General features: G+C 44.0%; 160 protein-coding genes, 5 tRNA genes and 1 pseudogene (1 of these 166 cut by a window edge). 55 read left to right on the top strand and 111 right to left on the bottom strand.

Annotated features, from left to right (window positions below):
- The 5 genes from ABRS97_RS11670 to ABRS97_RS11690 form a co-directional block, all read left to right on the top strand.
- Window positions 1–191 carry the 3' end of a sugar phosphate nucleotidyltransferase gene (locus ABRS97_RS11670; RefSeq protein WP_367813992.1) on the top strand. 2,218 nt of this gene lie to the left of the window's left edge, so 191 of the gene's 2,409 nt are visible here — the last part of the coding sequence; the start codon falls outside the window, past its left edge; its stop codon occupies window positions 189–191.
- Window positions 192–276: 85 nt separating this feature from the next.
- On the top strand, window positions 277–495 hold the full coding sequence (locus ABRS97_RS11675; protein WP_367813994.1) for a KTSC domain-containing protein: 219 nt from the start codon (window positions 277–279) through the stop codon (window positions 493–495).
- A gap of 69 nt (window positions 496–564) precedes the next feature.
- Window positions 565–1,152 (top strand): DUF4912 domain-containing protein, encoded by a 588-nt coding sequence (locus tag ABRS97_RS11680; protein WP_367813997.1) that lies wholly within the window; start codon window positions 565–567, stop codon window positions 1,150–1,152.
- The gene (locus tag ABRS97_RS11685) at window positions 1,149–4,487 is read left to right on the top strand and encodes a 1,4-alpha-glucan branching protein domain-containing protein (RefSeq protein WP_367813998.1); all 3,339 of its coding nucleotides are present in this window, start codon (window positions 1,149–1,151) and stop codon (window positions 4,485–4,487) included. Before ABRS97_RS11680 ends, ABRS97_RS11685 begins: the two co-directional genes overlap by 4 nt.
- Window positions 4,488–4,705: 218 nt before the next feature.
- Window positions 4,706–6,667 carry a glycoside hydrolase family 15 protein gene (locus ABRS97_RS11690; protein WP_367814286.1) on the top strand — a complete coding sequence of 654 codons (1,962 nt, stop codon included), beginning with the start codon at window positions 4,706–4,708 and terminating at the stop codon, window positions 6,665–6,667.
- Between the two features lie 47 nt (window positions 6,668–6,714).
- Here the strand turns inward: ABRS97_RS11690 and ABRS97_RS11695 are convergent, their stop codons facing one another.
- The 4 genes from ABRS97_RS11695 to ABRS97_RS11710 form a co-directional block, all read right to left on the bottom strand.
- The gene (locus ABRS97_RS11695) at window positions 6,715–8,349 is read right to left on the bottom strand and encodes a hypothetical protein (protein ID WP_367813999.1); all 1,635 of its coding nucleotides are present in this window, start codon (window positions 8,347–8,349) and stop codon (window positions 6,715–6,717) included.
- 3 nt (window positions 8,350–8,352) lie between these two features.
- On the bottom strand, window positions 8,353–9,129 hold the full coding sequence (locus ABRS97_RS11700; protein ID WP_367814001.1) for an ABC transporter ATP-binding protein: 777 nt from the start codon (window positions 9,127–9,129) through the stop codon (window positions 8,353–8,355).
- Window positions 9,130–9,226: 97 nt separating this feature from the next.
- Window positions 9,227–9,619, bottom strand: a complete 393-nt coding sequence (locus ABRS97_RS11705) for a glycine cleavage system protein H (RefSeq protein WP_367814003.1) — start codon at window positions 9,617–9,619, stop codon at window positions 9,227–9,229.
- Window positions 9,620–9,702: 83 nt separating this feature from the next.
- A complete protein-coding gene (locus ABRS97_RS11710; RefSeq protein WP_367814005.1) occupies window positions 9,703–10,251 on the bottom strand; it encodes a peroxiredoxin in 549 nt (182 codons plus the stop codon).
- A 122-nt stretch (window positions 10,252–10,373) separates the two neighbouring features.
- On the opposite strand from ABRS97_RS11710, the gene ABRS97_RS11715 reads away from it, so the two are divergent.
- Together ABRS97_RS11715 and ABRS97_RS11720 are read left to right on the top strand one after the other, a co-directional pair.
- A complete protein-coding gene (locus ABRS97_RS11715) occupies window positions 10,374–10,964 on the top strand; it encodes a Crp/Fnr family transcriptional regulator (protein ID WP_367814007.1) in 591 nt (196 codons plus the stop codon).
- Between the two features lie 71 nt (window positions 10,965–11,035).
- Entirely contained in the window at window positions 11,036–11,770 is a 735-nt protein-coding gene (locus tag ABRS97_RS11720; protein ID WP_367814008.1) for an SDR family oxidoreductase, read from the top strand.
- A gap of 97 nt (window positions 11,771–11,867) precedes the next feature.
- Here ABRS97_RS11720 and leuB read toward each other — a convergent pair whose 3' ends face one another.
- From leuB to ilvB, 8 genes are all read right to left on the bottom strand, one after another.
- Window positions 11,868–12,947, bottom strand: a complete 1,080-nt coding sequence (gene leuB / locus ABRS97_RS11725) for a 3-isopropylmalate dehydrogenase (protein WP_367814010.1) — start codon at window positions 12,945–12,947, stop codon at window positions 11,868–11,870.
- A 172-nt stretch (window positions 12,948–13,119) separates the two neighbouring features.
- Window positions 13,120–13,917 (bottom strand): VanW family protein, encoded by a 798-nt coding sequence (locus ABRS97_RS11730; protein ID WP_367814287.1) that lies wholly within the window; start codon window positions 13,915–13,917, stop codon window positions 13,120–13,122.
- A gap of 64 nt (window positions 13,918–13,981) precedes the next feature.
- Window positions 13,982–14,752 carry a class I SAM-dependent methyltransferase gene (locus tag ABRS97_RS11735; protein ID WP_367814012.1) on the bottom strand — a complete coding sequence of 257 codons (771 nt, stop codon included), beginning with the start codon at window positions 14,750–14,752 and terminating at the stop codon, window positions 13,982–13,984.
- 898 nt (window positions 14,753–15,650) lie between these two features.
- Window positions 15,651–16,847: an aminotransferase-like domain-containing protein gene (locus tag ABRS97_RS11740; protein WP_367814014.1), complete on the bottom strand. Its 1,197-nt coding sequence runs from the start codon at window positions 16,845–16,847 to the stop codon at window positions 15,651–15,653.
- Between the two features lie 93 nt (window positions 16,848–16,940).
- A complete protein-coding gene (locus tag ABRS97_RS11745; RefSeq protein ID WP_367814016.1) occupies window positions 16,941–18,488 on the bottom strand; it encodes a 2-isopropylmalate synthase in 1,548 nt (515 codons plus the stop codon).
- Window positions 18,489–18,813: 325 nt separating this feature from the next.
- The gene (gene ilvC, locus ABRS97_RS11750; protein ID WP_367814018.1) at window positions 18,814–19,806 is read right to left on the bottom strand and encodes a ketol-acid reductoisomerase; all 993 of its coding nucleotides are present in this window, start codon (window positions 19,804–19,806) and stop codon (window positions 18,814–18,816) included.
- A gap of 157 nt (window positions 19,807–19,963) precedes the next feature.
- A complete protein-coding gene (ilvN, locus tag ABRS97_RS11755; protein WP_367814289.1) occupies window positions 19,964–20,452 on the bottom strand; it encodes an acetolactate synthase small subunit in 489 nt (162 codons plus the stop codon).
- Window positions 20,452–22,197, bottom strand: a complete 1,746-nt coding sequence (gene ilvB, locus ABRS97_RS11760; RefSeq protein ID WP_367814020.1) for a biosynthetic-type acetolactate synthase large subunit — start codon at window positions 22,195–22,197, stop codon at window positions 20,452–20,454. The genes ilvN and ilvB overlap by 1 nt, the downstream gene beginning before the upstream one ends.
- A 521-nt stretch (window positions 22,198–22,718) precedes the next feature.
- On the opposite strand from ilvB, the gene ABRS97_RS11765 reads away from it, so the two are divergent.
- Genes ABRS97_RS11765 through ABRS97_RS11775 form a run of 3 tightly spaced genes read left to right on the top strand, consistent with a single transcriptional unit; the run spans window position 22,719 to window position 26,637 of the window.
- Window positions 22,719–24,251, top strand: coding sequence for a spore germination protein (locus ABRS97_RS11765; RefSeq protein ID WP_367814022.1), 1,533 nt, complete (start codon window positions 22,719–22,721; stop codon window positions 24,249–24,251).
- A 26-nt stretch (window positions 24,252–24,277) separates the two neighbouring features.
- On the top strand, window positions 24,278–25,507 hold the full coding sequence (locus ABRS97_RS11770) for a Ger(x)C family spore germination protein (protein WP_367814024.1): 1,230 nt from the start codon (window positions 24,278–24,280) through the stop codon (window positions 25,505–25,507).
- A gap of 32 nt (window positions 25,508–25,539) precedes the next feature.
- Window positions 25,540–26,637: a GerAB/ArcD/ProY family transporter gene (locus ABRS97_RS11775; RefSeq protein WP_367814026.1), complete on the top strand. Its 1,098-nt coding sequence runs from the start codon at window positions 25,540–25,542 to the stop codon at window positions 26,635–26,637.
- A 54-nt stretch (window positions 26,638–26,691) separates the two neighbouring features.
- On the opposite strand, the gene rplT is transcribed toward ABRS97_RS11775, so the two are convergent.
- From rplT to ABRS97_RS11800, 5 genes are all read right to left on the bottom strand, one after another.
- Entirely contained in the window at window positions 26,692–27,051 is a 360-nt protein-coding gene (gene rplT, locus ABRS97_RS11780; RefSeq protein WP_367814028.1) for a 50S ribosomal protein L20, read from the bottom strand.
- 45 nt (window positions 27,052–27,096) lie between these two features.
- A complete protein-coding gene (rpmI, locus tag ABRS97_RS11785; protein WP_367814030.1) occupies window positions 27,097–27,294 on the bottom strand; it encodes a 50S ribosomal protein L35 in 198 nt (65 codons plus the stop codon).
- Window positions 27,295–27,325: 31 nt separating this feature from the next.
- The gene (gene infC / locus ABRS97_RS11790) at window positions 27,326–27,826 is read right to left on the bottom strand and encodes a translation initiation factor IF-3 (RefSeq protein ID WP_367814032.1); all 501 of its coding nucleotides are present in this window, start codon (window positions 27,824–27,826) and stop codon (window positions 27,326–27,328) included.
- Between the two features lie 283 nt (window positions 27,827–28,109).
- Window positions 28,110–29,342 carry a glycosyltransferase family 2 protein gene (locus ABRS97_RS11795; protein WP_367814034.1) on the bottom strand — a complete coding sequence of 411 codons (1,233 nt, stop codon included), beginning with the start codon at window positions 29,340–29,342 and terminating at the stop codon, window positions 28,110–28,112.
- A gap of 338 nt (window positions 29,343–29,680) precedes the next feature.
- Window positions 29,681–30,859, bottom strand: a complete 1,179-nt coding sequence (locus tag ABRS97_RS11800; RefSeq protein ID WP_367814036.1) for a glycosyltransferase family 4 protein — start codon at window positions 30,857–30,859, stop codon at window positions 29,681–29,683.
- 258 nt (window positions 30,860–31,117) lie between these two features.
- On the opposite strand from ABRS97_RS11800, the gene ABRS97_RS11805 reads away from it, so the two are divergent.
- The 5 genes from ABRS97_RS11805 (at window position 31,118) to ABRS97_RS11825 (ending at window position 33,930) form a co-directional block, all read left to right on the top strand.
- Entirely contained in the window at window positions 31,118–31,645 is a 528-nt protein-coding gene (locus ABRS97_RS11805; protein WP_367814038.1) for a phosphatase PAP2 family protein, read from the top strand.
- Window positions 31,646–31,650: 5 nt separating this feature from the next.
- Complete coding sequence (locus tag ABRS97_RS11810; RefSeq protein WP_367814040.1) at window positions 31,651–32,778, top strand: MGDG synthase family glycosyltransferase; 1,128 nt, start codon at window positions 31,651–31,653, stop codon at window positions 32,776–32,778.
- Window positions 32,779–32,866: 88 nt separating this feature from the next.
- Window positions 32,867–33,313 (top strand): MarR family winged helix-turn-helix transcriptional regulator, encoded by a 447-nt coding sequence (locus ABRS97_RS11815; protein ID WP_367814042.1) that lies wholly within the window; start codon window positions 32,867–32,869, stop codon window positions 33,311–33,313.
- 69 nt (window positions 33,314–33,382) lie between these two features.
- The gene (locus tag ABRS97_RS11820; RefSeq protein ID WP_367814044.1) at window positions 33,383–33,526 is read left to right on the top strand and encodes an SDR family oxidoreductase; all 144 of its coding nucleotides are present in this window, start codon (window positions 33,383–33,385) and stop codon (window positions 33,524–33,526) included.
- Window positions 33,523–33,930: a Rossmann-fold NAD(P)-binding domain-containing protein gene (locus tag ABRS97_RS11825; protein ID WP_367814046.1), complete on the top strand. Its 408-nt coding sequence runs from the start codon at window positions 33,523–33,525 to the stop codon at window positions 33,928–33,930. Before ABRS97_RS11820 ends, ABRS97_RS11825 begins: the two co-directional genes overlap by 4 nt.
- Before the next feature lie 47 nt (window positions 33,931–33,977).
- Here the strand turns inward: ABRS97_RS11825 and trmB are convergent, their stop codons facing one another.
- From trmB to ABRS97_RS11840, 3 genes are all read right to left on the bottom strand, one after another.
- Window positions 33,978–34,691, bottom strand: coding sequence for a tRNA (guanosine(46)-N7)-methyltransferase TrmB (trmB, locus tag ABRS97_RS11830; RefSeq protein WP_367814047.1), 714 nt, complete (start codon window positions 34,689–34,691; stop codon window positions 33,978–33,980).
- Window positions 34,692–35,369: 678 nt separating this feature from the next.
- The gene (locus ABRS97_RS11835; protein ID WP_367814049.1) at window positions 35,370–35,519 is read right to left on the bottom strand and encodes a hypothetical protein; all 150 of its coding nucleotides are present in this window, start codon (window positions 35,517–35,519) and stop codon (window positions 35,370–35,372) included.
- Between the two features lie 42 nt (window positions 35,520–35,561).
- Entirely contained in the window at window positions 35,562–36,161 is a 600-nt protein-coding gene (locus tag ABRS97_RS11840; protein ID WP_367814051.1) for a WGxxGxxG-CTERM domain-containing protein, read from the bottom strand.
- 150 nt (window positions 36,162–36,311) lie between these two features.
- Here ABRS97_RS11840 and mnmL point away from each other — a divergent pair, with 150 nt between their 5' ends.
- From mnmL to ABRS97_RS11855, 3 genes are all read left to right on the top strand, one after another.
- A complete protein-coding gene (gene mnmL, locus ABRS97_RS11845; protein ID WP_367814053.1) occupies window positions 36,312–37,271 on the top strand; it encodes a tRNA modification radical SAM protein MnmL/YtqA in 960 nt (319 codons plus the stop codon).
- Window positions 37,272–37,313: 42 nt separating this feature from the next.
- The gene (gene mnmM / locus ABRS97_RS11850; protein WP_367814055.1) at window positions 37,314–37,892 is read left to right on the top strand and encodes a tRNA 5-(aminomethyl)-2-thiouridylate-methyltransferase MnmM; all 579 of its coding nucleotides are present in this window, start codon (window positions 37,314–37,316) and stop codon (window positions 37,890–37,892) included.
- A gap of 72 nt (window positions 37,893–37,964) precedes the next feature.
- The gene (locus ABRS97_RS11855; RefSeq protein ID WP_367814056.1) at window positions 37,965–38,930 is read left to right on the top strand and encodes a type I phosphomannose isomerase catalytic subunit; all 966 of its coding nucleotides are present in this window, start codon (window positions 37,965–37,967) and stop codon (window positions 38,928–38,930) included.
- Window positions 38,931–39,267: 337 nt separating this feature from the next.
- On the opposite strand, the gene ABRS97_RS11860 is transcribed toward ABRS97_RS11855, so the two are convergent.
- The 5 genes from ABRS97_RS11860 to ABRS97_RS11880 form a co-directional block, all read right to left on the bottom strand.
- Complete coding sequence (locus ABRS97_RS11860) at window positions 39,268–40,770, bottom strand: IMP dehydrogenase (RefSeq protein WP_367814057.1); 1,503 nt, start codon at window positions 40,768–40,770, stop codon at window positions 39,268–39,270.
- A gap of 688 nt (window positions 40,771–41,458) precedes the next feature.
- Complete coding sequence (locus ABRS97_RS11865; RefSeq protein ID WP_367814058.1) at window positions 41,459–41,656, bottom strand: twin-arginine translocase TatA/TatE family subunit; 198 nt, start codon at window positions 41,654–41,656, stop codon at window positions 41,459–41,461.
- Between the two features lie 35 nt (window positions 41,657–41,691).
- Window positions 41,692–42,420, bottom strand: a complete 729-nt coding sequence (gene tatC, locus ABRS97_RS11870; RefSeq protein WP_367814060.1) for a twin-arginine translocase subunit TatC — start codon at window positions 42,418–42,420, stop codon at window positions 41,692–41,694.
- 40 nt (window positions 42,421–42,460) lie between these two features.
- A complete protein-coding gene (locus ABRS97_RS11875; RefSeq protein ID WP_367814062.1) occupies window positions 42,461–44,182 on the bottom strand; it encodes a GMC family oxidoreductase in 1,722 nt (573 codons plus the stop codon).
- Window positions 44,183–44,214: 32 nt separating this feature from the next.
- Entirely contained in the window at window positions 44,215–44,982 is a 768-nt protein-coding gene (locus ABRS97_RS11880) for a gluconate 2-dehydrogenase subunit 3 family protein (protein WP_367814063.1), read from the bottom strand.
- 154 nt (window positions 44,983–45,136) lie between these two features.
- On the opposite strand from ABRS97_RS11880, the gene ABRS97_RS11885 reads away from it, so the two are divergent.
- Window positions 45,137–45,490, top strand: coding sequence for a c-type cytochrome (locus ABRS97_RS11885; RefSeq protein ID WP_367814065.1), 354 nt, complete (start codon window positions 45,137–45,139; stop codon window positions 45,488–45,490).
- 48 nt (window positions 45,491–45,538) lie between these two features.
- Here ABRS97_RS11885 and ABRS97_RS11890 read toward each other — a convergent pair whose 3' ends face one another.
- Both ABRS97_RS11890 and ABRS97_RS11895 read right to left on the bottom strand, forming a co-directional pair.
- On the bottom strand, window positions 45,539–47,302 hold the full coding sequence (locus ABRS97_RS11890) for a B12-binding domain-containing radical SAM protein (RefSeq protein ID WP_367814066.1): 1,764 nt from the start codon (window positions 47,300–47,302) through the stop codon (window positions 45,539–45,541).
- Window positions 47,303–47,393: 91 nt separating this feature from the next.
- Window positions 47,394–47,618, bottom strand: coding sequence for a hypothetical protein (locus tag ABRS97_RS11895; protein WP_367814068.1), 225 nt, complete (start codon window positions 47,616–47,618; stop codon window positions 47,394–47,396).
- Between the two features lie 190 nt (window positions 47,619–47,808).
- Here ABRS97_RS11895 and ABRS97_RS11900 point away from each other — a divergent pair, with 190 nt between their 5' ends.
- The gene (locus ABRS97_RS11900) at window positions 47,809–48,165 is read left to right on the top strand and encodes a RidA family protein (RefSeq protein WP_367814291.1); all 357 of its coding nucleotides are present in this window, start codon (window positions 47,809–47,811) and stop codon (window positions 48,163–48,165) included.
- A gap of 60 nt (window positions 48,166–48,225) precedes the next feature.
- The gene (locus tag ABRS97_RS11905) at window positions 48,226–49,176 is read left to right on the top strand and encodes an RluA family pseudouridine synthase (RefSeq protein ID WP_367814070.1); all 951 of its coding nucleotides are present in this window, start codon (window positions 48,226–48,228) and stop codon (window positions 49,174–49,176) included.
- Window positions 49,177–49,256: 80 nt separating this feature from the next.
- Here the strand turns inward: ABRS97_RS11905 and ABRS97_RS11910 are convergent, their stop codons facing one another.
- The 3 genes from ABRS97_RS11910 to ABRS97_RS11920 form a co-directional block, all read right to left on the bottom strand.
- On the bottom strand, window positions 49,257–50,096 hold the full coding sequence (locus ABRS97_RS11910) for a 1,4-dihydroxy-6-naphtoate synthase (RefSeq protein WP_367814072.1): 840 nt from the start codon (window positions 50,094–50,096) through the stop codon (window positions 49,257–49,259).
- A gap of 1 nt (window position 50,097) precedes the next feature.
- On the bottom strand, window positions 50,098–50,736 hold the full coding sequence (locus ABRS97_RS11915) for a futalosine hydrolase (protein WP_367814074.1): 639 nt from the start codon (window positions 50,734–50,736) through the stop codon (window positions 50,098–50,100).
- Between the two features lie 114 nt (window positions 50,737–50,850).
- A complete protein-coding gene (locus ABRS97_RS11920) occupies window positions 50,851–51,978 on the bottom strand; it encodes an NADH-dependent flavin oxidoreductase (RefSeq protein ID WP_367814075.1) in 1,128 nt (375 codons plus the stop codon).
- Between the two features lie 64 nt (window positions 51,979–52,042).
- Here ABRS97_RS11920 and ABRS97_RS11925 point away from each other — a divergent pair, with 64 nt between their 5' ends.
- Window positions 52,043–52,990: a LysR family transcriptional regulator gene (locus ABRS97_RS11925; protein WP_367814076.1), complete on the top strand. Its 948-nt coding sequence runs from the start codon at window positions 52,043–52,045 to the stop codon at window positions 52,988–52,990.
- 14 nt (window positions 52,991–53,004) lie between these two features.
- Here the strand turns inward: ABRS97_RS11925 and ABRS97_RS11930 are convergent, their stop codons facing one another.
- Window positions 53,005–53,598, bottom strand: a complete 594-nt coding sequence (locus tag ABRS97_RS11930; protein ID WP_367814078.1) for a TetR/AcrR family transcriptional regulator — start codon at window positions 53,596–53,598, stop codon at window positions 53,005–53,007.
- A 141-nt stretch (window positions 53,599–53,739) separates the two neighbouring features.
- On the opposite strand from ABRS97_RS11930, the gene ABRS97_RS11935 reads away from it, so the two are divergent.
- On the top strand, window positions 53,740–54,606 hold the full coding sequence (locus ABRS97_RS11935; protein ID WP_367814080.1) for an alpha/beta fold hydrolase: 867 nt from the start codon (window positions 53,740–53,742) through the stop codon (window positions 54,604–54,606).
- Window positions 54,607–54,800: 194 nt separating this feature from the next.
- Complete coding sequence (locus ABRS97_RS11940; protein WP_367814081.1) at window positions 54,801–54,911, top strand: YjcZ family sporulation protein; 111 nt, start codon at window positions 54,801–54,803, stop codon at window positions 54,909–54,911.
- Between the two features lie 61 nt (window positions 54,912–54,972).
- Here the strand turns inward: ABRS97_RS11940 and ABRS97_RS11945 are convergent, their stop codons facing one another.
- From ABRS97_RS11945 to ABRS97_RS11975, 7 genes are all read right to left on the bottom strand, one after another.
- Window positions 54,973–56,226 (bottom strand): mannosyltransferase family protein, encoded by a 1,254-nt coding sequence (locus tag ABRS97_RS11945; protein ID WP_367814083.1) that lies wholly within the window; start codon window positions 56,224–56,226, stop codon window positions 54,973–54,975.
- Window positions 56,227–56,649: 423 nt separating this feature from the next.
- A complete protein-coding gene (locus ABRS97_RS11950) occupies window positions 56,650–58,497 on the bottom strand; it encodes an ABC transporter ATP-binding protein (RefSeq protein WP_367814085.1) in 1,848 nt (615 codons plus the stop codon).
- A gap of 39 nt (window positions 58,498–58,536) precedes the next feature.
- On the bottom strand, window positions 58,537–58,995 hold the full coding sequence (locus ABRS97_RS11955; RefSeq protein ID WP_367814087.1) for a lasso peptide biosynthesis B2 protein: 459 nt from the start codon (window positions 58,993–58,995) through the stop codon (window positions 58,537–58,539).
- On the bottom strand, window positions 58,992–59,282 hold the full coding sequence (locus tag ABRS97_RS11960; RefSeq protein WP_367814089.1) for a lasso peptide biosynthesis PqqD family chaperone: 291 nt from the start codon (window positions 59,280–59,282) through the stop codon (window positions 58,992–58,994). The genes ABRS97_RS11955 and ABRS97_RS11960 overlap by 4 nt, the downstream gene beginning before the upstream one ends.
- 7 nt (window positions 59,283–59,289) lie before the next feature.
- Window positions 59,290–60,213: an aldolase gene (locus ABRS97_RS11965; RefSeq protein WP_367814091.1), complete on the bottom strand. Its 924-nt coding sequence runs from the start codon at window positions 60,211–60,213 to the stop codon at window positions 59,290–59,292.
- A 111-nt stretch (window positions 60,214–60,324) separates the two neighbouring features.
- Window positions 60,325–60,453, bottom strand: coding sequence for a paeninodin family lasso peptide (locus ABRS97_RS11970; RefSeq protein WP_367814093.1), 129 nt, complete (start codon window positions 60,451–60,453; stop codon window positions 60,325–60,327).
- Between the two features lie 14 nt (window positions 60,454–60,467).
- Window positions 60,468–62,414 carry an asparagine synthase-related protein gene (locus tag ABRS97_RS11975; protein WP_367814096.1) on the bottom strand — a complete coding sequence of 649 codons (1,947 nt, stop codon included), beginning with the start codon at window positions 62,412–62,414 and terminating at the stop codon, window positions 60,468–60,470.
- Between the two features lie 467 nt (window positions 62,415–62,881).
- On the opposite strand from ABRS97_RS11975, the gene ABRS97_RS11980 reads away from it, so the two are divergent.
- The 8 genes from ABRS97_RS11980 (at window position 62,882) to ABRS97_RS12015 (ending at window position 67,865) form a co-directional block, all read left to right on the top strand.
- Window positions 62,882–63,886, top strand: a complete 1,005-nt coding sequence (locus ABRS97_RS11980; RefSeq protein WP_367814098.1) for a glycosyltransferase family 2 protein — start codon at window positions 62,882–62,884, stop codon at window positions 63,884–63,886.
- Window positions 63,887–63,890: 4 nt separating this feature from the next.
- Window positions 63,891–64,355, top strand: coding sequence for a GtrA family protein (locus tag ABRS97_RS11985; protein WP_367814100.1), 465 nt, complete (start codon window positions 63,891–63,893; stop codon window positions 64,353–64,355).
- Window positions 64,356–64,357: 2 nt separating this feature from the next.
- Window positions 64,358–65,797 (top strand): glycan biosynthesis hexose transferase WsfD, encoded by a 1,440-nt coding sequence (gene wsfD, locus ABRS97_RS11990; RefSeq protein ID WP_367814102.1) that lies wholly within the window; start codon window positions 64,358–64,360, stop codon window positions 65,795–65,797.
- A gap of 14 nt (window positions 65,798–65,811) precedes the next feature.
- Window positions 65,812–66,105, top strand: coding sequence for an alpha/beta-type small acid-soluble spore protein (locus ABRS97_RS11995; protein ID WP_367814104.1), 294 nt, complete (start codon window positions 65,812–65,814; stop codon window positions 66,103–66,105).
- 97 nt (window positions 66,106–66,202) lie between these two features.
- Complete coding sequence (locus ABRS97_RS12000) at window positions 66,203–66,646, top strand: Hsp20/alpha crystallin family protein (protein WP_367814106.1); 444 nt, start codon at window positions 66,203–66,205, stop codon at window positions 66,644–66,646.
- Window positions 66,647–66,762: 116 nt separating this feature from the next.
- The gene (locus tag ABRS97_RS12005; RefSeq protein WP_367814108.1) at window positions 66,763–66,981 is read left to right on the top strand and encodes a hypothetical protein; all 219 of its coding nucleotides are present in this window, start codon (window positions 66,763–66,765) and stop codon (window positions 66,979–66,981) included.
- Between the two features lie 6 nt (window positions 66,982–66,987).
- Window positions 66,988–67,500, top strand: coding sequence for a hypothetical protein (locus ABRS97_RS12010; RefSeq protein WP_367814109.1), 513 nt, complete (start codon window positions 66,988–66,990; stop codon window positions 67,498–67,500).
- 2 nt (window positions 67,501–67,502) lie between these two features.
- Window positions 67,503–67,865 (top strand): hypothetical protein, encoded by a 363-nt coding sequence (locus ABRS97_RS12015; protein ID WP_367814110.1) that lies wholly within the window; start codon window positions 67,503–67,505, stop codon window positions 67,863–67,865.
- Window positions 67,866–67,873: 8 nt separating this feature from the next.
- Here the strand turns inward: ABRS97_RS12015 and ABRS97_RS12020 are convergent, their stop codons facing one another.
- The 7 genes from ABRS97_RS12020 to ABRS97_RS12050 form a co-directional block, all read right to left on the bottom strand.
- The gene (locus ABRS97_RS12020) at window positions 67,874–68,143 is read right to left on the bottom strand and encodes a hypothetical protein (RefSeq protein WP_367814112.1); all 270 of its coding nucleotides are present in this window, start codon (window positions 68,141–68,143) and stop codon (window positions 67,874–67,876) included.
- A gap of 9 nt (window positions 68,144–68,152) precedes the next feature.
- The gene (locus ABRS97_RS12025; protein ID WP_367814114.1) at window positions 68,153–68,395 is read right to left on the bottom strand and encodes a spore germination protein; all 243 of its coding nucleotides are present in this window, start codon (window positions 68,393–68,395) and stop codon (window positions 68,153–68,155) included.
- 176 nt (window positions 68,396–68,571) lie between these two features.
- Window positions 68,572–68,895 carry a hypothetical protein gene (locus ABRS97_RS12030; protein WP_367814116.1) on the bottom strand — a complete coding sequence of 108 codons (324 nt, stop codon included), beginning with the start codon at window positions 68,893–68,895 and terminating at the stop codon, window positions 68,572–68,574.
- Window positions 68,896–69,067: 172 nt separating this feature from the next.
- Window positions 69,068–69,292, bottom strand: a complete 225-nt coding sequence (locus ABRS97_RS12035) for a DUF1128 domain-containing protein (RefSeq protein WP_367814118.1) — start codon at window positions 69,290–69,292, stop codon at window positions 69,068–69,070.
- A gap of 202 nt (window positions 69,293–69,494) precedes the next feature.
- A complete protein-coding gene (locus ABRS97_RS12040) occupies window positions 69,495–70,136 on the bottom strand; it encodes a TetR/AcrR family transcriptional regulator (RefSeq protein ID WP_367814120.1) in 642 nt (213 codons plus the stop codon).
- A gap of 84 nt (window positions 70,137–70,220) precedes the next feature.
- Entirely contained in the window at window positions 70,221–70,859 is a 639-nt protein-coding gene (locus ABRS97_RS12045) for a YigZ family protein (RefSeq protein WP_367814122.1), read from the bottom strand.
- Between the two features lie 149 nt (window positions 70,860–71,008).
- Window positions 71,009–72,364, bottom strand: coding sequence for a glucose-6-phosphate isomerase (locus ABRS97_RS12050; RefSeq protein WP_367814124.1), 1,356 nt, complete (start codon window positions 72,362–72,364; stop codon window positions 71,009–71,011).
- Between the two features lie 138 nt (window positions 72,365–72,502).
- Here ABRS97_RS12050 and ABRS97_RS12055 point away from each other — a divergent pair, with 138 nt between their 5' ends.
- Both ABRS97_RS12055 and ABRS97_RS12060 read left to right on the top strand, forming a co-directional pair.
- Window positions 72,503–73,792, top strand: coding sequence for an NAD(P)-binding domain-containing protein (locus ABRS97_RS12055; protein ID WP_367814126.1), 1,290 nt, complete (start codon window positions 72,503–72,505; stop codon window positions 73,790–73,792).
- Window positions 73,793–73,909: 117 nt separating this feature from the next.
- Window positions 73,910–74,584 (top strand): DNA-binding response regulator, encoded by a 675-nt coding sequence (locus ABRS97_RS12060; RefSeq protein ID WP_367814128.1) that lies wholly within the window; start codon window positions 73,910–73,912, stop codon window positions 74,582–74,584.
- A 429-nt stretch (window positions 74,585–75,013) separates the two neighbouring features.
- On the opposite strand, the gene ppnP is transcribed toward ABRS97_RS12060, so the two are convergent.
- Together ppnP and tkt are read right to left on the bottom strand one after the other, a co-directional pair.
- Complete coding sequence (gene ppnP, locus ABRS97_RS12065; protein ID WP_367814130.1) at window positions 75,014–75,331, bottom strand: pyrimidine/purine nucleoside phosphorylase; 318 nt, start codon at window positions 75,329–75,331, stop codon at window positions 75,014–75,016.
- Between the two features lie 77 nt (window positions 75,332–75,408).
- Entirely contained in the window at window positions 75,409–77,430 is a 2,022-nt protein-coding gene (tkt, locus tag ABRS97_RS12070; protein ID WP_367814132.1) for a transketolase, read from the bottom strand.
- A 248-nt stretch (window positions 77,431–77,678) separates the two neighbouring features.
- On the opposite strand from tkt, the gene ABRS97_RS12075 reads away from it, so the two are divergent.
- Window positions 77,679–78,986: a DUF1800 domain-containing protein gene (locus ABRS97_RS12075; protein ID WP_367814134.1), complete on the top strand. Its 1,308-nt coding sequence runs from the start codon at window positions 77,679–77,681 to the stop codon at window positions 78,984–78,986.
- Between the two features lie 13 nt (window positions 78,987–78,999).
- A complete protein-coding gene (locus ABRS97_RS12080) occupies window positions 79,000–80,247 on the top strand; it encodes a DUF1501 domain-containing protein (RefSeq protein WP_367814137.1) in 1,248 nt (415 codons plus the stop codon).
- A gap of 80 nt (window positions 80,248–80,327) precedes the next feature.
- On the opposite strand, the gene purU is transcribed toward ABRS97_RS12080, so the two are convergent.
- On the bottom strand, window positions 80,328–81,197 hold the full coding sequence (gene purU / locus ABRS97_RS12085) for a formyltetrahydrofolate deformylase (RefSeq protein ID WP_367814138.1): 870 nt from the start codon (window positions 81,195–81,197) through the stop codon (window positions 80,328–80,330).
- Window positions 81,198–81,242: 45 nt separating this feature from the next.
- Window positions 81,243–82,370 (bottom strand): deoxyribonuclease IV, encoded by a 1,128-nt coding sequence (locus ABRS97_RS12090; RefSeq protein WP_367814140.1) that lies wholly within the window; start codon window positions 82,368–82,370, stop codon window positions 81,243–81,245.
- Window positions 82,371–82,493: 123 nt separating this feature from the next.
- Here ABRS97_RS12090 and ABRS97_RS12095 point away from each other — a divergent pair, with 123 nt between their 5' ends.
- Both ABRS97_RS12095 and ABRS97_RS12100 read left to right on the top strand, forming a co-directional pair.
- On the top strand, window positions 82,494–82,922 hold the full coding sequence (locus ABRS97_RS12095; protein WP_367814142.1) for a DUF2621 domain-containing protein: 429 nt from the start codon (window positions 82,494–82,496) through the stop codon (window positions 82,920–82,922).
- 229 nt (window positions 82,923–83,151) lie between these two features.
- Entirely contained in the window at window positions 83,152–85,083 is a 1,932-nt protein-coding gene (locus ABRS97_RS12100; protein WP_367814144.1) for an Ig-like domain-containing protein, read from the top strand.
- Between the two features lie 133 nt (window positions 85,084–85,216).
- On the opposite strand, the gene ABRS97_RS12105 is transcribed toward ABRS97_RS12100, so the two are convergent.
- Complete coding sequence (locus ABRS97_RS12105) at window positions 85,217–86,623, bottom strand: Calx-beta domain-containing protein (RefSeq protein WP_367814146.1); 1,407 nt, start codon at window positions 86,621–86,623, stop codon at window positions 85,217–85,219.
- 276 nt (window positions 86,624–86,899) lie between these two features.
- Here ABRS97_RS12105 and ABRS97_RS12110 point away from each other — a divergent pair, with 276 nt between their 5' ends.
- From ABRS97_RS12110 to ABRS97_RS12125, 4 genes are all read left to right on the top strand, one after another.
- The gene (locus ABRS97_RS12110) at window positions 86,900–87,877 is read left to right on the top strand and encodes an ABC transporter permease (protein ID WP_367814148.1); all 978 of its coding nucleotides are present in this window, start codon (window positions 86,900–86,902) and stop codon (window positions 87,875–87,877) included.
- Window positions 87,871–88,746: a carbohydrate ABC transporter permease gene (locus tag ABRS97_RS12115; protein ID WP_367814150.1), complete on the top strand. Its 876-nt coding sequence runs from the start codon at window positions 87,871–87,873 to the stop codon at window positions 88,744–88,746. Before ABRS97_RS12110 ends, ABRS97_RS12115 begins: the two co-directional genes overlap by 7 nt.
- Window positions 88,747–88,809: 63 nt before the next feature.
- Window positions 88,810–90,405, top strand: a complete 1,596-nt coding sequence (locus ABRS97_RS12120) for an extracellular solute-binding protein (protein ID WP_367814152.1) — start codon at window positions 88,810–88,812, stop codon at window positions 90,403–90,405.
- Window positions 90,406–90,556: 151 nt separating this feature from the next.
- Complete coding sequence (locus ABRS97_RS12125) at window positions 90,557–92,908, top strand: helix-turn-helix domain-containing protein (RefSeq protein ID WP_367814153.1); 2,352 nt, start codon at window positions 90,557–90,559, stop codon at window positions 92,906–92,908.
- 50 nt (window positions 92,909–92,958) lie between these two features.
- Here the strand turns inward: ABRS97_RS12125 and ABRS97_RS12130 are convergent, their stop codons facing one another.
- The 17 genes from ABRS97_RS12130 to ABRS97_RS12210 form a co-directional block, all read right to left on the bottom strand.
- Entirely contained in the window at window positions 92,959–98,043 is a 5,085-nt protein-coding gene (locus ABRS97_RS12130; RefSeq protein WP_367814155.1) for an OmpL47-type beta-barrel domain-containing protein, read from the bottom strand.
- A 720-nt stretch (window positions 98,044–98,763) separates the two neighbouring features.
- Entirely contained in the window at window positions 98,764–98,985 is a 222-nt protein-coding gene (locus ABRS97_RS12135; protein ID WP_367814157.1) for a hypothetical protein, read from the bottom strand.
- 87 nt (window positions 98,986–99,072) lie between these two features.
- Window positions 99,073–99,603: a VanZ family protein gene (locus ABRS97_RS12140; protein ID WP_367814159.1), complete on the bottom strand. Its 531-nt coding sequence runs from the start codon at window positions 99,601–99,603 to the stop codon at window positions 99,073–99,075.
- A 134-nt stretch (window positions 99,604–99,737) separates the two neighbouring features.
- Window positions 99,738–101,105 carry a sugar phosphate nucleotidyltransferase gene (locus ABRS97_RS12145; protein WP_367814161.1) on the bottom strand — a complete coding sequence of 456 codons (1,368 nt, stop codon included), beginning with the start codon at window positions 101,103–101,105 and terminating at the stop codon, window positions 99,738–99,740.
- A gap of 11 nt (window positions 101,106–101,116) precedes the next feature.
- The gene (locus ABRS97_RS12150) at window positions 101,117–102,457 is read right to left on the bottom strand and encodes a UDP-glucose dehydrogenase family protein (RefSeq protein WP_367814162.1); all 1,341 of its coding nucleotides are present in this window, start codon (window positions 102,455–102,457) and stop codon (window positions 101,117–101,119) included.
- The gene (locus ABRS97_RS12155; protein WP_367814163.1) at window positions 102,454–103,602 is read right to left on the bottom strand and encodes a glycosyltransferase family 4 protein; all 1,149 of its coding nucleotides are present in this window, start codon (window positions 103,600–103,602) and stop codon (window positions 102,454–102,456) included. The genes ABRS97_RS12150 and ABRS97_RS12155 overlap by 4 nt, the downstream gene beginning before the upstream one ends.
- Before the next feature lie 101 nt (window positions 103,603–103,703).
- The gene (locus ABRS97_RS12160; protein WP_367814165.1) at window positions 103,704–105,152 is read right to left on the bottom strand and encodes a lipopolysaccharide biosynthesis protein; all 1,449 of its coding nucleotides are present in this window, start codon (window positions 105,150–105,152) and stop codon (window positions 103,704–103,706) included.
- Window positions 105,153–105,173: 21 nt separating this feature from the next.
- Complete coding sequence (locus tag ABRS97_RS12165) at window positions 105,174–106,145, bottom strand: SDR family NAD(P)-dependent oxidoreductase (RefSeq protein ID WP_367814167.1); 972 nt, start codon at window positions 106,143–106,145, stop codon at window positions 105,174–105,176.
- Window positions 106,146–106,160: 15 nt separating this feature from the next.
- A complete protein-coding gene (locus ABRS97_RS12170) occupies window positions 106,161–107,360 on the bottom strand; it encodes a glycosyltransferase family 4 protein (RefSeq protein WP_367814169.1) in 1,200 nt (399 codons plus the stop codon).
- Window positions 107,341–108,627 carry an O-antigen ligase family protein gene (locus ABRS97_RS12175; RefSeq protein WP_367814171.1) on the bottom strand — a complete coding sequence of 429 codons (1,287 nt, stop codon included), beginning with the start codon at window positions 108,625–108,627 and terminating at the stop codon, window positions 107,341–107,343. Before ABRS97_RS12175 ends, ABRS97_RS12170 begins: the two co-directional genes overlap by 20 nt.
- 53 nt (window positions 108,628–108,680) lie before the next feature.
- A complete protein-coding gene (locus ABRS97_RS12180; RefSeq protein WP_367814172.1) occupies window positions 108,681–109,664 on the bottom strand; it encodes a glycosyltransferase family 4 protein in 984 nt (327 codons plus the stop codon).
- Window positions 109,665–109,789: 125 nt separating this feature from the next.
- Window positions 109,790–110,482, bottom strand: a complete 693-nt coding sequence (locus ABRS97_RS12185; protein ID WP_367814173.1) for a sugar transferase — start codon at window positions 110,480–110,482, stop codon at window positions 109,790–109,792.
- A 14-nt stretch (window positions 110,483–110,496) separates the two neighbouring features.
- Window positions 110,497–111,390: a UTP--glucose-1-phosphate uridylyltransferase GalU gene (gene galU, locus ABRS97_RS12190; protein WP_367814175.1), complete on the bottom strand. Its 894-nt coding sequence runs from the start codon at window positions 111,388–111,390 to the stop codon at window positions 110,497–110,499.
- A 244-nt stretch (window positions 111,391–111,634) separates the two neighbouring features.
- Window positions 111,635–112,318 carry a CpsD/CapB family tyrosine-protein kinase gene (locus ABRS97_RS12195; protein ID WP_367814177.1) on the bottom strand — a complete coding sequence of 228 codons (684 nt, stop codon included), beginning with the start codon at window positions 112,316–112,318 and terminating at the stop codon, window positions 111,635–111,637.
- On the bottom strand, window positions 112,299–113,051 hold the full coding sequence (locus ABRS97_RS12200; RefSeq protein ID WP_367814179.1) for a YveK family protein: 753 nt from the start codon (window positions 113,049–113,051) through the stop codon (window positions 112,299–112,301). Before ABRS97_RS12200 ends, ABRS97_RS12195 begins: the two co-directional genes overlap by 20 nt.
- 96 nt (window positions 113,052–113,147) lie before the next feature.
- Window positions 113,148–113,975: a tyrosine-protein phosphatase gene (locus ABRS97_RS12205; RefSeq protein WP_367814181.1), complete on the bottom strand. Its 828-nt coding sequence runs from the start codon at window positions 113,973–113,975 to the stop codon at window positions 113,148–113,150.
- Window positions 113,969–114,406, bottom strand: coding sequence for a hypothetical protein (locus tag ABRS97_RS12210; RefSeq protein WP_367814183.1), 438 nt, complete (start codon window positions 114,404–114,406; stop codon window positions 113,969–113,971). The genes ABRS97_RS12205 and ABRS97_RS12210 overlap by 7 nt, the downstream gene beginning before the upstream one ends.
- Window positions 114,407–114,576: 170 nt before the next feature.
- On the opposite strand from ABRS97_RS12210, the gene ABRS97_RS12215 reads away from it, so the two are divergent.
- On the top strand, window positions 114,577–114,948 hold the full coding sequence (locus ABRS97_RS12215; RefSeq protein WP_367814185.1) for a helix-turn-helix domain-containing protein: 372 nt from the start codon (window positions 114,577–114,579) through the stop codon (window positions 114,946–114,948).
- 254 nt (window positions 114,949–115,202) lie between these two features.
- On the opposite strand, the gene ABRS97_RS12220 is transcribed toward ABRS97_RS12215, so the two are convergent.
- The 14 genes from ABRS97_RS12220 to ABRS97_RS12285 form a co-directional block, all read right to left on the bottom strand.
- Window positions 115,203–115,736, bottom strand: a complete 534-nt coding sequence (locus ABRS97_RS12220) for a site-specific integrase (protein WP_367814187.1) — start codon at window positions 115,734–115,736, stop codon at window positions 115,203–115,205.
- A 21-nt stretch (window positions 115,737–115,757) separates the two neighbouring features.
- Window positions 115,758–116,753, bottom strand: coding sequence for an LCP family protein (locus tag ABRS97_RS12225; protein ID WP_367814188.1), 996 nt, complete (start codon window positions 116,751–116,753; stop codon window positions 115,758–115,760).
- Between the two features lie 104 nt (window positions 116,754–116,857).
- Window positions 116,858–118,042, bottom strand: a complete 1,185-nt coding sequence (locus ABRS97_RS12230; RefSeq protein WP_367814190.1) for a nucleotidyltransferase domain-containing protein — start codon at window positions 118,040–118,042, stop codon at window positions 116,858–116,860.
- A gap of 205 nt (window positions 118,043–118,247) precedes the next feature.
- A complete protein-coding gene (locus ABRS97_RS12235; protein WP_367814192.1) occupies window positions 118,248–119,540 on the bottom strand; it encodes a hypothetical protein in 1,293 nt (430 codons plus the stop codon).
- A gap of 19 nt (window positions 119,541–119,559) precedes the next feature.
- A complete protein-coding gene (locus ABRS97_RS12240) occupies window positions 119,560–121,365 on the bottom strand; it encodes an ABC transporter ATP-binding protein (protein ID WP_367814194.1) in 1,806 nt (601 codons plus the stop codon).
- 148 nt (window positions 121,366–121,513) lie between these two features.
- Window positions 121,514–121,648: a paeninodin family lasso peptide gene (locus ABRS97_RS12245; protein WP_367814195.1), complete on the bottom strand. Its 135-nt coding sequence runs from the start codon at window positions 121,646–121,648 to the stop codon at window positions 121,514–121,516.
- Between the two features lie 31 nt (window positions 121,649–121,679).
- Complete coding sequence (locus tag ABRS97_RS12250; RefSeq protein ID WP_367814197.1) at window positions 121,680–123,611, bottom strand: asparagine synthase-related protein; 1,932 nt, start codon at window positions 123,609–123,611, stop codon at window positions 121,680–121,682.
- Between the two features lie 828 nt (window positions 123,612–124,439).
- Window positions 124,440–124,724 carry a LuxR C-terminal-related transcriptional regulator gene (locus ABRS97_RS12255; RefSeq protein WP_367814199.1) on the bottom strand — a complete coding sequence of 95 codons (285 nt, stop codon included), beginning with the start codon at window positions 124,722–124,724 and terminating at the stop codon, window positions 124,440–124,442.
- Window positions 124,721–125,734 (bottom strand): HD-GYP domain-containing protein, encoded by a 1,014-nt coding sequence (locus ABRS97_RS12260; RefSeq protein ID WP_367814201.1) that lies wholly within the window; start codon window positions 125,732–125,734, stop codon window positions 124,721–124,723. The genes ABRS97_RS12255 and ABRS97_RS12260 overlap by 4 nt, the downstream gene beginning before the upstream one ends.
- Window positions 125,735–126,054: 320 nt before the next feature.
- Entirely contained in the window at window positions 126,055–126,282 is a 228-nt protein-coding gene (locus ABRS97_RS12265) for a transposase (protein ID WP_483312449.1), read from the bottom strand.
- Window positions 126,283–126,363: 81 nt separating this feature from the next.
- The gene (locus ABRS97_RS12270) at window positions 126,364–130,920 is read right to left on the bottom strand and encodes a galactose-binding domain-containing protein (protein WP_367814205.1); all 4,557 of its coding nucleotides are present in this window, start codon (window positions 130,918–130,920) and stop codon (window positions 126,364–126,366) included.
- A gap of 591 nt (window positions 130,921–131,511) precedes the next feature.
- A tRNA-Leu gene (locus tag ABRS97_RS12275) sits at window positions 131,512–131,593 on the bottom strand.
- Between the two features lie 40 nt (window positions 131,594–131,633).
- Window positions 131,634–131,706: transfer RNA gene (locus tag ABRS97_RS12280), tRNA-Lys, on the bottom strand.
- A 22-nt stretch (window positions 131,707–131,728) separates the two neighbouring features.
- Window positions 131,729–131,800 (bottom strand) — tRNA-Glu (locus ABRS97_RS12285).
- Window positions 131,801–131,948: 148 nt separating this feature from the next.
- Here ABRS97_RS12285 and corA point away from each other — a divergent pair.
- Entirely contained in the window at window positions 131,949–132,878 is a 930-nt protein-coding gene (gene corA / locus ABRS97_RS12290) for a magnesium/cobalt transporter CorA (protein WP_367814207.1), read from the top strand.
- 51 nt (window positions 132,879–132,929) lie between these two features.
- Here corA and ABRS97_RS12295 read toward each other — a convergent pair whose 3' ends face one another.
- From ABRS97_RS12295 to ABRS97_RS12310, 4 genes are all read right to left on the bottom strand, one after another.
- Window positions 132,930–134,672, bottom strand: coding sequence for a methyl-accepting chemotaxis protein (locus ABRS97_RS12295; RefSeq protein WP_367814209.1), 1,743 nt, complete (start codon window positions 134,670–134,672; stop codon window positions 132,930–132,932).
- 158 nt (window positions 134,673–134,830) lie between these two features.
- Window positions 134,831–134,919: transfer RNA gene (locus ABRS97_RS12300), tRNA-Ser, on the bottom strand.
- Between the two features lie 8 nt (window positions 134,920–134,927).
- Window positions 134,928–135,003: transfer RNA gene (locus ABRS97_RS12305), tRNA-Asn, on the bottom strand.
- A 19-nt stretch (window positions 135,004–135,022) separates the two neighbouring features.
- Window positions 135,023–135,496 carry a SprT family protein gene (locus ABRS97_RS12310; RefSeq protein ID WP_367814210.1) on the bottom strand — a complete coding sequence of 158 codons (474 nt, stop codon included), beginning with the start codon at window positions 135,494–135,496 and terminating at the stop codon, window positions 135,023–135,025.
- Window positions 135,497–135,610: 114 nt separating this feature from the next.
- Between ABRS97_RS12310 and ABRS97_RS12315 the strand changes: the two genes are divergently transcribed.
- From ABRS97_RS12315 to ABRS97_RS12330, 4 genes are all read left to right on the top strand, one after another.
- Window positions 135,611–135,964, top strand: coding sequence for a hydrolase/acyltransferase (locus ABRS97_RS12315; protein WP_367814212.1), 354 nt, complete (start codon window positions 135,611–135,613; stop codon window positions 135,962–135,964).
- Between the two features lie 135 nt (window positions 135,965–136,099).
- Window positions 136,100–136,264, top strand: a complete 165-nt coding sequence (gene cmpA / locus ABRS97_RS12320) for a cortex morphogenetic protein CmpA (RefSeq protein WP_367814214.1) — start codon at window positions 136,100–136,102, stop codon at window positions 136,262–136,264.
- A gap of 404 nt (window positions 136,265–136,668) precedes the next feature.
- Window positions 136,669–140,172, top strand: coding sequence for an RCC1 domain-containing protein (locus ABRS97_RS12325; RefSeq protein ID WP_367814216.1), 3,504 nt, complete (start codon window positions 136,669–136,671; stop codon window positions 140,170–140,172).
- A 208-nt stretch (window positions 140,173–140,380) separates the two neighbouring features.
- A complete protein-coding gene (locus ABRS97_RS12330) occupies window positions 140,381–140,830 on the top strand; it encodes a hypothetical protein (RefSeq protein ID WP_367814218.1) in 450 nt (149 codons plus the stop codon).
- Window positions 140,831–141,017: 187 nt separating this feature from the next.
- Here the strand turns inward: ABRS97_RS12330 and ABRS97_RS12335 are convergent, their stop codons facing one another.
- The 5 genes from ABRS97_RS12335 to ABRS97_RS12355 all read right to left on the bottom strand — a co-directional run bounded on the left by ABRS97_RS12335 (window position 141,018) and on the right by ABRS97_RS12355 (window position 146,857).
- The gene (locus ABRS97_RS12335; RefSeq protein ID WP_367814293.1) at window positions 141,018–143,147 is read right to left on the bottom strand and encodes a Tex family protein; all 2,130 of its coding nucleotides are present in this window, start codon (window positions 143,145–143,147) and stop codon (window positions 141,018–141,020) included.
- 279 nt (window positions 143,148–143,426) lie between these two features.
- Entirely contained in the window at window positions 143,427–143,777 is a 351-nt protein-coding gene (locus ABRS97_RS12340; RefSeq protein WP_028553893.1) for a type II toxin-antitoxin system PemK/MazF family toxin, read from the bottom strand.
- Between the two features lie 4 nt (window positions 143,778–143,781).
- Complete coding sequence (locus ABRS97_RS12345) at window positions 143,782–144,033, bottom strand: CopG family ribbon-helix-helix protein (RefSeq protein WP_157318061.1); 252 nt, start codon at window positions 144,031–144,033, stop codon at window positions 143,782–143,784.
- Between the two features lie 243 nt (window positions 144,034–144,276).
- Window positions 144,277–145,476: an alanine racemase gene (gene alr, locus ABRS97_RS12350; protein WP_367814223.1), complete on the bottom strand. Its 1,200-nt coding sequence runs from the start codon at window positions 145,474–145,476 to the stop codon at window positions 144,277–144,279.
- 145 nt (window positions 145,477–145,621) lie between these two features.
- Window positions 145,622–146,857 (bottom strand): outer membrane lipoprotein-sorting protein, encoded by a 1,236-nt coding sequence (locus tag ABRS97_RS12355; RefSeq protein WP_367814225.1) that lies wholly within the window; start codon window positions 146,855–146,857, stop codon window positions 145,622–145,624.
- A gap of 176 nt (window positions 146,858–147,033) precedes the next feature.
- Here ABRS97_RS12355 and ABRS97_RS12360 point away from each other — a divergent pair, with 176 nt between their 5' ends.
- Entirely contained in the window at window positions 147,034–148,128 is a 1,095-nt protein-coding gene (locus tag ABRS97_RS12360) for an acyltransferase family protein (RefSeq protein ID WP_367814227.1), read from the top strand.
- Window positions 148,129–148,197: 69 nt separating this feature from the next.
- Here the strand turns inward: ABRS97_RS12360 and ABRS97_RS12365 are convergent, their stop codons facing one another.
- The 9 genes from ABRS97_RS12365 to rfbA form a co-directional block, all read right to left on the bottom strand.
- Entirely contained in the window at window positions 148,198–148,323 is a 126-nt protein-coding gene (locus tag ABRS97_RS12365) for a hypothetical protein (RefSeq protein WP_367814229.1), read from the bottom strand.
- 78 nt (window positions 148,324–148,401) lie between these two features.
- Window positions 148,402–149,808: an undecaprenyl-phosphate glucose phosphotransferase gene (locus ABRS97_RS12370; RefSeq protein ID WP_367814231.1), complete on the bottom strand. Its 1,407-nt coding sequence runs from the start codon at window positions 149,806–149,808 to the stop codon at window positions 148,402–148,404.
- Between the two features lie 7 nt (window positions 149,809–149,815).
- Entirely contained in the window at window positions 149,816–150,682 is an 867-nt protein-coding gene (locus tag ABRS97_RS12375) for a glycosyltransferase family 2 protein (RefSeq protein ID WP_367814232.1), read from the bottom strand.
- A gap of 90 nt (window positions 150,683–150,772) precedes the next feature.
- Window positions 150,773–151,720 carry a glycosyltransferase family 2 protein gene (locus tag ABRS97_RS12380; protein ID WP_367814234.1) on the bottom strand — a complete coding sequence of 316 codons (948 nt, stop codon included), beginning with the start codon at window positions 151,718–151,720 and terminating at the stop codon, window positions 150,773–150,775.
- Window positions 151,721–151,793: 73 nt separating this feature from the next.
- Window positions 151,794–152,396 carry an adenylyl-sulfate kinase gene (gene cysC, locus ABRS97_RS12385; RefSeq protein ID WP_367814295.1) on the bottom strand — a complete coding sequence of 201 codons (603 nt, stop codon included), beginning with the start codon at window positions 152,394–152,396 and terminating at the stop codon, window positions 151,794–151,796.
- Window positions 152,397–152,497: 101 nt separating this feature from the next.
- On the bottom strand, window positions 152,498–153,349 hold the full coding sequence (rfbD, locus tag ABRS97_RS12390) for a dTDP-4-dehydrorhamnose reductase (RefSeq protein WP_367814236.1): 852 nt from the start codon (window positions 153,347–153,349) through the stop codon (window positions 152,498–152,500).
- Window position 153,350: 1 nt separating this feature from the next.
- On the bottom strand, window positions 153,351–154,367 hold the full coding sequence (gene rfbB, locus ABRS97_RS12395) for a dTDP-glucose 4,6-dehydratase (protein WP_367814238.1): 1,017 nt from the start codon (window positions 154,365–154,367) through the stop codon (window positions 153,351–153,353).
- A gap of 17 nt (window positions 154,368–154,384) precedes the next feature.
- Window positions 154,385–154,930, bottom strand: coding sequence for a dTDP-4-dehydrorhamnose 3,5-epimerase (gene rfbC / locus ABRS97_RS12400; protein WP_367814240.1), 546 nt, complete (start codon window positions 154,928–154,930; stop codon window positions 154,385–154,387).
- A 72-nt stretch (window positions 154,931–155,002) separates the two neighbouring features.
- On the bottom strand, window positions 155,003–155,875 hold the full coding sequence (gene rfbA, locus ABRS97_RS12405) for a glucose-1-phosphate thymidylyltransferase RfbA (protein ID WP_367814242.1): 873 nt from the start codon (window positions 155,873–155,875) through the stop codon (window positions 155,003–155,005).
- Window positions 155,876–156,530: 655 nt separating this feature from the next.
- On the opposite strand from rfbA, the pseudogene ABRS97_RS12410 reads away from it, so the two are divergent.
- Window positions 156,531–157,594 (top strand): annotated as a pseudogene (locus ABRS97_RS12410) (IS630 family transposase).
- A gap of 6 nt (window positions 157,595–157,600) precedes the next feature.
- Here the strand turns inward: ABRS97_RS12410 and ABRS97_RS12415 are convergent.
- The 9 genes from ABRS97_RS12415 to ABRS97_RS12455 form a co-directional block, all read right to left on the bottom strand.
- Window positions 157,601–158,902 carry a glycosyltransferase family 4 protein gene (locus ABRS97_RS12415; RefSeq protein ID WP_367814244.1) on the bottom strand — a complete coding sequence of 434 codons (1,302 nt, stop codon included), beginning with the start codon at window positions 158,900–158,902 and terminating at the stop codon, window positions 157,601–157,603.
- Between the two features lie 106 nt (window positions 158,903–159,008).
- Window positions 159,009–159,938, bottom strand: coding sequence for an NAD-dependent epimerase/dehydratase family protein (locus ABRS97_RS12420; protein ID WP_367814245.1), 930 nt, complete (start codon window positions 159,936–159,938; stop codon window positions 159,009–159,011).
- A gap of 137 nt (window positions 159,939–160,075) precedes the next feature.
- Window positions 160,076–161,191, bottom strand: a complete 1,116-nt coding sequence (locus ABRS97_RS12425) for an acyltransferase family protein (RefSeq protein WP_367814296.1) — start codon at window positions 161,189–161,191, stop codon at window positions 160,076–160,078.
- Between the two features lie 64 nt (window positions 161,192–161,255).
- Complete coding sequence (locus tag ABRS97_RS12430) at window positions 161,256–162,758, bottom strand: hypothetical protein (RefSeq protein ID WP_367859110.1); 1,503 nt, start codon at window positions 162,756–162,758, stop codon at window positions 161,256–161,258.
- A gap of 2 nt (window positions 162,759–162,760) precedes the next feature.
- Complete coding sequence (locus ABRS97_RS12435) at window positions 162,761–164,641, bottom strand: DUF4422 domain-containing protein (protein WP_367814249.1); 1,881 nt, start codon at window positions 164,639–164,641, stop codon at window positions 162,761–162,763.
- A 38-nt stretch (window positions 164,642–164,679) separates the two neighbouring features.
- Window positions 164,680–165,663, bottom strand: a complete 984-nt coding sequence (locus tag ABRS97_RS12440) for a glycosyltransferase (protein ID WP_367814251.1) — start codon at window positions 165,661–165,663, stop codon at window positions 164,680–164,682.
- A 17-nt stretch (window positions 165,664–165,680) separates the two neighbouring features.
- On the bottom strand, window positions 165,681–166,784 hold the full coding sequence (glf, locus tag ABRS97_RS12445; protein WP_367814252.1) for a UDP-galactopyranose mutase: 1,104 nt from the start codon (window positions 166,782–166,784) through the stop codon (window positions 165,681–165,683).
- Window positions 166,785–166,808: 24 nt separating this feature from the next.
- Window positions 166,809–167,537, bottom strand: coding sequence for an ABC transporter ATP-binding protein (locus ABRS97_RS12450; RefSeq protein ID WP_367814254.1), 729 nt, complete (start codon window positions 167,535–167,537; stop codon window positions 166,809–166,811).
- Between the two features lie 16 nt (window positions 167,538–167,553).
- A complete protein-coding gene (locus ABRS97_RS12455) occupies window positions 167,554–168,330 on the bottom strand; it encodes an ABC transporter permease (protein WP_367814256.1) in 777 nt (258 codons plus the stop codon).
- A 250-nt stretch (window positions 168,331–168,580) separates the two neighbouring features.
- Here ABRS97_RS12455 and ABRS97_RS12460 point away from each other — a divergent pair, with 250 nt between their 5' ends.
- The 4 genes from ABRS97_RS12460 to ABRS97_RS12475 all read left to right on the top strand — a co-directional run bounded on the left by ABRS97_RS12460 (window position 168,581) and on the right by ABRS97_RS12475 (window position 173,933).
- On the top strand, window positions 168,581–171,340 hold the full coding sequence (locus ABRS97_RS12460; protein ID WP_367814258.1) for an O-antigen ligase family protein: 2,760 nt from the start codon (window positions 168,581–168,583) through the stop codon (window positions 171,338–171,340).
- Window positions 171,341–171,898: 558 nt separating this feature from the next.
- A complete protein-coding gene (locus ABRS97_RS12465; RefSeq protein ID WP_367814260.1) occupies window positions 171,899–172,435 on the top strand; it encodes an accessory gene regulator B family protein in 537 nt (178 codons plus the stop codon).
- Window positions 172,425–173,084 carry a CPBP family intramembrane glutamic endopeptidase gene (locus ABRS97_RS12470; RefSeq protein WP_367814262.1) on the top strand — a complete coding sequence of 220 codons (660 nt, stop codon included), beginning with the start codon at window positions 172,425–172,427 and terminating at the stop codon, window positions 173,082–173,084. Before ABRS97_RS12465 ends, ABRS97_RS12470 begins: the two co-directional genes overlap by 11 nt.
- 51 nt (window positions 173,085–173,135) lie before the next feature.
- Window positions 173,136–173,933 (top strand): hypothetical protein, encoded by a 798-nt coding sequence (locus ABRS97_RS12475; RefSeq protein ID WP_367814264.1) that lies wholly within the window; start codon window positions 173,136–173,138, stop codon window positions 173,931–173,933.
- A gap of 94 nt (window positions 173,934–174,027) precedes the next feature.
- Here ABRS97_RS12475 and ABRS97_RS12480 read toward each other — a convergent pair whose 3' ends face one another.
- From ABRS97_RS12480 to ABRS97_RS12490, 3 genes are all read right to left on the bottom strand, one after another.
- A complete protein-coding gene (locus tag ABRS97_RS12480) occupies window positions 174,028–174,186 on the bottom strand; it encodes a hypothetical protein (RefSeq protein ID WP_367814266.1) in 159 nt (52 codons plus the stop codon).
- A 672-nt stretch (window positions 174,187–174,858) separates the two neighbouring features.
- On the bottom strand, window positions 174,859–175,131 hold the full coding sequence (locus ABRS97_RS12485) for a hypothetical protein (protein ID WP_367814268.1): 273 nt from the start codon (window positions 175,129–175,131) through the stop codon (window positions 174,859–174,861).
- Window positions 175,132–175,240: 109 nt separating this feature from the next.
- Window positions 175,241–175,441 (bottom strand): hypothetical protein, encoded by a 201-nt coding sequence (locus ABRS97_RS12490; protein ID WP_367814270.1) that lies wholly within the window; start codon window positions 175,439–175,441, stop codon window positions 175,241–175,243.
- A gap of 256 nt (window positions 175,442–175,697) precedes the next feature.
- Between ABRS97_RS12490 and ABRS97_RS12495 the strand changes: the two genes are divergently transcribed.
- Window positions 175,698–176,153: a hypothetical protein gene (locus ABRS97_RS12495; RefSeq protein WP_367814272.1), complete on the top strand. Its 456-nt coding sequence runs from the start codon at window positions 175,698–175,700 to the stop codon at window positions 176,151–176,153.
- Window positions 176,154–176,228 lie beyond the last annotated feature (75 nt).

A 176,228-nucleotide genomic window follows, 5' to 3' on the forward strand; every position in this document is an offset into this window, starting at 1 on the left:
TGGAACGAGCGAAAGACACGCAAACCGAGCTGGTGGATGGCATCAAATTTTACCATGAGGAGGGTTGGGTGCTTCTGCTGCCAGATGCGGATAACCCTGCCTTTCAAGTCGTCGCCCACGCCGCCAATCCGCTCGCTGCCCAGTCGCTTGGGGAAGCTTACCGGGAACACATTCTAAATGCGTTGCAGTAGGCATATATTGTTACTGAAAATCCGCTCTGCTCCTGGAAGCTTGTAGACGGATTATTCGAAGTCTCAAGATGAAGGAGAGAGCGGCGTGAATATCATCCCCATCGTTTCCAGACAGATCGCTTATGTGGAGTATGACCATCAATCCTCCAGCATGATCGTGCAATATCATACCGGTTTCAAGGCATCTTACAGCAATGTGAAAGAGGCTGATTATCAAATGATTGTAACCTCAACAAATCGGTACGATTCCTTAATGCGCCTGACGGAAACCAGGTATGCAAAAGAGCGCTCCCCGACCTGGTAAATACGATAATCCAATCTCCACCTGCTCCAACAGGTGGAGATTTTTCGTTTACATGATGCATATGCTACAATGTTGCTCAAAGTACACACGAACTATCTTTCCAGAGAAAAGGTGAGTCCGATACCTACCCAAACCCTCCACCTCGATCAATCGGATCGGGATACGCTCCATTTGCTTGTCCAGTCACCTTCTACACTGTTTGTTTACTGGCACCTGTCTTCGCGAAAATGCGCCATGATTCAAGAGCATTTCGGCTCTGATTGGCAATCTCTCAAGCCTGCGCTGCGGCTGTACGATACAACGGGAATCCCATTTGACGGCAGTGCTGCCGGGGGAGTCTCGGAAATTCCTTTGCCAAAGGGAGAATCGTGCTTTCTAAGCGGTTTTCGCCCGGAAAGGGCTTATATCGCGGATTTGGGCATTCAGAATGAGCACGGGCAATTTCTACCGCTTCTTCGCTCAAACCGTGTGGAAACCCCTCGTTCAGACTACAGCATTGAACGCCTGGCCCACGATGCCAACCAAAATCAGCATCCTGAGCAGATCCCCTTAACCTTTAAACTGCTTCTACCTGAGTCCTATGAACATTTCTCTGCTTATTCGGTGTACATACCGAAGGCGTCAGCAGATACCGAACCTGGAGGCGATTCGGATTGATCACAACCGCTTATGGCTATGTTGCCGTGCTTCTGCATGCCCATCTCCCCTTTGTCAGACAGGAGAATGATCTCGATACACTGGAAGAACGGTGGTTTTTCGAAGCGGTTGTTGACAGTTATCTCCCTTTGATCGATATGATGGAGCGGCTTCTTGAAGATGGCGTTCGTTTTCGCCTTACGCTCTCTCTCTCCCCTCCTTTACTCGCCATGATGGAAGATCAACAGATGCGGCGCAAGCTGCGCAAACATCTCGCTGCACGGAGTGAGCTGGCAGAGCGGGAAGTGTTCCGCTTGTGGGGCGACGCAGATTTCGCGCCTACTGCGATACATTATGCCGAACGCTACCGTCGGCTGAACCAATTGTTCGACCGCCTCGGCGGCGATCTGATTACAAAGCTGCGCAGCCTGCGGGACACCGGCTGCGTCGAGTTGATTACTTGCGCCGCAACACATGCGTTCTTGCCGCTTGTCAAGAACGACACCGCGCTGCGCGCGCAGCTCGAGGCCGCCGTTACGGAGTTTCGGCGGCATTTCGGCGCTGCTCCGGCAGGCATTTGGCTGCCGGAGTGCGGCTACACGCCGGCGGTGGAGCCCCACCTGCAGGCACTCGGGCTTCGGTATTTCGTCGTTGACGCTCACACGCACGCATTGGCGACTCCCGCAGGAGTGGGGACAAAGAGCGTCCTGCCGGAGGGGACTGGTTGGGTGATGGGAGAAGGGCCCAATCGATTTATGGGCCAGATTGTGGCAGAGAGGCCTGATGGCTCGGAGGCACAAGTTGAAACAAAAGGATCTGAAAAATCTGATGGGCAGGTCGAAACAGATGGGCCTGGAAGATCTGCGGAGCAGGTCGAAACAAATGGGCCTGAAAGACCGGAGGAGCAGGTCGAAACAAATGGGCCTGGAAGATCTGCGGAGCAGGTCGAAACAAAAAGGCCTGAAAAACCTAGTGATGCTGCGGGACATGCGTTGCCTGCAGCGGGCCTGCCGCTGCGCACACGAGGCGGCGCCTGTGCCTTCGCCCGGGACCTTGAAGCCAGCGCTCAAGTATGGAGCGCCGTATCGGGGTACCCGGGCGACGCCGACTATCGCGAATATTATCGCGATATCGGCTACGACCTCGGCCGCGCTGGCGGCGCCGAGTGGGAATACATCAAGCCCTATGTGCTGCCGGACGGCGAGCGTATTCATACGGGCTTGAAGTACTACCGCGTCACCGGCGCAGCCGCGAGTGACGCCAAAGCGCCCTACCACCCGGAGCGTGCCGCTCTCAAAGCCCAGCAGCATGCTGAGCATTTCGTCGCGAGCCGGGTGGCGCAGCTTCGCCGCCTCGCAAGCGAGCGCGAGGCGCACATCGCGGCCGCGGGCAATCGCCCGTCGCGGCCGGCAGAGCCGCCGGTCATCGTATGTCCATACGATGCCGAGCTGTTCGGCCACTGGTGGTACGAAGGCCCCCAGTGGCTGGAAGCTGTGCTGCGCGGCCTCGATGCCGCGCGCAGCAAGCAAGCAGACGTAGTCGTGTCTACGACTACGTTAGGCGACTACGCCGCCGCCCATGCGCCGACCAGGGAAGCAGAGCTTCCCGTGTCGAGCTGGGGCCGGGGCGGCTACGCCGAGGTCTGGCTACAGCCGCGCAGCCAGTGGGTGCATCCACAGCTTCACGCAGCAGAGGATCGCATGCTGCTAGCAGCGAGAAAACACCCGGATGCGTCCCTGCTTTCCGAACTTCAGAAGCGCGCGCTGAATCAAGCAGCTCGCGAGCTTATGCTTGCGCAAAGCAGCGACTGGACATTCATTATAGACGCCGGAACGGTTGTAGATTATGCCAAACAGCGTATTAGAACCCATCTCGAACAATTCCATTTGCTTCTGGATCATATAGAAGAACGACCAGACCGCCGACTTGAAAAGCATTTTTCCGACATCTTAGATCTTTTAGAGAAAAAAACACCCTTCCTTCCAGAGCTGCACTATGAGCTTTATGCAAAGTTCCGGCTTCCCGCAGACGATTTCTTGACAGCAAGAGCTCATCCAGCAGTTGTTGGATCGTTACCAACGTCGCTGCCTGCATATTTATCTGCCGCATCACCTGGCAAATCGCTGCGAATTCTTATGCTCGCTTGGGAATATCCGCCACGCATCATCGGCGGTCTCGCTCGTGCCGTGTGTGATTTATCCAAACAGCTTGCGGCAGCTGGACACACGGTACACGTCATTACGTGCTTCTCTCCCGAGTGTCATTCTTATGAACTGGCCGACGGTGTACACGTTCATCGGGTGCCCATTCTCCAGTCCATTCAGTCGATTGCCTTCTTGGACTGGGTTTTTCAAATGAACATGGCTTTCGCCGACATGATGATTCGTTTATCGCAGCAAGATCAATCCTTTGATGTCATTCATGCTCATGATTGGCTTGTAGGCTACGCGGCGAAAGAAAGCAAGCGGACGCTCCGCATCCCGCTTGTTGCGACGATTCATGCCACCGAATTTGGCCGCAATCAAGGCGTGCTGGAAACAGACATTCAGAAACGAATCCATCGACTTGAAGCCAAATTATCGCTTGAAGCCGATCACCTTATTGCCTGCAGTCAATATATGCAAACGGAAGTCATTCGACTATTTGAGCTGTCCGACAACCAAATCACCCATATTCCTAACGGTGTTGGGCCCTATGCCTCACCAAGTCCGTCTTTGCAGACCACGAACCCCGTTCTTCACTCTGCGGTAATTGGCGCTGACACCGGCGATCGCATCATTTGCTTCCTCGGTCGGCTCGTTCTTGAGAAAGGCGTTCATACGCTTATCGCGGCTATGAACCTCGTTCTCGAACGCTTCCCTCAGGCGAAGCTGGTCATTGCCGGAGCAGGACCTGAAGAAAACTCTCTACGCACACAAGCCTGCAGTCTGGGAGACCGCGTCAGCTTCACCGGATTTCTTGATGAAAGTGACAAACAACTGCTGCTTCATACAGCTGAACTTTGCGTATTTCCTAGTCTTTACGAGCCCTTCGGCCTTGTCGCCCTGGAGGCGATGGCAAGCCATACGCCCCTAATCGTTTCCGATACAGGAGGCCTTGCCGAAATTGTCAAGCATGGCATCGACGGTTATAAAGTAACTGCCGGCAGCATCGACGCGCTTGCTTGCCAAATCATTAAACTACTTGAACATCCTGAGCTTGCTGCTCGAATAGCAGACGCTGCGGCAGTAAAAGTTCAACATGCTTTTAACTGGAACGATATCCGTACAGCCACAACAGAAGTCTACTATCAAGTCATTACTAGATTCTCTCAACATTCAGGTATAGCGTACCAACAGAAGGAAATAATGGGATGATATACAAATATGAACCTCATGTAAGCGTGGTCAGTTCGAATTTTCAGAATATTTTCAAAGAATGATTGATTCCTTGGTAATAATTAGGTAACCTAGTGGCAAGCCCTGTGCTGATAAATGTCCTATCCATGCAAAACGAGAGACGCGATATCCACATTGGATACCTTACGGACGGGTTCTTATTCGCGATCCAAACAAAAGAGTGGGGAAGTGATGATTTGCCTAGACATCTGGTCATCGGAAATGGAAAATTTCTTATTAACCTCGATCAGCATTCCTACATGCGCGATCTGTATTATCCTTACGTAGGCCAGCTTAACCATATCGGCGGCTATCAGTGCCGTGTAGGTATATGGGTAGATGGCGCATTTGCATGGCTCAATGCCCCCGAATGGCAATTCAAGCTTGGCTATGTGGAAGATTCACTCGTCACCGAGGTCACGGCAACACATCCCGATCTTGGCATCACCCTGCTCATGAATGACGGCGTACATCAGCGCGAGGACATCTATTTGAAACGCATTCAAATCACGAATCACAAAAACACCGTACGTGAAGTCCGTATGTTTTTCAACCAGGATTTGCTCATTAATGAAACAGAAGTTGGAGATACGGCCGCTTACTATCCAACAACGAATACGGTTTTTCATTATAAGAAAGATAGATATTTCATGTTTAATGGCAGCACGGGAACAGAGGGCATTTTCCAGTATTCTACAGGTGTCAAGAGGTTCTATAATGCCGAAGGTACGTGGCGTGACGCTGAGGATGGTCACTTGATGGGCAATGCCATTGCGCAAGGGTCTGTTGACAGTACGATCTCCTTCCGGCTTTTCGTACCTCCGGAGGCGAATCAGACGATGTATTACTGGATGGGCGCAGGCAAAACGCTTGAGGAAGTAAAAACGCTCGATACGTACGTCAAAGATAGCCATCCCGGTAAGCTGCTTGACCGCATTACGGTTTATTGGCAGCGCTGGGCAAATAAATCCGAACGCGACTACGGGGATTTGCCATTAAACGTTCAACGTCTTTTCAAACAAAGCCTGCTGCTCGTCAGAACCCAAACCGACGTGAACGGCGCCATCATTGCCGCTAATGATTCGGATATTATGCAGAGCAATCGCGATCACTACAGCTACATGTGGCCGAGGGATGGCGCATTAATTGCTTATTCCATGTCAATGGCTGGCTATCAGGGCATGATCATCCCCTTCTTCAACTTCTGCGCCAACGTTCTGTCGGCTGAAGGTTATTTGCACCATAAATACAATCCTGACGGCACCGTCGGGTCCAGCTGGCATCCTTACATTCATTCAGGCCGGGTGCAGCTGCCGATTCAAGAAGACGAAACAGCCCTGGTCTTGTTCGCGCTCTGGCAGGATTTCCAGAAGCATGGAAGCCTGGAGTTTGCACAGTCCCTTTACCGCAACCTGATTCGCAGAGCGGCGAGATTTATGTCCACTTACATCGATCAGGAGCTGAACTTGCCGAAACCCAGCTACGATCTATGGGAAGAACGCTACGGCATTTACACCTTCACGGCTTCAGCTGTGTATGGCGGACTTATTGCCGCTTCCAACTTCAGCAACTTGTTCGGGGATGAGGAAAGAAGCAATCGGTATAAGCACACGGCGGAGAAAATCAAAGCCGGTATCCTTAACCACCTCTGGGATGAGAACGAAGGCCGCTTCGTTCGCGGCTTGTATCTGGAAGACGGCGAATGGGTCAAGGATATGACGCTGGAGAGCTCGGTTTATGGCATTTTCGAATTCGGCGTCCTGGCTGCTGACGATGAACGTGTCGTGAGTACGATGAAAGCCAACAAAGACGGCCTCATGATCAAAACCGAAATCGGAGGCTCCGCCCGCTATCATCACGATTATTACTTCCAGCGCTCCACCGATATCGACAACGTCCCTGGAAATCCTTGGATCATCTGCACGTTATGGATTGCCGAGTGGGAAATCGAATACGCCAAAACGCTTGCCGATCTGGAATCCCCACGCAAAACCTTGGAATGGGTCGTCAAGCATGCGATGGAAAGCGGCGTTCTGCCTGAGCAATTGGATCCATTTACAGGAGATCCTGTATCCGTTGCTCCGCTCACTTGGTCTCATGCCACGTATGTGTTGACTGTCGTAAAGTATTTGAACAAATACAAACAGCTAGTTAAATAATCAAAAAATCCCGTTCTCTCGACTGTGAGGGCGGGATTTTTGTTCTGTTATCGGCGAAATCCGAACTTCCATAGACACACATTCAGTGCGGCGCTTACAGCGATGAATGCATACACGCCATAGGGAAACATCGTGCTTCCATAATGCAAAAATCCAATGCCACCGATTAGTAGAATTAATGGAAATACCTTCCAACCATCCTTCTTCTGGGCCCATTCGAACGATTCTGAGAAAGGCAATCCTTGCTTCATGCTTCGGAAGCAAATCATCCCGTATAAACTGGCAACGATGGCAATAGCCACAAGATCGGGAATAATTCTATATCCAAAAACCGCCGTATGTATGATGCTTTCCACAACAAACATCGGCAAAAATAATTTGACATAGACGGCTTTCAATACGCCTTTATACAGCGCCGTTGTGGTTATTAGAGGTGCCGCTCCATAGATCCAAGACCCTTTATAAGTCCCTGAATACCGCAGCATCATGATCACAGTAGGAATAAGCAGCAGCGAAGAGTAGATGTATAAGTACCCACTGCTGGCAGACACTTCAGCCCAGGATGAATACCTCAACGTAGTGAAAAGGAAAATATAGGGCAATATAATCGAAAATCCAAGGGACGGGTAGACTTTCAGCTTGAATTCACGCTCAGTCTTCATCATCTTTCCAGCAAATCGGAAAAAAGCCCACTCCATCTTGTCCGCGCATAACCAGTTGAGGAAGCGATCGGATCGCAGTCTGCCGCTGGAGGCAGCTCCTCCACTCTGGTAAGCGAGCTTGCGGAGATTGCGTTCAAATGCTGGCATGCATTGTATATAGATGACAATGGCCAGGATCGGAACGATGACGGCAAGCACGGAGAATGCCACATGCACTTTATCCAGATTCCCCTCGAACAGCATTTCCATCAGTGATCCGTACCATACTGGAGGAATAAGGACTTGCCACCATTTCAAGTGAAATACAATGTTCAATTGGACAATTTCGAACGATCTGGAGATCAGCTGATAGCCAATCGTTATGGCAATCGTCAAGCCGATTTGGACATAGTTAATGATATCCTTCAGCTTTTCTCCGTCAAATATTTGCAAAATGAATAAATAGATGAGCGCCGTCAGTACAACGAAGAATAAGTCCAGCAGTACGATTTCCGCTAAAAACAGGAGTGTGAATGAGATGCCATGACGGAAAAGAGCAGCCGCCAACGGCGCCGCCATGAGCGCTCCCGTAAGAAATAACAAATATATGATCACGTGAACTGTCTTCGCTGCATTGATCGTACGCCGGTTGATCGGCTTCGTCAGCAGCACCTGATGGTCGCGCACATCCAACATGACCGATGAAAAATCAGCAATCATCGTCGTCATAATGATAAACGAGAACATCCCGAAGACAAGACTCATCTGAAACAGGTAGTGTTTCCCCATGAGCAGAAGGGGAACCATCATCAGCCCCATTAGTGCATAGAACCATAAGGATTTAATAAATTGGTTGCTGTGCTCGTTGACGTTGTAATCATTCTTTTTTCTGTTGGAGTTTAGCAAAATCGTTGCGCTTCTTCGACCATCCATGGTCAGCTTCATTTGTAAAATACGTCTCATGACCGGATAATCGGTCCCCAGCCTGGTGAACATCCATTGACAGCGGTCCAGTATGCGAAGTGTTCGGAAATCTTCCATGGGCTAATCCTCACGTACAATGGAGACAAAATGCTCAGCAATTGCCTGATGCTCGTGAAACCCTGTCAGCTGATTAAAAATTTGCTCCAATGATCCTTCCTTGCTTTGCTCCTTCAATGCCTCGAAGCTGCCATCTGCAACAATTTCGCCGCCGTTCAGCAAAATAATGCGCGAGCTTATTTTCTCCACAACATCCATGATATGCGAGGAATAAAAGATCGTTTTGCCCATCTTCGCAAGCTGCGTCAGAATCTCCTTAACAACCATGACACTGTTTGCATCCAGACCGCTTAACGGCTCATCGAGAAACAACAAATCAGGGTTATGAAGCAAGCTGGAGATCAGCATCACCTTCTGCTTCATACCCTTGGAATAAGAAGCTATGCGCGAGTGATATACATCTTCCATTCCCAGTTGACGCATCAAACGGCGCGATTTGTGGTCAGCTGCATCAAAATCCATGCCATATAGCTCTCCGACGAATGTCAAATACTCCGATGCCGTTAAGTTATCATACAGTTCCGCGATTTCCGGGACATATCCGATCCTTTTTTTATAGGCGACATCCCCATTAGCGATATCTTTGCCAAATATGCGAATCTCCCCTGAATAGCCGCTTACCAGACCTAGCATGATCTTCACTGTGGTGCTCTTACCAGCGCCATTAGGGCCAATGTAGCCGATAATTTGTCCACGTCCAACCTCCAGATCAATGCCCCGCAATACATATCTGTCCTCGTATTTCATCCGCAGTTCTCTAATAGACAGTACGTTTTCCATAGCTTCCACCTGCTTTCTTTTTGCCGCATCCACTAATGATAGCAGAAATAAGATGGAAAAATCTACCTATTATGGCTGAACGACACGTTCATACTCGCTATTCGTTCACTTCCTCATACGCTCTCTCATACGTCTGAGCATCCCAAAGTTGCTCGAGTTCAGCCTCTTCGGAGAATTTGAGCGAGTATAGCCACCCTTTATCGTAAGGAGATTCATGGAGCATGTGTATAGATCTATCCAAAAGCAAATTCACAGCCACAACTTGACCAGATAACGGAGCGAACGTATCGTGTTCATCGTCCGAAATTGTTTCAATTGTACCCAGAAACTGCCCTTTCTGCACAAACGTCCCCATTTCGGGCAGCTCGATGAACACTACCATCCCTAGCTCCATAATGCCGTAATCGGTTAAGCCGATAATCGCCCGATCCCCTTCTATTCGTATCCAGAAATGATCCCTTGTATATTTCAAATGTGCTGGAACTGACACGTCCATTCGCCTCCAACGGAGAAAAAGCTCCTCAGCCCGCATTCGCATGCCAGCCGGAGGAGCTTCTTCATAATTGATAAATCTTATTTTACAACCAGATTTTTGTCGCCTGGTTTCCAGTTCATTGGGCACAAACCGCCGGATTGAAGCGCTTGAAGCACGCGAAGCGTTTCTTCTACGCTGCGGCCTACGTCATTGTGGTTAACAACTTCGTATTTCAGTTCGCCTTCTGGATCGATGATGAACAGACCGCGAAGCGCGATACCTTCTTCTTCGATCAGAACGCCGTAGTCACGAGCTACGGATTTCGTGATGTCAGCAGCAAGCGGGAATTCCAATTTGCCAAGACCGTTGTCATTGATTGGCGTATTGATCCAAGCTTTGTGCGTATGGATGCTGTCGATCGAAACACCAAGGATCTCAGTGTCCAGTTCTTTGAACTGGCTAGCTGCATGGCTCAATGCTGTAATTTCTGTAGGGCACACGAATGTGAAATCCAATGGGTAGAAGAACAATACTAACCATTTTCCTTTGTAATCGGACAATGAAGCTTTACCAAACGCTTTGCCATCACCTGTAGCTGTCTCCATTGTAAAATCTGGAGCTTGTTTACCAACTAAACGCTCTGCCATGTGTATAATTCCTCCTCAAATCTATCTTTATCATATAAAATGGTAACATCCGACTACTTGAAAGTCAATAATTAGATTTTATATTAATTAATAATTATTATCATAATAAAGTGAGGTTGAAAATGAACGAAACTAGCGCCCTCGAACATTACCTGGATGCACTCCATCCCTTATCGTGGGAACAGAAGCAGCGTTTCTTCAGCTTATTCACAGCATTCGCCATCGAAAAAAATGTACATCTGCTAAGGGCTGGCGACCGGGTCGAGCATCTTTACTTCTGTCTGTCGGGCAGCTTTCGCATGTATTACAGCACCTTCGAAGGCAGGGAACGCGTCAAGACGCTTGGTGCCGCAGGCGATTTTGTCACCTCCTACAGCGCACTTTTGACAGGATGCCCCTCGTCCATTTCCATTCAGGCGCTACAGTCTTCCAAACTGCTCAAGGCCCGGTTCTCGGACTTCAAGGCGCTAACCGCCGTCGATCCGGTTTGGGAGCGTGTCGCCCGGCTTGTATCCGAAGGGTTGTATATCAAGAAGGAGCGCAGGGAGATGCAGCTGTTGACACTTTCCGCAGAGGAGCGCTACCTCATCTTCCTCAATGAGTTTGGCCCGTGGGAGGATCAGTTTCCGCAGCATCATATCGCATCGTATTTGGGCATGACGCCCGTCGCGCTTAGCCGGATTCGCTCCAAGCTAAAAAAGCAATTTCATTAACCTGGGTTAATGAAGCTTCGGTCCTTTCTGTAATATGCTGAAGGCAACTCTTACGGAAGGATACGATTCCTATGAAATTATCTGGTCATTGCGTGCTTATTACAGGCGGTTCAGCCGGTATCGGGTTATCGCTGGCAACAAGGCTCTCCAAACTCGGCAATAAAGTCATTATCGCCAGCAGCAGTCAGGAAAAGCTGAATCAAGCGGTTCAATCCTGCCCGACTCTTATACCTTATGCGTGTAATCTTGACAATCTGGAAGCTCTGCCAGCATTCGCCGAAAAACTGATCGCCGAGCATCCCGATCTGAATCTTCTCATCAATAACGCCGGTATCCAGTTCCGCTATAACTGGCTGACGGAGCCCGATATTCCGGTTAAAATCAATCGGGAAATCCGGGTTAACCTCATCTCAGCCATGCAGATGTGCAGCGCCTTCCTGCCTCATTTGGCAAAGAAGCCGGAAGCCGCTATCGTCAATGTGTCATCCGGGCTCGGCCTCGTTCCCAAGAAGGAAGCTCCCGTATACTGCGCGACGAAAGCGGCCATACATATTTTTACCAAAAGCCTTCGCTATCAGCTTGCGGACACCACTGTCAAAGTGTTTGAAATCATTCCGCCTCTGGTCGACACTGAATTGACTCAAGGCCGCGGCAAAGGCAAAATTTCGCCTGATCAACTGACAGACGAATTTATCAACGCTTTCGAACGCAACCGTTATGAAATCCGCATCGGCAAAGTCAAGCTGCTGAACCTCATCAACCGATTGGCTCCCGCCGTCGCCGATCGCATTATGCGTGACAGATAAATCAATGGATGGCTCTGCGCCCGCGCAAAGTAAGTCCTAATTGCAAAAAAGAGCTCACCGGACGGGCAATCTCTGCGCTTCCGGCAAGCTCTTTTTTTTATTTACGCATAGCGTCTACGATCAGTTGACCCATTGCAACAGTACCAATGGCTTTGCTCTTATCCACAGCGATGTCGCCTGTGCGGTGACCCGCATCCAGCACTTCTTTTACAGCGCGCTCGATGGAATCCGCTGCTTCGTGGTATCCGAAAGTCAGGCGGAACATGAGTGCAACGGAAAGAATCGTTGCGATTGGATTGGAAATGCCTTGTCCAGCAATATCAGGCGCGGAACCGTGTACCGGCTCGTAGAGCCCGAAACTGCCTTCGCCAAGCGAAGCGGAGGACAACATGCCGATGGAACCTGTCAGCATCGCTGCTTCGTCGCTCAGAATGTCGCCAAACATGTTCTCTGTAACGATAACGTCAAAGCTGGATGGACGGCGCAGCAATTGCATTGCACAGTTGTCTACGAGCACGTGTTCCAGTTCAACATCCGGATAATCTACAGCGATCCGGTTCACTGTTTCGCGCCAGAGGCGAGAAGTTTCCAGAACGTTCGCTTTATCGACGGAAGCCAGCTTCTTGCGGCGCGTTTGAGCGATTTCGAAAGCTTGGCGAGCAATACGCTCAATCTCAGCAACGTTATATGCGCAAGTATCGACAGCTTCTTGACCGTTAGCCGTCTCACGGCGGAATTTCTCACCGAAGTAGATGCCGCCAGTCAATTCACGCACAACGATTAGGTCTGTGCCTTCCAGAACTTCGGGCTTCAACGTGGAAGCTTCTTTCAAGCAGTCGAAAATGACAGCCGGACGAATGTTTGAGAACAGTCCAAGCGCTTTACGAATGCCAAGAAGGCCAGTCTCAGGACGAAGCTCCTTGGAGTTGTTGTCCCATTTTGGACCGCCAACTGCTCCTAAAAGAACAGCATCTGCCGATTGGCAAACTTTCAGCGTTTCTTCCGGAAGCGGAGTGCCTTTCTCATCAATGGCAATCCCTCCGAACAAGGCATGCTCTGTTTCAAATTGATATCCGAACAATTCTTCGGTACGTTTCAATACTTTTTCCGCTTCTGCAACGACTTCTGGACCGATTCCGTCACCAGCGATTACAGCGATTTTTTTAACTTCTGCCATGACTATCCTTCACTCCTTAGAGTATTGTGTAAGCAACTCTTGCCTCATAAGCATATATGCTGATCTCATTGTACCATAACTGGCTTCTTATACTTAGATATAAAAGCTATTGCTTTTATAGGAATCGCCTATAAACCTAAGCATTAAAAATGGCATATACATTGCATTTTCTTTATATTTCGGGTGTTGGCGAGGTCCCTTGCGGCAACAGGGGCTCATACATCATTATTGCATGATTATCGGTTATCCATTCCTCATTGACAACTTCCCGCTGTCTGTTAACCACCCTGCGATAAATTTCATTATGGCGCACATACCCGCCCCAATATTCTTGCGTAATCCAGTGCTTATTCTCGTATATTTCGTACGTATACACAGGCGGTTGCTCCGCTCGCCATTCCCCGTCGAGATTCGTCTCTGTGAGATGAACAAAAAGCTGATATCGTTCATTCGTATCGTTGCGGATCTGCAAGTCGAGATAATTATAGAAACAGGTCGCCCCACTGCCAAACGGCTGACTCCTGCCCGAATCGGGAAACACGTCATAGCTATGCCGATATCTCTCTGTTACGGTTAGCGGCGTATGCAGCGTCATCCAGTAAATCAAGTTGGACAGCTGGCATAACCCGCCGCCAATTCCTGTCTGCACCTTCCCATGAAATAACACCATGCCGTCTACATACCCTTTTCTGCGCGTCGTATTACCGATCAAGCGCCAGTAGGAGAACGTCTCACCTGGCTCCAGCACAATGCCGCTAATCTGTTTGGCAGCAAGATGAAGATTGGTAACTTTGTTAAACTGAAGCCACATATCCACATCTTTCAACTGTCTGAGCAGCGGCGTTTGGTGGGTGAATACTCGGTAACCGAACGGCTCCGCCTGCCTGACTTTTGCATAAGACCGGCCGTCCAGATACCAGCGAAGATAGCGTCTCAGACGAAATACCTTTTTCCCGAGATATAGCCTCATTTTGCTTCGATGAATCGGTTTCAGCACGTTGCTCCCCATCCTTTATTCAATTTCCAGGGATCGTTTATTCTTTAATAGCTACAATTCTTAACCGTTTATAGTCGGCGAACCAAACCCCGTCAGCAAATAAGGCTGGTCTTGCGGCATGTGCTATCTTCTCAAAAATCGATCCTCTATCCGATGCAGGGATATTCTTGAAAAATTCATCAGCGGCGAAACCATTCAACCAATGAAAAAGCCCATTCTCACCATCTTCCAACTGCGTAGGACGATCAAAGTGAGCCGCATAGGTCACTCGAAACCCTTGTTTTTCAAGTAATAAACTATATTCCCCTATGCTCGGAAAGTACCAAGGATTGCGCTGGCTTGCATCAATCCCGTAATCTTGGGAGAGCACATCATAAATTCCACGCACAATATGCTCTACGTTACCTTTCCCGCCAAATTCCGCAACAAAACGTCCACCTTTCTCCAATGCGTTCCAAACGCTAGCGACCACACTTTCCGCATCCTTCACCCAATGCAGTACCGCATTAGAGAAGACTGCCTGCACAGGCGCATCCAAAGCAAACGACTCTGCATTGCCAGTAACAAATTCAAGGTTCGGGTATTTTTGGCGCGCTTTTTCAACCATACGTTCCGAATAATCCATCCCAATGACCGAAGCGCCAGATTGAGCAATCTCACTGCTTAGATCACCTGTCCCGCAACCCAAATCAAGTATGCGTTCCCCTTTTTGTGCATCGAGCAGTTCGACCACACCTTTTCCAAACTGTGAAACAAAACCTAATTTATTATCGTATAATTCCGGCTTCCAACTATGCGTCGATCCCATCGCTTATACCCCCTCGAAAAATGTAGTAAACTTATTGTTACATAAAATTGGAAATTGGTGAAATATATAAAACAAATCATATTGATAGGTATTACCTATAGTGTTTAAACTCACAAAATAACGCAAGGGAACCTTGTCTAATCCCATACGCCAGGCATGGGGAGGAAATTGGATATGGGGTTCCAACCGCTGTTAAAGTCGTGTTCCTTGATTGGACAAGGTGGTGCGAACACGCCTTTAAAGGCGGCCGCTATCGCTTTTCCACCCCATATCCATTCCCTCTGTTCTACTTTTGTGCTGCCTTCCACTTTCTCTTTTGATTAACCTGTCTTCCATCCGGTATTCCTAACCCATCAACACCCCTGTTAGATTCCGGGTACATTTCGCCTCCGCTAGTTTCGCAAGAAAACCGAGGAGGTGTTGCCGGATCGCCAATTCCCTATGCACAGCGATATCAACGGAACTACGAAGCCTTATTCCACCATAACGTCCCTTTTCTCCCCCTGAAGAGGAACTAGGGTGCGTTAAATGAGCGCAATGGTGCCTACAACCCAGCATTTCCTGCTCATAAGGTACGGTAGTTCCGCGAAATGCCCCTACAGCCGTAAATACCGCCTCTTAACGCATCCACGTTCCACTCACCCGTGCAAAATAGACAATCTATCGAAGATTGAGGCGGTATGGGGCGATCCAAACCGCTGTGATGCTTCCGAATCTTCGGATCTTCTTCGTCCATCCTATCAAATGCTCGTACCCCACGATGCGTGCGGAATCTCTCCGCTCTGCGAGCTCGTCACATACATACCTGACGCTTTAGTTCTGTAAAGGATTTAAACATTCTGACCAAAAAAACACCCGCGGCGCCTGTTACCAAGCCTGCGGGTATCTTTGACTTCCATTATGCATTTTGTAAATATGATTCCATTGCCTTAGCCAACTTCTGCATGCCAAGAATCGTAGTTTCGCGATCCGTGTGCGTATAGTTGAGACGCATCGTATTGTATTTCGGATTTTCAGCAAAAAATGTGGAGCCAGGCACGAAAGCCACACCTTCTTTTACCGCAATTTTGAGAAGATCCTCTGCCCGGATTTGTTCCGGAAGCTCCACCCAGATGAACATGCCGCCTTTCGGTTCTTCCCATGTTAAACCAGGCCATTTCAAATCAGCTAGCAAGCCTGTCATGAACTTCATCCGATCGCGATAATGTTCGCGAATGAGCGAAATATGCGCATCCAGATCAAAATGCTCGAGCAAATGATAAAGAGTCTGCTGATCGATCGTGCTCGAGTGCAAATCAGCCGATTGTTTAAACCGCGCCATTTGACTGATAATAGCTTTGTCCGCCATTACCCATCCTGTACGGAATGCAGGAGCTACCGTTTTGGAGAACGTACTGGTATAGACTACGCAGCCGCCTTCCTCAGATCCGCCTAAGGAGTAGATCGTAGGGTAGCTCTCCGATTCATCAAACTGGATCTCCCCATACGGATCATCCTCAAGAATCAGCACTTCATGTTTGCGGCATAAATCCAGCAAGCCTTGACGGCGTTCCAGACTCCATGCGCGGCCCGCAGGGTTCGAGAAAGTAGGGATGACGTAAACCATCTTCGGGTTATGCTTCGCAATTTTCACCGCGAGGTCATCCAGGAGCATCCCGTCGTTATCGCTGTCAACGGAATACACTTTAGCGCCTTTGGCTTGAAAGACTTGAATTGCTGCCAAATAGGTCGGGCGTTCGACAAGAACAACGTCATCTTCGTCAATGTAAGACCGTGTGAGAAGATCGATTGCTTGTTGAGAGCCTGTTGTCAGCAGCATTTTGTCCGGCGTTACGTGCATATTCTTGGCAGCCATGCGGCGGCAAAGGGATTCGCGCAGCGGCATGTAGCCTTCGGTTAATCCATATTGCAGCGCTGATTTGCCACCAGCGATAACGCGCTTGAACGCGTCGCTCACAGCATCCAGCGGGAAAAACTCCTCAGCCGGCAAACCGCCTGCGAAGGAAATAATGGAGCTGCCTTGTGTTAACTTCAAGATTTCTCTTACTGCCGAAGAGGAGAAACCTTCCAACGATTTGGAAAATCGATACTTCATAACGGGCGCATCCTCTCAAGGTTGTAGAAAGCACCCCACTTCTCTTCAGATGGAGGTGAGGTGCTCATCTTGCTGAGCTTTAGAAGCTTGTCGTTAAATCAACGTGACGTTGCTTCTATTGCTCGTTGGCGTTTTTCTTTTTTCAATGAGTCTATTCACTGCATCCAAATAGGCTTTGGCGCTTGCTTCAAGAATGTCAGTAGAAATGCCGCGGCCTTGAACAGATACATCGTTTTGTTTTAGTACCACGTGTACTTCTCCGAGCGCATCTTTACCATGTGAAACGGATTTGATCGAGTAATCGTCGAGCTCGACTTCTTCCTTCGTCACTTTGTCAATGGCATTGTAAATCGCATCGACAGAGCCGTTGCCGACTGCGCTTTCAGCGATTTCGCTGCCGTCTTGAAGACGAACATGCACGGTAGCGGTCGGCGTCATTTGGTTGCCGTACGCTACTTGCAGCGTGCCGAGCGCGAACACTTCCGGCGTCTCGATCAGTTTTTCTTCGATCAACGCGCGGATGTCCTCGTCTTCTACATTTTTCTTGCGATCTGCCAGATCCTTGAACTTGGCAAAAGCGGCATTGATCTGCTCGTCACCAAGATCGTAGCCAAGGTCGATCAGCTTTTCACGGAACGCGTGGCGGCCCGAATGTTTGCCCATCACGAGCTTGCTCTCTTTGACACCGATTGTCTCAGGAGAGATAATCTCGTAGGTCGTTTTCTCCTTCAGCATGCCATCCTGATGAATGCCGGACTCATGGGCGAACGCGTTAGCGCCGACGATCGCTTTGTTGCCTGGCACCACCATGCCGGTCAGCTTGCTGACCAAGCGGCTGGTGCGGTAGATCTCGCTCAGCACAAGCGATGTCTTCGCTTGGAAAAACTCTTGGCGCGTTTCAAGCGCAAGCGCCACTTCCTCGAGCGAGGTGTTGCCTGCCCGCTCGCCGATGCCGTTGATAGTGCCTTCGATTTGATCAGCACCATTCAACACAGCCGCCAGCGCGTTCGCAGTCGCCATGCCGAGGTCGTCATGGCAGTGCGCGCTCAGTTGAATCTTCTCAATGCCAGGCACGGTTTCCTTCACCATTTTGAAAATATTGCCGTAGTCGTACGGTGTCATATACCCGACTGTATCCGGAATATTTACAACCGTCGCGCCTGCTTTGATAGCCATTGCCGTTACTTCCGCGATGAAATCCAGCTCCGTACGTCCTGCATCCTCTAAGGAGAATTCAATTTTGCTAAAATATTTCTTCGCATATTTGATAGCCGCCTCAGCCGTCTCCAGCACCTGGTGCTTCTCCATCTTCAGTTTATACTGGCGATGAATTGGCGATGTTGCCAGGAAAAGATGGATGCATGGATCTTGCGCGCCCTGCAGTGCTTCTCTTACGGCTTCGATATCTTGCTCCCGGGATCGGGAAAGACCGATAACCGAAGCGTTCTTGACGGCTCTGGCAACTGCGTTGACAGCTGCCAAATCACCTGGCGATGCCGCAGGAAAGCCGGCCTCCATCCGATCAATGCCCAGCTTCTCCAATTGCAGCGCAATCTCAACCTTTTCCTGCACGTTCAGGTTCACGCCGGGCGATTGTTCTCCGTCTCTCAGAGTTGTATCAAAGATGTAAATTTTACGCACCGTGTCACCTCCTAAGAGTTTCTTGTAAATTTGTTAAAACAGTACTTCCAAGAAGTTAGACCGTTCCGGTCTTCAGCATTTGCCTCCAATCGCTGTTGAAAACTTATCCCCTCATCCAACTTAAATTCAAAAGGTAGGGATAAGTTTTCAAAGGCGAACGCTGACGCTTTTCCGGCAAATACTGAGCCCTCCACTGGGCTTCTCGAAGAAGGTTTTAAAGATTTAACACTAAAACTTTACTCGTCTAAATAGTATTTACAGGGAGCGATTGGGAAATCCATCCCAATCACTCCCTGTGTATGTTAATACCTATAAGTGCTTACAATTACTTTTTGATCCAGTGCATCATTTCACGCAATTGACCGCCAACAACCTCGATTGGGTGCTGAGCTTCGTTGCGGCGAGTTGCATTCATGAAAGCGAAGTTGGATTGGTTTTCCAAGATGAAGTCGCGAGCGAATTTACCTTGTTGGATATCGGAAAGCACTTCTTTCATTGCTTTCTTCGTTTCAGCTGTGATAATACGAGGGCCAGTTACATAGTCACCGTACTCCGCAGTGTTGGAGATGGAGCTGCGCATGGAAGCAAGTCCGCCTTCATACATCATGTCAACGATCAATTTAAGCTCGTGCAAGCACTCGAAGTAAGCCATTTCAGGTGCATAACCAGCTTCAACCAATGTTTCGAAACCTGCTTTAACGAGTTCAGAAGCACCACCGCAAAGAACGGCTTGCTCACCAAACAGGTCAGTTTCTGTTTCTTCACGGAAGGAAGTTTCAATAACCCCTGCGCGTGTACAGCCAATACCTTTTGCATAAGCAAGACCGATTGCTTTTGCGTTGCCAGTAGCGTCTTTCTCGATTGCGATCAAACCAGGAACGCCAAAGCCTTCTACATACGTACGGCGTACCATGTGACCTGGGGATTTAGGAGCAACCAGGAATACATCCGTACCTTCTGGAGCTACGATTTGTCCAAAGTGAATGTTGAAGCCGTGGGAGAACATCAAAGCTGCGCCTTTTTTCATGTTAGGTGCAATGGACTCACGGTATACGCGAGCTTGTGTTTCATCCGGCATCAAGATTTGAATCACGTCAGCGCGTCTTGCCGCTTCTTCAACGGATACAACTTCGAAACCGTCATTTTTTGCTGTGTTCCAAGAACGGCCTTCACGAAGACCGATAATAACGTTCAATCCGCTGTCACGCAAGTTTTGTGCTTGTGCGTGCCCTTGGGAACCATAACCAACAACTGCGATTGTTTTACCTTTTAATACCGCTAAGTCTGCATCTTTTTCATAATAAGTCGTAACTGCCATTTGAATAAATCCTCCTTTGATATGATGAATCCGTATTTGTCTACCCCTTGAATGGGTGTTTCAACGATTTACCCTATTGGAGCACTAAAGGGTACATCGCTGAAAGCCCCACTCAAGGAGGCTTTGCCCGCTAATTCCTTACTATGGTTCAACTTGCTTATCGTACTAAACCGCGAATCATTGCCGTGGCTCCCGTACGGGAAAGCTCACGAATGCCATAAGGGCGAAGCAATTCGACCATAGCATCTATTTTATCTGAATCTCCGACAACTTGCACGATAATTGAATTAGGCCCGATATCAACAACCGCCGCGCGGAACGTTTCGACGATCCCGAGAATCTCTGGACGCATCGTTGGTTCTGCATTTACTTTGATAAGCGCAAGCTCTCTGGCTACCATCGGGTTCGAGCTAAGATCGACAACCTTGATGACATCGATAAGCTTGTACAATTGTTTGGAGATTTGCTCCAAAGTGTCATCGTCACCCGTCGTGACGATGACCATCCGGGAAAGTCCGATTTCTTCGGACTCTCCTACGGTGATGCTTTCAATATTAAAGCCTCTGCGTCCGAACAGGCCGGATACACGTTGCAGAACGCCAGGCTGATTGTTTACGAGTACGGAAACCGTATGCTTAGTTATCATCATTCCGAATCCCCCATTAACATGTCGCTTATTGTGTCGCCCGCTTTAACCATCGGGAAGACGTTCTCGCCTTTTGGAACAACGAAATCAATAACGACCGGTCCTGGCGTATCAAGCGCTTCTTGCCAAGCTTTGCGAGCTTCTTCCTTTGTCGTAGCACGCAAGCCTTTTACGCCGTATGCTTCAGCCAGTTTCACGAAGTCCGGGCTGCCCGCCAGATCGATGTGGCTGTAACGGTTATCGTAGATGATTTCCTGCCACTGACGAACCATGCCCAGCACCTGATTGTTAATAATAACAATCTTCACCGGAATGTTGTGAATCGCGCAGATAGCAAGTTCCTGCGCACACATTTGCACGCCGCCATCACCGTTAATCGATACTACAAGCTTATCCGGATTGCCCATTTGCGCACCGATTGCCGAAGGGAATCCGAAGCCCATCGTGCCGAGTCCGCCGGAAGTAACCAGCGAGCGAGGATTTTTGAACCGGTAGAATTGAGCTGCCCACATTTGGTGCTGCCCAACGTCCGTTGTTATGATCGCTTCACCTTTTGTCGTCTCACTGATCATCTCGACCACAAATTGCGGCTTCAATTGATCGTCTCTTTGGTCATATTTCAGCGGGAACTTCTCTTTGCTCTCCTGAATTTCCGCGATCCAAGCTGCGCTCTTTGCAGGCTTCGCTTTCGTATTCGCGTATTCCAGAACCACTTTAATATCTCCAACACAAGGAATATCGGTCTTCACGTTTTTCCCGATTTCGGCAGGATCAACATCAATGTGCGCGATTTTCTTCACTTTCGGAGCGAAACCGTTCAGGTTCATCGTCACACGGTCATCAAATCGGGAACCGATGGAGATCAGCAGATCCGCATTTTGAATCGCCGAGTTAGCCGTATACGTTCCATGCATGCCCGGCATCCCCATCCAAAGCTCATGTGCGCTTGGGAAGCCGCTTAATCCAAGCAAGGTCGTTGCAACCGGAATCTGTGTTTTATTTACAAACTCAATTAATTCTTCGGAAGCATTCGCGTAGACAACGCCGCCGCCTGCGATAATAACCGGACGTTCCGCTTCTTCTATCGCCTTGATCAGCTTATCTACTTGCAGCTTGTTCGGTTGAACCGTCGGGTTATAACCGCGAATGCTCACATCAGTGACTGGTTTGAACACAGTCTTATGAGCGGATACATCCTTTGGTATGTCAATGAGAACCGGACCCTTACGACCTGAGTTCGCAATATGGAAAGCTTCATGAATAATGCGCGGCAGATCCTCTACATCCCGTACCAGATAGCTGTGTTTCGTTATCGGCATCGTAATGCCAGTAATGTCAGCCTCTTGGAAAGCATCCGTACCAATGAAATTTGTAGCTACGTTTCCTGTAATAACAACCAGTGGAACGGAATCCATATATGCTGTAGCGATTCCAGTGACGAGGTTCGTTGCCCCCGGTCCGGAAGTTGCAATACATACGCCAACTTTGCCAGTGGAACGTGCATATCCGTCAGCAGCATGAATGGCCCCTTGCTCGTGTCTTGTCAGTAAGTGGTTAAAATCAGAAAAGCCATGCATGGCATCATAGATGAACAAAACAGCGCCGCCTGGATAACCAAAGACGCAATCCACACCCTCCAGCAATAAGCTTCTGAGCAGTATCTCCGATCCTGTAATCAGATCCGGCTGTGTCAGCTTTGTAATCAATTCTTCTTTTGACCGTTTTGGTTCAGTTTGAACATTCATTGTGATCCTCCTCTCAAAAAGTCAGTCCCTGTGAATCATCAAGCTTCTTTGAAAATAAGAAAAACCCCAATCATCCCGAACACGCACGTGACGTGTTTAACGGGACGAAAGGGGTTAAAGCTTCCGTGGTACCACCCAAATTTGCTACGCGCCTCACAGCACATAGCCTTAGCAGGTATGATCCCTAAGGAACAATACCCTCAGCACGGTAACGTGTGCTATTCCGATTCTCCCTACTGCATAGCGGCTGTGCCGCGCGTTTCAGGAAAACAGCTCCGAGGTGACCTCGTAAGTAAGGGATTAAGGCGATGGTTTCAGCAAGCCCAACGCTCTCTGCGCATAAGTGCCCTTGTTACTTCTTCCTCTTCATAGCCGATTCGATAGTGTTGAATCACCATATAGAATATGATTTGTAGATAATTATATGCATCCCCCGAGCAATAGTCAATAGTCTGGTTTGAATAAAACAAATTACGGCGAGAGAAGATAATACCAATTCAGGAAGTTAGGGGGGACTGCTGATGAATTCGTCCAAGAAACCTGCGCTCCCGTTATCAGCGGATTTGCTGAGCAATGTGAATATGCTTCAGTCCCGACTCGGCAACAGTCCCGATGTGATTATCCGGTTTCTTGATATGAAGCTGTCTCAGGAACATTGTTCATTAGCTCTTGTTTATATCGACGGCCTAGTTCATTCAGATTCAATCCATGAGCATCTCATCCAACCTCTCCTGGCTGTTCAAGAGACGGATAAGGTCAACGAGCAGTATATAGGCATCCGCGATGTGCTGCAGCAAATCCTCTCCATTGGCAAATTGTCGACAGCAGAACATGACTCATCTGTACTGGCTGCTGTATTGCATGGTGATACCGCAATCCTCATTGACGGGGTTGACGAGGCCCTATTAGCCAATACGTCGGGCTCGGAAACACGTTCCATCGAAGAGCCCCAAACACAAACTGTCATCCGGGGGCCGAAGGAAGGCTTCACCGAAAATATAAGAACCAACACCATGCTGCTGCGAAGAAAAATCAGATCGCCTGATCTTCGCTTTGAAAGTTTAAAGATCGGCCGGTACACCCAGACAGAAGTGAATGTGGCTTATTTGGACGGCGTAGCCAACGAACAAGTACTAGAAGAATTGAAACGCCGCTTACACGCTATCGATACCGACAGCATCCTGGAGAGCGCCTATATCGAGGAGTTTATCGAAGATAAAATATACACGCCATTCCCGACGCTTATGAACACGGAAAGGCCTGATGCCGCAGCGGCAGGGATTCTGGAAGGCCAAATCATCATCATGATTGACGGAACGCCTTTTGTTCTGCTGGCTCCCGTTACCTTTTTTAAATTTCTACAATCAAGCGAGGACTATTATCAGAGGTACGATATTGCGTCCTTTGTACGCTTAATCCGATACGTATCGTTCATAACCTCCATGCTGCTGCCGTCTCTTTACATTGCAGTCACCACATTTCATCATGAAATGCTGCCTACCACTCTGCTCGTTGGCCTGGCAGCCCAGCGTGAAGGCGTTCCCTTCCCTGCACTAGTGGAGGCATTCCTGATGGAAATTACATTCGAGGTGCTAAGGGAAGCGGGCGTACGGATGCCAAGAGTCGTCGGACCCGCTATTTCCATCGTAGGCGCGCTCGTTCTTGGCCAAGCTGCCGTTCAAGCCGGACTCGTGTCTGCAGCCATGGTCATTGTTGTTTCCTTTACGGCTATTTCCAACTTTGTGACTCCGGCTATTAACTTGGCAGTAGCTGCTCGGTTAATACGCTTCTTACTCATGCTTCTTGCGGGATCTCTCGGTTTATTCGGCATATTAACCGGCTGCATGGCTATTTTGATTCATATGGCCTCCATCAAATCGTTCGGCATTCCTTATCTGTCCCCTTTTGCTCCTTTTGTTAAACCAAATATGAAAGATATACTCATTCGTTTGCCTTGGTGGAAATTGAAAACCCGCCCCACGGTTATGACCAAAAACATTAACAGACAACCCGCCGATCGGCCATCGGCATCTACGAAGAAAAACAAATCATGATAACTCTGCAAGGGGGGCTATGCACGATGTTGAACAAACCACGCATGGTCTTCAAAGGGTTCACTGCGCTCATCATCTGCCTGTTCCTTGCGGGATGCTGGGATCGAACCGAACTGAATAAAATCGGCATTACTTCGGCAACCGCAATCGACTGGGACCAAGACCACTGGACGGTCTCCTACCAGTTGGTCATTCCACAATCGATTTCCAGCCAAAATGCCGGAGGCGGTTCCAATCGGCAGGCTCCTGTCATGGTATTCTCGACAACCGGAGACTCCATTCAATCAGCCAACCAGCATGCAAGCTTGGAAATGCCGCGTTCGCTCTTTTTTGCTCACAATCGCGTGGTTATCATTGGCGAAGAAGCTGCTCGCAAGGGTATTGTCCAAATGCTTGATATCTACTTGAGGAGCTCAAGCGCCCGCGAAACCGTCAGTGTTTTTGTAACTAGGGAAACTGGCAGAAAAATATTAGAACAACTTGTACCTATGGAGAAAATACCTGGCAGCTCGCTGCAAAATATGCTCCTTAACGAGGATAAACAGGGCTCTTCCCTGAAACAAGTTATGATCTACCAGTTGGCTATGGGTATGGGCGGAGACTCCGGTTACACAGCCATTCCTGAAGTCTTCATAGCAGGTAAAGAGGGGAAGTCCACCTCCATCGACGCGATGAAAAGCACCGTCTTTGACAGCAAGTTGAAGATGGGGCGTCTAGGTATTTTCAAAAAAGATAAATTGATCGGATGGATGTCCAATCAGGAAGCCTATGGCATTAACTGGATTACGAACCACGTTAACCAGTCCCTATTGATCTTCGGCTGCACACCGGGAGATAAACAACGTCAAGCAGCTGTTCGTGTTTATCAAGCCAAGACCCATCTGACTCCTGTGCGAATCAATGGCGGATGGGTCATGAAAGCCGATGTTCGCGCATCCTCTCAGCTCATCGAGAACGGTTGCGGCATCGACGTAACCAAGCCGGAAGGCATTCACGCCATGGAGAAATTAATTAACCAGGAAATGGATTCTATCATGCAAACAGCGCTGCAAAAGGCCAAAGATATGAAAGCGGATGTGCTGGATTTCGGAGGCCACATTCATAGGAAAGATCCGAAGTACTGGAAACAATTCTCAGGAGACTGGGACAATCAATTTGCACAAATCCCCATGGAAACCTCCATCCAAATTAATATTAAACGACTAGGGATGAGCACCAAGCCATTCGTCAATCTCATCAACGGTAAGGACGAATAATCAAAATCGGGAGAAAGGGTGACAATAGAATCGTGATACAGATCAGCAAATATCAGATTGCCGTAATGACCGTGCTTTTTCAAATCGGAAGCACGCCGTTATTTGCCCTAGGCAGCCAAGCCAAGCAAGATTCCTGGTTGACCATGCTTGCAGCCGCTTCAGTCGGCTTGGTCCTGCTCTTCATGTATCTGTTCATCCAGAGCAGGGCTCCCGATCATGATTTGATCGGTCTGCTTCGAATCTGTTTTGGCAAATTGTTTGGCAGCTTCATGGGAGGCTGCTTTATTATTTATTTTGCTTATGAGTCCATGAGGAATTTGCGTGATTTTGGAGAAATCACGACCGTGACACTACTTTCCCAGACGCCTCAGTTTGTTATTATGTTAATTGTCATCCTATTAGCCCTTTATGCCATCGCCATGGGGATTGAAACTTTCTGCCGCGTCGTGGAAATTTTGACGCCCATCGTGATTTGCAGCTATACCATTCTCGTCATTCTCATATTGAGCTCAAAGCTAATTAGCTTCGACCGGATTAGACCTGTTCTGGAAAACGGGATCGTTCCCGTACTCAAAGCGGCGTTCCCAGACATCGTTTCATTCCCTTTCGGACAAATGGTCATCTTCTTGATGATGTGGCATTTACTCCATGACAAACAAAGGGTAAAGCGGTTTAGCATCGTCGCCTACATTAGCGTAGCCCTTTTCCTTACGATGATGAACATGATGGATGTAATGGTTCTGGGACCTACTTTAATCGGAAACAGCACCTTGCCCTTCTTGCAAACCGTTCAGCTGATTCAAGTCGGAGAGGTCTTAGAGCGCCTCGATGTTCTCGTGACACTACTCCTGTTCCTGGGCCTGTTCGTCAAAATGACGGCTTTCTACTGGGCTGCTTCTTTTGCGCTGTCCAGACTGATGGGATGGGAGAGCAAACTTCCAATTTTCGCTGTGGGGACTGTCATATTCATCACTTCTTTTCTCGAGCCTGATTACACCTATCACGTTTGGCTGGGTCTAAAAGTGAGTGTCAAGCTCTTTCCCATTTTCCAGGTACTGATTCCGCTGATGATGTTCATTGCCATTCTCATTCGCAAGATACCCGTTCAGCCAGCCCCTAAGGAAGTATAATTGAAAAAAGCTTGCCCCATAATGGGACAAGCTTTTTGAGGCGCGAAGCGAAGCTTACGCGTTTACTTTTGTTTTTGCAGCTGCTGCCAAGTCGTTGAACGCTTTCGCGTCGTTAACAGCCAGATCAGCCAAGATTTTACGGTTGATGTCGATACCAGCCAATTTCAGGCCGTGCATCAATTTGCTGTAGCTCAAGCCGTTAAGGCGCGCGCCAGCATTGATACGAGTAATCCACAGTCTGCGGAAATTACGTTTGTTTTGACGACGGTCACGGTATGCGTAAACCAAAGATTTCATTACTTGTTCTTTAGCTGTTTTAAATAAGCGGTGTTTGGAACCGAAGTAACCTTTTGCTAGTTTTAAAATTTTCTTGCGACGATGAGCGCGAACGAATCCGCCCTTGACTCTTGCCATTGTCAACTACCTCCTGGAATGTATAAATAATGTTCGAATTAAAAATTAGATGTTAGCGAGTTGTTGTTTCAGGCGTTTGAAATCGCCTTTTGCCATCACTGGATTTGTTGCAAGAACGCGTTTAGTACGTGCGGACTTATGGGACAACAAATGGTTTTTGCCTGATTTATATCTTTTCACTTTACCTGTGCCGGTAATTTTGAAACGATCTTTCAAGCTGCTGTGAGTTTTCATTTTTGGCATGTTGGTGTTCCTCCTAATTTAGTAAACTCGCCTAGGTTGTAGCTTTCGGCGTTAAGATCATAATCATGCTTCTTCCCTCAAGCTTAGGAGCGCGCTCCTGCGAGGAGATCTCAGCAGTTTCGGTAGCCAGTCGCTCAAGCACTCGGCGGCCGATTTCGGCATGGGCGATTTCACGACCACGGAAACGTACGCTTGCTTTTACTTTATCCCCTTCACCGAGGAACTTCACGGCGTTGCGAAGCTTCGTTTGGAAGTCGTGCTCATCGATTGTCGCGCTTAAGCGAATTTCTTTGATATCCACGATCTTCTGATTTTTGCGGGCTTCTTTTTCTTTCTTCTGTGTTTCATAACGGAACTTACCGTAATCCATGATGCGGCATACGGGCGGTTTCGCCGTCGGAGCGACGTTCACCAAATCCAAGTTGGCATCGAGTGCAATTTGAAGAGCTTCGCGAATCGGCGTAATACCGAGTTGTTCTCCATCCGCCCCAATCAGGCGTACTTCCTTCACGCGAATCTCGTCATTAATCATATGGTCTTTGCTAATAATGTTTCACCTCCACAAAGTATGTAAAGCTCTCTATATATCAAAAAAAGATGCGGGCGCAATGGGCCCACATCTTCATCAAGAACAGGTTCATACAAACCTATTGTACATCCAAGATGATCATTTCGGACCAGCCAACGTTTGTCGGTCAGGTGAGAAGCGGGCGCCTCTGCTTTTACTTGAAATACTATATCACTTCATTCTAGAGAAGTCAACACAACAACTTCGTAATTGACGGCTAGCCTGTTAAGCACGATTAATCACCCAGCTAGCTGGCTTGCTTTTTCATTTCATCCAAGCGAATAACACGTGTATGCTCCGTATGGCTCCATTGCTTGTTGTTTTGCGTAAAGAAGGCATAGAACGTGATCGGCGACCAAGACAGCATGAAGATCGGATAAAGGATCAGATACTTGTAAACCTTCCAAGGCGCCTTCTCGATCAGCATGGAGATCGGCAGGAGCGCAAACAGAGCAATACTTACCCCGTTGAATAGAATCGGGTTCTGATCGGCCAGCATCGGCACGCTGGACCATCCAGGAGTGATCGAACGGATCCAGAACATCACCGTTATAATCGCCCCGAAGAAAAAGTTATATACGTTAACCGAATAGATAGCCGCGTCGATTTTCGTCCAACTGCCTTCTTTAATCCCTTGCCATAAGAGCGGGAAGAAGTAACGTTTTGCTACATCGAAATGTCCCTGCATCCAGCGCAGACGCTGTTTAGCAGAGGTTTTGAACTTGAGCGGCTTCTCGTCATAGACGAAAGCCTCGTAATTGTATGTCGGGCGAATGCCGAGCTTGATGCAGCGCATCGAGAACTCCAAATCTTCAACCAAGCTGGTTGCTCCCCAGCCGATTTGTTTCAGAAGGCCTGCCTCAAAACACATACCCGTACCGCCTAAATAGTTAGCGAGTCCGAGGTTTGTACGTGGCATTTGCCAAAAACGGTTTGCAAAGTAGTACGAAATGGCATAGGAACCGGTGACCCAAGAGTCCGTTGGATTCTTGCTATCCAGATAAGCTTGAATCACTCTAGAGCCGGAGCAAAGATCATTGTTCATGTGAATCAAGTAATCTGGACTTGCCAGGTTATCGGCATCGAACATAACAACAGCGTCATACTGGCGCTCGCGCTTCCAAAGCTCCTTCAGCATCCATTCGATCGCATACCCTTTCCCTCTCAGGTTCGGGTTATGACGCTCCATTGCATATACCCCATGACTGCGGGCAATGTCAGCCGTGCTGTCTGTACAGTTATCGCAGATGACAAAAATATCATAGAGTTCTTTGGGATAGTCCAAAGTCTTCAGGTTTTCAATCAAAGCGCCTACCACCTGCTCTTCGTTGTGGGCAGCAACGAGAACCGCGAACGATTTCTGAGGGGCGAATTTTTTCTTGTTTTTAGGTCGATACCAGCCAAAAAAAGTTAAAAACAATTGATACGCGCCAACTAAAGCCAAGCCAATTTGAAAGGTAATCATAATATTGTCCAGCATGAAGCAAAAGTCCCCCTTTTTGTTTAATGCGCACGAGCTCTCTATTTGTATGCTTCTACGCAATTATGTACAGGTGAATAGCCGTTCTTGATTTTCCTCTCTTTCCCCCAATTTGTCAAAGCCTGCAAAAACCGAAAATAAGCCGCTAATTTCAGGTTTATGGGGAATGTGAAAAGAAGAGGCAGTGTGTGCTCGAAATCAGATCGTTACAGTCCTGTTTTCATCGTTTTTCATTTTATTGTGCACCAAAAGTTCACCATTTAGACGAACTAACGTGGTACCGGGATAATTATAATGCACATGAACTGGAAAAAACAACATTTGCGTAAACATCCCGTTTATCGAATCATTCGCTTGATATCTGTGCGTAAGCTGCTTGCAGTTTTTGCAACAAGGAGCTCTTCATAGCTCGCATACAGCTCCATAAAAATTTGATCCCACGATTGGCGCAAAGCGTATTCTCTGCCTGCATGGGCAAGTGAACGACGAAATTCGGAAGATTCAAACAACCTTTTGACGGCATCGACAAAAGCCGGTACATCTCCCGGCGCACATAGCAAGCCTGTCGCTTCGTGTTCGATCGTGTCGTTCACGCCTCCGGCTGCCGCCCCTATGACGGCTGTTCCTGAGGCCATAGATTCCAAGACCACATTACCGAATGTCTCCGTTGCCGATGGAAAAATGAAAATATCCGCCGCCGCATAGAGATCGGCAAGCTGCTTGCCTCCAACAAATCCTGTAAATGTAATCCAATCGCACTCTCCATAACATTCGCGCAGCGAAGCTGCAGACGGTCCGTCACCAGCAATAAGGAGATGGCTTTGCGTGCGAATTTCTTCCGGCAAAGCCGCGAATGTTTCTATAGCGGTCTCCACACTTTTCTCTGGCGCTAATCTGCCGACATAAAGCAAGACGAACTTGGAAGGGTCTACCCCTCGCGAGGACAGCACTTCATTCCGGTCGACATCCGGATGAAACCGCTTTGCATCCACGCCGCGGCTCCATATCTCCAAATTGCTCAGCCCTTTGGCTTTCAGATGCTGCAGCGTGGACTCTGAAGGGACATAGACTCTTTGGCAGCTCTGATGAAACCATTGCATATACTTCCAGAGAGTCGGTTCTACCCATGGGATCTTGTAGTGGCTTAAGTATTGGTCGAAATGGGTATGATACGATGCCACAAATGGCACATCATGTTTGCGAGCATAGTAAAGACCGAAAAGTCCTAGGTTAAATGGCGTCGCGCAATGGATGAGGGTAGGCTTAAAGGCATGGAGCGATTTGCGAATATACAGAGGATTCGGGATAGCAAGCCGGCATTCGGGATACAATAAAAAGGGAATACTGTAAAAGCGCTCCACACGAAACGGATCCTGGTCTTCCTCCGTCATGCTCGCAGGGGCAAACACCTTGCATTCCACACCTTTGGATTCTAAATATCGCGTCCACCTTCCCAGCGTTTTGGCCACGCCATTCACATCCGGAAGGAACGTATCTGTAAATAAGGCAATCCTCATTCCATCAGCCCCCTTACCTTATAATCCCATATTCCCCCTCATGCTAGCATGAGATTGTTAACGTCAGATCATAGGAAAGTAAAATCGGACTTTCTAAAAATTTGTTATAGCGTTAATGTTCTTTTAATAAATTGTATCTACAATGAATATAGAAAGACCAAACCTATGGTTGCGACGCGCATTTTCCTTAAGGAAACAATTGAACCTGATTACGACGCTAATTTTCCCTTAGGAAAATTTCAAAGGAGGCTGTTACTCATGAGCAGAGTCGTCCACTGGCTTCAGCATCATGAAACAAAAATGTTCTGCTTTGTGAATCAACGGATACAGCATTCATTCCTCGATCACCTTTTTTCTAAACTGACACACGTAGGCGGAGCTACGGTAACGATCGCGATCTCCCTATGCTTCGCATTATTCGGTCAAGGCGCCATGCGCACCGCCGGTATTCAAGCCCTAATCGCACTGACGGTCAGTCATATTCCTGTGGCCATCATTAAAAAGAAGTATCCGCGCTTACGGCCTTATCTCGTGCTTCCGCAAACGATTATTTGTAAAAACCCGCTAACCGATCATTCCTTTCCGTCTGGACATACAACTGCAATTTTCTCCATCATGATTCCTTTCGTCGCAGCAATGCCGATTCTTGGACTTATCCTTATTCCAATTGCTCTTATCGTTGGCGTTTCACGCATTTACTTAGGACTGCATTATCCTTCCGACTGCCTGGCAGGCTGTCTCATCGGTACGACTGCAGCTTTGGCAACAGTAGCCATCTGGGGGTAACCATCATGAACGTCCCATCCATCAAGAAACGAGTTCTTATTTTATCCGAAGGGTTCGGTGCCGGTCATACGCAGGCCGCCCATGCCTTGTCGGTTTCTTTGGAACAACGCTGCCCGGATATTGAAACCAGAGTGCTTGAACTTGGCGCTTTCCTGCATCCGACGTTGGCGCCGTGGATTTTCCATGCCTATAAGAAAACGGTCATTTCACAGCCTAAATTATACGGAAAGCTCTATAGATCCCAGTACAAGAAGTCACTCAATCGTTTAACACAGATGGCCTTGCATCGTATTTTCTATGCGCAGACTGCCGCAATCATTCATCAATGGGCGCCGCAGGCAATCGTCTGTACGCATCCTTTTCCCAATGTGGTCGTCTCCAGACTGAAAAGAGCGGGTCTCGAAACACCCCTCTGCACGGTTATAACGGACTATGATGCTCATGGCACCTGGGTGAGCGGTGAAGTCAATAAGTATTTGGTCTCAACGGAAGATGTCAAAAATAAGCTGCTTGGCCGGGGCATCGCGGCTGCACAAGTCGAAATAACCGGAATCCCGGTGCATCCCAGCTTTCGTCAAGTCCATGATAAATCAAAAATTCGACAAGAATTCCAGTTAAAACCGATGCCGACTGTGCTCATTATGGGAGGAGGTTGGGGTTTGATTGGAGGAGACTCACTTAGCGAGCATCTGGCGGAGTGGCGGGAAAAAATTCAATTCTTGTTCTGCTTGGGCAGTAATGAGAAGGCTCTAACCAAACTTTCTACAGACTCTCGCTATCAACACCCGAATGTAAAGTTGCTTGGATTCACGCATGAAATTGGCAAGCTTATGGAAGTTTCCGATCTGTTGGTTACGAAACCGGGCGGCATGACTTGCTCAGAAGGATTGGCCAAATCAATTCCGATGCTGTTCTACGATCCAATTCCAGGGCAGGAAGAAGAGAATTTGCACTATTTTACCGTGCAGGGCTTCGGGGAACCCATTCGCTCCTCGGTCACCATCGAAAATTGGCTGTCCATGCTGGTGGACCGCTATGCCGATGTAGAAGCCAAACGCGCTACGATCTCCCGCAAAATAAGAGCTCTGCCTTCAACGGATTGTTCGAATGTCATTTTGCAGCTGCTGAGATAACGTTTTTGAACGATGTTTGACAAAAACCACACACTTACTATACATTCAAACAAGTTAAGCACTTAACTACTTAGACGGTGGTGATAAAATGAAAGACCTTCAAGATTACGTCACTGAGTTGCCGCTGCATACGCTGGCTTTCTTTACCTTAGTCGAAACAACGGCAAATTTGGTCGATGTCTCGGAAAAATACTGGCAATCAAAAGGGCTGAATGGCGCCAGAGTACGAATTTTAGTGGAAATTATGAAAGAAGGCGGAACTGTGCTGCCATCGATGCTCGCGAAGAAAATCGGCGTTACCAAACCGAATATTAGTCTTTTACTTACTCCTTTAGAAAATGAAGGCTTCATTCGTCGGGCAAGCCATCCCAGAGACGGCAGAAAAACAGTGATTTCCATAACGGGTGAGGGCCAAAGCCTATTGTTGAAATATTTACCTGAAAATCGGGAAGGAATCGCGGAAAAAATGAGCGTTTTGGAAGAGCAGGAATTGAAACAGCTCCTTCTTTTACTAAATAAACTGCGAAGGGCATAGACGTTTTTTTGTTCGTATAGTTAAGCGCTTAACTATACTAGAATTTAACTGATGGAAGGTTGATGATAGATGCCAATCGTCATTACAGGGGCTACCGGAAAATTAGGGCGGTTAATTATCAAACAATTGCTTCGAAAAATTTCTCCTGATGAAATCATTGCTTGTGTTCGCGATCTCGAAAAAGGGGTTTATTTCCAGTTCGAATACCGATGATACGATCCGTTTCACTCACTCATTTGCACAGAGCAACAGAGCATGGCATTCTGACAACCGGAATTCCGCATACTTTCCTTAGAAATGCTTTATATACCGATTTTGTCGGTGTTCTTGGCCTGGACACAGCCCTAGCAACAGGTGAACTGCGTACTTACCCTGGCGATTGGAAATTCAATACGGTGACGCGTCATGATCTCGCAATTGCCATCGCAGCAGTTCTAGCCGGATCGGGTCATCTCAATAGGCCAGTCACTTTCCGCCAAGATCCTCAAATCCACAATTGGATTTACGGGTTTTTAAGCCAAATTGATACATCCTCGACCTCGGCAGATTTGGAGACATTAATCGAAGGGCCCGCTACTACGCTGAAAGATAGCTTGAGGGCTTTTATCACGATATGAAAACAAAACAAAGACCAATCCACCAACGGTAGACATGGTCTTTGTTTTTAAGCACGTTCTTTAGTCAAGTTGTCGAGATGCGCAGCAAGCGCTTCTTCACCCACAACGACTTCACAACGGTGAATGTTCATGCCTTGTCCGGCAAATTTAGTTTCATATTCAGTCATTACATGATCCGGATGAATGCCGTCCACATGCAAATTCAATGAAATATTACGCATTCTTAGGCCCATATCGGCAAAAGAGTTCAATGAAAACTCAAATAACGATTGCGAATCGGTTTTCAGGTGAATCTCCCCTTGACGATTCAGGATTTGTTTATATTTCTCCACAAAACCATAATGCGTCAATCGTCTGCGCGCATGCTTCTTTTTCGGCCACGGATCACTGAAATTCAAATAAATGCGTTCCAGTTCACCCTCAGCAAACGCTTCCTCAATCTGCTCGATATTAAAGAGCATGAGCTTCAAATTCGGAATAGCCGCGCTATCTTCTTCGATTTCGTGTGCGATTTTGGCTTTTTCGCTCGCTTTACGAATTAATTCATCATACATATCGACGCCAATAAAGTTGACATCCGGATATTTACGGCTCATTTCGCTAATGAAACGCCCTTTACCCATCCCGAGCTCAGCGTGAATTGGATTGTTATTCCCAAATAATTCAGCCCACTTGCCCTTGTAATCCCGTGCATTTAAGACGACCAGTTCCTTCTGCCGCTCAATATCTTCGCGAATCCCTTTTCTTCCGCGTAAACGCATCTATATGTGCCTCCTAAACGTTTATCCAAGCTTTCGAATACAAATCATAGACGATTCCCAGGAAAAAATCAAAAGAAATTACTTAAAAACAAGAAAAGCCTGAGGCTGTGCCTCAGGTTCTTGTCTAAACCCATACGTCCAGGCATGGGGAGGGAATTGGGAATGGGGTTCCGACCGTTTCTTGAAATCGTGTTTCTTTGAATTGATTTAGCGGTAATAACACGATTTCAAATACGGACGCTATCGCTTCTCCACCCCATACCCATCCCCTCTGTTCAACTCTGTGCTGTCTTCCACTTCTCTTTTAACTAATCTGTCTTATCTTCCATTCGGTATTCCTATCCATGAACACCCCTATAAGAGTAAGATTCCGGGTTTATTTCGCTTTCGCAAGCTTCGCAAGAAAACTTGTGACAGCCGCCATGCGGCGGCGTACAGCGCGCGCCCGAAGAGGTACTGCCGGACCGCCTATTCCCCAAGCACAGCCAGCAATTTCGACGGAACTACAAAGCCTTATTCCACGGTAGGGTCCCTTTTCTCCCCCTGAAGTGGAACTAGAGTACGTTAAATGAGCGAAAATGTGCCTACAACCCAGCATTTCCTGCTCATAACGCACGGTAGTTCCGCGAGACATCCCTGCAACTGAAAATACCGCCTCATAACGCACCTACGTTCCGCTCACCCGTGCAAAAAGGCGATCTCTCGCAGATCGAGGCGGTATTTCAATACGCCAAACCGCGGTGCCACTTCCGGATCTTCTACGTCCATCCTCTCAAATGATCGTACCACACGATGCGTGCGGAATCTCGGATTTAACCATTCTGTCAAGAAGAAACGCCTTCCAGATTCGGAAGACGTCTATTCTTCTGCTTATTTGTAGTCTTCTGATCTACTTCTATTATTCCCTCGTAGACCTGCAAGCCCAAGAAGACCAACGAGCCCCAGCCATCCCCAATTCATAGACCTCGTGCCAGTAGCTGTTGTCGCATAGGCTCGATAGGAAGAAGTATCATAATTCCCGTCGTGCTTTTTGATGGTTGGCCCCGTTGTGCTCATCCGATCTAGCATATTATTGCTGTAGCTCTTGATTTGCTCTTTTACCGTCGTTCCTGTTGTTCCGGGCGTAGCGCTTGGATAAGCACTTGCTCCAGGGGCAGGGCTAGGATAGGCGCTCGTTCCATTGTAATAGTTTCCGGTGTAAGTGCCTGGATTCGTCGCACTGTAGCCCGTTCCTACCGTTGCATCGTAATTGCTCCCCGTATACGTCGTTGGTGTCGTAGTCCCTACTCCCAAGGTTCCTGTTCCGCTTATGCCATTGTTCGACGATACGGTGCTTGTTGTTCCTGTGTAGCCATTCATTGCTGAGGTTCCGCTTGACGTGCTGGCCGTATTTGCATGTGCACCAACTGCGCCAAGGCTGAGCGCCGTAGTCAAAGCAACTGCTAACGTTACAGTACGAAGCTTTCTCATTGAAGAAATCCCCTCTCACACTTGTAGTGGTGATGCAACGTTATAATGCTCCACCAAGCCGACTTCTATCGGGGAACTTGTTGGAAAGGCAGGGGTCGCTTTCATGCCTGATTTTCGCTACAATAGTTTAGGAAAGGAGCTCGACTCAAAATGCCTACTTTAATTCAGGAATCCCCACTGTTATGGGGGGATAAACGTTTCCATACATGGAATTACGAAATGCGCGAAGTATTCGGCGAAAAAGTGTTTAAAGTTATGCTGGACGCTGGATTTACCTGCCCGAATCGGGACGGCAGCATCGCAACCGGAGGCTGCACCTTCTGCAGCGCGCGGGGATCTGGAGATTTCGCCGGAAGCCGCCGCGACGATCTTGTAACACAGTTTAACAAGATCCGCGACCTCCAGCACCAGAAATGGCCTGAAGCCAAATATATCGGCTATTTCCAGGCTTATACCAACACTTATGCGCCCGTAGAAGAATTGCGGGAGTATTATGAGGTCATTTTACAGCAGCCTGGCGTTGTTGGTTTATCCATTGCGACTAGACCGGATTGCTTGCCTGACGATGTTATTGAATATTTAGCTGAGCTAAATCAACGCACCTACCTGTGGGTTGAAATGGGACTTCAAACAGTTCACGAATCCACTTCGCAGCTCATTAACCGCGCACATGATACACAATGTTATTTGGATGCGGTTGCCAAGCTCAGAAAGCATAATATCCGCACCTGCGCACACATTATTTACGGATTGCCAGGAGAGACGCATGACATGATGCTGGACACCGGAAAAGCGGTTGCTCAAATGGATGTTCAAGGCATCAAAATTCATTTGCTTCATTTAATGCGCAAAACGCCTATGGTCAAGCAGTACGAAGCCGGTCTTCTGCAATTCCTTGAAAAGGATGCGTATGTCAACCTCGTCATCGACACATTAGAAATATTGCCTCCTGAAATGATCGTTCACCGTCTTACCGGCGATGCGCCGCGCGACCTGCTGATCGGTCCCATGTGGAGCCTGAAAAAGTGGGAAGTGTTAAATGCCTTCGATGCCGAGCTGAAACGCAGGGATTCCTGGCAGGGTAAGTTATGGACAGGACGGAAGGCTTGATCTAACAAAGCGAAACCTATTTATGATGGGGGCCATTAGCGCATGGGGTTTGTTTCTGTACTGAGCTTTGCTCATCAATTAATTAGCCAGCGGGCTCAGCCTGGCGATACAGTCGTCGATGCCACGCTAGGCAATGGAGTCGACGCCTTGTTCTTGGCCAAGCTCGTCGGCCGGCGCGGCCGCGTGTACGGCTTCGATATCCAGCAGCAAGCGCTGGATCAAACAGAGATGCGTCTTCGGAAGGAGCTTCCGGACGCATCTTCTTCTGTTCACATGAGCTTGTGCAGCCACGAGCTCATGGAAACCGCAGTGCCGCAGGACCGGCATGGCAAAGTAGCCGCCGTCTCTTTCAATCTCGGCTATTTGCCCGGCGCCGACCCGCATACGATCACCAAGCAGGAATCAACGATTCCTGCTTTGGAAGCTTCCCTCCGCTTGCTGCGCAAAGGCGGCGTGCTTACCATCGTGCTGTACAGCGGGCACGATGGCGGGCAGCAGGAAGCTGACGCCGTGGAACAGTGGACGCGCCAGCTTCCTCTTGCAGCCTTTCAGGTACTGCGCTATCAGTTCGCTAACACAAACCAGCAAGCGCCCTATCTGTTAGCAGTAGAAAAAAGATAGGTGCATGATATAATGAGAAGGGCTTGTACTAGCTAAATTTTACAGAAGTATAATAGGGAGAGGGAGAGAATAATGAAATCATACCCGTTACAATTTCAACCCGAAATGAAAGAACGCGTCTGGGGAGGCAGAGCCCTCGAAAAGTTCGGTTTTCAGCTGCCGGAAGGCGCTATCGGCGAAGGCTGGATGATCGGCGATCATCCCAATGGCACAACCAAAGTCATTAACGGCGAATTGGCAGGACTTGGATTAGATGAAATCCGTGAAAAGTACGGCAGTACCCTGTTCGGTTCCAAAGGCTTTTCCGAAAAAAACGGACGCTTCCCGCTGCTCATAAAGCTGCTGGATTGCGAAGACGATCTGTCGGTTCAAGTACATCCGAACGACCACTATAAGAATTTGGCCGCTGGCGAGCTTGGCAAAACCGAAATGTGGTACATCCTTGATGCAAAGCCTGGGGCTAAAATTATATACGGCATGCAGGAAGGCGTAACTCGCGAGAGTCTCGCGCAGGCGATTGCCGAGAATCGTATCATGGACTGCTTGCAGGAAGTCCCCGTAGAAGCTGGAGATTCCTTCTACATTCCAGCGGGAACTGTCCACGCATTGGGTGCTGGCGTTCTTGTCGCCGAAATCCAACAAAACTCCGATACAACCTACCGGTTGTACGATTACAATCGTCCGGGACTCGATGGCAAGCTCCGCGAGCTGCACATTGAGGACTCTTTGAACGTTATCGCTTACGAAGGCTCTGGCTCCACTTTCATGAAAACAGACCTGGACGAAGCCGGCAAATGGCTGACACTTGCGCAATCTCCCTTTTTCACAGTGGAAAAAGGCCTCGTAGGCCCGAAATGGGAACTGAAAACGTCCCCTGAAAGCTTCGTTATTCTTGTAATAGCAGAAGGTACAGGAACACTCGAATGGACTGACGGAACCATTTCTACGAAGCCCGGCGACTGCTTCCTCCTGCCTGCCAATCTTGGCAGCTATTCACTGGAAGGCAGCATGACTGTGATTCGCAGCTATTTGCCATAAAGCTTAACGACCGCGCGGTTGTCCGATTGATGCAGGGACTGGTATTCCCCACAGAGCGCCTGCGAAAACTTCGGCTCGCGTTCTGTATATAATAGAATAGTTCTCATTAGGAACCTTCATTCCGCTTGAATAGTGGTTATGAAGGTTCTTTGTGTATTTATGGATCTCAGCCACTTGTGTGTTTGGGAGGCCCGTCCAAACCTGTACGCGCTGCGCAAAGAAGGACTGGGGTTGCCAATCCAAATGCTCCGCTCCCCCGAAACCTTTAAAGCAAAAAAAGAGGCTCATCCTCTCGCCATCTATACAAGATGCGAGAGGACAACCCCCGTTGTAATCGCTAATTTTCTTCAGACAAGCTGCTTTCCTTCAAAATTACGTCATGCGCTCCGCCTTCAACCAGGCTCGTTGCAGAAACAAGCGTGATCCTCGCGTTCCGTTTCAGCTCTTCGATACTCAAGGAACCGCAGTTGCACATCGTGGATTTGATTTTGCCAAGCGTCTTATCCAGATTCTCCTGCAAGCTTCCCGCGTATGGCACGTAAGAATCTACGCCTTCCTCGAATAGGAGCTTGCTCTTGCCGCCTGTATCATAGCGCTGCCAGTTGCGTGCCCGGTTCGAGCCTTCGCCCCAGTACTCTTTCACGAAGTTGTTCCCCACACGCAGCTTTCTTGTCGGGCTTTCATCAAAGCGAGCAAAATATCTGCCCAGCATGACAAAATCGGCACCCATCGCCAGAGCGAGTGTTACATGGTAGTCGTGAACAATACCACCATCAGAGCAAATGGGGATGTAGGTTCCTGTTTCTTTAAAATATTGGTCCCGCGCTTCCACTACCTCCATGATGGAGGATGCTTGCCCGCGGCCGATCCCTTTTTGTTCCCTGGTGATACAAATCGAACCTCCGCCAATCCCTACTTTCACGAAATCAGCACCCGACTCTACCAAATACAGGAAACCTTCACGATCGACAACGTTACCCGCTCCGATTTTCACATCGAAATTTGCTTTCACGTACTGAACCGTTTCACGCTGCCACTCGCTGTATCCGTCCGAAGAATCGATAACGAGCACGTCCACGCCCGCTTCGACAAGCGCTGGCACTCTCTCCTTGTAATCCTTCGTATTGATGCCCGCTCCAACGATATAGCTTTTCTTCGCATCCAGCAGCTCATTCGGATTTTTCTTATTCTCATCGTAATCTTTGCGGAAAACGAGATTTTCCAAGTTCTGTTGCTCATTTACAATTGGCAAGCAATTCAGCTTATGCTCCCAAATTAAATTGTTCGCTTCAGGAAGCGTGATGCCTGATTTGCCATATACGAGTTTCTCAAACGGCGTCATAAAAAGACGGATTGGGCGATCAAGCGAATCTCTGCTGATCCGGTAGTCGCGTCCCGTCACAATGCCAAGCAGCTTCCCATTCGCCGTACCGTCATCCGTGATGGCTACCGTAGAGTGACCTGTTTGCTTCTTCAATTCAAGCACATCGCTTAGCGTATGATCAGGCGTTAGATTCGAACGGCTAACCACAAAGCCAGCCTTATAGCCTTTGACCTTCCGGATCATTTCCGCTTCTTCTTCAATCGATTGGGAGCCGAAAATAAAAGAAATACCTCCAGCTCGTGCTAATGCAATCGCCATACCATCGTCAGATACGGCCTGCATGACAGCGGAGGAAAAAGGGATGTTCAAAGAAATTGGCGGTTCCTCGCCCTTGTTAAACTTGACTAACGGTGTCTTCAATGTGACGTTTGCTGGCGTACAGTCCTTCGTCGTTAAATTAGGAATTAACAGAAATTCACTGAACGTCCGGGATGGTTCTAAGTAATACGTGGCCACTTCAAATTTCCTCCTCTTCGATTTTCTTTCTGCGGGTAAATTTTTTCAATCTTATCACTGAACCTCCAGTGAGGTCAATGGATATTTTTTGAAAGTAGCAAAAAGCTGCCATCTCTGGCAGCATTCGTGTACGAGATTGGATTTCTTGACTTCGAAGTTTGCATGAACGCTTCTTCCTTCTTCCGGTGGCTAAATATGAAGCCCGCCTCAAGGATGGGGGAATCACTTGTGATCGTCCAGAAAACTCCAAACGTCGAAGGCTCCATTTATTAACGGGAAATTACGATGCTAATTTCTTCGATTGGGTGCGTATTCCGTCACATAACTGGAAAACCTCCCGTAACTGGGGTCAAATTGTCGACAAATCCAATTTTGTTGCTATTCTAGATGGAGAATTTCCAGCTAATTGTACGCCTCATCCTTCTGAAGGCGATTTAGATGGAGATTTTCCGCTTCTTGGCGGCTTTGCGCACAGCGCAAGGTGCGCAAGGGATGCCTGACATCTTCTACGTCCATCCTGTCAAATGTTCGCACCACACGATGCGTGCGGAATCTCACCGCTCTGCGAGCTCGTCACACGCATTCCTGGCACAAAAAGAGCGCCTAACGGGCGCTCTCTCATCTGGAAAAGCTGCGCACTACATGGACAACCGCAGCTATTCATTGTCTTTCAGCAATAGCCGTTGCGTTACAGCGGCTTTTTGCCCTCATTTTCAAGGAGCGGCTCGCGTTCCGTATCCTCTACAATGCTGCGGGTAGAGTTGCGGAACTCGCGAAGCGTGTCCCCGAAGGCCCGCCCCAACTGCGGCAGCTTGGAAGGGCCGAACACGATTAATGCAATAGCCAGTATCAACACTAAACCAGAAACACCAATATTGTTGAACATGTCATTTATCCTCTTCTCTTCGTGCGTAATGGTCGTCAGCTGTTCGCGGGACTGTTCTGCATGGATCGCCATTGCCAACCTGCAACCATTACGCTAATTTCAAACAATAGAATTAAAGGCACTGTGACTGATAGATGCGAGAGCATATCGGGGGGCGAGATGCAAGAGCCAGTAATCGCTAAGCCAACGTAGGCGTATTTCCTCGTTACTTTCAAGCGCCCAGGGGTCAGCAGGCCAATTCTTGTTAGGAAAAGCACGACGACAGGCAGTTCGAAAGCAATGGCCATTGGAAACACCACCTCGAACAAAAACGAAAAATAGCGGTCGATCCCATATGTTTCCGCTGCGCCAACCGATCGATTCATGCGCATCATAAAGCGGACCATCATCGGGAATACCACCCAATAACTGAAGGAGGCTCCAATGAGAAACAAGGCAAAAGAAACAGGTATGTAAGGCAGCGTGCTTTTCGCCTCGGAATCGGTAAGGCCTGGGCGGACGAACGCCCATACTTGGTAGAGCAGCAGCGGAACGGTGAACAAGATGGCAACGAGGAGCGCACACTTCATATAGATCATCAGCCCATCCGTGAACGAGAACACGTTCCACGCTACTTCCCCGACCAACGGCTGCGATTTCATATACCGAAGGATACCGGGCGAAATATATAGCCCTCCGCTAAACGTCACCACAAACCATGCGAACACGATGAGCAGCCGTTTGCGAACCTCGGTTAGATGAAAGATCCAATCTTCCTGTTCCATCCCTTCACCTCACTAAACAAAATCCTCTGCCTGGCCGGAATCAAACAACAATTCCGCCTTGCTTCAAGTATTTCTGAATGCCTTCTGCCGCCCGGTAAGCAAGCGCCCCGACTGTCGCTGTAGGATTATAACCGCTATTGTGCGCAAAGGCTGACGCTCCAATGACGAACACATTTTCAGCATCCCACATTTGTAAGTAGGAATTAACCGCTGAGGTTGAAGGATCTGCCCCCATGATAACGCCGCCCGTATTGTGCGTAGATTGATAAGGAACAATATTGTAAGGTCCCAGTTGATCTGACGAACCGATGGACGTAGGCTTCATTTCCTTCATAATTTCGGCGGCTTTAGCAGCCACGAACTTGATCATCTGGCGGTCTTGCTCCTCAAAATCAAAGGTGACACGCGGCAGCGGCAGCCCATAAACGTCTTTGTATGTGGGATCCAAGTCCACATAATGATGCTTCCAAGGCAAGCTGCTGCCTTGCGGTGAAACTGCCAGCACGCTATTCGCATATTTCAGCGATTTCTGCTTAAAATCTTTCCCCCATCCAGGCGTCCCCGCCGGAACGGAGTTCGTGCCAATCGGACGTTGCCCTGTCTGTGAAATGCGTAATCCTGCGCCATGAAGGAAGCTCAGATTGCTATGGTCGAAATTGTCTCCGTTGAAATCTGGAATTTCCATTCCCAGGGACCCTGCCCCTGCGTATAGATTGAATTCTTTATCATCAAAAAAACCGGCGGCTGAGCCCCCATTGGTCTGGTAACAATAGTTTTTTCCGATGACGCCTGCGCCGCTTGCCGGATCGTAAGGCTTGCCCAATTTCGAAGTCAGCAGGAGCTTGATGTTATTGAACACATAGCTTGCCATAATGACCACATCGGCCGGCTGCTCGAACTGCTCGCCTGTAACCGTGTTGACATAGACAACGCCGCTAGCCTTCTTGCCGTCATTCAAAATTTGAATCACGTTCGAATAGGTTCGCAGCTCAAAGTTGCCTGATTTTTGTGCAATAGGCAGCACTGTGACTACGGCATCCGCCTTCGCCCCATATTCGCAACCGAAGCGTTCACAATAACCGCAGTACTGACAAGGTGCCCTTGTGATCCCGTCCGGATTCGTATATTGCTCTGACAGATTTGCCGAAGGCATCATATAGGGGTGATAACCCAGCTTTTTCGTCGCATCCTCAAACAGCTTCAAGACTGGCGTTTTCACCATCGGCTTGGTTGGGAACGGGCTCGACCGCTTGCCTACCATCGGGTTTTGATCCGGATCCCCTGAAATGCCCGCCATCTTTTCAAATTTGTCGAAGTACGGCTCTAATTGATCGTAGGTAATTCCCCAATCCTGAATGGTCATGCCATCGGGAATTTTCTGCTTTCCATATCTTTCGACGGTTTTGCTGTAAATTTCAAAATCGTAAGGAAGGAAACGATAGGTTTGCCCGTTCCAGTGTATGCTTGATCCGCCCAGTCCCTCTCCGAGCAGGAAGGAGCCGTGTTCACGCATCGGTACCGCCGTCATTTTCTCCGTATTGCGGAACGTCACCGTTTCCTTCGATAGATCCTGCATAAGATCCAGCCGCTGAGCGTAACGAAGCTCATCATGCACCATAAAATAATCCTGCGTGCCGCGCGGCTTCCCGCGTTCCAATCCAACCACCTTAACCCCTTGCTTCGTCAACTCCGCGGCAATGATGCCCCCGACCCATCCCACGCCAACAATCACAACTGGAACTTTCGGCAATTTTGTAGCCATGCGCTCTTTCCTTCCTCATCTTGTGTTAGTCGCTAATGTGCAAAATGATCATGTAAACTGCGCGGCTCCATGACCACGAATTGATCCTTATCCATAATACTTGCGTAGGTCATCTGATTGCCTGGATATTTCCGCATCTTCCAACCCTGCATGTTCTTATTTCCTCCATAAACAGGATCGCTGTAGATGCCTTCCATCGTCATCCTGCGAAGCAGATTAAAAAATGTTTTGCCTGTTATGCCGTTAATGACCATAATTTCGCCTTTTTCCAAAGAAGTCAGAATCGCGTCTTTCTCCTCGGGCGCCAGCTCGATAAACGATTTCGAATATTTGTTTTTGCTTGCATCTTCCATGCTTTGCAGCCCCATGGTGAACAACTCATGACGCGTGATGCTCGGGTAGTCGCCTTGCGTCGGTTCCGCTTTTAAAAAGGGGCCCATACGGTATTCACGGGAATTCACGCCCCAAGGGCTTGCCATTTGATGATCGATGTAAAAAGCGACGCCTAACTCCGCAGCACCAGGCCCGCTATCATCTTTGGGAAAAATGCGGTCAGCTGCGGCTTCCGTTAACTGAAGCTGCGCCTGATTGAAGAACATTGGCGCTTGATTATAATCTGCTGCCGGTGCCGTCTGAGCAGCTGGCGATGGCGCAGGCGTTGTTTCTTTTTTCTTAAATCCTCCCGATAGCGCGCTGCCGACTACGCCCCCCACCACGACGCCGCCGATGGCAGTCCCGGTATATTTCAGAAAGCTGCGCCGTGAGCCGTCGGGTGCATTTCCCTTGATTGGATCAGCCAATTCTCATTCCTCCTTGGAATTTTTGCCTATAAATTGGTTGTTATGGATATCATGAACGATGGCCCCAATTATTATTCATCCTGTTGCATGAAAAATTGCAAAGCCGGGAAATGTAGTGACAGAAACCGATTATGATCATAAGGAGAATATGCAGATGAACAAAACATTTCTATGCCTCTCTCTGTTGCTCGCTGTCTCTCTGTCTGCCTGTGGGAAGAGCAATACAACACCGTCTCCCTCGGCTTCAGGCACGCCTGCGGCAACTAGCAGCGGGGCAGCATCCAAAGCGGATGCGCAAACCGTCTTCAAAGCCAACTGCGTGAGCTGTCACGGAGCTAATCTAGAGGGTTTAGTGGGACCGAGTCTGCAAAAAGTCGGAGGCAAGCTGTCCAAAGATCAGATTGCCTCGCTCATCACGAACGGGAAAGGCGCAATGCCGAGCTTCAAAGGAAAGCTTACGGATGACGAAATCACTTCTGTCGCGACTTGGCTCGCCGACAAGAAGTAAAGACATGCAAAAAAGCTTCGCTCTCCATACCCAGAGAGCGAAGCTTTTTTATGTTGCCGCCACTTGGTGAAGCGGCATCGTATAGTAGCTCGCCGGGAGCTGCGCGTCCGGCGGGAAGTGCACGACAAGCAGCTGCGGGCTGCTTGGGTCGATCTCCCCGCTTTGCAGATACGTCTGCAAAGCGAACGGCAGCACCTCAAGCATAACATGCTTGTGGAGATCTTTTTCACTGATGCGGAGACGCGCGAAGTCTCCGTCTACAAGCTCTGGCTGCTCGGCTAGCAGCCTCAGGTAATGGGACTGCCGGGATTTATCCAGCGTGAAGTCCCACCAGATTTTGCGTGGCTTATATTTATGGCCCAGGAAATAGTCCAGCTTCATGAGCCCTTCAATGACGTGCATGTCTTTCGTCCCTCTATACAATAGGAAGTCACGCAGCCGGGTGAACAAATCTTCAAGCTGATGACCTATCTTCTGCCAACCTCGCTCTTCCCAGTAGTCGCCGAAGTCCTGGAAGAAATCGAACGCTGAGGCAAACTCATGAGCGATCAAATACTTAACCGTGTGATCCATGCGGTGAGCGTTCCAATACTTCTCCAGCACATCCTCAACGCGTTTGATGCGAATCAAATCCGTGAATGGCAGGATGTCGTTGCCGAGAATTTCGTATGGCGCATGATCCATATAGACATAGCCATATTTATGGGCATCGGCCCGCATCCCCGTGCCGCGCAGCATTTTGAGGAATCCGAGCTGAAGCTCTTCAGGCCCCAATTCGAAAACGTCATTGAACGTCTTGCGGAAAGAATGATAGTCCTCTTCCGGCAAGCCGGCAATCAAATCGAGATGTTGGTCGATTTTCAAGCTATCTTTCACCTTGGACACCGTGCGGCTCAGCTTGAAGAAATTCTGCCTGCGCTGAACGAGATCATTCGTTGTGTCATTGGTCGACTGGACCCCGATCTCGAAGCGGAATGTGCCCGGCGGCGCATTTTCTGCTAAGTAGTCCAACACCTCAGGACGCATGATATCGGCTGTAATTTCAAACTGAAACACAGTTCCGCGATGATTCGCGATCAGGAATTCGAAGATTTCCATCGCATAATCACGCTTAATATTAAACGTCCGATCGACGAATTTAATCAGCTTTGCGCCGGAGTCAATCAGATACAGAATATCATCTTTTGTTCGTTCGATATCGAAATACCGCACGCCCACCTCAATACTGGAGAGGCAGAATTGACAGGAAAACGGGCAACCGCGGCTCGTTTCGAAATACACGACACGATTCGCCAGACTAGGCAGGTCTTCCGCGAATCTGTGCGGAGACGGAATATCGTCCAGCTTAAGCTTCGGCCTGCCCGGCATCAGCACAACTTCCTCGCTTTTGCGGTAAGCCAGCCCATAGACAAAGTGATACTTGCGCGTCGTCGAAATCTCCGTCAGGAGTTGATGGAAGGTCTCTTCCCCTTCGCCCATCACGATGAAATCGACCTCCGGAATCCGATCCATCCAGTAGTCGGTATCATACGAAACCTCAGGGCCGCCGAGTACGATGAGGATTTCAGGCCTGATTTTTTTGATCATTTTTATAATATGAATGGTTTCCTCAATGTTCCAAATGTAACAGGAAAAGCCCAGCACGTCCGGTGCCTTTTGATAAAGGTCCGAGACAATATTCATGGCCGGGTCTTTGATCGTATATTCAGCAATCTCCACATCAAAATCCTTCTCACAGAACGCTTTTAAATAGCGTAGGGCCAAGGAGGTGTGGATGAATTTCGCATTAAGCGTGGTTACAAGCACTTTCATCTTAGAAAAACCTCGTTCTCTTCTCGTTTGTAGTCCTACCTATTCTACACGAAAAACGAGGAAATACAAAGGGAACTCCTGCCGATACCGGTTAGAGAACCGGATCATCATCAAGATGGGGAGCTTCATAAGGAAACTGCAAATAGGAAGCTTCTTGAATCGCATTCTTCCAGCGTTCCGCTTGCGCATACAGCTGTTCCTCGACCTCTTGAATTCTCATCTGCAGGTCCCCTGGACTGTCGGATCCTCCGCTATGCAGCGCTTTCTGGAGAGAGGAACGCTCTTCGAACCATTGTGTAAGCTGATACAGCAGCATATGGAAATTCCCGCCTTTTTCTCTTCATTCTGGTCTCATCTGTCAGTGTGCCCGGTGGGCATGCAAACATACGTCATGCCTGCTTGTAGCAGGAAGGCGAATAAACAAAAACATTGACATTAGAACATGTGTTCGATATTATGGATTTAGGTAATTTTTGTAAATCAGGAGGGAATACGACGTGAAAAGAATGCCGTCAAACTATGGGGACGATACCAGTGCCTCTTGTGTCGTTGCCGGGGATTTCATATTCCTGGCTCATCATGCCGGGGGGCACGAGTCCAGCGATATTGTTTATCAAATGGAGGCCAGCTTCCTAAGTATGCAAGAAACGTTAGCATCCGTTGGAGCATCGTTAGAGGATCTTGTCCAAATCAATTTATATCTGAAGCATATCGAGGATTTCGCAGCTGCCAAGGATGTCTTTCCTGCCTATTTCAAACAAGGCGGATTTCCGGCCAGAATGACAACCACCACGCAATTCGTATCTCCATCATGCCTTTGCATGCTCGATGGGGTTGCTTACAAGAAAGCGAACACCGCGTAAAAAGAGTTACTGAAAATCCTCTTGTCGTGGTATATTGAAAGCGAACAGGAGGGCTTCATCATGCAAAAGAAACCAAGTAAAAATTTCCATAACCAACCAAAGGGTAATCCAGCTGCTAACAATCGCGTCTATACGGTTAATGAACCGTTAGAGTTGCTGCCTTTTTTAATAAATACGCTTTCCGGCTTGGGCCGTAATTCCATTAAATCCACCCTTGCCCGCGGACAAGTATCGGTAAATGGCAAAGTCGTGACCGCCTATAATTATCAACTGCAAACAGGCCAGTCTGTAACCATAAGCAAAGATAAAATCGTCGAAGAGATCCCGTTCGTCGGAGTAGCCATCCTTCATGAGGATGAAGACGTTATTGTGATTAAAAAGGATGCCGGGCTTTTGTCCATTGCCACGAATACGCAAGAGAATGAATTGACCGCGTACCGGCAGCTCACCGCGCATGTTCGCAGTCATGATCCGAAGAGCCGAATTTTCGTCGTCCATCGACTGGACCGTGATACCTCTGGCGTTATGATGTTTGCCAAGAGTGAAAAGGTTCAGCAGCATTTGCAGAACAGTTGGCAGGATTCTGTAACCGAGCGCACGTATGTGGCTCTTGTTGAAGGCTCTGTTAGGAAACCCGCAGGCACCATTACATCATGGCTCAAAGAAAATCCGAAATCGCTCAAAGTCTATTCCAGTCCGTATCCGAACGACGGTCAGAAGGCCATCACTCACTATAAAACGCTTCAATCTGATCGGAACTTCTCCCTCTTGGAAGTCAATCTCGAAACCGGACGTAAGAATCAAATTCGCGTTCATATGCAGGAAATCGGACACCCTGTCGTCGGCGATAAAAAGTATGGATCCAAAACGAAAGAGCTTAACCGCCTTGGCCTGCACGCGCGTGTTTTAGCTTTTACCCATCCCACATCCGGTCAATCCATGCGATTTGAAACGGATATTCCGAAAGCCTTTTTGAGGGCCTTTCGAAGTGACGCGCCCCACCAAAGATAAGGCGAGAGGATAGCAATTACTCTGCCTATTGCAAAAAAATAGCCACCCAGCGGCACAGAAATCGCTAGGTGGCTTCTTTGTTATTTCAGCAGTGCCGCGTAGTCCAGCTGCGGCACCAGCCCTTCTTGCGCAGCCCGCTGCAGCAAGGTCGTGACGGCACCATAGCCGCTCTCGCCCAGGTTCGCGGTGAATTCATTCACGTACAGGTCGATGTGCGCTTGCGCGACCTTCGGGTCCATCTCCTGCGCGTGCTGCATCACGTATTCGCGCGATGCTTCCGGATGCGCCCACGCGTACTCCACGGAAGCGCGAGCCCAACCAGCGATCGCTTCCAGATCAAGCGATCGACGGGCAATGATAGCGCCCAGCGGAATTGGCAGCCCAGTGTCGGACTCCCACCAATTCCCCAGGTCGGTCATCAGCGACAAGCCATACGACGGATAGGTAAAACGTGCCTCATGAATGACGAGACCGGCATCGATATGCCCGTCGCGTACGGCGGGCATGATTTCGTGGAACGGCATGACCACGATTTCGCCGACACCGCCTGGCACATGTTGTGCCGCCCATAGACGGAACAGCAAATAGGCGGTCGAACGGTCACTTGGTACAGCAACCCGGCGTCCAGTTAACTGGGCCGGGTCTGCTCCGTTTGCACCGCCCTTCGTCAGAACCAACGGTCCGCAGCCTCTTCCAAGCGCTCCTCCGCAAGGCAAGAGCGCATAGTCCTGCAGCACCCATGGCAAGGCAGCATAAGAGATTTTCAGCACTTCTGGCCCGGTGCCTTCAGCCGCCAAGCGATTCGTGATATCAATATCGGCGTATAGAATATCCAGCTTCGGGGCGCCGGGAATAAATCCATGTGCCCATGCATGGAAAACGAAGGTATCGTTTGGACATGGAGAATAAGCGATTTTCAAATTAGAGCACCTCCGCCAGGACTGAACTTGCTGCTTCTAGAGCCTTCAATGCATCGCCGATCCGCCACGCGTCCCGGTCGCGCGGTCCAACCGCGTTCGAGATGGCGCGGATTTCCAGAATCGGCACGCCGCGCCGCTGCGCTGCGCTCGCAATGCCGAAGCCTTCCATGGCTTCGGCAGCCGCTCCCGGTACGCGAGCAGCCAGCTCTGCGGCCGTAGCAGCCGTACCCGTAGCTGTCGCCACGGTGAGCACAGGCCCCGCTTGCGTTCGCAGCCCCTTGGCTTGCAGCGCTGCTGTCAAGCGCGCCGCCAAATCGGCGTCGACTTCGACGCGCACCTGGCCGAAGCCCATCGCCTCCAGGCTGCTGAAGCCGTCAAGCATCTGCACGCCAAGATCAGCGGCGACAATCTCGCTCGCCACCACGAGCGAGCCGACTTCCGCCCGCCCTGCGAATCCTCCGGCGATGCCGGCGATGACGACCAAATCGAAGTTATCCGCAGCTAGCGTGGTCGCTGCGCTAACGGCTGCAGCTACGAGGCCAACGCCCGCTAATGCCGCTTCGAACCGGCTGTCGCCCCCGAGTCCGCGCAGAACGGCGTCTCTTTCGGCTTCGACGGCTGTCATAATAAGTACACGCATGATGCAGTTCTCCTTTTATAAGCATGATTCCACTATGAACTATTTTACCTTACCAAAGTTCAAATAGGAAACTTGAGAGAATCGATCGATGCCTTGCTTGCCATTACTTGAGGATTAGCGCCCATCACTTCGTTCGAGAGGAAACCAACCGGGAATATCCAGAATAAATGCCCATAACGCATCGGGGATTACCAATTTATTTTGATCCTTATCAGTTAAAGTTGTTTGAATATCTTCCTCGCTGCCATGCTCAATGAGCTTGATCCAGTCTGGTTCCACAATGAGTTCACGTGCTAATGCAATAAGCGGAATTCCTGTCTGCAAAGCTCTGATGGCATCCTCTGGCGTGCGTATAAGTCCAACTCCAATGATCGGGATCTGACGACCTACACGTTCTTGAATGATCTCTAGACGAGATCTGGAATCTTCGATACCGCGTCTTGGAACAGACCAGAAGTCATTCAATGAAAGATGTAAATAATCAAGCCCTCGATTCGCAAGAGTTTCTATAAAAGCAAGCGTGTCCGCCATTGTAATCCCCAGCGTCTCAGGCTCTTCCGGCGAAATACGGTATCCGACTAGAAAGGGGGCCTTCGCATGCTCCCGAACAACCCGCTTCACCACGTCGATGATCTCCAGCGCAAACAGCATTCGTTTCTCCAACGTTCCCCCCCAACGATCGCTGCGTCTATTCGTATGCGCCGAGAAAAACTGTTGAATGAGGCATCCATTCGCCCCATGTAATTCAATGCCATCGAATCCTGCTTCAATCGCGCGTCGAGTTGCTTCGCCGAAAGCATGAATGATCTCAACAATCTCTACGTCCGTCAACTCTTGGGTGATCTTGCTCTCCTCTTCATCCTCTGGAATCGTGCTGACTACACGCACAATATCGCCATTAGGCGGGACCGATTTGCGACCTCCATGAAAAATCTGAAGAACCGCTTTGGCGCCTTGCTCCTGAATAACAGTTGAAAGTCGCTTTAAACCGGAAATCATTTCATCGCGATGCACGCCAGCCGAGCCAGACAATCCGCCACTAGGCATGATCCATGTGCCCGCCGTAATAACTATGCTTACACCATTCGCGCGTCGCTTATAGTAAGTCAGTTCCGTCTCTGAAGTAGATCCATCTGGATGTGAGGCGCCATGCGTCATGGGGGCCATAATGATTCGGTTTTTCAATTGCACAAGGTTCGGTAAAAGGAACTTTTCAAACATAGGCTGATACTGATCCTTCATAGGAACATCTCCTTTGACATACGATTATCGATCCCGTTTGTCAGAGTATAAAGGATCTGTTATCATGAATACAAATCATATTATTCATATTTATATGAAAGGAATTCATATGAACTTTTCGCAACTCCAGTGTTTCGTCGCACTTGCTGAGCTAGGGAGTTTTACTGAAGCGGCAGATACAGTTAATTTGACGCAGTCCGCAGTGAGCCATGCCCTGTCAGCTCTTGAAAAAGAGCTTGGTGTAACCCTGCTTGACCGTAACCGCAAAGGCATGGTGACACTTACCCCTGTCGGGCACACCATCATTCCACACGTTCGTGAGCTTCTTGCTCAAGCAGAAGCCATCGAGCAGGAGGCAAAGACAGAGGCGCATGGCCAAATAATCGGCAAGCTTCGTCTAGGAAACATTCTCTCTATCTGCCCTGGTCTGTTAGCCGGTGTATTGAACGTTTTTCAACGGAACTATCCGCATGTGGAAGTGGTGCTCTTCGAGGGCACGATGAAAGAAGTCGGCGATTGGATTGAAAGCAGCATTGTGGATGTCGGTTTCGTGCTTCATCCCGCCAAAGAAAGCACACTGATTACGACAGATGAGCTTTGCGTAGTCGTTCCTTCCGGACATCGCCTTAATGACCGGGAATCAGTGACTCCTGGGGAGCTGCGCGAAGAAGGATTTATTATGGCAAAGACCGAATGCGCATTCACCCTAATGGAGATTGCTGGTCTTGAACCAAACAAGTTTTCTCCGCAGTTCAGCTATCAAGCCACTGACAGCGCAACCGTACTCGCCATGGTCCGTGAAGGACTCGGTATCACACTCTTGCCTCGTATGATGCTTCCCAAACATCTGGACGGAGTCTCTGCGCTCTCGCTGGTCCCGCCCCGACATTTGCAGATCGGACTCGCTGTGAAATCGCAAGAAACGGCTTCCCCAGGAGCTGCCGCCTTCATCCAAACGGCGTTAGCCTGGAAGCAGGACCTGGTCACTCTGCCTTCCCGTTCGTCGCGATAACAAGACCGAATTCCTCAGTTCAACAAGATGCGAGTAAGCATTTCTCTATCCGGAATCTCAAATTGCTCGCCGAACATCAATTTGAAAGAAGCCAATCCTTGCGTAGCGGAAATGTACATCGCCGCAAGTTGAAAAGGATCTCCCTTCACGAATTCCCCCGTCTCCTGGCCTTCTTTTACAATGATGGCCAGGTTTTCTATTGCCTGCTTTTTCCTGTCCAGCAATTTCTTGTTTTCTTCCTCATTATCCGTTTCATAGAGCTGGGAGATGAGAATGAAATAATAGATGCCATCCTCTTTATGAACAGCATACAGAAAAGTGTCTGCAAAGCGTGCAATCTTGTCTTTTGCGCTTATGTTCATGTGAATGAATGACTCCAGAACGCTTTGAGATTTGTCCATAGCTTCGTTCGCCAAGGATAGATAAAGCTCATCTTTGGATTTATAGTAATGGTAAATAAGACCCAAACTCACATTTGCATTTTTGGCGATTTCTTTGATATTCGTAGCGGCTACTCCCTTTCTGGCAAAAAGGAATAAGCCCGATTTTTTCAGCTTATGGATCGTAAGTAATCTCATTTCTTCGAACTGTTCTTTAGGTTTTGGCATCGGTTTACTCCAGTTTTTATTGAATTTATTTTCAATAATAGTTTTTTTGGAGGGATTTGTAAACTTTCGAGTTGACCGAATACCAAAATACGTTTATTATTGAATTAATTTTCAATCAATAATAAAAAGGAGGACATAAAAATGACATCAACTACCGCCATCACTAGGAATCAACTCCATTCCTTTACCTCATCCAACGTGACTTCACAGGATGGTACTCTCATTGGCTACCAAAGCATCGGTAATGGGCCTGGGGTTATTATCATCCCCGGGGCACTTAGCACCTCGAATGAGTTTACGTCCTTTGCTCGTGAATTATCCGATTCATTCACAGCCCATGTTATCGATCGACGGGGACGTGGGAACAGTGGACCGCAAGGAAAGGCATACTCCATTATCAAGGAATGCGAGGATCTTAAAGCCCTGCAAGAAGAAACGGGAGCCACTTATTTATTCGGCCACAGCTATGGTGGACTTGTAGCTTTGGAGACTGCGCGAACGCATTCTTCCTTTACCAAAATAGCGCTTTATGAGCCCGGCGTTTCCATTCAGTCAGAGGCATTGGATTGGAATTGGATTACCGAGTATGAAACCGCGATGGATAAGCAAGATTTCAGAGGAGCCTTTACCAGTTTCGCACGAGGATCAGGGCACACACCCTTAAACAAATTTCCTAAATGGTATGCTTCCTTCATGTTGCGTCTTTTTGTTCGTGGAGACCATTGGCATCAGATCCAAAAGCTATTGCCTGAAAATTTAAATGAGCACAGAGAAGTCCGGCGTCTAGAGAACACGTTCAGCAATTATCAAACAGTCCTTGCCGATTTACTGCTCCTGTCCGGACAGAAGAGTCCAGCTTTTGTACATCAAATGATTGACGTATTGGATCAGACAATTGCGCATACGCAAACGATGAAGCTCCCGAAGCTGCACCACCTTTCTCCTGAAAATGAACATTCTCCGCTCGTAGTTGCCCGGGCTGTAAAGGACTATTTTCTTAACAAATAATGAATAACCGCCCCTATGTCCCCACTCATGATAATTTACTTGCGTTGCGATTATCAGCATAATGATGGTGCATTCGTTCATGTTTCGCAAAATTCATTGGACACGTTCACTAATTTTTTTTGAGAAACAGGGCATACATCCATACTCCATCTAGATGATTGACATATAGTAATTTTGTGAAGGGAGGGATTAACATGAGTTGTGGAACTAATGTTGGTTACGGCGGTTACACTAGCACAGCTGTAGTCCTCGTATTGTACATCCTTTTGGTTATCGTACTGAGCACTTTCGGCTTTGGCTGGTAAATAAAAAAAAACGGCTGGGACGATGGATTCCGTTCCGGCCGTTTGGCTTACATAGAGGAATTTAGATAACAAAATAATACCCGTTAAAATATCCGATCGTCATTACGACTTGAAGGATCATAAACAACATGAAATAAAATAGTCTGGAGCTTTCCCACTTGGATGTTAATGTCACCGCGTAATAATATAACGGAATGCTAACCATCATATAGCGGACAACGCTGACAAGAAATAAAGGCTGGCTGGAGAACGGAATGACAATAAGCAGCACGCCATATCCGAAAAACAAAAGTTCATGACCATTACGGAAAATATGTTTCACATGCACCAGGAAATAAACAATAAACAGGAGAAAAACAGCTGTGGATATCGTAAAAGCAATCAGTCCATTGTCCCAGCCATCGAGGGTGGCAAAGTAAGGCTTTTTCAAAAAGCCAACATAGTTTTTGAATGGTTGGGTCGTGTATCGGAACCAATGCAAGCTTTGTTCATGAAACGGTGCGAGCAAGTCGCCTGTCACTGCTTTCATATGTAGCAAATAGATGCCCATCGGAATAAGCGACAGCAAGCTGTAAAGCGCCCATTTTGCATATCGCCACGTCCATTTCTGCCCTTCGTTCAATCCAACCGTACCGATGACAAAGGCCAAATTCACAAATCCAGGCACTCTCGTGACTGTCGATAAGCTAGCCGCCAGGAAAGCCAGCGCGTACTGCCGATTGCCTGCATAATAAATTGATGCCGCCGATAGCAGCAAAAAAAGGCTTTCCGTATAAGGTACGGAATAATACAACGAAGCCGGATAAAAAATAACAAGCAATAATACTGTTCTTGCCTGCCGTTCAGTAAGTCCGCGCTGCAGCGCTATGAAATACATGTACACCAATGCCGCAATTAGGCAAAGATTCGAAATAACGATGCCTACCACTGCGGGTTCGACTCTTATGATAAGTCTAATCAAGTAAATCAGAAGCGGATACAAAGGGAAAAACACCCAGTTAGCCGCTGTATGCGACTCATTCATGCGATAGCGATCGTAGCCTTCTGTTGCAATTTTCAAATAAGAGTACGTATCGAATTTAATAAAATCCTCTAGTTGGAGCTTCCTCGTGCTCTCCATTTCCTGCGGAAGCTTCATTGTCCATTCAGACATGCTGCCAGGCGCATTCTGTTGATAAACCGGCGCAGACGAATACTGGCTGAACAGGTTCATCCCCACATAGCCCGTGAACAGCATAAGCGCTCGGCTCACAAGGACAAGCAGCACGATCGAAAGTATAATGCGAACCGGAATTCGCTTCTTGCTCCTATCCATTCTCATGACTCTCCGCCATCTCCAATTCCAACTTGTTCCTCTATATAAATTTACAGTATTTAGAACTTTCAACCAAGTTAAGGGTTTGTAAAGGTGAGCGTTCCCCGGTTCTACTTCGCGCTGCCTTCTTCTCTTTTCCCTATCACGTCTTCCATCAGCGATACCGACGGAACTACGATGCCTTATTCCGCGGCAACGTCCCTTTCCTCCCCCTGAAGCGGAACTAGGGTGCGTTAAATGAGCGAAACTGTGCCTACAGCCCAGCATTTTCCGCTCATAACGTACTGTAGTTCCGCGAAACGTCCCTACAACCGAAAATACCGCCTCATAAAGCATCTACGTTCCGCTCACCCGTGCAAAAAGCTGTAAAAAAACAAAACGGCCCCCCAGTGAAATGCTGGGGAATAGCCGTTAAATAACCACCTATGATTTCAACTTCAAATCATAAGCCTCATCTTCGTAGGTTTGAACTAAATCCAATTCTCTGTGTGAGCCCAACAACTTCCTGAACATGCCTTTTTTCTCAAGAGCAAGCTGCTTATATTCACCGTTCTGTACAATCCGTCCTTGATCTAACACGATTACTTGATCTGCATTTCGAATGGTTGAGAAGCGATGAGCAATGACAAGGAGGGTTGTCCTCCCTCTCAATCGATCTAATACTTCTTGAATTTTCGTCTCATTTTCAGTATCCAATGCACTTGTTGCCTCATCCAGGACTAAAATAGAGGGATTACGAAGCAATGCGCGGCCGAGAACAAGTCTCTGTCGTTCACCGCCGGAAAGTTTAATGCCCCGATCGCCAATAAGCGCATCCAAACCTTGAGGAAGTTTTCTCACAAATTCTGCAGCAGAGGAAGATTCTAACGCTTCCCAGATTTGTTCGTCTGTGGCATTAGGCTTGACCAAGAGGAGATTCTCCCTGATGCTTGCATGGAACAGAAATGGATCCTGGGGCACATAACTGATAGAACGCCTTAGAGATTCTAATGTTTCTCCTTTCAAGGGCTTCCCATCAATAAGCACCTGCCCTTTTTCCGGCTGTATCAATCCCATAATGATATCAATTAATGTGCTTTTGCCGGCACCGGATCTTCCTACTATAGCGGTCATCTGATTGGCCGGTATTTGTAAATTAATATCATGAAGCGCATAATCATGCTCTGCAAATTGATAACGGAAATAAACCTCTTTGCATGCGATTTCTTGTACCATATATAAGGGCGTGTCGTTACCCTGCACTTGGATAACGTCATCCGTCTCTGCCGCTTCCTTCGTTTTCTGTTCAAGCTCTATTAAATTCTTAAAAGATGGAATATACGATGACACTTGTTCTAAATTTGACTGAATATTAATAAATCTCGGCCACAACCGAGAAAAAATGACAATAATCAGGATCAATTGTTCCGCGCGAGCATGGAATAATATGACCGACATATATAAAAATCCAGCCATTAATACGACTGACGCTGTCCGGTACAACAACTGAGAGGCAGTTTTTAATTTATTAAACGATTCTTGCTCATATTTTAATCTTTCCGACAACGTGCGGACCCAATTTAATCTCGAATATTCTAATTGGTTACTTTTTACTTCTTTAATTCCATTGAAGAGATCGGTTATACCTGCCATATACTTTTGTGACGTCTCAACGGTATGATTGCCAAGAATCGCGGCATTTCTGGAAAATTTCCGTGAAAAAATTGCCAAAAGGACTCCACAACCTACAATAAACGCAGTTATCGCAGGAGATAACCAGAAGGCCAAACCGATCTGGATAATTGTAAAAATCAGAGTAGTTACCGCCTGAAAAAACAAATATATACCACCGTTAACACGCGGCATCTCCGTTGTTAACGAGTTGACGATATCCGATTTTCTCCGATTTAAATAGAAATCCCAGTTGGCAGCCAACAAATTGCGATGAATGCGCAAACGAAAATAGTGGGTGAAATTTTGGTGGATATCTGAGTTTTGTAGCGTTAAATAACGCTGCAATACATTCTGAGAAATCGAAATGAACAAAAAAATTCCTAAGACCAATAGCAATCCGACAGGGATCGACAAGCCTTTTAGAAATGAAAATAACTCGGTCACTGGATTCATGCCGAAACTAACACTTACGATGCCACTGATGCTTAACAAAGGAATTAAAAGAAGGGTCCCTAACCCATCCAGTAAACTAACGAAGACCATACCCAATAAATTTAGATATAACCGCTTCCCCGTAAATTTGGACAGTTGCTTCACATAATGCAATACAGCATTCATTGTTTACCTCCATTGCATGCTGGCACGTGCCTCATATAATTACGGTCTATGCACAGTTTTAGCGAATTTCCCAACAACTGTAAATCTCTTCATTTCTTCAGCTCCTGTAATGTAGAAATCGCCGCTGCGCAGCCAGGCATGAGCAGCCATTTCTCCTGATTTCTCTCTTGCCGTCCCCAAATATAAAGTGCTTTCGATATGGCGCCTGCGCAGCATTTTCATCCCGGCTATTGCCCTGACCAGACATTTGCTATCCCAGATTGTGTGACGGCTCATCGTATGAACGGCATAGGATACCTTCTTTATGCTTGCACGATCCAGCGTATCATCCATTTGAGGAGTTTCTTGCATATAATGACCAAGCGAAGGAGAAATCATCTTAAAAGGGAGAAGAACTAGCATGCGAGCGCATCCTAAATAAATGAAAGCCTCTATTAAAATAAGCATCCTGTCAGTATCCATTGAAAGAAACTTTCTCCATTTATTTAACGTTTTCATTGCTTCGCTACTAAGCCTTCATCAATGAGTTGTTCTAAAAAAGTAACAACTTGTTCCTCGCACCGCTCTTGTCCCACCTCGTACTCTGCCATTAAATTGGCAACCAAATCCTGTACCGTGATTGGTGCGCTAATGCCGCTCCAAATAGAACCGCCAATCTGGCCGAGATTGTAGTATTTCCCATTATTAATGCCTAACATGACGGTTTCCCCGTCCATATCGCTTACGATATATCCCGACTCCTGAACAATAACATCATCCAATTGGACATGCTTATTTTTAATCATCTTAAGTTCATTCCTTTCCAATCGCTGATAAAATTAAAGAGGACAACTGATGCGCAGTAAATTCCGTTACTGGCCGTCTAAGTTGAAAACAATCGATTTTGTTAACGATGCTGGTCGTTGTATGAAAATGCCACTCTGTTAATCCACTATTTGCAAGGAGATAATTACGATATGTATGGCGATACAAGAGGTGCAGTCTTTCCAACTTTTGAATAGGCTTAAGCTCCACTTCTGCACTATCCGTCTTAACCAGCTCAAATACACCGGCAAGCGGGAGCGCTTCTGTCGAAAATTGGGAACGCACAGGTATCGCAAACTTCGTTTCGCGATCAAACACAGGACGGAATTGATCCGCTTGCATACCAAAAAAGTCCAGGCTCTCTTGCCAAAGTTTTTGCTGCGGGTAAGCTGGCGTTACATAAGGTATGTTCCCCTCCCCGAGAGATACAGCAATTACATCATCGCTTAACAAGCGAAATCCGCGTTGCAGAAACGCCGAAGCTAGTGTCGACTTCCCATTTCCCGAATCGCCGATAAACGCATATGCCTTGTTGTCGACGACTACCGCACTACCGTGCATTGGAAGCACTTTTCTTTGCAATAATATGGCACCCATACAGGTTCCAAGCAAATACAGACGAATTTTGTCTACATCTGCACCAATTGCCGGCGAAACGAAAATGTCACGACCTCCAACAACGGAAAAAATCGCGGTTTCCGAAATCTCGAACATAACAAGATTCTCTTGCACTACTAGTTTTCTTGGTGGAGTCGACAACTCTGACCATGTTTCGGTTAAGTCCTTTATTTGAACCGAAATGTCTACTTCAGCGTTATGATCACCAACCTCTTGCAACTCAGGCAAGGCAATATCGCTTTCCAAATAGTAGCCAAAAGCTTTGTAAACCGCTTTATTTATTGTAATAATCAATTGTCTCACTCCATCATAAGTTACGAATAAATCATACAATATAAGTGAAAACCCTTATACCATAATGTTGCGTATAAGGGTATCACTGTACAACCTTTTTTGTCGCCATAATTAGCTTGTGTAGTTAACTGTTTCATCTGGATCCGGTTGAAAAGAATCCGGAGTTGCAGTTCCTGGGCCAGCCATTGTCATGCTAACTGGCAGTACTTCCAATGTAGGAGCATTCCATTCTTTTTTCATATTTTCACCTCCCTTCAAAAGTTTTTTTGTAAAAATCGATGGACGATTAAACTGCGCATTAACAATTTAATAGTTGGCTTATAGGCATTCTCCGGCCGCGGACCCTTCTTTGCCTCTTCAATCGCATCCTGAATCGCCGGCATGTTAACAATTTGCTGCATGCGAGTATCTTTGCTTACTTGCTCAAGCTCTTGGATGAATGCCGACCAATCAGGCACCATGCGATGGATCGAATCCGCAGCTTGAATCCCTCGCACACGTTGATTCAGTCTGATTTGATCGGGCAAGTAGCCCTCTGTCGAACGTCTAATTAACGCCCGATCCACACCTTGTTGAACAAATTGCTCGATGGGAAGCGACAGACAATATCGTATCACTCGCAAATCGTTGGTTGGATCATGCCCCCATACCGAATAACGCAGGGATAGCTTTGCACTGCTTGTACCGGTAGTGCTCCACATATTCACACGGTTAAACTGCTGGTTTCTGGCTTCAATTGGATCCGATGGTAAATCATCCAGGGATCCGATCCCTATAAATTTGCTATCTGCCAGTTTCTCATAGATGCCGGTACGCTTTGCGAAATCCGAATTAATAAGCTGCGGTAACTCATCTAAAGCGTTTATCGGGAACATACGTTCTAAAAATGGGAACGCTTTTCTACCGACAACAGAATATATTCGCTTTCTGCCAACGCCGACTTTCCCGCCATATTGATTAATCTCTTGGAATAACTGAACCCACTTCAACTTCTTCAATAAGATCTTATAATAATCAACTGCTGAGCCCCACGAAATACTGTAGTTTCCACGCGCTCCATTCAAGAGGATACCTATCCCTTGTTGCTGGGCATGTTCGAAAATCCCTTTCGTCCAAAATGAATTTTCAAAAAACTTATACGGCATCTCCAGGATGTCAAGCCACTCGTCTATTTCGGAGAGTGGACTTTTACCTTTGAAATCCAGGTAGTTGTCGTTAATATTCCCAACATGTTGAACAGTCGCTTGAATAAGCGGCTTTTCGTTAGCCAATTTATATTTTGGTGTCCAATCGACGAACTCATCTTCAGGCACATAACTGAATGTATGAAGCAGACGATTTTCCTTTCTTAAAGCTCTGGCAGCAAAGCTTACGACAGAGCCGGAATCCAATCCTCCACTTAAATGAGCACCAACTTGCCGGTGGGTACGCAATCTTGAGGTAACTGCACGACCGAATACATCACGGAATGCTTCCTCATAGTCCTCATTGGACTTCAGCTTTAGAGGGGATATCTCAGCTAAACTAAAATATCTGGCTAGGGTAACCTTATTATTGGCGACTGTAATCGTATGGGACGGCTGCAGTTGCTCAATATGTTTATACACGGTGACTGAAAGATCGGGGGGTTCGAATACCCCGGCGATAGCTAGAAATTCAGCAAGCCATTGTTCATTGAGTTGTTTTGTAATATGAGGGAGTGAAAATAAGGGTTTAATGAGGGTACAGAAAGAAAACTGATGTTCATTGCGATGGAAATAAAGCGTTCGTGCTCCGGAGAAATCTCTTGCTCCAAACAACATTCGTTTGTTCTCATCCCAAATCATAAAGGCAAAATCACCGACCAAATGCTGCGGCAATTGCTCTCCCCATTTTTGATAGGCAAGCAATATGATTTGGCTATCTGTCATGCTTTGCTTGTATGAATGTTCAACCTGCAATTGATCCATTAATTCTTCTCTATTATCGAGAATCACATCTGCAGTAATAGCCAGACGCATTTGATGATTGTAATATGGTAAGGTTTCCTGAATTGACTCTGTTGTCATCCACTGAGCATGGCAGCCTAGCAAAATGTTATCTTTATGCCATACAGCAGCTTGATCTGCCGGATAGTGTTGAAGAGCCTCCATCAGAAGATTACCATGTTCGACAACAGCGGATTCTCCGTTAAAATGATAGATTCCGGCAATAGCACTCATTGTTTGTGTTTCCCCCATTTATGTATTCATTCAACACGTTTATCTATAATGAGCCTTGTCGTTTATTCATTTATGATACGTATTGTATCATATGGTTCAGAAATTTCAAGCACTTTTTTTAAGGCTGTACATTTTCTTTTTTGAATATCGTATTTCCCCCAAATTTATTGCCTTTTCTCGCTCTATTATTGAAGAGATTAGTCATTATATTTTGCATCTCCTCAACTTTAAAGCTTGATTATGTTTTCAGCACCCCTTGTCTATGATACATATTGTATTATAATTTCAGAAAATTTCAATACTTATTTAAAAAATTTATTAAATTTTTATCAACCGATTTTTACCAACCGATATTAAGATCATGTGTAGCTTATCGACAAGGTTAATATTCTCCTGAATTTGCGCTATAATGAAGCTTGATCACGATTTACATATAATTTCCTATTCAGGATGGAGACGAGGCAAAAGTGGCTACTCCCGTTTTGACCATTGTGGTCCCTTGTTACAATGAAGAAGAAGTGCTGCCGGAAACGGTTTTTCAGCTTAGCGGCGTGCTTGATGCCTTCATACAGGATAAACTGATTTCAAGTGAAAGCACCATGCTGCTGGTCGATGACGGCAGTAAAGATAAGACATGGGAGCTCATTGAACGCTTCCATATATCGAATTCATTCGTAACCGGCCTTAAATTAGCACGGAATGCGGGACACCAAAGCGCGCTGCTCGCAGGCCTTATGAAGGCCAAATCTTACTCGGACTGCGTCGTTTCGATCGATGCCGATCTGCAAGATGATGTGAGTGCGATTCGCGATTTTATCGTCAAATATCATGAAGGCTACGATATCGTGTATGGCGTGCGGCAGGACCGCTCCTCGGATACTTTTTTCAAGCGGGCAACGGCCCAAGGCTTCTATAAGCTCATGACTTCCATGGGTGTGAACATTCAATACAATCACGCGGATTTCCGTTTGATGAGCCGCCGCACGCTGGACAAATTGGAAAATTTCCAGGAAGTGAATTTATTTCTGCGAGGTATGGTGCCATTGATTGGCTTCCCCTCAACCAAAGTATTTTATGACCGCAAAGAACGTTTCGCCGGAGAATCCAAATATCCGCTGAAGAAAATGCTCGCCTTTGCTTTCGACGGCATCACGTCATTCAGTGTAACGCCAATCCGTTTTGTCACAATGATGGGGTTCCTCCTGTTTGCCCTGAGTGTCGTCGCTGCTCTGTATGCGATTATCGGGAAAATTATGGGGGCCAATGTCACCGGCTGGACATCTCTCGTTCTCTCCGTCTGGTTTATCGGAGGCGTTCAACTGCTGGCGCTAGGTTTAATTGGAGAGTATATTGGGAAAATATATAAGGAAGTGAAGCGCCGTCCTCTCTTTGTCATTGAAAAGGATTTGGCAGCTAGCGAGCATGAAGACCGTGTTCCTAAGCCCACCCCAGCTTCTTCGGCGGGTCGATAATCGAATGGGCATGGATAAACTGCGAACTTGGATTACGGGCAGCTTTGCCCGCTTCTTGCTTGTTGGACTGTTCAATACGCTGATTGGACTCACAACCAGCTTCGCTCTATTTAATATGCTGCATCTCAATTACTGGATGTCTACATTTGCCGGAAATACCGTTGGCGCCATCGTCAGCTATACGTTGAACCGCACGTTTACGTTTCGTTCCAAAGTCAGTGTACAGCGCAGTTGGTGGAAATTTGCGCTGGTTATTTTGTTCTGTTACGGAATATCGTATGGGATCAGCTGGCTGCTGGCTAATGCTCTTTCCTTCTTATTGCCTGATCTGCACACAAGCTGGCTGCATAATGGCGCAATACTAATAGGAAATGGTATCTATACCATTGGTAATTATCTGGGCCACAAATATTTCACGTTCCGCAAGAACGGACCAGGCAGGACAGAAGGGCAGCTGAAGAGGAGCTAGACATGAGTAAGCATATCAGATGGGATGTATGTGCGCTCCTTGCAGGGGCAGGGGTTTTGAGCTTTCTTCTGTTTGTAGGGCCCATCCTCGGCGTAGCCGATAACGGAGATTTCCTGCGGATCATGGGCTCTGTGGGCCTGAGTTATCCGAATCCGACGGAGCCATTTCAAGATAGATACTTCGCTTTCATGCACAAACAGTTTGCGATGAATACCCCGGGGGATGGCGCCTATATCTCTTCGGAAGTGATTGTCGTTTTCCTGGCAACGCTTGTAGCCAGACTGTTTAACTGGAATTTGTTCGATATTCGTTTTCTGGGAGCGCTGTACAGCGTACTGCTGCTAATTGCTTTTTCTTGCTTTCTGCAACTAAAGCTGCTCTCCTCGAAGGCGGCCAAGATCAGCTTTACGGTTGTTTTCCTCCTGATTTTCTTCGACGCAGGCTACACCGCTTACTTTAACTCCTTCTTTGGGGAGCCGATGGCGTTCATCTTTTTGTTATTAACGCTGGCTGCCGCTCTGCGATTAACCCAAGACCGTCAACCGCGAACCGCATGGTTCGTCTTTTTTATTCTTTGCGCCATGTTCATGGCCGCTTCGAAGATCCAAAATGCGCCTACAGGCATCATTCTGGCGCTGCTCGCCCTCCGTTTGCTCCCTTTATCCAGCAGCAAGGTATGGAAACGAACTGGATTCCCGTTGACCGTCGGATTAATTCTGATATCTACTGCGATCTATGTCACCGCTCCCAAAGAGCTGAGAATGATTAATCAATACCAGTCTGTCTTCTACGGCATTCTGAAAGATTCCCCGACGCCCGAACGGGATCTGATGTCGTTAGGCCTGGATCCGAGCCTGTCCATACTGGCGAATACGAACTTTTTCATGCCAGATACCCCCATTCCCCAGCAAAGCGATCAGCTTAAACAATCGTTCTACCCGTACATCAGCCATGGTAAAATCGCACTCTTCTACCTAAGCCATCCTTCCCGTTATTGGGACAAGCTTAGCGTAACGGCGAAACATGCCATGACGATACATATAGATTACCTGGGCAATCACGAAAAAGCAGCTGGCTTCGAGCCCGGGACAGGCTCCAATTCCTTTAACCTTTGGAGCGAGTTGAAAGATAAAGTTCTGCCTCATTCGATTTGGTTTTTGATTGTGTTCTGGGTATTGTACTATACGGTTTTGCTGGCGCTGTACACGGGAGAACCAGCGCGCAATCAACGAGCGGCCTATGAAATATTCATGTCCGTTGGCGTCATTGCCGGCGTAGCGTTCTTAGTCCCATTGATTGGGGACGGTGAAGCCGACATGGAGAAGCATCTCTTCCTGTTCAACGTATGCTTCGATATCATGTTCACGGTGTCACTGGTTTGGATCATTCATCGGTGTGTTATTTTTATGAGAGAACGGGCATCCTACTCACATCTAAACTAGTCGAGGTGATGGTAATGGCTCGAAGAAGAAGCAACCGGGCGATAGTTCCGGGATCCGAATACGGTCTTGGACAGCTCAAAGCCCAAGTTATGAAAAATCAGGGCTACGCTGTCAACCCGGATCGTCCCGATCTGGTGAAATACGAAGTTGCCCGTACACTAGGCGTACCGCTGCAGCCCGGATACAACGGACAGCTTCGCTCTGAAGACGCCGGTAGGGTCGGCGGTCCTATTGGCGGCGCGATGGTTCGCGAGCTCGTGCGCATGGCACAGCAGCAGTTGGCGGATCAACGCCCTCCGCAGCGATAAGCTAGGGGATAATGCCATATTCCGCCGCGGGTTCACATATGCTAGAAGCAAGCCGCTTTCAGCGCTTACTTTCGATGTAGAAATCAGGTGATACCCGTTGGAACCGAAAGGCAACCGTTCGCCAAAGCCCGATTGGAAAGGGCTGCATGCACAATCGGGAGATGTGCTCGGGCCTGATTTCTGGCAAGATATTGCCAGTATTATTCCATTAACGGGACCCCGAGTGGATATGTACGAAACACCGCAAGAGCTCGTCATTGTGGCTGAAGTTCCAGGACTATCCTCCCCCGAACAAATTAAGCTGATCTTCCAGGATCAAAGGTTACTTATGCGCGGGACGCTCGTACGTCCCTATCAGGTGCTTGATCAGCACATGTTGCTGTCGGAGCGGTTTTTCGGCGAATTCGAGAGAAGCATTCGTCTTCCTGGCAGAGCTGCAACCGACCACATGCAGGCCCGTTATCATAACGGACTACTCATCATTCGGATTCCGCTGACTCCGGCAAATGGAGAGAAACAGATTCCGATTCAGTTCACTTAACGTTCGGGTTCTTGAAACCGGACGTTATTTGTTTACAAAAAAAGAAATGAATCTTCGTTTGTCCCCATATAAATAGAATGATTGAGCAAATTCGGATTTATATGGAGGGGTTTACGATGGTACGGATTCAATTTCAAACTATTCATATTGACGACATCTCGGAGACGTCCAGTGTGAATCATGGGACGAATCGAATCATTGGCAGGCGTCATTCTGCGAAAAGCAATCAAGGCTTAGGTGACATAAACGGCGAGCATAATACAGTCATCCACGGCAAACATCTTGTCCACGATGGGGACACCTTCGATATGATAAAGCCTAAACGAAAGAGTTGAACACAGATGGGATGGTGGTTTCAGAAGCCAAAGCCTCCTCCGATGCCTAATCAGCCTCCGCAGCCTGCATCTGCGTCACCAGCGAATCCTTCCATCAGGCAGTTGGAATTGCGCTTGCAGGAACTGGAGGAACACATTGCGAGCCTCGCAGCCAAACGTCCAGAGATTCGGATCGATACCCTCCATATCCATCAACCTGTCCTCGAGAATTTAACGTTCCGCTTGGATCAGCTCGAGATCAAAGAGTTGAGCGGTTCATTGAATCTTGGCAATAATTTCGGTGCGAAGCCGAACAGTCCATCACCGAAAGGCGAAGAAACCTTGAAGAAAGCGGGTGAGTTCAAAGGAAAGGCGCCTTCCCCTGCGCACTTCGATAAGACTGCCGCAAACTCAACTGCCGATATGCACAGGGAACGCCCTCCAGATAGATCGCCTTTAGATGCTCCCTTGGCGAATACAGAGCGAACATCCACTGGCTATCGGATTACTCCTCAATCGAAACCAACAGGAGGTGTTTAATCTTGTCATCCTTCATGTCGCCCACTTTCATTATTGGTTCGATTCGGATAGGATCGGTACAAAGCGCATCTTGCATCAATATGGGAAATAATTGGCCAACTGACTTCCAAAGCAATCAGAAGACAGTCCAAGGCTTCGGCTCGGTCGAGGGTGACCATAATCAGTTGGTCGGCACACGGTCCTTGCTGAATGATTCAGATTTCCTGGATATGCTAAATGTAGAGGATGGCGTTACGCCCGAATGGCTGCAGCAAATGATTGCCAATCAAGCCCAAACCTCAGGCATAGTCGCAGCTGCGGAAACCGCGCAGGCCATGCAGACGGCCGCCCCACATCCGCATGAAGCAGCATCTGAAGCAAAGTAAGCAGCTTTTCATACCCGGCCAATAATAAAATCACCCTTCGTGTACGGCGCATCAATCACATCATTATCGTAAACGGCATTGATATTATGTTCTACTCGGTTGTTTTCTCCACTAACAGAACCTAATCCGCTATTATCTTTGCCGCTTGTGGACCAATTTATTTGTGTATTCGTTCCGATAAAAATACCGGAAGCATCCGATATTGCATTGACGTGAATGGAATCAAATTGAATGAGCGGCGGTTCCAGTACGGCGAGCTCGGCTGGTTTTCTCCACATGGCTCTCACCTACACTTGATTATTGACAGCCGGCTTGAAATCCTGATCATTAATAGGCGCATCGATAAAATCGTTATCACAAATGAGGTTTACGATATTGGAGGATATCGTATTTCCAATAAACTGACCCGTTCCATAGTTATTCTTACTGTGAGAATCCCAACTGGATTGTGCATTCTCCCCGATCCCGATCGACGCATTCGTGTTTATACTATTTACATTGATCATGTTAAAAACGATGGAACTCGGCATGCTGCTCACTCCTGTCTGTGCGTGGGTTCTAGCACAAACCGCTGAAACCCATATGTTAGCCTATTCGCCTCATGCCCGAAAGGTGCGGAACCGATAAGCCCACACGCAAACAAGGAAAAAGGCTATTCCCAAGCAAAATGATTGCTTCGGGAACAGCCTTTTATTAAGGTTTACGATCAGAACCAGAGACCTGGACCGCCAAAGCCTCCACCGAAGCCTCCGCCGTAAAAGTTACCCCCGCCGTACGGGTAACCGAAGCCTCCGCCGTAGCCGTAAGGCCCATAAGCGTAAGGCGCCGTGCCAATAGCCAACAAATCAAACAAAACCAATGGAATGATCGCTTTTGTTTGAACTTGTTTACCTTTTTGCGGAGAAACAATCAGCGTGTTTCCGTTGATGCGAACCAATTTGCCAGAAACTCTTGTTCCATCTTTTTTGACGGCAAAGATTTTTTTCCCGATCCATTTTTTCACATCATCTTTGCGAATTTGGGATGCCACAAGTGTCCACCTCCTCCATGAATAACCAGTGATACATTGCTCTACAGTGTACGACTAGGAAGGCGCATTCGCTTGGACAGCCGTCCATTTTCCCCGAAAAATACGCAGATGCCTTTGCAAAAAAACAGCCTCTTCTGAATGAAGAGACTGCTCGAATAGCTGTTGCTGACTGCTAGGCTTTGCGAATCTTGCCAAGCTCCGACGTTATTGCGTCAATTTCACTAATGCTGAAGTTATCCTTGCTGGCGACCAAGTCGTATAAGTCCTTCAAATCCTCGTAAACTTCCTGCTTTACATTCGATGCTTTGATCGAGCCTCCGGTAGCCATGCGCAGCTTTTTCTTAATTTCTTCAAACATATATTCCACGTTTTCTTCTGACCAAATGTTCAAATCCATTGCTTTATGTTCATCCTTCCTCTAAGCACGTGTTCCACAAGAGAGAACGAGCTCCCTCTTTTGTTATTCTAAAGCACTTATTGCGCATTGTAAAATAAAATCAGGTTGTCATTGCTTTCCCGTCGCAAACACGAATAAAAGTCCCTGATTTGCCGTAAGTAAGCAGCAATCCAGAGACTTTTCAATCCTTTACCGTATGTATCTAGGCAGATTCTGTGTTAACGAGTGTCACATGAGGTCGATGCTGTTCAAGGACATCCAAATTCAAGCTCAAACAAATGAGACGAACCTGCTCTTCAGCCAACTTCCGCGCATCCTCGTAGGATTGCTTGTATTGAATGCAGTACGATATAAGACCATGCAGGGACATGAACACATTCCAGGGCAGCGTGTACTTCTTGCTCTCAGCTCCTGGTTGACCAGCAAGCACTTGTCTGAGGACAATGGCGAACATCTCCAAGCACTGCGCTTGTTCTGTTCGTGAGTATTGTTGAAGCTCAGGCTCATTAATCATAAACATCATTTCATAGTGATTCGGATTGCTCAGACCAAACCAAATGAATTCCAGCATTAGCTTCTGCAGCAGATTTACGCTAAAACCATGCTCTCGCAGAACCATTTCCCGCTGGCGTTGCAGCAGCATAGAGAAATCATCTTTAATTAACGCATAAAACAGTTCCGCTTTCTCGTTAAAATGATAATATAATGCGCCATGGCTGTACCCCATTGCTTTTGCGATGCTGCGCATCGTTAAAGCGCGATAGCCATAGGTATTGAATAATTCTCGTGCTTCTGCAAGTATTCTCTCTCTGCTAAGCTCTTGCGTGACTGCTTTCCTCGCCATTCCTAATCCCTCCGCATCCTCAGCTGTATGAAATTGTGATAGTGCCCGAACCCGCCCGCGAAGTGGACATGTTACACTGCCTCTTTAAGGCAGGTTCTTATGATTGATATACTCGTTATCTCCTACGAAAATGACCCCTTGACCTTGTGTAAAATCTGTTGCCCAACTGACAAATGCATCTGCTGCTTCCGCTAATGGATAACAGGATACAGTCACCTTATCCGTAAACTGGATGTCCCCAAGCAGCATGTCCTGATTTCTAAGCTCATTCTCCAGCTTGCCGTACCACGTGTAGTCAACCTCTATCATGACCTGCTGATGATTGACCTTGTAGATGGGCTGTGCCGCTTCAATACCTACTACTGCTCCGTCCGTATATGCTCGAATAAGACCCCCAGCCCCAAGCATGATCCCACCGAAATAACGCGTGACGACAACGGCGACATTCTTGAGTCCTTGGTGCTTGATCACTTCCAGAATCGGCTTGCCTGCAGTTCCGCTCGGTTCCCCGTCATCAGATTGCTTCTGAATCTGATCCCTCTCTCCGATTACATAGGCGGAACAATTATGCGTGGCCAGCTTGTGTTCTTTCTTGATCGATTCAATGAACTGGATAGCTTCTTCTTCTGATTCTACCGGTCTAGCATGACCGATGAAACGCGACTTCTTGATGATGATTTCCGACGATCCGTACGATTGGATGGTTTTGAAATGTGCTAGCATAGCCGACCTTTCTTGGTAGAAAGAAACATCTGTTTCATTTCATTCTACACGCATCAGATTACTTCGACAATATAGAAAGAAAATTTACCACACAAATAATGGAAAAAACGACCTCTCCCGAAGGACAGATCGTTCCGTTTCCCAAATGCTTATTTCTGCAAGCGCGCTTCCAGCTCCGCTTTTTCTTTTTCGTAACCCGGTTTGCCAAGCAGCGCAAACATGTTCTTTTTATAAGCTTCAACGCCTGGTTGATCAAAAGGATTCACGCCCATCAGATAACCGCTGATGCCGCATGCTTTTTCAAAGAAATAGACCATATATCCGAACGTGTAAGGCGTCATATCCGGCAGCGTGACGATCAGATTCGGAACATTTCCGTCCGTATGCGCAAGCATCGTGCCTTCAAATGCTTTCTTGTTCACGAAATCCATTGTTTTGCCGCTTAGGAAGTTCAGCCCGTCCAAATCGTCTGCGTCCGTTCCGATCGTAATGTGGTCTGCTACTTGATCGACTTGAATGACCGTTTCGAACAGGATGCGATTACCGTCTTGAACGAATTGCCCCATGGAGTGCAGGTCCGTCGAGAAGTCTACGGAAGCGGGGTAAATCCCTTTGTAATCCTTGCCTTCGCTTTCTCCGAACAATTGCTTCCACCACTCGGAAACGAAGTGCAGAGAAGGCTCGTAATTGACGAGGATTTCAATCGTTTTTCCTTTGCGATAAAGCGAGTTACGCACGGCTGCATATTGATAGCTCTGGTTCTCGCTCAGATTCGGGTTGGAGAACTCTTGCTGCGCGTCGGCTGCACCCTTCATGATTGCTTCAACATCGATGCCTGCTGTCGCGATTGGCAATAGGCCAACGGCTGTAAGCACTGAATAGCGGCCGCCTACATCATCGGGAATGACGAATGATTCGTAGCCTTCAGCAGTAGCAAGCGTCTTGAGTGCGCCCTTCGCTTGATCCGTAGTTGCGTAAATACGTTTACGCGCCGCTTCTTTTCCGTATTTTTTCTCCAATAGCTCGCGGAAAATGCGGAAAGCAATCGCAGGCTCTGTCGTTGTACCCGACTTGGAAATGACATTCACCGAGAAATCTTTACCTTCCAGAAGCTGAAGCAGGTGTGTCACATAGGTAGAACTGATATTATTTCCTACGAAATAAATCTCAGGAGTTTTACGTTTGTCTTTAGGTAAAATGTTATAGAACGAATGCGACAGCATCTCAAGAGCTGCACGCGCGCCAAGATATGAACCCCCAATTCCGATCACGATCAACACGTCAGAGTCGGATTGAATTTGCTTGGCAGCTGCCTGGATGCGGGCGAATTCCTCGCGATTGTAATTTTCCGGAAGATCAACCCATCCTAAGTAATCGGAGCCTGCACCTGTTTTATTGTGCAGCTGTTCATGGGCTAACTTCACTTGCCCTGACAGATAATCAATTTCATGCTGTGAAAAAAAGGATAAGGCCTTGCTGTAGTCAAACTGTAACTTTTTGCTCATTATAGTCTCCTCCAACTCTATATTTTTCCTTTTCCTAGCATACTTATTTGCCCGTCCAAATGCAAGTGAAGAAGGCATTATACAAGGCTTATTTCGCATGATAGAATTATGGTAAAATTAAACTCGAGGTGATTTTACATGAAACGTATCGGCTTTATTGGACTTGGCACTATGGGCAAACCTATGGCGGCCAACCTGATTCAAAAAGGTTACAGCGTAACCGTATATAATCGGACTGCTGAGAAAGCGGACGAGCTGGTGAGTTTGGGCGCAGATGCAGCCTTAACCCCTGCGGAAGCAACCCGCAGTTCGGATGTCCTCATCACCATGCTTAGCAATGATGCTGCTTTGCTGGAGACGTTCTACAGCGAGCAAGGCATTCTGAGCGGCCTTCATCCAGCACTGACCATCATCGATTGCAGCACGGTGGCTCCGCAAACGAGCCAGCGGCTGGCTGAAGAACTTGCTGCGCATTTCGTCGATTTCCTCGATGCACCTGTTACCGGCAGTAAGCCAGCCGCGGAAGCAGGAACGCTCACTTTCATGGTGGGGGGCAGCAAGGAAGTATTCGACGAGCATCAGGACGTATTCTCCTCACTCGGCAGCAAAATTCTGCATATGGGCCCTTCGGGCTCAGGCTCCTATACAAAACTCGCCCACAATACGATGGTGGGCATCAATCTGGTCGGCTTGGCTGAAGGTCTTGCTTTAGCAACGAAGTCAGGCCTGGACCCTGCCCAGTTCCTTGAAATCGTAAGCGCTGGCTCAGCCAACAGCCGACAAGCGGAACTGAAAGGCGGTAAAATCGTCGGACGCGATTTCAGCAATCAGTTCTCCCTGAAGCTGATGCTGAAGGATCTTCTGCTTGCGCAAGAGCTGACAGGCAAGTTCCAACTGCCGACGCCGATGCTGCACGCGGCTACAGGCCTCTTCCAGATGGGCCTTAGCAAAGGCCTCGGCGAGCAAGATCTGAGCGCCGTCGTGCAATGCTACGAGGACTGGATGGGGCAGCCAGTTGCCCGACATAGCGAAGAGGCTGCTGCCGCCGCCCAGGCAAAACCAGCTTCCCCGCTTAGCGGCAGCGAACGTCGCCGCAACACGCGCGTTAAGCTGGATATCAAGCTTATGCTATCGATTTACCAGTGGGAGCAGGAAGGCTCCTTCTCCGGTCAAAACATCGAAGGATCGCTCTTCGATTTGTCTGAGAGCGGCCTGCAAATTACATCCGACTTCCCGCTTGCGCCGGATATGTTCGTCGTCCTCCACTTCCCGCAGGAAGCGGAGCTGCCTCCGATCACGGCTCGCGTGATCCGTATTGAAACGAATGGCCAGCAATTCCGCTACGGCTGCATGTTGTCCGGTCTGCCGCCGTACGTACGCATTAAGCTGGAGCAATTCATTGAGCAGCATATTGAGCAAGCTTTGTAAGCGACTGAATAGACGTAAGCAAATTAACTATTATAGAGTTAACACGTGACACATGAAGTACATGCTGTCTTTCCCAATGTGGGAAAGGCGGCTTTTTTTATTGAGGAGGTTATGAAGATGGGTTTCCAACAAGAGCACGAAAAACTTATCCAAGCTCATGATGAAAGGAGGACTGGCGAACGATTGCGTCGATTGCGGGAAGGACATGGTCATGCGGAGAAATTATTTTTGCAACAAGTATGGTGGGGGGCAGTAGGTCATTTTCGGCACCTTCATCCAGAATATGAAGTGAAAGATTTCACTGATGGTTCGCGATATGTCGATTTCGCCTATCTACGGCCACCCTACCGTATTTGTATTGAGATTGACGGGTATGGTCCCCACGCCAGAGACGTTGACAGATGGCGCTTTGGAGACAATTTATTTAGGCAGAACCAATTGGTCCTAGATGATTGGAAAGTATTGCGTTTCTCCTTTGACGACATCGCTCAAAAGCAGCGCCGCTGCCAACAGTTCATCTTGCACATGATGGGTCGATGGTATGGGGAAGCCAATCAGCCTAATGCCATTTCACTCACACATCGAGAAAAAGAAATCGCACGCTTGGCCGCATTTGCTGTGGAGCCGCTCACACCTAAGGCAGTAGCCGTCCATCTTGGTATTCGGGTGGAGCACACACGTAGATGGCTTCATGAGCTTCATCGGAAAGGTGTTCTACGGCCTGCAAGCGGCGGGAAGCAGCGGATTCGATCATACGTCCTCGATTCCGCTGGCAAGCAGCTCTTCTTATAAGAGCCCCCGCGGGCTCTTATTTCCTCGCTATTCGCGCAAGCCTAGCGCTTTAAGAGTCTCCGGAGACTCTTTTACTCCTCGCTTCCCGCTTCGAAGCCGCGATATGGCTCTTTTAGAGCCCCCGCGGGCTCTTATTTCCTCGCTATTCGCGCAAGCCAGCGTTTTAAGAGTCTCTAAAGACTCTTTTCCTCCTCGCTTCCCGCTTCGAAGCCGCGCTTTTGCTCTTTTTAGAGCCCCCACAGGCTCTTATTCCCTCACTATTCGCGCAAGCCAGCGTTCTAAGAGTCTCCGGAGACTCTTTTCCTCCTCGCTTCCCCGTGCTCGAACAACTCCCTTTCAAGAACAAAAAGCCCTCCCTCCGATCGAATCATAATGATCCGATTGAAGAGCGGGCTTTTCAAACTGCCTATTCGCGCAAAGCGTAAGCGATTATTCGCTGATGTAAGAACAAATATAATCGCTGACCGTTTTCACTTCAAGCTTGAATTTCGAATTCGCCGGAACGGTAAATTCGCCTTCTCCGCTGATCGAAATCCACTCATTACTGCCAGGCAGTTGAACATTCAACTCGCCCGCTTGAATTTCCATAATTTCTTTCAAGTCTGTACCGAACTCATACTCGCCCGGCATCAAGATGCCGAGTGTTTTTTTGGTGCCATCAGCGAATTGCACCGTACGGCTCGTTACTTTACCATCGAAATAAACATTGGCTTTCGTTAATACCGTTACATTTTCAAAGCTGGACATGGTTCGTGGTTCCCCCTCTTCATCATTAAACGCTAATACGGTACGCGACCAGTAAGTGCTGATCGCGTACCGCGAAATTATTTCAACAGAGCTTTAACTCTGGCTACTACATTCTCAGGCGAGAAGCCGTATTCTTTCAATACGAGATCGCCAGGAGCGGAAGCGCCAAATGTGGAGATGCCCAGAATTGAGCCTTGATCTCCTACATAACGTTCCCAGCCGAGCGGGTAAGCCATCTCTACAGCAAGACGTTTCTTCACTTCAGGCAAAATAACGGAATCTTTGTACGCTTGCGTTTGTTTCTCGAACAACTCCAAGCTCGGCATGCTGATGACGCGTACGTTAATGCCTTCATCTTGCAGCAATTTTTGCGCGGCAACAGCCAGCTGTACTTCGGAACCTGTTGCAAGGATCTGCGCATCCGGCTTGCCGTTTGCAGCATCGGAAACGACATAAGCACCTTTGCTCAGGTTCGCTTTCGCGCCTTCTACTGCGCCTTCAAGAATCGGCAAGTTCTGACGAGTCAGTACGAGCGCCACTGGACCCTGAGCTTGTGCAATTGCATAGCGCCAAGCTTCAGATGTTTCGTTCGCATCTGCTGGACGAATAACCGTGATACCTGGAATTACGCGGAGCGCAGGCAATTGTTCGATCGGTTCGTGTGTCGGACCGTCTTCACCTACCGCGATACTGTCATGCGTCAAGACGTAAATGACAGGAAGCTGCATAAGAGCCGCCAGACGGATGGAAGCGCGCAGGTAGTCAGAGAATACGAAGAATGTGGCTCCGTATACTTTCACCCCGCCATGCAGCGCCATACCGTTCATAGCCGTACCCATACCAAACTCGCGCACGCCAAACCACAGATTGCGGCCGGCATAGTTGCTAGCGCTGTAGTTGGACTCACCTTTGATCATCGTGTTGTTTGAGCTGGCAAGGTCAGCGGAACCGCCGATCAACTGCGGTAATTTGCCTGCAACTGCATTAATGGCATTACCAGAAGCCGCGCGAGTCGCAAGAGGCTTGTCCGATACTGAGTAAACAGGAAGCTCTGCATCCCAACCAGCAGGCAATTCATTGCTGACCGCCATGCTGAACTGATTGCCAAGCTCTGGATACGCTTTGATGTAATCCGCAAGTAGCGCACTCCAAGCTTGTTCCGCTTTGCTGCCTTCTTCTTTAATTTGAGCGTAGTGAGCTCTAACTTCGTCAGGAACCAAGAAGTCAGGCTCTTCCGGCCAGCCGTAGGCTTGCTTCGTCAACTTCACTTCTTCGCCGCCCAGTGGTGATCCGTGAGGTCCAACGTGGCCGCCTTTGCCGCCTTTGTTCGGGCTGCCGAAGCCGATCGTCGTTTTCACTTCGATCAAAGTCGGACGCGTTGTGTCGGCTTTCGCTTCTGCCAACGCTTTGGAAATAGCCGCCAGATCGTTCTGCTCTTCCACGCGCAGCACTTGCCAGCCGTAAGCTTCGAAACGTTTTTGCACGTTCTCGGAGAACGCCATATTCAACTCGCCATCCAGCGAGATATCGTTGGAATCATACATCATAATTAACTTGCCGAGCTTCAAGTGACCAGCCAAGGAAACCGCTTCGGAGGAAACGCCTTCCATCATGTCGCCATCCCCGCAAATTGCGTAAGTGTAGTGATCGATAACCGGGAAGTTCTCTTTGTTGTAAGTCTCTCTCAAATGAGCTTCAGCCATGGCCATACCGACAGCCATACCTACACCTTGTCCAAGAGGACCTGTCGTTGCATCCACACCAGCCGTGTGGCCGTACTCTGGATGTCCTGGCGTTTTGCTTCCCCATTGGCGGAAATTTTTAATTTCCTCCATTGGAAGGTCATACCCGCATAGGTGCAACAGGCTGTATAACAACATAGAACCATGTCCGGCAGAAAGAACAAAGCGGTCGCGGTTGATCCACTTTGGATTCGCTGGATTGTGCTTCATATGCTGCTTCCACAGCACGTAAGCCATTGGCGCAGCTCCCATGACCATACCGGGATGGCCTGATTTGGCTTTCTCTACAGCGTCGATCCCCAAAGTACGAATCGTGTCGACGGCTAATTGCTCGATCGTTTTGTTTGAACCTGTCATTGATCTTACCCTCCTATATTTTGTTGCAATGGATGTTCTACTGCTTGTACATACAAGTCTTTTTTTCTAACTTGAATAATTGTACCATTTGCTTTGAGGCTTTGCCACAATAAACCACTAAAATCGTAAAGGCTATGCAGGCATATAGTTCCAGAGTACCTTTTTCTCCACGTATCGAAACAAAAAAGTTTCAAATAACGTCTAATTTTATACATATATTTTAAGAAAGCGAAATGGAGGTACTGATCGTGCCAACTGCTGCATGGACGGAGAAAGAGATTATCCACTTGCTCAATCGCGCTGGTTTTGGGGCAAGCGAATTAGAGATTGAAGTCTGCTTGTCCTATGGAAAAGAAGAAACAGTAAATAGGCTTATCACTGGAACCCCGTTAACCATCCAACAGGCACCTCTTTCTAAACTGCAGGATATTATTCTTGATGGTAAAAACCTTACTGTAGAATCGCTAGCCGATCAGCAATGCTACTGGTTTTATAGAATGTTGAACACTGGAGCTCCGCTCATTGAAAAGATGGCTCTTTTCTGGCATGATCATTTTGCAACATCCATCAACAAAGTTGGAAAAGCCACTCTGATGGCGCGGCAAATCGACCTCTTTCGTGAGCATGCTTTAGGCTCCTTCCACGATTTGCTCCTTGCGGTTGGGAACGATCCGGCCATGATGATTTGGCTCGATGCGGCACAGAACCGAAAAGGAAGCCCGAATGAAAACTATGCACGCGAAGTCATGGAGCTGTTTACGCTGGGCAGAGGCAATTATACCGAACCGGATGTAAGAGAGGCAGCACGTTCTTTTACCGGTTGGCGGTATGATTCCAAAAATGATCAAGTGATCTTCGATCAGAAACAACATGACGACGGACAGAAAACTGTTCTCGGCAAGCAAGGCAATTTCGACGCTGAGGACATGACCGATTTACTTCTATCCCAGGAATCATACTATACCTTTATTGCTACCAAACTGTTGCAAACCTTTGTCCATGAGACACCTTCTGCATTTTGGATTGATCGGACAGTAGCTCAATTTAAAAAATCCCACTCCATCGGGGACGTTCTCTCCTCCATCTTCCTATCTAACGAGTTCTATCAAGAATCTTTACGCCACTGCATCATTAAATCACCAGTAGATTATGTGGTTACGATTATAAAAGCGCTCGATCTTCCATTATCCAAAAGTTTGGCTAATTTTACAAAATCCATGGGACAAGAATTATTCAATCCGCCAAATGTATCGGGCTGGGAAGGAGACTCGTCCTGGCTGATGACAAGTTATATGTTATCTCGTCATCAATTTGCCGAATGGGCATCCAAGTCGGTAGATAAGGACTGGTTTAATGTGAACATTTCCAATACAGGAAAGATCTCGATTGAAGATCGGATAAAAAGATGGAGCACTTTGCTCAGTATCGATCCAATCAGTGAAGTAACGCTTAAGGGATTGGTTCAATTCGGGGAAAAAAGCCTGGTCCAAACGAATGGCAACTTACGACTAGCGCTGCAATTGCTGCTTATGAGTCCTGAATGCCAATTAAAGTGAACCGAGGAGGAAAATGATGAAACTAACACGCAGAGCTTTTCTAAAAAAAAGCACCGCCATGATCGCAGCCCTAAGCTTTAGCGGGACCATCCTAGGCACTGCAAAAGGGCGTGATATCCTTAGCGGCAACGCGGAATTCAACGGCTATCACCACGTCAAATCTCCTGTACTTGTCGTTGTTCAGTTATCCGGTGGCAACGATGGGCTTAATACCGTTATCCCTTATGGTAAAGGGGAATACTACGATGCAAGACCGACTCTTGGATATAAACAGCATGAAGTCCTTCAAATCAATAATGAGGTTGGGTTACATCCTAGCTTAACTGAGCTGCATAACATGTATAAAGAAGGACAGCTAGCTATTGTACAAGGCGTTGGATATCCCAAACCTGATCATTCGCATTTTCGTTCGATGGATATTTGGCACACCGCTGAACCAGACAAGTTGATCGAAACTGGTTGGTTAGGCCGTTATGTCAGTTCATCTCTATCCAATTATTCGCTGCCGGCCATTCAAATTGGCGGTATTCGCAACAAAGCGTTTCTCCATTCCGATTTTGATATTCCTATCGTTCAATCTTTGGAGCAATATCATGCATTTAATGTAAAAACAGCAGCCAACATCAAACAAAATATAACTTCAGCGCTTAAAGACATTTATCGCCAGCAGACTGAACATCAACTCCTTAAGATTGTAAGCCAACAAGGATTGGCTGCATTTCAAAGTGTTGATACTATCCAATCTATTGTAAGCAGCTACGTAAACTCGACCCCCTATCCAGACACCAGCTTCGCTAAAAATCTGCAGCTGACCGCTAAGCTAATAAGCGGAAAACCCGGTACCCGCGTGTATTACATACAGTTAGGCGGTTTCGATGATCACTCACAGGAAAAACAACAGCATATGAAAACTTTGACCCAATTGGATAGCGGACTTGGGGCTTTCTATCGTGACCTAAAGACAAACAACATGGAAAAAGATGTGATCGTTATGGTATTCTCCGAGTTTGGGCGCCGTTTGAAAGAAAACGGAAGCGGAGGAACTGATCATGGCACTGCCGCTCCCGTTTTCATCATGGGTGATCATGTGAAGGGAGGGTTATATGGAACTTACCCAAGTTTAACTCAACTGGATTATGGCGATTTGCGGTATGAAGTAGATTTTCGCTCCATTTATTATACGCTGATTGAAGATTGGCTGCGCGGCGATGCCCAGAATGCTCTGCTCGGCAATGCATATGAAAAGCTAGGTTTTATATGAGAGGCAAAAAACATAAAAACCGCTTGTGTAACAAGTGCTGGATTCCTCTAGCATACTTGCCCGCACAAACGGTTTTTCTATTAATTAAACACAACTGTCTTATTGTTATGCACAATAATCCGATCTTCTACATGCCAGGCTACCGCTCTGGCCAAAACAATTCGCTCGATGTGACGTCCTATGCGCTTTAAATCCTCTACGTTATCGCGGTGGCTTACCCGCTGAACGTCTTGTTCAATAATGGGGCCGCCGTCCAACTCTTCCGTCACATAGTGAGCAGTCGCGCCAATGATCTTCACGCCGCGATTATGAGCTTGCGCATAAGGTTTGCCACCCACAAATGCCGGAAGGAAAGAATGATGAATGTTGATGATTCGGTTCGCATAATGCTTAATAAAAGATGGCGAAACGATCTGCATATATCTCGCGAGAATAATGGCATCGACTTGGTCTCCGACCACTTCCAGTTGCTTGCGCTCAGCTTCCGCCTTCGTATCCGCTGTAACAGGAATATGATAATAAGGGATGCCGAAGGGCTCCACCAACGGCTTCAAGTCTAGATGATTGCTGATCACCATTGCGATATCTGCGTTGAGATCTCCTGCGCGCCAATGCCAGAGCAGCTCCAGCAAAGCGTGATCTTCCTTGGACACAAAGATGGCCAGTCGTTTCTTCTGGCTTGCCAAGGATATGCTCCAATCCATCGAAAACTTGTCCGCAACAACACTGAAATCCTGCTTCAACCGTTGGACACGGTTAGCGAGGTCCGACAAATCGAACTCGATGCGGATAAAAAACATGCCGCCTTCCGGATCCATCGTATATTGATCCGATTGCACAATATTCGCGCCATATTCAAATAAAAACTGCGAAACAGCTGCTACAATGCCCGGCTGATCCGGGCAAGAAATTAGCATTCTTGCTCTGTTGCTGTGTTTACCCCGTTCCATTTCTTTTTATCCCCCTAGAAGCATTCGAAATTGTCTGTCTCTTATCTACACTTTTTTAAGAATTTCACTACCTGCAAGCCATACAGTCAAACGCTGGTTAATCTGCTCCTCGCTCAGCTCAGGCAGAAGACGCTCCTCATGAACGATGTCGTATAAGCGCTCAAGCGGCTCGCGTCCGTCAGCTTTTTTCGCTTTGGCATCGCTCTTCAAGATCTCCCATGTGTTTAAAATAAAATCACGATGGTGGATATCTTTTTTCCCGAATAAATGGTCGATTCGCTCCACATGTTCCAAGAATTCATTGCCAAAACGCCCACTTAAATTGCCGGAGAGCAGCGCAATCTCTACTTCGTACATTGGACGCTGGGTTTTATCTTCTTTACCAATCCATGGCGTTTCCAGAATCATCGGCAAATGCTGCAGCTTATCATGACGCGCCACATTGTTCATCGCTTGGAAACCAATCCAACCCGAGCCTACCGGTGCGTGACGGTCCTTGCTCGCTCCACGCGGGTTTTTACTGTCATTCAAGTGAATGACACCCAGCTTGTCCAGACCAACCGTACGATCAAAGTGATCCAGTACGCCGTCCAAGTCATTCACAATGTCATAGCCCGCATCGTGAACGTGGCACGTGTCCAAACAAACAGTGAGCTTGCTGTTCTCTTCTACTTTATCCATAATTTCCGCGATTTCTTCAAAACTTCTGCCAATTTCGGTGCCCTTGCCAGCCATCGTTTCAAGCGCAATATTTACATTCGTGTCTTTGACGCCTGCCAGCACCTCATTCAGACCTTCAGCAATTCGTGCAATTCCATACTCGGCGTCCTTATCCGTATATGCGCCGGGATGCAAGACTATATTACGAACACCGATATAATCGGTACGGCGAATTTCCTCTTGAAGGAAGCGGACTGCCAGCTCGAACGTGTCCTCTTTGTAAGAGCCCAAGTTAATGATATATGGCGCATGAACGACAATTTCATGAATGGCGTGCTTGTCCATTAGTGCCTTGCCTTCTTCAATAAATTGAGTTTCAATCGGTTTACGGCGTGTATTTTGCGGTGCCCCCGTGTATATCATAAATGTAGAAGATCCGTATGAAATAGCTTCTTCAGCTGCATTTAACAAACCTTTATCTGAGAACGAGACGTGCGATCCAATTTTCGGCATGATTTATTACTCCTTTTCGCGTGGTCACTACCTTCCTATTTTACTCGGAATGTCGCAAGAAATCTAGAAATTTGGTATAATTCAAATCATGCAACGATGCCAATCAGTGAGGTGACAAATAAAATGGACAATAACTTTTTCACGTGGTTCATCATCTTCTGGGTATTTGTCCTGCTCTTCTTCATGTCCGTAGGCGGATACTTCATGTTCAGGAAATTCCTCAAGGTTCTTCCCAAAGAAGACGGTAAATCCAAGCTGGACTGGCAAAATCATTACGTCGACAGTTCTCGGCACCTCTGGACAGACGATTCCAAATCATTTCTAGACAAACTGGTATCTCCCGTACCTACGGCCTTCCGGGATATTGCCAAGCATTCCATCGCTGCTCGCATCGGGCAAGTCGCATTGGAAATGGGCGCTAACGAAGTAACGCGCGCACATTGTATCGAGGGGTACATTCTTGCGACGCCGCGGCGCGACTATAAGAGCTTGACGGCCTTTCTCGAGAAACAACAGATTGATTATAGCGCTTATAAGCATTTATTGAATTAATGAACGCTTATCAAAGCCATTTATGCGCACAGCGCTAAAACGTTCCTTGTACCTGGAAAGTTTTAGCGCTGTGTGCTTTTTTACATTACCTCCTCTTGACCAACAGGGATAATTCTCTTTTCTACAATTTTCGCATGGAATCTTCTTATTTATAACTCTCCAGAACTATACCAAATTTTACCTTTTAAATCTATGATTGTAAGAATAATCGAATAGGAGGCTGTATTTTGTGACAACAAAAACTAGAACGAATCATTTGTTTTTTATTTTGGGGATGTGTATCGTTTTACTCCTTAATCTGACCATTCCTACGCTGGGAGCAAGCACAGAGGGTTATACGATTCTAGAAGAGGTACCTGGGAAAGTTGTAGATTTCGACGACTCCAGGATACTGTATGTGGATAACAATTCATATTTATCGGTAAGAGACCGATCTACCCAACTCGACACCTCGATTGCACGAGTAAATTTTTATACTGATAAATGCTACTTGATTGACAACGGTGTGGTGTATGCGAAATACATCAACAACAGTAAATACGATATTTATGAATGGAATGGAGGAACAATTACCCAGCTAGCATCCCAAGTTCGCTTCTTCAAAAAGGCGGGCAAGTTCATCACTTACGGTACAAATACTTCAACTAATAATCAATTTGCTATCTCGCTCTACGATACGTCAAGCAGAACCCTTTACCCTGTATCCGAACAAAATGGAACTTTGGGGAATGGTCCTGATATATCCGCAGATGGTCATTTAGTATACTCCACAAACTCGTCCATGCTAAGCGGTTATCTGGTTTCTTATTTTAATGGGGTTACCCAAATGTTAAACATCCAAGGTTCAAATCCCAAAACAGATGGTGAGCGCGTTCTATACTCCAGATATAATAACGGAAGCGCAGAAAGATATGAATTATACATTTACCAGAATCAAACCGAAACTTTAGTCTCATATGCTTATGATCCATTTTCTGCATATGAGCTTAATAACGGATGGATTGCATACACGGCTCCATTTAGTAGCAAAATTGGATTAAGAACTCCAGCGGGTCAGACTATTAAGATTACTACGCAAGATTCAGATAACAATGGTCTCATTCTCAACAAGAACGGCGAACTTATCTATAATAGTGGTTTTAGTGATTCCAATTTATTTTACACGAACCCATCAATGGTTGGAAACGCAGAAGCTATCCATACTCTCAACGGCCAGTTATACAAACTTATTTATATGGATTCAAAAGAAAAATGGTATGGATATGCGCCAGGATACCTTTTGGAATATAATTTCAGCCATGAACCCGTCCAAATTCCAGTCGAGTCAGTTGACATACCACCTAGTTTACAAATAGTTATGAATAAAAAACCAAGCGCTGGATTGAATTATCACCTCTCTCCAACGAATGCAACCAACAAAAATGTAACTTGGGAGACAAGCAATCCTCTGGTAGCAACCGTTCAAGATGGAATCGTTACAGCGGTAAGCCCTGGTTCAGCAACTATTAAAATCACCACAGAGGATGGAAATTTCTCCGCGTTCAGCAATGTACACGTAGTAATTGGCGTAACGAATATCTCAGTAAACCAATCCAATCTAGCTTTACATATATCTGAATCTGCTCAAATTCAAGCATCTATCCAACCGTCTGATGCGACAGATCAACGTATAGGTTGGGATTCCAATGATTCGAACATTGCTTCTGTCGATGCTCATGGAGTGGTAACAGGCAAATCCCCTGGTACTACAGAAATAATTGCAACCTCTTTGGATGGTCGATTTACTGCTACAAGATCAGTTACTGTTACAGGCAATGTCGGTAAAGCAAAATTTGATTATAATTCTTTACTTCAATGGGCGGATGAGAGTTCCAGTACAGTAACTGCAAATGTTTACCGTGTTGGTGGCAGCAGGGGGACATTATTGGTTGACTACGCAACTGAAAATGATACTGCATCATCTGTCTCTGATTATGATACAACAAGAGGCAGGCTGATTTTTGAAGATGGTGAAACGAAGAAAACGATACAAATCAGATTGATAAACGATCATAAGAAAGAGCCGCTAGAGTCTTTTTCATTAAAGCTGTTAGGGCCGGCAGATGCTTTATTTGGGCCTGCAACCAATCGAACTTTTTTCATGATTAGAGATGATGATTAATTATCATTTTAGGGGAAGAAGGGCAATCATCCTGTTTGGTCGGTAAAAGTTTTCTATAGAAAAGGGGCCGCCCCTCAGCCATAATCATGGCTTCTCGGACGGCCTCTTTCCTGTTCTGATTCTCATTTACCCTTTAATCATCATCCCGAATGGCAAAGAAAGCCGTATTGGTTTCTGGACTGGCCAAGTACTCCGCGGGACCAGTTAACTTTAAGGAGAACGATTTGAAGCCTTCCTTTTTCTTATCGTCCACTAATTGGATCTGGATTGTTTTCTTCGTTTCACCGTTTGCAAAAGTTAGCTTCCCTTTCGCAGGAATGAAATCGGAATTCTCTAGCGCTGTATCGCTTGATGTTGTATATTGCACAGACACTTCGCCGCTGCTTCCTCCAACCCGATATACATTGACGGTTACTGTGCCATCGTTCTCATCGACCCATTGCAAGGTTGAATCAGGGGCAAAGCGGAATTTCCCTTGATTTTTGTAAGGTTCGGGCAGAAGTTCATATATGGAACTGCCGCTTGCCGCATACCATTTATCGGAAGAAGGGGATTTCACCCATTTGCGGGGACCTCCCATCGGCGAATCGGTTGACTCGATTTTCTTCAATACGCCTTCTTGATTGACGAAAAATCTTTCATAGGTATAATCATCGAACACTAGCAATTCTCCAATATCGGAAACAGCTTCCAAGTCGAAAAAGACCCAGTGTGGACCTTTACTCTGTTCAATTGCTCCGGATGGCGAAACTCGAAAAACGGAATGCTCATCTTGATAAGCAACCCAGCCATGATTCATTTTAACATTTACATAATCAAGAGCAGCATTAGAATTAGCCGAGATGAGTAAGGAACTGGTTTGTTCCTGAATATGATAAATCCGATGCTCAGTCAAGCCATCTTGACTTAATTTCACATAGTAAATCAGATTGCCATCTATGGAGACAGGGGTGCCATCAAAGGGAAGGTTCGTCGTCTGTCCATGATCATAGAGGACGTTCGTTCCTTGTTCACTCTGATAAACCAATTGCCCATCTTTGGATATGGCAGCGTAACTGTTCGGGAGCAGTTTGGCATTTAATTGATTCTCCGCGGATACATTTAAGTAACTATTATCGTTAGTATTATATATCCATATCTGGTAACTGCTATCAAGCGTCGTTGTGATTCTGACATAATCACCGGACTTGCCGACATATCCAATTAAATTACTCACAATTAGAGTCGGGCTTGATCCGTTGTTCCATGCATACAGATTGGAATTTCCCACAAATATTGCACCGCCGCTAGTTAGAGAACCTTGCTTGACATCTGCGAAAGGAACCGTTGTATCCTGTTTAGTGGTTCTATCCCTAATCGATACCGAATCAGTGGTGGCATATAAAATTCGGGCACTATTATAATCCAAGATTCTACCTGGAACTGTAGCGACTGCTACACTTTCCGCACTGGCTACTGAAGTTAAGGCAGTCAGCAGAACCAGTATAACTCCTAACAAGACCATTGAACGCAGCATACTTTTACAAACGGAAATAATCATATCTAACCCTCCAATTGGCATATTTTGTTACAGATTGTATCATCTTCAAGTTAATTCCACAACATGTCCAAGTCACTCCTTCTTCCATCATTTTCGCTTTTAATTATCCAAAACGCTTTTTCAGCAAATTGAGCACAAATAAGCGCATTTTCCGCTTTCGCCACAGTTGTTTCCATGTAAAAATGTGAATACAGCAAATTCGAATTTCAAGTAATCGCTTTCATGGCGTGCATAGCCGAATTTTGCTGTCATAAAAATATGGAGGAGTGGAATACCTTGATAGAACCTTCGACGGATCAAACAGTTAGCAAAGCGCTATTTCGTGAATCGACTCGTTCCATACATCGACGCCGAACATGGGAAAAAATGAAACGCTACCTCCCGCTCTATGCATTGTTTGTACCCGTGTTAGCCTACTATGTAGTCTTCCAATATGCGCCGATGACAGGTGTGATCATCGCCTTTAAACAGTACAAATTCATAGACGGCATATTCGGAAGCCCCTGGGCAGGACTAACTCATTTCAACCGTTTTATTCAGAACGGTGATTTCTGGATCATTTTCAAAAATACACTCATACTCGCCTTTTATCGGACGTTGTTCGGATTTCCAGCCCCCATCCTTTTTGCGCTTTTGCTGCACGAGATGAGATTCGCCAAATGGCGGCGCTTTTTCCAAACTGTTTCCTACTTGCCACACTTCGTATCTTGGGTCGTTGTTTACGCGCTTCTCTACAACTTTTTCTCTGAAGGCGGTCTTGTGAATTCACTAATCCAACCAACACTTGGCGACACACTGCCCTTTCTCTCCTCAACGGATTATTTCCGTACCATGTTTGTCGGAAGTGCGATATGGAAGGAAATCGGTTGGAACGCAATTATTTTTTTGGCTGCGCTTACACGCGTCGATCCCGAATTATACGAGGCATCCGCTATGGATGGAGCGAATCGACTGCACCGCCTTTGGCACATATCGCTCCCAGGCATTCGCAGCGTGATCAGCATCATGTTCATTCTTAGCCTCGGCTCCCTCATGAGCGTAAGCTTTGAGCAAATACTCGTCATGATCAACCCTCAAGTGTCTTCGATCGCCGAGGTCATCGATTACTACGTTTACCGCGTCGGATTGCTGGATACGGGCAACTATAGCTATGCAACAGCCGTTGGTTTGTTCCGTTCAGCTATTGCACTCTTCCTGGTGTTAATCGCAAACGGTCTCGCCAAAAAAATTGATGAGGAGGGTGGCATATGGTAACGCGAAAACCCGGACACCTTTTTAGACCAAGTAAGACGGATTATGTCATTTGGTTATTTCTTTTTCTGATTGGCATCTCGACGTTATATCCTTTTCTAAACATTTTGTTCGTATCGCTCTCCAATATGAAAGATATTGTACAAAACGGCGGGGTAATGTTATACCCCAAATCTTTCCATCTGGACAGCTATCAATATGTGCTTCGTTTCTCAGGACTCCTTAACGCTTACGGTATCACCGTCACCGTCACCATCGTCGGGACGATTATTAACCTGATCATGACCGCGCTAGGCGCGTATGTGTTGTCGATGCGCGACTTGCCAGGACGAAATGTGCTTATGACCATTGTTCTTATCGCCATGCTATTTAATGGGGGGTTAATCCCAACTTACCTAGTTGTGCGATCGTTGCATCTGGTTAATACCATTTGGGCCCTTATACTCCCGTTCGCCATTAATACGTGGCTACTTATTCTGATGCGCAACTTTTTCCAAGGCATTCCGACAAGCTTGCGGGAATCGGCGCGCATCGATGGTTGCTCGGAATTCGGCATTCTTGTCCGAATCATTCTTCCATTATCTATTCCGATTGTCGCCACACTCGCATTATTTTACGGTGTGTCGCATTGGAACGAATATACCAACGTCATCATCTATATCAACAATCCGAAAATAGCCACCTTGCAGCTCATTTTGCGGAAGATGTATACGTTCTCCATCGAACAGCTGGATGGTGACAACTTGCCGCCACCTGTTGAAACGATTCGCGCAGCCACCGTCATGATGGCAACTTTGCCCATTGTGATCGTGTACCCCTTCCTGCAAAAATATTTTGTACAGGGCGTTTTGGTTGGCTCCGTTAAGGGATGACCTATGGTTATAGGCGCATTTAGCTTATAATAGATTACAGTTACGAAAGGGAGATCGATTCGAATGAAACAGACAAAGAAAAGCCGTGTGATTGCATCGTTGTGTACCATCTCGTTGACTGCAGCTGTCGCTGTAGCTTGCAGCAACAGCCCCTCAAGCCCCTCCGCTTCATCAAGCCCGCAAGCTAGCGCGGGAGCAACCAATGCACCATCCGCCCCCGTACCGGTTTCACTCATTCAACCGGATCTAGGTCGAGTTTGGAAGGATGACAACCCGGTTACGAAAGAAATCGAAAAACAAGCCAATATTAAATTGGCCGTCACCATGTTCCCGAACGTCGATTACGCAAACAAATACAACGTTCTGGCAGCATCTGGAGATATTCCGGACATCATTCGCGCGAGCGGATTCGATTTTCAAAAATATGCGGATCAGGGCTTATATCTCGATTTAGCTCCTTACTTGGATAAATACGCACCCAACCTGAAAAAAGCGCTGAAGCCCGAATTATGGGATTTAACCAAATATAAAGGAAAGCAATTTGCCATCCCCTACGAAAACATAGCCGGAAAAGAAGTCCCGGTCTTGCGCAAAGACTGGCTCGATGCCCTTAACCTCAAGATGCCAACTAATTTGGATGAACTTGAAACAGTGTTGAAAGCGTTTACGTTTAATGATCCGGACAAAAATGGTAAAAACGACACTTACGGCTTCGGTACCGCGGCACGTTATGACGAATCAGTCATCCCTATTTTCGGAGCCTTCGGCGTCGCTACAGGGCAAATTGGCCAAGGAGCACCGATCATTAGTTTATTAAAGGACAATAAAGTATACCCTGTCGCCATTTCACCCGAATATAAAGCCAGCGTTGAATACTTGAAGAAGTTATGGGATGATAAGGTTATCGACCCCGAACTGTTTACTATCAAGCCTGACCAGGCTCAGCAAAAAGCAGCAAAAGGCAGAATCGGTTTCTTCACCTCATGGTGGTCCATGGTACCGCAAATCCTTACACAACAACTCAAAATGAAAGAGCTCGTGCCAAATGCGAGTTGGGAGCCCGTCTACCCTGGTTTAACTGGACCTGACGGCAAAAGCGGCATGTTATCTTATGGAAACATCGGCGCAAGCGTTTCAATTTCCTCCAAGGCCAAAAATCCGGAAGCCGCCATTAAATTCCTGGATTACTTGGCAAGCGACGAAGGATGGGAGTTATCTCACTTCGGTATTAAAGGCACTCATTACACTTCGATAACGGATCCAAGAACGCCTGACGGCCAAAAAGCGTTTGATGAAAAATGGCTAGATCCTCTAGCTCAAATCTCCTCTCGACAAGATTTGGTAGATAAGGTGAACCAGTCATCTAAAGATCCTATCCAAATCGAAAATAACCGTTTCATCTACACAGCTACAAAATACACGCTGTACCAAGATGTATTCTATGGCATTCCATTAACTGACGAACAAAAAACATACGGCGCAGACGTCTCTAAGTACGAGGAAGAAATGTTCATTAAGTTCATGACAGGAGCCGAACCGCTGAGCAAATGGAATGAATATATAGAAACCTGGAAGAAAAAAGGCGGTAAAACCATACTTGATGCCAAAATCAAAAAATATAATGAGTTAAAATCTTCTAACGTCACATCGGGCTTATAAGGATGATCGCGGGAGTCGGAACTTCGACTCCCGTTTCGTCTTGATCTCACTTCTACTGTTCCATTCATTGGAATATACTTTTTCATAAATGGAATAGAACTCCCGATGGTTGCGATAACTATAGCTTGGGGGTGAAGGAAGGTAACCATGTATGGAACCCAAAAAAATATGGCGCATTTTACAAAGCAGTCTATTTGAATACTTTTATTACTTTCTAGCTTTATCTTTGGTCGTGGCATTTACAATTGGCGGAGCTCTCTATTATACATCTTCTTCCTTGCTTTGGAAGGATGCCATACATACCAACAGCAACACGCTTCAGTTGCTCAAAAACAGCCAGGAAATCGTATTGGCTGAGGTCGACAAGGCCATGGAGAATGTCTTTTTAGACTCTTCCTTCTTGGAGTATATGGACTATTACAACCGTGGCGATATCTACAAGCAAGTGCAATTTCAACAGCGGGTGGACAATGTCGTTTTGGCGAGCGATTATATACATTCCGTCTATATCTATTACACCGAGCCGCAGTTCGTCCTCTCTTCATTACAGGGTTCTGTCCCCTTGGACGTTTTCAAAGATCGACCATTTGCCGAGTCACTTACCCGCGAGACTTTCGGCAAGTCTCTCGTACGAACCCGGACGCTCCCGGGCATATCAACGGCGCAAAACGATTCCGTCATTTCGATCGTGAAGACATTGCCGATTATTTATCCAGGCAAGCCTTCCGCTTATGTTGTTATTAACATTAAGGGCGATTATTTGACCAAAATTATGAATACCCTTAATACGAATAAAAATGCACATCTCATTATTACAGATCCGCAGGGCCACATTCTTTCGCAAAAGTCGTCGGAAGCCCTCCCCCTTCCAGATTCCATAACTAACCAATTCGATATATCACAGCTTACGGGTAACTCCGGCGACCTGTTCACATCCTTGCAAGGGGTTGAATCACTCGTCAGCTATGTATCTTCCAAGCAAAGTGGCTGGCTTTATATTTATACGGTTCCAAAATCGGTTATCACCCACAGTTTAAGCCTCTGGAGCAAGGCCACGATTATTATTTGCTTGATTGCCGTTCTACTCAGTCTGCTTGGATCGATCGTTTTATCAAACCGGATCTTCAGCCCAATGAAACGTCTGTTGTTTCAGCTTCAGGACGCCAATCTGAGTACCGTCCATCCATTATCCGTCGACGGCAAGGAAATGAAGCAAATTGAACGGAATGTCCATCGCCTGATTGATAGAAATCGAGACCTCACCATGCTGCTCAAGGATTACGAAGTACAAAGCCGGAACAAATTTTTGCTGAGGCTAGCGATCGGCAATGAGCACATTACGTCACAAACCGCCGAAAGACTGAAATATTACAATGTACATCTCGGAGAATGCGGGTACTTTATCGTTGCCATCGTGTCCATGGATGATTTTTCCAAATATAACCAAGAAACACACGAGGCGGAACGCAATGCATTATTCATGAAGTTATCTGAGCGACTACGTGAGGAAGCTTTCGTCAAGCAGTCTTTCCAGGGATACCTCGTAGAAAATGAGTTCAATGAGATTATTATTGTGTTGTACCTATCGAACGAACCTCCCGAACCGGAACACATTCAAAGTCGCCTCTACCCGTGGTTCCAGCAACTCCACAGCACGCTGCTTGTTGAAGCTGGCGTAACTTTCACGCTTGGCGTCAGCACCGTTCATGATCACTTAAATGAACTGAGTGAATGTTACTTTGAGGCAGATTCCGCCATCCGTCAGAAGCTTGTATCTGGAAATAACAAGGTCATCTTCTACGAAGCTGTCCGAACGGAACCGAGCAGCGCCTTGTATCCGCTTGGCATTGAAAAAAACTTGTTGACGCATTTCAAAGTTGGAAACCGGGAGGGGGTCACCCGCCGGCTGCACGATTTCGAAGCCTATATGATAGAGCACCACTCCAGACAAATCGAGCTCGTGAAACATTATTTTATGCAGCTATTTTCATCGTCGCTTCGTTGTATGTATGAAATTGACGCCAATCTCGGCGTTCATCCTGCTATTCAACAGCTTCGGCATACCGATCTGCTCGGACTGGAGACTATGCAGAGCATGGTCAGCTACATGCAGTCTCTTTATGATTTGGTCCTCGACCAGCTTGATCAAAAGCGTTCAATGAAAAATAAAATTCTCGCTGCGGAGATTACTGCTTACATCGACGCACATCTTGGTGATGACCTCTCCATCGAACGACTGAGCGATCTATTCGCGATCAGCACCTCCCATTTACGCAAAATATTTAAAGAAGAAACCGGTATTACACTCAAGGATATGATAGGCGAAAAGAGAATCTCCAAAGCGAAGGTTTTGCTAAGCGACCCACGGTGTAAAATCCAAGATATTGCCTATCAAGTTGGATATTTGACCGTCCAGTCCTTCACAAAAGCATTCAAGCTCGAAACCGGCGCAACTCCTGGCGAATATCGCGACCTCATTCATCGCAACAAACCTCTTACATAGTAACTGCCACAATAAAGGGGAGCCGCAAGTGCGACTCCCCTTCTTCATGTTCAGCTGGTACCCTTCTCTTTTAATTTATCGGCTAATTGAACCAATAAATCAGCTTGTTCAGCAGATAATACCTTACCGCGTTGCGCTGTCACTTTAGATTTGAATACGTCCAGCTTGCTTTCCAGCACTCTGCCTTCCACCAACAAGAGGTTGAGAAGAATGATACAGAAGGCACTCTCAATTTGATTGCCAGCCAGTAACTTTTTGATCAGGCGAATCAGGCTTTCCAATGAAATTTTAACTTTGAAATGAATGGTAGAGGTAGCAGTGTTCCCAGCGATATCCGTTGCAGAGGCCGTTAATGTGTTTGTTCCAATAACAAATGTGTAGGCGGGAGCTGAAATGTTAGTGTGAGTGAATGTCGCGATGCCGGATCCCGAGTCATTGGCTTGACTTGTGATTACCACTGTTTCGTCAATCCAATAACTAATTCCGTCAGACACAGAGAAGGTGATAGTCGGGGGGGTTTTATCGATTCGCAGAGTGTGTGTCTTAGCGATTTCCACATTGCCGCTGAGATCTTTGCTGCAATATTTAACTGTATATGTCCCGTCTTGTGTGTAGTTGAGAGGACCGCTATAAACCGTCCAATTTACACTGTTATTGTTGAGGTATTGGATTTGATCTACACCTGAGAGACTATCAGACGCTGTGAATGTGATGGCCACGTTGGACCGATACCAACCGTTCGCTCCGTTCGGTTGTGGCGGTGATACATTAGCAACCGTTACAGGCGCAGTACTGTCCTTATTAATTGTAATCGTTTTCATTTCTTCTGTATTGTTCGCCAAATCCGTTGAACGATAGCTGAAAGTATAGTGGCCATCTTGCCCTAAGGTGACAGGACCCACGTAAGTTTGCCAATCCACGCCTCTGTTCAAACTGTAACCGGACTCCGCTACGCCAGATAGATCATCTGTCGCAGATAGATGAAGCGTTACCGGTTGTACGAACCAACCGTTCTGTCCATCCGCTTGGGCAGGCTGCGTTGACACTGTTGTGGTCGGTACCGTGAAATCAGTCTTCATCAGCTGGACTGGTCTGTATTGAACAGGGTCTTTGAATTTCCCTATACCCGAACCCCATTCAATAAATCCTTTTCGAATGGTTCCATCATTATCGTTTACAAGAAACGATAGGCTGAATAGATTGGATACATTCGGGTCGACTGTGTGCAGCTCATCCCATGGTAAGGCTAATTGATAAATTGTTTGGTGAACCTGTTCATCCCGAGTCACCTGTAGTTGCGCATTTTCAATCGGCCCATTCGGTACGTCCGGTGAAGAATGAAAACGGTAAATTCGGGGACCTTCTGACGTCATCGATATGCCAAATTCATCGTATAGCTCTGTATCCCCAGGCATTCCCGAAGCAACAGCTATCTGAATGCCATCGTTATTCCATATCAAGTCGTTTACAGACACATAGGCGTGCGTATCGTCTGTAATTTTTGCCGTTACATATAAGTTATTACGATCCCAATTTATCCAAACGATACCGCTTAGATCGCTAACTCCATTGTACGGGAGAGCTACGAGCATTTGTAGTGTTCCATTAGCGAAGATATCAATGAAGGGAAGGCCCGTCATATCAGGTAGGCCTGCAACCTGATCCACCGTTTTTTGCATCAATGGATTAAATCCAATGGTTCCTACCTGTGGTTGCGAATTACGATTTTCCACATTGACTGTCACCTTATAAGGGTAACTTACCCATAATTCAAAAACGGGTAAATCGACGACAATCGTTTGCTCTGCTGAAGGCAGTATGGTTAGGATTTGATTCGATATTCCTGTTTGATTCCCTATCTTCCAATCGATACTCTGCGTGACAATCTCATTCTTCGTAGAATTATTTCGTACTTCCAAGATCATTTGCTCACTTTTGCTCGCGGCATTGAGAATATTCGGTTTTATCTTTACATTAAATGCTTTGAAAACATGTACATCAGCAAAAAGTCTGCCTACTAAAGAATTGTTTATTCGGACATTCGATACAATTCGAGTGCTGTCGATTGCACTGCCGCTCGGTATGAGAATCGATTTGCTCGCTGATGCCCCCGCTGATGTTGATACTTCATACGATGTGCCTTGGATATCAAAATAAAAGTTTATTGGTGAAGTTGTCGTATTAACTGCAGTGAGTTCGACAGTGATATCTTCTCCGCTTACAACGGAAAGATCAGCTTGCATCGATACGACCGTACTTATCGAAACATTGGCAATGTTGCCTTCGACATAGATGGGTTCGCCGGAGATCGATAGTATCACTTGCCCATTGTACGGCTCATAAGTAGTACTGTTACCCATCATATCTGTCATCACGATAGGGTTCGTTACACTTATGCTCACATTTATTAATTCTTTCGACCACATGACCCGGAGCTGCCCGCTCACCTGATTGAACAAATAACAGTACAGGGATCCAATGGCCGATTCCTTCTGCACGAACTGCGCGTTTGCCAGCTGTCTGGTCATTGCCGCATAAGAAGCGTACGCAGGTTTAGGCGTATACGGGCCTAAATCATCACCCACATACCGTATGATCCCAAAGTTGTTCTCCCTGTTTGTTTTTTCGGCACCGTCATTCATAAAATCATAAATAAATATTTTTTCTATCCCTGCCGCAATCGCCGTTACATAATACCTAACGATATATTCTGCCTGTGTCTTTTCGCTTACACCTTGAAGCGAGAGGTGAGTCGCCCAACCGAATTCAGTAATCCAGATGGGCTTGGCTTGACCACCATTATAGGTTTTGATGAGATTCTGTAATTGCTCCAGATCTGGTCCTAGTAATTCCGGTTCAGCAGGATAATAGTAAGGATGGATTGACACTACATCCATATACTGCAAGGAACCAAGCTGGAACACCTCTTCAATCCAATCGAAAGGAAGATTGGCCGATGCAAGACCGACGATCGTGACATCAGGATGAGCAGCTTTTATTGTTTCATACGATTTTCTCAGCATCTGATAATAATAATCGGGTCTAGAATCTGCCGGTCCATCCCCCCTATCCCCGAAATGGGCATTATATTCATTATAAATCTCGACTGCTTTCAATTGATTCGAGTAATGTTGAACTAAGAAGTTTCCGTAATCCGCAAATCCTTGACGTCCTTCGTCCGTGTAAACGGTGCTATTGTTGTCGTAAAATGGATTCGTATAATCCATCACGATGAACGGTTTGATGCCGCTTTGCATTAATTGGCTCATGTAGACTTCACTGTATGCTGGAGCGTTATACTGCCCTTTCGAAGTTTCTACCGCCAACCAGGTGATCTCATCCCGAACTTGAGTAGCCCCCGCCTTTTTAACCAAATCAACCAGAATCGGATTCCACCCCAGAGATGTGTTTTTCAGATGTGTATTTACTCCAAATGGGGTAGCATTTAATACAGCAGGGACCGCGCTAAGCCGAGCGAATGGTGTGACGTACTCGCCAACCACTACATTATTAGCAGTAGTTGTTACTCTCAATTGGAAATAACCAAAGGATGAGACCGGAAAATTCAGATCCGCTATGCCGTTTTGTACGGATTGAGTTCCCTGTAAAATCCGATTTTCCAAATTATCTTTCACTTCCCAATTGATCGTATCTCCTGTCGTCCGTACGTGAAAGGCCACAGGTACAGGATCAACGAATACATTCCCCAATTGAGTCTGCGTTACACTGAGTGGTAACGGTTGAAGGTTCACATCGTCAAACCATACCGTTCCGGTTACGCCAGCATCCAACCGCACATAAATTCTTATTGCTGCGGTACCTTGAGCAAAGTTTTTTACTTCTGCATGGTATTGGGTCCAGTCCTGCGTACCGCCTGTCGAAATTATTTTCGGTTGCGAGTGTAAATACCCTATTGATTGATTATTAGCGTCCATTTCCAATACGCTTAAGCCTACAGCTGAAGTGTTGGATACCGCATGTGTTTTAATCCACACCGATAACTGATAAGCATTTGCTGTATCAATACTGATGGATCCGCTTGCCATATATCTTCTTGATTCCAGATCCCCCGTCGTTCTCATCGAGGTAACGTTGTCGTGGGACACAACTTGATCCATGAAATACCCGTCCGTCCGTTCCGGCCAAAACCCGCCTTCAAAACTTCCATTAGGGATCAAATTATTAGTATTCATACTTCCCGGTATAAGCTCTACATCATCAAACCACACGGTACCGCTCGTTCCAGCATCAAGCCGCACATAGATCTTGATAGAAGCGGTATTTACGGTAAATTTCTCAACTGGCAACGTATATTTCGTCCAATCCTGTGTACCGCCCGTTGAAAGCAACTTCAATTGCGAATGTAAGTAGCCTATCGCTTGATTATTGTTGTCAATTTCCAATACACTTAGACTCACACCTTGGAGACTGGTCACACTATCCATTTTAATCCATACCGATAATAGATAAGCGCCAGCCGCATTAATGTTAATTGTACTGGTAGCCATATATCTTCTCGCAGTCGGGTCCCCTGTCGTTCTAATAGATGTGTCAGCTTCATGAGAAACAGCTTGATCCATGACAAACCCTTCTGTACGTTCCGGCCAAAATCCGCTCTCAAAACTGCCATTCTGGATCATATTATTCGTACTGGCAGTTCCAGGTTTAAGCTTCACATCGTCAAACCATACCGTACCGCTCACGCCAGCATCGAGCCGCACAAAGACTTTTATCGAAGCGGTGTTCGCGTTAAAATTCTCAACAGTTATCGTATATTTCGTCCAATCCTGCGTACCGCCTGTTGAGAACAACTTCGTCTGCGAGTGCAAATAACCTATAGATTGATGGTTACCATCCATTTCCATCACACTCATACTAACTGCGGAGGAATTACTCACACTATTCATTTTGATTCTGACGGATAACTGGTATGCTGCCGTTCGATTAATGTTCAAAGCACTGGTCGCCATATATCTTCTGTTCACCAGGTCCCCCGTCGCTTTAACGGATGCTGTTCCCGTGTAAAAAACTGCCGTATCAACTACCCACCCATCTGTTTTCTCTGGCCAGAAACCGCTTTCAAAACCACCGTTCGGAATCAAGTCAGCTTCTACATTGCTAGTTAATTCGAACATCTCACAACACCTCGCCTTATGGTTATAAATTTTATTATTCAAAACCATGCCGATTAGGTTACGCTAGAATCCATCCTCGCGAATATTATGAATGGGTCTTGAAACGGTTGTTCAGTTTTCTCGACTCATCCCCCCTCTTCCTCGCGCATACTTCCTTGTTGGTTGCGCAATCTTTATATAAATTATTACATACAAAAAACAGTTTGGATATCCTCCAAACTGCTCTATTTTACACATATTGTAGTGTTATAAACTATCCTGCTATGTTGTATTCCCCCGAATAAACGCAGTAGTTTGCTAGAAATTACAATTCAATTCCCACAGTATCGAACAATCAAAAGATAGAAAAATTATCCCCCACCACCCTCATTCGGGCAGCAGGGGAGCGATCACCTATTTTCACACCTGAGGTTACGAACGTATTGGCGCCCAGCCAAACATCTGAACCGCTTGTAATTCCGCCAGTCGTAAAGCCTTGCTTATCCATCGTAATGCCAAGCAGATCGTATCTGTGAACATCAAGGCTCTTACATGTCCATTATCTTTTATAATGGCGAATGGCCTGATCACCCACCTGCTCTTTCCGCATATAGGCATTATTTAATATATATTGCAAACTAAAAAGTCCCCAACCAGCCATAGCCAGCGGAGGATTGTCCGAGCATATACATGCATTTTTGTCAAAATTCTGGATATCCTTTGCCCCATCCGGTTTTCGTTCTAGGCCATTAAAGACAAATGCAGGGCATAGTCTGAATAACTCTCATGGGTGTTGTTTGCGATATTAATCGTAACTTTCTTACTCTCTGCACATGCGCATTCCATACAATGACCAAGCGGAATCGTCCGTTTAAAATAACCTGTTTTAAAAATTTTGTCCGCTTTGCCCCTCGTCAGAATTAGATTGCATTCGACACAATAAACCATATCTGAAATATTCATCAATTAATCCCCTTATCTGATTTCCGAATGTCGCAATCTGTTACATTGTGTATATACCACATATTATATGATACGATTTGTAACAAATCAAGGGGTTTTGTATTTTTTCGCACGAAACATTTTAACGATTAAGCTAATTAATGAATAAACAAGAGCACCTAATACTGCGCCTATTGTGTCTAGAAGCACATCTATGGGCATTGATGTACGGCCTGTTACAAAGCTTTGATGAAATTCATCTGTTATTGCATAGGCCGAACAAATAAGGACGGTTAAGGCGAAAATGTACAGCAAATTCCAACGCGTAAGAACTACGAATAGCCGAATAATCAAGATGCCGAGAATGCTATAAACTAACAAATGAGCAAGTTTACGTATGAAAAATTCTAGAAAACTGCTAGCACTGCTTGTTTGCAGACTAATCTTTTGATCCCCATAGTAAAAGCTTGTTCCCGAGAAATGCTCCTTGATGGTTCTATCCGATATTTCTTTTTTAATCCAAGGCCTAAGATCTTGTTTTTGATGAGTCTGCGAAGATAACCCATAAATGACTCCAAACCAAATTAGAATGGGAAGTATAATCCATACAAACTTCTGAATGCCTGATTTCTGCGACATGTGGAATCACCCAACTATCCTTCGTTATTCTCTCTCTATTTTGTACAATTTAAATAGAACTAAACTTTATACCAAAATAAAAAAAGAAAAAATCTCCCTATGCTCTTAGTGATAAGATGCATAGGGAGTAACGATTATCTAACGGTTTGAGCAACAATTTCGTTCCAATCCATGTACAAACGAACCGTGTCTTCTTCAATAAGCTCTGAGCCTGACTGAACTTCAATAATTTCCATATTTGTTATCGCTCGGATACTATGTCTAGCACGAATAGGAATTTGCAAGACATCTCCTGATTGAACATGGAACATTTTGTCGTTTAGTATAAATTCCCCTTCACCTTCGATAACCGTCCATGCTTCACTTCGCTTGGTATGCAGTTGATAGCTAAGATTTTTACCTGCATCAATCCCAATCCGTTTTGTGAGAATTTCACGATCATCCTTTTTAATATAATCCAACACACGATACCATCCCCAACGTCTCTCTTCAAACATCGGGCGTTGATCCACATGTCCGATCAATTCTTTGATCTGCGGACTGCTCGATTTGTCCGCAACCAGAATGCCGTCTGGACTTGTCGCAACAATCAGATTCGAAACGCCAAGAACGGTTACAGGGATATCCAATTCGTTAATGAGATGTGTGTTTATCGAATTTTCACAGACGATCCCATTGCCGATGATTGGCGTCATGATTTCTTCGGTAAGCGTGTTCCATGTCCCCAAATCTTTCCACATTCCGTCAAAAGGACTCACAATAATTTTTTCCGCCCGCTCCACAACTTCGTAATCAAAGCTGATTTTACGCAGCGTTTCGTACTGTTTAAGCATCTCCTCATATTGAATAGGAAGTCCCTTCTCAATCAGAAGATTAATTAAATAATCCAGTTTAAAAGCAAAAACCCCGCAATTCCACAGCGCTCCATCTTCAAGGAGGATTTTCGCTTGGTCTTCGCTGGGTTTTTCTCTAAAGTGGCTAACTGTTACATAATTACTATTTGTTGAAGTCGCTTGAGAAGGAATAATATACCCATATTTTTCGGAAGGGTATGTTGGTTTTACACCCAAAAGCGCAATGTCGGCATTGGATTCTTGAAGCGCTGCTTCCAGTTCAGAGATTTTGGTGAAAAAACTGTCATCCGCATACGGATCAACGGGCAGGACAGCAATAACTTCTTGCAGATTAACACCAACAATAGAGTATAGATAAGTTGCCGTCAGAGCAATAGCTGGGAAGGTATCCCGCCTGCTTGGCTCTACGATTACGTTGACATTCTCATGCAGCTGGCTCTGAATCATTTCCACCTGCCCTTTACCTGTAACTACATAGGAGGATTCTTGAAGCCCCGCCAGTTCCAACTGTCTCCAGACTCGCTGAACCATAGACTCCTTATGGCCATCAGGATGTGCCAGCACCTTGAGGAACTGCTTCGATCTAGAGTCGTTAGAAAGGGGCCATAGCCGTTTGCCCGAACCACCTGAAAGAAGTGCAAATTTCATAATTTCCCCTCCTATACAGCTTCATTTTCTAGAAGTTCTTGATAGTTGAGACGATTCATTTCAGGGCGTCCCACGGAATAATAGAGCAAGTGAGTTTCTTGTATTTGTTCTTGCGTGAACACATTTCTGCCGTCAATGAGTATAGGCTGCTTCATTAATTTCTCTATGACTTGCAAACTAATATTTTTGAATAAATCCCATTCGGTTAGCAAGCACAATGCGTGGCTATTCTCGACAGCTTCGAGCGGACTCTCGCACCATACAATGGAATCTGAATCCACTATTTCTTTAAATTTCTCCATTGCAATCGGATCATATGTCTTAATGGTGCAGCCTCTTTTAATGAGTTCTTTAATAATTTCGATAGCCGGCGCGTCGCGAACATCATCGGTGTTAGGTTTAAACGCTAATCCCCAAACAGCAATCGTTTTGCCGGATAGCTGGCCTAAACACTCGACCAACTTATTAATCACGTTATAACGTTGATGTTTATTCACCTCAACTACGGACTTCAATAATTTAAAATCATAGTTAGCGTTGCCGGCTATTTGAATCAACGCATTCGTATCTTTAGGAAAGCACGAACCGCCGTAACCTATTCCTGCATTTAAAAAGGATGAACCAATTCGCTTATCTTGGCCCATCCCTTTAGCTACAAGAGTAACATCCGCGCCTATTTTCTCGCAGATATTTGCAATTTCATTAATAAAAGATATCTTTGTTGCCAAGAAAGCATTAGATGCATATTTTATCATTTCAGCGCTTTTAATATCTGTAATGATTATATTCTCAGTCAATGGCTGGTGCAGCTCGGTAATCGTTTCAATCGCAGTTGAACTTTCCGCACCGATAATGATCCGATCAGGATTCAATGTATCGCTAATAGCTGTACCTTCTCTTAGAAACTCAGGCACTGAGACCACATCAAATTCATACTGGCTGACTTTCCCGATCCAATTGTGAATGAGGTGATTCGTGCCTACCGGAACCGTACTCTTCGTCATAATAATTTTATAACCATTTATTGCAGAAGCGACATCATATGCAGCCTGTTCAATGTATTGCAAGTTTGCCTCCCCGTTAGGCAGCGATGGGGTGCCAACAGCTATGATGATGATATCGGAGTTTTGAACAGCGGAGGTCAAATCTGTCGTGAAAGATAACTTTCCTTCCGAAACGTTCTTACGAATGAGTTCTTCCAAACCAGGCTCGTAAATGGGCACTTCGTTACGATTCAGCATGTTAATTTTCTCTTCAAGTCGATCCACACAAATGACTTCATTACCTAATTGTGAGAAGCATACGCCTGATACCAACCCCACATATCCAGTTCCGATAACAGTAAGTTTCATATAATACCTCCAACTTTTCCTTTTTTATTATGGGATTCATATTTGCGTTCCACGAATTCCCTAATTTCTTCTCTAAATCTTTCCACGCCAAACTGCAGGGCATTATCACGGCATACTTCTGACGAGATTAAATGTCTGTTCTCTTCAAATGCTTGAACGGCGGCTTGAATAGCTTCCATGCTCTGCTCCCGGAAAAAGACTCCTGTAGGATTCATCTCATCGATTCCACGAACCGTTTCAAGCGCCCCGCCTTTACCGAATGCGATCACAGGCGTGCCGCATGCTTGAGCCTCCACGGGCGTTATCCCAAAATCCTCTTCAGCAGCAAAGACAAATGCTTTTGCACGCTGCATATGATCCTTCAACACCTGAAATTTCTGATAACCGAGAAGCTGAACATTCGGACCCGCTTTTGATTTGATTTTTTCGAAATCGGGGCCGTCTCCAATGACTACCAAGCGTTTATCCGGCATTTTTGCAAATGATTCGACGATGAGATCGATTTTCTTGTAAGGGACTAATCTCGAAGCTGTTAAATAGAAATCCTCTTTCTGATCTACGTAGGAGAATGCCTTCACATCAACAGGAGGATAAATAACTGACGAATCCCTCCTATACACTTTCCAGACCCTTCGAGAAATGAAATTCGAGTTGGAGATGAAATAGTCGACTCCACTATGCGTCCTATAATCCCACTGTCGAATTTGATACAGCATGTATTTCGCAATCCATCCTTTTAACCCGGTGTCCAGTCCCGATTCTTTCAAGTATTGATTCTGGAGATCCCAGGCATAACGGATTGGAGAATGGATGTAAGAAATATGCAGTTGATCCGGACCCGTGATAACCCCTTTAGCTACCGCATAGGAGCTAGATATAATCACATCGTACTGGGATAGATCGAATTGCTCGACGGCTAGCGGCATGAAGGGCAAGTAAGATCGATACTTCTTTTTGGCGAAGGGCATTTTTTGAATAAAGGAAGTTTGGACTGATTTGTTTTGAATAAATCCTTTCTCCTCCACTTTAAGGAAATCGACTAAACTGAACAAATCGGCTTCTGGGAAAAGAATTAGCAGTTGCTCTAGTACGCGTTCTGCTCCTGCGTATGTAACTAACCAATCATGTATGATAGCAACTTTCATAACCAACTTCCTCCCGATTACACACCACTTTTATTATTTTCAGGCAGCCTATCCGACTTCACTCTTGCGCTTGGTTAACAATTCTATGGAAGTCATCATAACTAGGCTTCAGATGAGCGAACGTTTTTTTTCATAAATCTTTTCAAAAGCATACTTCTGAAGTCTCCGACATTAATTGCCAGCAAAACAATGAAATAAACGAGCGCCGCGCACGCAATTTGCAATATGAGAAATCCGATTCCATGCAAGTGCCTTAGCGGAAAGAGAACCACGCCCATAATAATGCCTGCGAACATAACTTGTGAAATGGCCTTACCCGGGAATGGCAGCGGAAAGCATTTTTTGCCTACATACCAAGAAATCACAATAGATACACTGTAAGCTATGATGGATGCATAAGCAGACCCCATTACACCCATAGAAGGAATAAAAATTACATTTAAAATTACGTTTATCACAGCACCAATCAGTACCGGAATAAACTGTATTGAAGTCTGTTTGCTTAGTTGAAAAGCTAAATCATAATAGTAACTTTTTATTCCCATAAAAAAAGTTCCAATGATTAACATGGGAATAAGTACCGTCGCAGATTCGCGAAATTGCTGTCCGAAAAAAATACCTACGATGTTCGGTGCAATCATCATCACACCAATCGTTGCAGGAACTGATACAATCAATAATAATATTAAACTTTGCTCCAGTTGCTTTTGTGCAGCTACCACTCCATCTGATTCCAGTTTTTTCACAACCAATGGAAATGCGCTTAAATTGACAATCATCATAAGAAGTCCCAACGATTGACTCGAAAAATCTGAAGCTACTGAGAATAAACCAGTCGCATCGGTGTCACCGCTAAACCAGCCAAGCAAGACACGATCTGACATTTGTATAAAAAATGCCATTGCAAAAGTAATTGTTAATGGTAATCCATAAGAGAGAAACATTTTAAAAATGGATAAATCAAACTCTTTAAATCGTATTACTTTCCATTCTTTATATGTGACATAGAGTATATTCAGAAGACCGCCTATCATGAAGCCGAATAGCAGTCCCCTCTCCGCCCAACCCATGTAAATAAATAGAACACTAAAAGTTAGACATAACAGAGCTCTGTTTAAAGATAAGATGCCGAATTTAATCGGTTTAAGTTGAGTACGGTATAAAGTTTGATTGATTTCGTACCATGCTTGTATCCAAAGATTGATTAATCCTAGAATGATATACAACAACCAATCAACATTATTCAGGAATAAATAGGTGATTACGGCAAGAATTGTCGTCAAGCCTATAACAACTAAAACACCAATAGCTAGCGTGCTTTTAAATTTAACAAACGCTTGTTCCTGATGTGATGGTAAAAATCGCAATAATCCAAGACGTAGCCATTGAAACAAAACTGCATTTAAAAGGTTAATACCCACCATAACCAAAGCATACTTACCATATTCTTCTGGATTTAACATCCGCGTATAGACCATTATGGAAAAGAAACTGATCAAACCAGGAAGACCACGGGAAAGAAAGTATATAAATGTATGCTTAAAAAGCATAGAGCTCTCTCCTTGTGTTCTTTATTTAATAACGATTTCGTACTCTGCTTTGACCCACTTTGCAAATTCAGCTATTCCCTGTTGAAAGGATGTCGAAGGGCTATATCCTAATAGTTCTCTGCTCTTTTGAATATCAGCCCATGTTTTGGGAACATCGCCGACTTGCATAGGTTTCCAATCGATAATTGCTTTTTTCCCCAAATTTTCCTCTAAAATTTGAACTAATTCCAACAAGCCCGTTGGCTGGTCATTCCCCAGATTAAACACCTGGTAACCGCTAATTTCCAGCTCGATCGATTTACGAATTCCACTAACGATATCGTCAACAAACGTGTAATCGCGGCTTGATGTCCCGTCGCCAAATAAACTAATTGGCTCCTCGTTAAGAATTCGTTTAGAGAAGTTATGAATAGCCAAGTCGGGTCTTTGACGCGGCCCAAACACTGTAAAAAATCTTAGTGCAACTATGGAAATGTCAAAGCAGTTACTATAACTGTGACACAAGCTCTCTCCAGCTGCCTTAGTAGCTCCATACGGCGATGCAATTAACAGAGTTGGATCCACTTCAGCGAATGGCACTTTCTGATTTAATCCATAAACGGAACTGGAAGAACCGAAAACAAATTTGCTCACTTTATGTTTAACCGCCGCATCCAACAAGTTCACAGTCCCATTAATATTTACTTCAACGTACCCTTTAGGATCTTGCAATGATGGCCTTACGCCTGCTCTTGCCGCCAAATGAACAATAACTTCCGGATCATACTCTGCAACAATTTGCTCAATAGCTTCTCTATTCCGAATATCCTCTTCGATTAACGTGTAGTTATCATGCAATAGATGAGATTTAATATTTCTTAGCTTAATCTCTTTATTGTAATAATTATCAAAATTATCAACGACCACTACCCGGTGCTGCCCATCCTTTAATAAAGAATCAACTAAATGACTGCCAATAAATCCCGCTCCACCCGTAACCAAAATATTTTTCATTTCTCTCTCACCTTCCTAAATAAGTATTTCTTTTCTACCCATACTCTGGAATAACTCATTGTATTGATCTGAAGTTCTTCGGATATCATAGCCTTCCAAAAATTCAGCCAGATTAAGCGATAACTCCTTCAGCTGTGACGGATCGGCAATTAAGGAATCAACAATCTGCTCGAGACTGTCTTTGTCAGCAGGGTCAAATAGAAAGCCGGTCTTCCCATCATCAATACTCTCTGGAATTCCCCCTCTTGTGGAACCAATAACAGGCTTACCGTAGGAGTAGGATTCCAAAACGACTCGAGCCAAAGGCTCATGATAAAGAGATGGAACAATCAACATATCGATTTGAGGTAAAATATCCTTTGTTTCCACATACCCAATAAATTTAATATTCGCTGAATATTCGCCCTTGTTAATTCGTTCTTCAATCTTACGATCGAAGATATAACCCGCAAGAATTAAATCTGCATCCTTATTTTTATTAAAAATATCTAATAGCAAATTAACGCCTTTTGTTTCGTGTATCCTTCCAAGATACAGAAATGTTAATCTTTTACTTTCATAAGTTTGTACTTGCTTCTGACTTTGCAAGGTCGTACCATTAAAAATTCGTGAAGATGGGACATTCTCAAAATACCCTTCGGATTTATGCTTATCGACGATGAAATGCGAATTACCAATCAAATGATCTACATAGCCTTTATTCGTTAAATTCTTTTTGTATTCTGTATAAATTTTGCAAGTTGTGCATCGCTTATTACAATTGTCACTTCCATTGAACATCGAGCTTTTCACGCATAACAAATAATAATCCCTCAAAGTATGCGCAACTGGAATGTTAGCTTCCTTCGCAACAATCCATGGAACAACAGAAAAACCTGATAAGTTATTTGTATAAATAACATCAGGTTTTTCTGTTTTAACTATTTCGCTAATTCGTTTTTTCATAATTGGATTGTACACATCAAGCGCATGCCAGACACTTTTCGCAATAAAATGTTTATCTTCTGTCTTATTTCCCCAGTATAGATTACGAAAATTCAAGTAATACACTTTAATGTTATTCACATAATCAATCTTATCCTTTTCATCCGTAGTTGTTACAATGATACATTCGTTGCCTTTATCTCTAAGCTGTTCTACCAATAATTGAACCGATCTCTCAGCTCCACCAACAAGATTGGGGTAGTATAACGTATTAAACACTAAAATTCTCATATTTAGATTCCTTTCGCATTAGACCTTTTAATAACCTATATGGTGTATTCACTTCCTCACTATCTATGGAGCTGTTGTTTAGATACTTGGTCAAATAAGCACCTAGCGCGAGTGAAAACCAATATACATAGTTCAAGTTGTCCTGAACAAAATTAGAAACTAAAAATGAAAATAAGATTGTATAACTTATAAGTATCAAGCTGTTCCGGCTTTTGGCTTTAATTAGTTTAAACAAGATATACGCATAAATGAGCAACTGAATGAAAGATGCAATTATTCCACCCTCCAACAGAAAAGTCAGTATGCCATTTTCTGTCGCCAAGGGTAAATTATAGTTCAAGTTATTCCTGGCAATAGACTTTACATACATCCCATATACGATGTCTGCATAATTACCATAACCGATTCCAAGTAAATAATTATCTTTAAACGTGTTGTATGCATTATTAATAATTTCTTCCCTAACAATCAGCGTATCGACATAAACTAACGAGTCTGGATCTAAATCCTGCTCCTGCCCAAGGATATACCCACTCACTACTTTAATCTGATCAGGTATATAATTAGAGAATTGAGTCACCAAAATAGCTACTAGGAATACTGCTATCGTGGTTATAGAAAGGAACTTCTTTCTCGAAACTGGCTTCAAAATCCAACAAACAAGCAGTATGCCAATAGTCACACTTAGGAGCAACGTTTTGATTTGCAGAAAAAAGATAGCTGCGGCCAAGTGAAGAACAATAACTACTAAGTCTATTGCTTTTTTATTCTTGAAAAAATGCCAGAACACAATAGGCAGCACCAAATTATATAAGACATTGTAGTACTGTTTATTCATCCATAAATAATCTCGCAAGCCTATTAGCCTAATTCCACTGTTAACACTAATCATCCCCGTTATGATTACTTCAACGGACAAGACTATGCCTACAATTTGTATGAATACAAATAATTTCTTGATTCCAGAAATTTGAAGCTCATTAACAAGAATTCCCATGAATAAATAATAGACAATGTACTTCATCATGGATGTGTTCCATCCATTTACAAAACAACCGATTAAAATGATGAGAATACTCAGATATATTAACGCATAGAACCAGAAGTAATTTTCAACTGATTTCCGTTTTACAATTTTCGCTAAATGAATGACAAAAATTAAAATAATAGGAATATAAGTTACCGATGCGCTGCCAATATTTAAAGCTTGATTTAGGATATCGGATAGTATTGATGTTAAAAGGCTTATAATTATTAGATACTTCACTATGCTCCCCTGCCTAACCAACCTCGTTAACATCGGCTGATTGATTTAATGATTCAATACATTTCTCGTATGATTGAGTAAGTTGATCTTGCGCAATTATCCCATGAATATTCGGCCGATTTCTTAAAGCCTCTCTCTATGAGGTTATTCCGCAACTTTACATCATTCATAATGCTCAATAACTGTGAAGTAATACTCTCAGGTTTATGAGGGTCACAATATAAGACAGAATCACCGCATATTTCCGGTAACGAGGCAACTTTGGATACGATCACAGGACATCCTGACAACATCGCTTCGATTGGAGGGATACCAAAGCCTTCATAGAAGGAAGGAAATATAAAGCAAGAAGCATTTTCGTAAAGTGCGCGAAGCTCCCCATCCGTTATATAGCCAGTTTGTTTGAAATGATCTGGCAATTGCATGCCCTCGCCAGCAAACACTTTAAGATTGCTCCCGCCCGCGATGACCAAATCGAAATTCACATCTTTTATTAATTTTACGGCATCGACAATCGACTGGAAGTTCTTGTTTGGATTTAGACTGCTGACTGCAAGAACATAAGGACGCTCGGTTAAATTGTATTTTTTCAAAATACTCACATCAGCGATGTGATCATGAAGATGCTCATTGCCCAAATGCGTCACTTCGATTTTGCTGTCATTAACTTTATAGTATTTCACGATTTCCTGTTTAGAGAAATTTGAAACTGTAATGATTTTTTTAGAAAATTTACTTAATATACCTATTAAAATGGAATACCATGTCCGAAAAGCAAATGAATAAAATTGTTTGTTAATAACAAAGGACACATCATGAATGGTAACAATCTGTTTCCATTTCATTATGGGTCCTGTATTGCAAAGATTGATCAAAAGTCCTTTACGAGAATAGAATGGAAGTTCCAGTTGTTCCCAAAGATGTCCTTTTAGCTTGCCGACTTTGCGAAGTTGGATATGTTTAAGATTTACATTTTTAGAATCGACATTGGGTACTAGAATTGTAAATCTAAAGAGAGAATTTCTTTCTTCTCCCATTAGAAGATCCAACCGTTTGATTAGTTCTTGCGCATATCTTTGTACACCCGTTGTACCCTGTGTTAAGAATCGCCCGTTTATGAAAATGTCTTGTATTATGAGAATTTCTCCTCTCCGTGTTGCTGTTAGAATGCATCCTTAGAGCCTAATAATACTTTTATTGTCTTTATAATAATTTTTAAATCGAACAACAAGCTTCTCTCTTTAATATAGTTGATATCCAACTCCACCATTTCTTCAAAACCAACACTATTTCTCCCGCTAACCTGCCACAGACCGGTACAACCTGGAGTAACTTGCAACCGTTGTTTATGATGAGCACTGTATTGCTCAACTTCACGGATCAGAGGCGGCCGCGGTCCAACCAAACTCATTTCACCCTTCAAAACATTCCAGAGTTGAGGGAGTTCATCAATGCTTGTTTTTCTAATAAATTTTCCAACCTTCGTTATTCGAGGGTCTTCTTTCATTTTAAACATATGGCCTTCAATTTCATTTTGCTCTATTAAATTTGCGAGAAGTTCCTCGGCATTGGAAACCATCGATCTAAACTTATACATCTTGAATAACTTCTCATGCTTGCCAACTCGCTGCTGGTAAAATAAAATTTTACCTTTCGGGTCCTCCAGCTTTATCAACAAAGCAACAACAAGAAACACGGGTACACAAAACAAGAGCCCAATACTTGCCCCTATAATATCCAACGAGCGCTTTACAAAACTGTAGTAAACCTTGGGTTCATCGATTGTTTTGATTGTAGTTCGAGAGTAATATGGATTCTTCTCCAGAATTTGAGCTTCATTGGATATCTTGGTCATATTATTATTCCCTCCTAACCAATTGCACGCGGCGATTTTTCACGCTTTAGAACTTCGTTTAACGCCTGAAGCAGCGGCACTCTTAGTTCATTGTTCTTTAGTGCAAAATCAAGCGAGGTAAGAATGAATCCAAGTTTTTCACCAACATCATATCGAATTCCGTTGAAATGATAGGCATATACATCTTGGTCTTCATTCAGTTTGCCAATCGCATCTGTGAGCTGGATCTCACCACCAGCTCCTCGCTCTTGCAGATCAAGAAACTCGAAAATTTCTGGAGTAAGAATGTACCTGCCCATAATGGCCAAGTTCGATGGTGCCGTTCCAAGCGCAGGTTTTTCTACGAACTTCTGAACTTTGTACAAGTTCCCGTTTCTACTAATCGGGTCAATAATTCCATAACGTTTGGTTTCTTGATCCGAAACCGGCTGAACACCAATAACTGATGACTGTGTAAGATCAAATTGATTCATCAACTGCTTCAAACACGGGGTTTCCGCTGTTACAATGTCATCCCCTAACAACACGGCAAATGGTTCATTACCAATAAATCTACGTGCGCACCAAACTGCGTGACCAAGTCCTTTTGCTTCTTTTTGTCTAATGTAGTGGATGTCTACTTTTGCTGGACGAAGAATTTCTTCAAGAAGCTCCAACTTTCCTTTTTCCGCCAAATTGTATTCTAATTCAAAAGCATTATCGAAATGATCTTCAATCGCGCGCTTTCCTTTTCCAGTAACAATGATAATATCCTCGATACCTGATTCAACGGCTTCCTCAACGATGTATTGAATGGTGGGCTTATCCACAATAGGAAGCATCTCTTTTGGCATTGCCTTTGTTGCGGGTAGAAAACGAGTACCTAGGCCGGCTGCTGGAATAATTGCTTTTCTCACTTTTTTCTTCATCAATACTCCTCCTATTTTCTCTTATCCACTCAAGGTATCTCTATATCTATCTTAAAAAAACCAGGCGTGTTGTTTTAATAAATAAAACAACACGCCTCGAATTTTTAAAAACAATATAGGGGCATTTAACCCATCCTCACATCACACCACTGACGATTAACGTCTAAGGCGCCAAGCGCCCACAGCGTGACCGAGTACCTACAGTGATAAAGGTTCAGTAGGCGATTACCTGAAATACAGCTCACTAATAGCTATAACTAAATACTTCCTTCTTACTAGTTGGTTTATCGTTCAGGACAATACCAAGCACCTTAGCTTTCACATGCTCCAAGTTAAGCAATGCTTTTTTGGCAATTTGCCGTTTCACTTTTCCGTGTTGAATGACGAATAGTACGCCATCGCTTATTGCTGATAAAATTTGCGCATCCGTGAACGCAAGTGTAGGTGGAGAATCTATAAGAATAAGGTCGAATTCGTCAGAGAGTTGTTCTAACAATTGTTGCATTTTGGAAGATGATAGCAGCTCCGCTGGGTTTGGCGGGTTGGGTCCAGCTGTTAGCAGAGACACATTGGGAATATCCGTCTCCAGAATCGCATCTGCCGGCTTAAGTTGCTGCGCCAAAATATTCGTAAGACCGTGTCTATTCGATCTCACAAAATACTGATGCAAAGAGGGTTTGCGCAAATCTGCGTCAATGATGAGCACTCTCTTATTCTCCTGTGCATAGACCACAGCAAGATTAGCAATTGTTGTTGATTTACCTTCACTCTGAATAGAAGAAGTCACCACTATTTTCTTCAAATCCGTATCGATCGACGAGAACGTAATATTCGTCCTTAATGCTCGATAAGCTTCAGAGATCGGCGAACCGGAGTTTGTATTGGTAATTAAATATGAATTCCTGTCTTTATGAGTTGATACTGGCATTAGCTGATTCACCCACTCTTCTTTGTGATTTATTCGCAGATCCAATACTCAAGTCTTTTGATTTTATTTTCGAAATTGTTATTAGCGTTGAAAGCCCTAGATAGTGCTCCACATCGTTTTCGGTTTTAATCGTGTCATCCGTATATTCAATGAGGAGAATGATTCCTACTGAAACCAGTAAGGCAACAATGATGCTAAGCAATAGAGTCACCCCGGAGTTGCTATTAATCGGGGCAGCATTCATATCTTTGGCTTTATTTAGAATCGTGACGTTATCAACACTCATAATTGCTGGAATTTCATCTTTAAACACCTCAGCCACAGCATTAACGATTTGCACCGATCGGGCAGAAGATGAATCCACCGCTCTAAGCGTAATGACCTGAGAATCGTTTGCCGAACCTACGCTTATTCTTCTAATTAGAGATTCTGATGTTAATCCAAATTCCGGATGTCTTTCGACAACTTTATCCATAATAGCTGGTGACTTCATAATTTCTTTATATGTATTAATTAACAAAATACTTGCATTAATTACGCCGGAGTCAATATATTGCACACCTTGGCGTTCTGCTGATTTATTTACAATGATCTTAGCGGCAGCTGCGTATTGGGGTTGAACAAAATAGAAGCTATAAATGCTTGACGCTATGCTCGCTATTAATACAAAACTTGCAATTAACCACCATTTTTTCGCTACAATTCGAAAATATTCTTTCAGATCAATTTCCATGAGAACCTCCGATTTTAACGATGTTTAAGATACGATTTGTATCTTTATAAACCTATACTATGATACATTTTGTATCTTGTCAAGTGAAAAAAATGGTTAATTTTTCAAATAGTTGCTAAAAATGGACTTGCCAAAATTCATCAAATACCCGGTTTTTCGCTTTCTGGAACCATTAAAAGTCTGATCAATATCTTCATTATTAACTACTTTCACAGCATTACGTTTGAATACTTGAACCCGCTGCAACCCTATTTTGTCCTCAAGTAAATCATAACTCTGTTTAAGCATGCCGGGGCGATTAGACATGTTATGAGCGTCTGACGCCAACAAGTGGGCTCTATTTGCTTTGCATAAGTTAAAGGCAAGCCTTTGAGCCGTTTTTCCAAACAAGCCCATAATAGATTGTGACGTTACTTGCAACAAAACTCCTCGTTTTAGATATGGCAACAGTCTAGAAGGATATTTCTGAAATTCATAATTCCTTTCTGGATGGGCAAGAATTGGAATTAATTGAAGAATGGATAATTCATGAAGCAACTCGTCGAAATAATCCGGCACACCATTGGAAGGGAGCTCTAGAAGTATATACCGAGTTCCGTTAAGAGGTTGAATTACCCCATTGTAAAGCTCATCGATGAAACGAGGGTGGATGCGTACTTCTTGACCAGGCAGAATTGTAAGAGGCAGGTTCCTTAAACGAATTTCTGAATTTAACCGGGCGACCTTCTGGCAAACAGCTTCAAACGAATTGATAAAATTTCTGATACCATGATGAGGTGTCGCAACTATTGTATGTGTCCCATTTGCTACGGCAAGCTGCGCCATTAATAAAGCTTCATTCAGGTTTGCCGCTCCGTCATCCACGTTCGGGAGTATATGGCAATGCGTATCGACTAAGTCCTGTTTTTCTGCCTTTTCTAGCATAATAAATCAACCTGGTTCTTATGAACTAGACGATGATGAAGCCTGTTGTAAGTACCGAGCATACGCTCACTCATTCTTTGATTTTTAAGAAGAAGGCTGACCCAATCAAACAACTGTTGCTTGCTGCCCTCTTTGACTTTCCAAGTTCCCTCATACTCATAACCATTATTCAACGATTTGCTATTACCAATAGTAAACTCCGCATTTACAACCGTTAGCCCGCCGCCCATTTGAAAATCCCAAACGATATTTTCATTATTAGGCAGAATAAGATTAGACTTAAATCTTAAGCCTGCATCGCTCAATTCTGATATGATTATCTTTGTCCATTTAGATCCAATTTCTCTGTTGCCGATCTCTCTAATTCTCATATAACTTTGCATGGGGTAGATCAGTTCAGGGTCTATTTCCAATTTGTACGTTATATTCACGAAAAATTCACCTCCGTTTTACCTAAAGTTCTTTCACATAGATACTAAATGTATCATACTATATAGAGTACTCCACATTTTCCGTTTTCTAACTACCAGAAGACTGGTATAATAGTTCTAACAACATGGTTATACTGATACTATTCTTATTGATTGTGAGGAATTAATTTATGACTAAACATGGTGATAGAATTGCCCAGTTACGCGAAAAGCAAGCACTCACACAGGAAGATTTGGCAAGTAAACTGGGCATTTCAAGAGCCTCTCTTTCTCATTATGAAACTTCTAGAAGAGAGCCAGATTACGATACAATCAACAAAATTGCGTCATTCTTTAAGGTTTCTATCGATTATTTACTTGGTAGAACGGATAATTCGAATCAAATATTAGATGCGGATGTACGGGATTTTGCAGATAGTTTAGAACTCTCTGACGACAAAATTCTTGAGAAATTCGCGCTTACTGTAGATGGAAACAAGCTAACACCAGAAGAAGCACGAAGATTCATTGCTTTTGTAAGGGCTGAACGTTCTCTGAAGTAGATATGAAAAGACCATTTGGATTGTTACTGCTCAATGTTATGTATTTGTCTTTATCTACATTCAATTGATCTAGAATTTTCATAATGTCGAGCGTAACTATCTCACTGTTCTCCATTAGACTCCCTCAGCTCCCGTAACTTAGAATCATATTACGCTTAGGTTTGCTAACTTATGTCCTTAATTTATGATACATCCTGTATCATGTCAAGAAGATTTTCAATAATTTTCATGAAAACGAATACACAAACAATCGACTAGACGCTTTTTCTTGTATCCATTTTCTCCACATAAACACCGATATATCTAAGCGTTACCGATGGTGCAGAATGATTAAACAAGTCTCTTAATACAGATATATTTTTTGTTCTCTGGTAGTAATGGTAACCAAACGTTTTTCGAAGTGTGTGGGTGCCGATATCCTGAAGTCCTGCTTGTTTGGCTGCCTCGTTTAATATACGATAGACACGTATTCTCTTAATTGGTTTGCCGGTTCTTTGCGATGGAAATAAATAATCTTCATCATCCATATAATTGACATACTCATCAATTGCCGCTTTAAGTTGGTTATTTACAGTAAATGCTTTTTCCTTCCCCGTCTTCTCTTCTCTTATGGTCACTTTGTTTTTGTCCTTAAGATCCTTCACCCTTAAAGTAAGCAAATCGCTCAAATGCAGGCCCGAATTTATGCCTATTGTAAAGAGTAACCAGTCCCTGTCTGATTGCATTTTTAAAATTTCTTGAATTTCTGTAATTTTCTCTTGTTCGCGAATTGGTTGCACAACTTGCATTCTGATGCAGCTCCCTATCAATTATTTTAGTAATTTCTCACTTAATCCCTTCACCTGGACATCATCTGGAATCCAGTAGTATAGATTGGATTTGACGAGAGGATCCATGGCATATCCCCTTTTCCCGGCGATTTGTGCATACTGGAATTCATCTTGGCTCATTCCTTTAAACAAACGAAGTAAACTTAGGACGTCTGAATCAGTAAAATTCGTATCCACAATATCTTTTCGAAGCGTTGGTATCTGGGATGCAGTCTCTAGGATATGATTAGGAGCTAACAGCTCTTGAGCCACGCTTTTAAGAATTTTGGATTGCTCCTTTTGGCGTCCGAAATCACCTTCTGGGAATGCCCATCTTTCCCTCACCAAACTAAGCGCCATATCCCCGTCAATATGCTGTTCACCTGCCGATAAATCCTTTTTGTTTTGTCTCAGATGAATATCTTGATCTACTAGAACATCGACGCCGCCGATCGTATCAATAAAATTTTTAAATCCAACAAAATTCGTTTTCACAAAATAATTGATCTGCACGTCTAAAAAATCACTAACAACCTGCACCAACTCTTCAGTTCCGCCGCGATTCCCACCTTGAGTTTCACCTATAAAATGCGCATGAGTCAGCTTGGTATAACCTACTCCGTTGATATGCACCCTAGTATCCCTGGGTAATGAGACAATGTTCGCCTTTTTCTGTTCCGGTATGACATGAACCACCATAATAACATCCGAGCGTGAGACTTCATCGGCACGGGCATCAATACCTATGACTAAAACGTTAAAAGCTTTTATGTCTTTACTTTCAGTGTGAGTTTGTTCTGAAAAACTTGTCGGAGGCGAAGGGGACGGACTAGTTACAATGGGGATTTCATTGGGCGTTGCCGCTGATACCGCTAATACTGGGATATTTATCTTCTCAAAATGATTTTTCGGGTCAATACTCCAATACCCGTACCCCCCTAAAAGGACTATACCTCCAACGATTGACCCGACTGTATAGATAATCCATCGCTTCACTTTGATCACATCCTTCAATTAGCACCTTTCTTTTGATACAAATTGTATCATTACCAAAGTGCTAAAACAAGTTTAAACGAACTTTGTTTAAGTCCCTACAAGTACTAACCATATGTTTCAAATCTATTTCTCAACCTCCTCCAGCACCAAATAAAAGGTCTCAGAGGATAGTAGAATAATTGGAATTTTTGGGGAAGCGGCAATGCTTGTGCATCTCTAGAACTAGGACTTAGCATCATTGCAATGTATTTCCACTTTTCGCCAGTGCTTTTTATGGAGAACAAATACCGTTGAAGTGCACGTTTCATTTCTATTGGAGGCGAGTCATCGAATAGATTTTCCATGGATCCGATGAACAAGATCGCTTGTTGCGCTAACTTTTGAACCTTTCGAGCAGATACACTTGTATGAATCCCCTGTGGAAAGCGCTTCATGAAAAGTTTGTTCAATAGTAATAAAGATAGCCCCAAATGTTTGCTTTGATACGATTTTTGAAGCGAGCTCAGTTTATTCCAATCCACTTCTTTTTCAACAATCAACTCAATATCTTTTAACCATCGTAGACGAAACCATCCATGTCGAGCTCCGTGGGAAATCAGAAACAGGAGTAAATCCTCCATTCCAAGAATGCCTATCGGGTATGAAGTAAGTGTGCTCAATCTGCGACGTTCCCATAATTCCTCGAAATCGGGTTCTTTTATACTTCCTCGACTTAACTTCCAGTGCACTTCAATTTGAACTTTTTTCTCATGATGAAAATAAGATATATGATGATGTCTCCATTTCCAGTCATTCAATACTCTCGAAAACTCAACTTCTTCCTCATAGCCAAGTTCTTTCAAAACCTCCTCTACCTTCTCTACATCCACAAAAGGCACAAGGATATCCAGATCCTTGGATGTCCTAAGCGATAAATCTCCATATATTTCCTTCGATAACACAGGACCTTTCAACTGTAAGGACCTGATTTGATTCTCGTCGAAAACCTTACAAACTCTCTCCATTTCAGCGCTTAGATAAAGCATCTGAAACGTATTCTTCTTGTAATAAGCGCCTAGAGATTGAATAACAAATTTCGGTATACCATCTGCATCGATTTCCTTAAGCTTGGTATAAACCAACGGATACACACGATGATGCCTAACCAATTCCATGAATATGGTCCAATCCATATCAGTTGGCAACTGACGGATCACTTCCTCTTGCTCCCGCTGATCCTGCAAGAGAAGAATCATCCATTCCAGTTCTTTAGAAAAGCAGCTAACGTCAACCTCTGTTTCTTTTTTCATAATCTCCCCCCAATAAGTCTATGCATAGACATTGATTTTCATTTATTGTGAAACATAGTTATTATTTACCTGGTCCTATGTCTATTTTGTACGCTTACTTGCTATGCGGCTATGTTATCATTGACATTTCAACTTGATACAAATTGTATCTGATCTATCGTGATAATACCATAGATCACAGGTAATTTGAACTATATTTTACACGCTAATTTTCCACAGCTGAATTTCTAATTCTTAGAATCCTCCCTGTTGATTCCGGTGTAACGTCAGTGTCACTTCCGAGCCCAAAGTAGAAGTCCCCGTTCAATTCTTCAAATGACCGCGCAAATGTGTCCTGCTTAAACTCTAATAATTCAGTCCACTTCGTAAGGTTGTTACTGTTGGCCTTATAAATCGTATTCGTATACTTGCCTGGTGATGTTGACGTATACGTTAACACATAAATTGTATGATTGCGAACTAGAATGTCCATAGGCAATGCATCAGGATTAGGCAGGGCTACTTGCCTTGCGTCATTTAAATCATCTGCTACTACCAAACCTCTCGGCGTCCATTGGCCATCGTTGACAATTTCTCCTGCGATGTATAATAATTTATCATTCACAACGGTCGTTCGAACCATTTTCATATAAGGAGGCGGCATATATTCGTGAATTTGCTTGGTAATCCCAGGCAGCATTTCACTTCCGTAAACAGTCACCTGCGAGGTATCCGGTTTCTTGCCTCCCACAGTATCTCCTTTAATTGATAAAATCTTCGCCTCATCTGGCCATTTATTATTTTTTGCAGGTATGGCACTAACCGCATAGAGGTTTTTCTTAAATTCGAATAATGTGTACGCTCTTCCCGGCTTTCCTCCGACGGCACCTATTTTAGTCCAGGTGACCCCATCATCCTCTGACATTAATACATCAGCCGTTGAACTTGTTCCTACCGATACAAATAGCTTTCCATCATAGTAAGCCATATCATAGACATGTACGCCATTAGGAATGTTCCTATATTTTATCCACTTATCATGATCTAATTTATAGTAATTACCAAATTTCCATCCTTCCCGAGAATCATTTCCAGGCACATACAGCTTTCCATTTAGTACTTTAAATATGTCTATTTGTTCTTCATCGACATATTTCTTAGTTTCCGCTCTTTTTGATGAATCAGACGAAATAACCTCTTGAACATCAAATTTATTAGTAATCGGATCATAATAATAAATAGGGATCGGCCCTGCATTTGCAGAAGGACCTTCATTACTGCTGTTACCGTATCCTACATAGATCTTTCCCTCAAAAACTTGCATATCCCATACATTCCTTGCATAGGCAGCTTTCAAAAAGGGTTGTCCCAAATTTTCTAATCTTGATGTTACATCTGATTTTAAAGAACCCTCTTTTTCAAAGCTCACCTTGGCCTCAGGCGCTGAGCCTGACAGAAAGAGACTGTAAAAAAGCAACAGAACTAGATTTTTAAAAATAATCAATTTCTCACCAGCCATATACCCTACCCTCCAAACTTTATGCATTCACTTCCGCTTGATAGCTTAACAGCTTACTAAACGTCCCTTTGGTCTCTTGAGACAACTGTTGATATCCACCCTGCTGAACAATCTTCCCTTTATCCAGAACAATAACTTGATCAGCATTTCTGATGGTTAATAATCGATGAGCAATCACAACAATCGTCATGCTTCCCTTTAACCGATGAAGGGCCGCTTGGATTTTCGCTTCATTTTCATTATCTAAGGCACTTGTCGCCTCATCCAAAACAAGAATAGCAGGCTTTCTCAAAATCGCTCTCGCCAAAACGATCCGCTGTCTTTCTCCACCAGATAGTCTAGTACCTCGGTCCCCGATTACGGTATCCAGACCCTGTGGAAGCTCGCGTACAAACGCATCCGAATTTGAAAATTGTAACGCTTCCCATAGTTGCTTCTCATTTGCATTCGGGTCAACTAGCATCAGATTTTCTCTAATCGTCGAATGAAACAAAAAGGGATCTTGTGAAACATAGCTAACAGCGCTTCTTAATAAAACCATATTTTCGCTCGTTAAAGCTACACCGTCTATCGTCACTTCGCCCTGCTCAGGTTGTATAAGTCCAATCAGTATATCAATTAGCGTACTCTTCCCAGCGCCTGACTTTCCAACAATAGCTGTCATACTATTAGCTGGTATTATCATATTAATCTCCTCAAGCGCGTAGACTGAATGATCTTTATCGTACCGATAATACAAATCATGGCACTTCATTCCTTGCTTGATGCGAATAGCATTTTCCTGATTAGGTGTGTGGAATAAAACTTCTAAATCTTTCGCCTCCATGCACTCATCATGAATTTTTTGCAGGTTGCTAAAAGAAGGAACAACCGATACGATTTGTTCCCAATTCGATTGTATCGCGGTAAATTGAGGCCACAATCGTGAGAAGATGATAATGATAAGCATCAGACTGCCTGCTTGCAAGTGGAAATAATGGAATGATAACCATATGAACACGCAAATTAATACAGCTGCTGTTGCTTTATATATAAGTTGAGATGTGGATTGCAATTTTACAAACCGAATATATTGAGATTCCATTCTGTCATTGATCGAACGAAACCAACTTGAGTGATGTTCCTCCAAACTATTACTTTTTATATCCTTTATCCCATTAAAATGATCGGTGATTCCTCCCAAATAGCTCCTTGATAGTTCGAGGTTTTTTTCACCGATTTTTTTTGCGCTTTTTAAAAATTTACGAGTAAAAAGTGCTAAAATTACCCCGCATGCCAAAATGAGTAAAGTTAATTTTACTGATAACCACATTGCAAACCCAATTTGTATGAATGTGAAAATAAAAGAAGTGCCTAATCTCAATATGGAGATCGTTCCCTGTGTGACATTGACCACTTCTGTAGTCATAATATGATTAAAATCTGACTTCCTTTTTCTAAGGAAAAAGCTCCAGTTCGCTCGCAGCAAAGCCTGATAGGTCTCTATTCTCAAAAATTTCATATAGCTTTGTTGAATTTTTTGATTTTGTATCAATTGATTTCTTTGGAGCAATGCTTGGCTTACCACCACAATCATGTAGATGGCTAGAATAGCAGGAGTATGAAAAGTATCCGGTATCTCCGCCAGAGCTTTATTAAATTCAGAAATAAAAGGAATATTCCCTAATTTCGCATTGAATAGCCCTGTTAGACTCAGCATGGGTACTAATAAATAGATCGCAAAACCTTCGAGTGAGCTTATGATCATCATAGAAAAAAAATTAAAATAAATCTTAATACCGGCAATTTTGTGCAACTTTTTGATATAGGGTAGCATTTGGATCATCTTATAACTCCCTTGTTTGCGCTTGCATTTTTTACTGTGTCATCCATAAATTCCTGCATCCTTAATGCTAGGTCGAACTCCTCTAAAGGAGGTCCTTATGCGAGATGTACATCGCAATAAGGACCTTAGAACCAATACAAGTAGGAAATTAGGACGGATCATAAATATCCAAGTCAACCAGCTTGCCATTTACATATGTAGAATCAACCTTTGTTGTACCTGTACCAGCCTTTGTTTCGCTGATTTCCAGTACTTCCAATACTGGTTCTTGCCATTTTTTCATAGATTTCACCTCCTTTCATAGCTAGGGTTGATCAGAATTTTTGTATAAACCGATACACAATAATACTTCGCACAAGACTCCTAATGTTCAAATCAAGCGCTAATTCTGGACGGGGAGAATTCCCCAGCTTCGCAATTGTCTCCCGAATCCACGGAACATTAAACAAGCCAGAAACATGACGATCCTCACAAAGCTTATGTAGTTCAGCTATGAATGAACTCCATGACGGCGCCATGCGATGTATCCAATCTACGCCCTGGATTCCTCGAGTACGGTGATTGAGCCGGACTTTGTCCGGTAAATAAAACTCTGTTGATCTTCGAATTAGCGATCTCCCCATCCCATTTTGAACAAATTGCTCATGAGGTAGGGATAAACAAAAACGGACAACCCTTAGGTCGCAAGTAGGATCCCTTTCCCAAACCGCGTGTTGCAAAGATAGCTTAGTTGAACATGTGCCTTGCAAGCTAAGGGCAGCTAGATTTAAAAAATAGTCTTCTCTTTCATTTAAAAAATTTACGGAGCTCTCTTTAAATCCAACGTCATAATCCTGCAGTCTTTCATAGACCCGGGTCCGTTTGGCTAGATCTGGATGGATGAGATATGGAATATCCGCTTCGTCGCTCCGTTTTTTTGAAGTATCCATGAATGGAAAGGCATGTTTCATCAATTTAGGTAATAATCTAGACCTCCCGATCCCCAATGACCTGCTAAATGACTTAAATTCCTGGTGAAAACGAATCCATTGGAATCTTTGCAAGAGAATAGCATAATAGTCTACTGCCGATCCAAATGAAATCGTATAGTTCCCTTTTGCACCTGTCAGCAGAACTCCAATATCCCGCTGTGAAGCATACTCATAAAAGCCCTTTACCCATATTGAGTTTTCGAAAAATTTGTATGGCGACTCTAGAATCTCCAAAAAATCATCTATTTCCGTTAAAGGAGTTTTATTAGGAAAATTAAGATAGTTGCTAGAAATATTACCTATATGATCAATGGTTGCTTGAATAAAGGGACTTTCATTAGCAACACTCGTCCTACCTGTCCAATCGACAAAATCCTGATCCGGGATAAAACTGTAGGTATGCAAAGATCTCCGCTCCTCGTGCAAGCTCCTTGCAGCAAAGCTGACAACGGATCCGGAGTCTAATCCGCCACTTAATTGAGCACCTACTTGTCGATGAGTTCGGATTCTTGCATCTACGGCTTGCTGGAATACCTCTCGTAGTGCTTCTTCATAATCGGTATTCGATTTAAATTTCAGCTTCTCTTCCGATAACGGTGTACCGTAATGTACAAGTGTAGTCTTACCATCTACGACAGTAATAGAATGCGCCGGAGGTAATTGTTTAACATCTTTATACACTGTAGAAAAAACGTCCGTTGAATCCATTAATCCGGGAATAGCCAGATATTCGGATAGCCAGGCTTCATTGAGCTCCTTCTTCACATTAGGCAAAGTAAATAAGGGATGGATCGCCGTACAAAATGAAAATCTTTGTTGAGTCTCGTAAAAATACAAAGTTCTACTTCCAAATAAATCACGGGCTCCAAAAAGAAGCTGTGCACGTTCATCCCAAATGACAAACGCAAAATCGCCAACTAAGTAATTAGGCGTTTCCTTCCCCCACTTCCGATAAGCTTTAAGAATAAGCTCACTATCAGAAATGTGTGTTTGTCTAGTTGGTTCAATCTGCAGACGATGAAATAGTTCACTCCGATTATCGATAATCGCATCCGCGGTGATTGCAAGCTTATTTTGCTCATCATAATAAGGCAGTTGCTCATGTACAGATTCGGGAGTAATCCACTGTGCGTGACAACCAAAAAAGATAGATCTACTGTGCCATACTTGTATGTCATCAGCTGGATATCTCCTTAAGGATCGCATCATTTTCCCGCTATCTTCAGTTGTTACAGGACCTTCATGAAAATTAAGGATCCCAGCTATAGCACTCATCGTTCCTGCCTCATTTCAATCCTTGCTCAAAAGTCACTAATTATTATAATGAGCAAACAGAACTTTTTATGATACAATTTGTATCTATTTTATCATAAATCATTTATTTTTCACCATATTTTTTCCAGAACTTGGTACTGCTTTCGCAAAAGGAATTCACCCTGCGGTAAGCTTTCAGTTACAAGCGCGACTTGGTTGGACATTCACCAACTAGCGTACTTATTTCTGGGTACGCTCCATATAAGAAAAACGCCTCGCGGCGTCCTTAATATAAACCATATGTTGGCGCATGGGGAGTGGACTTAAGAATGGGGTTCCGACCGTTTCTTGAAATCGTCTTTTTATTGAATTTACTTAGTGGTAATAAGACGATTTCAAATACGGGCGCTAACGCTTCTCCACCCCATACCCATCCCCTCTTCTGTTCTACTTTTGAGCTGCCTTCCACTTCTCTTTTCCATCAGGGTTATCGCCCAGCTGTAACGACGGAACTACGGTGCGTTATCTCTTTGAATTCCCTATTTTTTTACCATGACGAGGAACTATGATGCGTTAAACAGGTACTTGCTAGCGTGAAATCCCAAATTTCTGATGCATAGCGTACTGCAGTTCCGCGAAATGCCCATTCAAGCCGATATAACTAGCCATAACGCACCGTAGTTCCGCTAGCCCACTCATGATAACGTCTTTCAAAGAAACCCATGGTTCGATGAACCGCTTACAGTACCATCTCTCCAAACCAAGCTTGCTCCCCTTAAAACAACATATCAATTCTATAACCTTAAAAAAGACCCTCCTATTTAGAGGGTCCTGGCCGTTCTCCGTTTATTAATTCATGCCCATTGATGTAACTCTACTCGTATCATTAGTAAGTCTCGTAACTAAGAAGGATTGCTGTAAAATAAGCGCAAGCAATCTTCGCATAGAGCTGGTACCTATTTTGCTCATAATATTCGCTAGATGAATTTTCACCGTTTTTTCACTAATAAAACAGCTTTCAGCGATTTCCCTGTTGGTATACCCATGTGTGGCTAACAAGATAAGAATTTCCGATTCACGATGAGTGAGACCATAATAAGCAGTGAAATGCTGTAGTGCATCATCCATACTCATGCAATAACTCCCTTTATATGAATGTGACGTTCTTTGCTAAGATCAAGGAATGTGTCCTCAATCTTGATCAAGGGATTGGTGTCGTCACTAGGATTAATGTAAATAACTTCCCCGAAACGTTCGTCTGTTAGCTGAACTCTTCGCCCGATCAAATTGCGGATCATGTTGGCTAGAAAGACGGATACGATATTAGGATCCAGTTCACCGAAGTAACCTTTTCTCATGCGGCTAACAACTTCATAGAACGGCATTGCCTCATGATAAGGTCGTTTGGACGACATCGCATGAAACACATCGGCAACAGCAACAATCCGACTAATGGGATCAATATGGCCCGACGTTAAACGAAGCGGATATCCGCTGCCATCCTCCCGTTCATGATGCTGTAAAGCAACCAAAGCAGCCCGATAGCTCAGACCTACAGTATCCTTCAATATGTTATAACCATAAATCGTATGTCGTCTCATTTCTGTGAATTCCGCTTCTGTCAGCGTGCCTGGCTTCAGCAAAATCTCTTCTGAAATTTGAACTTTACCGACATCGTGCATCGTGGCCGCGAGAGAAACTAATGCAATCTCGCTTTCTCCAAGCCCTAACCATTTGGCTAGTAATGTCGATAAGATCCCAACACCTATATTATGTTGATGCGTATATTCATCTTTCGCTTTGACCGCTTCAAACAATTGATATAAATCGGGGTGGTCGGCAGCTTGCTGCACGATTGGTATTAATTCATTTTTTATTTCAAGCAAAGGGACTTTCTTCCTGGCTTGAATGCGTTCGAATATTTCCTTCGCATATAGAGACGCTTTCTCTACAAGGAGGCGGGAAGAATCGGGGGCAGACACTCTTTCGGCTTCTGATGTTGTAATAATCTCCACGGCATCAATCCGATGCTGCTGAAACAGATTTAAATGATCTTGATCCAGCACAGTTTGGCTAGGAACCAGTACAAGGCCATAACTCGTTGTGACATCATATTTCAAACGCTTGCCCAATAATTCTCTCAATTGTAGCTCCCCATTATTTCAAAATATAACCAATTCAATTATATACGACAAAGTTCTCGACTACTATGGTAATTAATTCCTGAATTCTACCTATAATAATGGGAAAAATAACCTATTTACAAGATGGCAAAAAGGTTTCAAACGATTATATCGTTTTTCAGCATAAGAAAAACTTGAATATTCTAGGCGCTTTCTTGGGATGCAGTCGGAGGGATTTGAAGTTCCGTTGATAATTCGTCGGCGCTTTCTGTAGCTGCTGTTTCCTTCTCAGGCTGACGATCTCTGGCCTCGATATGAGTAGCATTGTTGCAGTTTACGGATCATTCTGCTGAAGATGCTTCACTAGGGATTCGGTCTGAACCGGTAAATCCACATTGCGTGCTGAATTCCACGTTTCTTGCCAATCTTTTGACGAGGTCTTTCATCGTTGGAATTCGCTCCATGACACGAACGAACAAAGAAACTAACATTGCAGCATAATTTAGCTGTGTCTGTTTTCCGTTTAAGCTCTTTTTAGATACTACTTTCAAGAATGGCGAGTTGTCAATAGCTCAACAAACAAACTGCCGCCTCAAACGAGACGACAGTTTCTTTTAGTTTATGGAAAGCTACAAAGCGATCTTGCTACTCTAATATACTTCCATTTCCCATAAGGAATAGCCCCACTGCGTTGCACGCACAGTACCTGTCATGCGAACATATCTAGCGTTTGTTGCTGCAAAGGAAATGTCATCGATACCGCCGTCACCAGTAGTTGTAGCAAATACTTGCGTCCAATTCGTGCCATTGGTCGATACTTCGATTTTATAGCTTGAGCCAAATGCAGTCTCCCAGTTCAATAATACACGACTGATGTTCATTGCGGCTCCGAGATCAACAGCGATCCACTGCGGATCGCTGCTTGCAGATTCCCAGCGAGTACCCGGATTGCCGTCAAACGCAAAGTTTGCTGCTTGCACCGGATTGGCTGAGGAAGTTGCCGTTTTGTTCAACGCAAGATTCACAGAAGCTGCCGCTGCGATAGCCTGGGATACGGTTGCATCGGAATACCCGGTCGCTTTCACTTCAATCGCATAAGACTTGGCTGTCGGAAACAGTGCAGCGTTCAATGTCACTTTACCTGCAGTCACGGTATATTGATTCGCAGCGACTGCTGTACCATCCACCGTTACTGCGTTGATCGCGCCTCTCCATGCCGCGTTATCAGTGAACGTAACGTCTATTGGTTGACCGACGTTGTTCAGAGTTGCGTCGGCTGCAAGTGACGGAGGCGTTTGAATAACTGCTCCGCTGCCATAGACTTCAAACTCCCAGAGCGAATAACCATAAATCGTTCCGCGCACCGTGCCTGTCATGCGAACATATCTGGCATTCGTTGCCGTGAACGAAAGATCATCGATACCGCCGTCTCCGGTAGTAGTCGCGTAAACTTGCGACCAATTCGTGCCGTCAGTCGATACTTCGACTTTATAGCTCTTCGCGTAGGCAGGCTCCCAGTTCAGGACGACGCGATTAACGGATTGGGTCGATCCTAGATCAACAGAGATCCACTGCGGATCGCTGCTTGCAGATTCCCAGCGAGTACCCGGATTGCCGTCAAACGCAAAGTTTGCTGCTTGAAGCGGATTGGCTGAGGAAGTTGCCGTTTTGTTCAATGCAAGATTCACAGAAGGTGCCGCTGCGATAGCTTGGGATACGGTTGCATCGGAATACCCGGTCGCTTTCACTGTAATCGCATAAGATTTGGCTATCGGAAACAGTGCAGCGTTCAATGTCAATTTACCTGCAGTCACGGTATATTGATTCGCAGCGACTGCTGTATCATCCACCGTTACTGCGTTGATCGCGCCCCTCCATGCCGTATTATCGGCGAAAGTTATGTCGATCGGTTGCCCCACTGTGTTTTGAGTGCCATCAGCAGTCAATACAGGTGGTGTTCCTAGATTCGTTGTGCTTTGCGGATTCACATTCACTAGTTTGCCGGCCGGTACTACTGCCGAACCTGTCGTACCCGCACTATTTCTGAAAGTGACTGTGATTGCAGCGCTAGTCGGATTCCATATCAATGCGCTATAAGTTGTCCCTTTTTTGTACACGGTAGCATTCGCGCCGCCAGTTGCCCATATATCTTTGGTGCGTGTGCCTAGCGTGTTGATACTGTGCAAGAACCAGTACGTGTTGAACACTTCATTTTGCTGCATTGTAGGCGGGTTAAATTTATTGATTGCGCCCTGCGTATCGCTCAACGCTTGAATCGGTAACGTAATATGATCCCATGATGGATCACTTGGTCCGCCGTTATCGGCAATTAGACCGTTGAAAAGCGTTCCGACTTTCGCCGTATCGAAGCCGTACGTTGTCAAGTACTCAGATGTTGGCAACCAGTGAATGCCATACACAAATGTTGGACGGCCATCAAAGAAGGTTCCGAAGAAGTTCGTAGTGCCGTAAACTTGGCCAACAGATTTGTGTGTATAACCTGGCAGCCAGTTGTCTTGGTCGTAGTTGAACCAATATTGCTCTACTGCCTTTTCTTCCGTTGTGAATCCATAAATTCCAGCGTTGCGGTATGCGGTATTGCCTGTTGCCGTACCCCATAAATATTCGCCTACCCAACCAAATAGCGCTTCGCCTGCAGCTTCTTGGTTATTGCCGCTGTTTACGTTATCGGCATAACCACCAGCCCATGAGTGGCCTTCATATGGATCGAAGTTACGGAAGAATGGGAATAGCGGGTCTGTTTTGGACGGATTCGCATAGTCGCGGATCAAGTTGTCGACCATGGTTCCATACTTTAATTTGAAGTCCTGATCAAAGTTGGCAAGTACTGCTGATGCGAATACATAATAGCCATACGTAAAATGGTGATCCGTAATGCCGGAGTTAGCGCCGAATCCACTGTCTCTGTAGATCAGCGTGCCCCAGTCTGAGTTATAATCGAAGTAGTAGCTTTGCTCACCAGCCGTATACGTGTACCAATCCGAAAGGATCGTTTTCATCCGGCTTACGAATAAATTTTTGTAATTGTTATCTCCGATTTGATCGGCAATTAATGCGCCCATTGCAAGCGGATGTAATTTTTTGCCTTGCCAGTATGCATCGGAATTCATCAGATTGGTAGCTGTGTCGGTATCCAGCAGAGCCAAATACTGAAGCAGCGATTGACGTGAATAACCTGCATCGCCTGGCTCTGTAAATTGGGGAACGATACCATAGAATTTGTCCACGGTTGTGAAGCTATTCCCTTCGGACACTTTCATCGTTCCACGAATGGATGGATAAGAAAGCGCCGTCAAAGGTGTTGTCGTGATTTTCCATTGATGAGGCAATTGCGCTGTTAATGTTACATTCGAGAAACCTGTACGTTTAAGAGCAGTTGTAAAGTTAAACGTCGTGGAAACTTCGGAAGTCGTGTCATTAAAGTTATAAGACACAGTCGTTCCAGTTACGAATGCATAGCCATGTTGGTAGTAGTAGTTCAGGTTAGAAACCGCTGGAAGTGTTGCGAGGGACATGTAATTTTGGCCGCCGCCTAATTGCATTTTCAGCTTAGAACCGATTTTGGTGAAAATTGTCCCAGCTGGTACATTTACGCCATAATATCTTGTCACTTGTGCAGGTGTCGGTGCACCATTCGAATTCGTTACTTGAATACCGATATGATCTGCGGTAAGCGTAGCACCGTCGGTTGCAAGAATGGTGTTGTTATTGTCATCGAAGAAACGAGTTGTTGCCGGTAAATATAATTGTGCTGAAGTTGGATCGCGAAATGTGTTGTACAGATAAGGCGATCCTTTGACAAAAGTGGTCTTGATCTCAGACGTGCCGTCGCTCAAAGAAGCGTCTGCCGACCAATCGCCATAACCTGTGATTTTGTTAACCATGTTGGCTGGATTCATGTTACTCGTTGTGATGTAAATGTCCGGATTGCCATCGGCAGCCTGAACGTTGCCATCTGTGGAAGTAAATCCAGCTCCAGGATTAAAAGTACCCAAGCCTTGTTTGGTGTACTTGGATTTGAACGGCAATGTAATGACGCCGTTATCGATTTTATTGATCATAATAGCTTGCCACCAATCATTGGAAGGCAGTGGCATATTCACCGTATTCGCTTTGTACTGTGGATATCTTGGTTGTGCAATCGAAATATCGTCTTTGGCATAGCTGCCTTGACCGGCAGGCACTGTTGTAATTGTTGGCAGCGCTGGGATCGTATATGTCGGTTGTGGATCGCCGGCTACATAGTCATACGCTTGAAATTCAAAGATCGAATACCCAAAGGTCGTTGCTCGGCTAATGCCCTGCATTCTAACAAAACGACCCGCAGCGTAAATCGGTAAGTTCAATGTTGCGCCGCTTGCGCCATGCATCTCGCGATACACCGTCGTCCAGTTCGTCGCATCATTGGAAACTTGGATGTTATAAATACTGCCCGCTGCTGACTCCCAATTGATGATGACTCGACCGAGCGTATGCACGCTGCCTAGATCGACATAAATCCACTCGTTATCCGTGTGGTTCGACGACCAGCGAGTTGTTGCATCACCGTCAACAACCAAAGGTGGCAGCGTTGAGTTTGGCGGCAAATAGTCCGCCACCTCATAGGAGGACGCCGTTACTGGTTTATTCAGGGCAACGTTAGTGCCAAGATGAACCGGTGGCGGATTTACGCCCCCTGTACCATAAACTTCAAATTCAAACAATGAAATCCCATACGCTGCGATTGAACGCGCATTGGAAAGTAAACGAATATAACGGCCAGACGCAGTAAGCGTTATCAAATCAACGCCACCGTCACCCGCAGAATTGGAGTAAACATCCGACCACGTCAATTCGTCATTGGACGTTTGCAGCTTGTAATCCGTGGAATATGCGCCTTCCCAACGCAAAGTTACACCTGTAATGCTGGCGTTTGCGCCAAGATCGACATAAATCCATTGATTATCGACGCCCCATGCGCTCTCCCAACGCGTGCTTTGATTACTGTCAAAAGCAAGATCCGGCGAGCTGTTGCCATTCGTCGATGACGAATATGCCGGACGATCTTGCGATAATAAATAAGCTCCCGCTGCATTTGCATGCGTTGGCGGAATGACGTTCAATAAACTGAACACGATGGCTGCGATCATGGTGTACACAGCGAACGACCTAAGCTTGAAGCTGGCACGAATGCCTCGGTTTTTCATGAAAATCCTCCTTGTAATTTGAGTTCCGGTATTGCATGTACATTGTCTAGATGTAAATCCTACCCACGCTCCCTCCCCTTTTAAAACATTTCGAAACTACCTCGATTGGAAAGAATCATGAGATAGTACTTAAAATTTATGCTCTAGTCCAAATATTCGCAATTGTACAATTCAACGATTTCGAACACAATAACATGAATCTATAGATGAAACTCAAATTATTACTTTGACACACAGAGTAATGTGTGTTGAATTTACTCCATCAGGTAGAAATGATGGCGAGGAATTTGGCCCACCTAAGAATGAATCCAGCTTCAGATCGATCACCATTGATGATGATACATTAGATGCTCTCATAGAGCATAGGAAATTCATCACAAAAGAGAAATGGAATGCTATGCAGGAAGAGGCAGCCGCAGGACTCGTAAAATACTCTTCCAGAACAAAAAGGCAGCAACCAAAGAAGCGTAAACAACGACTTCTAGGATTGCTGCCTTTTTACTACCACAGATAAAGCTTTTGCTTGAAATCCCCACATGGAGATTGGCGAAAAATGAAAAAAAGCCTTATATATCAAGGCTTTTCTCGGGATGCGGTCGGAGGGATTTGAACCCTCACGCCTTGTGAGCGCCACCCCCTCAAGATGGTGTGTCTGCCGTTCCACCACGACCGCGCATATGTTTGGAAGAAAAAATCTTCCTTAGGGTAGAAAGTGAGCCATGAAGGACTCGAACCTTCGACACCCTGATTAAAAGTCAGGTGCTCTACCAACTGAGCTAATGGCTCGCAGCCCATATTGGGATAATAATGACCCGTAGGGGACTCGAACCCCTGTTACCTCCGTGAAAGGGAGGTGTCTTAACCACTTGACCAACGGGCCATAATGTCTTCAAACCATGCTGCCCGTTTTGACGACAAGTGTTATTATAACGGATAATACAAGGGATGACAAGCACAAATTCTGGAACTTTACTTGGGAAATATGCTATGCTGATCACATACTTACGAACAAGAGGTGCAAGCCATCCATGCTCATATATGAGACTATCCACGGCAAAGTCCATGAGGAAGCCATACGTGTTCCAACTCCTGACGAAGTTGCTTGGATTCGTTTGGAAAACCCATCCGCTAACGAAGTTAAGCATGTATTAGGCGATCTATTCCACTGTCACCCGCTCCTTGTGGAAGACGCTATTAAACTAAATCAACGTCCCAAAATGGATACTTACACAAATCATGTCTTTTTAACTTTCTTTGCCGTCTCCGCGCAGTTGGAGCCCCAGGAAATCGGCATCGTCATCGGGAGTAATTTCGTTATCACAGTATATAAAGAAAAGATCCCTTTCCTTGATCAGCTGCACCAAACCTGTCTAGAAGTGGCTCAAAGAATGAATCATTCTGGCGCAATTCTCCATGCCATATTGGATCGATGCGTTGACGACTACTCCGTTGTCGTCGATCATTTCGACGACCGTTTGGACGAAATGGAACAAAGCGTGTATGATAACCCTGTAATCCGGATATCGCGGGATATTTTCCAGATCAAACGCACTCTGCACCAGATTCGGCGTGTAATCGTTGAGGAGAGAATTACCCTCTCAGCCATAAGCCATCATTCATTTCCTTACAAACGCATGGAGGACGAAGTATACTTCATAGATATTATCGACCATACCTCGCGAGTCGTCGATTCATTAGATATTTTCCGAGAATCACTCACCGGCTTGCTCGAACTGCAGATGAGTATGAAGTCGGACCGAATGAACGAAATTATGAAGACGTTAACGCTATTTAGCACGATTTTCCTTCCTCTGACATTTATCGTTGGACTCTATGGAATGAATTTCAAAAGCATTCCCGAGCTTAGTTGGGATCACGGTTATTTATATGTTTGGATGCTGATGATTATCATCGGCGTTGCCATGTGGTACTACTTTAAGCGTAAACGTTGGTTTTAATACAAAGGCACCCCAAGTGATCATATGATCCCTTGGAGCGCCTTTTGGTCATTAGTCTATTTGAAAATAAGCCACAGATTCATTCAACGTGTCCACAACGGATTTCAGTTGTTCGGAAGCCGCTGCAATATTTTGCATCATGGCCAACTGCTCTTCCGTCGCCGCCGCAACACCTTGCGATTTCATGAGAATCTGCTCGGCCGTGGAGGATGAATGCTCCATCGTTGCTGAAATCTCTTGTGAGCTTGCTGACATTTGTTCTGTAATGGCTGATGTTTCATGGATTTGCGAAACAATTTGCTGCACGGATTCCATAATCGTATGGAAGCTTCGATTCACTTCCAACATCATTTCCGAGCCCATACTTGCTTCTTGTTTTGTAGCACTCATAGATTCGGAGACGCTTGTTATTTCCACACGCGTTTCGTGAATCAGCTGGTTGATCCCATCCGCTGACTGAATGGACTGGCTCGCCAATTTACGAATTTCATTGGCTACCACGTTAAACCCTTTGCCATGTTCGCCTGCTCGAGCCGCTTCTATGGAGGCGTTTAATGAAAGCAAGTTCGTCTGATTCGCGAAATTCGTAATACTTGAGGCAATGTGATCAATTTCATCCGACTTGCGCGTCAATGACTGTACCGTCAGTGAGAGCTGGTCGACAGCACCTAGAATGCTGGACATTTGTTTCTGAAGACGGCTGAGCAGATCATTTCCGATCTTCGCATGTGTCGAAGTCAGCGATGAATGCTCCGCCATTGCTCCCGAATTTTCAGCAACCCGTTGGATGCCAATCGCCATTTCTTCGATCGCTCTGCTTGTCTCCACGCTGCTTCTAGCCTGGGATTCCACATTTAACGTCATATCCTGAATATTCCCTGCCACATGCTCTGCCGCAGTTGCCGATTCTTTTGAGCTGTCGTTCAACTCGAAAGAGGCTGCATGCACAAATTTGGTATTGTGCGCAATGACCCCGATGAGCTCCTTTATTTTCATCACCATCATGTCAACGGATTCGGTAATCTGCCCTAACTCATCTTTGGCATATTTCTCCTGCGGTTGATGGCGAAGATCGCCTGCGGCTACTTTGCCTGTGACGGCTACAATTCGTCGAACCGTCTGCATAATTTTATTAATAATAAACGAACCTGCAGCAAGTAATGCTACAATAATAATCACTACAGATACATATATCGACCATTGTGATTTCTTGTTTTCCTTTTGAATCTCATCAATGCTCGTTTTCGCATAGGTATCTAGAATTTCCCCAACCGAATTCAGACCCTCTCGCCCTTTTTCAAACGTCGTCTGCAATTTGGCATCATTAATGACACCCTTCCCCGTCTTCGAAGAATCCACGGTTTGTTTCGCTTCTTTGGCCCATTGATCGAATAGCGAATGAAAACTATTGAAGTTCTGTTCAATCGTTAACTTCGTCCCATCATGAGCAACTTGAAGCAAATGCTGCCCGTCCAGAATATTCGCCGCCTCTCCCACCCGGGAATTGGCCTGATCGATATTCTCTTTCAACAACTTCGCTTGCTGAGCTTTATCTTCCGCATTCAACGTCCCCGAAACAAGCAGCTGATAGGCTGCCAATGCCTGATACATGTCACGATCCGCATTCAAAATGAGCGACGTACTCTTGTCTGTTGTTTCATAAAGCGACGATGCCAGCTTGCTTGTGTTCGCCTCGTTCAGCTGCAGCAAATAAACACTCGTCACTGCAAACAACAAGGAAGGAACCAATAACAGAAGTAAAAGTCTTACCCTAATTGAAACTAATTTTGCCATTATCCACAGCCCCCGTAAGTATGAATACATATTCTCTTATCTTATCGGAAATAGATTTAGACGATGTTAGATAACTGTTAGAAAATTATGATATTTGCAGAAAATAAAAAAAATAAGCCCGATGGCATGCGAACCATCGGACTTATCCTAATTGAGTACGGAGAGAGAGGGATTCGAACCCTCGCACCGCTTACGCAGTCTAACCCCTTAGCAGAGGGTCCCCTTATAGCCACTTGGGTATCTCTCCAAAAGATATGGCTCCCCGAACAGGACTCGAACCTGTGACAACTCGATTAACAGTCGAGTGCTCTACCAACTGAGCTATCAGGGAATGAACATTTATTATTTTATTATGAAGGCGCCACCAAGTCAAGTGTGAATGATTTCAGCTTCCCTTTACAATTCCCGCAAGCATATTTGCGCACATCCATTTTGCGCATACGGTAGTATTCCGTTTTGCAATTCACGCACTCCAGCCTGTATTTATAAGACTTCTTCTTGGAAGGCTGCGGCAAAGACTGGCAGAACCTGCTCCCTCCAACTTGTTTGAGCAATGTTTTGAAATCGTTATCCTTATGCTGGTAGCCGCGCTTGAGAATATGCAGATGATAATGACATAATTCATGCTTGATGATACTCTCAATTTCGTCGCGTCCGAAAGACTCCCACTGTACCCAACTAATCTCAATATCATGGGATTTGGTGAAATAGCGTCCACCCGTGGATCTTAGCCTTCGGTTAAACCGCGCTTGATGTATAAAAGGCCTGCCAAACGATGCCAAAGAGATCTGCTCGACCCATTGCTGCAGCTCTTGATCATCCATCAGAAAAACGCTCCTTTGCCAAGTTCTCACTTGAATTTGTACCTTATGTACGGCTATACTGTCAAGTAGAAAAGAAGAACGTAGTCTCAATTGAGAGGGGAATTAACGATTATTATGCCACAAATGCGATATGCCATCCTTAAACATGAACAGCAATTGGAATTTGTAGAAATGCCATCCGCTTATATGTACCAACTGACAGCGCTCAATCAACGCTTGCATAAAGAAGTCGAAAAGCTTACCGCTGCCGATGTGCCACAGCTCCCGCGAGTCATTGCCGAATGTGACAATTTAGAGCTGATCGGTACTGCGAACACCCTCACCCATGGATTGGACTATATTAATGCATTAGAACAGTCATTTGCAGGAATTCAAGAGAAGTCCTACCCGCTCATCTCATTGCTCACTGAAATCCGCGCACTCCAAGCTCAGCTTGAACAATGGTATGAAGAGGAATTCGAAGCGTAAGGGATCATATCCAAAACTAAACGACCAAACTATCCATTGTCCAAAAATCGAAATGCAAAAGCCTAAAACGGACCTGCACCCATATCACCCATTTCTCATATGCTATTAGTACATAGTTAGGAAGGGGATGGGCACATGCCGCAATGGCTCTGTAATCAATTAATGCGGGCCTTCCAGAACAAAAACCGCAAACAAATTCGATTGTTGAACGATAGCTGGTTCTTTTACCGCACCCGCCGCTCACAAGAGGAGTGGCCTGACACCCAATCGACGGACGGACCGGGCAAACGTAAATATTAGTGCAAATGAAACCGAGACCTATGTGATATGGGTTTCGGTTTTTTTATTGCATTTATTTTTTAAAAATGTGAAAAATACTACTGTTTTTTTGTTTATTTTCTGATACGATATGTATCGAATGAATAAGAGAAGCGCACATACCCCATGACGATAAGGAGGCGTCTGGCAGCAATCAGAAATAACCCCTAGTATGACCCCATCGATTACTTCTGGTATCTCACCGTATTATCCACCCGTATTAGGTACTCATGTTCCTAATCCCGCCTGATTGTAAACTTATCTTCCACAACCAACCTTTTTTCAACCTTGTTTATGAAGCTTATTTAGTACTGTCTTTTTGGGCGCTACGCGATGCGTATGTGTTTATTTCAGTGATTTTATTTGAATAATGGAGATGAATCCCCGTGAATTTAAAAAGAAAAAGCTCACTTTTGGTGTGCTCATTTTTAGTCGCCGCTCAAACATTTGGCTTTGGCGGCGCAGCTCAAGCTGAATCTGTAGGAACCATAAATGCGAATGAGGTACTTACTGAAATCAACGGGCTTGCACCCAGAAGCGTTTCTGTTACCGACGCGACTTATTCAGTTCTGGATACCGCTGCACCTTCGATTCCAACAAATTTAGTTTCCACCGCCAAAACCGCTGTATCTGTTTCGTTTAGCTGGAACGCTTCAACGGATAACGTAGGAGTAAAAGGCTATGAAATTTACAGCAATGGCGTCAAGGTTTCCACCAGCATAAGCCCTACCTACACAGCTACGAACCTCACCCCAAACACAAACTATAACTTTACTGTGAAAGCCTTGGATGCTGCTGGCAATGCATCTGCGGAAAGCCAGACTCTTTCAATAACAACAAGCCCGGTTGTGGCACTTGCCGGAAATGAGACCTTGTATGAGATTGAGAATTTGGTGCAAACAAATTCAGGGGATACATTTGGAGCAGTGTCCGATGCTGTCGCCAGCGGCGGGAAATGGGCGCTCTACAATTCAAACGCAGTTGGCGATTTTGTTGAGTATGAGATTAATGTCCCTGAGACAGGAAACTATAATTTAAAATTATTATACAAGTCTGGGAACAACAGAGGAATAGCGCAAGTTTCATTAAACGGTACTTCACTTGGTTCTCCATTTGACTTCTATAACAACAACGTTTACTACCTAGAGAAAGACTTTGGAATAGTGAATTTAAATGCCGGCGTTAAAAATAAAATCAAATTCTTAGTTACCGGTAAAAATGCTTTAGGCACTGGATATATCATCACGCTTGACGCCATTAAACTCACTAAGCAAACTGCCACTGATACAATCGCCCCTACAGCGCCAACCAGCCTTACAGCCCCGACCAAAACAGACACATCCATCTCATTAAGCTGGACGGCTTCAACCGACAACATCGGCGTGACCGGCTATGACGTTTACAACGGTACTGCCCTTGTCGGAACAACAACCGGAACCACTTACAACGCAACAGGCCTGCAACCTGCCACTGCGTATACCTTTACCGTAAAGGCTAAAGATGCCGCTGGTAACGTTTCTGCCGCCAGCAACGCAGTTAGTGCCACTACGAATCCTGCCGCTACGGACCAGTATTTATTTGAGATTGAAAGCCTTCCGCAAGCAGATTCCGGGGATACATCGACAATTACCCCAGATGCTGCGGCAAGCGCCGGACAATGGGAAAACTACCAGGCAAATGCAATTAACGATTACACTGAATATGCAGTAAATGTACCGAAAGCAGGCGCATATGAAGTTATCGTGAAAGCTAAAAAAGGGACAACAGGCGGTACTGCTCAGCTTTCCTTTGACGGCACCAATTTGGGATCCGGCATTGATTTTTACAAGTCTGCAGCGGCTTTCGAGGATATCAGTAAAGGTATGATCAGCTTCTCGAGTGCTGGATTTAAAATCGTTCGTTTCACCGTAACAGGGAAAAACGCTGCAAGCACCGGTTATTCACTCCCGCTTGATGCCATTAAGCTTGTTGGCACGACAGATACTGCTGCTCCAACAGCGCCTACAGATTTGATCATGACTGCCAAAAGCAGTTCGACCGTGTCATTAAGCTGGACGCCTTCTACAGATAATGTGGGTGTAACCAACTATGAAGTCTACAACAGCAACGTTAGAATCGCTATCTCACCAGTCGCCGTAGGAGCCCAATATATCGTCAATGGACTGTCGCCAAACACGTCTTATACCTTTACTGTAAAAGCGGTCGATGGGGCAGGCAATACGTCGGCGGCGAGTAACCCTGTTACTGTAACAACAAGCTCCCCCTTACCTCTCTCGCCTCTCCCTGTTACATTAGGCAGCTCACACAACCTCTACATTAAAGGAGATGGAACGGTATGGTCCTGGGGGTACAACGGGTATGGCGGTTTAGGTAACAGTACAACAAACAACTCCTCTGTGCCTTCACAGGTCATTAACTTGGCTAATATGAAAGCTATTGCCGGTGGCAAGTACCACACGCTTGCCGTACGGAATGATGGCTCACTCTTTGCATGGGGATACAACGGGTATGGGCAATTAGGCGATGCGTCTACTACACAACGCACGAGCCCGATCCAAGTGACGTCTCAGACGTTGTTCACAGCCGTTGCCGCTGGGGAAAATCATAGTTTGGCTTTGAAAACAGATGCTACAGTTTGGGCATTTGGTTACAATTACGACGGGCAATTAGGCGACGGCACGACTACGAATCAAAAAACACCAGTTCAAGTAAAAGACTTGACCTCAGTAAGCGCAATTGCTGCTGGCAGATCCTTCTCTCTCGCTTTGAAATCAGACGGCACAGTCTGGTCATGGGGTTCCAACAGCTATGGAGAGTTAGGTACTGGCCTTACAGCGAAAAGCAGCGTCCCTGTTCAAGTCGCCTTTTTGACCAATGTTAAAGCTATTGCAGCCGGCGATTTCCATGGAGTCGCTTTGAAACAAGATGGAACGGTATGGGCATGGGGCTATAATACGAGTGGGCAATTAGGCAACAACTCCACCATCAATCAACTCTCCCCTGTACAAATTAAAGATTTCACCTCTGTAAAAAGCATTGCTGCAGGATCTTATCATACGCTTGCTATCAAACAGGACGGAACTGCTTGGGCATGGGGATACAATGGATACGGGCAGCTCGGCCTAGGCAGCACCACTGAACGCAGCTATCCTGCTCTTATTCCAAATCTGACTTCCGTCAGCTCCCTGGCAGGCGGTGAAAATCAAACTTTAGCGCTTGGCAACGACGGCATTCTTTACAGCTGGGGGAGAAATAATTACGGGCAATTAGGAAACGGTACAACGAATGACAGCTTATCCCCGCAAAAAGTTATCGGTCCGAATATCAACCCGGCCGATGTAACGGCTCCTGCAGCGATCACAGACTTCCGCTTGGTTACCCAAAATGTAAGATCAATGCGATTAGATTGGACTAAAACTACAGACGATGTAGGTGTAAGCAGCTATGAAATTTACAACGGGAACATATTGTTAGGTACAACAGCACCTTCTTCCACCTCATATACCATTAACAATTTGGCTTTAAACACAACTTACGCCTTCAACATCAAATCCAAGGATGCAACCGGCAACCGCTCACAGATCAGTAATATCGTACAAGTGACATCAACTGACAAGACACCTCCGACTACGCCAAAAGACCTCACGCTGCTAGGTGTAACGAGCAATACAGCTACGCTTACTTGGACAGCTAGCACTGATAACGACCTCGTCAAACAATACAATATCTACCTCGGAGCCACTAAAGTTGGAAATACAGGAAGTAACAGCTACACCTTAACTGGTCTCTCTCCTAAAACAGCATACGCAATCACAGTTAAAGCTGAAGACGATGCGGGGAATGAATCCCTGGCTAGTCCTGCACTCTCCGTTACTACTGAGTTACCATAAACGCTATAAGGAGCAAACATTCACTCTATCCGCAACAAATTACAATTTTCTACATTTTTTTATGATAGGCTATTGCAATTCAACATTAGTCGCACTATACTGTAAATAAATGTATATCGTTCCGGAGTGAAGCACACCCCGTTTGCAGCAAGTCTGCATCGGAGGTGTGTTTTTTTTCGCATATAGATATTAAAGGAGGCCTCATTTAATGAAAGACTATAACCAAACATCATCCGAAGTTCTCTATCTTAAAAAGATGCTATCCGGCTGGCTGATACTAAGATTAAACACCTTACAGCTGGAAAATGAATCTGGTGCTTGTCAGAAGCTGCTTAAGCAAGCAGTGCGCATTTCTCAAGCTACTGACTCCGCTTCACCGCATCAAACCGATGTGGAATCACATGACATCTGGAAAATAAGAAAACAACACATAATTGTCCTCGCTCATCGTCACAAAGGGAAAGTTAGACCGAGAGAAGTCGCGGCAGAATTTAATGTCAATATTCGCTCAGCTGCCGAGTGGCTGATGCGGTTTGCAAAGGAAGGCTTGTTTTCTTGCGCAAGCGAGCCTCGATCAGCTAATCTCTATTGGCTGAATGAAAGAGCATTAGCTTCGCCGCGCTTGCATGACTCTAATAAGGAGGGATGTCAAGTTTAGATGATGTTATTCGAATACAGCAAAAGAGGGTGATGCTTCGAATCATATGGGCGAAATGAATCCATTAAGAAAGCAGGTGAGGCCTAATCATTCAGGCTTGGAAGGAATGAATCGGAAGAAGGTGAAAAAAGTTTAAAAACGCGACAAGAGCCTCGTGTTTTTACCACAAGGCTCTTGTTATTTAACATTATTGCGGTTTTTTCATAGTCAGACTGACTCGGCCTTTTTTCTCATCGACGCCGAGCACCCAAACTTGCACGATGTCGCCAACGGAAACAACATCCATGGGGTGCTTGACGAAGCCGTTCTTCAGCTGCGAAATATGCACCAGTCCATCGTTCTTGATGCCGATATCGACAAAAGCGCCAAAGTCGATCACATTGCGCACCGTGCCGGTCAACTCCATGCCCGGCACAAGGTCTTCGAGCTGAAGCACGTCAGTGCGGAAGATCGGCGCGGGGACTTCATCCCGCGGATCCCGCCCAGGACGCTGCAGGCTGTCCAGGATGTCCCGCAGCGTCGGGACACCTACGCCCAGCTTCGGAGCCAGCTCTGCCGGCTCCAGCGTCTGCAGCAGCGCCAGAAGCTGCTGCGATCCCAGCTGCGCCAGTTCCAGGCGCAGCTCCTTGAACAGCCGATCCACCACGTCGTAGGACTCCGGATGGATCGGGGTGTTGTCGAGCGGATTGCGGCTGCCCGGAATCCGCATGAAGCCGACACACTGCTCGAAGGTTTTCGCGCCGAGGCGCGGAACCTTCGACAGCTCCTGTCGGGAGCTGAACTTGCCGTTCTCCTCGCGATACTTCACGATGTTCTTCGCCAGTGTCGCGTTCACGCCCGACACGTAGGACAAGAGCGACGGGGACGCGGTGTTCAGATCCACGCCGACGTGGTTCACGGCCGACTCCACGACGGCCTTCAAGTTCTCGTCGAGCCGCTTCTGCGAGACGTCATGCTGGTACTGCCCGACGCCGATCGCCTTCGGCTCGATCTTGACGAGCTCCGCGAGCGGGTCCTGCAGCCTCCGCGCGATCGAGATCGCGCTGCGCTCGGCCACGTCGAGCTCCGGGAACTCCGTCTGCGCCAGCTTCGACGCAGAGTATACGCTCGCACCCGCTTCGCTGACGATTAAGTACTTGAGCTTGCGCTCCTTGATTTCGCCAATCAGCTCCGCTACAAACTGCTCCGTTTCACGGGAAGCCGTTCCATTCCCAATGACGATCAGCTCGACTTCGTACTTGCTGATCAACTGCTTGAACTTCGCCTTCGCTTCCGCGACCTTATTGTTCGGAGGGGTCGGGTAGGTGACGGCGATTTCAAGCATTTTACCGGTATCGTCGATGACGGCCAGCTTACAGCCCGTCCGGTAAGCCGGATCGACACCGAGCACAACGTGCCCTTTGATGGGAGCTTGGAGCAGCAGATTACGCAGATTTTCCGCGAAAATCTTAATCGCTTGCTCCTCGCCCATCTCTGTCATTTCATTTCGCACCTCACGCTCAATGGAAGGAGCAATTAACCGTTTATAGGCATCTTCAACGATGGCCCGCAGTACATCTTGAACCACGGAAGGTCCCTTAATGATCTGACGCGCGATGTAATCGTGGATTTTATCGACAGGAACGTCCATGCCAACTTTAAGCACTTCCTCCCGCTCCCCGCGATTTATCGCAAGAATCCGGTGCGGAGGAAGCCTGCGTACAGGCTCTTGGTAGGCATAGTACATTTCATAGACAGACTCCTGCTTCGCGTCCTTGGCTTCTGTACGGAGTATACCTTGGTCATGTGTGTATCTGCGCACCCAAGCACGAATCTTCGCATCATCTGCAATATTCTCTGCGATAATGTCCATAGCGCCTTGGATGGCATCAGCCGCACTGCCTACCTGCTTGTCGGCATTTATATAACGTTCAGCCTCCTGCTCGAGCGAACCTTGCCGAGGCTGCTTCCAGATCCAATCAGCCAGTGGCTCCAGCCCGCGCTCTTTGGCCACGCTTGCTCTCGTCTTCCGTTTTTGACGATAGGGTCTATACAAATCTTCGACCTCTTGAAGCTTAACAGCTGCTTCAATCGATTTGCGCAGCTCATCCGTCAGCTTTCCCTGCTCGTCAATCAGACGAACAACCTCGATCTTGCGGTCCTCTAAATTACGGAGATATTGTAAGCGCTCTTCAATGTCCCGCAACTGGTTTTCATCCAATTCCCCCGTCATTTCTTTCCGGTAACGCGCAATAAAAGGAATGGTATTCCCCTCATCCAGCAAGCCCATCGTCGTTTTGACTTTACCGGTTGGCAATTGTAACTCAGCAGAAATCATCTTAAGAATTCGGTCCTGAATCTCAGCCTTCTTCTCTTCGGATAGCTGGAGTTTCTCACGTCGTTCTTCAAACTCGGCCGCTTTCGCTCCGACTGCTGTTTCAACTGAAGCTCCGATTGAACCGCCCGTATCGTTAGCAAGGAACATCTTCTTTTTCAACCTATCCAATAGCATCATGATCATTCCCCAATCCCTTTCATCTGTATGTATGCGTAACCAGAAAGCCAAACAAACCAAAAACGAGGGGAATCATTCACCCTCGTCCGTTCCAGATCCTATTCAAAATTCTATCAGTCCCACGCTAATTTGCAAAGCGTCGTCAACCTTGCGCATCGTTTCTTCATCCAAATGCGTAATTTTGTCCGTAAGCCGTTGCTTATCGATCGTTCGGATTTGTTCTAGCAGTATGACCGAATCCCGATCAAATCCATGCGTTTCCGCATCAATTTCTACATGCGTGGGTAGCTTTGCCTTCTGAATTTGAGCTGTAATTGCTGCAACAATCACGGTTGGGCTAAAGCGGTTGCCGATATCATTCTGGATCACTAGAACAGGACGAACGCCTCCCTGCTCCGACCCGACCACCGGCGAAAGATCTGCGAAAAACACATCGCCACGTTTCACAATCACTTCTCTACACCCCGCTTACTAAGCGATCAAGCGTACCATCCGCTTCTTCCTCCGCTTGAAAAGCTTCAGATGCCATGCTGAGATTGATTTTCGCCATCTCCATATAGCCACGCTGCATGGATTCGCGCAGACTGCGTTTTTTGCGTTCAATCAAATAAAGCTTCATCGCCTGGCGAATGAACTCACTGCGATTGGAATTCTCCTTCTCTACAATGCCATCCACCTCTTGCAGTAGATTGTCAGGCAGACTAATCATTATCCTTTTTGTACTATGCACATTGCTCACACTTTAGCACCCCCAGAGACGATACGAAGACAATATTACCAGTATGTCATCATGAAAACCAAATTATACAATAGATATATGCCTTGAGTATATCATTTATGTTACACGACTGGATATAAGATTTTCAATACTTAGTATTCGCTAACTCTTTCTGAAATTCCTCTCAAATCGGATCAAAATTTACATGGTAATTTTATGAAGCTCCTTAAAAAACTAGTAGCGGTGCCTCATTAGCGGATTAATCACATCTTCGCGTATGCCATTTCGCACATACACACGTGCTACACGATGCGATATCATGCAAATAAATTCATAATTTACCGTTCCCAACTGGCGGGCTACATCTTCCACCGTAATGCGCTCCCCCTCTTGCTCTCCAACAAGAACAACTTCATCACTCACCTGTACATCTGGCACCTGCGTCACATTCACTAAGCATTGATCCATACAAATCCTACCGACGATGGACACCCTCCTGCCTCGTATCAGCGCTTCCGCTTTACACGAAAGCATTCGCGAATAGCCATCCGCATAACCAATCGGCAATGTCGCAATTTGCTCATCTGTTTTCGTATGATAAATCGTGCCATAACTGATTCCTGCGTTTGGAGGAAGCGTTTTAAGGTGAACAATCCCCGTTTTAAGGCTCATCACTGGCTTCAGCTCAATCTTCTCTTGATTCACATCTTCAGAAGGATATAAGCCATACATCGAAATGCCCAGTCGCACCATGGAGTACGTCAAATGAGGCAGATCAATAGCTGCCGCGCTGTTTCCCGCATGGATATAAGGGAAATCAATTTCTCTCCTCTTAAAATGTTCAACAATCCGCTCAAAACGGCGATATTGCTCGTAGGTGTAAGCTTTATCCACTTCATCCGCGTTCGCATAATGCGTAAATAAGCCTTCAACCTCCACATCTGCCAGGGTGAGCGCCTGTTCGATGAAAGGTATCGCGTCCTGTTCTGTATGCAGACCCAATCGTCCCATACCGGTGTCCAGCTTGATATGGATTTTGAGCTTCTTCCTGGCAGCGCGATCCTGGAGCATTTGTTCCCGCTCCTGCCGCTTTAACTCATCAAGAACTTCATAGCTATATACAGCGATCGTAATATCCTTTTGACGTGCCATTTCAAGCCCTTCCGGGGGCGTATAGCCTAAAACCAGAATCGGCGCAGTAATGCCGGCATTGCGCAGCTCCAGCGCCTCGTCAATGAACGCTACGCCCAGATAATCCACACCGGCCGATATGGCCTCTTTAGAGACCCCTACAGCTCCATGACCATAGGCATCCGCCTTTACCACTGCCATGATCTTCATTCCCGCCGGCAGCACCTTTTGAAAGCCTTCAATATTACTTCGCAGCGCATCTAACGATATCTCTACCCACGTAGGGCGATAAAAAGCATCCATGCCGTACACCTCTTTTTTCCTAGTACAAATGCAAATACAAATACAAAGAAAGACCCACTCACATGCGAGTAGGCCCCCTTCCATTTCCGAAACCGTTTCGGACCGATAGATCTATGTTAATCCGAATCGCGAAACCCTGTCAACCTTACTTTCCGGATTGCCCTTCAGTTGCCATCGCAATTTTGATCATTTCACCTGTCGGCAAATCTCCCGTCGAGAGACGGAACTCCACGCCATCATTTGTCCATGTCAGCGTCTTTTTATCTTCACCTGTCAGCACCGCTAACGTGTAGCCCAAATCAATGATTGTGCCTGGCTGCAAGGACACTTCCTTGGCTTGCGGTCTCACCTCGATAAGACTGTAATTGTACTTGCCTTTGTATCGCAGCAGCACCGCTGGATCTTCGCCAAGCTTCATGTCCGTTATATCCTGTTTCACCACATCTTTGGGAAGATAGGTCGGTTCAATAATACCAATATTTTGCGGTTTGCTTGCCGCAGCATTCGACTTGGTGTTTGTATTTTGCTTGCTATCCGCGGTCGATTTCGCGTCTGCAGCCTTCTGTCCTTGTGCTGCCTGACCCGCCTGACTTACTTGCCCCTTTTGGCCCGTCGCCTGATCGGATTGACCGCCTGTCGCGGTTAGATTCTTATCCGTGACCGACTTATCATTTGCAGCGTTATGATCTTCATCTGTCATACTCACATCCGCCGTAGTCGGCATTGTTTGCTGCGACATATTCCAGCTCGTCATATTGCGCTCCATTTGGAAATAATCCTTATCGAACTTCGCATCGAACTCAAATTTCGTGAAATTCACTTGAACCAGCACATTTTGGTTCGCATCCGATACCTGGACCTGCTGTGGAGCCAAATTTTTCTTGCTCAACCAAATCTTTTGGCGGGACAGCGTCTCATTTTGATAATTCGCTGCAACGTCGAACACATATGCATCATTCTCAGTCGTAAATTGACGTTCTTTATCCGCAACGATGCTTTTCGCTAAAGACTCAAATAAATACACCTGGCCTTGATTCTCCGGCCAATCGCTTTGGAAGCGGAAGCTCTTCTTCAAATGAGGCGTTAGTACAAACACGCCATCTTCATTGCGCAGCACAATCTGCGTAACATCCTTCTGCGCATTCGTTAACGAAATACGGTAAAAATGATCCGGCGAGAACGCCACCTCCACCTGATACTCCTGCGGCTGCGTCCCCGTATGAAGGACCATGCTGCCCGATGCTTGATAACTGCCTCGCTTGCTGATCACATGATCCAAATCCTTTACTATAGATCCTGCATCCTTTTTGCCAACCCCGCATCCCGCGAGAACTACTGCTAAGCACAACATGATAGCTACCATCCATGTGACCCGGCGCATTCCATCATCCCCTCACTCATAATTACATCACTAGTACATGCATATGAGGAGACTTGGCCGATTATGCAGACGAGTTGGGGCTTGGCACATATTCAGCCGCAGTACATATTTCCTTCATATTCCTGTGGCATGATGGTAAATATCATTTCTTTTCATAGAATGGAGGATTATCGTATTTGAACACCACCTATTTGAACAACAATCAAAAAACCGTACTTCAAGCTTCACGGGGAGTCGCGGCGTGCCTTGTTCTACTGTTCCATGTATCAGCCATGTCCTTCAAATACTTCCAATATGATTTGCTGGGCATCAGCACGATCGGGAGGTCCGGCGGCTTGGATTTCTTCTTCGTTTTAACAGGGTTCTTGCTATACAGTACATACGGGAAAAATATTGGAACACGAATGCCCATTATGCCTTTTTTAACAAATCGGCTTATTCGAATCTATCCCTTTTACTGGGTAATTACACTCCTTGTACTGCCTGTGTACTTTCTCGTTCCAAGCTTTGGCGTCGGATTTGAAACCAACAAAGCTGCAATCATTCTATCACTTCTGCTTCTGCCTCAAGCCCATGGCCCCATCGTTCCTGTTGCCTGGTCCTTAAGTTATTTCGTATTGTTTTATCTTCTGTTCAGTCTCATTATGGCGTTAGGGAAGAAGCCAGCCCTCATTTTCGCTTCTCTATGGATGACTCTAACCTTGTGCCATGTTTGTAACGTTCCGTTGATCGGTGCCGATATTGACCGCCATTTCTATCTCAGCTTTCTTTTCAGTGAAGTCAACTTAGAATTTGCCTTGGGATGTTTACTTGCAAAGTGGGCCCAGTATCATCCAAGTAGGCAATATAAATTGTTCCTGTTTGCGGGAGCACTAGGCTTTGTATGTTTATGGCTTAACAATAAATATTTGATTCTTCCTTATCATGACTACCTGCTTTACGCGATTCCAGCTACGCTTGTATTATTAGGGGCCGTTTCAGTCCCCGAAAAGCTCCACTTGCCTTTCTCGGTGCAAACACTGGGTAAGCTCGGAAATGCATCCTACACCATACTGCTCACACACCTGTTGTTCATCTCAGTCCTGATGAAACTAAGCAAAGCCACTCATTTCGCCTCAAAAATCGGTTATCTGTGGATTGATGTCCTAATCGTAATCTGCACCATTCCACTTTGCTACCTAGTCTACACCTTTGCAGAAAAACGGCTTGTCATGTTTATCAAACAAGCGATTAAACTCCATCCTTCTAAGTCCCCTAAGCCTGTTTCCTAAGCAAAAAAGAGGCTGCTCACGACTTTTTCAAGTCAAGCTGCCTCTTTTTATCAAATCATCTATCCACTTCTACCACATATACACAATACCGGCGATGATGCCCGCCCAAATCAGGGAGCCAAACACAACGCCAACAATCAAACCTCTGCCAACGGACAGGTTATCTTCTTGGTAAGCGTCTTCATGATCGATCATAAAAAAACCTCCCCTTCCTAGTATATGCACTAGTATGGGGAAGATGTTGGCGAATTATGCGGTTGATGGGAAAAAATTTTAATATGCATTCTTATTAATAAAACCGTTAACAATCGTTCGCCAAATAATTTTAATATCAAATAAAAAAGTCCAATTTTCGATGTAGAAAATGTCATGTTTAATCCGATCCTCGATGGACGTGTCTCCCCTGAGGCCATTGCTCTGGGCCCAACCTGTAATTCCAGGACGAATATGATGCTTCACCATATATTTGGGCACTTCTTCCTTGAATTGTTCCACGAAATAAGGCCTCTCAGGGCGCGGTCCGACGACGCTCATATGACCGAGCAACACATTAAAAAATTGCGGCAGCTCATCCAAACTCGTTTTGCGGAGGAACGTTCCAACCTTCGTACGCCGCGGATCATTTTCAACGGTCCATTCCGTATTTGAGGCGTTGTCCGTCAACACTTTCATGCTTCGAAACTTATACATCATGAACCTTCTGCGATTCAGGCCCACTCTTTCTTGTTTGAAAATGACGGGACCGGGAGAACTCAATTTGATGGCAATTACGGTTGCAATCATCACCGGCAAAGTGATAAGTATGGCGAGAGCTGAAAAGACAATGTCGAAGGCTCTCTTGAACAAACGATTTCGAAACTCATCCAGTGGAATGTCTCGAACATTGATAAGCGGCATATCCGCAAAATTATCAAAATAAGGCCTGGACGGTAAGAAATCATAAAAGTCCGGGATAATCAGTGTCTTAACGCCTATTTTCTCACAAACATTAATAATCGCACCAAATTTTCGATGTGCATCAAGCGGTAATGCAATAATAACCTCATCAACGATAAGATCATTCAAAATCGACTCTAAATCATCAATTTTCCCAATAATCGGTTTATAGTGCTGGTAGGTCACTTCATGCTTCTGAAGGAAATCATCTAGAAATCCTACAACTTCATAACCAAGTTCAGGATGCTGTCTCAACTTCGAGTAAAACTGCCTACCTAGCGAGCCTGCGCCAAGAATGAGAACAAACTGCTTATTGTAACCTTTTTGGCGGGCTTTTTTCAGAGAAATCTTAATCATATAGCGGTAAAAGCTAATCATGAGAATGTTATTTACAAGGAATAAGAGCAAGTATGAACGCGATACGTCGACTTCTTTCATAATAAAGAGGATACTTAGCAGCAACAGTAAGCTGAACAAATGCACCTGAATGATTTTCAAGACTTCAAACGAAAACTGTTTTCTCCTCTTGGGCGTATAGAAATTAACGAAATAACTGATCCCTATCGCGAGCGCTCCGTATGTAAGGCTCCATATGAGGTAGTGCTTGAATGGCAAAGGGCCATCAAAGGGAATCCATCCGCTATTGAATTTAAGCCACCAGGAGAAAAGAAATACGAGCTGAATACAGACGAAATCGACGATGGCATATAACTGTGTCAAAAACCTTTGTCTTTGTCGAATCAAATGTAGTTCACCTCACTGGACGTAATTTATTTCTGATTATGGAAAGCGCTAGTTTCAGGCCAACGCCAGCATACACCATCACATTAATTGGCCATGCATATTGCTGGCGATAATGCTTATTATGGAACAAAATCATTGCACGGTGAAACTCATAAATAATTTTAAAAGGTTTCCTTCGGCTGCTGGCACCTTTGTAATGAATAATCTGCGTGCGCGGGTAGTAGTAATTCACCCAACCTGCTTGTTTAATTCGATAACACCAATCAATATCTTCGCCATACATAAAAAAATCCTCGTCGAGCAAACCAACCTGCTCAATGGCTTCTCTTCGCACTAGCATAAAAGCACCCACAAGAGAATCGATTGGATATTCTTGGTCGGGATCAAGATAGCCGAGCTGATACTGATTAAAGCGCGGAATGTTAGGAAATAACTTAGAGAAGCCAAAAGCATAGTAAAAGGACGCAGAGGGCGTCGGAAAGCCCCGCTTACAGGCTTTATCGAGCGAACCGTCCGGAAGGATGATTTTGCAGCCGCTGGCTCCTACGTTCTTGTGGACGTCCATAAATTGAAGCATAACTTCAAAAGTATCAGACTCGACAACCGTGTCGGAATTCAACAGTAAAATATATCTGCCTTTAGCGATTTTCATGCCTTGGTTGTTCGCTTTGGAAAAGCCCACATTTTGAACGTTTTCAATGCATGTGACTGTTGGGAATCGTTCGACAATAGCCTCAACCGTTTTGTCCCTTGATGCGTTGTCGATGACGATAACTTCAGATGTATAAGATGTACCCGACGCGAATACCGAATCCACGCATTGGAGAGTCAGTTCACGTGTGTTGTAGTTTACAATGATGATACTTAAGTCCATTGTTAAAACCTCATTTGTGTTTGATCCTAATTTTAATTATAACATGCCAAACCTTAATTTTTCATAAAAAATAAGTAAGACTAGTCAGCCTTACTTAAACCATCTGTATATATCCTTATCGGTTACACGACATTTATTTTGAATCGTATTCCTTTTCGACCGTAACAAAGATAATTTATTAAAGTAATTCCGCCAAACTGCCAAGAGCTTTGGCTCTCTCATTATAGCATAACCCAGACTCATTGCTTCATAAATGAACAACGGGATTAGATGCTTCATAATGGCATTCAGCCGATCATTCTTATACATCATCTTATAACGGTTTATGTAGGAAAGTCTTCTAACAAAAAGCGACTTACTGCTTCTGCCGCCTTCCTTCCAGCCTCGCTCATGATACGCAACCGCCTCTGGGTCGAAATACGCTTTCCAACCCATGAGTTGGGCTCTCCAAGCAACATCCACATCTTCTTTGTAAGCAAAGAAGTCTTCATCGAAAAATTCACCATAGATGCTGATATCATCAATCATCTTCCGCGCATACATCGCGGCTGCGCCCGATACGCCAAATACCTCTTCCGCTTGTTGAAATGCTTCGCTCGGCTCGTTAGCGCCGCGATCGAAAGCCCTGCGTGCTTTATTTATTACAAGCCCTGTGCTATCTACATTAACTTGATTCGCTTTGAATAAAAGCTTTCCGGTTGCACTGCCAATACGTTCATCATCCTCCATGCATCTAATTAAATTTCGAATATACCCAGAGTCCAAGGTTACGTCCGGATTTAAAACCAGATGATAATCGGATTGAGATAACCGAATAGCTTGATTATGCCCACCGGCAAATCCATTGTTCTTTGTGTTTCGAACAACAACACATCGATCAGACCACTTGACCAACTTCTCTAAAGTGCCATCCATCGAAGCATTATCAATCACAATAACTTGATTAATTGAGTATTTTTGATTAAAAACAGCTTGCAAACATTCGTCAATATGCTCAGCACTGTTATAAGTTACGATATGGACGCTAACTGTACTCATCCTTCAATCTCCGGCAACTCCTTCAATTATGGAAATAAAAACCCTCCAAGCCTGACTGCGATGTATATTATTTTTAGATTATTTGCTGTCGAATCAAATACTCGATTATGAGCTGAGCTGACTCCTCAGGAGAATAATTCCCTGTTTCAATATTCAATTCTGGTGAACTTGGGGTCTCATAGGGTGCAGAAATTCCAGTAAATTCTTTAATTTCACCCATCCGAGCCTTTTTGTATAGCCCTTTGGGATCTCGCTGCTCGCAGATCTCTAAGGAGCAGTTCAAGTAAACTTCAATAAATTCACCATCGTCAAACAGTGTTTTTACCATTTCCCGATCTGCTCTATAAGGTGAAATAAATGCCGATATCACGAGCACTCCTGCGTCTACGAATAACTTGGATACCTCACCAATTCTGCGAATGTTCTCTTTTCGATCTTCGGCTCTAAAACCTAGGTCCTTATTAAGACCGAGTCGAATGTTATCTCCATCGAGAATATATGTGCGGACTCCTCTTGTGTAAAGCTGCTTCTCTACCTCATTAGCCAATGTTGACTTTCCAGACCCAGACAAACCAGTAAGCCACAACACACAGCTCCTATGTTGATTAAGAACATTACGATCCTGTCTATTAATAGTTGACCTTTGAACAGTTAGGTTTAAAGATGAGGTTTCTATGATGCTGCACCACCTTTACTGCTATCGTGTTAACTTTATGAAGAAAAAATTCACAAACCATTGCATCAGTTCAAGTAATCTATTTTTAAAAATCACGTCACTCAGCTGCTGTATTCTGTATATTCCTTAAGAAATTCTGTTAATCCCTCCCGCCAATGCCTCAAATCTTCAAAACCATTTGCGCGAATAGCCAAGTGCTCCATCGCAGTATAGCGCGGTCTAGACGCTATCCTTTGAAATTCCTCTGTTGCGCAAGGCTCCACCTTTATATGTAAACCACTCTCTTCAAAAATGGCGCAAGCAAAATCAAACCACGAGCAAAATCCAGAATTAGAAGCATGATACACACCGAATTTCTCGGTTTGCACCAACCGTTCAAGGAACTGAGCAAGATCTACCGTATAAGTCGGAGAACCGATTTGGTCATTCACAACCTTCAGTGTATCACGATCTTGAGCCAGCTTGAGCATCGTTTTTACGAAATTAACTCCATAGAGTCCATATACCCATGAAGTTCTGACAATAAAATAGCGAGAAGATATTGATTCAACAAGTCTCTCTCCAGCCCTTTTTGACTTACCGTAAATACTCTGAGGATTCGTAGTATCATACTCCCTGTAAGGCTTAGACGCAGTACCATCAAAAACATAATCCGTGCTGATATAGCACAGTCTAGTTCCGATTTTTTCAGCTGCAACGGCGAGATTCCTTGTACCAAATGCATTAATCCTGTAGGCTAAGTCCTCTTCCGCTTCAGCCCGATCCACTGCCGTGTAAGCAGCGCTATGGATAATGGCATCCGGTTTTAGATCTGAAATAACCTTATAACACTGATTTTCGTTTGTTATATCTAGCTGATCTCTTCCCAAACCGAAAACCTCATGTTCATTTCCTAAATGTTTTACTAAGTCTTGTCCTAATTGACCGTTCGCCCCCGTCACTAATATCTTCATTTTAGATGCCTAAGCGAGATCCATATTGCTGTGCAAAATATTGTTGATACTCCCCAGATTGGATTCGTTTCCACCAAGCTTGATTATCCAAATACCAACGAATCGTTTCATTGATACCTGTTTCAAAATTATGAACAGGCTTCCAGCCTAGATCAGTCGTAATCTTCGTCGCATCGATTCCGTAGCGACGGTCATGTCCTGGACGATCCTTTACATACTGAATAAGAGACTCCGGCTTGCCAAGCTCGCGAAGAATCGTTTGTACGATGTGAATATTTGTTCTTTCGTTATTTCCACCAATGTTATAAACATCCCCGTTAACACCTTTATGTAACACTAAATCAATCGCACCGCAGTGATCTTCGACATATAGCCAATCACGAATATTCAACCCGTCTCCGTATACAGGCAATGGTTTGTCAGCCAAAGCATTAGCTATAATGAGCGGAATAAGCTTTTCTGGAAATTGATACGGCCCGTAGTTATTAGAGCAACGGGTAATGTTAACTGGAAGTCCGAATGTTTCATGATAGGAGCGAACCAAAAGGTCTGAGCCTGCCTTACTAGCAGAATAAGGACTATTAGGAGCTAGCGGCGTTTCTTCCGTAAACAATCCTGTCTCCCCTAATGTTCCATATACTTCATCCGTGGATACATGAACAAACTTTTGAACTCCATATTGCTTTGCTGCTTCCAGCAGTACCTGTGTGCCGAGAACGTTCGTCTTTACGAATACATCCGGCTCCAAGATGCTTCTGTCCACATGCGATTCCGCCGCGAAGTGAATAACAGCATCGATACCTTTTTCGAAGAGGCCGTTCACTAATTCTTTGTTAGCGATATCGCCTTTAACGAATGTATAGTTGCTGTTGTTTTCGATCCCCGTAAGGTTCTCCAAATTACCTGCATACGTCAGTGCATCTAGATTGATAAGTTTGTAATTTGGGTAACGGTTAAGCATGTAATGAATGAAATTGCTGCCAATAAAACCGGCTCCACCACTGATGAGTAGTTTCATGTTAGGTTCTCCCTTTTCTAAAAGTTGATCTCTGCATCTTTCAACAGAGGATGTTGTTGATCTTTTTCTGAAAGAACAGGTCTTGACGTAGGCCAATCAATACCAAGAGCCGGGTCACTCCACAAAATGCCACGATCATGCTCAGGTGAATAGTATTCATCAACTTTATAGAGCACTTGTGTGTTCGGCACAATGGTACAAAACCCATGAGCGAAGCCTTGCGGGACGAACAGCTGACGCTTGTTTGCTTCACTTAGAATAACTCCATTCCATAGACCAAAAGTAGGTGAATTCTTGCGGATATCTACAGCAACATCATAAATCGCACCAGAAATAACTCTGACAAGTTTTTTTTGTGCTTTTGGATTTAACTGATAATGCAAGCCACGAATGACACCATTTTCAACAGATAAGGAGTGATTATCTTGGACAACAAGAAAATTGATACCTAGTTCATCAAACTTTCGACTGCTGTAACTTTCCATAAAAAAGCCGCGATTGTCAGAATGGATATCGGGCTCAATGATATATAATCCTTGAAGCTTTGTAGAGATAACATTCATCTGAAACACCCTCTTTTATGTTTAACTATCTAGGGATATATAAACCACAATGATCACCAAAGACAAATCTGATTATCGTCTACGTTTCACTAAATCAATTAAATATTGTCCATATGTATTTTTCATTAAAGGCTCTGCAAGTTGTAACAGCTGCTCCTTCGTGATATAACCCTTTCGATAAGCAATTTCCTCAAGGCAAGCAACTTTTAAACTTTGGCGGCGCTCAATGGTTTCAATAAACATGGATGCTTCTAGTAATGATTCATGTGTACCTGTGTCTAGCCATGCGAATCCACGACCAAACAACTCAACGTTCAATTCATCTAAATCTAAATAAACTCTATTTACATCCGTGATCTCTAATTCACCACGGGCAGATGGTTTTATGTTTTTCGAAATTTCAACAACCCTGTTATCATAAAAATATAACCCTGTTACTGCGTACGTTGACTTTGGTTCTGACGGTTTTTCTTCAATAGAGATTACCTTTCCATATTCATCAAATTCAACAACACCAAACCTTTCAGGATCTTTGACGTTATAGCCGAAAATAGTTGCTCCACTTTCACGACTTACAGCACGTTCAAGCATGTGAGTAAATCCCTGACCATAGAAAACATTATCACCAAGAATTAGAGCAACCGCATCATTGCCAATAAACTCTTCACCAATGATAAAAGCTTGGGCTAAACCATCTGGTCTTGGCTGAATAGCATAGGATAAACTGATTCCTATATCTTGTCCATTACCCAGCAGCTGTTCAAATCTAGGAATATCATCAGGTGTCGAGATAATAAGAATTTCCTTAATTCCAGCTAACATTAATACCGATAATGGATAATAAATCATTGGCTTGTCATAAATTGGAAGTAATTGTTTTGATGTTGATTTGGTTAGGGGATAGAGTCGTGTACCGCTACCTCCTGCTAGAATAATCCCTTTCACTGGCAGATACTGCTACTAAAACCATAAACAAAAATGATCATTACCCATTTAGCCACAAACATCTATACGTTATCATACCGTGATATTCGTATATTCTAGCATATCTCAGATTCAAACTAGAATTAAAAATCTCTGTCTTATTCTACATCGCAATTCTGACACTCTAACAGATAGCCTTAAAAATAGCTTTAGAGTGATAGAATTTTTGTTTGCGAACAGAATCAGACAGATGAACGATTATTCATCATTTAACATTCAAGTCCAGTTTTTGGATAATCCGTATTTGTTTATTATTGGTTTTTAGTAACAGATTCACCACCTTTCTTCTCAGTATTTTTTCATGCTTCATATTTTTGACTTAACTTCCGTTGTTGTTATAATGAATTTCTATTAGTAAGGACTTTCAATCATCCCTGCCTTTGCTGAAATGGTGCAGCTTTTTGCAAATTTCAAATGAATGCATCCTAACTCTTTTAAGCTTAACGCTATTTGGCTTCACAAGCAATTATTGCACCAAATAATCTTATTTAATATAACACATACACCTCATATTCTTATTTTTGAGAAAAACACCTCTTATATAAGTTGAACTAAGGGAATTCATTTCCATGCCGTCAAAATAAAAATATAAAATCATACAAGCGACGGTGAAAACATGGAATCGACACAGGCATTCATTGAAATTGAAGCTTTAATGAAGAAAGAGAAAGATCGGCGTATGTTCGAGCGTTATCAATCTATTTATCTGCTTTTGAAAGGAAAGAATGCCAAAGAGGTCTCCGAGATCATCGGCAGAACGGAACGAACGGTCTACAAATATTTGCGTGCCTATCGGGAGGCCGGAGTAGCCGGATTGCAAATGAACTATTCAACTGGAGCCCCTGAACGACTGACGAAGGAACAGCAAGAGCAACTTAAACATACCATCGTTTCTTCTGTTCCACATGAAGTAGGATTTCTGAGCAATACTGCTGGACCCTTCATCTCATCGGCGAATACATTAAGAGGGAGTTCGATTATACCTACTCGTTACGTGGCATTTCTAAAATGGCGCACCGATTTGGACTGAGCTATACCAAGCCCACGTATACGCTAGCTGCGGCAGATGAAGCCAAGCAACAAGTCTTTACAGATGTGACGTTCCCTGATTTGAAAAAAAACTAATGGAAGAGCAATTTGCTCATTTGCTCTTCCAAGATGAGTCCATGATCCGCGATTACCAGGCGCTTCAGCATACGTGGTTCCTCAAAGGCAAGCAACGCATCATCCAAACAACAGGTAAACATCGTGGCGTTAAACTACTGGCCGTGCTGAATTATGCGACCGGCCAGATTCTTTGGAAAGAAGATGAACAGTATAACGCAGAGACGTTTCTGTCATTTCTTAAAATGGTGTTCGAAGAATACCCTCATGGAAAGATTGTAATGGTTCTGATAATGCCCGTATTCATCACGCAAAATGACTTCAACCCTTTTTGGAAAATCACCAAGAGCGTCTTGAATTGGTTTTCTTACCGCCATACAGTCCGAAGCTGAATCTGGTCGAAGGACTTTGGAAATGGTTGAAGTCTGATGTCATTAACAATGTATTTTTTCATACCGTTTCTGAGATTCGTTCGAAAGTTGCTGCGTTTATGAAAACATTTCCCTCGATGCTCAGTCGATTATCGATCGCCTTTGTCTTCGTTTGGAAAGTGATCAACTACCTGAATATTTTTAGTTCAACTTATATAGATACATAGTTAACTGCATCTTCGGCTTTGTCCACTATTTTTAGCAAATTATATTTAAAAACTGAAATTTGAAAATATTCTTCATATATTTTCCTACTTTCGTACCTAATATTGTCGAGTTCATCACGATTTTCTATTATATATATCATCTTGTTTAGCAATTCTTTGGCACTTCCATTTTTGAAAACTAAACCATTGAACTTGTCCTCTATGAGAGATGCCGTGCCTGTGCCTGTTGAGCATATGCACACCTTTGATAACGCCATGCCCTCTGTCATAACTATGGGCATTGGGTCGTCTAAAGATGAGGAAACAATCGCCGTGCTTTTGTTATAAATATTTATAACTTCATTTCTTGGCAATTCTGTCAATACCACTACCTGTTCGGAGAATTTCTCTTTAAATCTTAAAACGTCCTCGTAATAAATATTATCCACTTTTTTCCCAACAATTATAAATTTGCATTTGTTACGCAAATGTTCAGGCATCAATTGAACAGCTTTAATAAACACTCTATGCCCTTTTCTGTATTCAAGGGTTCCCACAATTGAAAACACAACTTTATCATCCTCTAACTTAATATCTGTTTCTAGAGAGATGTCATCAATGCCGTAGAGCAATATCTCTGCATTATAATTTCTTCTATGCGCCAACAACGCTGCTCTAGCATATTCACCACCACAATAAACCTTAATATGGTCTGGCAATTCCTTTGGAAGAGGCGTAGGGCAAGTGCTATATGATAATTTCGACTCGTGTATCCACCAAATAACGGGTATTGTCTCTTCTATTAAAAAATTAATATACATCGCGGGAACGATAGTATTTATTATCACCAAATTAAAATTGCAAGCCAATCTTTTAAAGTTATCTTCTTGTTTCAGCCCGGAATCAACTATTACCAATATCTCTTGTTTTGCAAATTCATTTTTTAGTGGTCCGTCTTCTTCGCAAACCACAACAGGAACATCACCGTTTTCTTTTATTATTTTTGCAGCAAAAAATGCTGCAATCGGTGCACCAGTTAAAGACAGTTCGTGAACTACAATTAAAATTTTGCGCCTCCGGCTATTGTTTTCTATCAGTTCATCAAAGGCAATGTAATCAACTTCTTTTGTATTTTCACACTTACTTTGGTTAACCGCTAATTTCTGCGGGATGGAATAAATTTTGTCCCAAACACCCCTGAGACCTTCATATTTAAAGACCATAAAAACATTTCTGATAATTTTTTTTTTATTACGAACAATTTTAATGACTTTAAATATCAATCTAATTTTATCAATCAGTTGCATAAAAGAATCCCCTTAAGAAACTGTTTAAAATCTCCGTAACAATAGGCATGCAAATGCTAAAATTGCTCAATGAACAATTATTCATGTCTTTGGGCATGTTCGGAAATCAAAGTTGATTTATATAATTAGTAGATCTAATACGTTTAATTTCTTCATTAATCCCAAAATCTAAATCAATAATAGATTTAAATCCTGCATTTGACAGTTTAGATACATCAAGTGAGTAATTATTAAATACATCATTATCATTAAAATTGTTACTATAATTTAACTTTTTGCACGTAGCATCTTCTACTTTTGTTATTAAATCTAACAAACTTATACTGGTGCCACTACCAAGATTATATGTTTCATTGATCATATTATTATTACAAATTGCATGTTCAAAGGCTCTGCAACAATCTAATATGTTTATATAGTCTTTTTGTAAATGTAATGGCACCCAAAAATCCATATGCTTATTATTTAAAATGTTGTTAATCAAAATTGGTATTATTCCTTGATTTTTATTAAGAAGCTGATAACCACCATAAGGATTTGCTAGTCTAAAAATAGTATAAGGTATTTTATTTTCAATATTATTGATTTTTATAAAATGTTCTATAAATAGTCTCTGTAACCCGTATATATTTGTTGGATTTTCTTTAGTATTCTCATCCACCATATCTTCTATAGTATTTCCATATATTGTACCGCCACTTGATATAAAGAATATTCTCTTAATATTGTACTCTGAAAGATATAAATGTAAATTACAAATCGTTTCATAAAAACTAATGTCAGCTATGATGTCATCAATCTTATTTTTCGCATTTATAGTACCTAGTGCATTTACAATAATCGCATTAGTAAAATTAAATTGATTAAGTTCATCAAGGTTGGTAAATCTTGTATTAAAAAACTTAATCTCCGTATTAAGTCTTTTTGAATAATCGTTTTCAAAACCTAAAACTGTAACATTATGATTTTTATCATTAAAAAAATGGGCTAGACTAAAACCTAAATAACCACAACCTAAAATAAATATATTCTCCATAATCACCACTCCATAGGTATTTATAAAATATTTTTTAGCCTAAAATCTGCGGATAGGCTTATACTGAACCAAGGCAAAAAGTAGACTAACAAAAATGGGAAATAGAAGAAGAGCCACAATTAAACTGGAATGGAATACTATTTTGCGAATTTTTTCCCGAGTGAAATAAATGTTTTTTCTATAAATCTGTATTTCACATAACTTACAAGAGAAATAACCGCAACCGCAATAATGAATTGTAAAGTGTAACCTTGTCTTTGAACATAAGGATACATCAGTGATAATATGAAAAAACCATACGGCATATGATTGATATAGAGAGAATAACTCATTTCTGACACTGCTGTGGTAAACCTATTCATTTTCAATTTATCATTCAATAACATGCATACAATAAAAATTAAATAAGCATATAACAAAGAAACACCATAACTTTTATCTATATAATACTGTGGATAAAAAAATGCAATATTCTTTATCACTAAGTAATAGTTAATTATATTAAAAAATAAAAACCATTTAAATGTTATTTTATTACTCCACAAATAATACAATATTTGCCCAAAAATTAAATATGGTATATAAGAAATAGAAATAGCGATTTGATTTACATGAAGATCTGATTTAGTGAAAACAACATAGTTGAGTACGCATACATAAATCATTAGAGATAGTGCAATTTTCGGTTTTGTTTTTATAAACCAAAAAAATAAAGCCACTAAAGTGTAGAAAAGCACTTCAACAATTAATGACCAAGTAACTCCATTAATAGCATTCGATTTGTTGAAAAAATAATTTAACAAAGTGGCATCGAGAAACCAATCTTTTAAGCTAAACTGTGACCAATAATTCGGAACACCTGATAATGAACTGATAACCTTTTGAAATATCCAATAAATAGTAGTTGAAAGTAGTAGGGCAGGAAAAATCCTTAAAACACGTTTAATGATAAATGCTTTGACAGTTTCCCTTTGAGCAACATACGTAATGATAAAACCACTTATTATAAAAAACAGACAAACCCCAAAAAAACCGAAATTTTCATAAATAGCTAATGGTTTGTTAATATCATTATTTATTATTTCCTTGAATCTCCAACTAATATTAGATTGCTCAGTCCATAAACCCCCAAAATGAGCCCATAGAACAAGTAATATAGCAGGAACTCTTAATAGGGCAATAAAATGTAATCTTCCTTCCTGCCGACAAACATTTTCATCTTTGAGATTACATTTTTCATTAATATTAGCGATTTAATTCACATTCCTTTCTAATCGGTAAATGGACAAAATCAGAAAAAATCTAATAATGACAACCTTATTTCTTGAATTTATTTATAATTTTTCTAAAAAATGAACTATTTATTTCACTTAATTCAACTATTAAATTGTTTTTTTCAGAAAGAAGCATTTCAATATAGTCTCTTTGGTTACTACACTCTGTATTTATTCTATCTACTTCTCTTCTTAAATTATTCTTTTCAGAAAGAAGTATTTCAATATAGTCTCTTTGGTTACCCCATTCTGTATTTACTCTATCTACTTCTTCTGTTAAATTATTTCTTTCGGAAAGGAGCATTTCAATATAGTCTCTTTGGTTACCCCATTCTGTATTTACTCTATCTACTTCTTCTGTTAAATTATTTCTTTCAGAAAGAAGTATTTCAATATAATCTTTTTGTTTTCCCCATTCTGCATTAACCTTTTCAAGTTCATTGGATAAATTTGAATATTCGTTATGAATTCTATCTTGTTCAACTTTATAAATTCCTATAAGTTTGCAACTATTATTAAAAAGCTCAGCGTGAAATTTGTAAGGAATATCTTCAAATGTTGGATAAACAGAAGGTTCATTAGCATTTGATACTATTTTTTGAAATTTATAGCCATTATCAAAAAACTGATTTATAAAATCTATTTCTTTGTTTAAGATGTTTGCATGTTCGTCATCATAATTTATTTGAATATCAAATTTATATTGATCAGAAAATTTGAACAAACCAAATCTATAGCCCCATTCCAAAAAACGCTTTGGATTATGTTTGTTCTCAATTTTATCAGGAAAATAGTACGAATAGTTATTCAAAAACGGAAGTAAAAAATCATTAGACTTTACATTATCTCTTTTTTCAACTAATTTCATTTCATCTTCCAAATTAATATTTTTATCAATTGCATGCAAGAAATCCAACAAAAGAGATTTTCCGTAAAAGTTTTCGATATCAAATGGTCTAATCAAAAAATTTTCTCTATCAAAAACAGATATCCAACTATTTAAATAAGAGGTATATAAATGCTCATTTTTATAAAAAAATATTTTAATTGGACTATAACCATCTTTACTTCTAAAATTTCCATCTTTATCATCATAAAAATCCCCATCTAGACCAAGGAAACACAATTCATTAGCTAGACTTGGAATAAAAGTTTGAAAATGTCTGAAATAAGCTATTATACAAATATTGTTAAAATACTTAAGGAGATATGTTTTAATCTCTTTAATGGAGCTAATATCCATATATACTAATTCTTCGGATGATATAATCATTTTATCGCAATTCAATGCAATACATTTAGCAAATTCATTTTCCCAAATATCCACCAATTCAGAAATTCTAGAAGTATTTTCAATTGATAATTCCTTATTATTTCCTAAAAACATAGGATTAAAAAATTCAATATGAGAACCATACGTTAAATTAGGGTAATATATGCCACGTTCGATCAATTCAACATTATTTTCGATTAAACTTAATTGAATTGATGTAGTTCCAGTTTTTGGTGTGCCAATATGCAAAATACACTTTTCAATTTTTTTCATTATTACCTCTTTAATTTTTTGTAAAATTTCTTAAACATTTCCCTTCTTTTACTTCCCATTGGGAGCATTATCAGAACAACAATATTATTTTTCATAAAATAAATAAATTTATATACTTTACTTATTTTATCATTAGTATTGCCGTTACTGTTGTTAACCCACCATGCAACATCAAGCATTCTTTTATTTAGTATATATTCATAGTAAGGGGTTTCTCTTAACAATTTCCAAAAAACATCCGAATATTTTAATTCAAAATTAAACCACGGTTTTTCAGTTCCTGCAAAATGAATTATATATGGCTCATTTATCGCTGCCTTAAATAACATAAAGGTATTTTTGGGTGCAAATGTTGATACATAATGTCTAAAATCACCTTCTGAAAATGGATCGATATTCCAGTTAAAAGGTAGATATTCGATATCATCTTGAAAAAGAGCATTCAGCACATCTTGATCACAAAATTGAAAATTGCCTAATTCAGCATATCTTAATAGTTCATGAGAAGTATACCTAGATCTCATTTTGTTAAGATCTAAAATTAAGACTCCACCATTAATCATCTTCAATAAATTTGTTTCTTTAATCAACACATGCTCTTTATAGTAATTTTTCTGTTTTTTGTCAAAACCATTTATTACTCCAGCTGATACTATGTCTATTACTCCAGCTAAACTCTTATTATCCATATCATACTCATATAGATAATAAATATCTTTCATTACTATCAGATCAACATCCAAATATATAACTTTTTCATAATTACATAATAATTCTGGTATTAATAACCGAAAGTATGTCTCTGGAGTAAAGTGTCTTGAAACAAAAAGGTTATATTCATTAATTTTTGATGCAACATTAATAAATCTTATCGAAAAATTTGGGAAATCTCTTATTAAACTACTAATAATCTCTTTGTTTCTTTCGGACAATTCACGTTCAAGTACAATTAAATCATAATTATTGTTTTTGCTTGAACAATTAATTATTGATTTAATAGTGACTGCACAAAAAGGAGCATAATTATTATTTATATTAAATACAACTGGTATATATTTTTCTGAAAATACAGGTGTTATAGCGTTTGAATGGGATGTGCTTGCAAAAACTACCAATTGTTTATGTGTAAATTTTATTTCTTTATTTTCTTGTAACTTTAAACAAAAAATACCGAGTAACCTTTCTCCAAGATGACCCGGCGTTCTTAAATGTTCAATAGAACAATTACTATTATCCCATCTCTTAGTAAATTCAAATAATATATTGAATAACCACTCAGAATATTCAAAGAAAATATCCTTTTTCATAATAAACATATTACAATAATATATACTCTTACCGTTAAGATACTTATTCGCGTATTCTAGATCTTCAGGATATATATCTCTTATAACAGAAAGCATAAGTTCTATATCATCATAGTTAAGTTTATGCGCTGATTTATACTGTTCTGTAACTGATTTAAATCCTGTTCTTGTTAAATCTATTACTTCTGGAAGCACTACATCATATCCAGATACTATTTCCTTAATCTTCTCTGTCTTATCTAAATTTAGCTTTTCAACAGATTTATCATTTAATGAAGGTAAAACAGCAACCCCTGCATCATCCGCCTGTAATTTTTCATCAGCAAATGAAAAAAATCTTCTATAATGGCAAAAACCATAGTAATCAGCTGTTACATTTTTCCACGCCCAATATTGAGTAGTAAGTTCGCAAAACATTGGGTTATAACTCGAGATATTATCTCCAATATTGTCACCTTGAATCTCTTGATTATTATTAGTTGTAGCACCACCCATTACCGGCATAAATATTTCATTCTTTACCTTATAACTTTGTTTATTTGGAATATGAGTAGAAAATATCTTTATATTTGGCATAGAACCTCCAATAAAATCACAAATATATTTTTCAGGGTTTACAAACTAACAAATAATTTGAAAAACCTTAAACATTTATTTCTTTGATTGTTAATTAAAAAGTCTACATACGATTTTAGCCTGTGATCATGATGAATTTCATTTATTAATGGCAAATCTTCTAGTAGAACTTCTCTTAATCTATCAAAAAAGCTTGAAAAAGTTTTTGAACGCAATGAATTATATTGATGCATAAAAGCTCCCTCAATGCAGTTTACTAAATAAAATGGCAAAGTTTCATACCCAAGCCCATTTTCTTTTAAAAACTTTATACTTTCATCTAACATTTGAATAAAATCATTTTGACATTTAATGTTTTTATGTTCATTATACGTAATAGACAATTCATTATCTTTTCTATAATAGTACAATCTACTATTAGTTAAAGAAATTTTTTTTGCTAAAGCAAGCACCTGTATTGTGAACAATCTATCTTCATAAATCATTCCAACTGGAAAACTTAAGCTATTAGTAGTCAGAAAATCTTTTCTATACAATTTATCCCATGCTGCGATACTAGTTGATATCCATGGAAATTCTTTGATATTAAAACTCTTTCCTTTTAGTAAAAGATAATTTTTTTCATCTCTAAAAGGCTTTAGAGGTTTTTCATCTCCATAATATAACCAAAAATCAGTTACAACGACATCTGATGAACTTTTTTCTGCTAAGAGGTATAATTCTTCAAACATTTTTTCATCTATAAAGTCATCTCCATCAACAAAACCTATATACTTACCTTTTGCAATTTTCATTCCATTGTTTCTTGAAGCAGATAGCCCAGAGTTTTCTTGGTTAATTATTACTATTCTGTCTTCTTTTTTTTTGTACTTTTCAAAAATGCCCAATGTAGAGTCCGTAGAACCATCATTTACACAAATAATCTCAACATCTTTGAATGTTTGATTAACTATACTATTTAAACATTTTTCTAAGTATGCCTCACCATTATATACAGGTACAATTATAGAAATCTCTGGCACGATATTAATCTCCTTTGCTACTTTAAAAACTCTCGTTTAACATCAAGAAGCACAGCTGCAATCACTTTATCCATATCAAGATATTTATAAGTTCCAAGTCTCCCACCAAATAGTATATTTTTGTCATTTTCAGCTAACTTTAAATATTTTTTAAATAAACTATTATTCTTATCATCATTAATAGGGTAATAAGCTTCCTCGCCTACTTCCCATTCCTTTGGATACTCTTTTGTTATTACAGTATTTTTTTGTTTACCAAACTCAAAATGCTTATGCTCAATAATTCTTGTATGTTTAGTGTCGGAGTCAGTAAAGCTTACTACAGCATTGCCTTGATAATTTTCGATGCCCAGTACCTCATTTTCAAATTTCAAACTTCTATACTCAAGCGCTCCATACTTGTATCCATAGTACTCATCAATCATTCCTGTAAACACGAGTTTGTTTGCATATTTCGAAAAATCTTTATACTTTTGAAAAAAGTCTACATTGGTTTCAACGTCTATACCATCTAACATTTTATTGATTATGTTTGTATAACCGCCTATAGGAATCCCTTGATATCTGTCGTTAAAATAGTTATTATCATAAGTAAACCTTAAGGGCAATCTTTTAATTATAAATGCAGGTAAATCTGTGCATTTTCTTCCCCACTGCTTTTCAACATATGATTTAATCAGTTTTTCATATATGTCCGTTCCAACCGAATTTATAGCTTGCTCTTCAATATTTTGTGGCTCTTCAGTATAAAACTTCTTACTTTGTTCAGCTATAATGTCTTGTGCTTCTTTTGGAGTTGCAATGTTCCATAGCCTGGAAAAAGTATTCATATTAAAAGGCAAGTTATAGATCTCACCTTTATAATTTGCAACTGGTGAAAGAATAAAATGATTGAACTCGGCAAACTGATTTATGTAATCCCATATTTCTTTATTATGAGTATGAAAAATATGTGCACCATACTTATGAACGTTTATGTCATATTGATTCTCAGTATAGATATTACCTCCAACATGGTCTCTTTTCTCAATTACAAGACATTTCTTACCTCTTTTTTTTGCCTCATATGCAAAAATACTACCATATAGCCCACTTCCAGCTATCAAGTAATCATATTTCATAAAACCATCCTTTTCTTTGCTTGATTAACTTTCAGTATAGCTATTAAAAACTTCTCTCGCATTTCCAATTGCCATTATTTCCCCCTTGTCAATCCAAACAGCCCTATCACACATTTTTTTCATCTGGCTCATGGAATGAGAAACTAACAAAATAGTTGTCCCCCCATCCATCATTGCCTTCATTTTTAACTCACACTTTTCTTGAAACTTATAATCGCCTACCCCTAATATTTCATCAACTATCAATATATCCGGGGTGACCAAAGTTGCGATAGAAAAACCTAATCGTGCAATCATTCCAGATGAATAATTTTTGATAGGAACATTTACAAAATCGTGCAATTCAGCAAAATCGATAATCTCTTCAAATTTCCCCTTCATAAACGATTTAGAATGACCTAACACTGCACCATTCAAAAAAATATTTTCCGATGCTGTCAAGTCCATATCAAATCCTGCTCCAAGTTCTATAAGTGGAGCAATGCTTCCATTCACTTTTACATTCCCTTTTGTTGGTTTGAGTACCCCCGCTATTGTCTTAAGAAGGGTGCTTTTTCCCGAACCATTAAATCCTACGATTCCAAAAACCTCACCTTTTTTCACATCAAAAGATATATTATTTAGGGCCCAAAACTCCTCGTGAGCAAGATCTTTTTTAACAAACTTAACGAAATATTCCTTCAAACTATCAACTTTTTCACTATTCAAATGAAATTTTATTGACACATCTCTTACTTCAACAATATTCTCCATGATTACCTCACTGTATCTACATATAATAAATAAATTTATTCTGATTTTTATAGAAAATAAACATCCCAGCTATAAGTGTTATAACGCCTATTAAACAACAAATTAAATTTAATTGAATCGTTGGCAACGTCCCGTATAAAATTATTTCTCTAAAATATTCCACATAATAATATAAAGGATTATAATCAATAACTCCTTTTAAATAATCTGGGATTATACTTACTGGATAAAATATCGGAGTAAAATACATCCAAGCAGTCAAGAGAATACCGTAGATATGCAGCATATCTCTAAAAAATACAGCTAGTACTGAAAGAATCATCCCCAACCCTAAAGAAAAGAGGAATAAATATAAAATTGGAAGTGGAAACAAAAATACTGTTGCTGTTACTTTAACTTCGGTTATAAATAGCATAATTACAATGGCACCCAGTGAAAACAATAAATTAATCAGGCTTGAACAAACTTTAGATAAAGGAAAAATATATTTAGGAATATATACTTTTTTCAAAAGCGAAGCATTTGAAAAAACAGATGACATAGCTGCACTGGTTGCTTCTGAAAAAAAACTAAACATAAGTTGCCCAGTAAGCAAATAAATAGGATAATTCGGTATATCAAATTTAAAAAGGTTAGAGAATACCAAGGTAAGTACAATCATCATCAGAAATGGATTTAACAAACTCCACAAATAACCTAATATTGAGCGCCTGTATTTTACCTTTAAGTCCCTAGCAACTAACTCCTTTAATAGATGTGTGTACCTCATAAAATTTTTAATGTATTGCTCCATTAATATCAATCCTTTATTATTGATGTTTCAAGCATTTTTGCATTCTCATTACCTCTCGAAGTTACTTTTATTTTCAGTGAATCATTTCATGAGAGCAAGAGATCTATTACGCGTTCACCGCACGAGACAATTATTTGAAAGCACGCATGTTTACCTACTCACCCTAGTCTGATCAAAACATTCATTTGGAAACCACCTCCCAATATGCTAAAATTAAACACGAACTTTAGCAAAAAAGGAGACTGTTTTCATGAGTGCAAGTAAGAATGCGTACGCGGCTTCGCGAGCGAAGTCGAATGGAACGATAACGACAGAGAAAAGCTCTGTGATCTTTTGGGTTTTAGCCATTTTTACTGGCTTGTTTATGTTCTGGGCACCGTTTCAACGGGCATTATTTAATGCCGGTAATTTTGATTTTGAGCGATCTATTTACTCCGCTTCGGCGTGGTCTTCCATCATTTTGCTTTTGATCGCCATCCTTGCCTTTTTCGTTTATAAGCTTAAGGAACAAAAAGATGTAATGACCATTTTGGTCATGCTGATGCCGCTCACTTATGTAGTTTCGTTGTCGAATGCAGCATCTCATTACATGGCAACGAATATGGTCTACATACAAATGCTGTATGCAACCTTCTTCATTTTAGGCGTATTTCTGACAAAAAACAAGCTTGGCACGTCGATTACTGCCGGAATCGTCATGATCTCCGGTTACTTCGTTGTCATATTTGGACTTATGTATTGGCTGGGTAATGGTAACTTTGCAGGTCACTTGGTAAGTTGGTTTGCAATAATGAATGAAAGCAATCCATATATATACAGCAATGCCGTTATGACGGACTCCAACGGTCTGCGTCTCACTTCCGTATTCCAATATGCAAATACCTACGCGGCCTACTTAATTATGTTGTTCCTTGGCTCCCTATTTTTCATTGTGAAGTCTCGAAAATGGTATGCAGTGCTGCCCCACGCACTGATGATGGTGCCGATGATTGTATCTTTCTGGCTTACCCTCTCTCGTGGTGCGATTGTTGTTATTCCCGTTATTTTCTTGATCATGCTGTTCTTTCTCACTATTAGCAGACAAATCCTGGCACTCATTCAGCTTGGACTTGCCTTTGCTGCCTCTCTGCTTATTCTAACAAAAATAACGACGATAGGCACTGAGTTGCAAAAACTACCAACTGCTTCAGGCTCTTGGAACGGTTGGTCAATTTTGCTTCTTGCATCCGTAGCCTTTGCCGCCCTCGCTATCGTTATTCAACTCTTTGGGGCGCCCTGGTTAGAGCGTATCACGGCTCGTTTTGCGGCCAAAAAGTTTGCGACTTTCATTCTTCCTATTGGAGCTATTATTGTCGGTCTACTTGGGGCTTTTCTGCTCCTTAGTGATACAGGACTGAAAAATGTTCTTCCTGAGAATGTTAAGACACGTCTCGCCAATATTGACTTCCAGCAGCACAGTGTTTTGGAGCGAGGTACTTTTTATAAAGATGCTGTGAAACTGTGGTCCGACTATCCGATTATCGGGGCAGGCGGTGGCGCGTGGGCATCTCTCTACGAGAAATATCAAAATAACCCATATACGAGCCGACAAGCTCATAACTTTGCTCTACAGTATTTAGTCGAGGCTGGTGCATTAGGATTCCTTGCTTTTGTCGGATTCGTGATTGCGGTTATGGTCTTCTATATCCGAAGCTACATGAAGAGTTCACAAGAAAAAAGGGATCTGCATTTTCTCTTCTTTATTGTTACGGTTGCTTTGCTTGTTCACAGTATGATTGACTTCGATTTAAGCTATGTTTACTTGGGCGCTTTGCTGTTTCTTGCACTCGGGGCCATGCTTTCTAACAGCGCATCTAAACCGCTCCGTATGAAATCAGATTCTGTTGCTTTGCACAAAGCATTCCCTGCGCTGCTGGCCGTCTTATCCATCATCATGTTCTATATATCCGTGCAGCTTGTTTCTGCGAATAGCTCGTATAAAGAAGCGATTGAAGTCGTCAAAAGGAGTAAAGATTACAATCAAATTGTCACTCCACTGGACAAAGCCATTGCTCTTCATCCAGCTCACCCTGACTATTTATTAACGGGGGCAATCAACAGAATCGGAATTCTTCTTCAAGTCTATAGTCAAGTTAAAGCGGAAGACCCGAAGAAGAGCGAGACTTTTATAAATCAAGCAATAGATCTAACAAATCAGTTGATGATCAAAGAACCACATAACCGATTCGTTGCCTATCAACAGCTAAATATACTGCTCATGCAAGGCAAAAAGCAGGATGCCCTGGATTGGGCGAACAAGCAAATTCCTAACTTCCCTTGGTATATCGAATTGTATGAGAAGAGCATGGCATTAAATGTGGATCTTGCGAATCAAGCGAAGGAGAACAATACAGCAGAGTATAATAACCATCTGGATCAAGCGATGGCTGTTTATTCTCAAGTTCAACAGCGTATCGAATCACTAAAAAACTTGCCTAAGGGACAGTTGCAAGGACGTGACTTCTCGGTTTCTCCTAGCATTGCCTTGAGTGTAGGACGAATTTCCTTCATGCGTGGGGATTACCCTACTGCCGTGAACATGTATGAGAAAAGTCTTTCGTTAAATGTAGAACTTGCGAATCAAGCAAAGGCTAACAATATGAAAGCAGACTACAATAATTACTTAAACCAAGCGATGTCGACATATTCCGAAGTTCAACAGAGCATCGAGTTGCTGAAAAATTCTCCTGAGGGCCAACGTGACTTCAAAGTTACGCAAGGCATTGCCTTGAGTGGAGGACAAGCTGCCTTCATGCATGGCGATTACGCAGAAGCCGTGAACATGCTCAAGCCATTCCTCAGCGACCAGTTAGATGACCAGACGAACCGTTTGATTGCCAGATGGTATGCGGCGGCTACACAAAAGCAAGGGACTGTGGATCAAGCGCTGATAGACAAGTTGATCGCCAAAGATCCAAACGAGAAACAAGTTGTCGATTCCTTAATAAATACAAACTTCCAGTTAAAATAAATAAAGAAAATGCCACAGTCGATGTGGCATTTTTTTGTTGTCTTCCCCCAGCCCGAATCATTGCTGATTCAAAGCCAGGGGTTGTTTCGCTCCCTATTCTCTTGGAAAACCTTGATGCGGGTGGTGGCCGCCGCAGTACACGTCTTTCTCCGAACATGTGTACACATGCTCGTAACAAGGGACGCAGTGATGTCTGTTGATGATCTCAATGGGATGAATAACTTGAACTTTTTGCGGGTGGTAATAGTCTCTTACGATTCTTTGGGGGTCAGTCATAATAGGGTCCGCGGGGGGACATTGATATTTTCCTTGGTTGGGTTGGTAAGCCATGAAACGTCAACTCCTCATATAGGTTTGTGTTAATATACGTTTATCCCTAGTCCGCGGAGTGTACCATCGCCTATTCTTTGTAGAAATGGGCGATTTCGAAGTGAAATCTACGCAAACATCCAAGCCGCTTAGTAACTGTTAGCCTGATGTACAAGAAAACTGTTGAATTATTTAAAATAATGGTATATGTATAGGAGAAGAAAGTGCGTTCGGGAGGCGAAGGGTACGATGTTCGTAAATCAAATTGCCGAAAAAATCGCAACTTCCATACATAACAACAGCACGCAACCCTCATCTTCGGTTCATGTCATGAAGTATGCACTAATAAATCTGTCTAATTACCTCGCCATTGTTTCAATAGTCGAAATCGTTTGCATTCTGACAGGCGGCTTTTGGCGTTCGCTTATTCCACTTATTGCTTTTCCAGTTCTGCGTTATTTTTCCGGCGGGCTGCATCTGAAGCACTCTAATGCCTGCAATGTGCTTACCGCATTCTTCATGCTTGCATCCATATATATACCTATGAATTACTGGTACCTCGGTATTGTTACCAATGTTTTAGCTCTTCTCATCACTTTACTTAGGGCCCCAACGAACATCAGCCGTTTTACGGAAAGTCAATATCCAGCGATTAAGATGGCTGCTGCTTGTGTGATCAGCATCAATTTCTTCATTCAGTCTCCTCTGCTCGCCATCATTTTTTTCCTGCAGGCATTAACTTTACTTAAAAGTGTACAAAAAGCAGCGAAGCGTTATGGATTTTGAAAGCTTGTCGATAGTACTCATCACTTTGTTTCCTCTTCTCGGTTACCTGTATTACAAAAAAATACCATCTATCGGTAAATTGAAGTTCTATTTGTTTCTGATCGGCTGGTATTGGATGCTCACAGCTTTTCTTTATATGGTAAACCCAAGGCATCTCCACTTCACAGTGGAGAAATTAGAAATATCACTTATTTTCAAATTATGCCTATGGACAGTAATTCTCGTTTGGCTGCTTTCAGAAGCACTTCCTGTTGTACTAGCCTTAATGAGTAAAAGTTATCGCAGCACCATACAACGCGAAGTCATTCTTAATAATTCAATACCGCTTACTTTAAAAGAGAGAGCCTTATTTGTACTGGTGGCTTTAACGGTTGGCTTTTGTGAAGAAGTATTGTGGCGAGGATTGTTACCTGTCTTGTTACATGATCTCTCACTGCCACTTTGGCTTAGCTTTCTTGCAGCAGGTATTTCTTTTGGACTGGGGCATTTTCTTCAGGGATGGAGAGGGGTTCTAAATAGCTTTATATTTGCTACAGCTGCTACGCTCATATTCGTCCTAACCGGGAGCTTGCTCATGCCGATCATTCTCCATGTTCTTTACGACCTGAGACTAGTTTTAACGGGTGTTATTATTCACTCAAAAAAATAAAGAAAGCATTTATTAATAGAGATATTCACTTAGAGAAGGAGTAGTGATAGTATGGGATTTTTTGAGGTCTTATGTATGATTATTGTCTCAGGCTTTTCGTATTGTGCTGTGGTTGTTTTTACATTCAGTTTATTTCAGGTGCCTCTTAAAAAATCGCATGTTTTTAATGGAAAAAGTTTTTATGAGGATAAAATCTATGATGTCAAACTTACAATCCTTGTACTAGCGTTAACCATCACTAATTATTACACAAAGTTCATTCTGCATAGCCCCTTATTCCTACTAATAACGGTATTTGTTTTTGTAGCAGTATTGATTTTAATTAGACGATATCCATTTCTTTATGCATTTATTGTCGTGGCAACGGGTTATATTTTCACAGTAACTGTTGATGTAGCTGTTACTCTCTCCGGGATCTCACTTGGATTAACGAGTGATGAAAAGCTTAATTCAAACCTACTGCATTATTCCACAGCAAATATCCTTTATTCATTATTGCTATTTACAATGGCGTGGATTATTAAGAAATTGAACATTAATTTGTCGTTTATAACAAGAAGATTTGTTGGGAAATACGCATTTAATAGGAAAAATTTTATTTGGGCATCTATCTTGCTAGTTGGGATTACATACCTGCAGGTTTCCTGGTTCGGACTACATGCTCCATCGCTATATATTTGGATATTTATTGGTGCGGTTTCCCTGCTTATTGCAAGTCTCATTAATGCATTTATCCGGAATAAGGAACATGTCCAAGCAAGGTACGGTGCATACGAATCCTCTTCCAAAGCGATGGAACAATTTCTAAAGCATGTTGAAGAAACGAAAAAAATGAACGATAGTCATTAATTTTAAACATAAAGGAGATTTCCTCTTAGTCCGAATTGAAACTAACGAAAATCTCCTTTATCTTTTCCATGATTCATATTTTTGATAAAGCTAGCTATTTAGTAACTTTACGTTTCATGTGCTCATGTTTATATTCCTGTAATTCTGCTGGAAGCTCTTGTTCATGGCAGCCCCATGTGCAACCAGTTATCGCTTGTCGGCGTGCCATTGCAGTCAATACTCGGTTTGCAATATTAGCAAAAAGTCTTTTCATAGTTACACCCCCTTTCCATCTAAACAATGATTGGAGATATAAACCTATTTCTAAGACACCCCAACAAAATTTCACAGTTTTTTCACATGTAAATATTAACAATAAGTTAAGAGAAAAACAACAATTTAATTAGTTTGATAGTATTAGATTTAGCAGGCTGGCACCTATGCGACTTCAACGACGGATAAGAAGCTGCGTCTGACCACGGTCAAGACCCGCCGCGCCTTCAACCATCGCGTTACCGATAGCTGAAAGCTCGATCACTGGCAACTACGCAGCAGTCGATGGAACAGCTACCAAACAACAGTACATTCATCGTGATAGCGACTTCAATGACCGAATCAACAAAGACATGTAAAAAAGAACCCTTCAAAAGTTCGATGAACTCATGAAAGGCTTCTTACTTACTAATTCGCTCCTATTGTCCACCACCATTGGAATAATCCACGATATCTGTAAGATCTGACACCTGATATGGCGCCACTGGAAGATCGCTTGCATCGTCTCCCTTTTTGTCCAAAATGCTGCCCCCAAATCCAAACAGTACAGTCATTCTTCAGAACCAGGTCAGAGCCTAATTTTACGACGTTGTTCAAATCCTTTACTTGCACATCGGCTTGGTCGATTGGATCGTTTGGTAATAGGATGAACTAGATCTTACTTCTGGATAATCTATCGTCCATACACTGCATCATCCTTTAAGAACAATGCTCCTATTGATCCAAAAGTCACATCCTTAATATAATCAAGTCCGCTCAGCAGCATAGGCTCAGTATTCAGTAAGAAGGTTGGGTCATTCCTTAGCCATTGGGGAGCCGACTCAAAAATCCATACTTTGCCATCCTTATCAATAGCGACTCCTATCATTCCTGTTACTTCAACTTTTACAATATGCTCATTTATGTCTGCAAACTCGCTAATGCCTTTGTCCTCGATTGTCCACACGGATCCGTCTTCCCATAACGCAAGAAGTATTTTAAATGTTGCGATATATAGATTGTAATTATTTGAATCGATTCGAATTTTAATATCTAGCTTTCGGAATTTTTCGGATTTATAAAAAGGAAAGGTTATCCTTCAAGCCGTGTATCAAGCTGTCGGCAGCACTATTTTTGGCCCCATCATACACAGTGCTTGCATCATCAAATTGACTCAACAGTTTACCTGTTTCTTTGGATGGAAGCTTCGCTTTCAAATCAGTGATTTGCATCGCTTGTTCACGAAGTAATTTTATCCAAAGGACGGAATATACCATCTTCGAAACCACTAATTAAGTTGAGGAATGCGCAGTTTGAATGGCATCACTATACCAATCCGATGCAGTCACATCCGTGAAAGGAGCAGCCCCACTTTCCAGCTTCAGTCCCTTAATCACATTTTTTCATGGTTATATTTTATATTATATTACATTAAATGTAATTAAATCTCATTAATATATTATATTTGCTTTATTTTGGTAATTATTGTAATATAATTCTTGTAAGTAAATATAGTAAATTTTGGGAGGAATTATGATGAGATTCAAAAAATCCGTTGTATTGTTTGCATCCGTGTCACTGCTACTAATTGGTGCTCAATCTGCCTTTGCTAGTGATGGTGTAGCTGATTCTAGATCAACAGCTATCACACTTGCACCAGGAAATGCAGCACTCCAAACCATTTCTGATAGCTCAGATGTTGATTACTTTAAATGGACTAATACTACTGGAACAACTATTGGCAGCGGAAGTGTATATTTGTATAACCCAACCGGTTTAAACTTTGATCTTCAATTCACTCAAATCCTATCCCAATATGGTAATTTCGAAAGTGTCACGAACTCTTCTGATAACGGAGCTGGACAGGTTGATTCTGTTCAATTTTCACCTATTTACCCTGGTGATACACTTTATTTTAAAGTCTTCGGTCATAATTCAAATCAATATAGTACTTCCACCCCTTACACTATTGCTTTTACTACTCCATAAACATTAAAACTTGAGGCTGTCTCAAAAGGTCTGAAAAGACCTGAGAGATAGCCTCGGTATTTTTGTATAAAATAA

Origin of the sequence: Paenibacillus tabacirhizosphaerae (assembly GCF_040812395.1) — a bacterium.
In the GTDB taxonomy this organism is placed as follows: domain Bacteria; phylum Bacillota; class Bacilli; order Paenibacillales; family NBRC-103111; genus Paenibacillus_E.

Bases quoted from the DNA above. Each gene is read 5' to 3' on its own strand.
- ABRS97_RS11680 (WP_367813997.1), top strand. From the start codon at position 565: ATGTTGCTCAAAGTACACACGAACTATCTTTCCAGAGAAAAGGTGAGT.
- ABRS97_RS11695 (WP_367813999.1), bottom strand. From the start codon at position 8,349: ATGGAAGATTTCCGAACACTTCGCATACTGGACCGCTGTCAATGGATG.
- ABRS97_RS11700 (WP_367814001.1), bottom strand. From the start codon at position 9,129: ATGGAAAACGTACTGTCTATTAGAGAACTGCGGATGAAATACGAGGAC.
- ABRS97_RS11710 (WP_367814005.1), bottom strand. From the start codon at position 10,251: ATGGCAGAGCGTTTAGTTGGTAAACAAGCTCCAGATTTTACAATGGAG.
- ABRS97_RS11715 (WP_367814007.1), top strand. From the start codon at position 10,374: ATGAACGAAACTAGCGCCCTCGAACATTACCTGGATGCACTCCATCCC.
- ABRS97_RS11720 (WP_367814008.1), top strand. From the start codon at position 11,036: ATGAAATTATCTGGTCATTGCGTGCTTATTACAGGCGGTTCAGCCGGT.
- leuB (WP_367814010.1), bottom strand. From the start codon at position 12,947: ATGGCAGAAGTTAAAAAAATCGCTGTAATCGCTGGTGACGGAATCGGT.
- ABRS97_RS11730 (WP_367814287.1), bottom strand. From the start codon at position 13,917: ATGAGGCTATATCTCGGGAAAAAGGTATTTCGTCTGAGACGCTATCTT.
- ABRS97_RS11735 (WP_367814012.1), bottom strand. From the start codon at position 14,752: ATGGGATCGACGCATAGTTGGAAGCCGGAATTATACGATAATAAATTA.
- ABRS97_RS11740 (WP_367814014.1), bottom strand. From the start codon at position 16,847: ATGAAGTATCGATTTTCCAAATCGTTGGAAGGTTTCTCCTCTTCGGCA.
- ilvC (WP_367814018.1), bottom strand. From the start codon at position 19,806: ATGGCAGTTACGACTTATTATGAAAAAGATGCAGACTTAGCGGTATTA.
- ilvN (WP_367814289.1), bottom strand. From the start codon at position 20,452: ATGATAACTAAGCATACGGTTTCCGTACTCGTAAACAATCAGCCTGGC.
- ilvB (WP_367814020.1), bottom strand. From the start codon at position 22,197: ATGAATGTTCAAACTGAACCAAAACGGTCAAAAGAAGAATTGATTACA.
- ABRS97_RS11765 (WP_367814022.1), top strand. From the start codon at position 22,719: ATGAATTCGTCCAAGAAACCTGCGCTCCCGTTATCAGCGGATTTGCTG.
- ABRS97_RS11770 (WP_367814024.1), top strand. From the start codon at position 24,278: ATGTTGAACAAACCACGCATGGTCTTCAAAGGGTTCACTGCGCTCATC.
- rplT (WP_367814028.1), bottom strand. From the start codon at position 27,051: ATGGCAAGAGTCAAGGGCGGATTCGTTCGCGCTCATCGTCGCAAGAAA.
- rpmI (WP_367814030.1), bottom strand. From the start codon at position 27,294: ATGCCAAAAATGAAAACTCACAGCAGCTTGAAAGATCGTTTCAAAATT.
- infC (WP_367814032.1), bottom strand. From the start codon at position 27,826: ATGATTAATGACGAGATTCGCGTGAAGGAAGTACGCCTGATTGGGGCG.
- ABRS97_RS11795 (WP_367814034.1), bottom strand. From the start codon at position 29,342: ATGCTGGACAATATTATGATTACCTTTCAAATTGGCTTGGCTTTAGTT.
- ABRS97_RS11800 (WP_367814036.1), bottom strand. From the start codon at position 30,859: ATGAGGATTGCCTTATTTACAGATACGTTCCTTCCGGATGTGAATGGC.
- ABRS97_RS11805 (WP_367814038.1), top strand. From the start codon at position 31,118: ATGAGCAGAGTCGTCCACTGGCTTCAGCATCATGAAACAAAAATGTTC.
- ABRS97_RS11810 (WP_367814040.1), top strand. From the start codon at position 31,651: ATGAACGTCCCATCCATCAAGAAACGAGTTCTTATTTTATCCGAAGGG.
- ABRS97_RS11815 (WP_367814042.1), top strand. From the start codon at position 32,867: ATGAAAGACCTTCAAGATTACGTCACTGAGTTGCCGCTGCATACGCTG.
- ABRS97_RS11820 (WP_367814044.1), top strand. From the start codon at position 33,383: ATGCCAATCGTCATTACAGGGGCTACCGGAAAATTAGGGCGGTTAATT.
- ABRS97_RS11825 (WP_367814046.1), top strand. From the start codon at position 33,523: ATGATACGATCCGTTTCACTCACTCATTTGCACAGAGCAACAGAGCAT.
- trmB (WP_367814047.1), bottom strand. From the start codon at position 34,691: ATGCGTTTACGCGGAAGAAAAGGGATTCGCGAAGATATTGAGCGGCAG.
- ABRS97_RS11840 (WP_367814051.1), bottom strand. From the start codon at position 36,161: ATGAGAAAGCTTCGTACTGTAACGTTAGCAGTTGCTTTGACTACGGCG.
- mnmL (WP_367814053.1), top strand. From the start codon at position 36,312: ATGCCTACTTTAATTCAGGAATCCCCACTGTTATGGGGGGATAAACGT.
- mnmM (WP_367814055.1), top strand. From the start codon at position 37,314: ATGGGGTTTGTTTCTGTACTGAGCTTTGCTCATCAATTAATTAGCCAG.
- ABRS97_RS11855 (WP_367814056.1), top strand. From the start codon at position 37,965: ATGAAATCATACCCGTTACAATTTCAACCCGAAATGAAAGAACGCGTC.
- ABRS97_RS11865 (WP_367814058.1), bottom strand. From the start codon at position 41,656: ATGTTCAACAATATTGGTGTTTCTGGTTTAGTGTTGATACTGGCTATT.
- tatC (WP_367814060.1), bottom strand. From the start codon at position 42,420: ATGGAACAGGAAGATTGGATCTTTCATCTAACCGAGGTTCGCAAACGG.
- ABRS97_RS11875 (WP_367814062.1), bottom strand. From the start codon at position 44,182: ATGGCTACAAAATTGCCGAAAGTTCCAGTTGTGATTGTTGGCGTGGGA.
- ABRS97_RS11885 (WP_367814065.1), top strand. From the start codon at position 45,137: ATGAACAAAACATTTCTATGCCTCTCTCTGTTGCTCGCTGTCTCTCTG.
- ABRS97_RS11890 (WP_367814066.1), bottom strand. From the start codon at position 47,302: ATGAAAGTGCTTGTAACCACGCTTAATGCGAAATTCATCCACACCTCC.
- ABRS97_RS11895 (WP_367814068.1), bottom strand. From the start codon at position 47,618: ATGCTGCTGTATCAGCTTACACAATGGTTCGAAGAGCGTTCCTCTCTC.
- ABRS97_RS11900 (WP_367814291.1), top strand. From the start codon at position 47,809: ATGCCGTCAAACTATGGGGACGATACCAGTGCCTCTTGTGTCGTTGCC.
- ABRS97_RS11905 (WP_367814070.1), top strand. From the start codon at position 48,226: ATGCAAAAGAAACCAAGTAAAAATTTCCATAACCAACCAAAGGGTAAT.
- ABRS97_RS11915 (WP_367814074.1), bottom strand. From the start codon at position 50,736: ATGCGTGTACTTATTATGACAGCCGTCGAAGCCGAAAGAGACGCCGTT.
- ABRS97_RS11920 (WP_367814075.1), bottom strand. From the start codon at position 51,978: ATGAAGGATCAGTATCAGCCTATGTTTGAAAAGTTCCTTTTACCGAAC.
- ABRS97_RS11925 (WP_367814076.1), top strand. From the start codon at position 52,043: ATGAATACAAATCATATTATTCATATTTATATGAAAGGAATTCATATG.
- ABRS97_RS11930 (WP_367814078.1), bottom strand. From the start codon at position 53,598: ATGCCAAAACCTAAAGAACAGTTCGAAGAAATGAGATTACTTACGATC.
- ABRS97_RS11935 (WP_367814080.1), top strand. From the start codon at position 53,740: ATGACATCAACTACCGCCATCACTAGGAATCAACTCCATTCCTTTACC.
- ABRS97_RS11940 (WP_367814081.1), top strand. From the start codon at position 54,801: ATGAGTTGTGGAACTAATGTTGGTTACGGCGGTTACACTAGCACAGCT.
- ABRS97_RS11945 (WP_367814083.1), bottom strand. From the start codon at position 56,226: ATGGATAGGAGCAAGAAGCGAATTCCGGTTCGCATTATACTTTCGATC.
- ABRS97_RS11950 (WP_367814085.1), bottom strand. From the start codon at position 58,497: ATGAATGCTGTATTGCATTATGTGAAGCAACTGTCCAAATTTACGGGG.
- ABRS97_RS11955 (WP_367814087.1), bottom strand. From the start codon at position 58,995: ATGAAAACGTTAAATAAATGGAGAAAGTTTCTTTCAATGGATACTGAC.
- ABRS97_RS11960 (WP_367814089.1), bottom strand. From the start codon at position 59,282: ATGATTAAAAATAAGCATGTCCAATTGGATGATGTTATTGTTCAGGAG.
- ABRS97_RS11970 (WP_367814093.1), bottom strand. From the start codon at position 60,453: ATGAAAAAAGAATGGAATGCTCCTACATTGGAAGTACTGCCAGTTAGC.
- ABRS97_RS11975 (WP_367814096.1), bottom strand. From the start codon at position 62,414: ATGAGTGCTATTGCCGGAATCTATCATTTTAACGGAGAATCCGCTGTT.
- ABRS97_RS11985 (WP_367814100.1), top strand. From the start codon at position 63,891: ATGGGCATGGATAAACTGCGAACTTGGATTACGGGCAGCTTTGCCCGC.
- wsfD (WP_367814102.1), top strand. From the start codon at position 64,358: ATGAGTAAGCATATCAGATGGGATGTATGTGCGCTCCTTGCAGGGGCA.
- ABRS97_RS11995 (WP_367814104.1), top strand. From the start codon at position 65,812: ATGGCTCGAAGAAGAAGCAACCGGGCGATAGTTCCGGGATCCGAATAC.
- ABRS97_RS12005 (WP_367814108.1), top strand. From the start codon at position 66,763: ATGGTACGGATTCAATTTCAAACTATTCATATTGACGACATCTCGGAG.
- ABRS97_RS12010 (WP_367814109.1), top strand. From the start codon at position 66,988: ATGGGATGGTGGTTTCAGAAGCCAAAGCCTCCTCCGATGCCTAATCAG.
- ABRS97_RS12020 (WP_367814112.1), bottom strand. From the start codon at position 68,143: ATGTGGAGAAAACCAGCCGAGCTCGCCGTACTGGAACCGCCGCTCATT.
- ABRS97_RS12025 (WP_367814114.1), bottom strand. From the start codon at position 68,395: ATGCCGAGTTCCATCGTTTTTAACATGATCAATGTAAATAGTATAAAC.
- ABRS97_RS12035 (WP_367814118.1), bottom strand. From the start codon at position 69,292: ATGGATTTGAACATTTGGTCAGAAGAAAACGTGGAATATATGTTTGAA.
- ABRS97_RS12040 (WP_367814120.1), bottom strand. From the start codon at position 70,136: ATGGCGAGGAAAGCAGTCACGCAAGAGCTTAGCAGAGAGAGAATACTT.
- ABRS97_RS12045 (WP_367814122.1), bottom strand. From the start codon at position 70,859: ATGCTAGCACATTTCAAAACCATCCAATCGTACGGATCGTCGGAAATC.
- ABRS97_RS12050 (WP_367814124.1), bottom strand. From the start codon at position 72,364: ATGAGCAAAAAGTTACAGTTTGACTACAGCAAGGCCTTATCCTTTTTT.
- ABRS97_RS12055 (WP_367814126.1), top strand. From the start codon at position 72,503: ATGAAACGTATCGGCTTTATTGGACTTGGCACTATGGGCAAACCTATG.
- ABRS97_RS12060 (WP_367814128.1), top strand. From the start codon at position 73,910: ATGGGTTTCCAACAAGAGCACGAAAAACTTATCCAAGCTCATGATGAA.
- ppnP (WP_367814130.1), bottom strand. From the start codon at position 75,331: ATGTCCAGCTTTGAAAATGTAACGGTATTAACGAAAGCCAATGTTTAT.
- tkt (WP_367814132.1), bottom strand. From the start codon at position 77,430: ATGACAGGTTCAAACAAAACGATCGAGCAATTAGCCGTCGACACGATT.
- ABRS97_RS12080 (WP_367814137.1), top strand. From the start codon at position 79,000: ATGATGAAACTAACACGCAGAGCTTTTCTAAAAAAAAGCACCGCCATG.
- purU (WP_367814138.1), bottom strand. From the start codon at position 81,197: ATGGAACGGGGTAAACACAGCAACAGAGCAAGAATGCTAATTTCTTGC.
- ABRS97_RS12090 (WP_367814140.1), bottom strand. From the start codon at position 82,370: ATGCCGAAAATTGGATCGCACGTCTCGTTCTCAGATAAAGGTTTGTTA.
- ABRS97_RS12095 (WP_367814142.1), top strand. From the start codon at position 82,494: ATGGACAATAACTTTTTCACGTGGTTCATCATCTTCTGGGTATTTGTC.
- ABRS97_RS12105 (WP_367814146.1), bottom strand. From the start codon at position 86,623: ATGATTATTTCCGTTTGTAAAAGTATGCTGCGTTCAATGGTCTTGTTA.
- ABRS97_RS12115 (WP_367814150.1), top strand. From the start codon at position 87,871: ATGGTAACGCGAAAACCCGGACACCTTTTTAGACCAAGTAAGACGGAT.
- ABRS97_RS12120 (WP_367814152.1), top strand. From the start codon at position 88,810: ATGAAACAGACAAAGAAAAGCCGTGTGATTGCATCGTTGTGTACCATC.
- ABRS97_RS12125 (WP_367814153.1), top strand. From the start codon at position 90,557: ATGGAACCCAAAAAAATATGGCGCATTTTACAAAGCAGTCTATTTGAA.
- ABRS97_RS12130 (WP_367814155.1), bottom strand. From the start codon at position 98,043: ATGTTCGAATTAACTAGCAATGTAGAAGCTGACTTGATTCCGAACGGT.
- ABRS97_RS12135 (WP_367814157.1), bottom strand. From the start codon at position 98,985: ATGAATATTTCAGATATGGTTTATTGTGTCGAATGCAATCTAATTCTG.
- ABRS97_RS12140 (WP_367814159.1), bottom strand. From the start codon at position 99,603: ATGTCGCAGAAATCAGGCATTCAGAAGTTTGTATGGATTATACTTCCC.
- ABRS97_RS12145 (WP_367814161.1), bottom strand. From the start codon at position 101,105: ATGAAATTTGCACTTCTTTCAGGTGGTTCGGGCAAACGGCTATGGCCC.
- ABRS97_RS12150 (WP_367814162.1), bottom strand. From the start codon at position 102,457: ATGAAACTTACTGTTATCGGAACTGGATATGTGGGGTTGGTATCAGGC.
- ABRS97_RS12155 (WP_367814163.1), bottom strand. From the start codon at position 103,602: ATGAAAGTTGCTATCATACATGATTGGTTAGTTACATACGCAGGAGCA.
- ABRS97_RS12160 (WP_367814165.1), bottom strand. From the start codon at position 105,152: ATGCTTTTTAAGCATACATTTATATACTTTCTTTCCCGTGGTCTTCCT.
- ABRS97_RS12165 (WP_367814167.1), bottom strand. From the start codon at position 106,145: ATGAAAAATATTTTGGTTACGGGTGGAGCGGGATTTATTGGCAGTCAT.
- ABRS97_RS12170 (WP_367814169.1), bottom strand. From the start codon at position 107,360: ATGAGAATTTTAGTGTTTAATACGTTATACTACCCCAATCTTGTTGGT.
- ABRS97_RS12180 (WP_367814172.1), bottom strand. From the start codon at position 109,664: ATGGGAGAAGAAAGAAATTCTCTCTTTAGATTTACAATTCTAGTACCC.
- ABRS97_RS12185 (WP_367814173.1), bottom strand. From the start codon at position 110,482: ATGACCAAGATATCCAATGAAGCTCAAATTCTGGAGAAGAATCCATAT.
- galU (WP_367814175.1), bottom strand. From the start codon at position 111,390: ATGAAGAAAAAAGTGAGAAAAGCAATTATTCCAGCAGCCGGCCTAGGT.
- ABRS97_RS12195 (WP_367814177.1), bottom strand. From the start codon at position 112,318: ATGCCAGTATCAACTCATAAAGACAGGAATTCATATTTAATTACCAAT.
- ABRS97_RS12200 (WP_367814179.1), bottom strand. From the start codon at position 113,051: ATGGAAATTGATCTGAAAGAATATTTTCGAATTGTAGCGAAAAAATGG.
- ABRS97_RS12205 (WP_367814181.1), bottom strand. From the start codon at position 113,975: ATGCTAGAAAAGGCAGAAAAACAGGACTTAGTCGATACGCATTGCCAT.
- ABRS97_RS12215 (WP_367814185.1), top strand. From the start codon at position 114,577: ATGACTAAACATGGTGATAGAATTGCCCAGTTACGCGAAAAGCAAGCA.
- ABRS97_RS12220 (WP_367814187.1), bottom strand. From the start codon at position 115,736: ATGCAAGTTGTGCAACCAATTCGCGAACAAGAGAAAATTACAGAAATT.
- ABRS97_RS12230 (WP_367814190.1), bottom strand. From the start codon at position 118,042: ATGAAAAAAGAAACAGAGGTTGACGTTAGCTGCTTTTCTAAAGAACTG.
- ABRS97_RS12235 (WP_367814192.1), bottom strand. From the start codon at position 119,540: ATGGCTGGTGAGAAATTGATTATTTTTAAAAATCTAGTTCTGTTGCTT.
- ABRS97_RS12240 (WP_367814194.1), bottom strand. From the start codon at position 121,365: ATGATCCAAATGCTACCCTATATCAAAAAGTTGCACAAAATTGCCGGT.
- ABRS97_RS12245 (WP_367814195.1), bottom strand. From the start codon at position 121,648: ATGAAAAAATGGCAAGAACCAGTATTGGAAGTACTGGAAATCAGCGAA.
- ABRS97_RS12250 (WP_367814197.1), bottom strand. From the start codon at position 123,611: ATGAGTGCTATAGCTGGGATCCTTAATTTTCATGAAGGTCCTGTAACA.
- ABRS97_RS12255 (WP_367814199.1), bottom strand. From the start codon at position 124,724: ATGAGTATGGATGATGCACTACAGCATTTCACTGCTTATTATGGTCTC.
- ABRS97_RS12270 (WP_367814205.1), bottom strand. From the start codon at position 130,920: ATGAAAAACCGAGGCATTCGTGCCAGCTTCAAGCTTAGGTCGTTCGCT.
- corA (WP_367814207.1), top strand. From the start codon at position 131,949: ATGCTCATATATGAGACTATCCACGGCAAAGTCCATGAGGAAGCCATA.
- ABRS97_RS12295 (WP_367814209.1), bottom strand. From the start codon at position 134,672: ATGGCAAAATTAGTTTCAATTAGGGTAAGACTTTTACTTCTGTTATTG.
- ABRS97_RS12310 (WP_367814210.1), bottom strand. From the start codon at position 135,496: ATGGATGATCAAGAGCTGCAGCAATGGGTCGAGCAGATCTCTTTGGCA.
- ABRS97_RS12315 (WP_367814212.1), top strand. From the start codon at position 135,611: ATGCCACAAATGCGATATGCCATCCTTAAACATGAACAGCAATTGGAA.
- cmpA (WP_367814214.1), top strand. From the start codon at position 136,100: ATGCCGCAATGGCTCTGTAATCAATTAATGCGGGCCTTCCAGAACAAA.
- ABRS97_RS12330 (WP_367814218.1), top strand. From the start codon at position 140,381: ATGAAAGACTATAACCAAACATCATCCGAAGTTCTCTATCTTAAAAAG.
- ABRS97_RS12335 (WP_367814293.1), bottom strand. From the start codon at position 143,147: ATGATTTCTGCTGAGTTACAATTGCCAACCGGTAAAGTCAAAACGACG.
- ABRS97_RS12345 (WP_157318061.1), bottom strand. From the start codon at position 144,033: ATGATTAGTCTGCCTGACAATCTACTGCAAGAGGTGGATGGCATTGTA.
- alr (WP_367814223.1), bottom strand. From the start codon at position 145,476: ATGGATGCTTTTTATCGCCCTACGTGGGTAGAGATATCGTTAGATGCG.
- ABRS97_RS12355 (WP_367814225.1), bottom strand. From the start codon at position 146,857: ATGCGCCGGGTCACATGGATGGTAGCTATCATGTTGTGCTTAGCAGTA.
- ABRS97_RS12365 (WP_367814229.1), bottom strand. From the start codon at position 148,323: ATGATCGATCATGAAGACGCTTACCAAGAAGATAACCTGTCCGTTGGC.
- ABRS97_RS12375 (WP_367814232.1), bottom strand. From the start codon at position 150,682: ATGGACTTAAGTATCATCATTGTAAACTACAACACACGTGAACTGACT.
- ABRS97_RS12380 (WP_367814234.1), bottom strand. From the start codon at position 151,720: ATGAGTACAGTTAGCGTCCATATCGTAACTTATAACAGTGCTGAGCAT.
- rfbD (WP_367814236.1), bottom strand. From the start codon at position 153,349: ATGAAGATATTAGTGACGGGGGCGAACGGTCAATTAGGACAAGACTTA.
- rfbB (WP_367814238.1), bottom strand. From the start codon at position 154,367: ATGAAACTACTCATCAGTGGTGGAGCCGGTTTTATTGGCAGCAATTTC.
- rfbC (WP_367814240.1), bottom strand. From the start codon at position 154,930: ATGAATGTTATCTCTACAAAGCTTCAAGGATTATATATCATTGAGCCC.
- ABRS97_RS12415 (WP_367814244.1), bottom strand. From the start codon at position 158,902: ATGCAACTGATTGATAAAATTAGATTGATATTTAAAGTCATTAAAATT.
- ABRS97_RS12420 (WP_367814245.1), bottom strand. From the start codon at position 159,938: ATGGAGAATATATTTATTTTAGGTTGTGGTTATTTAGGTTTTAGTCTA.
- ABRS97_RS12430 (WP_367859110.1), bottom strand. From the start codon at position 162,758: ATGAAAAAAATTGAAAAGTGTATTTTGCATATTGGCACACCAAAAACT.
- ABRS97_RS12435 (WP_367814249.1), bottom strand. From the start codon at position 164,641: ATGCCAAATATAAAGATATTTTCTACTCATATTCCAAATAAACAAAGT.
- glf (WP_367814252.1), bottom strand. From the start codon at position 166,784: ATGAAATATGATTACTTGATAGCTGGAAGTGGGCTATATGGTAGTATT.
- ABRS97_RS12450 (WP_367814254.1), bottom strand. From the start codon at position 167,537: ATGGAGAATATTGTTGAAGTAAGAGATGTGTCAATAAAATTTCATTTG.
- ABRS97_RS12455 (WP_367814256.1), bottom strand. From the start codon at position 168,330: ATGGAGCAATACATTAAAAATTTTATGAGGTACACACATCTATTAAAG.
- ABRS97_RS12460 (WP_367814258.1), top strand. From the start codon at position 168,581: ATGAGTGCAAGTAAGAATGCGTACGCGGCTTCGCGAGCGAAGTCGAAT.
- ABRS97_RS12465 (WP_367814260.1), top strand. From the start codon at position 171,899: ATGTTCGTAAATCAAATTGCCGAAAAAATCGCAACTTCCATACATAAC.
- ABRS97_RS12470 (WP_367814262.1), top strand. From the start codon at position 172,425: ATGGATTTTGAAAGCTTGTCGATAGTACTCATCACTTTGTTTCCTCTT.
- ABRS97_RS12475 (WP_367814264.1), top strand. From the start codon at position 173,136: ATGGGATTTTTTGAGGTCTTATGTATGATTATTGTCTCAGGCTTTTCG.
- ABRS97_RS12480 (WP_367814266.1), bottom strand. From the start codon at position 174,186: ATGAAAAGACTTTTTGCTAATATTGCAAACCGAGTATTGACTGCAATG.
- ABRS97_RS12490 (WP_367814270.1), bottom strand. From the start codon at position 175,441: ATGGTATATTCCGTCCTTTGGATAAAATTACTTCGTGAACAAGCGATG.
- ABRS97_RS12495 (WP_367814272.1), top strand. From the start codon at position 175,698: ATGATGAGATTCAAAAAATCCGTTGTATTGTTTGCATCCGTGTCACTG.